We start from the raw sequence: 230,686 nt of genomic DNA, 5'->3' as shown, positions 1-230,686 counted from the left end.
CAAGCTAAATAATGAGACTTTGCCCAAAGTTGCGAATGATAAACAAGCTAAAATTGGTTGTAAAGGAGGTAATAAGTTTTGGTATGGTTATAAAAAACATGTTAGCGTTGATATCCAATCAGGGATTATTAATAAGGTTGCAGTTACCTCTGCAAATGTTACTGATAGCAAAGGTTTTAAACGCCAGTTTAGGATAAGAAGAGTTTAAGATTATCGAAAAAAGAGTTTAAAATATTAGTTTTAGTAATATTAAAAGCATTAACACAAGCTAGAATATGAACTAAAAAATTAGTAGGTGATCGATGCCTTGAGTGTTCAAGATTCATATTATTTTTTAGGACATTAAATACTGACTCAACCAACGACCTTTTTCTAAGCTGTATTTTATCTTCCATTTCCAATAAATGATTCTTCATATCTTTTCTAATTCCTGTAAATAAGCGTAATCCACGACCTAATAATTTAGTAAATAATTCCTTAGAAACGCGAATTTAGGATAAGGAAGAAGAGAAGCATGGAATAAGAATAAAGTATTTACAAGTTAAGAGTGTTGGGTTACTGAAGTTTTTCAACAAAAAAACAAGAACCCAACAATGAAAAAATGTATCACAACTTTATTTTATATACTAGACAATTTTTGTGAAATATATGAAGAATGGGAGAAGCAAAAATTAATACCAACAGATAGAAAACGCCGGAGAGAAGGGAATTTAAGCCTTTCAGAGCTTTTAACTATCGTATTATATTTTTATATATCGCCGTGCAAAGATTTTAAGAATTATTATTTATATCACTTATCATATAAATATAGAGGTTATTTTAAATTACCAAGTTATAGTCGAATAATACAATTATGGTCAAGATTAATTCTACCGCTTGGTTATAATGTTGCAACTATTTAGAGGAGAGGAAACAGGAATTTATTGCATAGATTCAACTAAATTATCGATATGTTATACAAAACGTACAAATAGCAATAAAGTATTTAGTGGTATACTTCTTTTACCTGAAGAATTGGTAGTATTAGATATTAATTATCCATAAGAACATTGATTATTCGCTCATCTAAATATTCATTTTCCAACTTTTCAAGTTAAAGAAGTATATAGCTAAAATAGGGATGAGTAGTTATGGATGGTTTATGGGGTTTAAGTTGCATATAGTAATTAACAATAAGGGAGCGATTATGGCGATCAAAATTACCAAAGCAAATAATAGTGATTTATCGGTAGCAGACGATATAACTGATGGATTACAAGGTAAACTCTTTGGTGATAAGGGATATATTTCTAAGGAAATATTTACTAAATTATTAGGTCGTGGATTACGCTTATTTACAGGAATTAGAAAAGATATGAAGAATCATTTATTGGAAATGGAAGATAAAATACAGCTTAGAAAAAGGTCGTTGGTTGAGTCAGTATTTAATGTCCTAAAAAATAATATGAATCTTGAACACTCAAGGCATCGATCACCTACTAATTTTTTAGTTCATATTCTAGCTTGTGTTAATGCTTTTAATATTACTAAAACTAATATTTTAAACTCTTTTTTCGATAATCTTAAACTCTTCTTATCCTAAACTGGCGTTATTATCGATATCTATATGGATTATATAATATTCACGTTGTACATCATTAAGAAATGTCGCTGCTATAAGCGATATATCAGGATACGTTTCTATATTTACTAAAGCTATATTTTCTAAGTTTTCAGGACATTGAACTATTCTATCTGAAGCCATTAATCCTTCAAACTCTTCCTCGCCTATTTTTTCTTTTAGTCTACTTTTGTATTCTTGCTCTTTATCTGAAGGAAATACTATTTTATCGTTTTTACAATCAACCAACAAAGGAGTTTTAATAGCATATTTAATAAATAAATCTTTTAATATATGCGGCTATAATATTAATAACTTGTTATATGTTAAATCATATCTTCTAGTCTATCTAGGTAATGCTTTACCAATCGTAGCAACTTCGCTTCAGGACTTAAGTTTTTCACTGCCCATTTTTTAATCCAAGGTTCGGCGAGTTGCCACATATTAACATTACCGTCTAGCCGTCTGCCTATCCCTTCAACCATTATCAAAGTCTTTTGCAATAACAATAATTCCGGTTGTACTTCCATGCCGAAATCTTCAGTGATTTTAAATAAATGTGCAAGCAGCTTACCTATGGAAATATTTTTTGTGGGTGTCCCTACTATAGGCTCGGTAACTGCTCTACAACTTTGAGCGAATAAATCTAAATCGGTATTTGATGGGATGTAGCCGGCTCTTAAATGTACTTTAACAACTAATTTATAATCACGGTTTAAAAAACCAAATAGACTTTCGGCAACGGCTAAACGATCTTTTTCTTTAAGTCTTCCCATAATACCGAAATCAAGTAAAATTATCTTACCTTGCTTATTCACTAAAATATTGCCTGCATGTAAATCAGCATGAAAAAACCCGTCTCTATAGGCTTGATTGAAAAACATTACGGCGAAATTCTGAGCTATTTTTGCAGGCTCTAATCCCAATTCTTTTAGCAGCGAAGTATCATATATAGAAGTTCCTTCTAACCACTCGGTAGTTAGTATATTTTCTGATGTTAAGTCCCAATATATTTTAGGGATTATCACATTAATATCATTTCGCATATTATCCATAAGCTCAGAAGAAGCTGCCGCTTCTAGCCTTAAATCAAGCTCAAATCTCATAGTTTCATGAAATTTATCAACTACTTTAATCGGTTTTAGCCTTTTTGCTTTAGAAAATTTTGAGATAATTTTTGCAAGAAAATATAGCAGCTTAATATCTCTGTTATATTTTTTATGAATACCCGGACGCAGAATTTTCACCGCGACATATTCACCAGTTGCGAGTTGTGCCTTATGTACTTGGGAGATTGATGCTGCGGCAATGGGCGTATCGTTGAAGTATGATATTGTCATACCGCGAGCTTGTAGCGGTATCCAGTTATTGTTATGGATTCCGTGGTCAAGCCACGGAATGACATCATTCTCACCAAACTCCCTCTCTATAATTTCTCTAGCCACCCCACTATCAAACGGAGGTAATTTATCTTGCAGTAACCTTAAATAACCTGCTATCTCTGCTCCTACTAAATCGGGTCTTGTCGAAAGAGTTTGTCCGAATTTTATATAAATAGGTCCAAGTTCGCTTAAACAATCTATTAGGCGTTTGCCGTAATCTTCATGCGGTTCTTTAAATAATGATAATGGAGCAGAAAATAAAGCTAATATATAACCGATAAACCTGAAATATTTAGGGCTTTTTGAATCAATTAGGATTCGTTTTTTACTGATGATACGGAAAATACGTATTAAATTAAAAAAATTACTTATCATATCTTATACGCACTGTGAATAGCAACTATTCCGCCGCTCAAATTTTTATAACTAACTTCTTCAAATCCTGCTTCTTTAAGCATTATTCTAAACTCGTCTTGCGAGGGAAATAACTCGATACTTTCAACCAAATATTCATATGCCTCTTTATTACCGGTGATTGCCTGACCGATGGTAGGTATAATACTAAATGAATAAAATTTATAAAAATCTTTAAAATAACTTTCTTTTACCTTTGAAAACTCAAGGCATATAAACTTACCCATTGGCTTTAAAACCCTATATGCTTCTTTTAAAGCTTTATTAATATCAGGTACGTTTCTAATACCGAATGCTATAGTATAATAATCAAAGCCATTATCTGGAAACGGTAGTTCTTCTGCACTTGCTACAGTAAATTTAAGATTCTGAAATAAATTAAGATCAATTGCTTTTTTCTTAGCATTCTTTAGCATATCTTCATTTGTATCGCTTAAAGTTAAAGCAATATTATTGCCTCTATCTCTTGCTTTTTTAGCAAGCTTTAAAGCGATATCACCGCTACCGCTAGCGACGTCTAATATATGAGAGTTAAGATTTGGAATTTGCCTAATAAATTCATCTTTCCACAAACGATGTAGTCCAAAACTCATTAAGTCATTCATTAAATCATACTTATCGGCGACATTAGAAAAAACGCTATTTACTAACCCTTGTTTTTTAGTGTAGTCTACTTTTTTAAAGCCAAAATTTGTTTGGTTCATAGTTTTTTATTATAAATATTAGTATCAAATGCCGGAACTTCCTGAAGTAGAAACTCTTAAAAACTCCCTAAAAGATAAGCTAATCGGGCTTATTATAGGAAATGTAGAGTTAAAAAGAGATAATTTACGTTATAAGCTATCCCCGCTTTTAGCTTCCGAAATCTCAAATACTAATATACTGGATGTTAGGCGTCGTGCAAAATATTTAATTATAGATTTTAATAATGATTATTCTTTAATAGTTCATCTAGGTATGAGCGGTAGATTTACTCTGCAACCTTCTAACTATGAAACTAAAAAACACGATCATGTAATTTTTGATTTAAGTAACGGTGAAAAGTTAATTTTTAACGATACTAGACGATTCGGAATGGTTTATAGCTTTAAAACTAATTTCTTAGAAAAAGAATTTTTTAATGATTTAGGAATAGAACCGCTTTCTGATTTATTAACACTGGGATATTTAAAAAGCAAATTAATTACTCGAAAAATACCGATAAAAAACTTGATTATGGATAATAGAGTTATAGTCGGAGTCGGCAATATTTACGCTTCAGAAAGTCTTCATTTAGCTAGAATTCATCCGGATAAATTAGGTAGCAATTTAAGGGATGATGAAATAGAAAGTTTAATTAAATCGATTAGAGAAGTATTAGCTAAAGCTATAACTGCCGGCGGCACTACCCTTAAAGATTTTGTAAACGGTGATAACAAACCCGGTTATTTTACCCAGCAACTTACGGTTTACGGCAGAGAAGGACAAAATTGTTTAAACTGCTCTAGCACTATTATCAAGACAAAACATTCAGGCAGGAGTACTTTTTATTGTAGAACCTGTCAATATAGTGAATTTACTTGACATATTTTTAAAACTATTTATAAAGCTCTCTATTACTTATTCAATTAATAGTTGTAAAATATATGAGAATAAAGCCAGTGATTATAGCGGGGGGTAGCGGTAAAAGACTATGGCCCTTATCCTCTAAGGATAAACCGAAACAATTTAAAAAAATATTGAGTGATCTAACTTTACTTCAGCAAACATTAAACCGAAATAAATTTCTAGGACAACCTACTATTATTACTTCCAAAAAATATGAATCAATCACTAAAGAACAAGCAGCAGAAATAGATGTAGAAATAGAATTAATTACCGAGCCTTTACAAAAAAATACTGCCGTTTGTGCCATTATTAACGCCAGTTTAGGATAAGAAGAGTTTAAGATTATCGAAAAAAGAGTTTAAAATATTAGTTTTAGTAATATTAAAAGCATTAACACAAGCTAGAATATGAACTAAAAAATTAGTAGGTGATCGATGCCTTGAGTGTTCAAGATTCATATTATTTTTTAGGACATTAAATACTGACTCAACCAACGACCTTTTTCTAAGCTGTATTTTATCTTCCATTTCCAATAAATGATTCTTCATATCTTTTCTAATTCCTGTAAATAAGCGTAATCCACGACCTAATAATTTAGTAAATATTTCCTTAGAAATATACTTCTTTTACCTGAAGAATTGGTAGTATTAGATATTAATTATCCATAAGAACATTGATTATTCGCTCATCTAAATATTCATTTTCCAACTTTTCAAGTTAAAGAAGTATATATCCCTTATCACCAAAGAGTTTACCTTGTAATCCATCAGTTATATCGTCTGCTACCGATAAATCACTATTATTTGCTTTGGTAATTTTGATCGCCATAATCGTTCCCTTATTGTTAATTACTATATGCAACTTAAACCCCATAAACCATCCATAACTACTCATCCCTATTTTAGCTATATACTTCTTTAACTTGAAAAGTTGGAAAATGAATATTTAGATGAGCGAATAATCAATGTTCTTATGGATAATTAATATCTAATACTACCAATTCTTCAGGTAAAAGAAGTATACCACTAAATACTTTATTGCTATTTGTACGTTTTGTATGACATATCGATAATTTAGTTGAATCTATGCAATAAATTCCTGTTTCCTCTCCTCTAAATAGTTGCAACATTATAACCAAGCGGTAGAATTAATCTTGACCATAATTGTATTATTCGACTATAACTTGGTAATTTAAAATAACCTCTATATTTATATGATAAGTGATATAAATAATAATTCTTAAAATCTTTGCACGGCGATATATAAAAATATAATACGATAGTTAAAAGCTCTGAAAGGCTTAAATTCCCTTCTCTCCGGCGTTTTCTATCTGTTGGTATTAATTTTTGCTTCTCCCATTCTTCATATATTTCACAAAAATTGTCTAGTATATAAAATAAAGTTGTGATACATTTTTTCATTGTTGGGTTCTTGTTTTTTTGTTGAAAAACTTCAGTAACCCAACACTCTTAACTTGTAAATACTTTATTCTTATTCCATGCTTCTCTTCTTCCTTATCCTAAATTCGCGTTATTACGGCATTATCGGCTAAAGCACAAGGGTTTGATATCGTAGTGTTACTACCTTCGGACCATCATATAGCGGATAATCTAAATTATCTTAATACTATAAATAACGCTTTACATTATGTTAATGAATTCGGTATTTGCACTATAGGCATTCCTATAAATTTTATAAGTGCCGAGTATGGCTATATAAACACAGGATTATCAATTGCAGAAAATGTTTATCTAGTTGATCATTTCATTGAAAAACCTATATTAGAGCAAGCAAAAAAACATTTTCAAAGTAATGAATATTTTTGGAATTCAGGAATTTTTGTATACGATATTAACTTCTTCTTAAACTTAGCAATGAACCTTCAACCTGATTTATTTTGTATTGCAGAAAAAGCATTTAATACTGCTATAAAAAATGAGAAAAGTTTGGCAATAGACGATGAAGCTTATAATGAAATCGAAGCAATTTCTATAGACAATGCTATAATGGAATATATTTCGGGAATGGTCATGATAAAAGCTGATTTTGTTTGGAACGATCTTGGTACTTGGCATTCCTTATTACAAGTAAAACATCAAAATATAAATGATAATTACTGCGAGGGGAACGTAGTAACAAGCAATACTACAAACTCTTTCATTAGTTCTAATAATAAATTAACTACCGTAGTAGGTCTTGACAATGTCATAATTATTGATACTATGAACGGTCTTTTGGTTGCCGATAAATCAAAAATGAATGAAATCAAAGAATTAGTAATGAAAATAGAACAAAATTAAAATGAATGATCTAGAGAAAGCTAAAATCCTATTTACTGCTCTTTTTAAGAGAAAATCTGATTCATCACCGAATTATAAAATAGTTGAATTATATCCAATTTATAGGAAATATTTTATTTTTTTAAGAATATAGCGAATACCGGCAAATAGCTAACCCATTTACGGTATGAGGTATGTTTTTAAAAAATTAAAAGATAATGAATAAAATAGACCTCTTCGGAAACAAGGGTTTAGGGAGGAATTTGAAGGAGACACGGAAGTGCTTGCCACCGCAGCGTACAAAAGCGTACGTGAGGATTCGAGTACCGGATTGACGTACAAATTACCCCTAGAAGTAGAGTTTCCGAAGAGGTCTATTGAATATAATTCAACTTCTTTTACTATAAATATAGCTAATCTTATAAACTTCAAAAATCTTTAAGTTATAGGAACAACTTAGTAATAAAGAAGTTCATTTTAGTTGAGTTACAACATGGAAAATACTACAGAAGAACAAGTAATAATATCTGAATTCAAAAATGATGAAGAAGAGAAAAGATTAAAAGCAGAAGATTCACGAAAGCAACTTAAAGCAATATTAATAACATTTGGTATTATTTTGACCGGTTTTTTAACTTTTACTTATTTCTTTTTTAATTACATAGAAGAAAAAGCGGAAGAATACAAACAACAGCGACAACAAGAAATTCAACAAACTAATAAGAGTTGAATATTAGATTACCACACTTCTCCTTTAATTATGGTCTTGTTACATGGCTGCTATATCGTTCCAGCAAGGCATTGTTGCGTGTATACTACCCCGTCATTACGAGCGACTACAGACCTTGTTGCATGAATCAATTTCACCTCTGTCATACCGTGGCTTGACCACGGTATCCAGAAAAATAACTAAAAATACCAACAACATTAGTATTTTTAACTAAACCCCGTGGTCAAGCCCATAGTACCGGACAATTTCTATTCTATGCCATTCCCGCAAAAGCGGGAATCCAGTACTTTAAAGCTTTTTTGAAAGCTTTATCTTTAAAAAAACTATATAATAAAAAATCTTTAAAATTAAGATTTTTTAGCCTGGGTCCCCGCTTTCGGGCGTTGTTGCGTGGAGCAGTTTTTCCAGTGTCATCCTAGCTAACTTGATCGCGGGATCCAGTTAAAATTTTAGTATTTTAAGTTACTTTTATGGATATTGTGGTCAAGCCGGCGTTGTTGCACAGCTCAAAAAATGCCCTCGGTGTCATTCCCGCGGAGGCGGGAATCCAGCATAAAGCGAGATAAATCGAGCTTTTAATTTCAAAAACTTGCTGTATTTATACTTTTTTTCTGGATTCCCGCCTACTCGGGAATGACATAAGCGAGCCATGCAACAAGGCTGCAACTGCAAGGAGCGTGGCAATCCAAAAAAAATAACAAAAAAATTCTGTAAATCAGAATTTTTTTTCTTTCTTGCTTTGTCAATTACTTACGTAATTTCCTCGCAATAACTATTTTTATACTGCCTTAAGTTTAGATTGCTTGAAATTAGTTTTATCAAGATCATAGATAAAATTTTTATAAATGCGTGATAATAATGGTTATGGGACTGTTAACAAAATAGCTTTAATTGATAATTAAATAGGTTTTTTAGCAAAAATTAATAAGGTTTTTGCCGGAATAGTTATTCATATTTCAAAAAAATCTTATAATTTGCAGCTAAAAAGATTTTAATTAGCTTTAAAATTATTTTGTTAACAGCCTCATATATAAATATGTTTATTTTTTCTTCTTGTTTTGCTTAGGAATCACATGTTTATCAATATTATACCATATATACTTCTTCAACATGAAGAGTTGTTAAAATGATTAGGCACAATGGTTTGAAAATTGTCATTTACCAATTTTCAAAAAATATTCGTATAGAATCAGTAAATGTCTCAAAATTCGCATAAAATTTATTGTTACTTACAACAGAATGCATAAATTCCCACAGTCGTTCAATTGGATTCAAATTAGGACTATATGCTGGCAAAAATAGTAACTCTATTTTACTGTATTGTAGATATTCTTTTGCCTTTTTTGACCTATGATATCCAGCATTATCGCATATCAAATAAATCTTACTTTTATCTTGATTATTTGCTTCTAATTTCTTTAAAAATTCAATAATATAATCACCATTAACCTTAGGATTGTCAGTTGTTACTACCTCTAAATCCTTAAGATTAATAGCACCAATAATATGTTTACGCTTCCAACCACTGAAACTTGGTAATGTTTTAACTACATTCTTTCTAATCCAACCAAATTTTGCTCGAGTTTGGTATTGAGGATGAACACTATCCATAAAATAAATAGACTCATCTTTAGCTAAATTATTTTTTAGCAAACTATATTGCAGCTTAAATTCCTCTTGCTTAGCTAAATCTATTTTTCCAGGCATTAACTTAGGTTTCTTATAACTAAAACCAAGTCTGTGTAACAGCTTGATTACCCCAGCTAATGTATAGATTACTCCATATTGACGTTCTATGAACAAACCTATATCTCTAGCATACACATAATTATTATTTTCTAGATGAACTATTAACTCTGCTTCCTCCTGTCTAGTAAGTTTACTATCACTACCGCCATTTCCAGGCTTAAGCTTCTGAGCATTATGATAATCTATTAAATGTTTTCTTATCCCTCCCCATCACTCAGTAATAACACTTTCGATATCTCATCAATACTATAGCTATCATCATACATGAAAACAGCTTTGATTCTATCACAAATCCTCTTATCCCTTTCGCTTCTATGGTAAAGCTTTAATTCTTCTTTTTCTACTGATGTTAATTTTCTATAAATCCATTCTTACTTAATAACACTTGCTGACTTCTTTGACAATTTTTCATTTACTAGAGGTATATACTTCTTTAACTTGAAAAGTTGGAAAATGAATATTTAGATGAGCGAATAATCAATGTTCTTATGGATAATTAATATCTAATACTACCAATTCTTCAGGTAAAAGAAGTATATATATAAATCATCTTTTAAAATATCTTTTAACTTCGGGTCAATTTTTAAAAGAGCTTGTTGTTTACTCAAATCGTCACGATGTTTTACTAATAATTTATTTTCTTGTGTAAGAAGACGTATCTTTCGAGTATGTACTACATCTATTATTGCTTTACCTACTATAGATGTTGCCATGGCAGCAGCTGATACAAACATAAATGGAGCTGTTGCGGGCGCTATAGTTGTCAGCATAATACTACTTGCTATTAATCCGAATACACTAGCTGTAGTTTTATTAAAAAGAATCTTTCCTGTTATGTTGCTTATTTTCTTTATATTACCCCATGTTTTTGAGGTCTTAATACTATTTAGAATATTAGATGTTCTTGAGTTAGCTTGTGCTTTATGCTCACTATTTGGCTGTTGTTCATGGTTTTTTAAGGCGTTTGTGCCTCTATTCATTAATTTTTGTATCCGTTCTTGCTCTATTATATATAAATCATCTTTACTTTTTACTGTTTCTTGAGAAATTATACGCTCCAAGTTACGCCTTTGTATAACTTCTATATCATCCATACTTCTAAATATTGGAGACCGCTTTTTAGGTGCTGTGTCTATATTATTATATGATGCCTTTTTTTTCTGCTCCTTTACAATATCTAAATCCTTTTCTAGTGATTGTGCATATTTATTTTCTTCTTCTATAGGTCTTGCATTCTATTCGCTCTATTTGTATGCCTTTAATCTGTTTTAGGGTGCATTATAGATAATTATTAAAATTTGTTAATAGTTATCTATAATTAAATTATTTAAAATGCAAATTTAAGGTAAATCTTTATCATGAATTAGTGTTAATAGAACAAAGAGAGATAAATAATAACATAAACTAACTAAAAGTTATTGCATTATTAAAAAATTCATATATTAATTAAAATACAAAGTTATTTATTAATCATTATGTCAAATACACCTAAGTTAGAAAATCACTATAACAAATTGTTACAAGATATCATGCTTAAAACATTAGAGCAGAATAAAACTGTGGAAACCTATCTAATACAAGAAGATTTTAGTAGTGCTTTAGATGAGCTGCAAAAAATAAACGAAAAGCTTGAAGAATATTGTAAGGTTTTTTCTCTGCTTGAAATAATTAAAACTGAACTATCTGAAGAAGGTAAATTATATAACTAATTATAATTGATATAAAAGGTGAAAGTCGCGTTTCGCCTTTTATATTCAATAATAATTTCCTGCTTCAACTTCTAGCTTTTTAAAATGTGATATACCGAGGCTATACCCTATAATAATAGGAATTACTATCATCAACAATCCTAAATTATTAAAACGTTCTGTTAAATAAACAAGCCCAAAAGAACTAATTACATACATAGTGGTGCGTGAAGAAGCATATATACCTCTAGTAAATGAAAAATTGTCAAAGAAGTCAGCAAGTGTTATTAAGTAAGAATGGATTTATAGAAAATTAACATCAGTAGAAAAAGAAGAATTAAAGCTTTACCATAGAAGCGAAAGGGATAAGAGGATTTGTGATAGAATCAAAGCTGTTTTCATGTATGATGATAGCTATAGTATTGATGAGATATCGAAAGTGTTATTACTGAGTGATGGGGAGGGATAAGAAAACATTTAATAGATTATCATAATGCTCAGAAGCTTAAGCCTGGAAATGGCGGTAGTGATAGTAAACTTACTAGACAGGAGGAAGCAGAGTTAATAGTTCATCTAGAAAATAATAATTATGTGTATGCTAGAGATATAGGTTTGTTCATAGAACGTCAATATGGAGTAATCTATACATTAGCTGGGGTAATCAAGCTGTTACACAGACTTGGTTTTAGTTATCAGAAACCTAAGTTAATTCCTGGAAAAATAGATTTAGCTAAGCAAGAGGAATTTAAGCTGCAATATAGTTTGCTAAAAAATAATTTAGCTAAAGATGAGTCTATTTATTTTATGGATAGTGTTCATCCTCAATACCAAACTCGAGCAAGATTTGGTTGGATTAGAAAGAATGTAGTTAAAACATTACCAAGTTTCAGTGGTTGGAAGCGTAAACATATTATTGGTGCTATTAATCTTAAGGATTTAGAGGTAGTAACAACTGACAATCCTAAGGTTAATGGTGATTATATTATTGAATTTTTAAAGAAATTAGAAGCAAATAATCAAGATAAAAGTAAGATTTATTTGATATGCGATAATGCTGGATATCATAGGTCAAAAAAGGTAAAAGAATATCTACAATACAGTAAAATAGAGTTACTATTTTTGCCAGCATATAGTCCTAATTTGAATCCAATTGAACGACTGTGGAAATTTATGCATTCTGTTGTAAGTAACAATAAATTTTATGCGAATTTTGAGACATTTACTGATTCTATACGAATATTTTTTGAAAATATTGAAAAATATAAAAATAAAATTTCTTCATTGGTAAATGACAATTTTCAAACCATTGTGCCTAATCATTTTAACAACTCTTCATGTTGAAGAAGTATACTATGAGTAAATGAAAAGTAGGTAGACGAAGTTTAATTTGGAAAAGAGCAAGGCGTCTTGAAGCTGATGACCGCAGCTTACAACTAGTACGTGAAGATTATCAGCAAAAGACTTTGTCACCAATTTTTCAAATTAAACGAGTATGCTTTTCAAATTTAGAAAATAATGTTTTAAAGTTACGAGTAGTAATATTTGCTATTTCTTTTGAGGTGATATTTTTGAGTTCGGCGACTTTTTCGGCAACATATCTAACGAAAGCCGGTTCGTTTTGTTTGCCTCGCATAGGCGTAGGTGCTAAATAAGGTGAGTCGGTTTCAATCAATAATCTATCAAGCGGCACATATTTAACTATTTCCTGCAAATCAGTTGCATTCTTGAAAGTTATAATCCCTGACATCGAAATATATAAACCGATATCTAGCATTTTTGTTGCTAGATTTTTTGATGAGGTAAAACAATGGATTAGCCCGGGAAATTTACTATTACGCATTTCCGAGGTTAAAATATCAATAGTATCTTCGTCTGCTTCTCTTGTATGAATTATAATAGGTAAATTAGTGGCGGCTGCCGCATGTATATGTGCTACAAACGAATCTTTTTGGAGTTTTTTATCGTAAGGCTGATGATAATAATCAAGACCTGTCTCACCGATTCCGATAATTTTCGGATGCTTGGTAAGTTCTATTATTTCTGAGTTCGTAATTAGCCGACCACTTTGATTTATCTCGCACGGATGTACCCCAACAGAAGCAAAAACATTTTCATATTTTTCAGCTATTTCTAAAACAATTGGTAAATCTTCAATTTTAGTGCAGATAGTTTGCATATACTGTACATTATTTTCTAATGCTCTTTGAATGACGGAATCTAAAAGCCCTGTGTCATACCGTGGCTTGACCACGGTATCCAGAAAACAACTAGTATTAGTTGTTTTAATATTTTTACTGGATCCCGCTACGAGCTCGCGGGATGACAAGTCAGTAAGTAAATTAAGATGACAATGTGAATCTATTAACATATTATACTCTTAGTAAATGTGTCATACCGTGGCTTGTCCACGGTATCCAGTAAATAAAAAATACTATTTTTAAAATTAAAAGCTCGATTTATCTCGCTTTACGCTGGATACCGTGGTCAAGCCACGGTATGACACCGAACGCGTTTTTAGATCCATGCGGGCAATGCCAGCTTACCCATGGTATGACATACTATTCAAATCTCGGAAATATTATAGTAGGTTCTAAAATATCGCTACCCGCCCTTAAAGCATAATCACGTATTAAATGCTTAAATAAACGTTCTTCTTTATTTACCCCTAACTGATCTAGCATTTTATTTGCTGAACTCGGTATAAAAGGCAGAAGCATTATCGCAATATAACGTAACACCTCTAGTAAAGTGTATAACACTTCTAGCATTTTATCCGGATCGGTTTTTTTCAAATTCCAAGGTGCTTCACTATCAATATAGATATTTGCCTCTTCGGCTAAATTAATAATATTTTCAAGAATTTTATTAATCTCTGTTTTTTCCATTAATAAAACATTCTGCTCGGCAAATTTACTTGCGGTTTTTAGAATCGGTAGCTCATATATTTTATCTATAACATCTTGCGTAAGTAGTGACACTTTGCCGTCATTATTCTTATAAACAAACGCTGTAGTACGCTGTAATAAATTACCTATCTTATTTGATAGCTCGCTATTAATCCTAGTAATTAAATTACTACGGGCAAAATTACCGTCCGCCCCAAAAGTTACTTCACGCATCAGGAAATACCTAACCTGATCAACACCGAATTTATCAATTAACTTAATCGGATCAATGGTATTACCAAGAGATTTAGAAATTTTCTGCCCCTCATTCGTCCACCAACCATGAGCCATAACAGTTTTCGGCAGCGGAATTTCGACAGCCATTAAGAAAGCCGGCCAATAAACCGCATGAAAACGTAAGATATCTTTACCAACTACATGCAAATCAGCCGGCCAAAATTTACCGTAATTACTTTGTGCGTCGGGATAACCGAGTGCCGAAATATAATTAGCAAGTGCATCAAGCCAAACATAAATTACATGTTTTTCGTTATTTGGAACTTTTATTCCCCAGTTAAAAGTAGTACGCGATACTGATAAATCTTTTAAACCTGATTTAACAAAACTAATTACTTCGTTACGTCTTGATATAGGTCTGATAAAATCAGGGTTTGCTTCATAAAACTCAAGCAATTTATCTTGCCATTTTGAAAGATTAAAGAAATAGCTTGGCTCTTTAACCCATTCAACAGGTGCACCGGTTGGTGCTAAACCGTCACTTGTAAGTTCCGACTCATCAAAAAAAGCTTCATCTCGCACTGCATACCAACCCTCATAAAATCCCTCATAGATTGTACCATTATCTAGTAATTTTTGCCAAAAAACGGCTACGGCTTCTTTATGCCTGCTTTCCGTTGTTCTAATAAAATCATCATTGGAAATATGCATAGCAGTCATCAGATGGCGAAAGCTTTCCGATGTCTGATCGGTAAATTTTTGTGGATCGATATTTTTATTGATAGCTGCTTTTTCTACTTTCTGCCCGTGTTCATCGGTGCCTGTTAAAAACATTACGTCAAAACCGCGAAGTCGCATAAAACGAGCGATTACGTCACTTGTAACGCTAGTATAAGCATGACCGATATGCGGAACATCATTAACATAATATATAGGGGTAGTAATGTAGTAAGTATTCTTCATAGTATAATTCTAATAAATAAAGAGTTGGTAGACGAAGGTCAATTTCAAAAAGAGCTAGGAGTTCTCAAGACGAGGAGCGGAAGCCGTTAATAATACGTGAACACCCTCGTCCTTGTAGAGCGACAATGCCAATTTTTGAAATTCACCGAGTATATAAATGCTTTTTTATTAACTCATGTACTTCAAGCGGACTTAAATCCGACGCTTTAATTGTTTTTATTCTCTCAGGAAATCTATTACTTAATTCTTTAAAGCAATCATAGATTTTTTTATAAAAATCTATACCTCTTACGTCAAATTTATTGCTCATATTTCGTGAATTGACTCTCTTAATAGCAGTATCCAGCTCTACATCAATAAAAAACGTAATATCCGGCATAAGAGAAGGCATTAAAGTTTTGTGCAGATTATAAACTAAATCTATGCCGTTTTCTAGCTCTAATCCTTGATAACATGCAGTTGAGTCAATAAACCTATCACATATTACGATATGTCCATCTTGCAGAGCCGGTATAATTTTCCGTGCCATATGATCATAACGTGCTGCCATAGCTTGTAATAGCTCGGACATGGGTAATAATTCTTCATGTACTAGGATTTCACGCATTTTTTCGGCGACGGCAGTACCGCCAACTTCACGAGTTAAAATAACGGGAGTATTTTGAGATTTTAAATATTCATAGAGCATTTGAGATTGAGTAGATTTGCCAATCCCCTCCCCGCCCTCAAACGTAATAAACTTTCCTTGTTTCAAATTATTCATTAATTACAATTACTTTAAGCTATAACTTTATAATCATATCTCTTAAAAAAATATTTACAAGGAAGATTACATACTTATATACTCCTACAAAATGAAGAGCAGTTATACGAAGCTCAATTTGGAAAAGAGGAATCGGTTTTGAAGCTCTTAACCACAGCGTACATACAAGTAACGTGAGAATTAAAAGCAAAAAGCAACGTAGCCAATTTTTCAAATTCAGCGAGTATACATTATAAATTTTAAATTATTAATATATGAGCAATTCATTAAGCAAAAGGGATTTTTCTATCCTAATCGGTAATGCGATGGACCATTTTGATACTGCACTTTATGGGTTTCTTGCACCGTTACTTGCCGGTATTTTCTTCCCGAATCATGATAAAATTGTTGCCTTAATACTTACCTATAGTGTTCTTGCTACCTCTTTATTTACACGCCCCATAGGCTCTTATTTTTTTGGCGTAATTGCTAAAAAATACGGCGGGGTTTTTGCTTTATCTCATTCTCTAATCGGAGTTGCTTTAACAACTAGCTTAATCGGTCTAATCCCTTCTCATACCCAAATAGGCTGGCTTGCACCGCTATTATTAGTTGTGCTTAGAACGTTGCAAGGAGTATATTCCGAGGGTGAATGTGCTATTGCAAAATTATTTATTTTAGAGAATAAAGAAGAAAAAAAAGCGTTTAAAGCTTCTTATCTTTATCAAACTTCTACAATGGTTGGTATTATTCTTGCTTCATTTATCAGCACTATAGTTTTAAATGTAGAGTATAATACATATTGGCGTTTATGTTTCATATTTGGCGGGTTTACGGCTCTTATAGGTTATTTTTTAAGGAAGAGTGAGGATATTGTAGTAAAGCCCTCATTGTCATCCCGCGGCTTGACCGCGGGATCCAATAAAAAATATAAAATTACTTTACGTAATTTTTGGATACCGTGGAGGGGCCACGGTATGACACAGTCCTCTCCTCGCAATGACGTAGTATCATTATTATTACACGATCTAACCACAGTTTGGAACAACAAGCTAAGTATCTTACGTATTAGCTTTGCTGTAGGTTTCTCATATATGACCTATATAGTGCCTTTCGTCTTTATGAATAGCTTTATTCCGCTTATTACCGATATATCGCTTGAAACAATGATGAAATTTAATACGGAGTTTCTGATTTTTGATATGATTATGATTCCGATAATAGGGCATCTAACCAAAAAATTCCATTACCTTAAAATATTAAACGGTACTCTTATTTTAATGAGTTTAAGCATAATTCCTTTATGGATGTTCTTAAATAGTTCCTCTATATGGTATGTTAATTTCGTACGTGTTTGGATTATAATACTTGGTGTTGGCTTCTTAGCACCTTTGAATTGCTGGCTAAATGATTTATTTAAAACTGCCGATAAATATATGTTAGTAGGTATCGGCAGTAGTATAGGTGCTTCATTAATCGGACGCCTTACCCCGTCAATCTGCCTAATGCTTTGGCATGTAACCGGCAGCTCTTTATCAATTGCGGTTTATATAACTGTAATCTCGATGGTAACTTTATGGGCTGTTAGAGCGGGACGTTAATGAGATACCGCTTCTAAGTAAGCATCAGGAGTTACTCCTATAATGTCTGTTAGTTCTTTATAGCAATCATCATTTACAAGTCTACAAAACTTAGGTACTTTATAAGATTCACAACCTGCTCTAATGTGTCCGGCGTACTCGATATCCATATAATTATTACGGATAATATGTATATATACCTCTAGTAAATGAAAAATTGTCAAAGAAGTCAGCAAGTGTTATTAAGTAAGAATGGATTTATAGAAAATTAACATCAGTAGAAAAAGAAGAATTAAAGCTTTACCATAGAAGCGAAAGGGATAAGAGGATTTGTGATAGAATCAAAGCTGTTTTCATGTATGATGATAGCTATAGTATTGATGAGATATCGAAAGTGTTATTACTGAGTGATGGGGAGGGATAAGAAAACATTTAATAGATTATCATAATGCTCAGAAGCTTAAGCCTGGAAATGGCGGTAGTGATAGTAAACTTACTAGACAGGAGGAAGCAGAGTTAATAGTTCATCTAGAAAATAATAATTATGTGTATGCTAGAGATATAGGTTTGTTCATAGAACGTCAATATGGAGTAATCTATACATTAGCTGGGGTAATCAAGCTGTTACACAGACTTGGTTTTAGTTATCAGAAACCTAAGTTAATTCCTGGAAAAATAGATTTAGCTAAGCAAGAGGAATTTAAGCTGCAATATAGTTTGCTAAAAAATAATTTAGCTAAAGATGAGTCTATTTATTTTATGGATAGTGTTCATCCTCAATACCAAACTCGAGCAAGATTTGGTTGGATTAGAAAGAATGTAGTTAAAACATTACCAAGTTTCAGTGGTTGGAAGCGTAAACATATTATTGGTGCTATTAATCTTAAGGATTTAGAGGTAGTAACAACTGACAATCCTAAGGTTAATGGTGATTATATTATTGAATTTTTAAAGGAATTAGAAGCAAATAATCAAGATAAAAGTAAGATTTATTTGATATGCGATAATGCTGGATATCATAGGTCAAAAAAGGCAAAAGAATATCTACAATACAGTAAAATAGAGTTACTATTTTTGCCAGCATATAGTCCTAATTTGAATCCAATTGAACGACTGTGGGAATTTATGCATTCTGTTGTAAGTAACAATAAATTTTATGCGAATTTTGAGACATTTACTGATTCTATACGAATATTTTTTGAAAATATTGAAAAATATAAAAATAAAATTTCTTCATTGGTAAATGACAATTTTCAAACCATTGTGCCTAATCATTTTAACAACTCTTCATGTTGAAGAAGTATATAACTGAAAATTCTAATGCTGAACTTGCTTATGGGCGTTTATCAGTGGGGAAAAATCACCTATTTGAAGAGGCAGGTTTGTTTTGGTATGAAAGAACTAACAAAGAGAACCTTACAAAAATACAACCTGAATCTTTAATAGCTTTAAAAAGAGGAATTTTTAGAATATAATGAACTGAAAAATCAAGACAAGATTTTGAGCAATTTACTTGGTAATTTTGTTCAAAATTAAGCTGCCATTTGTGTATGATATTGTATACTATCGAGATAGACATTCATGGGTTTTTTATACCCAATACTTTGTGAGATACTATTGCTACTCACCTCATATTTAGACGATAACTGTGATATTGTTACTTCTTCTTTTAATAATTCTAACACTATCTTTGTCTTCTCTTCAGCACTGAAATTCCGTATCTGTTTCTTAGTCATTTTATCTCCTATAAGTTATTTCTTTATTCTAACTTATTACCAAGATAATCTAACTCTTTTTTTGTCTAATTTTTTCAGTCCATTATATATTCTAAAAATTCCTCTTTTTAAAGCTATTAAAGATTCAGGTTGTATTTTTGTAAGGTTCTCTTTGTTAGTTCTTTCATACCAAAACAAACCTGCCTCTTCAAATAGGTGATTTTTCCCCACTGATAAACGCCCATAAGCAAGTTCAGCATTAGAATTTTCAGTTATATACTTCTTCAACATGAAGAGTTGTTAAAATGATTAGGCACAATGGTTTGAAAATTGTCATTTACCAATGAAGAAATTTTATTTTTATATTTTTCAATATTTTCAAAAAATATTCGTATAGAATCAGTCAATGTCTCAAAATTCGCATAAAATTTATTGTTACTTACAACAGAATGCATAAATTTCCACAGTCGTTCAATTGGATTCAAATTAGGACTATATGCTGGCAAAAATAGTAACTCTATTTTACTGTATTGTAGATATTCTTTTACCTTTTTTGACCTATGATATCCAGCATTATCGCATATCAAATAAATCTTACTTTTATCTTGATTATTTGCTTCTAATTCCTTTAAATATTCAATAATATAATCACCATTAACCTTAGGATTGTCAGTTGTTACTACCTCTAAATCCTTAAGATTAATAGCACCAGTAATATGTTTACGCTTCCAACCACTGAAACTTGGTAATGTTTTAACTACATTCTTTCTAATCCAACCAAATCTTGCTCGAGTTTGGTATTGAGGATGAACACTATCCATAAAATAAATAGACTCATCTTTAGCTAAATTATTTTTTAGCAAACTATATTGCAGCTTAAATTCCTCTTGCTTAGCTAAATCTATTTTTCCAGGCATTAACTTAGGTTTCTGATAACTAAAACCAAGTCTGTGTAACAGCTTGATTACCCCAGCTAATGTATAGATTACTCCATATTGACGTTCTATGAACAAACCTATATCTCTAGCATACACATAATTATTATTTTCTAGATGAACTATTAACTCTGCTTCCTCCTGTCTAGTAAGTTTACTATCACTACCGCCATTTCCAGGCTTAAGCTTCTGAGCATTATGATAATCTATTAAATGTTTTCTTATCCCTCCCCATCACTCAGTAATAACACTTTCGATATCTCATCAATACTATAGCTATCATCATACATGAAAACAGCTTTGATTCTATCACAAATCCTCTTATCCCTTTCGCTTCTATGGTAAAGCTTTAATTCTTCTTTTTCTACTGATGTTAGTTTTCTATAAATCCATTCTTACTTAATAACACTTGCTGACTTCTTTGACAATTTTTCATTTACTAGAGGTATATAATATGCGGTAGAGTAGTCATATAATTTGTGTAAGTTATAAAGTGGAAATATTGTATGAATATTATTATAACTAATCTAACTTACACAAGATTTATGACAAGGGTTGCTTTTACGCTAAAATCTCATGGTTTGAGACCTCATCGTCTATCCCTTCAAGGTCCATCTCTTCCTTTAAGGCTTCCATACTACAGCTACTAAATACATCAAGGTTATTCTGCTCGGCTTGCCATTTTAAGCTAGCTTCTTTAAAACTAACAATACCATTTTCAATTTCTTCTAATGTCCAATTTTTTATTTCGTGTAAAAAATTCTTTATATCTGCTTTTGCTTCTGGATTTTTTTCGATAAATGGATTAAAAAACTCCTTGATACCCGCTAATAATTCTTCTTTTCCAGGTTTTGTGTCTGTTATATCTTTAGAATCTAGAGCTTGAGCTATCGGTGTATTAACTGCATCCTCGTTGTTTGCTATATCCTCTTCTTCAAAGCCTTCATCAAGCTCGTTATTAGAAGTATTAATGTGGAATAGCTCTTTATAAGAATCATTTATAATAATTTTATCATCAGGATTATTTGCATTATAATTATTTATTATTTTATCAATAGCTTCTTTAAACTTTTCATTATAAGGTGCATCTCTAAAGGTAGAGCTTTCATATATAGATTTTTTAGCAAATTCTTTTAGTGCTTGAAGATTTTCAGTACTAGAATTACTCATCTCAGCATGTTTTTCCGGAATATAAGTAGCTATTTCTATTAATTTATCACCAAAAATTCTTTGAGAGGTTATTTCATCAGCTTGTTGTGTTGCTTCTAATATTTTACCGGGCATATTATTTTTTAATAGCTCTATTATTCCTCCGCCGCAACAAACAGTGTGGTAATCATCATTATTTTCTTCTTTTAATGATAAATATAAAGCGTTGTCTATGTTATAGTTAGTTTCTTTTAATAATTTCCATGTTTGTAAGGTTGGGTCATTAGCATATACTCCACCATCAATAATTTTATGTAATTTAGTATTGGTTATATTACTGAAATTGTGGCTGGGGAAATATCCAGGTGCTGCAGTGATTCCTTGTATTATATCTGAAAGGTAATAATCATTATCTTCACTTTTTCTAGCCTCTATAGTAGAGAAAGTCATAAGAGGATTTTGTTTATTATTTAGATCATAACCTGTAACTACAACATCACTGATTAAATCCTTTAGGGTATAATCCTTACAATATTCTTTCAATAACTTTACTAATGGTTCAGGAGAAAATTTATAGCTGAATAAGCCATTAAAACTCCAAAATTTTCTAAAAGTTAATCCTTCCGGAAAAATATCGTGTGCCATTTCTTCAAACAGTTCTTGAGCTTGTTCTGCACTGAATAAAGGTTTTCCGGGATTATTAGGATCCGGTAAATTAAGCAAAATAGGAATAACTCCTCCAACACTGGTACCTCCAGTAAAATCGAATACCTTGCAAGTAGGCTTACCGGTTATTTGCTCTATTATTTTTAATTTTTCTAAATGGATCTCTCCTTTTACTCCGCCGCCCTCGAATAGTGCTAAGCTACTCTTATTAGTATTGCTTATATCTACCATAACCACCTTTCAAAAATACTTAAGAGAGCAAAGTATAATAAAAATTAACTTTTGTCAATAAATTTATCTGTATAAACTTAACAAAATTTAACTTATACAATAAAATTGTAACTATTAGTAAAGAAGACTTGATTAATAATTAATATTTTAGTATATAGCTAATATTATAACTATAATGGTATGAGATATACTTAAATCTAGTGATTAATCGACCCTAAGTTATTAGCAACTGAAGTAAATAAAATGATGCCATCAGTAATGTTAGTAATGAAAGATTTAGATAGTATTGAAGATAAAATAGCTTATGGAAAAGAAGAATTATTGAAGTATCTTATGGGTGGTGAAATAGTTAAAGCTTTAGCATTCATGGATTGCTTTGAAGGAAATACAGGAGAAAGATTAAAGATTAATGATATAGTAAACTATGACCTTAAGGATATTGAAAGTGAATCTACTACTTTTACTGAGCATAACACAGACGGCTTACCCTATACAAATGACTCTTATACTCTCAGTGAAGCTGCATATACTTTACTTGGATTTATAAAAATATACTTGCCTGAATAATTAAAAACTTAATTCTACTACAAATAATGACACTAAAATACGAAAACTTTGATAGCTCCTCTGATGAAGAGTTAAAAGAAAATTACACTTTATACCTTGAGTAAATGAAGAGTTGGTATACGAAGCTCAATTTGAAAAAGAGCGAGGCATTTTGAAGCTTTTAACCGCAGCGTACATACTAGTACGTGAGGATTAAAAGCAAAAAATAACGAAACCAATTTTTTAAATTCAGCGAGTATACCTCAATATCTTAATTTTTTATCAAGAAATATAATTAATATTAATTTTATAAGTATACCTCTAGTAAGTGAAAAATTGTCAAAGAAGTCAGCAAGTGTTATTAAGTAAGAATGGATTTATAGAAAATTAACATCAGTAGAAAAAGAAGAATTAAAGCTTTACCATAGAAGCGAAAGGGATAAGAGGATTTGTGATAGAATCAAAGCTGTTCTCATGTATGATGATAGCTATAGTATTGATGAGATATCGAAAGTGTTATTACTGAGTGATGAAGGGATAAGAAAACATTTAATGGAAGTGTTGAGAGATAAGAAATTAAGTAGAGAATTATAGGAAGGATATTTTTTTGGAAGAAATAGTGTTTAAAATTAAGATAATTTTTGTTCAGTATATTCTTTAACTTGAAAAGTTGGAAAATGAATATTTAGATGAGCGAATAATCAATGTTCTTATGGATAATTAATATCTAATACTACCAATTTTTCAGGTAAAAGAAGTATATATACAAAATTAGTAAAAATCAGTGGAGATTTTGTTATTATCTATGCGTTATCCATTATAATATTAGCTAGCCGTTAAAACGGTTAAGCGTTTCAAATTAAAACATATAGCATTCATAAATTCCGAGAATTGATTTTTGGCAATACCAATATATCTGACACGTTTATTATCTTGTGAGAATACTCTTTCAAAAGGTGCTCTAATTTTTGTATAATATCTATCAAGGTCAAAATTTTTATCTTTCATGTTATTTTTCTTTACAGCACAAAGATGCACTTCTTGCCTAGTTGCTGTATCTTTGGTAGACTTTGTACAATATGCTTTATCTACATATGCAGCACCGGAGCGTGGCATAACGTGTTTAAAACCTTTGCTATCAGTAACATTTGCAGAGGTAACTGCAACCTTATTAACGCCAGTTTAGGATAAGAAGAGTTTAAGATTATCGAAAAAAGAGTTTAAAATATTAGTTTTAGTAATATTAAAAGCATTAACACAAGCTAGAATATGAACTAAAAAATTAGTAGGTGATCGATGCCTTGAGTGTTCAAGATTCATATTATTTTTTAGGACATTAAATACTGACTCAACCAACGACCTTTTTCTAAGCTGTATTTTATCTTCCATTTCCAATAAATGATTCTTCATATCTTTTCTAATTCCTGTAAATAAGCGTAATCCACGACCTAATAATTTAGTAAATAATTCCTTAGAAATATATCCCTTATCACCAAAGAGTTTACCTTGTAATCCATCAGTTATATCGTCTGCTACCGATAAATCACTATTATTTGCTTTGGTAATTTTGATCGCCATAATCGCTCCCTTATTATAACCTTTTACTCTTCATATCTCAACACTCCCATAGAACGTCAATATGGAGTAATCTATACATTAGCTGGGGTAATCAAGCTGTTACACAGACTTGGTTTTAGTTATAAGAAACCTAAGTTAATTCCTGGAAAAATAGATTTAGCTAAGCAAGAGGAATTTAAGCTGCAATATAGTTTGCTAAAAAATAATTTAGCTAAAGATGAGTCTATTTATTTTATGGATAGTGTTCATCCTCAATACCAAACTCAAGCAAGATTTGGTTGGATTAGAAAGAATGTAGTTAAAACATTACCAAGTTTCAGTGGTTGGAAGCGTAAACATATTATTGGTGCTATTAATCTTAAGGATTTAGAGGTAGTAACAACTGACAATCCTAAGGTTAATGGTGATTATATTATTGAATTTTTAAAGGAATTAGAAGCAAATAATCAAGATAAAAGTAAGATTTATTTGATATGCGATAATGCTGGATATCATAGGTCAAAAAAGGTAAAAGAATATCTACAATACAGTAAAATAGGGTTACTATTTTTGCCAGCATATAGTCCTAATTTGAATCCAATTGAACGACTGTGGGAATTTATGCATTCTGTTGTAAGTAACAATAAATTTTATGCGAATTTTGAGACATTTACTGATTCTATACGAATATTTTTTGAAAATATTGAAAAATATAAAAATAAAATTTCTTCATTGGTAAATGACAATTTTCAAACCATTGTGCCTAATCATTTTAACAACTCTTCATGTTGAAGAAGTATACCAGGAGTAGTTTGCGGAGGTTTTATATTAGAACTTCTTAGTTTTATTAAATATTTTCATTCAAAAATTTTGTTAGACCTTCAGCAATTTCAGGATTTGTTAAAATTAATTAAAACTTATAAAAAGAATTGTATCTTTTCATAGAAGAGGTCCTGATCGTAATTTCATCAGGGATTTCGGTTATGAACCTTGAAGGGTAAGAACGGACTATTTCATAAAATATTTTTCGGCTTTCCGCATGGGTAATGTAGAGGTCTTTTTTGGCTCTCGTAATGCCGACATAAGCAATGCGGCGTTCTTCTTCTAAGCCTTTTTCACCGTCTTCGTCTAGAGACCTTTGAGACGGAAATACTCCCTCTTCCCAGCCCGGTAAAAACACCACGTCAAACTCAAGCCCTTTAGCTGCGTGCAGGGTCATTATAGTAACAGAACCACCGTAATTAGTTTCAAGCACTTCGTTTTCCATAACTAAACTTGAATGTTCGATAAAATCATGAACATCGTTAAATTCGGCAATAGCTCTAAGCATTTCGTTAATATTTTCGATTCTACCGAATGCCTCTTCGGTCTTTTCTTCTTGAAGCATTTCAAGATAACCGGAATCATCAAGTATTGCTTTAACTACGTTTATTGGAGCATCTATACTAAATCTTTCGTGCCAATTATCGATTTTAGTAACCAAATCTTTTAGAGTTTCATATGGTTTTGCTTTAATCTCGCCCATTTCCAACATTTCTTTAATGGCTGCGAAATTAGAAATATTTCGCTCAAGTGCATAGACTCTAATTTTATTTAAGCTAGCTGCACCTATTGCCCTTTTCGGCACATTTATAATACGCTCAAGTGCTAGATTGTCATTTTGATTTAAAGATATACGGATATAAGCAAGCACGTCTCTTATTTCCATACGTTCATAGAACCGCAAACCTCCTATAATTTTATAAGGCATAGCACTATTTATAAACGCTTCCTCAAAACTTCTTGTTTGAAATCCAGCTCGTACTAATATTGCAATATTGCCGGCATTATATCGGTCTTCTCTCACTAATTTATCTATTTCGCCGGCTATATATCTTGCTTCTTCTTTATCACTCCAACAAGAGATAATTTTTATCTTTTCACCGCTTTCCCTATCCGTCCATAACGTTTTACCGTGACGGTTTTTATTATTATTAATAACATTGGAAGCAGCAGCAAGTATCGGCAAAGTTGATCTATAATTCTGCTCTAATTTAATAATCGTTGCACCTGCAAAATCTTTTTCAAAGCGTAATATATTACCGACTTCCGCTCCTCGCCAACCATAGATAGATTGATCATCATCCCCTACACAGCAAATATTTTTATATAAACTTGCGAGCATTCTTGCCCATAAATACTGGACAACGTTAGTGTCTTGATATTCATCGATTAAAATATATCGATATTTTTCCTGGTAATATCTTAGTATTGCAGGATTTTTAATAAAAAGCTCATTATTATAAAGTAGCAAATCTCCAAAATCTAAAACATTAGAAATAAGTAAATTTTTCTGATATTCTTCGTATACAAGTTTTGCCACCCTCTGCAACGGTAAATTAGTATCTGATGCTGATAGTTTACTTGGTAATAATCCTTGATCTTTCCATCTCGAAATTATGATATGTATTAATTTAGGAGCATATTTTTTAGTATCGATATCTTTTAGTTTTACTATATCCTTAACTAGTTTTAATTGATCATCATGACTAATAATAGTAAATCTATTATTTAAACCAAGATTTAAATGCTCAATTTGGTCACGTAATATCCTAGCTGCCATTGAGTGGAAAGTGCCGATATTAAGACCGTAGCAATTAATTAGACTGTTAACTCTTTCAGCCATTTCTTTAGCAGCTTTATTAGTAAAAGTAACGGCTAGAATATTTTGAGGTGAGGCTAAATTTTGGTGAACAATATTAGCTATTCTTGAGGTAAGTACTTTTGTTTTACCTGTCCCTGCACCTGCAAGCAATAAAAGCGGTCCTTCAGTATGAAGAACTGCTTTTTGCTGTTGTGGATTTAATGTATGTATGAAATCTTGATTTTGCATTTGTTTTTAAAGGTGTTGTGCTATGACTTATGATGTCATTCCCGCCTACGCGGGAATAACATTGAAGCATTAAAATATCATCTAATTCTTTTCAGATTTTTAATAATATAAGAAATAGTAATTATCGGACTACAAATAATTATTTTAAATAACCTAAAATAAGAGCTTAAATTTCTATCTTCAATAAACCAATTATATAAATCATTTATAGGTTTAATCTCAGCAGGAATAATATATTTATCTTTGAATAATTCTTTTAAAGCTCTTTTGGCCTGTTTTGCTTCTATTTTACGCTCTATTGTTAAGCTTTGATCATGTACTCGGTAGAAATATAAAGATTCCGGTATATGAGCAAATTTCGTAACAAGTCCAAAACGAAGCCAATATTCATAATCATCCACCAACTGCATATTTTCATTATATCCCCCTATTTGTCTTGCTAAATCGGCTCTATATAAGAAACATGCACCGACACAATCTCTAATCGGTAAAAACTCAGGCGGTTCTTGATAAAGTCTTGCACCTATACTACCTTGCTCATCGATTAAAGTATAATCAGTATATACAAGCCCTATCTCAGGTGAATTATCAAGTGTCTTAACCATTTTTTCTAAAGCATTTTCATGGAAAAGATTATCATCTGAAGTCCAAGTAAAATACTCCCCCTTGGCCTCTTTAAAAGCAACATTCAAACTTGCCGGTAATTTTTTATTGGTCTCGTTTACTATTACCTTAATACGTGAATCCTGCTCTGCATATTTCCTAGCTACTATAACGCTACTATCTTTTGAGCAATCATCAATAATAATAAGCTCAAAGTCTTTAAAGCTTTGATTAAGGCAGCTCTCAATAGCAAAAGGTAATAGCTTCTCCCTATTATAAACCGGTAAAACTATTGAGATTTTTAGAGTGTTAGTACGCATCCACCCCTAGAATATCAAGTTTTTCTATATATTGAATTACGGTTTCTTGTAATTCGTCGGAATAATAATTATGCTCAAAGTTTAATAATGTATTACATAAAGCATTATTAAGCTCTTGAGGTATTATAATTTCAATCTTATTAAATTGTTCAATTAGTCGTACTATAGGATCAAAATATTTAATTGAAAGCGGTATCTCTTTATCTAACAATTCAGCAAGATTATTAGATGTTATGTGTAAGTGGTGATTAACTTTTTCTTTACCTATTATTAAACAAAGCGGTTCATAATTATCAAGTATAAGGTTAATTTCTTCAATTGTTCTTTCAATATCATTTATAGGAACAGGCATAATTTTTATTTCATTGTCATACCGTGGCTTGATATTCTAGTATACGAACGTTCAAGATGTCATTCCTGCAAAAGCAGGAATCCATAAAACTATTCAATTAAATCTTTCCATTCAGGGTTAGTTTTTTCTATCAGTTCAATTTTCCAGCTACGTTTCCACTTTTTTAAATTTTTCTCTCTAGTAAGTGCTTCTTTAATATCGGTAAATTCTTCTGTATAAACAAGCTTTGTAATGTCATATTTTGAGGTAAAACCTTTATTATTTTTTGTTTATGTTCATAAATACGACGTATTATATTATTAGTAATACCAATATATAAAGTGCCATGCTTATTAGAACATAATATATATACCCAATACATTTTTTGTTTTTAGTTTTCTTTTATGGATCCCTGCTTTCGCAGGGATGACATCGAGTGAGACGCCTCTTAAGTTTATACCCATGTGTGACCAATGGAATTACATAAAAGAAACCATGCGGGCATTCTTAATTCTGTAAGTTTATATATTTCGTATTTAGATATTCAAATATCCCTTCAAATGAGCCTTCAACTCCAAAGCCTGAAGCTTTACGCCCTGCAAAAGGTGCTTTTGCATTTCCGGGCAATGGGTTATTAATTGAAACCATACCAAAATCAAGCCTAGTTGCTATCATTTGTGCCACAGATATATTATTTGAATATACATATCCTTGCAAGCCGTATTCGGTATTATTTGCACATTCTATTACTTCATCCAAATCTTTAAATTTATAGCACGCAACCACCGGACCGAATATTTCTGTTCTAAAGATATCCATATTATCCAAACAGTCAATAATAATAGTAGGCTCAATAAAATTATCAACAGCTTTACCGCCGCAAATTAATTTAGCTCCTTTATTTTGTGCATCAGCGAGTAGCTTTTGTATTTTTTCTATGGCAGCAGAGTTAATTAACGGACCTATATCTGATGCTTTATCAAATCCGTCACCAGATTTAAGCTTAGTAAATTTAGCCTTTAGAATTTCTATAAATTTTTCATATATAGATTCTTCTATAAATATCCTATTGGGTGAAGTACAAGACTGCCCACTATTTCTAGTTTTAACGATTACTAAATCACTTGCTACTTTCTCTAAATTATTATCTGCCGTTATAATGAAAGGAGCATTGCCGCCAAGTTCCAAAGATAAACGTTTTAGAGTATTTGCGGCATTTTGATATAGAATTTTACCGACATTTGTAGAACCGGTAAATGATAATTTCCGAAGCCTAAAATCTTCACAAAAAGACTTACCTATAACATCCGAATCACCGGTAATCACGTTAAATACTCCGGCGGGCAAACCGGCATCGCTTGCAAATTTCGCAAGTATTAAAGCTGATAGAGGCGTAAGGCTTGACGGTTTTAATATAACGCTGCAGCCTGCAGCTATTGCAGGCACTACCTTACGAGTAATCATTGCATTTGGAAAATTCCAAGGAGTTATAGCCGCAGACGGTCCAACCGGCTCATATTGCGTAACAATTTTATGAGCTTTACTACTGCCCGGTTTAATGGTCCCGTGAATATTATGTATAACATATGTATACCAATCAATAAAAGATGCTCCGTATAGAATTTCTTTTTTGGATTCAGAGAGTACCTTACCCTGCTCTAGAGTTAATATATGACTTAGCTCATCAATATTTTCGATTACTAAATTATACCATTATTCTAAGAATCGCTATTCTTTCTTCAAACGAACTTTGTGACCATGAAGAAAAAGTTTGTACCGTATTATTAATTGCTGAATTAATCTCAGATAATCCTAAATTCGGAACTATAGCAATTTCTTTTAAGGTCGAAGGATTAATAACGGATATTTGCTTCCCGAACTCTATAAATTCACCGTTTATATAATTCTTTCCCGTAATATTTTTAAGTAAGTTCATAAATTTCCTACTGGTATTATTGTGCGGATACTAAAATCGTCATTGCAAGGAGGCGTTGGCGTTGTTGCGTGGCTCGGCTTCGCCCTCGTCATCCCGCGACTTGATCGCGGGATCCAGCTTAAAATACTAAAATTAGCAGTACTCTAAGTTATATTTTTGGATCCCGCGATCAAGTCGCGGGATGACACCCAGCAGGTTTTTTGAGCCATGCAACAATCCTTTTAGTCGCTCGCAATGACGAAAAAACTGTTACAAACTTATCTTAAAATTATCCGCTAATACTAGCAAGAGAAATATAATAATTAAGCTACTTCATCGTAACAACTTCTTACTACGCCGGCAATATTTGTATCAAACTCTTCTACTCCAATCGTGAATTGTTGACCGTCTTTAGAGAACGTAATTTCTTTATCGGTATCTACTTTATCTCCAATAAAAACATCACCTTCTTGTACTCGTGTTATTAAATTTAATTGTTCTCCTAATATTTTCCAAATAACCACCTTTTGCTCAATATTGTCAATATATTGTTCAAGCTGTTTCATGCCGCTTGGATCTCTTAAACTAATATGAGTAAAGCCTCCACGCATTGCAATTTCTTCAAAAAATTCTTTATTGTAGTTCTCACCAAATCCTACCGCATACATATTAAACTGAGGGTTTTGTATTACAGTGATTGCAGAATCTATAACCTCTTGTTGTGTTGTATTACAGTCAGTTCCTTCGTTGTTTCCATCAGTAAATACTATAATAGTAGAATGTATATCTATTTTTTCTTTCAATAATTCTAACGCCAGTTTAGGATAAGAAGAGTTTAAGATTATCGAAAAAAGAGTTTAAAATATTAGTTTTAGTAATATTAAAAGCATTAACACAAGCTAGAATATGAACTAAAAAATTAGTAGGTGATCGATGCCTTGAGTGTTCAAGATTCATATTATTTTTTAGGACATTAAATACTGACTCAACCAACGACCTTTTTCTAAGCTGTATTTTATCTTCCATTTCCAATAAATGATTCTTCATATCTTTTCTAATTCCTGTAAATAAGCGTAATCCACGACCTAATAATTTAGTAAATAATTCCTTAGAAATATATCCCTTATCACCAAAGAGTTTACCTTGTAATCCATCAGTTATATCGTCTGCTACCGATAAATCACTATTATTTGCTTTGGTAATTTTGATCGCCATAATCGCTCCCTTATTGTTAATTACTATATGCAACTTAAACCCCATAAACCATCCATAACTACTCATCCCTATTTTAGCTATATACTTCTTTAACTTGAAAAGTTGGAAAATGAATATTTAGATGAGCGAATAATCAATGTTCTTATGGATAATTAATATCTAATACTACCAATTCTTCAGGTAAAAGAAGTATACCACTAAATACTTTATTGCTATTTGTACGTTTTGTATGACATATCGATAATTTAGTTGAATCTATGCAATAAATTCCTGTTTCCTCTCCTCTAAATAGTTGCAACATTATAACCAAGCGGTAGAATTAATCTTGACCATAATTGTATTATTCGACTATAACTTGGTAATTTAAAATAACCTCTATATTTATATGATAAGTGATATAAATAATAATTCTTAAAATCTTTGCACGGCGATATATAAAAATATAATACGATAGTTAAAAGCTCTGAAAGGCTTAAATTCCCTTCTCTCCGGCGTTTTCTATCTGTCGGTATTAATTTTTGCTTCTCCCATTCTTCATATATTTCACAAAAATTGTCTAGTATATAAAATAAAGTTGTGATACATTTTTTCATTGTTGGGTTCTTGTTTTTTTGTTGAAAAACTTCAGTAACCCAACACTCTTAACTTGTAAATACTTTATTCTTATTCCATGCTTCTCTTCTTCCTTATCCTAAATTCGCGTTTCTAAAGCATCTTTGACGGTACCATATAATCTTGTATATCCATCGGCATTTAAATTGTCTACATATTTCTTAATATCTTCAATAGAATTTTCCTTATCACAAAAAGATTCCATGTTAGATTGATCATTAAATGAAACTATATTAATTTTCCAATTAGGGATCTCAACTAATTTAGCTAGGATCTTTTGTATATTATTTTTATAATCACTAAAAGTATATTTCATACTACCGCTAATATCTATTAATAAAGTAATTTCATGATTATTATTAGTATTTAGATATTCCGGGTCTTTAGAAGAAAACATAATAGGAAATTTATCGTCTTCCTGCCAGACAAAACTGTTAAATATCGGAAATAAATATTTTAATAAATACTGCTTATCAAGGATAAATCCGCCTTCCAAATTAGAAGCGATAATAGGTGGTTTACCGTCAATTTTATAAGCTTAAACGGCTTGCATTGCTGCACCGTTATTTAGAGTAAAAGTTAAGCTATTATTTTCTTTATGAGAAATAATTTGGGATATTAATTTAGAAAATTCAGTAGGTGGATAGGTATAATCTGTAGCCGGTGTTGCTTCACCTGTTAAAATTTTTGATAATTTATTTTCATCACTTATAACGGCTTGTAGTGTCTCAAGTTTGGATTCATCCATTTTATGTTTTATTGGATTTCCACAAGAGAGTTGAATCTCGGCAGTTAATAATTCTTTATTAAATTCAGCTTCTAATCTTATTGTTTCTAAAATTTTAGACAAACCATACTCTGTTATAAGATCACCATCTACTAGCTTATAAAATAACTCTCCTATTTCTATATCTGAAGTATCTGCATTATATAGTTCAGATTCTGAAGTTAAGTGCTTTTTAAAAAAATTTCCCATTTTTTCTCTACGTATTGTAATTGACGTTTCCGCTATTTATTGGTATAAAGTCTATACATTTCTAATTTCTACATATTATCCTTAAATAAAGCATGTATCACATTCTTCTTTAATTCATCAGGGGATGCTAATAATGTACGAAAATGTTCTAAGTCATTAGAAGTTGTTTTAAAAATAACTTTATTATCAGTTACCTTTGTAACTCCTATTTCTGCTCCTATAGCGTGTAGGCATAATTCCTCTCTATTTTATAAAATTAGAAAGAAAGATTATATTGCTATAATTTTTAATACAAGAATTTATTAAAAAAAATTTAATGACTTTTTATATGATTATGTCTTTTTTTTAGGAATTTTATTATTTATTCAAAAATTTCTCTACCTCAAGAGCAGCCATACAGCCACTACCTGCAGCAGTTACTGCTTGTCTATAAATTTTATCCTGAACGTCACCGGCAGCAAAAACCCCTTCTACGCTAGTTTTAGTTGTACCTGACTTCGTGATTATATAATTATCGTCATCCATTGCAATTTGTCCGGTAAATAGCCCCGTATTCGGTGCATGCCCGATAGCTATAAATACACCGCTACAATTCACTAAATTAACCTCTTTGGTGTGGATATTTTTAATTTTAACTCCGGTAACGGATTTTGGTTTATCGTTACCTACAATCTCATCTACTACATGATCCCAAATTACCGATATTTTAGGGTTTTTAAATAATCGCTCCTGTAATATTTTCTCAGCTCTAAAACTATCTCTTCTATGTATTATAGTAACTTTGCTAGCATGATTGGTTAAGTATAAAGCTTCTTCTACTGCACTATTTCCTCCCCCTACTACAACTATTTCTTGATTCTTAAAAAAGAAACCATCGCAAGTAGCACATGCCGAAACACCAAAACCACGAAATTCCTGCTCTGAAGCTATACCAAGCCATTTTGCTTCCGCACCAGTACAGATGATTATACTTTCTGCTTCATACTCATTCCCAGTTCCGGTAAATACTTTAAAAGGTCTTTTTGATAAATCTACTTTTTCCACGTAATCACTAATAATTTCTGTACCGACATTTTTAGCCTGCATAGACATTTGTTCCATAAGCCAAGGTCCTTGCACCGTTTCCGCAAATCCGGGATAATTCTCAACATCGGTGGTAATTGTAAGCTGCCCGCCTGGCTGCATACCATTAATTAATATTGGTTTTAGAGCGGCTCTAGCCGTATAAATAGCGGCACTTAGACCCGCAGGACCTGAACCTATTATTAGTACTTTAGTAGTAATTTTCATATGAACCTATTAATACCAATTTAGAATAAATTTTAAAAAAATCATTGTCATCATGTTATTAATTTAAGTCACTTAAAAATATACTGACCATTGTCGGCATATATATAACTACAAAAAGCAAAGATAAAAACACGGTAGCTGCAACTTTCTCAGGATAAAATTTCTGTAAATTCGCTATAACTATAGTATTTGCTGCGAGTGGTGCCGTAGAAAGTAGTTTTAGAGCATTATAGTAATTATTGTTATACCATTTTGTTACAAAATGATCAAACATGATAAATAACCCTACTCCCAAAGGATAGAATAAAAATTTAGCAGCAAACGTAGCAAGAGTAAATTTTATATCGACTTCAAATTTTTGTAGAGATGAAAGAGCAAGACCCACCATCACCATACCGAGTATCGAAAAAGAACCTTTCATATTATATATAAAATCATCTAAAAAATCCGGTAAAGTAAAACCGCAAAAACTAAATAAACATCCCAAGAAAAAAGCATTTAAAATCGGTAATTTTACTACTTTTAATATACTATCGGTGGTATTTGCAAAACTTCGCATACAAATATAAAAGCCAACGGAACATTCATAAATATTAACTCCTATAACAGCCATCATGTAAATACTTAATGTATAATCATCGAAAAGTGCTGCAGCTATAGGCAACATAAAATATCCGCCATTTGCCGTACCTGCAGACAAAGCTATAATATTACGTGTATGATCTTGCCAAAATTTACCAAAAAAATAATAAGAAAAAAGCGATAAGAGTGTTGCAATTACAAATGTTACGACCGTAACGCTTAATGCCGAAAGTGTTAAGGTTGTACTAGCAGGTATCGTAAAAAACACTATAGGTGATATAAAATAGAATAGTAAAGAAGAGATACTATCTCTTTCAACATTTGAATATTTACCTGCTAAGAATCCTATTACTACACTTAATAATACCGAAACGGTTTTAAAAAAAACTATACTAAAGATTATCATGTAATGAGCTAAAGATATAATTACTTATAATATATGAGGTTTTATTTTTTTTCACTAAATTTTGTAAAGATTTTTATTTTATTAACTTTTAATTGAAATATAATAAATATTATGGTATTTAAGATTTGTTGTTTAATATTATATATTTATGCAAAATCTATTACCCTTATTAATTATATTTTTTTGTTTAAATACCTATTCTAATCCTATGCCGCTTGGTCTTGAATTAAATAAAACTACCAATATAGATTTAACAAAAAAATACAAAATCATCAATAAAGAACCTAATTATTGGCAAGGATATATACCTCTAGTAAATGAAAAATTGTCAAAGAAGTCAGCAAGTGTTATTAAGTAAGAATGGATTTATAGAAAATTAACATCAGTAGAAAAAGAAGAATTAAAGCTTTACCATAGAAGCGAAAGGGATAAGAGGATTTGTGATAGAATCAAAGCTGTTTTCATGTATGATGATAGCTATAGTATTGATGAGATATCGAAAGTGTTATTACTGAGTGATGGGGAGGGATAAGAAAACATTTAATAGATTATCATAATGCTCAGAAGCTTAAGCCTGGAAATGGCGGTAGTGATAGTAAACTTACTAGACAGGAGGAAGCAGAGTTAATAGTTCATCTAGAAAATAATAATTATGTGTATGCTAGAGATATAGGTTTGTTCATAGAACGTCAATATGGAGTAATCTATACATTAGCTGGGGTAATCAAGCTGTTACACAGACTTGGTTTTAGTTATAAGAAACCTAAGTTAATTCCTGGAAAAATAGATTTAGCTAAGCAAGAGGAATTTAAGCTGCAATATAGTTTGCTAAAAAATAATTTAGCTAAAGATGAGTCTATTTATTTTATGGATAGTGTTCATCCTCAATACCAAACTCGAGCAAGATTTGGTTGGATTAGAAAGAATGTAGTTAAAACATTACCAAGTTTCAGTGGTTGGAAGCGTAAACATATTATTGGTGCTATTAATCTTAAGGATTTAGAGGTAGTAACAACTGACAATCCTAAGGTTAATGGTGATTATATTATTGAATTTTTAAAGAAATTAGAAGCAAATAATCAAGATAAAAGTAAGATTTATTTGATATGCGATAATGCTGGATATCATAGGTCAAAAAAGGTAAAAGAATATCTACAATACAGTAAAATAGAGTTACTATTTTTGCCAGCATATAGTCCTAATTTGAATCCAATTGAACGACTGTGGAAATTTATGCATTCTGTTGTAAGTAACAATAAATTTTATGCGAATTTTGAGACATTTACTGATTCTATACGAATATTTTTTGAAAATATTGAAAAATATAAAAATAAAATTTCTTCATTGGTAAATGACAATTTTCAAACCATTGTGCCTAATCATTTTAACAACTCTTCATGTTGAAGAAGTATATTTATATTCTTAAGTTCATAATCAGGCATTTTTTTTATTACTTCATCATATAATTCTACTAAACCTTCACATGCGTTATTATTACCCGTAAATAATGCACATTTAAAAGTTTTTTCAGTTTTTAAAAAATCTTCACTAATATTACGAGAAGAAAACTTTTTAAATTCGTTTAATTGCTTATACGCATTTATTAAAAACTCTTGAGACTTAGAGTTGCTATTCTCTTGGGGCATATTAATATTACCTTGTTAAATTGGAGCTTAAGTAGAAGTTAACAAAAATTAAATCTACAATTTAAATTTAGTAATATTTTTTCTAAAAGAAAAGTTCGGCAGTGGAAAAAGAAATTATTTTTTTGGAAGGTAGTTGCAATATTATTCTGCCGGTACTATCGATATCTTTAAAAAGACCGGTTACTATATCATTTTGATATTTAACGCTAATATTTTCATGTAACTTATAAGCATGTTCTAACCATTTTTTTCTAATAAAAGAAAAACCGTTATTATGCCAAATTTGATAATATTTTTCAAAATTCTCTATTAATTTTTCAAGTAAAGCTTGTGGTTCTATAGGAGGTAGATTTTCGCTTATTAAGCTAGTAGTAGGCTGGTCGATATTATCAGGGTGATAGGTGATATTAATACCGATACCGATAATAAGGTAATAATTATTTTCTACTTTAACGGATTCAAGAAGTATACCGGCAATTTTCCGACCGTTCACGAGAGCATCGTTAGGCCATTTTAGTTGTATAATGTCATCCTCACCTCTTATGTCATTCCCGCTTTCGCGGGAATGACATAGAGAACTATGGGAGTGACATAAAGAGGCTATACTCTCATAAACGGCAAGTGCTGTAACAAAAGATAATTGCGGTAATAATTCTAGCTCTTTATCAGGCTTTATTAGTAAACTTACATGTAAGTTACCTACCCTAGACTGCCAGTTTTTACCGCTTCTTCCTCGTGCTTTGGTTTGAGATTTAGCAAGTACTGCATAGTTTGAATCAACTATTCCCCTTTTAGCAGTTCTCATAGCCTCAGAGCTTGTACTGTCTATTTCATCAAAAACAATTAGTTTAAATTTACCGATATTCATTTTTTTAGTAGTTGTCATTAAGCCTACTCGATGTCATTCCCGCGAGGCATTGTTGGGTGGATCAATTTTATCTCTGTCATCCCGCGACTTGATCGCGGGATCCAGTTAAAAATACTAATAATTTTAGTATTTTTATTGTTTTTTGGATACCGTGGTCAAGCCGCGGTATGACACCGAACAGATTTTTCGGTCCACGCGGGAATGACATCGAGTAGGTTTTACCGATCCATACAACACCGTCGGCTTGACAGCAAGCAAAATCTAATCACCCCCTACTTACATGACTTCTGGCTACACTATGTTTGCTTTGAATTTTTGGTGCTTCGCTTTTACTTTTAGTTATAAAGCTTTCTAAATCTTGTTTAGTAAATTTAAACTTAGCAATATTTTCATCAAAGGTTTTAGTTTTATCAAATCGTACATCTTTATTTTTATCTATTCCAAGTACCTCAATGAAACTATCTTTTATTTTACTTGAAGCAGCAGGATCGTTTAAGGTATACAGCAAAGCTTTCAATGAGTTCGTATCGGCTTTTAATGTATTATTACGACTAGTTGCAGCAATAATTACATATTCTTTAAGCTTTTCATTTAATTCTTTTTCGTTTAATGCTCCGGTTTTACAAAATGATAATAACATTTTTGCTTTATCATCATGATTTTCGATAATTCCTTCTTGCCATTTAGAAGTATTATTTTCTTTTGACGGAATAAACATTTCTAATAATTTAGTTCCAAATGTTTTATGTAGATTTTTATTATCATAAACATTTAGTAGAAATTTTTGATGGTCAAATGTTTTATCTGCTTCTTTGCCAAGGTCATGATTATTCAAATGTTCTCTAGTTTGACAATATCCTTTAATATGCAAATAATCAGAATATTTTTGTGCATCTTTGAAATCCAAAGTATCTATTCCGGCAGTATCTAAAACAACAGTGTTTAAAGCATTCTCACGTAACTGCTCGTTAGTTTCTCTTAGAGTTTCGGTATATTTAAATTTTCCTCCTACTTTTGCAAGAGTCTTAAATAATACATCAGCTAAAAACTTTACGATATCACTTGGGTTTTCAAATTTTTTTGCACTAATGAGTTTCTTGAGCCTTTTTAATATCCTCTAAATTCATAATTTTATTTTATTAAGTTATCTTCTACAAACTTCCAGTTAATCATATGCTTAATAAATATGTCAACATAATCAGGTCGTTTGTTACGATAATCAATATAATAAGCATGTTCCCATACATCACATGCAAGAAGCGGCTTCACACCGTTTGCTATAGGTGTACCGGCATTAGCGGTTTTTATAATTTGTAACCTATTATCGTGATATACAAGCCATGCCCAGCCGCTACCGAACTGCCCTACTGCCTCTTGCTTAAACTGTTCGCAAAATCCTTCAAAACTACCGAAATCTTTATTAATTTGTTCTAATATTTTACCGCTTGGCTTACCTCCGCCCTGTGGCTTTATTGAATGCCAAAAAAAGGTATGATTCCATATTTGGGCTGCGTTATTAAAAATAGCCGCATTTGAGTTTTGAGATGACCATTCTATTATTTCTTCTAAATCTTTTTTTTGTAATTCTTCTTTATCTTTGAGTAAATTGTTTAGATTTTGTACATAAGCATTATGATGTTTACCATGATGATAATCAAAAGTCTCGGGAGTAAAATGTGGTTTAAAACTCTCTTTGTCATAAGGTAAATCAGGTAAGATAAAAGGATATGAGGTTTGATTAGATTTGTTGCAATAGGTCATGTTATTTTCTCCTAGGTTGTTTTTGGCTTTTTAATGTCATTTCCGCCTACGCGGGAATGACACTAGAAATATAATAACTTATAAAAATCGGAAGCTAAATAAAGCGATCCGGTTATTATAATATTTGCTTTATTATCACCGTTTATCTTCTTTATATCACTAATCGCTTCTTCGAGTGAGTCGCTTTCGCTAAAATCAATCCCGCTCTTTCTGCCTTCCAAATTTATTGTTTCTGCACTATGGCTTAGTGGTTCGGATAAAACTTTAACACTGTAACCTTTAATTGTCAAACCCTTAAAGTAGGAACAAAACTCCTCGATATTCCTATTTTTAGTCATACCGAGTATTAAATATATCGGTGATTTTAAATTATCACGAATCCAATTTGCCAAAACTTGAGCTCCGCTATTATTATGAGCTGCATCTACCCAAATTTGAACATTATCACCTATTAATTTAGAATATTTTTTCGGTTCTATTTTTTCGATTCTAGCCCGCCAAATAGTATTTTGCAGTCCTTTAGAGATAATTTCGTTGCTAATATTAAATTGTTTATTTATCAAACTTATTAAAGCAATAACGCTTGCAGCATTTATTAATTGATGATCACCGAGTAGTGAAGGAGTCGGGAACTCATAACTAAAATTTCGTGATGAATAAATAAATCCGTTGTCCGTCTTTTTAATACCAAAATCATATTCATAACAAAAACTCGGTACCTCTAACTCTTCAGCCTTTGCAAATAATGTTTCATAAACTTCCAAAGCTTGCATACTTATAACACAAGGAACGCAAGGCTTCATAATACCAGCTTTCTCAACTGCTATTAGGGGTAATGTATTACCAAGCCTATTCATATGATCATATGAAATAGGCGTAATTAAAGTAATTAACGGTCGTTCTACTATATTTGTTGCGTCTAACCGACCGCCTAGTCCCGTCTCTAAAATTAATATATCGGCTTTTGTTTCTGCAAATGCTACAAATGCTGCTGCCGTAGTACCTTCAAAGAAGCTAGGTTCGATATTAAATTTTTCGCTTGCTAACCTTACCTCCTCACAAACCTGCCATAATTCGTTATCCGAGATTTTCTCACCTGCTACTACGATTCGTTCATTAAATTCTAATAAATGAGGAGATGTATAGCAATGTACCTTATAACCGGCAAGCGTAAAGATGCTTTTAAGCATAGCACTGCTTGAACCTTTACCGTTTGTACCTGCTATATGTATGACGGGAGGAAGCCTTAAATGAGGGTTACCTAAGGCTTTTAAAAGTCTTGCTATATTTTCAAGATCATATTTAATATTATTTTTCCAGGTCGGCACCGGAAAATGCGGTATTAGCATTTGTTACTGTTTTTTTCATGAATTATAGTTAGGATCGATGTCATTCCCGCTTTCGCGGGAATGACATCGAAATATTAAATCCAATCTGTGTAATCTTGATTTTTTTCCCATTCTTCTTCTAATTTTTTTTGTTCCCTAGATAACAAAGATTGCCGTTTAACATCTTCTGCTTTCAATTGTTTAATACGTTCCTGTCCCTCGACAAATAAACGTACAGCTTCATTAATTAAATCGTTTGGACGACAATGTAATTCTGCAGCTATCAATGTAATTTTTTCACTTAAATTGGTTTCTAAGTATATACTAGTTGGAGTGTTTTTTGTTTTTATACCTGTACAACAATATTGATAACGCGAATTTAGGATAAGGAAGAAGAGAAGCATGGAATAAGAATAAAGTATTTACAAGTTAAGAGTGTTGGGTTACTGAAGTTTTTCAACAAAAAAACAAGAACCCAACAATGAAAAAATGTATCACAACTTTATTTTAGATACTAGACAATTTTTGTGAAATATATGAAGAATGGGAGAAGCAAAAATTAATACCGACAGATAGACAACGCCGGAGAGAAGGGAATTTAAGCCTTTCAGAGCTTTTAACTATCGTATTATATTTTTATATATCGCCGTGCAAAGATTTTAAGAATTATTATTTATATCACTTATCATATAAATATAGAGGTTATTTTAAATTACCAAGTTATAGTCGAATAATACAATTATGGTCAAGATTAATTCTACCGCTTGGTTATAATGTTGCAACTATTTAGAGGAGAGGAAACAGGAATTTATTGCATAGATTCAACTAAATTATCGATATGTCATACAAAACGTACAAATAGCAATAAAGTATTTAGTGGTATACTTCTTTTACCTGAAGAATTGGTAGTATTAGATATTAATTATCCATAAGAACATTGATTATTCGCTCATCTGAATATTCATTTTCCAACTTTTCAAGTTAAAGAAGTATATAGCTAAAATAGGGATGAGTAGTTATGGATGGTTTATGGGGTTTAAGTTGCATATAGTAATTAACAATAAGGGAGCGATTATGGCGATCAAAATTACCAAAGCAAATAATAGTGATTTATCGGTAGCAGACGATATAACTGATGGATTACAAGGTAAACTCTTTGGTGATAAGGGATATATTTCTAAGGAATTATTTACTAAATTATTAGGTCGTGGATTACGCTTATTTACAGGAATTAGAAAAGATATGAAGAATCATTTATTGGAAATGGAAGATAAAATACAGCTTAGAAAAAGGTCGTTGGTTGAGTCAGTATTTAATGTCCTAAAAAATAATATGAATCTTGAACACTCAAGGCATCGATCACCTACTAATTTTTTAGTTCATATTCTAGCTTGTGTTAATGCTTTTAATATTACTAAAACTAATATTTTAAACTCTTTTTTCGATAATCTTAAACTCTTCTTATCCTAAACTGGCGTTGATAATATAGATTATAACATATTATGTTATAATCTACACTATACTTGTATTTCACTACAGTCAAATTTTGAAGTTCATCGAGTTTTTGGTTTTACTATATTGATAAGTCCGATTAATAAGCCCGATTTAATTATTCCGGGTATTATAAAAAATAGTACCCCACTATAAAATGCTTCTTTTAATCCTAAAAATTTGGATAACCATAACCAGCCTAAACCCATAATAATCATATTACCGATTAAGCATAAAGTAATTTGGTTTAACAATTTATTAGAAGTAAAAATTTTATCTTTTAAGCTAGCCATAATATATACGGCAACTATGAAACCTGCTAGATATCCACCGGTAGTACCTAATAATATTGGTAAACCGCTAGAAAATTTACCAAATATCGGCACACCTGCAGCTCCTAGCGTTACAAAAGATAATACTGCTAAAGTACCGCTAACCCTATTATAAGTAAGCCCGATAAATAGTACTGCAACAGTTTGTAATGTTATGGGAACAGGCTTAAACGGTATTAATATTTGTGAACAAATAGTAAGTAATGCCACTCCTAAAACTATTTCTATTGCTTGCCTTTTGGTTAACGGTAGTGAGATTGAATTAAGTTGCATAAAATTACCTCATAATTTATTTTTAAGTAATTACACTAAATAGAATTATATAATGTTCTTGTCAATAATATAAAAATGAAAATAAAAATTTATAATGATTTAGGAGTTTCAAAAGAAAGTATTAAGCATTGCGTGCATCACTTAAAACTTTATGCTCCAAAGTATGAGGTAGATTATATTACTGCACAAGAAATTATAGACGAAAAGTGTTTTCAAAACATCTTATTACTTATTTTACTCGGTGGAAGAGATTTATACTATGTACAAAAATTGCAAGGCAAAGGAAATGATAATATAAAAAATTATTTAAAAAATGGCGGTAATTTTCTTGGAATATGTGCCGGTAGTTATTATAGCGGCAATTATTTAGAATTTGCTAAAGGAACAAATATAGAGGTTATAGGTGAAAGAGAATTAAATATTTTCAATGGAACGGTTAGAGGACCATTGCTTGCTCCTTACTACTATAATTCAAATAAAGGAGCAAGAGCCGCTTACCTAAAAATAAATCCAACACTTAATTTAAATATTAAGGATTGTTATGCTTTTTATAATGGTGGTGGATATTTTGTTGATGCAGAAAATACTCAAGATACTGAAATAATAGCAAGTTATGAAAATAATAAACCTGCAATAATAAAATGTACTTGCGGTGACGGGACAGCTATTTTAAGTGGAGTTCATCTTGAATATGAGCCTGCACTCATAAAAAATCAATCTCTTAATAATATTCGTAAAATACTAAAAGCTCATGATACGGAAAGAATCAAATTATTAAATTATATATTCAAAAATCTAAATCTGTATAATAGCTTGGAGGGGTAAAGCCAGGGATTCTATCTTGTAATAATAACCTAAAAGCCGGTCTTGATTTAATTAGTGAATACCAATGTTTGATAAGCGTCCATTTATCCCAATAAATTTCACCGAAATAATCAAGTACCGATAAGTGACAGCTTGCGGCAATATCGGCAATAGTTAGTGAATCCGATACAAGATAACTTCTTTTTTCTAGTAAAGAAGTTATATATTCCAAATGATAATTCAAATTATTTTTTGCAGCACGTAAAAATTCGGTTCTTGGGCTGCTCATTTTAGCAATTGATCTTATAACTTTTTCATTGATGATAATCTTAGTAACTTCATGATAAAATTTATCGTTAAACCAAAAGAATAATCGTCTAATTTCGCAACAAATATCAATATCTTCATCTAAAAAATTAAAATTCGGATATTTGCTATTAAGATATTCAACAAAAGGATAAATACCTACCACAAATAAGCCGTATGATTCTTCTAAAATAGGCAATGTTCCGGCAGGATTTCTTTTTAAGAAACCTTTATTGAATTGCCAATAATCTTCTTTAATCGTAGTAAATTCTATATCTAATTCTTTTAAGAAGACACGAGCTTGTCTTGAAAGAGGACAAATAGGATAATGATATAACTTTTTCATTAAATTTGTGTCATAGTAAGTTCTAGGTCATTCCGTGGCTCTTGCCCTATGTTGTACGAACACTTTGTATGCCATTCCTGCGAAAGCAGGAATCCAAAATAATGAACCTACAAGAAAAACAAGTTTTTTGTAGATTTACTAGATTCCTGCTTTCGTAGGAATGACATAAGGACCACGGGATAACAATAAGGTCTATAAGCCGGATTCTGTATGAATATAAATTCATTGCAGTTATTTATCTAGGATAAACGTTACCGTTTACCTCAAGCGATCTACCCGCATTACAAGCCGGCTAGAGATAACCCGGGAACTTGATAAGTTCTGTAACGCCTATTTGATCTTGCTCTTGGTGGGGTTTACCATGCGTAATTTGTTACCAACTTACCGGTACGCTCTTACCGTACCTTTTCACCCTTACCGAATACGAAGATCAACTTCAAAAATTGGCTACGTCGTTCTACAAGTACTACGGTACTCACATATTAAGTATACGCTCCGTTCCTCGTCTTGTGAACTCCTTGCTCTTTTTGAAGTTGATCTTCGTATTCGGCGGTATATTTTCTGTGGTACTTTCCCTAAAGTAATAATACTCTGCCGGAGGTTAACCGGCACCATACCTCTATAGAGTCCGGACTTTCCTCGTGATTATATCATCACGCAACTGCACGACCGTTTAGAATTATGGTCAATTTTCTTAAATTAGTCAATAACATTTAGAAAAAGTTCAATTAACTTATTAAGTTCTGTGAAAGTTTCTAATTGATTTGCTATTTTGAGATATTTTTTAGCAAAAATTAATAAGATTTTTTTGAAAATTTGACTTTTGTACACAGAATATAATTAAATTAATAAGTATAATAACAAATTTAAAATTTCAACTATTTTATTAAAGATATTCTTAATTTAACATTGCTACTATTTTTTTCATACTGTATAAATATGTATTTAATGCTTCTAAACACATAAATTGTTAGCAAATTTTGATATATGATATGAAAAAATTAATTTATTATTTTGGCAGTAATGGTAGTGAGGGAAACGCTAGCATGAAGAATGTACTTGGTAATAAAGGTGCCGGTCTTGCTGAAATGTCTAATCTAAAACTACCTATTCCTGATGGTTTTACAATAACTACAGAGCTATGTAACTACTTTTACACCCACAATAATAACTTTCCTAAAAATTTTCAAAACGACTTAAAAAAAGCTATCACCGAACTTGAAATAACTACCGGTAAAATTTTCGGCAGCACAAGCAATCCCCTATTATTATCGGTGCGTTCGGGTTCTACGGTTTCAATGCCTGGAATGATGGATACTATCCTTAATCTTGGAATGAATAACGAAGTGTGCAATGCTCTTGCGGATTCCTGTGGTGATAAACGATTTGCTCTTGATAGTTACAAAAGATTTCTAGAAATGTATGGTTCAACGGTATTATCTATACCTAGTGATCTATTTGAACAAATTTATGAAAAGCACAAGATTCAAGCCGATATTCATAAAGATAGCGATATTACCGTAGAATTATTAGAAAAAATTATTGAGGATTTCAAACGGTTGCATATTAAGTATACTAAGCAACTAATTAATGATCCTTATGAACAGTTAGCATCAGCAATTAAAGCGGTGCTACATTCTTGGATGAGTAATAGAGCGGTTATATATAGAAAAATCAATAATATTTCGGAAGGTTTCGGTACGGCGATTAATATCCAAGCAATGGTTTTCGGTAATTTAGGTAAAACTTCAGCTACGGGAGTTGCTTTTACTAGATCACCTTCTACAGGAGAAAAAAAGCTCTTTGGAGAGTTTTTAATAAATGCTCAAGGTGAAGACATAGTATCGGGAACGAGAACACCTATGCCTATTATTGCAAATGATTCAAATTCTATGCAAGCAATGATGCCGGAAGTGTTTAAGGAATTATCACAAATTGCGAAAAAGCTTGAAGAACATTACTTAGATGTGCAGGATATAGAATTTACTATAGAAAATAATAAGCTATATATCTTACAAACACGTACTGCAAAAAGAACAGCCATCGCTGCTATTAATATTGCCGTACAAATGGTAGAAGAAAAGCTTATTTCTAAAGAACAAGCCTTAATGAGAATCGATCCGGAATCATTAAATCAATTATTACATACAAGAATTGATTACAGTAAGGGGCTTACTTCTATTGCCGAGGGCCTACCTGCTTCTCCTGGGGCTGCAACAGGTATTGCGGTATTCTCACCTTATGATGCCGAAAAATTATCTCATCATCATAAAGTAATTTTAGTACGCCATGATACTAGCCCTGAGGATATTAACGGAATGCATGTTTCTTCAGGTATTTTAACTATTAGAGGGGGAATGACTTCACATGCCGCAGTTGTGGCAAGAGGTATGGGGAAGCCTTGTGTTTGCGGTACAAGTAATTTATCTATAGATGAGAAAAAGCAAATATTAACAGCAGGCGACATAGTTATTAAACAAGGTGATATTATAACGATTGACGGAGGTAGCGGCAAAATCTTCTTAGGTGAAATGCCGTTAATTCAACCTACTTTCAGTGAGGAATCAAAATTAATTTTAGATTGGGCAGACGAGATTAGTAGCTTAAAAGTTCGTGCAAATGCCGAAACAGTTAACGATGCTTTAGTATCTATAAAATTTGGAGCTCAAGGTGTAGGTTTGTGTCGTAGCGAACATATGTTTTTTGATAAAAATAAAATTCCTTTAGTAAGGGAAATGATTATTGCTCCTGATATAGAACGTAGAAAGCTTGCTGTGCAGAAATTATTACCTCTGCAAACTGAGGATTTTAAAGCTTTATTTAGAGTAATGAAAGACAAACCGGTAAATATTAGATTACTTGATCCGCCGTTACATGAGTTTTTACCTACCACCGAAGAAGATAAAAAGAATTTGGCAAATAGCTTAAATCTACCGTTATCCATGATTAATCAACGTCTTCATGCTATGCATGAAGTAAATCCTATGCTCGGTCACCGTGGATGTAGACTTGGTATATGTTCACCGGAAATTTACCAAATGCAAATTGAAGCAATTTTTACGGCTATTTTTGAGCTACATAAAAAAGAACATATAGAATGTAATTTAGAACTAATGATTCCTTTAATTAGCAATGTAGGTGAAATGAAAAAGCTTAAAATGGATATTTATGAGGTAATAGAGGAATTAGAGCAACGTTATAGATATAAATTTTCTTTTACGCTCGGTACTATGATAGAACTACCAAGGGCAGCACTCGGCAGTAAGAAAATAGCTAAGGAAGTTGACTATTTTAGTTTTGGGACTAATGATTTAACTCAGACTACATACGGAATTTCTAGAGATGATATTGCATCTTTCCTCCCATATTATTTAAAAGAGAAGATTTTTGAATCCGATCCATTTACTACTCTAGATGAAGAAGGTGTAGGAGAATTAATTGAAATTGCTATAAAACGAGGAAAAAGCAGTAATGCTAATTTGAAACTCGGAGCTTGCGGAGAACATGCAGGAAACCCTGCCTCTATAGAATTTTTTCATAGAATGAATTTAAACTATGTTTCTTGCTCTCCATATCGTATCCCTATAGCAAGAATCGCCGCAGCACAAGCTAAGATTAAACACGGGTGATAAAGGCGTTGCCCGCATGGCTCTTTTATGTCATGCCCGCGAAAGCGGGAATCCAGAAAAAAGCAAAATGTCATCCCGTGGCTTGACCACGGGATCTTGTTATTACAGACTGAGTCCTGAGATACCGCGATCAAGTCGCGGTATGACATTAAAGATGACTGGATTCCCGCCTATGCGGGAATGACATAGAGTCAATGCCCCGTAATAATGACATTCACCACTTATATTATTTACAAATTAATATGATCATAATACCGATATTAAGCATTTTTGGCTTTTCGTCTTTTTTTGCCAAATATTTCAAAACAAAATTGACCTTCACTATTCCCGTAACAATCAGCATATTAGTACCGATTTTATATTGTTTTGCTATGTTAAAGCTATTACCGGTTGCAACATATATAAGTTATTTCATCGGTATATTTTTAGCTTTCATGTCATTTCCCTCTTTTATGTTATCTTCCCCCTTCATGTCATCCTCGCTCTTTATGTCATTCCCGCGAAAGCGGGAATCCAGAAAAAATATAATTGAAATCATCATATTCGCTTTACTAATCTTCATATTTTTTCTTTATACAAGAGAGGTATCGCTGCATGCTTATGATGATTTCTCGCACTGGGGGATATTTACTAAAGAATTGTTATATTTCGGTGTTTTTGAGAATCAGTCTTCGTTAACTTCCATTATTACTACTCATGCCCATTATCCAAGAGGTGCTGCAGTTTATCATTACTTCCTGCTTTTACGTTCAGGTTATTCGGACGGTAACGTATTATTTGCACATTTCTTATTACATTTAGCATTTCAAGCTCCTTTAGCCGCAAATAAGAAATTGTGGCAAACCGGTGTGTTGTTCACACTGTTACTTTGCAGCGTAGTATTATATACAACCGGAATTCGCTCTATATATAACGACAGCACCATCGGCTTAATGTTTGGAGCTATTTTTACGATTTATATACTTGAGGAAGACAAGAAAAAAGCATTATTGCTTATTTTACCTATTACGATATTGTTGGCCTCTTTCCGAGAAATTGGAACATGGTTTGCTAGTTTTGCTTCGATAATTCTTATAGCTCATTATACAATTTTCTATAAAAAACCTAAAAAATTAAGTGATTATATTATATATCTGATACTACTTACCTTACCAATTTTGTGTAATTTTATTTGGATGAGTTATTTTAAAAATACTCATGATTTTTTTGACAGAGGCGAACATAGTTTTAGCAATTTAATATATATTGTTGAAAATTTTAATGAACAGCATAGAGCATTATTACTAAATTACGGTAAATTTCTCTTGTTATTCTTAGTAAAAGAAGGAAGTTTAGTTGTATATACTATTTGTATAGCAGCATGGTACGGAATTCGTAAATATAAACCGGATTTGCTAAAAGAATATAAATTTTTTCTGATAAGTATGTTTGCTTGTTTTATAATTTTTGCCTTGTGGCGATTATATTTATATTTCTTTAACTTTAGCTATGAGGAGGCAATTAGAGGAGCCTCATTACTTAGATACCTTGGATGTTATGTTATAGCTATCGGAATGATTGCAGCTTCATATGTTAAAAATAGTATTTGCTTAAATAAGCAAAGTAATAAAGAATTATTTATATTCCTTCTGCTTCTTGCTGTTTCTACGTTTTCCGTAGTAAAAAATATATTAAGAATCAAACACTTAAGCTTAGAACAAAAGAATTTTATCCAGCAAACGACAGAAATTAAAAAGCTATTGAAGCAAGGAAATAAAATTGAATTTAATTTTAGTGGTAAGAAAGATAATTTACAATGTTATGTATTAAATTATAATCTAGCACCGTATTTAGATAAAAAATATTTACAAGAATGTATAAAAACCCCTAAAGAAGCGACGATAGAAACAGCAGAAGAACTATACTCTCCCTTTAAATAGCTTTTGGAGATTTGTTGCACAGCTCCTATGTCATTCTAGCTAAAAGCGGGAATCCATACTTTTTTGTTGTCATACCGTGGCTTGACCACGGTATCCAAAAAAACAATAAACATACTAATAATTTTAGCATTTTTAACTGGATCCCGTGGTCAAGCCACGGTATGACAGAGGTGAAATTGATCCATGCAAGAATGACATAAAACCAATATAGATTTTAACAGTTATGGATATAAAATATAATTTAGCTGCCGCTTACCGAATAATGGCGTATTTATCGCTGGATGATCATACTTATACGCATCTATCCGCAAAACCTAAAAATGCCGATTTTTACTATATTTATCCTTTTGGACTAAGTTTTGAAGAAGTAACTACGAAGAATCTTTTAAAAGTTAGTTTAGACGGAAAAATTTTAGAAGGGGAAGAATATCAATATAATAAAACCGGTTACTTTATTCATAGTAGTATTTATAAAGCACGCCCTGATATTTCTGCCGTTTTTCATTATCATACTCCCGCAAGCATAGCAGTTTCTGCTTTAAAATGCGGGCTTTTACCGCTCAGTCAATGGGCATTACATTTTTACGACAGAATATCATATCATGATTATAATTCTCTAGTACTAGATGCCGACAAACAGAGTAGTAGACTTGTTACTGATCTTAAACAGAATTATGTGATGTTACTTCGTAATCACGGTGCTATTACCTGCGGCAAAACTATTCATGAAGCTATGTTTTATACTTACCATTTAGAACAAGCTTGTAAAACACAATGTTTGCTAAATTCCACAAAAGAACAAGAGATTATAACTCCTTCCGTAGAAATATGTAAGCAGACGGTAAAAGACTTATTATCGTTTGAAGAAGATTTAGGCAAACGTGACTGGGAAGCGTGGCTACGACTTGTAAAGATGTGATCACAACACTACTATCCCGGCAGCTTTACTTGCTTGTTTTAAGGATTTATCAAGGGTTGCTATTGGTAACCCACAGCGTAATGCTAACTCTAAAGAGCTAGCATCATAAAGTGTTAATCCATACTGCAACGCTAAATCCATTGTTTCAAACCATGTGTGCTCTAGGGTTATTTGATCAACTTATGATGTAAATATCTTTTAAAGTATAAATTGCTTGGTGGCGTTGATTGGAAGTAAGACGTTTTGCACGCTCTGCACATAATAATATATTTCCAATCTCAAGTCCCCAAATAGAAGGGACGATTGTTCCTTCCGTTATGGTTTTATCTAGTATATCCAAGCTTGCTACTTCATACGGCATAAGCCATGATAAAGCTATTGAAGAATCTAAAACAAAAGAGACCATTTTTTACTTTTTACCCTCATTTCTGTAATTTAGCCATACTTCTAAATCCGATGGTTGTAAATTAATTTCTTTTGCAAGTTTCCGAAGTCTAAGAGCTGCAATGTTTGCAATCTCAATATTATTATGAGAATCAATAGGAACAATTTTTGCAGCAGCTTTACCTCTTTTAGTAATTAAAATTTCTTCGCCTTTACTAGCACGGTCTAATAACTTAGAAAAATGTGTTTTAGCATCAAAGGCTGTAATTGCGTTTTTCATATAATTAACTAGTTGATTATAACATATTTTAAATTCAAATGTCAAAAACTTTAATGCCTACAACCGCTACCGTGAATATGTGGAGGATGGAGTTTGATATGCTTTAGCATCTTTTTAAGGAGTGTATCACGCTTAAGTTTTGATACATAATCTAAGAAAGTTTTGCCGTTTAAATAATCTATTTCATGCTGAATTACAGTTGCTAAAAAGCCTTCTGCTTCTAGCTCTTGTTTATTACCGTTATAATCAAGATATTTTACCTTGATTGCTTTTGATCGTGTAATAGATGCTTCAATGCCTGGAAATGATAAAGAACCCTCAATAAAAGTTTGTTTTTCTTCCGAAAAATAAGTTATTTCCGGGTTAATAAAAACTATAGGCGATGATTTATTATTTTCATGTAGGTCACTGCTATACGCTTTAATATTCCTACCATATTAGCCCCCAAGCCTACTGCCCTTTCTATATGTAAAGTCTGAAGCATTTTGTCGACAATAGTACGAATATTATCATCAACAATGTCTATATATACCGCTAGTAAATGAAGAGTTGGTATATACCTCTAGTAAATGAAAAATTGTCAAAGAAGTCAGCAAGCGTTATTAAGTAAGAATGGATTTATAGAAAATTAACATCAGTAGAAAAAGAAGAATTAAAGCTTTACCATAGAAGCGAAAGGGATAAGAGGATTTGTGATAGAATCAAAGCTGTTTTCATGTATGATGATAGCTATAGTATTGATGAGATATCGAAAGTGTTATTACTGAGTGATGAAGGGATAAGAAAACATATTATGGGAGTGTTGAGCTATGAAGAGTAAAAGGTTATAATGTGATAAAAAAATAAGAAAGTAAAAAATGTCAGAGCATCAAATAACAATGGTCAGTTTAGATGAATTAGTTAGCCCGGAACATCAATATCGTAAATTTAAAAGTTAATTTAATTTCAAAGTAGTTGAAAGAGAGTTATTAGCGATAGAAACTGAAGCTAATTATAAAGGCTATGGAGCATTGAGGTTATTTAAATGTTTACTTCTACAATTTATGGAAGACTTATCTGATCGAGAATTAGAACGTTATTTCGCTGATAGTAATGCCGGCAAATGGTTTTGTGATTTTGCTCTTACAGAGACGACTCCAGATTATAGTGTGTTTAGTAAAATACGTAAGAAAATAGGTACTAACTTACTATCAAAAATATTTGCAAACTTTAGAGAACAACTACGAAAGCAAGGTTATATGAGCGAGGTATTTACCTTTGTAGATGCCTCTCATTTGATCTCAAAAGCTAGTCTTTGGACAGAACGTGATGAGTTGAGGAAGCAAAAATATGACAAGCTAAATAATGAGACTTTGCCCAAAGTTGCGAATGATAAACAAGCTAAAATTGGTTGTAAAGGAGGTAATAAGTTTTGGTATGGTTATAAAAAACATGTTAGCGTTGATATCCAATCAGGGATTATTAATAAGGTTGCAGTTACCTCTGCAAATGTTACTGATAGCAAAGGTTTTAAACACGTTATGCCACGCTCCGGTGCTGCATATGTAGATAAAGCATATTGTACAAAGTCTACCAAAGATACAGCAACTAGGCAAGAAGTGCATCTTTGTGCTGTAAAGAAAAATAACATGAAAGATAAAAATTTTGACCTTGATAGATATTATACAAAAATTAGAGCACCTTTTGAAAGAGTATTCTCACAAGATAATAAACGTGTCAGATACATTGGTATTGCCAAAAATCAATTCTCGGAATTTATGAATGCTATATGTTTTAATTTGAAACGCTTAACCGTTTTAACGGCTAGCTAATATTATAATGGATAACGCATAGATAATAACAAAATCTCCACTGATTTTTACTAATTTTGTATATACTTCTTTTACCTGAAGAATTGGTAGTATTAGATATTAATTATCCATAAGAACATTGATTATTCGCTCATCTAAATATTCATTTTCCAACTTTTCAAGTTAAAGAAGTATACTGAACAAAAATTATCTTAATTTTAAACACTATTTCTTCCAAAAAAATATCCTTCCTATAATTCTCTACTTAATTTCTTATCTCTCAACACTTCCATTATCATAATGCTCAGAAGCTTAAGCCTGGAAATGGCGGTAGTGATAGTAAACTTACTAGACAGGAGGAAGCAGAGTTAATAGTTCATCTAGAAAATAATAATTATATGTATGCTAGAGATATAGGTTTGTTCATAGAACGTCAATATGGAGTAATCTATACATTAGCTGGGGTAATCAAGCTGTTACACAGACTTGGTTTTAGTTATCAGAAACTTAAGTTAATTCCTGGAAAAATAGATTTAGCTAAGCAAGAGGAATTTAAGCTGCAATATAGTTTGCTAAAAAATAATTTAGCTAAAGATGAGTCTATTTATTTTATGGATAGTGTTCATCCTCAATACCAAACTCGAGCAAGATTTGGTTGGATTAGAAAGAATGTAGTTAAAACATTACCAAGTTTCAGTGGTTGGAAGCGTAAACATATTATTGGTGCTATTAATCTTAAGGATTTAGAGGTAGTAACAACTGACAATCCTAAGGTTAATGGTGATTATATTATTGAATTTTTAAAGAAATTAGAAGCAAATAATCAAGATAAAAGTAAGATTTATTTGATATGCGATAATGCTGGATATCATAGGTCAAAAAAGGTAAAAGAATATCTACAATACAGTAAAATAGAGTTACTATTTTTGCCAGCATATAGTCCTAATTTGAATCCAATTGAACGACTGTGGAAATTTATGCATTCTGTTGTAAGTAACAATAAATTTTATGCGAATTTTGAGACATTTACTGATTCTATACGAATATTTTTTGAAAATATTGAAAAATATAAAAATAAAATTTCTTCATTGGTAAATGACAATTTTCAAACCATTGTGCCTAATCATTTTAACAACTCTTCATGTTGAAGAAGTATATTCTGCTTGTTTTTTAAAAATATCGTTTGGTGCATAAACTATTTGATAGTAATGTTTCTCTTGATTCATTAATATACTCCGGATAAATGAAGAGTTATTTTTGCATTGCTAAATAAAGTTGTTTTATGGTGTAGTTTGGTCTTCCGATGTATTCCCGCGTAGGCGGGAATCCAGTGCTGATCAAGCTTTTTAAAAGCTCAATTTATCTCGCTTTATCCTGGATTCCCGCCTGCACGGGAATGACATCGAGTAATTTATTTAGCAATGCCGTTATTTAATTACGATAGCTGATAATATATTCTGATTATAAGGTTCTTGCAAATGATATGAGCGTCTTTTACTTGGGTATTTTAACGGATTTGTGTAAGTATCTTCACCGATATTTTTTATATCTTTAACACTGGTTTCTTTAAGCTTTGACTCTACAAAGCTAGGTAAATCAAACATATAATGATTTTCTTTTATCGAGTTTATAAAAAACTGTTTATTGTTAATATCTTTACTTAAGAAAGCTTTATAATATTCATCATCAACCTCATATGAACTTTGAGCTATAGCAGGGCCTATAATTGCTATTAAATTCTTTGCTCCTTTTTCTATCATTTTAGTAACTATATTACTAATAATATTATTTATACTTCCTTTCCAACCCGCATGTGCCGCTCCGATTATTTTACCGTCGCCGCTTGCAAGTAATACCGGTACACAATCTGCCGATTGTACCGCTAATACTAAATTTTTCTTAGTTGTAATGCTTCCATCTGCTTCAGGTACTGCTATTATGGACTCATCAGCATTAACAATTTGATTGCCATGTACTTGATTTAAAATTAAAATATCTTGTGCTTTAAAATAAGTAGTAATAGATTTTTTGTTTTCAACTATTTCTGTTTCATTTATAGAGTTATTTTTTTTTATATATCTATGACTTGAATTATTGAATGTTTTATCAAAAATTTTATAATAAACTGATCCGTTTATTAATCCTTCCATGAAAATACCCCATATTAATTATAATAGTTTTATTAATACTTTATCCGGTCGTTTACAAAAAAATAAACAGCTAGAAAAAATAATAGCACAATTTCATCAAGACTATAACCTAATCCCTATTATCGGCGTAGAAATAGAGTTTTATTTAAGTCACAATATTGATATAGCTAAATTTGAAATACTTTCAAGAAAATACTTAGCTAGATTTAAAATTTCTAAAATAAAAAAAGAAAAAGGCAATAATCAATTTGAAATAGATCTTCCTCCTTCTGTAAACCTAATACAATATATAAAAAATATATTAGAGGTTAAAACTATTTTAAAAAAAATGGCACAGCAGTTAAACGGTTATATAGATTTTTCTCCTAAGCCGTTTTTGGATGATTATGGTAATAGTATGCATTTTCATATTAATTTTAATTCCGAGTTTAATGATTATTATATAATTTTAGCAGCACAAGGGTTATGTCACTATATGTTAGACACCCTACTTGCTTTTATGCCGACTACTCTAGATTATTCACGGATAAATAAAAGATTTATGGCTCCTACGCATATATCATACGGTGGAAATAATAGAAGCGTAGCCGTACGAATTCCTAATTCTTTTCCCAAACGTTTAGAACATCGCTTATCTTCTCCTGAAACCGATCCGTATATAGCAATTTTTACTATTTTAAAATCAATATTGTTGGCTTTAAAATCTCCAAGTTCGCTCCAAAAAATAGAAAAAATTTATGGGAACGTTTTCGATCCGCAATATAATTTAACTCCATTACCTACATCATCTCAGGATAGCTTTATGTTATTTAAACCGGAGTTTTTTAAATAATTTGTATTTTGTTCGTAAAACCTAAAAACTAAAAAATAATTGTTTTTTTACAACTAAAATAAAGATTGATATAAAGTTTTAAATCAATAAAACTGCCGAAATTGTTTCAATTAATTATTTTATTTTTATAAAACTAAATACTTATGAAGTGCTTTAAGCCGCACTTCACTCTATATTTTCATAATTTTTCATTAGATAATTAAATTCCGCACCATAGATAAATATCATATTTATAATATAGAAAAATATTAATGTAACTATTATACTACCAAGGGAACCATACATTAGATTTAGTTGATTATAATAGACTATATATGTTGAAAGCAAATCGCCGCTTATTACCCATAATATCACAGTTAATAAAGCCCCTGGAAATACATCGATAAAATTTAGTTTTACATTAGGTAATATATAATACAAAGATGAGGCACCTAAAAATAATAAAATTAAAATTAAAGAATATCTTATAAAATTTAAAATGATCTTATATTTTTCAATGGTCTCTAATATTATCGGAATTTTTGTAAATAATATTGGAATTACCACTAAAAGAAACATAGTAAAGGTAATCAAGGCACTAATTATAAGAAACTGTATAATACTAAGTAATCTTCTTCTTATATAAGGGGGGGGAGATTTTATTTGATATACACGATTTAAAATAGTCCTTAAACATTCTACAAAAGAAGAAGCAGTCCAAATACTGCCTACTATGGCAAGATTCATTAAACTTTGAGGAGGAGCACTTAGTAATTCTCGTATTCTCTTTTCTATTGATTCCGTTGCTTGTTCCGGAAGACTCTCTAGAAAAATGTGTATAAAATTTTGACCAAGTTCTGAAGCTCCTAAAAAGCTTGTTAAAGCTAATAAGAATACTAGGAAAGGGAAAATAGATAAAAGTATCATGAATGACATATATCCTGAATGTTCAACGCCATCATCTTCTATTGTTCTAAATAAGGCTACGTAAAGACAATTAAAAATTTTTCTCATTATAAAAGCTAAGTTGTTATTATTAATTTTATATTTAACCTTAAATAAGTTCGCTGTAAATAATTAATTTATAATTAAAATGAAACTACACCCCACCCCCGATTTGAAATATTAATATAGAAATGAAATTTTCCCTTGCATTAATTTTATATTTTTCTATAATACACTAAAATCTTATTTTTTTATAATGTAATTTATAGGACTGTTAACAAAATAATTTTAAAGTTCTTATGATATTTTTATTTGATAAGAAATAATTTTGTACGATTCTTTAATAATTGTTTACCAAATGATTACAAAAAACTTTAAAAATGTTATTTTATAGTTGCTTATAATATTAATTCATGGTATTATTTCTACTTATAATTGGATAAGTTTAATGGTATAAAATTATTAATAACCAGGATAATATCTATTTTTGTTCAAAGAAAATTTTTAAATATAGACATAATTAGTAACCAAGGAGAAGATTAATGGGTAGAAAAAACGATATTATACAAAAAATCGATAGTTTTATAGGTAAGAAAATTTATTCTTTAAGACTAGCTAAGGGGTTGTCTCGTCAACAACTTGCTGAAGTAATTGATGTTACTCATCAACAATTACAAAAATACGAAAAAGCAATTAATAGAATTTCTGTAGGAAGGCTAGTACTAATCGCAGAAGCTTTAGATAGGAATATTGATTATTTCTTTGAAGGTTTAGAAGAAGCTAATAAACCGCAGCCTGTACATACTCAACATCAACGTATGTGCATTGAAGTTTCAAGAAATTTTATGAAAATTAATAGCACGGAAGAACAACAAGCCATTAATAATCTAGTAAAATGTTTAGCCGGAAAAGATAAGCTAAAAGCTAGCTCGTAAAATATTTAATTTATGCTTTTGTGACCCTCATTATAGGGAACAAGCTTCGACCAAATAGTCTCTATAATTATTTCTTAGCTAAAAGCAGCTTTGTAGAACTCTCTCAATGTCATTCCCGCGAAAGCGGGAATCTAGAAAAAGCAACCTTAATTGATAAAATAACCATATAAAAAACATGCTTCCTGCTTTCGCAGAAAGGTATTGTTGCGTGGACCACAAAACGCATTCGGTGTCATACCGTGGACAAGCCACGGGATTGATAGAGGTGAAACCGATCCACGTAACAAGGCTTCGCAGGAATGACATTGCTTGCCCTTATAACGCCAGTTTAGGATAAGAAGAGTTTAAGATTATCGAAAAAAGAGTTTAAAATATTAGTTTTAGTAATATTAAAAGCATTAACACAAGCTAGAATATGAACTAAAAAATTAGTAGGTGATCGATGCCTTGAGTGTTCAAGATTCATATTATTTTTTAGGACATTAAATACTGACTCAACCAACGACCTTTTTCTAAGCTGTATTTTATCTTCCATTTCCAATAAATGATTCTTCATATCTTTTCTAATTCCTGTAAATAAGCGTAATCCACGACCTAATAATTTAGTAAATATTTCCTTAGAAATATATCCCTTATCACCAAAGAGTTTACCTTGTAATCCATCAGTTATATCGTCTGCTACCGATAAATCACTATTATTTGCTTTGGTAATTTTGATCGCCATAATCGCTCCCTTATTGTTAATTACTATATGCAACTTAAACCCCATAAACCATCCATAACTACTCATCCCTATTTTAGCTATATACTTCTTTAACTTGAAAAGTTGGAAAATGAATATTTAGATGAGCGAATAATCAATGTTCTTATGGATAATTAATATCTAATACTACCAATTCTTCAGGTAAAAGAAGTATACCACTAAATACTTTATTGCTATTTGTACGTTTTGTATAACATATCGATAATTTAGTTGAATCTATGCAATAAATTCCTGTTTCCTCTCCTCTAAATAGTTGCAACATTATAACCAAGCGGTAGAATTAATCTTGACCATAATTGTATTATTCGACTATAACTTGGTAATTTAAAATAACCTCTATATTTATATGATAAGTGATATAAATAATAATTCTTAAAATCTTTGCACGGCGATATATAAAAATATAATACGATAGTTAAAAGCTCTGAAAGGCTTAAATTCCCTTCTCTCCGGCGTTTTCTATCTGTTGGTATTAATTTTTGCTTCTCCCATTCTTCATATATTTCACAAAAATTGTCTAGTATCTAAAATAAAGTTGTGATACATTTTTTCATTGTTGGGTTCTTGTTTTTTTGTTGAAAAACTTCAGTAACCCAACACTCTTAACTTGTAAATACTTTATTCTTATTCCATGCTTCTCTTCTTCCTTATCCTAAATTCGCGTTTATAACATACAGCATACAAATCTTGATTAGCGTGGCGGAAAGGAAGACTCTTTTTTAATAGGTATTGATTTATTTAAATTTTCCAACTGAATAATGCTATCTCTTGCATTCATTAATGCTCCCATAATTTTTATATTATCTTTGATATTAACTCTATCGCTTCCTACTACCATTTTAGCTTTTTCAATATCCGGCTCATCTTTACTTATAGGTTTTAATTCAGACTGTCCTGATACTACCCTTACATCTTCCGTTTTAACACTAGGGTTTTCAATTGCTTCTGCTCGTTTTTGGGCTTGTTCTTGTAATAACTTCTCTATAGTTTGTAAACGTACCTCTTTAGATAAAGTTTTATCATCAATTAAATTAGCTTTAATGAAACTTTGCTGTTCTTCAGTAGAAGATTTAGTACCAAATTCCTTTACCAGCTCATCTACTTTTTTTGTTGATTCAGCTTTAGTAGAAGATTTAGTACCAAATTCCTTTACCAGCTCATCTACTTTTTCTGTTGATTCAGCTTTTTTTTCTTCAAGAGTTTTAAGATTACCATCTGGAGAGAGCATAGCACGAAAATTATTGACTTTCTCAATTGCAAGCTTAGAGATATCATTTAATATACTGGAAGTTTTTTTCACAACTTCTTCTTCTGAGACTTCACGTTTTTCAGGATGAGCATCTAAAACAGGGGTAATAACATTTTTTAATGCATCAGCTACATCTTGGGCTTTGTTATATATATCATCGCGAGGCTTAGGTTCCTGTCCTTTTAACCCTTCAGTTAAATTTTGAGTTTCTCTATCTAAAGCTGCCTCACTCGCTGCATCTTTAAGAGGTTGTTTATCTTCCGGTATAGCAGTACTCTTATCAATCCCTCTAGAAACAGCTTTAGTCATTTCAGAAGTGATTTCAGGATTTGCTTTGCCTTCATAAATGCCATCTACTAACCCTTTAGTCATTAACTTTTTATCTTCCAAATCTGTTATACTTTCGGCTACCCCTTTTTCTACGGATTCTATAGCAGAAATCTTTTCTGTAGGTGCCATAGTTTCATGACTAGCTATAGCTTCTCCCATACCTTTAACAATGTCTGCTTTATCTTGACCGTTCCAAGGACTCTCAGCAACTACCTTAGTAATACTTTCGAGCGGTTCACCTTTTATTTCTGCTTTAATCGGACTATCTAAAACCTTTGTAGTAACATTTTGTATTGCCTCAGTTTTAGCGATAGTATTAAATGCAGGGTTAGCTAAAATACCTTGTACCTCTGTTATTTGGGCATTTTTAGTTTGTTCTGCTGTAATCTTATCGAAATTCTGCTGCATCAATTGTTGTTGTTCCGGACTGAGAACTTGGGCTTCTACACCTTTCTTTAATACAGAACCTAATAATTTTTGTTTTTCTGCATTGCTTAATTCAGAGGCATTAACATTATCACCTACTGCTATAAGCATTGTCCCTTTATCTTCAGTAGAAAGATTACTTTTTATTACAGTATCCGTAATACCGTCAATTGCCGCAGCTCTACTTGCATCATCTTTAAGACTTAAACCGACATCTACTGCCTTTTCTAACATCTGCTGTTTTTGCTTCGGTTCAAGATTCTCTGAATTTAAAGCTATAGCTACTGTAGCTTCAAGCATTTTTGATTTTTCTAGGTCTGGAGTATTCTGATCATTTTTTATGGTTTCTAATACCGCATTTACTCCAGCTACTTTTGTATCCGGTGTGAGGTCGTTATTATTGACCGTATTTTCAGTTAAAGCAATGATATTAGCCTGCTTTTCATTCTCATTATTAAGAATTGCCGCGGCTGCTTCGTTAATTAAATCAATTTGTTTATTACCGTCTTTTTCTTTTGTTAAACCTACATTTACATAATTTAATAAATCTTGCATGCTGCCTGATAAAGCTGTAGCTGCATTAAGGAGGTTTGGATTCACTTGTTGCGGCTGTGGCATTTGTGAAGTCTCAGGTTGCAGTGGTTGGTTGGCAGGAGTAATTGGCGGTACTTGTGTAGTGGTAGGCGTTTCAATAGATGATTTTAATTCTTGATTCGGAGTTATTATTGGTTGTGGTGTTTCCTGAGATCGACCTTGTACCTTTGTTAAATCTTCAGCTATAGTTTGTGATAAATCAACGCTCTGCCCTTGGTTTAGTTCTACCTCTTTCATCATTTCTTTATATTTACTGCGTGTTACCGCAAGTGTATAAATTTCTCCGCCATGCTCAATATAAGCTACCGCATCCGGTCCGTCTCCGGCAAATTTTAAAGGTTTCGGTGAGCTTATTTCTTTAAGTTGAGGTTTACCGTTTGGTCCTTCTTCGTAGTGAGCAGTAAAATATACTGCCTTATCTTTAGAGGGCTTTGTGCCATCAGCTTTTAATGCTACCATCGACAAATGCATCGACCCATCGGCTTTATCAAGTTTTATAGGAAAATCTATTGCTCTATATGAACTGATTTGAACCTGAGTACCGTCTTGTTTAGCTACAGTAAAAGGCTTAGTTTTAACAGTTGTTTCATTTAAGGTACAGAGTTCATCGCCTGCATCATTTCTAACTACCGTGGCTCTAAGATCGCTTGCACTTATTTGGTTTTCCCACTGTACGGGCTTAAATCCACCCTGATATCCATTAGCGGCACTATATGTTGAGAGAACATTTTTATAGCCAGCTATTTCTATTGATTCTAATTTCTTTTTAAGTTCAGGACTTTCTAAAGCCTTATCAATAAATTCTCTATTAGCCGGATTACCGAAAAAAGCACTTAATGTTTTATCTTTTTCTTTTTCCTCTTCTATTTCTTTTCTTTTTTGTTCAGCTAAATCACGGTCTGCAAGGGCTGCTAGGTCTTTTAATATTTGTTCTGCTATCTCATCTTTTTGTGGTTGTATAATTGTTTCTCTTACAGCCTTGGTTATTGGGTCTGATGTCTGACCGTCAGGGGAAATACTGCCCGATAAGCTACTGATTGAAGGAGTAGATTGAGTAGAAGATGTAGGAGTAAAGCTAAAACCATCATCAGCTTCTAGTTCTTGGGGTGTAGTTTGAGAAAAATACTCTTTTTGCTCTTGTTCTAATTTTTGCTTTTGTTCTTCTGTATATTCCTTATTTGCTAAAGGATCAAACTCACTTATATCGGGGTTATCGTCTTTACTTGCAGTACTACTAATAGGTTGAGCAGGAACAGCTTGCTCTTGTTTTTTTTCTTCGGTGTCTGACTCATATCCACTTTCATATCCAGGATTATCACTATCTTTATCTTTGCTCATAAAACCTCTAATTTAACCAAAAATTAATTAGCACAAACTGTTAAGTAATGAAGACTCTTCGTTGGTACCGATGTCATTCCCGCGAAAGCAGGAATGATATAAATAGCAGTTTGTATTATACTGTCAAAGATAGTATATAGAGATTTTAGTAATATCAAGAAAAAACTGATATTATTATTGAGAAAATTTAATAGAATTTTTATATTCTTTATTGAGTTCTTTAGTTGCCCAAAGCCAAGTTAAGCAAGTAATTATAAATATAATCATTAAACAGATGGAAATAGATTGATAACTAGCGGAAGGTAATATTATAAATACCAATGATTGTAAAAATGCACTACCGGATTTACCGAGTTTTGTACCTATCACGTCGGCAGCAGCTTTACCTTTTATTTTTATTTCCGGATCTAAAGGGACATAAGCCATTTCTTTTGTTGAATCAAATAAGGTATATTTGCTTGATTTACTAAGCACATTTTGAATAGCACCTATTGTTATAGCAATTAAAGCAGGATCGGTTAGAATAAAATTTGCTATTATTAAGCCGGCAAATCCTTCAAAGTTATTAACAGCAAAAAATAATATACCGGTAATAAAAACTATCAAAGGTGTGATAACAGCCGCTGTAAACCAGCCAAGTCTTCTAACTATATTTGAACCAAGTACGACAAATAAAATAGTAAATACTCCGGTGTAGCTCAAATAACTTCCTATAAAAGCTGCATATTCGGTTGGAGTTTTATAAATTTTAGTAGCTGCTGCTTTCCAAGGACCTTCTACTAAATTAATGGCAATGCCATAGCAGATAAGTAAAGTTGCAATTAATCTAATATTCCTTGACGATAGAATCATCTGAAAACTTTCGGCAATAGTCATAGATTTTTTCTTTGCTTTAAATTTGAGTAACGCCATATGCTCTTTATCTAGTACTTTATGATTAAGCAGCCAAAAAGTTTTAATAGCTATTATGCCTAAAATTAATACTATAGTTAGTATAATTTGTATAGAAAGTGTATGAAAAGACGATTGCAATGCAAATTTATTAGTTACGTAATCATTAATATTACTTAGATTTTCTAAAAACTGCCCTGCTAAATAAATACCTGTTTGACTAAGTAGACCGAATAACGGATAAAATCTTTTAGATTCTTCCACGGTAGTAATATTATTAACAAACTGCCAAAAAAGTAATGCAAAAACTACGTTTGGCCATAATTCAGCAATTATATAAAATAGTGAAAAACTCCATTTTGATAAAAGCAATATAAACCATTTTAAATTAGGTAAACTTGCCGTTAAATTTTGAACGGTTACAGGGCTTAAATGCAGTATTTCATGATTTGGAAAAATAACATAAGCAAATAGTGCAAAGAATGCCAAAAAAATTGATATAATAAGATAAAATATATTCTCTGCTTTCATCCTATTAACGAGTTTTACATAGATAGCAGTCATTAAGAAAGCTGACGGCATCACTCCCCAAAACTTCAAAAATGAGATAGTCTCGGCACCTATCATAGTAGTAACAATACTATCTTTTAAAGCTCTGATTAGATTTTGGATAAATAAAATACAGAACATTAATAAGGTGATGAATAAAAATTTAGAAACTTCGTGGCGTTTTATAGGCCAGATATAATCGGTAAGTTTGGAAAAACGGCTATTGATTTTAGAGGGAGGATTTTCTATATTACTGGAGTTAATAGTCATTATTTGGTCTAACCTATATCTTGCTATTGGCTAGAATTATATATTAAAGTTTTTCTAAACTTAAGTCAAGGATATACTCGTTTAATTTGAGGTATTAACTAAAAAGAGTTGATATCGTCATTGCTTCGTCGATTACTTCGTAATTCTTCTCGCAAGGCATTGTTGCGTGGACTGGTAAAATCCACTGTGTCACCCCGTGGCTTGACCACGGGGTCCATAAAAATAATAAACAAATACTAATAATTTTAGTATTTTAACTGGATCCCGTGGTCAAGCCACGGGATGACAGAGGTGAAATTGATCCACGCAACAATGTCTTCTCGCAATGACGAAAAAATTTTAAGTTATCAACCCTTCATTTTATGGGAGTATATTGAGTATATTAATGAATAGTTATTGGTTAAATATTTATAAACCAAGAGGTATAAGTTCTGCTAAACTGGTTAGCATGGTAAAAAAAATACTCGGTAAAGAAGTTAAGGTAGGACATGCCGGTACTTTAGATGTTGAAGCGGAAGGGATACTACCCCTTGCCGTAGGTGAAGCTACAAAGCTAATACAGCTGCTAATTGATGCTAGAAAAACCTATATTTTTACCGTAAAATTCGGACTACAAACCGATAGCGGCGATTATACCGGTAAAGTAATAGCAACGAAGGATTATATCCCTTCTCAAGAAGAGGCTTATGCCGTATGTTCTAAATTTATCGGTAACGTAACACAAATACCGCCGGCTTTTTCTGCTCTTAAAGTTAACGGTGTAAGAGCTTATAAATTGGCTAGAGAGGGGAAAGAAGTAGAATTAAAGCCACGAAATATAACTATTTTTAATCTAAAATGTTTAAATTTTGATGAGAAAAATGCTACCGCTACATACTATACGGAATGCTCAAAAGGTACTTATATAAGGACTTTAGCAGAAGATTTGGCATTGTCCTTGCAAAGTTTAGGATTTGTGATAGAATTACGCCGTACTCAGGTTGGAATATTTAAAGAAGAAAATGCTATCCGAATTAAATCACCTGACGAAATTACCAAAAATTTCCTAGAGGAAAAAAGCATAAAGATAGAAGCAATACTGGACGACATCCTGGTTCTTGATGCAACTGACAGCCAAGCACAGCAAATTAAATACGGACAGAAATGTTTATTTAATTATGAAAAAGAAATTAGTCTTTTATGGGTTCGCTATAGAGGCACTCTGCTTGCAATAGGTAGCTTAAACAAGAGTTGCTTTAATTCTTTACGAGTATTTAATTTAACACCATAGAATTCTTTTAAAACTGGAAGTCTATATATTTAAGGAGAAATTATCGATGTCGATTACACAAGAACGTAAACAACAATTAATTAAAGAATATGCTATAACGGAAAATGATACCGGTTCAAGTGCGGTGCAATGTGCTATCTTAACTGAAAGAATCAACAATTTAACCGAGCATTTTAAATCTAACCATAAAGATCATACTTCAAGACGTGGATTATTAATTTTAGTCGGACGCCGTCGTAGATTGCTTAACTATATTAAAAAGAATAATGTTAGCGAATATTTAGATTTAATAAGTAAGCTAGGAATTAGAAAGATTAAGTAGTACAAATGTCATACTACGACTGTCATCCCGTGGCTTGACCACGGGATGACACTTTGAATACAATATAAATTATGAAATGAGATAAATAGATGTTTAACGAAATAACTAAGAGTGTTACATGGAACGGGAAAGTTCTTGAGCTTAGTACAGGTAAGATAGCAAGGCAAGCTGACGGAGCAGTTACGGTAAAAATGGGTAATTCCGTTTTATTATGTACAGCAGTAGTAGCTAAAAAAGCAAAAGAAGGTATCGGCTTTTTTCCTTTAACGATTAATTATAGAGAAATGGCGTATGCTGCTGGTAAAATCCCTGGAGGATTTTTTAAACGTGAGGGAAAAGCATCAGATAGAGAAGTTTTAGTATCTCGTTTAATAGATAGACCGATTAGACCATTATTTCATCCGGCTTTTGTGAATGAAACGCATGTAACTTGCAGTGTTCTTTCATATGATCCTGAAACCCCGGTAGATATACTTGCAATTATTGGTGCATCGGCTGCCCTTAGCCTATCCCCTGCTCCTTATCTAGAAATAGTTGCTGCAAGTAAAGTCGGTTTAATCAATGGTGAATTTGTTTTAAATCCGACACTTGAATTATTTAAAACAAGTCAGCTTGATTTAGTAGTTGCAGGAACATCAGATTCAGTAATGATGGTTGAATCGGAAGCTCATTTACTCGCTGAAGAACAAATGTTAGAAGCTGTAAAATTTGGATTTGAAAGCTTCCAGCCGGTAATAAAGATAATTAAAGAACTAGCAGAAGAAGCTAAAAAACCAAAGCTTGAAATGCAAGATTTATACCCTGCCTCATTAAAGAAAGAAATTGAGAAGTTCTTTGTAAAAGAAATTGAACAAGCTTTTGCGATTAAATCTAAACAGGAACGTAGTACTAATTTAGATTTAATACCTGAAAAAGTTCTTACACATTTTGTAAGCGACATAGAAAATAAAAAATATAGTAATTATCAAATCGAATCGGCTTTAAAATCTATTGAATCAGATATATTACGTAACGAGATTTTAGAAAAAAATAGACGTATCGATGGAAGAAGTACCACGGATATAAGACAAATTGCTTGTGAAATAGGTTTATTACCTTCCGCACACGGTTCAGCTTTATTTACTAGAGGCGAGACGCAAAGCTTAGTTAGTACTACATTCGGTACTAGTTTAGATGAGCAGATAGTTGACAGTTTAGAGGGTGAGTATAAAGAACGTTTTATGCTTAATTATATTTTTCCGTCCTACTCTGTAAATGAAGCAATGCCGATGAAAGCACCTAGTCGTCGTGAAGTCGGACACGGTAAACTCGCATGGCGTGCTATTAATCCAATATTACCTAATAAGGTACAATTTCCTTATTCTATTAGAGTAGTTGCTGAAACTACGGAGTCTAACGGTTCTTCTTCAATGGCAACAGTTTGCGGTAGTTCTCTTGCTTTAATGTATGCCGGCGTACCGATAAAAGCACCGGTTGCGGGTATTGCTATGGGGCTTGTTAAGGAAGGCAAAAAATTTGCGGTATTATCCGACATTCTTGGAGATGAAGATTATTTCGGTGATATGGACTTTAAGGTTGCAGGAACTAGTGAAGGGATTACTGCATTACAAATGGATATCAAAATATCCGGAGTAGATTTTAAAATAATGAAAGTAGCTTTAGAGCAAGCACGACTCGGTCGTTTGCATATACTTGAGCAAATGAATAAAGTTATTAGTAAACCAAATAGCGAACTAAGTAAAAATGCTCCTTCTACTACTACTATAAAAATAGATAAGGATAAAATTAGAGATATTATAGGACCGGGCGGTAAAGTAATAAAGGAAATTTGTGAAACTAGCGGTGCTAAAATAGATATAATCGATGACGGCAGCGTTTCTGTTTATGCTTCAGATAGAGATAAGCTAAAAGTCGCTTTAGATAAAATTAGAGCTATTGCCGTTGAACCTGAAATCGGTGAAATATTTAACGGTACGGTAATGAAAGTCTTAGATTCCGGTGCTTTTATTAATTATTTAGGTAATAAAGACGGCTTTGTTCATATTAGTGAAATTTCAGAAGAAAGAATAGAAACGGTTAGCAGTGTTTTAAAACAAGGCGATATAGTAAAAGTTAAGCTGATAGGCTTTGATAATAAAGGCAAAGCAAAACTAACTATTAAAAATGCCGATAAGGATAAATCTTCAAATAATCCAAAGCCAAAAAATAATGTTAATAATGCTAAGGAAAATTCAGAACCTGAGCGACGTGATTCTAGTAAAAAACGAGCTTGGAATGAAGATAATAATGCTGAAACTGCTGAAGTAATTACAGAACGTAAGTATTTTAATTAAATGTCATTCCAGCAACAGCGGGAATCCAGCATAAAGCGAGATAAATCGAGCTTTTAACTGCAAAAATTTGCTGTTTTATACTTATTTTTCTGGATCCCCGCCTACGCGGGGATGACATAAGTACAAAGCCAATAATAACAATGAACCACACAAATAATTACCAAATCATCGCAAAGAGGGTTATTTCTAGTGAAGCAAGTGCTTTAGAAAAATTATCTGAAAATATCCCTGAAGACTTTAACAGAATTATAGAATTTTTACTATCTTTCAAAGGACGGATAATCCTAACCGGCATAGGCAAAAGCGGTTATATTGCAAGAAAAATAGCTTCTAGCTTTTCTTCAACCGGTATGCCTGCTTTTTATTTACATCCAGCAGAGGCAAGTCACGGCGATTTAGGTATGGTGACCAGAAATGATCTAGTAATTATGCTATCTAATTCCGGTGAAACTAAAGAGCTATTTAATATAATTGAATATTGCAAGAACTCTTCCATAAAAATTGCTGCAATGACAATGAATAAAAATTCCACTTTAGCTAAAAGAAGCGATTTTTTATTAATAGTACCTGAATATCCGGAAGCTTCTGTAATTGGAGCTCCTACTATATCATCTTTAATAATGTTATCACTAGGTGATGCTTTAATGACTGTTATACATGAAAAACGAGGCTTTACTAAAGATGATTTTAAAATTTATCATCCGGGAGGTACAATCGGTGCTAATTTAACAAAAATTAAAAACCTAATGCGTAGCGGTGATGAAATACCTTTAGTATATGAAGATACTTCCTTTGCTGAAACGATAATTATTATGAATAAAAAACGTTTAGGTTGTACACTTGTCACGGATAAAAACCAAAATTTGATAGGGATTATAACCGACGGGGATTTACGTCGTCATATTAACGATCAAATGCACTTAAAAACAGCATCAAGCATTATGACCAAAAACCCTATTCATATCTCATCGGAAATATTTGCAAAAGAGGCTTTAAATTTAATGAAAGCCAAGAATATCACTAATATACCGATTGTTGATGATAATATTATCATAGGCATTATTCATATTCATGATTTACTACGCATGGGAGTTAGCTGAAATCTATGCCTTCTTCTTATAAACGGCGAAAAAAAATTTGGAAATCTGTATATCTTTTAATAATAGTTGGAATTTTGTATATAGGATATATATTAATTAAAAGCGGTTATATTAATGAAGAAAATGATATTAACGTTACAAAAAAAAGTTTAAAAGATACTAAAAATTTTGATTTAAAATATAATATTATATTGAAAGATTCAATTTTTGAAGGAGTAAATAAAAATTTAAATGCGTATAAAATTAAAACTGAGCGAGCTATAAAAGAGTCGGATAACAAATATAAACTAGATATAATAAATGCTATTTATAACGTAAATCAAGACCAAACTCTTATTATCAATGCGAAAGAAGGCTTTTTAGATGAAGAATCAAACATATTAGATTTAAAAAACGATGTAAAACTTTTTTTTGATGAGATCATATTTAACACTAACGATGCAAGGATTGATTTAGTAAATAAGAATATAACCGGCAACTCCTCTGCTAAATTACTTTATAAAAACTCTTCAATTACTTCAGATAGTTTTAATACGAAGGATGAAAATAATATTATAATTTTTAAAGGCAATGTCTCTACAATCATCGATTTATCGGATTATTAAACTTGTAGTATTTCTTACTATTAGTATATCTATATATGCTAATGATAAAAATATTTCAAATTTACATATAACATCTGATACTTTAATTATTGATAGAATAAAACAAAAAGCAGAATATCTTGGAAATGTTGTTGTTTACTTCGATAATGCGATACTTAGAACGAAAGAATTATATATTTTTTATAAAACAATAGATGATAAACAAACTATTGATTATATAGTTATTCCGACCAAATTGACTGTAGAAAGAAAAATAAATAATGAATTATTACTTGCAGATAGTGCTAAATATTTTTTTGATGACAAGCAACTTATTCTACTCGGTAATGTAATATTACAGCGTGATGATAATGTCTTAAACACTAATAAACTAATCTATTATGTAGATATTGTTAAGAAATAGCTTTATGGATTGAAAAATCCTCTTTATGTCATTCCTGCGAAAGCAGGAATCCAAATAATAAAAAAATAAATTATAAAAGCTTCTATAACCTTTAAAATTTTTTCTAGATTCCTGCTTTCGCAGGAATGACATAAAGAGCAACAAACAAAAAATAAAAAAGATGGACAGCTTACAAGTTAAAAATATATCAAAATCCTACAAAAAAAGGAATATATTAACTGATATATCTCTGAATATAAAACAAGGAGAGATAGTTGGTTTATTCGGTCCTAACGGAGCCGGTAAAACAACTTGTTTTAACATTATTATCGGTTTAATGAAACCGGACTCAGGACAATTACTTTTAAACGATATAAATATTACCAACCTACCTATTTATTTACGAGCAAGGCTTGGAATCGGCTATCTTCTTCAAGAACCTTCAATTTTTCGGGGATTATCAGTTGAGGATAATATTAAGGCTGTAGTTGAGATCTCTGAAAATGATAAGGAAGTAATTGAACAAAAAACCCATAATTTACTAGAGAAATTTTCGATAGTTCATTTAAAAGATTTATCCGCTGCTAGCTTATCAGGCGGTGAAAGGCGTAGGCTTGAGATTGCACGTTCACTTGCAATAGAGCCTAAATTTATCATGCTTGATGAACCGCTTGCCGGTATTGACCCGCTTGCTATTTCCGATATCAAAAATCTAATTACTTATTTACGTGAGTTTAATATAGGCATATTAATTACCGACCATAACGTACGTGATACTCTAGATATAGTCGACCGTGCTTACGTTATTTTTGAGGGTAAAGTATTATTAGAAGGAAGTGCTAAGGAAATAGCAAACAGCAAAAAAGTTAAGGAAGTGTATTTAGGTGAAAGCTTTAGTTTTTAGACTATGTGTCATCCCGTGCTAGGTTGTCACCCCGTGGCTTGACCACGGGGTCCATAAAAACAGCTTATGATATTAATAATTTTAGGGTTTTTTATGCAAATTAACAAAGAAATTTTTAGAGCTTATGATATAAGAGGCAACAGCCTTAAGGATTTAACAGAAGAAGTAGCTTATAAAATCGGCTTTTGTTTCGCTGAGATGACTATAACAAAAGATAATAGCAAAATCTGTGTTGGTTTAGACGGTCGGCTCAGCTCCCCTGCCCTTTGTAAAGCTTTAGAGTTAGGACTAACCGATGCAGGAGCTGAAATCATAAATATTGGCGTAGTTCCAACTCCTGTATTATATTTTGCCGATAAACACTTTATGCCTGCCGGTAGTATTATGGTTACGGGATCGCATAACCCGCGTGACGATAACGGCTTTAAAATGCTGCAAAACGGCAAATCTTTTTTCGGTGATCAGATACAGGAGTTATTGATGAGGATTAATGTCATACCGTGGTTTGACCACGGTATCCATAGCGATATTAACTGGATCCCGCGGTCAAGCCGCGGGATGACAACAGCTCCTTACGACATACAATCTAAATACCTAAAAAATATTTTAGACGGAATAAGCATTAATCCTAAATTAAAAGTAGCTTGGGACTCCGGTAACGGAGCAACCGGCGATATTATTGAAGAACTTAAAAAGTATCTCTCAAACAAGAATATAATCATAAATAGTAAGATTGACGGGAATTTTCCAAGTTATCATCCCGACCCTACCACCCCTGCTAATTTACAAGAGCTAATTAAATTAGTTAAAGGACAAAATTGTGACCTTGGTATAGCTTTTGACGGTGACGGTGATAGAATCGGTATTGTAAGCGGAAGCGGTAAGATATTATTCGGTGATCAAATTTTATGTATATTTGCTGAGGATATTTTACAAGAAACCCCTAATGCTACCATAATAGTCGATGTAAAAGCCAGTCAGTTAATAGTTGATAGAATTAGGTCATTTGGCGGGAATCCTATAATATGGCGAACAGGTCACCCTTTTATTAAAAGCAAAATGCTTGAGACAAAGGCTTTACTCGCCGGTGAAATGAGCGGGCATATATTCTTTGCCGATAAATATTTTGGCTTTGATGACGCAATTTATGCAGCCCTTAGATTTTTAGATTTACTTAGCAAATTGGATAAAACGCTAGATGAAATAATGGAAGATTTACCGAAAAGCTATAGTACACCGGAAATTAAAATTTTTGTTTCTTCAGAGTTAAAATTACAAATTATTAAAGAGATTAAAGAAAAATTATTAGAAGAGAAAATAGAGTTTAATGATATAGACGGTGTACGGGTAAATACCGAGCATGGTTGGTGGTTACTACGTAGCTCTAATACCGAATCTATTATAGTTGCAAGGGCTGAATCAGCTAGTAAAAACGGTTTAGAGAAAATAATAACTATAATTAATAAATATCTTAAAAAATACGGGCTATTAATTAATTATTAAAAAATTATTGCTTTCTAAAATATTATTTTATATATTTTTCTCATATTAAATTAATATAAGGAGAAATTATATGTCAAAAACCTCATATCAAATAGACTCCGTCAATATATCACCTGTTGATACTGATAATAAATTAGTTACAGTAATGCCAACAGATGCAGGTGCAAATGCATTGAATATTTACATTCCTTACAGAAATGAACCATTAATAATACAAAATAAAGACCTTGAACCTACTAATCAGGAAGGTATTTTAAAACTTAACAATGATGTAGTTTTATCTAATGGCTTACGTAGCTTAATTGTTGACTACACTGAGATAAGAAACATTTTTGACGGTCCAACTATTAGTTATGAATATATATCTAATCGAATAACATTTGGTGAACCGGTGGATGAGGCTCAGGCTTTAGGTGATGCTAAGGCTGATGAAACTGAAACCGTTTAATTCCTGCGAGGTGTTGCCAATGTGGATACCACCCCGTCATTGCGAGCAGCCGTAGGCTGCGTGGCAATCCAGAAAAATAATAAAAAAATTCTGTAAATCAGAATTTTTTACTGGATTGCTTCGTCGAATTACTACGTAATTCTTCTCGCAATGACGGAAAACCGAGCCATGCAATAACCCAGTAATTATAAACTAACTATATATCAGTGACAAAGAAAGAAATAGTAATACTATGCGGGCCGACTGCTAGCGGAAAATCTTATTTAGGTCATGAATTTGCCAAAGCTTATAATGGAGAGATAGTAAACATTGATTCAATGCAAGTTTACAAAGAAATCCCTATTATTACCGCCTCCCCTCTGAAAAGCTATACAGCTGAAGTTACTTACCATTTATATAATTTTCTATCAATTACGGAAGATTTCTCAGTAATAAAATATCTAAAACTTGCGACAGAAAAAATAAAAGAAATAGCTGCGAGAGGTAAACTCCCTATATTAATAGGTGGAACGGGTTTATATATCAATTCTTTAGTTTTCGGCTATAATAATATTCCTGATATATCAGAAGATTTACGAGAACAAGTAAGAAACTTACATACTGAAATAGGTAATATAGAATTATGGAATAAATTAGAGGAGCTTGACACGCTTGCTGCTTCTAAAATAAACCAAAATGATACTCAGCGTTTAATTAGAGCTTATGAAGTATTCTTGCAAACCGGTAAATCTATTTTTTCCTTTCAAACTTTACCAAAAGAACAAATCTTATCTGATTTTAATTTCAAAATTATTTTCTTAAATCCTGAACGAAAATTTTTGTATAAGACATGCGATGAGCGTTTAGATAAGATATTTAACGAAGGGGCAATTGACGAAATCGCTTTGATAAAAAAACAATTCACCCTGCAAGATTATTCAAATTTAAAAGCAGTAGGAGTAAAAGAAATTTTAGCTTATTTAGACGGTCACCTTACTTTAGATGAAGCTTTAAATGCAGCTCAAATACGAACCCGTCATTATGCTAAAAGACAAGTGACTTGGTTTAAAAATCAGATACAAGATAAAACTACATTAGAATATTCTAACCAAGAAGAGTTTGCACAAATATTAAATATTACTATAACTGGAGCAAAATAAAAATGATACGCTGTCATCCCGTGATTTATTCTATAGTACTGGACATTTTTCGTTCCATGTCATTCCCGCGTATGCGGGAATCCAGTAAAGTAAAGCTTTTAAAAAAAATCTTTAAAAGCCCTGGATTCCGTGGTCGTAGCCACGGAATGACAAATTAATAATATCTCTTTTTTGATATATATAGTTTATCTATTTATTTCTTCTTTCTTTTTATTATTAGAAATAGGAGTAATGGAAAGTGTATTTGTTTTAGATCCTACAATATTAATCTTACTATTTAAATTTGAGACGATGTTTTGTGCTTCTTTTAATACATCAGCCGGAACTTTATTTTCTAATTCTACAGGTACCTTATCAGATTTAAAATAACCAACTCCCGCTTTAACGACATTTGGTATTTGTTTTATAATATTCAGTGTTTGACCTTCTTTCCAAACTAAACTACCTATACTAGTAGCGACATTAATATATTTTTTATTTTCAATATTTTCTAAGATTTGAACCAGCTTATCCGGTTGATTGAGCATATATCTCTAGTAAATGAAAAATTGTCAAAGAAGTCAGCAAGTGTTATTAAGTAAGAATGGATTTATAGAAAATTAACATCAGTAGAAAAAGAAGAATTAAAGCTTTACCATAGAAGCGAAAGGGATAAGAGGATTTGTGATAGAATCAAAGCTGTTTTCATGTATGATGATAGCTATAGTATTGATGAGATATCGAAAGTGTTATTACTGAGTGATGGGGAGGGATAAGAAAACATTTAATAGATTATCATAATGCTCAGAAGCTTAAGCCTGGAAATGGCGGTAGTGATAGTAAACTTACTAGACAGGAGGAAGCAGAGTTAATAGTTCATCTAGAAAATAATAATTATGTATATGCTAGAGATATAGGTTTGTTCATAGAACGTCAATATGGAGTAATCTATACATTAGCTGGGGTAGTCAAGCTGTTACACAGACTTGGTTTTAGTTATAAGAAACCTAAGTTAATTCCTGGAAAAATAGATTTAGCTAAGCAAGAGGAATTTAAGCTGCAATATAGTTTGCTAAAAAATAATTTAGCTAAAGATGAGTCTATTTATTTTATGGATAGTGTTCATCCTCAATACCAAACTCGAGCAAGATTTGGTTGGATTAGAAAGAATGTAGTTAAAACATTACCAAGTTTCAGTGGTTGGAAGCGTAAACATATTATGGGAGTGTTGAGCTATGAAGAGTAAAAGGTTATAATGTGATAAAAAAATAAGAAAGTAAAAAATGTCAGAGCATCAAATAACAATGGTCAGTTTAGATGAATTAGTTAGCCCGGAACATCAATATCGTAAATTTAAAAGTTAATTTAATTTCAAAGTAGTTGAAAGAGAGTTATTAGCGATAGAAACTGAAGCTAATTATAAAGGCTATGGAGCATTGAGGTTATTTAAATGTTTACTTCTACAATTTATGGAAGACTTATCTGATCGAGAATTAGAACGTTATTTCGCTGATAGTAATGCCGGCAAATGGTTTTGTGATTTTGCTCTTACAGAGACGACTCCAGATTATAGTGTGTTTAGTAAAATACGTAAGAAAATAGGTACTAACTTACTATCAAAAATATTTGCAAACTTTAGAGAACAACTACGAAAGCAAGGTTATATGAGCGAGGTATTTACCTTTGTAGATGCCTCTCATTTGATCTCAAAAGCTAGTCTTTGGACAGAACGTGATGAGTTGAGGAAGCAAAAATATGACAAGCTAAATAATGAGACTTTGCCCAAAGTTGCGAATGATAAACAAGCTAAAATTGGTTGTAAAGGAGGTAATAAGTTTTGGTATGGTTATAAAAAACATGTTAGCGTTGATATCCAATCAGGGATTATTAATAAGGTTGCAGTTACCTCTGCAAATGTTACTGATAGCAAAGGTTTTAAACACGTTATGCCACGCTCCGGTGCTGCATATGTAGATAAAGCATATTGTACAAAGTCTACCAAAGATACAGCAACTAGGCAAGAAGTGCATCTTTGTGCTGTAAAGAAAAATAACATGAAAGATAAAAATTTTGACCTTGATAGATATTATATACTTCTTTAACTTGAAAAGTTGGAAAATGAATATTTAGATGAGCGAATAATCAATGTTCTTATGGATAATTAATATCTAATACTACCAATTCTTCAGGTAAAAGAAGTATATACAATGCAAGGTGCAGGTCAAGATATGCAGGCAGCTGGTAAAAAACTTGAGGACTCGGCAGAAAGAAATACGCCTAAAAAAGGTTGTGGCTGTCACTAAAATATACTTGCCGTATAATGTCATTCCTGCGAAAGCAGGAATCCAGCATAAAGCGAGATATATCGGGCTTTTAATTTTAAAAATTTGCTGTATTTATACTTTTTTTTTGGATTCCTGCTTTCGCAGGAATGACATAAGAATCATACCACAACGCCTACATCTACTTACTCTCATTCACTAATCTATATATTTCTTTCTTACTATAAACATCTTTGAATTTGTCATAAGCAAGTTCGGTAGTGGTTTTGCTACTTAAGTTTTTACTTAAGCAAAGTTCTATAAATTTTTCTAAATTTTTTTGTTGGTTTTGTTCTTGTATATTTCCTGAAATCAACAATACTATCTCACCTTTTAAAATATTATTTTGATAGAACTCTATTATTTCATCTATATCCCCTGTTTTTATTTCCTGATACAGTTTAGTTAACTCACGAGCTACACATATTTCTCGGTTTCCTAGTATTTCCTTAGCTACCGATAAGGTGTTTATCAAACGAGGAGCGGTTTCAAAAAAAATCAATGTAGCCTTAAGATTTACTAATTCAGAAAAAATCTTTTTCTTACTTTCTATAGTTTTAGGTAAAAACCCGTGAAATAAAAATCGATCAGTAGGAAGAGCTGATAAAGTTAGAGCAGTAACCGGTGCAGATACCCCTGGTACTACGTCTATATGACAATTAAGAACACGCAAATCTCTAACTAACTTATAGCCGGGATCGGAAATTAAAGGAGTCCCTGCATCAGAAATTAAGCTTATTATATTGCCCGATTTTATTAAACTTATGATATTTTCTCTATCTTTCTCGTCACTATGATCATTATAAATTTGTAATTTTGTATGAATGTCATGTTTTGCTAGCAATTTTTGTGATATTCTGGTATCCTCGCATAAGATAATATCCGAATTTTTTAAAGTCGATATAGCACGAAGCGTTATATCTTCAAAATTACCGATCGGTGTTGAAACAATATATAATCCCGGCTTTAAAGACATATTTCCAAACTTCGCTTCTAGAGGTAATTTAGACGTCGATCCGGTACTCGCATCCTCACGTATGTCTATATACGCTGCGGTGCTGTGTTCCGTGTCTCCTTTAAATCCCTCTCTATAAGCTGGTTTGGAAAGATGTCTAATCATAATTTTTAAATTTTAAGTAATATTATGGCTAGTATAAAACATAAACTACGAATCGTTCTATCATTTTTTTGCTTGATATATTTAACGTCCTGTCAAACTCCTAAAGAAGAACCTATAAGTTTTCTTAAAAAAGAACAAAAAGAAATTGAAATTGCAATTTTAATGCCAAATCAGGGTCCTGATAGTATTGTCGGGAAACAATATAAAGATTTAATTAAAATGGGACTTAACGACGGGATTAAATCTTACATACATGTTACTTCTTACGACGGTTCAGATGAAAAAAATGTTTTAGCCGCTATGGATAAAATAGTAGCACGTAAAACTAAGATTATTTTAGGTCCTCTATATTCTAACTTTACCTCTCTAATAGCCGAAAAAGCAAAAGCTAATGATATTATTATAATAACCATGTCAAATAACCCGGCTCTTGCAGAAGATAAATTATTTGTATTCGGTCATGCACCTTTAAAACAACTGATACGCATCATCAATTATTACGCAAGTAACGACCATAAAGATTTTATGGCTTTATTACCTAAAGGGAAACATTCACAGACTATTAGTCAAGTAATGCAAAATATATTGATTCAGAAAAATGCATCATTATCACGCACCGAATTCTATGAGGATAATCCTGAATCTATAGCAAAAGCCGCAAGAAATATTTCAGACAATACCGATATTATAAATGAGCGTAGCGATACAACAAAACCGGTTATTTATCTATCAGATGATCCAAAAAATTTAAACATACTTGCCGATAGCATTCGTAAATATAATTTAGATAAAAAAGCTATTTTAATCGGTGATAATCGTATTGATATCGATTACCCTGAAAATATCGATATTAGCTTTACCGGTTCTTTAAATTTACTCAATAGCAACGTTCCGGATAGGGCAAAAGACTTAGGTATTAACCATATGGGCTTCATGCATCTTCTTTCTTATGATTTAGGACGTATGACTGCAAACTATATAGGCAATGAATTTGCATCTGAAAGGTTTTTAAATAGAATGAACAGTAGACAACCTTATATAGGTTTATCCGGTAATATTCATTTCATCGACGGAGTAGCACAGAGACGGTATGACATTATCAGGAAAGAGAATGGTGTATATTCTACTGTTTCAGGGAATTAGGGCGTTGTTGTGTGATTTAGCTTTTTCAGCGTCATACCGCGACTTGATCGCGGTATCCAAAAAAATACACAATTTATGATACTAGTAATTTTAGTATTTTTTACTGGATCCCGTGGTCAAGCCACGGGATGACAAAGAGACATCAAGTTAATTATTTATTTTTATCGTTATCACTACCGTCATCTTTCATGCCATCTTTAAAAGCTTTAAGACCTTTGGCTAAATCGGACATAACTTGAGGTAATTTACCGGCACCGAATAATACAAAAATAATTAATAAAACTATTAATAAATGGCTAAAGCTCATTCCCATGATATTTTTGCTGTATAAGTTAAAATTTTATTATATAAGATATTATAGCTCTAATCTAGGATAAAATAATTAAAGAAATGTTTACTAAAAAACAATTTTCAGAATTTTTTGCTACTTTTTTTTATATAGGGAAAATAAAATACTGTCCAGGCACTTTTGGATCAATTGCCGCTTTCCCTCTAACTTACTTCTTAATATATTTTATTGTTAATAACAAAATAATCATTCCTTTCTCAAATCTTACTCTCGGTGAAGCTCAACTTGTCAGTATATTTATTATAAGCTTTAGCCTATGTTTGATACTCTTAATACTCGGCACTTATTTTACTAAAATATATTTAAATTATACAAATTCAGAAGACCCCAAAGAAGTGGTAATTGATGAAGTAGTAGGGCAAATGCTAACTATCGTTTTAGTATTTTTTTCTGCTTTATTTGCTAACGAATCGCATTTAATTAAATATTTTAGTCCGCTAACAATAAATATTATATTACTTTTCATATTACCTTTTTGTCTATTCCGATTTTTTGATATAGTAAAACCCTGGCCTATTAATTGGTTTGACAAAAATATTAAGGGCAGTATCGGCGTTATGCTTGATGATTTGTTAGCCGCAATATTTGCTGCGGTAACTCAATACACAATTATATTTGTGTTAATAGACATAACATAATATTATCATTGACTAATTTCTAATATAATAATATGATACGACAAATATTTATAAATTTTTAAAGAGATAGTTTTCATGTTCGCAGTTATAAAAGCAGGTGGAAAACAATATAAAGTAGACAGAAATAGTATTATTAAAGTCGAAAAAATTGATGGAGAACTTGGCTCTAAAATTCAGTTTGATCAAATTTTAATGATTGGCGAATACTCAAAGCCTTCTTTTATTGGTACTCCAATAGTTAAAGGGGCTGTCGTTACGGCTGAAATTACTAACCAACTTAAAGATAATAAAATTATAGTCTTTAAGAAAAAGCGTAGAAAAAATTATCGTCGTAAAGCCGGTCATCGTCAAGAACTGACGGAATTAAAAATATTAGATATTACCAAACAATAATAATAACTTAAAAGGAATTATAAAATGGCAACCAAAAAAGCCGGTGGTAGTTCTAGGAACGGAAGAGACTCGGCCGGTCGAAGGCTGGGAGTTAAAAAAGCCGATGGACAATATGTAATACCCGGTGATATTATAGTCAGACAACGCGGCACAAAAATTCATCCTGGAACGAATGTAGGTCTTGGCAAAGATCATACAATATTCGCTTTGATAGAAGGTAGAGTAGAATTTTTAACTAAGCGAAATCATAAAATCGTTAATGTTAAAGAAATTGCAAGTGCTTGAGTATTTTTTTGTAGGCATTGCTCAATAAGTATAGATTTTGTCATTGCGAGCAGTCGTAGACTGTGCGGCAATCCAGAAAATAATTAAAAAAATTCTATAAATCAGAGTTTTTGACTGGATTGCTTCGTCAAAACTTACAGTTTTTCCTCGCAATGACAGAAGCTTTGAAAAATATCAATAGTTATTGAGCAATGCCTTTTTGCAGTTTGATCTACTATTGTTAAATGGAACAAAAAATGCTTTTTATGGCGTTGTTGCGTAGGTATCATTTCGTCATTGTGAGCGAACATAAGCGTTGTTGTATGGCTTGAGAAAAGTATTCGATGTCGTTCCTGCGCAAGCAGGAATCTAGAATAAAGTGAGATAAATCGAGCTTTTAATTTCAAACATTTGCTGTATTTATATTTTTTTGGATTCCTGCTTTCGCAGGAATGACATAAAACAAACCACGCTGGCAATGTCAGTAACCTAGATAACAACAAGCAGAAAATTAATTATATAATATTATATTAGGCTTCCTTTAGTTATGGCCTTAATAATTCAAAAGTTTGGTGGTACTTCCGTTGCAAATATTGATAGAATAAAAAAAATCGTTCCTATCATAAAAGCCGAAATAGCTAAAAATAACCAAGTAATTGTAGTAGTTTCGGCTATGGCAGGTGTTACTAATCAACTTGTCACATTGTGTAATGAAGTATCAAGCCTTAACAACATTTCTCAATTTGCAGAATATGATGTAGCACTTTCTAGCGGCGAAATGGTCACTGCTTCATTACTAGCACTCGCTCTTCAAGAAGAAGACATAAAGGCACAATCATTTCTAGCTTGGCAATTACCGATTCTCACCGATAATAATCATAGCAAAGCTTTAGTAGAATCAATTACTACAGATTTACTAGAAAAATATGTACAGTTAAATACCGTACCTATAATAGCCGGTTTTCAAGGAACTAACAAATCCAATAGGTTAACTACTTTGGGCAGAGGAGGATCCGATACTACTGCCGCCTTAATCGCTGCAGCTGTGAAAGCCGATAGATGTGATATTTATACCGATGTAGAGGGAATATTTACTGCTGATCCAAGAATTATTCCAAATGCTAAGAAGATAAAAGAAATAGATTTTTTAGAAATGTTAGAACTAGCATCAAGCGGAGCAAAAGTACTACATCCTAGAGCCGTAGAGCTAGTAATGCGGTATAAAATAGATATGTGCGTTCTTTCAACATTTTCACCGAATACAGAAGGTACGTTAATTACTTCAAAGGATAAAAATATGGAGAATGGAATTATTAACAGCATTACTTCTAATAAAAATTTATTAAAAATATCTGTAAAGAGCATTTCTTTAAGTTTTTTGCAAGTTGCAAATATGATTACACAAAATAATAATCATATTGAATTTATGCAAGAGATAAAAAATAATGAAGAATATAGTTTTATTACAAATTTAACCGATAAAAATAATTTACAAGCTTTACTTACTAATTTAAAAAATGATAAGCAGATACAAGATTTTACTTTTGATGCCGAAATTGCTACAATCTCTCTTATTGGTTATGGGATTAAACATGATTGTAAAATACTTGAAACGATATTATCAAAGTTAACGAAAAATAATATAAATGTTAACATGATACAATTATCAGAAGTTAAAATTACCTTATTAATAAATGATCAAGATGCAGAAAAAACAATTTTTAATTTATATAATCTTTTTAAAATATCTTAGATTCTGCATCTGAAATTTAATTTATATCTTAAGTTATTTTATATTAAAATTATAAGATTTTGAAAAGGCATGGTTTCTATTTCAGAAAATTTTATAATTTGTGACAAAAAAGTTAAAATAGATTAATTTAAATTTCATATATAAGACCTAAATACTTAATTAAATAGCTTAAATTTATTATTTTCATTATAATTATCTTCTATTTATTAGTTATATATTAATAAATAAGTCTAATAGGCTATCTATGAAGTTATTTTAAAGCTAATTAAATTCTTTTTTGCTATAAAATCTCTTTAATTATCAGTTAAAATAATTTTATAGATAGCCTCTTAAAATCATAAGTTCTTATCATTTAAAAAAATTATTTTAACTCTCAATTTTTAGGAGTAAATTTTACAGGAAAAAATAATGAGCGAAGATATAAGGTCAAAAGAAAGATTTAATCGGATTAACGATATATCAGAAACAAACAAAGATGGTCCAGAAGAAATTAGAAATAATTTTAAAAAATTTGTACTGAATATATTAGAAACAGACAATATCACCCCGTATAAGTTAAGTGAAAAAACAGGTACCCATGAAACAGCGTGGAAAAATTTCCTAGATGGTCGTACAAAAATGCCTGATATGGGAGCAATTGTTGCTCTTGCCGATTATAAAAATGTTCCACTAGATGAAGTAATAGGCAGAGATATAAATAAAGAAAAAAAGATAACGGTAGAAATAAAACAAACTCCGGAAATATCCGCATCTATAGCTAAACTACCAAAAGACATACTTCAAGAAGCCATGCTGATAGGAGAAAAAACTAGAGGATTTATACATAAACCGACAACTAAAGAAACAAAATCTTTTACTGAACAAGTTAAAAATTCTAATAAACCGAAAGGAAGGTCTATCTAAATAAAAATATGTTTTTCAATATTGATCCTAATATAAAACCTAAAACCTTACTTGATATTCTAAAATGGAAAATAACTTCAAAACGACCAAAATGGCCAACAACACTGCCGCTTACTTCCACTGATATTCCACCACAAAAAATAACTGATAATGAGACTATAAGGATATCCTATATAGGACATGTAACCTTTTTAATTCAAATAGGCGGTTTAAATATCTTAACTGATCCGGTATATGGTCGGAGCGGGTTAGTCCTTTTACTTTTGCAGGACCAAAGAGAATAGTAAAACCCGGCATTAATTTTACCGATTTACCTAAAATAGATATTATAGTAGTAAGTCATAATCATTATGACCACTTAGATATCAGAACAATTAAAGATTTATGGATAAGGGATAAGCCTAAGATTATTACACCGCTAATGAATGACGTAATAATCAAAAAACATATTAGCGATGCAGAAATTATTACCTTGGGATGGGGAGAATCATATAAAGAACAAAATATTTATCTAGAACCAGCCCAACATTGGCCAGCTAGAGGAATATTTGATAAAAATAAAGCATTATGGGGAACTTTTATCATTAAAACTAAGATAGGAGATATTTGTTTTATAGGTGATTCGGGTTATAACGATACTCTTTTTAAAGAGATCGGAAAAAAACATAATATTTTAATAAGCCTTATTCCGATAGGTGCTTATGAACCAAGATGGTTTATGAAACCGGTGCATATGAATCCTGAAGAAGCCGTATTTACTAATTTGGACTTAAATTCTAAATACTCTATAGCTAGTCACTTTGATGTCTTTCAATTAGCTGATGAAGCCTTTAATGCGGCTCCTTTGGAACTCCGACAAGCTATGAAAAAACATAATATTAATGAAAATAAGTTTATTATCCCTGAAATAGGTAAATTTTTCCTATTTGATTAAAGCATATATAGTCAATTCAGTTGGATTTGCATACAAGGAGCGAGGAGCGAAGCCTATAACTAATAGGAGAGCGACGAGTGACGATGTAGGCGAGTCCAAATCAATTGACTATAAAATAATTATCGTGCCATAATAAACTTAATACCTAAATCTAATTTTTGCCAAATTTTATCGCAAGTAAGAATAGGATAATTTTTAAAGATAGCCAGAGCTATACATGCTCTATCTCCAAGTGATAAACCATAAATTTTAGTTTTATTAATTATATTTGCACTAATTAGTGCTTGCTCAGGACAAAAGTCTATAATTTTGATATCTAATAATTTAATAAGAATTTTTGCAGTTTCTTCCGTTAAGTCTTGTTTTTCTATACAATATTTATAAACTTCAGCAATATTTACGCTTGAAATAACTCCATCTCTCATGTATACCTCTAGTACATGAAAAATTGTTAAAGAAGTCAGCAAGTGTTATTAAGTAAGAATGGATTTATAGAAAATTAACATCAGTAGAAAAAGAAGAATTAAAGCTTTACCATAGAAGCGAAAGGGATAAGAGGATTTGTGATAGAATCAAAGCTGTTCTCATATATGATGATAGCTATAGTATTGGTGAGATATCGAAAGTGTTATTACTGAGTGATGAAGGGATAAGAAAACATTTAATAGATTATCATAATGCTCAGAAGCTTAAGCCTGGAAATGGCGGTAGTGATAGTAACCTTACTAGACAGGAGGAAGCAGAGTTAATAGTTCATCTAGAAAATAATAATTATGTGTATGCTAGAGATATAGGTTTGTTCATAGAACGTCAATATGGAGTAATCTATACATTAGCTGGGGTAATCAAGCTGTTACACAGACTTGGTTTTAGTTATCAGAAACCTAAGTTAATTCCTGGAAAAATAGATTTAGCTAAGCAAGAGGAATTTGAGCTGCAATATAGTTTGCTAAAAAATAATTTAGCTAAAGATGAGTCTATTTATTTTATGGATAGTGTTCATCCTCAATACCAAACTCGAGCAAGATTTGGTTGGATTAGAAAGAATGTAGTTAAAACATTACCAAGTTTCAGTGGTTGGAAGCGTAAACATATTATTGGTGCTATTAATCTTAAGGATTTAGAGGTAGTAACAACTGACAATCCTAAGGTTAATGGTGATTATATTATTGAATTTTTAAAGGAATTAGAAGCAAATAATCAAGATAAAAGTAAGATTTATTTGATATGCGATAATGCTGGATATCATAGGTCAAAAAAGGTAAAAGAATATCTACAATACAGTTTGATTTTTGGTAAAAATCTTATGCATCTCATCAATTATACTATCAACGCTAACGATTTTAATTTCACTATTTTCAATTTCTATGGTGATTTTTTCACCCGGATGTATATTAAATCTTTCTCTAATTGATACCGGTATAAGCACTCTACCATGCTGATCCATGTTGGTCACTATTCTTTCCATATTATAACTCTAAATTAACATTTGTTATAATATGTCATTTTTAAGATAATTACAATTTATTACTTATGTTTATTTGCCGTTTTTTAGATCTTTATTTAATATAGTATCCTTACTAAACAACATAGTCATAGAATAAGCAAGTATGGCAAACATACAAAGATATAAAATCGGGAATAGATTGAAATCAAATGATTTTATTACCTTTGCACAAATATAATTAGCAGTACCGGACATTAACATTGAACCAATATTATGTCCTAAACTTATAACACGATAGCGTTCTTTAACTACAAAAGACTTAATAACTATACTATGAGCAAGAGCATTAAAAGGTGCAACTGATGCAGCTAACATTAAACTAGCTGCAAGCCCTAAATTAGTCATTTGATATTTTACTGCTATCACAAAAAATACACTTGCTGTAATAGTACATATAAATGCGATTTTTAATACTGAATTAACTCCTAAGCGGTCGGCAATAAAGCCGGCAATCGGCATGCAAACAGCAAAACATATTACTATTAAGACTGAAAAAGAACTCATAATAATACCGACTGAAGGTAATACAATCGGTAAATATTGCTTCATAAAGATGATCGCAATTTGATATGTTGCTCCAAAACCTCCGGCTAAAAATATTAACCTTGCAATATTTTTCCATTGCTTTTTAATTATAGAGCTAAGTTTTTCAATAGAATCTTGGCTATGATGTGCTTTTTTAAACTCCGGTGTTTCATCAAATTTCCGGCGATAATAAAGAGTTATTAATGCAAGCGGTAAACTTAGTAAAAACGGAATACGCCAACCCCACTCCGGAAAAATATGAGAATTAAAGAAATTAGTTGCACCAATCCCGCATAATAAACCCATTACTCCTGTACATCTAGTTATTGCCGAGGCAGTAAATCGGTATTTTGCTCCTAAATGTTCAATAACATAAATCGCTGCACCATCATATTCCCCTCCAATAAAAATACCTTGCATGAAGCGACATAAAACTAAAATTATCGTACTCCAAACTCCTATCGAAGAATAATCAGGCAATAAACCTATTATTAAGGTAGGTATTACAATACCGATAATCGTAAAACTTAAGGCTTTTTTTCGACCGTATATATCCCCTATACGTCCAAAAATATAAGCACCCATAGGTTTTGATAAATATGCCGCCGCATAAACGGCAAAAACATTTACAAGCTTTGTTAACGGATCAGTACCGGCTGAAAAGAATTTATCGGCGATAATTGCTGCTGAAAAACCATATAAACTATAGTCGTAATATTCAATAATAGTGCCTAAACAAGCACCAAGAACTTTATTGCTTGATTTTGCTTGTTTCATTTTTTAAAGGTAATACGTCGTTTTTGGTGTCATACGGCTTTGTTGCATGGGTCGAAAAACCTACTCTATGTCATTCTTAGCAACGGCGGGAATTCAGAAAAATAACATAAATCTAGCAAGTTTTTAAAAATTAAAAGCTCGATTTATCTCGCTTTATGCTGGTTCCCGCTTTCGCGGGAATGACATAGGTATACATGACCGCTTTGACCGTTACTTAAAATCCTTCAAAGACCTTTATGTAAAGGTGGACTTCATATATCTAAACTGAATTAGTATTAGACAGGGACGATGTCCTAAAAGTTAGTGGTAGTCCTAGGTTAATATTAAGCTCACAAACCAAGCAGCCAAGAGCTAATATATCACTTTCCCATTTTACGTGCAAGGTTTTCTAGGTAACTTGCTATAGTAGTTAAGGTTTCTGCGAATTTTTCTTCGTCGGGATGATTTTTTTGAAAGCCGTTTTTATTAAGTTTTTCTGTTAGACTAGCTATTTCAGCTTGAGCATTAAGAGATGCCATAACTAATAATAGCTCAAAAGAGGCTGTGGGACTACCAAGTTTAATTTCCGCTATTTTATCATTCAATTTATTCGCTAAAGATAGTAATTCTTCCTCATCTCCATTATTACAATATAATTGAAAGCTCTTGTTATTTAATGTTACCGTAACAATTGACATAATTATTTTTGCTGTTTTTTTATTTCTTCAAGTTCATTAATATAAATGTTAATTTGATCTAGCATTTTTATATAATTATCTTTTAATTCTTTATTTTCGTTTTGTAATTTTTTAACTTCATTTTGATTATTCGCTTGTGCATGCAATAACTCGTCAAGTTTATGCTCAACTTCTTCCATTAATCTCTTTAATATTTCATTATCCATTTTCTTCTAAGCATTAATTATGAATGGATGACTTACAATAATAATCGATAACATTATAATAGATATAAGTACTAATTGTTTTTTACGTTTATAATTTATCAATACCGTAGCTCTTTTATTACTTAATAATTTTTCGGTTTCGTTCTGTTTAGTAGCTTCTATCTGCTCTGCATTTCGATCTTTTACATTAAGATAATCCAAGTATAATTTTAAGTAACCTTTTACGTATACTTCTCCCGGTAAAATATCAAAATCACCCTCTTCTAAAGCTACTAAATATTTTTTTCTAATTTTTAAATCACTAGATACCTGATTTAAAGCTTTACCCGAATCTAACCTAATTTGCTTAAGCATTGACGACATAATTTACTCAAGTTTTTGTAAGAATATTTCAAATTTCTTATTTGCTAAAATAATTATATTTAAGTCTATAGTTTCTTGAGATTTAATTTCTTTAATAAAATCAAGAAAATTTCTAACTAAGTTATTATTATTATCAATCCATAAATCTAAATCAATAGTTGTTTTAGATTTATTAATTATTTTTATTAATAATCTACGTTGTTTGTCATATAAATCATCTTTTAGCGATTGAATACCGAGGCGTCGCCAAAATGAATCGTTCAATTGCTTATCACAAGCTTTACGTAACCAATCAAGACTAAACATATCGCTTATAGCAAAATAAGCTTTTGCTACCTCTTTATTATTTCCTGAAGTCTGTTTTGTTACATATATAATATCAAATACTGAAATTAAATTGTCAAATGTAGCGATAGTAGCAGCAAATGATTCCTCTACCCCACTAGTTGTATAATAATTTAATTTTTCTTCAAATCTTATTTTAGTTTCTCCGACTAATAAAGTACCTACTGTTTTTCTTAAGTTTTGCGCAGGAACTCTAAACTCTTCTATAGTTTCACTAATATTAATAGGATGCTTTAAATTTTTAATAAACCACGAAATACCCCGACGCATTAATTTCGTTATTTCGGTAAACATATCGATTTTTACATTGTAATCAATATTAGTAGGTAGCTTACTTACCGTTTCCCATATATCATCAAGATCAAAAATTTCACAAATAATGGTATATGACCTTATTATATCACAAAGAGGAGCCCCAATCTCACGCTTTACAATACTAATAAGCGGTCCTCCAAGTTGATTAATTATTTTATTTATGGTAACAGTTTTAATAATCTCATGTTTAAGAGGATGAGATAAAATTTCATTACGAAACTTTTTTTGCATCATTTCAGGAAAATAATCTATAAGATATGCATCAAAATATTTATCATGAGAAAAAGTAGAATTAAGTAACTCGTGATAAGCCGACCTTTTACTATATGATAGCAACACGCAAAGCTCAGGACGAGTTAGTACTTCACCGCTGATAGCTCTTCTATTCAATTCTTCCGCACTAGGCAAGAATTCATTTTCCCGTTCTAATACTTTTTCTTCTTCTAAAATATCTATAAATTGACTAAGTATATTAACGGTTAAAGTAGGAGATAGTTGCATAATTGTTATTGCTTCGGTTTGCTTATAATTATCAAGCAATACTAACTCTTCAACTTGCTTTGTCATATCATTTAGGAGTGTATTACGTTCTTCTAAAGTAATTTTTCCTGAGGTTACCGCACTACTTAAAGCAATCTTGATATTTACCTCATGATCGGAACAATCAACACCTGCTGAATTATCAATAAAGTCGGCATTTATGCGTCCGCCTTTTTTAGCATATTCAACTCTACCTCTCTGTGATACCCCGACATTACCGCCTTCTGCTATAACTTTTGCTCTAATTTCTTCACCGTTACATCTAAGGTTATCATTTGTTTTATCACCGATTTCTAAATTATTTTCCGTTTTAGCTTTGATATAAGTGCCTATTCCGCCATTCCACAATAAATCAACATCTGCTTTTAAAATAGCTTTAATTAATTCTTCCGGTGATAATTCATTATCATTTATATCAAGTAATTTTTTAATTTCCGGTGATAATTTTATTAATTTACTACTACGTTCAAATACTTTGCCTCCTTTAGAAATAAGCTTAGAATCATAATCGGACCAATTAGAACCCTTTAAATTAAATAAACGCAACCGCTCATTAAAACTTGATACAGGATCAGGGGTAGGATCAATAAATATATGTTTATGATTAAAGGCAGCAACTAACTTAATAGCCTCTGATCTTAGCATACCGTTACCGAACACGTCTCCCGACATATCTCCTATACCTACGACGGTAATAGGATCTATTTGGACATCTAACCCTAAAGTTTTAAAGTGATTAGTTACGGAAATCCAAGCTCCTTTAGAGGTAATAGCCATTTTTTTATGATCGTAACCTGCAGAGCCACCGGAAGCAAAAGCATCATCAAGCCAGTAATTATATTCTCTTGCCACACTATTAGCGTAATCCGAAAATGAAGCTGTACCTTTATCGGCAGCAACCACTAAATAAGGATCTTCTTTATCATAAATAATAACGTCTTTCGGATGTACTACTTTACCGTCAACGATATTATCGGTTATGTCCAGTAAACCTCTCAGGAAATTCTTATAGCATTCTACCACTTTTTCCATATATTCATCACGAGTAAGTCCTTCCTCAGTAAAATGAACATAAAAACCGCCTTTAGAGCCGACAGGGACAATAACGGAATTCTTCGTCATCTGTGCTTTCATAAGTCCAAGGACCTCAAGCCTATAATCTTCTGCTCTATCCGACCATCTAAGTCCTCCGCGTGATACAGGACCGCCTCTTAAATGAACAGCTTCAAAATCCTTAGAGTAAACAAATGCTTCAGCAAACGGAACAGGTTTAGGTAAACCAGGTACTTTTGAAGAATCAAACTTAAATGAAAAAACATGTTTATGCGGTTGATAGTAATTTGTTCTAGTAATAGCATTAATTATACCAAGCATACTACGTAGTACTTTATCTTCACTACTCATCTCAACGGTTACTAAGTAATTATTCAGTTTATCTTGAATTACATCACAATTATTATCAGGATGTTTAGGATTAAATTTTATATCAAACAGATTTACCAACATTTTTGTATATTCGGGATGTTTAAGTAGTGTTAGTTGCACATAACCTTTACCGTAACTAAATCCCGTTTGATGTAAATATCTTGTTAAAGCTTTGACGAGTTTAACTTGCTTCCAATTAAAACCGGCAAGCACTATCAGTTTACTTAAAGAATCATTAGCAAGCATCCCAAGTGCCATTTGATCTAAAGCTTCTTCAACATTTATTTTTAATTCGGTAATATTACCCTTTACCGGTATGATAGAAGTTAAGATAAAATTATATATCCAGCTTTCTTTAATTTCCAGAGCCTCCTTAATTGCAAAAGTTTGTTCATCAATTGCTTTAAAACCTAAATTTTCGATTGGCGGCAATATATTAGAAAGGGCAAGTTTTACTTTTGGACTATATATTTTTAAGTAAAATTCCGTTTCATTTACAGAAACTAGATTAAACATACATTCTTGTGACTTGCTTGCTTCCGTTAAATATTCAATATCTATTAAAGCTATTTCCGGAGAAAATTTTTGTCTATAATCTGCTGGAAAAACATTATCAAAAAGCTTTAAATTAATACCTGCTTGATATTCACCGCATTTTTTAGAAAGCTTAAAATAAAAATCTTCACTCCAACGTGTAGAGATACGATCTAAATCTTGCTGTATTATTTCTGCTTCAAAATTTATTTTATGTTCCCCTTGTGCTTCAAGCGTTACAAAAAGATAAGAAAAATTACCGACTACTTCGGTTATATAGTTGGATAAAATTTTACTACCGAATTTTTCCGCTAAATAACAATCTATCATATTATGTATTTCAGCCGTTAAACGTTCTCGTGGCAGAAAAATTATGATATTAAGAAAAGAACTCGACCAATCATATTGAATAAATAATTTAAGCTTCTTACTCATCATACTTGAGAGCATATGTAAACACATACAATATAAATCGCCTTGATCAATTTGTATTAAAGCTTCTCTCGGTAACGACTCCATTAAAATTCTTAACTTATCGGCATTATAACCAGATAATGCAAAACCGGCTTTCTCAATTACAAAATTAAATTTTTGTCGTAGGATTGGAATATCACTTATTGAATGGTAATACATATTTGAATTATATATGCCGAAAATTATACTTCCTGAAATATATTCGCCCGAAGAGTTAAATTTTTTCACTAAGATATAGTCGATTAAATTATCTGAATGGATAAGCGACGCACTATTTATTTTACCGAGTATTATTAATTGATTTTGATATAAAGGATTAGCAGAACATTTTATAATATCATCAATCTCGTCTTTTACTTCTTGCCATATTTTTGCTGCTCCTATTTCATTGCTTAATTTTAAAGATTTTACCTCAAAATCAAGAGTCCCTAATAAAACCAAATTATCGTTTTGTAGCCAATTTAAGAATTCTTTAGCCTCTTCAAAATTTAATTTATCATTATCAATTATATTTTTAGATAAACCTTGTAATTTTATGAGTAATTGCGGTAAATGGCTATAGCTTTGCTCTAACTCTTCTAATCTTTCATTTATAGCTTCAGTTAAAAATGTAGTAGTTTTATCGTCAAAATTTCCTAAAATGGTTAAATGCAGTATCGATTCTGATTTTTCATCCGACACAGAATTTTCTAATATTTTTTCTAATTCTCCTTTACTATTTCGGACGCAGTTTATTACCGGATGGAGTAAAAACTTAGTTTGCAAATTCATATTTTTAAGCAGACATATAATAAAATTAACAATATGCGGTTTATTATCAAGTAATATCAAGACATTTATTGCCGGATCATTTTCTATAACCGTCTTTGTTATTGCTATTTTTCTTGCTCTTTCTACCCTTTGCTTAAAAAACTTAAAGGCTTCATCTGCAAAATTTTGAAATAGTTTTTCTCTATTCTCAAAATCATAATTTATCGGAATATAATTTAAAAACTTTTGAACAAAATCTATATATACTTCTTCAACATGAAGAGTTGTTAAAATGATTAGGCACAATGGTTTGAAAATTGTCATTTACCAATGAAGAAATTTTATTTTTATATTTTTCAATATTTTCAAAAAATATTCGTATAGAATCAGTAAATGTCTCAAAATTCGCATAAAATTTATTGTTACTTACAACAGAATGCATAAATTTCCACAGTCGTTCAATTGGATTCAAATTAGGACTATATGCTGGCAAAAATAGTAACTCTATTTTACTGTATTGTAGATATTCTTTTACCTTTTTTGACCTATGATATCCAGCATTATCGCATATCAAATAAATCTTACTTTTATCTTGATTATTTGCTTCTAATTTCTTTAAAAATTCAATAATATAATCACCATTAACCTTAGGATTGTCAGTTGTTACTACCTCTAAATCCTTAAGATTAATAGCACCAATAATATGTTTACGCTTCCAACCACTGAAACTTGGTAATGTTTTAACTACATTCTTTCTAATCCAACCAAATCTTGCTCGAGTTTGGTATTGAGGATGAACACTATCCATAAAATAAATAGACTCATCTTTAGCTAAATTATTTTTTAGCAAACTATATTGCAGCTTAAATTCCTCTTGCTTAGCTAAATCTATTTTTCCAGGAATTAACTTAGGTTTCTGATAACTAAAACCAAGTCTGTGTAACAGCTTGATTACCCCAGCTAATGTATAGATTACTCCATATTGACGTTCTATGAACAAACCTATATCTCTAGCATACACATAATTATTATTTTCTAGATGAACTATTAACTCTGCTTCCTCCTGTCTAGTAAGTTTACTATCACTACCGCCATTTCCAGGCTTAAGCTTCTGAGCATTATGATAATCTATTAAATGTTTTCTTATCCCTTCATCACTCAGTAATAACACTTTCGATATCTCATCAATACTATAGCTATCATCATACATGAAAACAGCTTTGATTCTATCACAAATCCTCTTATCCCTTTCGCTTCTATGGTAAAGCTTTAATTCTTCTTTTTCTACTGATGTTAATTTTCTATAAATCCATTCTTACTTAATAACACTTGCTGACTTCTTTGACAATTTTTCATTTACTAGAGGTATATGATAAAAACGCTACCTCATCATAACCGTCAAGTAGTAATAATATCCTATCTTTATCTTGTATGTTTTTTATATCCTCAAGTTTTATATCTTTAGAATCTAGACAATAATGGATAAAACAACTTAGTATATCGTCATCTATATTAGTACCGTAACGTACTGTCCAATTGCTTAACAATTCCTTTAACTTAACTCTAAAAACATAATCAAACTTATCGTGCCATAACTCCCCTTTTCCCCATTTATAAGATAGATAATGCATTAACGTGGTTTTACCTATTCCTGCACTACCGAGTAATAATACTTTACCTATATCTGCTTGAATTCTGCTTATCGATTCAGCTATATTTTTTATTTCCGATTCACTTTTATTAGGTAGATTCCTGCGAAGTATATCAAACTTTTTTTTCTCATTTTTTTCTTCGTTTAGTAACTCAACTATATTATTAATCTCATCATCCTTATTAGGTAGCTCTTTCTTAAGCAACTTCCTTATCTTTTTTTCCGTATCTATAGCTTTAAAGATTTTCTCTATTTCTACCGGTTTCTTTTCTCCAACAACTTTATCGCGTAATGCTGCTTTACCTGCTTCATCATCTTCACTCAGTAATATCTGTAATTTTACATAATATTCCTCTAAAGACTGAGCTTTGATTTTCTCATCTTCTATTAGCTTTGGTAAAGTATTGTGAGAACTATATAAGGTTCTTAACTTGTCAGTTAATGATTTTGAAGTAGAAGGCTTCATATTTTTACTTAATGGTAGAAAATATATTTTTATTAGAAAACCTAATTAGATTAAAACAATTATTAGGTGTGAGTTTAAGAATTTAATTTATTTAAGCAATTTAAAATTGATTAACCAAAATAATTTATTTTTTTATTTATTGCAACTAATAATTATCAAGTTGCAATAATTATTATGGGATTAGAGCTAAGTAAAATTTTACGAAGAAAATAATTTTAATTAGAGGTAGTATTAAAGTTCAATATTATATATAAGTTTGTTGATAAAAAATGATTTATTTACTAATATCTATATTTCCATAAATAATATTAGTTTTATATGCTACTGCTACTTCCTGAAATAACTTTGACTTTAATAGCACTTTTAGGGCAGTTTTTTGCCGTAATGATCCCAAATAAAAATAGAATTATTTCTAATATCATTATTTTATTATGTATATTATCAATTTTTCTTACCTTTAAGTACTCAAGCTATGAAGGAGTATGGTACTCATTTGCTACCGGAATAAATATCGGTATTAGTAAAAGCATAGTACTGCTATTCACTATTATATCCATGATTATATACCGTGATTACTCTATTCTTGTTGCTGAGGAATTAAAGTTTGAATTTATCACTTTAATATTATTATCAGTCGTAGGTATTTTTGTTGCAATTTCATCACGGAATTTTCTATTATTATTCTGCGGTATGGAGCTTACTGCTTTAACTTCATATGCACTTGCAGGATTCAAATTAAATGATATTAAATCATCGGAGGGTGCTTTAAAATATTTTATCTTAGGTAGTTTAGTTAGTTGTGTATCATTATTCGGGATTTCTTTTATATACGGATTCGGCGGAAGCCTACAATTTGAGGATATCTTATATAAACTAAATAATAATTCTGGGATGAATCTTGGTTTAATAATCGGTATTGTATTATTTTTAAGTAGTATTTTCTTTAAACTCTCAAGCGTTCCACTCCATTTTTGGGTTCCTGACGTATATGAAGGATCACCGATTAGTTCGGTTACTTATTTCACCGCTGCCTCAAAAATAGGTATGGTTATTGTTTTATTAAATATCAGCAAATTAATTATAGGTAATTACTATCCTATTAATTATAATTTAATAAAGATACTTGCTATATTATCTATGCTGTTTGGGGCTTTTGGAGCCATTCGTCAAACTTCTCTAAAAAGATTAATGGCTTATAGTACTATTTTAAATATCGGTTATGTATTAATCGGCGTTCTTCTGCATAATCAAGAAGGGTATAAAGCAGCTTTACTATATATTCTAATATATGCGATAGGGATTATCGGATTTTTTACTTGCTTAATCATGCTGCTCGGTAAAGACGCCGATAAAGCTAGTTTTAAAACTATACAAGGAATTGCAGAGAACCATAAGACTATAGCTGCCGTAATTAGCATAGTTATGTTCTCGATGATCGGAATTCCTCCTCTCACAGGATTTTTCGGTAAATATTACCTTTTTTACCAAGCAATTAATCAAGAAGAATTCGCATTAGCTTATTGTGGTATTTTTACCAGCGTAGTTGCGGCTTTTTATTATCTTAAAGTAGTAAAAGCCATGTATTTTTCTAAAAAGATTGAGATAATTAAGCTTCCTGTGCAATATGGGCTTTTACTGATTAATTACTTAGTTGTAGGCTTCTTGTTGCTTGGTTCATTTATTATCTCGTTTTAGCCGGTGTAGACTTTTTATTAACAACATTAGCCGAAGTAATTTTTGTAGGCTTCATAACCTTTTCTTTTAGATTCTTTATATGTTTTAGATCTTCTTCATCTAATTTTAATAAATCAGCGTCTACATATTCTCTATTTGCGTCTATATTTGTCTTTACAGATTTTTGTTTTGGTTCTTTTTTTATTTTATCAGAAGAATCAGCTAAATTTCTTTCATCTTTAATATATTTATTTAAACTTTTTATTGTCTTTATTAAATGTTTTTTTGCACTATCTCTAATACCGAGTATTTCTAAAATTCTTGCAAAACTAGTAGTAACTTTATTTCTTAATTTAAGTTTTTGTCCTCCTTTTTTTCTTTCTTCATAATTAAGAATTTTCTCAAAATAATCAGGATACTCTTTCATTAATGTTTTTAATCCGTGCTCTTTCACTTCGTAATAAGGAAAACTATATTTTTTAGAAAAAAAACTATTTACTTTAATTTCTAAGCCGTATTCCTTTAAGGATTCTTGTCTTTTTTTCATTGTATCTATTAAACTAGCCTTAATTTCTTCAGGCGTTATTTCTTTAGATTTTTTATTATTAAATTTCTTTGGCATTGCTTGTTTTGCAAATTCTGCAATTGCTTCATTACTATAATATTTAGTTAATTCATCAAAACTTTTATCAATGGTTTTGCTTAAATCAATTTTAGAAACTGCAAGTAAGCTATCGGCAAAATTAGGATTTTTTGTTCTTAAATTAGAAGGAAATTCTCTAAAATGGTTAGTAGGACCGAATCCAGGCAAATGTTTGGCTCTTGAATGCGGATAGATATTATTTGTTAAATTATCAAAACTACCGGCAAAATCAATTCTTACTAATTTAGGTAAAGTTTTTGGATTTTTTTGATCTCTGATAACTCCTATATTTCCAACATGTATATCAAAATCACCGATCAATAAACTTGCCGGCATAATGTTTTCAAAGTTCTGATACTTAATTTCCTTAAAAGCATTTTCTAAGGTTCTAAATAATTTATTTCTAGCCCCCATAAAAAGCGGTCTACCGCCGTCCTTTCTAAACCAAGAACTCGGTTTAGTTTTAGCAGACATATGTTTATCCATGTCCACATACATATCACTACTATAATTCTCAAAAAATTCAGATTTGACATATATTTGTGAATCAACAGCTTTAGATTTATTAAAATCATCAGGAGCAATTAAATTAACCTTTGCTCCATTTCCGGGACTTATAGCTTCAAAAATTTGGGATCCTAAAAACTCGGCTATATTTTTTGAGCTTGAAGCCTCTTTTTTTATCATCGCCGTAATTTTACCGTCTGAGCTTTGATATACGCCGCCATGCTCTCCTGCTTCATTAGCTCCGCCTCCTTTAGGCTTTAAAAAATTCCAACCTTTAAATACTGATTTCTTATCTTTGATCATTTTTTTCGCTCCATAATACAAAATTTGGATTTAAGTATATTTAATTCCAATTAAATAAAATATACATATTATATATACGAAGATCAACTTCAAAAAGAGCAAGGAGTCCACAAGACGAGGAGCGGAGCGTATACTTAATACGTGAGCACCGCAGTACTTGTAGGACGACGTAGCCAATTTTTGAAGTTCATCGAGTATTATTTAATATTTCAGCTACTTCAAGAGCAGCATAGGTAAATATACCGGTTGCACCGGCACGTTTAAAACTAATTAATGACTCCATCAAAGCTCTCTCCAAATCAATTGCTCCTGCTTCTGCTGCAAATTTTAACATTGCATATTCTCCGCTAACCTGATATGCAAAAATTTTAGCATTAAAATTATTCGCCGCTTCACGAATAACATCCAAAAACATCATACCGGGCTTCACCACAACCATATCGGCTCCCTCTGCTATATCATGCTCAATCTCAAGCATTGCTTCCTTAATATTACGTACATCCATTTGATAGCTTGATTTATCTAAATAATTCTTTTTATTACTCTTAACAGCATCACGAAACGGACCGTAAAAGCTTGAAGCATATTTAGCGGCATAAGCAAGAATTCCAACATTTATAAATCCCTCTTTGTCAAGATATTCTCTTATAGCCCCGATTCTTCCATCCATCATATCGGAAGGTGCAACAATATCTACTCCGGCTTTTGCTAGCACTAATGCTTGATTACATAAAGCTCTGACCGATCTATCATTATCAACTTCCCCATGATACACAATACCGTCATGACCGCTTGTAGTGTAAGGATCAAGTGCTACATCACATATTATACCGATATCAATATTAGCGTTTTTGATGCTTCTAATAGTTCTACATATTAAATTATCTAAATTATAAGCTTCATCGGCATTTTCACTTTTTAGACTTTGATCAATACTAGGAAATAATGCAATAGCATTAATACCTAGCTCTGCTGCTTTTTTTGCCGTCTCTACTATTTGATCTATAGAGTAGCGATATATACCGGGCATAGTCTTAATTTCTTGCCGTTGGTTATGCCCTTCAACAACAAATAAAGGCAGCACTAAATCATTAACCGATAAACTACTTTCAGCGATTAACTCTCTAAGCCAAAAGGCTTTTCTATTTCTTCTAAGTCTAATAAGTGGGTACATAAAAATTCATATCTCATTTTAGTTAATAACTTGGATTCTAATATATAAAATATACTTCTTCAACATGAAGAGTTGTTAAAATGATTAGGCACAATGGTTTGAAAATTGTCATTTACCAATGAAGAAATTTTATTTTTATATTTTTCAATATTTTCAAAAAATATTCGTATAGAATCAGTAAATGTCTCAAAATTCGCATAAAATTTATTGTTACTTACAACAGAATGCATAAATTTCCACAGTCGTTCAATTGGATTCAAATTAGGACTCTATATGCTGGCAAAAATAGTAACTCTATTTTACTGTATTGTAGATATTCTTTTGCCTTTTTTGACCTATGATATCCAGCATTATCGCATATCAAATAAATCTTACTTTTATCTTGATTATTTGCTTCTAATTCCTTTAAAAATTCAATAATATAATCACCATTAACCTTAGGATTGTCAGTTGTTACTACCTCTAAATCCTTAAGATTAATAGCACCAATAATATGTTTACGCTTCCAACCACTGAAACTTGGTAATGTTTTAACTACATTCTTTCTAATCCAACCAAATCTTGCTCGAGTTTGGTATTGAGGATGAACACTATCCATAAAATAAATAGACTCATCTTTAGCTAAATTATTTTTTAGCAAACTATATTGCAGCTTAAATTCCTCTTGCTTAGCTAAATCTATTTTTCCAGGAATTAACTTAAGTTTCTGATAACTAAAACCAAGTCTGTGTAACAGCTTGATTACCCCAGCTAATGTATAGATTACTCCATATTGACGTTCTATGAACAAACCTATATCTCTAGCATACACATAATTATTATTTTCTAGATGAACTATTAACTCTGCTTCCTCCTGTCTAGTAAGTTTACTATCACTACCGCCATTTCCAGGCTTAAGCTTCTGAGCATTATGATAATCTATTAAATGTTTTCTTATCCCTCCCCATCACTCAGTAATAACACTTTCGATATCTCATCAATACTATAGCTATCATCATACATGAAAACAGCTTTGATTCTATCACAAATCCTCTTATCCCTTTCGCTTCTATGGTAAAGCTTTAATTCTTCTTTTTCTACTGATGTTAATTTTCTATAAATCCATTCTTACTTAATAACACTTGCTGACTTCTTTGACAATTTTTCATTTACTAGAGGTATATTCCCCGGTAGCGTCACTCTCATAATTTGTATAAACTGCAAAAACTTTTTTTGGAGTTTTTCTATTTAGGATTTTATCTTGTAATTTGCTTGCAAAAAATTGCTGCATTGTTGTCCCTATTTTTGCAGTATCAGCGTTCATTTCTGCGGCGTTTGAGGTGCGGGCTGTAATACCAACTAATTTAATTTCTGATAATTGTGTAATTACTTTATTCATTTTATAGCCTCTTAATTAATTCACTAAGTAAGTTAAAACTAATCTAAAAAGGAATTATGATAAAGATTGAATATTATCTAACTTTTTTGAAGAGTAAAAAGTCCTTAGTTTATAATATGTTTACTGTTTGAAGTGTTTATAAATTGAAATAGAAATAAGACATGGTGGAGCCAGAGGGAATTGAACCCTCGACCTCTTGAATGCCATTCAAGCACTCTACCAACTGAGCTATGACCCCAATAACAAATTAATTCTCTTATACTATAATAATAAAACTAAATCTATAAAATTCTTTAAGCATTGCTAACTAAGTATAGATAGATCGTCGTAGCTCGCAATGCATTGTTGCGTGGATCAATTGCACTTATATCATCCCGTGCCTTGACCACGGGATCCAGTTAAAATACTAAAATTATTAGTATTTGTTTATTATTTTTATGGACCCCGTGGTCAAGCGAACTAGGTGACATAGTGGGTTTTACCGGTCCACGCAACAATGCCAGCTCGTAATGACGAATCTATATTTAGTTAGCAATACCAATTCTTTATTTTGCTGACATTGTCATAGCATCTCTAGAAGAAATTATATTATCGATTATTCCAAATTTCTTTGCTTCTTCCGGTGACATGAAATTATCACGTTCCATACTTTTTTCGATATGTTTTAACTCTTGTCCAGTGTGTTTACTATACAATTCGTTAAGTAACCTTTTGATTTTTAGGGTTTCTTGAGCGTGAATTTCTATATCGGTAGCTTGTCCTCTATAACCTCCTGACGGTTGATGGATCATAATGCGGCTATGAGGTAAACTATAACGCATTCCCTTCTCGCCTCCGCAAAGTAAAAGTGAACCCATAGAACAAGCTTGACCTATACATAATGTAGCTACTTTAGGCTTTATATATTGCATTGTATCATAAATAGCAAGCCCTGCGGTTACAACTCCTCCGGGGGAATTGATATACATATATATATCTTTTTTAGGATTTTCTGCTTCAAGAAACAATAATTGTGCAACGATTAAGTTTGCCATATGATCTTCAACAGTACTACATACAAAGATTATACGTTCTTTTAGCAATCTTGAATATATATCATAAGCACGTTCACCGCGTGATGTTTGTTCAATTACTATCGGTACATACGACATTAATATTTTCTCCTGAAATTATATTAAAATGTCATACCGTGGTCAAGCCACGGTATGACAAATTGGAAAAAAAGCTTCTACTTCTTATCTTCTAAAGCATTAGCAAGTATATCTCCCATATTGGTGGTATTATCACTAGAACCATATTCTTTGAGAGCTTTTTGACGTTCTGCTATTTTATGAGCTTTTACCGATAATAAAATTCTACCGGTTGATTTCTCGATAGAAACAACTTTTGCTTCTATTTCTTCGTCTATTTTAAACATTTCAGGCTTCTGCTCGTCTTTTTCATCCGATAGTTCAGTTCTTTTAATAAAACCTGCTACTTTATTGTTTAATAGTATTTTGAGTCCATCATCTTTAACTTCTGTTATAAGGGCTTTAACTATTGTGCCTTTTTTATATTCGTCACTGATTTCTTGATATGGATTAGGCGACAATTGTTTTATACCTAAGCTAACTTGTTCTTTTTCAATATTAATGGCTAGAACTTTGCATTCTATTTCGTCACCTTTCTTGTATGATTTTAATAAATCTGTTCCCTTATCTTCCCAGCTAATATCACCTTCATGAATCATGCCGTCCATATTATTACCGAGTGCAACAAAAATACCGAAATCCGTAATATTTCTAATCGGTGCTTTAATTATAGTACCAACAGGATTATTTTCAGCAAACTTTATTAAAGGATTTTCTTGGCATTGTTTAATACTTAAAGAAACACGATGCTTTTCAGTATCGACCTCTAAAACTACGAATTCTACTTCTTGCCCTATAGTTAGCGTTTTTCTAGGGTTTTGATTAGATTTTAACCAACTAATTTCGCTTGAATGAACAAGTCCCTCAAGTCCGTCTCTTAATTCTATAAATACGCCGTAATCAGCAAAATTTGTAACTTTACCGGTCATTTTTTTACCGACGGGGAATTCTTCTTTAATTGCTTCCCATGGGTTAGAATCAAGTTGTTTTATACCAAGTGATATTCTTTTGGTTTTTTCATCAAACTTAATAACCATTACTTTAACCTTTTGGTTAAATTCTAATACTTCTGAAGGATGATTAACTCTTCCCCAAGAAATATCGGTTAAATGTAATAAACCGTCAACACTTCCAAGATCGATAAATGCACCGTAATCAGTAATATTTTTTACGGTTCCTTCTAACACCATGCCCTCTTTAATTTTAGATAGCATCTCATCTCTAGCTTCGGAACGTGATTCTTCTAAAATAGCTCTTCTTGAAACTACTATATTACCAAGCTTTTTATCCATGCTTAAAATTTTAAATGGTTGCTTAATATTCATTATAGAAGTAGGATCTTTAATAGGTCTAACGTCAACTTGGCTTCCCGGTAAGAATGCTACTACACCGGATAAATCCACGGTAAAGCCTCCTTTCACACGACCGAAAATCGTACCGTCGACAAATTCACCCTTGGAACACATGATTTCTAGTTGCCCCCATAATTCTTCTTTAACTGCTTTTTCACGGCTCAATATCGTTCTGCCGTTACGTCCCTCAATTTTCTCGATGAAAACTTCAACTACGTCCCCAACTTCAGGTAAAGCTAAAAATTCAGATTTAGGTATTCTACCTTCATTTTTTAATCCAACATCAACAATAATCATATCGTTTTTTATTTCGATTACTTGACCTTTAACTACCGTTTTTTCTTTTATATGACTTGTATCAACGGTTTCAAGCATTTTAGAAAAATCTTCTTCAAATTCGTGATTAATTGCTGCAAGTTGTGGAACAAATCGTTGTTTTAGTTTTATTGACATATTTTTCTTGTAATATTAGCTAAAGTGCTTAGGCTCAATGTTCGCAAAGCCTAAACTAATAAAATTTTTTTAAAAGGTTAATAAAATGGTATGCTGTTGCACGGCTAAAAAAAGTGTTTTATGTCATCCCCGCATGGATCGGTAAACCCACTGTGTGTCACCTAGTGGCTTGACCACGGGCTCCATAAAAACAATAAAAAATACTAATAATTTTAGTATTTTTAACTGGATCCCGTGGTCAAGCCACGTGTGACAGAGGTGAAATTAATCCACGCGGGTAATGCCATGCGGGAATGACATAATAGCCACGCAACAACACCATAAAATGGAATAAAATAACCTAGCACTTCTTCAAGTTATCTTATTCTTTATGTAATTCGTTACTTCTTCTACGACTTCTACAGCTGAAAGATCTGAAGTATCTATAATTAAAGCATCTGAAGCCGGCAATAACGGTGCGGCTTTTCGCTCTTTATCTCTTTTATCTCGCAAAATTATTTGCCGTAAAATCTCATCGAGTATACATGTTTTTCCTTTTGCTTGCAACTGCTTATATCGTCTTTCAGCCCTAATTTGAGGATTTGCAGTGATAAAAATCTTTAAATCGGCGTCAGGTGCAACAACAGTACCTATATCCCTACCCTCCATAATGATTCTTGGCGTTGTTTTTACTAGATTAATCAGATATTTATTTAGATTATTTCTAACTTCGCTTATTACGGCAATTTGTGAGGCTATATTCCCTATATCCTCATTTTCTAAGTCAAAATTATTATCGAGCTTTAATTCTTTAGATAAAGCAATTACTGCATCTATATCAGTAACATCTATTTTTTGATTAATACAGTCAAAAGCAAGCTGCCTATAAACAATACTTGACTGAAAATATTTAAGAGAAAATTTTTTTGCCAATATTAAACCTATAGTCCCTTTACCTGAAGCAGCAGGACCGTCAAGGGAAATAGTAAAATTTTGAGAAATATCAAAGGCTTTAGTTTTTAAATCCACCATAAAATTATAGACTAAATAATAAAATATTATAAATAATGGAAATAAAGCTTGAAATCTAGTACATTATGCAATAAATTCTAAATTTATTTACTGATAGGCTCTAAGGGTGATTAGCTCAGTTGGTTAGAGCATTACGTTGACATCGTAAAGGTCGGTGGTTCGAGTCCACTATCACCCACCATTATTTTTATAAAAGCTTAACTCTTAATAAAAACTAATTCACTATCAGATGAGTGTTTGGGACTAAATTCATAACCTAAATATGAGAAATTCTTAAGTAGCTCAGGTGAGTCAATTAGGTTGTTAGCAATAACCTTGACCATCGCCCCACGAGCCTTTTTAGCATTTATTCCAATTGTTGATAATTTATCATTCCTATTTTCTTTAAAATGAATATTAACTAATTGATATCTAAGCTTATTTGGATTTACTACAGAGGAATATTCTTGTGATGCTAAGTTGAGTAAATATTTATTTTCATGCTTAGCAAGGACTTTATTAATATAATCCGTGATTTCATCTTGCCAAAAGCTTGTTAAATTTATTTCATTTAGTTTTGTTGCCATTTCTAATCTATACGGCTTAATAGCATCTAGCGGTTTTAAGGCTCCGTAAAGACCTGATATAATAAGCAAATGTGATTGCAGGAAATTTAGTTCATGATTAGTTAGTTTTTCTACATGTATATTATTAAAAACATCTCCTGCATAAGCAAAAATAGCTGCTTTACTCTCTTGATTATTAAAACCCTTAAATCTTTCTTTATTTATATGTGCAAGCTTTGCACTTATATTCATTATTTCCGATAATTGATTCTCAGAATAGCTTTGGAGTGTAGAAAGTAACTGGTTAGTTAAATTAGGGAATATAGGAGTCGTTAGCTCTGTCTTAAGAGCTAACTTCACAAAATTAAGAGTTTTAGCGGAAGAAATAATAACAAGCATTTCTATCTAACCGGAGTACTCGGAAGAGATGAGGTGGTATTAGCGATATTTCTGTTAGTATTATCAATTGTTTTCATAATTGCATAACTTGGATCTAAAATTATTAAATATCTTATCATAAATACCCTGTTTTAATTTTACACTTAAGATAGTTGCCTATTATTATAATGTCAAGTGAGAGGAAAATTTTATTACCCTACCCTATAACATTTAAGTAATAATCTAAAGATTCTTCATAATATTTTTTTGAAGAGTTCTAAATCTTTAATATGAAGAGCCATGGAAAAAATATTATTATGTAATGCCATGCTTTTTATTATTTTCCACTTCTCTATAACACTATATTTAGACCATTCCATAACTTATCTACTCCTTAAATAAATTTTTAGGCATTCTGTAATAAACAATATTATAGAATTTATTGCTTTCAGGGAATTTGCGTTTGCGGATGGAGTACCAAAATTTCTAATTTCGATACGCTCTTGTTCTTTGAGAGACCGACTTAAATAATCTAAGATTAAATCTACTGCATCTTTAACATCTTCTTTGGAAAGATAATTCAGCTTATCATGTACTTTATCTATTAAATAATTCTTAGTAACCATTATTAAAAAATCGCTTTGATTCCGTTAAAACTATTTTTAAAAAAACTAGGTGCTATACTATCAAAATCTTCAAGAATTATGTCCATTAATTTTGGTTTTGGTTTTAATTGATAATCTTTAACTAGTAGATTAGCATTAATTTTCTTAACTTCCTGTAACCATTTTAATGCAGTATCTTCCGAGCCTATAGCATCCACAAGCTTTAACTTTAAAGCCTGACGACCTGAATATACTCGTCCGTCTGCAAGCTTTTTTACTTCTTCTATAGGAAGATTACGCCTCTCTGAAACAAGTTCAAGGAAAAAATTATAAGTATCTTCTATATTTTCCATAATGGCTACCCTCACTGCTTCCGTCAGTTTTTCGGTAGGATTTGGGACAGCTTTTAATTCACCCGATTTGAAATTATTAAACTTAATCCCCAATTTTTGAGCAAGCTCTGTTACCTCGGCTGTTTGTAGTATTACACCGATTGAACCCGTAATAGTTCCGTTATGGCTAATAATATAATCACCTCCGAGAGAAATTAAATAACCGCCGCTTGCAGCCATTGTTCCCATAACGATTACTACCGGCTTTTTTTCGGATATTTTGCGTAAGATATTATAAATTTTTTCAGAGCCGACTACCGTACCGCCGGGAGAATTTACGTTAACTATTAACGCTTTAATATGAGAATCATCGATTATTTTTTTGAGCTTTTTGTCACGCTTTTCGTCTTCAAGGATTATTTCATCTATTAATACGGAAGCTATATAGTCTTCATTACTATTAATAGGTAAAACCTCTTTTGGAGCAAAATCTTTACCGACTAGTAAGAATACGATAGCAATTAAAATAATAGCTGCTAGTTTCCAAATTAACAAACGAGATTTTATTTGTCTTCTTTCAATTAAATAATCAGGTGTTATACTCATGATTTTTTATGTTTTTAATTAGTATAATCAACGTCATTGTGGGGAAGATAAACCCTATCACTGCGAGCAGGCATTGCCCGCGTGGATCAATTTTACCTCTGTCATCCCGTGGCTTGACCACGGGATCCAGTTAAAAATACTAATTTAGTATTTTTTATTGTTTTTATGGACCCCGTGGTCAAGCCACGGGGTGACACAGTGACTTTACCGGTCCATACAACAATGCCCGCTCACAATGACGATACGACTATAAACCGTTTTTAGGGCGTTCAGGACTCTTCATCATCTCAAAAAACTCACCGTTGGTTTTAGTATGTTCAAGTTTTTTGAGTAAAAATTCTATTGCCTCACTGCTACCCATCGGATCGATAATACGACGAAGAACCCACATTTTATTTAATATTATTTTATCTACTAATAAATCTTCTTTTCTAGTTCCTGATCTAGTTATATCAATAGCCGGATAAATACGCTTATCGGCAATCTTACGGTCTAGAACTATCTCGGAATTACCTGTACCTTTAAATTCTTCAAAAATTACTTCATCCATACGAGAACCGGTTTCAATTAAAGCTGTACCGATTATAGTAAGCGAACCGCCGTTTTCGATATTTCTTGCTGCTCCGAAAAATCTTTTCGGTCTTTGTAGTGCATTAGCATCAACACCGCCCGTTAATACTTTCCCTGATGACGGCACTACGGTATTATAAGCACGAGCGAGTCGTGTTATCGCATCTACTAAAATTACCACGTCTTTTTTATGTTCTACTAAACGCTTTGCTTTTTCAATAACCATTTCTGCAAGCTGCACGTGCCTGCTTGCCGGTTCATCGAAAGTAGAGCTAACAACCTCTCCACGCACGGAACGTTGCATATCGGTTACTTCTTCAGGTCTTTCGTCTATTAACAGTACTATTAAAAATACTTCCGGATTATTAGTTGTAATTGCATGTGCTATATTTTGTAATAATACGGTTTTACCTGTACGAGGCGGTGCTACTATTAATGCACGTTGTCCTTTACCCATAGGGGCAACAAGTTCAATAACCCGTGTACTAAAATCCTTACTATCTTTACTATTATTTTCAAGTTCTAATCCTAATTTTTCATCAGGATATAAGGGAGTTAAATTATCAAAATGAACACGATGATAAGCTTTAGAAGGGTCTTCAAAATTTACTCTATTGACTTTCAGTAAAGCAAAATAACGTTCTCCGGCTTTTGGAGCTCTGATCTGACCTTCTACCGTATCACCGGTACGCAGACCAAAACGACGAATTTGACTAGGAGAAATATAAATATCATCAGGACCTGCTAAATAGTTTACTTCTGGCGAACGTAAAAAACCAAATCCGTCAGGTAGTACTTCAAGTACCCCTTCTCCCACTATTAAACCTCCCTGCTCTACAGATTTTTTCAAAATTGCAAAAACTAATTCTTGTTTAAGTAATGAATTAATATTTTCGATTTTTAATTCTTCTGCTTGAGCTTGTAGTTCCTCCGGTAATTTACGTTTTAATTGTTTTAAATTAATAATATTACCGTTTTCTGCAAAATTATTATGATTGTTATTGGATTCGGCATTGTTAAGTTCTTCTGTAGATTCTTTATTGGTTGTGTTCATTATTTTATTATTAATAGATTATAATTGAAAAGTTGAGTTAGCAATTAAGTTTAAAGGTAAGTAATATACTTATTTAAAATTAGGAAACAAATTAGTTTTTTAGAAAATTTTATTTATTCTTGCGGTTTGAAGAATTATTTATCTTGTTAGATTATAAGAGCTGCTTATGTATGTAAAAGCATACTAACAACGTAATAGCACATTGTCAACCCAAATCGTCATTGCGAGCTGGTATTGCCCGTGTGGATCAGTTTTCCCGTCATTGCGAGGAAATTGCATAGCAATTGACAAAGCATGGAAGAAAAAAAATTCTGATTTACAGAATTTTTTTATTATTTTTTCTAGATTGCCGCGTCGCCTACGGCTCCTCGCAATGACGGTTCAGGTATCCATGCGGGCAACGTTATCTACTCTCTAAGCACTATATCTTTTATAATTAATTGAATAGTATAATTATCTTGCCAATTATTGGTTTTTAACGTTCCTATTGCGGCAATATTTTTTGCTTTAGGGCTTAATAAAACATCTTCAAATGAAGTTCCTACCGAATTAAAAGCAATAGCAGCTAAGGCTTTATTACCAAAGCCTCGCTTATTTGGAACAAGCATACATTTAATATGCTTACTTCCAACGATATCTGCTTTTAATACAAATAAATCATCGAATTTAAATATAGGCTCATGATTTCCTTGACCGAAAGGCTCTAAAGTGTTTAATTCCTCCATTAAAGGAAAATTAACACTATTAACCGTTAAATCAATATCATATTCCGCATGCTTATAATTTTCTAGTTTATTTATACTAATTCTAAAAGCATTATTAAAAAAATTCTGCAATTCTTGTAATTTTTCAGCAGTTACGGTAAAACCTGCCGCCATAGCATGACCTCCGCCTGCTATTAGCAAATCTTTGCTTTTAGCATTGATAATCTCAGCACCGAAATCAATACCTAAAATAGAACGGCATGAAGCTTTACCAATCCCGTCATTTAAAGCCACAACCGCTACCGGCTTATCAAATTTTTCTTTTAATCTGCCGGCAACGATTCCTATAACACCTGGATGCCATCCTTCTTTTACGATAAATAATAAACTACTATCTTGTTGAGTTAAAGCAATTTCTGTTGCCTCTTCTATCATTAATAACTCAATTACTTTACGCTCATTATTATGTTTTTCAAGTTCTTCAGCTAATTTACTTGCTTCATTAGAACAACTAGTAGATAGGAGATTAGCCCCTAAACTTGACTTTCCTACTCTACCGCCTGCATTGATACGTGGACCTAGAATAAACCCTAAATGATAGCATTTCGGTATTTCATTAAGCCCTGCCATATCATATAATGTTTTAATCCCTATATTTTGCCTTTGTTGCATTACTTTCAATCCGCTTGCGACAAATGCACGATTTAAGCCTGTTAATTTCATCATATCACAAACAGTACCAAGAGCCACTAAATCTAGATATCTCATTAGATTAGGCTGAAGCATTGTTTGCGTGAAATAATGTTGCTTCTTTAAATTCGATAATATTGCAGTTGCAAATAAGAAAGCAACTCCTACGGCTGCCAAATGTTTACATTCGCTTTTTTCATCAATACGATTTGGATTTACTATAGCTACTGCATCAGGTAATATTTCCGTAGCTATATGATGATCGATTACTATAACATCAAGGTTAACGTCTTTTGCGTATTTTAGGGCTTCATGTGCCATAGCACCGCAATCAACCGTAATTAATAATTCTGTGCCGTTATCTTTAATTTTTTGCATAGCAAAAGGAGTGGGGCCGTATCCTTCAGCTATACGATCGGGAACATAAATATCACATATTATATTTAAATCTCTAAAAATATTTTTAAGTAAAGCGGCTGAAGTAGCACCGTCCACATCATAATCGGCAAAGATACATATTTTTTGGTTATTTAAAATAGCTTTAACTGTTCTATCTACAGCCTTTTCCATATCGAGTAGATGAAAAGGATTAGGTAGTAAATTTTTGATTTTCGGTATCAAAAAATTTTCTACTTCCTCTAGATTATTTACTCTTAATGACACTATCCTAGCCAGTAAATCACTAATTTTGAAACTACGACATAACTCGGTGACTATATCTTCGTTAATCAGTTTCTGCTGCCAGATTTTACCGTTTATAGATGCTTGTGGTTTCATTTAGTGACTCCTATGTCATTCCCGCGTGGCATTGTTGCGTGGACCAACTTCACCTCTGTCATCCCGTGGCTTGACCACGGGATCCAGTTAAAATACCAAAATTATTAGTATTTGTTTATTATTTTTATGGACCCCGTGGTCAAGCCACGGGGTGACACAGTGGGTTTTACCGGTCCACGCAACAATGCCTACTCACAATGACGTATATACTTGTTGGTATACGAAGCTCAATTTGGAAAAGAGCAAGGCGTTTTGAAGCTTTTAACCGCAGCGTACATACTAGTACGTGAGGATTAAAAGCAAAAAACCACGTAGCCAATTTTTCAAATTCAGCGAGTATACACTTATATCTCTGAAAGTTTCTTAGCCTCGTCATCTGCAATTAAAGCTTCAACAAACTCATCTAATTGTCCGTTTTTAACTACTTCGTCTATCTTATAAAGTGTTAAGTTTATTCTATGGTCGGATACTCTTCCCTGTGGGAAATTATAAGTACGTATCCGTTCCGAACGATCTCCCGAACCTACCTGCCCTCGTCTACTGTCGGCTCTTTCTTGTTCTTTTTGGCGGCGTTCTTCCTCATAAATTCTAGCACGTAGAATTTTTAATGCCTTTGCTTTATTTTTATGCTGTGACTTCTCATCTTGCAAGGCTACGGTAATACCGGTAGGGATATGAGTGATACGTACGGCAGAATCGGTAGTATTAACATGCTGCCCACCAGCCCCTGAAGCTCTATAAGTATCGATTCTTAAGTCTTTATCTTCAATTTTAATATCAACCTCTTCAGCTTCAGGAAGTACTGCAACCGTTGCTGCCGAAGTGTGAATACGTCCTTGTGATTCCGTTTCCGGTACTCTCTGCACTCTATGAACGCCTGACTCAAATTTGAGCTTAGAGAATACATCTTTGCCTTTTATCGACGCCGATGCTTCTTTATAACCGCCTATTCCCGTATCGGAAATTGCTAATATCTCAAAACGCCATCCTTTTAACTCGGCATATCGTTGGTACATATTGAAAAGTACGGCAGCAAAAAGTGCGGCTTCTTCTCCGCCGCTTCCTGCTCTAACTTCAATAATAGCACTTTTACTATCCGCATCATCCTTCGGTAATAAAGCAATTTTTACGGCTCTTTCAAGTTTTGGTAACGAATTTTCAAGGGTGTGTATTTCGTCTTCAATCATTTCTAAAGTGGCATTATCAAGTCCCACTTCTAGCTTAAAATTATTTGCTTCTTCAAGCTCAGATTTAGCTTTATTATATTCTTTAATTTTTGCTACAACATCTTCAAGTTCGGCATATTCTTTAGATGCCTTAACAAACTCGTCTCCCATAATGCCGGAAGATAGTTTTTTACCTAAATTTTCATATTTATCTAAAATTTTTGCTAAATTATCTGAAAAACTCATGTTATGTTTGATTTATTTTTATTATTGTCATACCGCGACTTGTGAGCTAGATCCAGATTAAAATACTATAATATTAGTATTTTAAATTGTTTTTATGGATCCCGTGGTCAAGCCACGGGACGACACAGAGGTGAAATTGATCCACATGGGCAATGCTCGCAATGACCATTTATATCAGCATCAAAGCGGGACTTTCTATAAACTTCTTAAATGCTGCCAAAAACTCAGCACCGACTGCTCCGTCTACTACTCGGTGATCGGCAGAAAGAGTTACGTCCATAATTGTTGCTATAATTACTTGATCATTCTTGACTATAGCACGTTTTGCACTAGCTCCAACGCCCATTATACAGCTTTGCGGTGGATTTATTATAGCATTGAAATTCTTAATACCGTACATACCAAGGTTAGAAATGGTAAACCCTCCGCCCTGAAATTCTTCAGGGGTTAATTTATTATCTTTTGCTTTCTTTATTAATTCTTTCATTTCACGAGATAGCTCTATAATGTTTTTTTGATTGGCATTTTTAACTATCGGCGTAACAAGCCCGTTCTCAATCGCTACCGCTACTGAAATATCGACATTATTGTAATACCTAATTGCATCTTCTCCCCAGCTAGCATTGGCATTTGGTACTTCTTGTAAAGCTTTGGCTACTGCTAAAATAATAAAATCATTAACCGATATCCTTGTTGATTTATCTTCAGAAAAAGATTTATTAATGTCTTCTCTTATATCTAACAATTTATCGACATTACATTCTATAGATAAATAAAAATGTGGTACTGTTTGTTTAGATTCAAGCAGACGCTTAGCTATAATCCTGCGGATATTATTATTTGGTACTAAACGATACTCTTCAGGATTTCTACTAACTATTTTATTATGAACAATGTTAGGAGTATATGATAAGATATCTTGTTTGACTATTCTACCGTGCGGACCTCTACCTTTCACGCTCTCAAGTCTAATATTTCCCATTTTTGCAAGTCTTTTTGCTAGTGGTGAGACGAATATTTTACTAGCATCATGTTTTATAACTGCTACCTGTTCTTCTACCTTAGCTATATTCTCGTGGGGTTTTGGAAGGTTAGCATCTGTTTTCGGTGACGGTGATACATTATTATTTTTTGCAATAAACGCATCAATGTCCGTTTTTTCTTCACCCTCTTCGCTTAACACGGCAATTAAAGAGTTAACAGGTACATTTTGACTATTTTGTGGGATAACTATTTTGGCAAGTATACCTTCGTCTACTGCTTCTACTTCCATCGTTGCTTTATCGGTTTCAATTTCGGCAATTACTTCCCCGGGATTAACTTTATCCCCTTCTTTTTTTAACCACCTAGCTAGATTTCCTTCCGTCATAGTTGGAGATAAAGCAGGCATTAAAATTTTAATCGGCATAACTTATGTAGATTTGATTTTTTATTATTGTTTTAAAAAGCTGAGATCCCGCGATCAAGTCGCGGGATCTCAGGATACAGCCTGTAATACAAGATCCCGTGGTCAAGCCACGGGATGACATCACAGCTATCACACCTTAATATCAGGGCTAACTATCATTATCATCTGCTTACCTTCCATTTTAGCATGCTGATCGATTTTAATGAGTCCTTCGAGTCCTAATTCTATACGTTTAAATAGTTCTTGACCGACCTCTTTATGAAGAATCTCTCGTCCCTTAAACCATAAAGAAATTTTTACTTTATCTCCGTCTTTTAAAAATTCTTTTATTTTTCTTAGCTTAGTTTCAAAATCACCTATACTAATATTAGGTTTAAATTTCATTTCTTTAAGTACGACGATTTTTTGCTTTTTGCGTGCTTCATGCAAACGCTTTTTGCTTTCGTACTTAAACTTACCAAAATCTAGAATTTTACAGACAGGGGGTACAGCATTCGGTGATATCTCGACTAAGTCAAGACCAGCTCTTTCCGCCATATCTAATGCTTCTCTAATATTTACGACGCCGTGCATTTCGCCGTTTTCGCCTACTAGACGAACTTCTCTAGCTCTGATTTCTCTATTAGCCTTAGGAAAATTATTTTTAGAAATAAAATTTCTCCGTATTATGTTTGTAAATAAATATATATTGCATTTAACTTATTTTATTTAAAATTACAAGTAAATAAAATATTTTATCTTTATCTTTAATTTTATTTAGAAAGTTTTAAAAAAAATTGAAACTACAAGACAAATTCCAAATATTAATAAACAGATTCGTGTTAATTTAGCGGCTCTTTCCTGTATTTTCAAGTTTTTTAGGTCTATAGCATGCTTATGAGCTTGTTCTTTTTGTGCCATATGCATTAATTCCTGTAAAGTACCGGGATAAATACTCTCATACTCACTGATTAAATCAATTGGCGGTAATATATGTTCAAATTTTTTACGGTAAAAATTATTATCAGGCTCGTTTACACTAAAAGTCTTAGCATAACCTTTATTTAATCTATTATTTTTGTTAAAAAAACGTTTAGTCTCTTTCATATTCCTTTTTTATTTTTTGAAATGTATATAATATATTACTTTCAACTATTTTAAAATAATCAATTAATTGCGTTTCTTTTTTTTGCCGTTGTTTGGAGCTTTTCATATTTATTATATTCTTGAGCTCTGCATATACTAGTTTTATAAAACTTTGTTTCATTGATTATACTAAATTTATAAAATCTTTTTTTGGTATTAGTGGTTCGCCCCTAAAATTTATAGCATTATTAAATTTATTGCAACAGCTTATAAAATTTTATCACATCCGGTAATAATTTTTACTTCCTCGGCATCTTTGGCAGCATCCGGTATAATATCCTCTAATATAATCAAATCACCGAAATTACTTAGAACTTTACTGTTAAAATGATTTTCGCCGAATATAATTTGACCGCCGTTATAATAGCCGTTTTCTTTATCTAAATCTAGTATTCTTAAACTTTCCTTGAGCATTTCTTTAACCTTATATACCTCTAGTAAATGAAAAATTGTCAAAGAAGTCAGCAAGTGTTATTAAGTAAGAATGGATTTATAGAAAATTAACATCAGTAGAAAAAGAAGAATTAAAGCTTTACCATAGAAGCGAAAGGGATAAGAGGATTTGTGATAGAATCAAAGCTGTTCTCATGTATGATGATAGCTATAGTATTGATGAGATATCGAAAGTGTTATTACTGAGTGATGAAGGGATAAGAAAACATTTAATAGATTATCATAATGCTCAGAAGCTTAAGCCTGGAAATGGCGGTAGTGATAGTAAACTTACTAGACAGGAGGAAGCAGAGTTAATAGTTCATCTAGAAAATAATAATTATGTGTATGCTAGAGATATAGGTTTGTTCATAGAACGTCAATATGGAGTAATCTATACATTAGCTGGGGTAATCAAGCTATTACACAGACTTGGTTTTAGTTATCAGAAACCTAAGTTAATTCCTGGAAAAATAGATTTAGCTAAGCAAGAGGAATTTAAGCTGCAATATAGTTTGCTAAAAAATAATTTAGCTAAAGATGAGTCTATTTATTTTATGGATAGTGTTCATCCTCAATACCAAACTCGAGCAAGATTTGGTTGGATTAGAAAGAATGTAGTTAAAACATTACCAAGTTTCAGTGGTTGGAAGCGTAAACATATTATTGGTGCTATTAATCTTAAGGATTTAGAGGTAGTAACAACTGACAATCCTAAGGTTAATGGTGATTATATTATTGAATTTTTAAAGAAATTAGAAGCAAATAATCAAGATAAAAGTAAGATTTATTTGATATGCGATAATGCTGGATATCATAGGTCAAAAAAGGTAAAAGAATATCTACAATACAGTAAAATAGAGTTACTATTTTTGCCAGCATATAGTCCTAATTTGAATCCAATTGAACGACTGTGGAAATTTATGCATTCTGTTGTAAGTAACAATAAATTTTATGCGAATTTTGAGACATTTACTGATTCTATAGAGGGTGTCAGAAAGTTTGTGTAAGTTGTAAAAATAGTTAAGAATAAAATTAATTAAAACAACTTACATGAGGCTAATATGAAGAATAAGAGCAAAGTATCAAATCCGACTATAGAAAAAGTAGTATCAGAAATACTATCACAAAGTGATCCATCTGAGATATTTGGCAAAGAAGGGATATTTCAGGAATTTAAAAAGCAGATAGTAAATAAGATTTTAGAGAAAGAAATGGAATCTCATATAGGTTATGAGAAGCATTCTAAGAATGCCAAGGAGTCAGAGAATAGACGTAATGGCAATTATGAAAAGACTTTAATAGATCCTGAAGGTCGTAAATTGACAGTAGAAGTGCCAAGGGATCGGGATGGAGAATTTGAACCTCAACTCATTCCAAAAGGAGTACGAAAATTTGAAGGATTTGATGATAAAGTAATATCCTTATATGCTAGGGGAATGACCATTAGGGAAATACAAGGACACTTAGAAGAACTATATGCTACCAAGGTATCATCTGAGTTAATATCAAAGGTAACTGATGGTATTTTAGAGGAAGTTACTGCCTGGCAGAATAGAGCACTTGATAGTGTATACTTCTTTTACCTGAAGAATTGGTAGTATTAGATATTAATTATCCATAAGAACATTGATTATTCGCTCATCTAAATATTCATTTTCCAACTTTTCAAGTTAAAGAAGTATATATCCTATAATGTACTTAGATTGTATTCATGTTAAAGCAAGAGATACGCATGTAATAATAAATAAAGCAATATATATGGCTATAGGAGTTAATATGGGAGGCAAGAAGGAGCTATTAGGTATTTGGATAGGTAAGAATGAGGGTTCTAAATTTTGGATGCAGGTAGTAACAGAACTGAAGAATCGAGGAGTTGAACAAATATATGTTGCATGTGTTGATGGTCTTAAAGGTTTTCCAGAGGCGATAAATAGCATTTTTCCAAGAACCATAGTACAGTTGTGTATTGTGCATATGGTAAGAAATTCTGTAAAATACGTATCATACAAAGATTTAAAATCGGTAACAGCTGATTTAAAGGCAGTTTATTCTGCAATAAATGAAGCAGAGGGATTGAGAGAATTACAAAACTTTGCCAAAAAATGGGATGAAAAATATCCAGTTATTTTTGATATATGGCAACGAAATTGGTCTGGCATAGCTCCATTTTTTAGCTTTCCAGAAGACATTAGAAAGGCGATTTACACTACTAATGCTATTGAATCCACTAACCGTCAAATTCGTAAAATTATTAAAAATAAGGGAGTATTTCCAGATGATAAATCAATGCAGAAAATAATCTTTTTGGCATTGACAAATGCCTCTAAAAAATGGACAATGCCTATTAAGAATTGGGCAATGGCTTTAAATCAATTTGCAATCCTTTGTGATACTAATTTACAAAATTGGACAAATGGCGAAATCGTACTTACACAAAGAATCTGACAGAACCGAAATTTTATTTTTATATTTTTCAATATTTTCAAAAAATATTCGTATAGAATCAGTAAATGTCTCAAAATTCGCATAAAATTTATTGTTACTTACAACAGAATGCATAAATTTCCACAGTCGTTCAATTGGATTCAAATTAGGACTATATGCTGGCAAAAATAGTAACTCTATTTTACTGTATTGTAGATATTCTTTTACCTTTTTTGACCTATGATATCCAGCATTATCGCATATCAAATAAATCTTACTTTTATCTTGATTATTTGCTTCTAATTCCTTTAAAAATTCAATAATATAATCACCATTAACCTTAGGATTGTCAGTTGTTACTACCTCTAAATCCTTAAGATTAATAGCACCAATAATATGTTTACGCTTCCAACCACTGAAACTTGGTAATGTTTTAACTACATTCTTTCTAATCCAACCAAATCTTGCTCGAGTTTGGTATTGAGGATGAACACTATCCATAAAATAAATAGACTCATCTTTAGCTAAATTATTTTTTAGCAAACTATATTGCAGCTTAAATTCCTCTTGCTTAGCTAAATCTATTTTTCCAGGAATTAACTTAGGTTTCTGATAACTAAAACCAAGTCTGTGTAATAGCTTGATTACCCCAGCTAATGTATAGATTACTCCATATTGACGTTCTATGAACAAACCTATATCTCTAGCATACACATAATTATTATTTTCTAGATGAACTATTAACTCTGCTTCCTCCTGTCTAGTAAGGTTACTATCACTACCGCCATTTCCAGGCCTAAGCTTCTGAGCATTATGATAATCTATTAAATGTTTTCTTATCCCTTCATCACTCAGTAATAACACTTTCGATATCTCATCAATACTATAGCTATCATCATACGTGAGAACAGCTTTGATTCTATCACAAATCCTCTTATCCCTTTCGCTTCTATGGTAAAGCTTTAATTCTTCTTTTTCTACTGATGTTAATTTTCTATAAATCCATTCTTACTTAATAACACTTGCTGACTTCTTTGACAATTTTTCATTTACTAGAGGTATATATGCAATAAGTCTAATGAGTACATAAGCAAATAAGTTTTGTTACCCATTACTTTAATTTTTTCTTTAGAAAAGATAGTATTGTTTTTGAGAAGAGATATAGGAAATTGAGAAAAGAAAATTATAGTCTTAAAAGCAAACAATTAGTTAAAGATAGTGACAGTAAATATTTGGACTGAGTAATTACTTATATAAATATAAGCAATATACTAATTTAGTCTTTAAGGAGGTAATCCAGCCGCAGGTTCCCCTACGGCTACCTTGTTACGACTTCACCCCAGTCGCTAATTTTACCGTGGTTGGCTGCCTCTTGCGTTAGCTTACCACCTTCAGGTAAAACCAACTCCCATGGCGTGACGGGCAGTGTGTACAAGGCCCGAGAACGTATTCACCGCGGCATGCTGATCCGCGATTACTAGCGATTCCAACTTCATGCTCTCGAGTTGCAGAGAACAATCCGAACTGAGATGTCTTTTAGGGATTTGCTCCACGTCGCCGTCTTGCTTCCCTCTGTAAACACCATTGTAGCACGCGTGTAGCCCAACCCGTAAGGGCCATGATGACTTGACGTCGTCCCCACCTTCCTCCGGCTTATCACCGGCAGTTTTCTTATAGTTCCCGGCATTACCCGCTGGCAAATAAGAATGAGGGTTGCGCTCGTTGCGGGACTTAACCCAACATCTCACGACACGAGCTGACGACAGCCATGCAACACCTGTGTGTGGTCCAGCCGAGCTGAAGGAAAGCATCTCTGCGATCCGCAACCACCATGTCAAGGGTTGGTAAGGTTTTTCGCGTAACATCGAATTAAACCGCATGCTCCACCGCTTGTGCGAGCCCCCGTCAATTCCTTTGAGTTTTAATCTTGCGACCGTACTCCCCAGGCGGAGTGCTTAATGCGTTAGCTGCGAAACCGAAAGAGAATCCTCCGATATCTAGCACTCATCGTTTACGGCGTGGACTACCAGGGTATCTAATCCTGTTTGCTCCCCACGCTTTCGTGCATCAGCGTCAGTTGTAGCCCAGATGACCGCCTTCGCCACCGGTGTTCCTCCTAATATCTAAGAATTTCACCTCTACACTAGGAATTCCATCATCCCCTACTACACTCTAGATTAGTAGTTTTGAAAGCAATTCCGAGGTTAAGCCCCGGGCTTTCACTTCCAACTTACTAAACCGCCTACGCACTCTTTACGCCCAGTAATTCCGAACAACGCTAGCCCCCTCCGTCTTACCGCGGCTGCTGGCACGGAGTTAGCCGGGGCTTTTTCTGCAAGTAACGTCATTATCTTCCTTGCTAAAAGAGCTTTACAACCCTAAGACCTTCATCACTCACTCGGTATTGCTGGATCAGGCTTTCGCCCATTGTCCAATATTCCCCACTGCTGCCTCCCGTAGGAGTCTGGGCCGTGTCTCAGTCCCAGTGTGGCTGATCATCCTCTCAGACCAGCTACAGATCGTCGGCTTGGTGAGCCGTTACCTCACCAACTACCTAATCTGACGCGGGCTCATCCATCAGCGATAAATCTTTCCTCCGTAGAGAATATACGGTATTAGCTTTTATTTCTAAAAGTTATTCCGTACTGATGGGCAGATTCCCACGTGTTACTCACCCGTCTGCCACTAACTAATAGGAGCAAGCCCCAATTAGTCCGTCCGACTTGCATGTGTTAAGCATACCGATAGCGTTCGTTCTGAGCCAGGATCAAACTCTCAAGTTTGATTCTGTCAGTTTTACTTTAAAAAATTGACAGGTTTAATTATCACCTTTGTGATATGTACATGTTTACTGTCACTATCTATATCTAATTATTTACTTTTAAAAACAGCTGCGACTTTTTTTCATTTATCGCTTTGGATAGGTGTAGTTATATGCAATATAATCAGCCCTGTCAACTACAATTTTGAAATTATTTTATTTTTTTTATTTTTGTTCTATATATCTAATTTAGATCCTTCTTTTGCAGCTTATAATCATTACAAAACTTTAGTTAAAATCTAATCACCACTAATGCTAATATTCTTTATTACATACTGTGCAGATATCTATTACTCATTGATATAGTATTTAATAAATACCTATCTCAATCATAACTTTTCATGCTCATATAAAATATCATGAATAATTTGTAAATTCTTAACAGCATAAAGAGCATCTAATGGAGCAATTAAAGCTTTCCACAAAGCCCAGCCTCTTGCTCTATCCCAAGTATCATCATCTAAGGCTAGCTTTTCTTTAAAAACTTTTCTTGCTTCATTTTGAAGAAAAGTCCAAATTTTTACTAAATCACAAGCAGGATCGCCAACACTCATACCTCCAAAATCAATTACTGCATCAAGTTTGCCATTTTTTATAATAATATTACCGCTTGCAAAATCACCATGAATCCATACAGGTTTTTTATTCCACTGAGAATTTAATGCTTTTTCCCAAACAGATAGAGCTTTATCTACATCAACCAAATTTTTTAAGTTTTTAATTGCTGATTTTGTCTCAAGGTTATAAACTGCAAGATTACCCCCACGCCAAAAATTATGAGTACCTGGAATAGGTCCATCAGTTATATCAATCTTATGTAATTCATTTAGAAATTTTGCTAAATCAGAAGCAATTAGAGATAAATTTAAGCTACTAGCATCAAAGCTATTTGCACTTTCTCCTTTAATCCATTTATATATTGACCAATTCCAAGGATAATTTTTTGAAGGTTTACCTAAAGCTAAAGGCTTAGGGATATGAAATGACAAATTAGGTGCTAATACTGGTAACCATTTTTGTTCTTTTGAAACCGCATCTACATATTTTTCTGCACTTGGTAATCTAATCAACATTTCATCGCCTAAATGAAAGGTCCTATTATCGTGACCACTAAATTCAACCGCTTTAATTGATAAATTAGCCCAATTAGGGAATTGTTCTGCAATAAGTTCTTTTGCTAGAAGCTCTGTAATTTCTATATTCATAACTTTTTGCCTATTATTAAGTGATCAAGTAACAGGATGACAGCGGTAGAATTGATTCATGCAATAATGCTGGGCTAGTGATGGCATACAGGGTTTTTCAAGAATTGTCCTATACTATAATTCTAACCTCCGGAACGCCCGGCTTTCAAATCCAACTCTTTTAAATCGAATTTTATATCGATTATTGCTCCCTCTTCTTCTCTGTTTGCGATATCTAAAACACCGCAATGTTCTTCGACTATTCTCTTGACTATAGCAAGCCCTACCCCCATACCTTTACTACTGGTCGTAACATAGCTTTCGGTAGCTTTGCCTATTAGCTCAGGCGGAAATCCCTTACCGTTATCAATTACAATGACGCTAATAAAATCGTCTTTAGCATCTATAGTAACTTCTATTTTTCCGGATTCTCGCCCTTCTATTGACTCTTCTGCGTTTTTCAATAAATTGATCATAACTTGATTTATTTGGGTAGCATCACACATAAAATCAAATTGATCTACGTTAGACTCAAATTTATACAAAATATTATCATTAAGTAATTTACGTGCTTCAACAATATGCTTAACTAAATAAACTAATTCACTTTTCGTAAATTTAGGAGCAGGAAGACGTGCAAAAAGAACAAATTCGGACACTATATTTTTAATATCGTTAGTATGACGAATAATCATTTTTAAATAATTTTCAAATTCTGCCTTTTCCTTAATTTCAGGACTAAATTTCTTAAGCAATCTTTCAGAAGCAAGTAAAATAGGAGTTAACGGGTTCTTGATTTCATGGGCTACTTTTTTTGCAACATCCGACCAAGCCATAGCCCTCTGTGCTATAACTAAATCACGTTGCTGGCGGGCAAGCTGCTTAATCATTCTATTAAATGCCTCATAAAGCGTACCTATTTCGTCTTTATCTACTTCATTTTCAGGCACTTGTACCGTTAAATCACCATCTTTAACTTTGTCAGTTGCAGTAACTAATTTTTTAATAGGCTTTACTATTTTAGCGGTAAATATAACCCCAAAACTTATAGCTACAAAAAGAAGTAATAAGGCAATAAAGATAAACATTATAGAGAACTTAATCTGTATATTATCTATTTCGTTTTTAAGGCTATTATACTCGGCAGCTGCTCCGTTAGTTGCATCTACATGGTCGATAATTTTATTATCTACTAATCTACCGACTAATAAATACACATCATTATATTCTTTTAATTTAATCAGCATCCTTATTTTGGTTGGATCGGATTTTACTTCCACCGGTTCCCCTAAATCCGCTTTTTTAATTAAATGTGCGGGAATAGTTGCAAATGATAATGAAAAACTCAAATAACTATTAGCTACTATAGTATTAGTAGATTTATTTAAAACTATAGCTTCATCAAGCGAACGCATCTCTGCTTCGGTATTAAGTGTTTTAGTAAATAAAGCGGGATTATGAATTAAATCATAATACATATCGCTTAAATCTTCAGCAACGGCTAGAGCCGTTTCTTTTAGCTGTAATTTATGCTCGGCAATATAAGATTCCGCAACTATTACGGATTGATCAAGAACTGTAGAAATCTTCTTATCAAACCAAGCTTGAACACTAAGATTAAAAAAATAAACAGAAAATACTGAGACAATTATAGTTGGAATAGCTGCAACTAAACTAAAGGCAATTACAATACGATTTTGTAATTTAGAACTATCGTTATTACTATTTTGAGTAAAAAATTTTTGAGTTAGTAAAACGCCTAAAATTAAAAAAATTGCTAAATCAACTAATAAAAATCCAATAATCGTACTAAAATTCTTTGATTCTAAAGATATCACATAAAAAGTAGCACAGGCAAAAATAATAGCTGCTATTGCTAAAGTAAAAATTAGTACTCTACTAGAAAAATAAGAACGTAAATTTTGTTTAATATAACTAAGCATAGATATGGCTATAACAATTCTTTATAACATAAAAAAAGCTAATTGGGAATATTTATACTTTAATGTCATTCTTGCGGAAGCAAGAACCCAAAAAAAGCGAGATAACCTAAGCTTTTAAAAAGCTTTAAAGTAATGGATTCCCACTTCCGCGGGAATGACATCGAGCCATGCGAGCAACACCCGTGGCTTTGTTGCAAGGAAAATTACAAAGTAATTTGACGAAAAAATCTACATAACAAAAAAGCTAGAAATATTAATATTTCTAGCTTTTTATTTAGTATTAAAATTGTTTGAAATCTTATTCATCAAACATTTTTTTACGAGCAAATTTTCTCTGTCTTCTCGCTGCTTCTTGTGCTTTACGAACACGCTTCGCTGAAGGTGTTTCATAATAACGCTGTTCTTTCATCTTACGAAAATAAAGCTCTCTTTGTAGCTTTTTCTTAAAATTCTTAAGCGTATTGTCACAATTACCGGCGTGAACATTTACTAGTATCACTAAAATTACTCTCCTTAAAAGATATTGTGGTTTACTGAACTATACCCTATAATTAAGTTATATGTCAAGGTTAAAAAATATGAGCATTAAAGAAGAACACCATATCAAAAAAATAAGTTTCGTGCAATCTTTATTAGAATTATTACCGTTTAATGAATGGAATAATAAACTACTTGAGGAAGCAGAAGAAAAATGCGGCTTTGCAAAAGGTTATGCTTTAATAGTTTTTCCGGAAGGTTTATCTGAAATAATAGAATTCTTTGAAAGCTACTTAGATAATATTATGCTAGAAAGCTTAAAGACAATAGAAGAGCCGGCAAAAATAAGAGATCAAATATCTTTAGCGGTAAAGATTAGGATCAAAACCGTACTCCCTATTATTCATAGTAAGAATGCCGCTTATTTTGCGTTAAACCCAATGCAAGAAACTGAAGTTGCATTCCGTAGTTGTGATGCTATTTGGCATTATACCGGCGATAAATCTCTTGATTTTAACTATTATACTAAAAGAGGTTTATTGCTATCGGTTTATGTCTCCTCTATTCTTTTTTACATACAAGACGAATCGGAGAATTATATTGAAACCGATAAATTTATAGAGACTTCCGTAGAAAATATAGTAAAAACTTTCTCGCAGATGAAAAAACTACTCGACCCTTCAAATATACCCATAGTTAGAATGTTTACGTAGGTATATATTTAATGGGGCAAAATATATTTTTGTGTAATATTAATTATTTGGTAGCTTTAAAATAAACCCATGATTAATAATTGACACTATATGTATATTATATATAATATTCTATTTTAGAATTTATTAAGTGATATAATTATGAAAGCTTTACATAGTAGCATTGATAAAAACGGTAGATTATTAATTCCTCATCAAATTAGAAACGCTATGAAACTTAAAGCAGGCGATTCTTTCATTATAAATAAAGTTAATAATGAACTACATTTAGTAACTCTTCATGAGGCTGTAAAGGAAGCTCAAGCATTGTTTAAACAACATGGTTCTAAATCAGAATCATTTGTTGATGAATTTTTAAAGCAGAAATATCAAGAAGCAAATAAAGAAAATTCGAAGTTTTAATTTATGGTCTAATAATGTCTTCTCATAATGATAAATCTGTGATTCTAGATAGCTCTTCCTTGATAGCTTTACTTGCTGAAGAAAAAGGACAGGAAAAAATTATAGAAGTACTACCTTACGCTGTAATGAGTACTGTAAATATTGCAGAAGTAGTAAAATTCTTGATAGACCGAAAAGGTTTAACAAGAGAGCGAACACATAAGCTAATACAAAATCTCATTCCAACAATTTTACCTTTTGATGAGGAGCAGGCTTTTTTAAGCGGAGAGCTAATAACCAAAACTAAACAACTAGGATTATCACTTGGTGATAGAGCTTGTCTTGCTCTTGCACTATCAAAACATTATCCAGTATATACAGCAGATAAAGCGTGGGCTAGCTTACAATTAAGTTGCAATATTTTTTTGATTCGCTAATTTTATTTTTATAGAGCTTAAATACTTCATTTAAAAAACTCTTCTGATTCTTTTGCTGATAACCACGGTGATTGTTGTTCAATATTTGCCGCTGCTTTCCCCCAATAATTATCTTTAAGATTTTCTATCCAAGCTTTATCTCTTATTTCTTCAAAAGAAAACTCATTATTTTTCTTATATTTTGAAAATATTCCTCCTACATCCAGAATAGGATATAACACAGTTTTGGCATTAGAAGGTTTCTTGGTTTTCATTTGTCCCTTAAAAATTAAATAGTTTAGTACAAATTATGTATTTATCTATTTGTCATTATCTATTATTATAAACCAAACTATTATAATAATTTCTAAAATAATGACAAATACTAAATATTATCCTGAAGTTAGTTCAAATGCTGATTTTGCGGCTATAGAGCAAGAAATACTAAAATTTTGGCAAGACAATAATATATTCCAAAAATCTATTGATGATAGGAATGGAGAGTCAGAATTTATTTTTTATGACGGACCACCTTTTGCCAACGGTTTGCCGCATTACGGTCACTTGCTTACTGGTTTTATTAAAGACGTATATGCTAGATACCAAACGGTTAAAGGCAAAAAAGTTGAGCGTCGCTTTGGCTGGGACTGTCACGGTCTTCCTGCTGAAATGCAATCAGAGAAAGAGCTGGGTATTTCAGGGCGTCTTGCAATAACTAATTTCGGTATAGAGAAGTTCAATAGCCATTGCAGAGCTTCGGTAATGAAATATGCCAGCGACTGGGAAGAATATGTAACTCGTCAAGCAAGATGGGTAGATTTTAAAAATTCTTATAAAACGATGGATAAGAATTTTATGGAATCCGTACTTTGGGCATTTAAGGAGTTACATAATAAGGGGTTATTGTATGAATCTATGCGGGTAATGCCTTATTCTTGGGCATGCGAAACACCGCTTTCTAATTTTGAAACAAGACTTGATAATTCTTATCGTGAGCGAGCAGATAAAGCTGTAACGGTGAGTTTTGTACTATGTCATCCTAAAAACATAACCGATGTCATTCCCGCGAAAGCGGGAATCCAGGAAAAAATGGATCCCCGCCTACGCGGGGATGACATTGAAGAGGGCGGTGATTATAAAGAATACCGTATACTTGCTTGGACGACAACACCTTGGACATTACCGTCAAATTTAGCTTTAGCAGTCGGTAGTGATATCGATTATGCATTAGTCCCTAAAGAAAATATTTGTTATATAATAGCTGCCGCGTCAGTTTCTAAATATGCTAAAGAATTAGGGCTTAGCGGTGAAGAAAATTTTGAGATAATTAAGGGCTCAGAGCTTCAAGGATTGAGCTATAAGCCTTTATTCGACTATTTCAAGAATCATCCAAACAGCTTTAAGATATTTGCAGGCGATTTCGTGGTTGAGGGTGATGGCACGGGTGTTGTACATATGGCTCCGGGCTTTGGTGAAGATGACCAAATACTTTGCGAATCAAAAGGAATCTCACTTGTTTGTCCTGTTGATAATAGCGGTAAATTCACTAAAGAAATTCCTGATTTAGAGGGCTTACAAGTATTTGATGCAAACGACAAAATAATAATCAAACTGAAAGAACAAGGAAACTGGCTTAAAACCGAGCAGTATATTCACAATTACCCTCATTGCTGGCGAACAGATACGCCTCTTATATATAAGGCTGTTCCTTCATGGTATGTAAAGGTAACGCAATTTAAAGATAGAATGGTAGAGCTTAATCAGCAAATAAATTGGATTCCACATCATGTTAAAGATAATTTATTCGGTAAGTGGCTTGAAAATGCCCGTGATTGGTCAATAAGCCGTAATAGATTTTGGGGAACGCCGCTGCCTGTATGGAAATCAGACGATCCAAAATATCCACGTATAGATGTTTACGGTTCTATAGAGGAATTAGAGAAAGATTTCGGCGTTAAAGTTACTGATTTACATCGTCCGTTTATCGATGAACTTACTAGGGTCAATCCTGATGATCCAACCGGTAAATCAACGATGCGTAGAATCGAAGACGTGTTTGATTGCTGGTTTGAAAGCGGTTCAATGCCATACGGGCAAGCCCACTACCCTTTTGAAAATAAAGAATGGTTTGAGGATCATTTTCCGGCTGATTTTATAGTTGAGTATTCAGCTCAAACACGTGGTTGGTTTTATACTTTAATGGTGCTATCTACCGCTTTATTTGATCGTCCGCCGTTTTTAAATTGTATATGCCACGGCGTGATTTTAGACGCTACCGGTCAAAAGCTCTCAAAGCGTCTTAATAACTACGCTGATCCGCTGGAATTATTTGATAAATACGGCTCTGATGCTTTAAGAGTTACGATGCTATCTTCAAACGTTGTTAAAGGTCAGGAGCTATTAATCGATAAAGACGGTAAGATGGTGTTTGATACGCTTCGTCTATTCATCAAACCTATCTGGAATGCTTACCATTTCTTTACGATGTATGCTAATGCCGATTCGCTTAAAGGTGAGCTTAATTTTAGCTCTAAAAACGTGCTTGATGTTTATATATTATCTAAGCTTAAAATAGCCGTACAAAAAATTGAAGAGAGTTTAGATAATTTCGATACGCAAACAGCTTATCATACAGTTTCAGAATTTTTTGAAGTGTTAAATAACTGGTATATAAGACGAAGCCGAGCTAGATTTTGGAAAAGCGAAAAAGATGCAGATAAACAAAATGCCCATAATACTCTATATTCATGTTTAGAGACCATGGCTATTGCGATGTCGGCATTAGTGCCTATGATTTCGGAGGCGATATATAAGGGACTAATGGACAGAAATGTCATCCCGCGACTTGATCGCGGGATCTCAGGAGATAAGCCTGTGGCACAAGATCCCGTGGTCAAGCCACGGGATGACACCCCATCAGTGCCTCGCAATGACGGGTCTATTTCCGTCCACCTATGCAACTACCCTAATCTCTCAAACTTTGAGATAAATCACGAGCTAGTTGCAACTATGGATAACGTGCTTGATATTTGTAGTAATAGCCTGTTTATTAGAAGTACTGAAAATATACGAGTAAGACAACCGCTTGCAACTATAACTATCATTAGTAAACATAATGATAAACTAAAAAGCTTTGAAGATTTAATAAAAGACGAAATTAATGTTAAATCAGTAATTTATCGCGACGATCTAGAGAATTACGCAAGCAAAAAACTATCGATTAATTTCCCAATGCTTGGTAAACGTCTTCCCGCTAAAATGAAAGAGATTATAGCCGCTTCTAAAAAAGGCGAGTGGGAAGCTATCGCAGGCGGTTTAGCTATATGCGGTGAAATCTTAAATAGTGACGAATATAAGCTAGTTTTAGAGCCGCACGTGCATATCAAAGGAGCAGCAAGTTTTGAGAATAATAGTAGCTTGTTAATACTTGATTTAGAACTAACAGCTGAGTTAATAGAGGAAGGATACGCAAGAGACATTGTACGCTTCATACAACAGGCTCGAAAAGATGCTGATTTCTCTATAACCGACAGGATTTTAATTGAGATAATAAGCGAGTTTGATTTATCTAAGACAATTGATAATTATGGAGACTTTATTAAAGAACAAACTTTAGGCGAGTTTTCTAAAAATTTCACGCCTGATTATGTAAGTAAAGTAGAATTAGAGAACCATCAAATACAACTTAAAGTTAAGAGATCGTAAATTATCATGTACAACTCCTCCATAGCTCCGAGGAAAGGTTCTAAGATTAAAAACCGTTTAGGAACTAATACCACGGCAACTACAAACACAGAAATTGTAATAACTCTAGAATATTTAAAACAATATTTTAATGCATTTCATCCTCTAGAAGGAACAGCATTAAATATTGTAGCTAGTTTAGATGACCCGAATTTAAATAAAATAAATCTCATAGAAGGCCTTATATCGCAAGGTGCAAATAAATACAAAGCATTAGAATTTGCACTTAAAAACAATAAAGAACAAGCTGAATATTTACTTAATAATCTTACGTTTGAACCTAATTCAAGCCTAATACAAGCAATACAAAACCAAAGTTTAACACTAGTAAAGTATTTTGTAGAAAAACAAGAAGCGGATGTCAATTTTAGTAATTTTGGTTTTAACCCATTAAGACTTGCTGCTGGCTTAGCAGAACCTTATAAAACAGATATTACATGTTATCTTTTAATAAAAGGAGCAACTTATTTAAATACAACCCCACAAGAAGCAACACAAGCTGGTCAAAATGTAAACGATCTTCATAAGCAAGTCTTTTTTAAAGCAATAAATGAAAATAATCTTGAAGTAATTAAAAAATTCGTCGATATATACGGTTTTGATGTTAATACTGAATATCGTTTTAACACACCGTTAAGTACCGCAAATTTAAAAAATAGAAAAGAAATTGCAAAGTATCTTTTATCTAAAAATGCTAATTCAGATGCAGCATTAGAAATAGCAATAATATCCGGTAATTTAAATGCGGTAAAAACATTATTAGATGCAGGGGCAAAGATTATAACGGCAATAAAGATGCATCACCTTTAATGCTTGCATCAGAGCATGGACAAGTCACAGTAGTAAAATATTTACTTAAACACGGTGCTAACTATAATGTTAAAGGATGGGAAAAAGATAACTTACATAGTGATGTATCGTATCAATTAACTCAAATCACTGAGATTTCTAAATTATGTAAAAAAGCTAATTTTAAATATATATACCTCTAGTAAATGAAAAATTGTCAAAGAAGTCAGCAAGTGTTATTAAGTAAGAATGGATTTATAGAAAATTAACATCAGTAGAAAAAGAAGAATTAAAGCTTTACCATAGCAGCGAAAGGGATAAGAGGATTTGTGATAGAATCAAAGCTGTTTTCATGTATGATGATAGCTATAGTATTGATGAGATATCGAAAGTGTTATTACTGAGTGATGGGGAGGGATAAGAAAACATTTAATAGATTATCATAATGCTCAGAAGCTTAAGCCTGGAAATGGCGGTAGTGATAGTAAACTTACTAGACAGGAGGAAGCAGAGTTAATAGTTCATCTAGAAAATAATAATTATGTGTATGCTAGAGATATAGGTTTGTTCATAGAACGTCAATATGGAGTAATCTATACATTAGCTGGGGTAATCAAGCTGTTACACAGACTTGGTTTTAGTTATCAGAAACCTAAGTTAATGCCTGGAAAAATAGATTTAGCTAAGCAAGAGGAATTTAAGCTGCAATATAGTTTGCTAAAAAATAATTTAGCTAAAGATGAGTCTATTTATTTTATGGATAGTGTTCATCCTCAATACCAAACTCGAGCAAGATTTGGTTGGATTAGAAAGAATGTAGTTAAAACATTACCAAGTTTCAGTGGTTGGAAGCGTAAACATATTATTGGTGCTATTAATCTTAAGGATTTAGAGGTAGTAACAACTGACAATCCTAAGGTTAATGGTGATTATATACTTCTTTAACTTGAAAAGTTGGAAAATGAATATTTAGATGAGCGAATAATCAATGTTCTTATGGATAATTAATATCTAATACTACCAATTCTTCAGGTAAAAGAAGTATACCACTAAATACTTTATTGCTATTTGTACGTTTTGTATAACATATCGATAATTTAGTTGAATCTATGCAATAAATTCCTGTTTCCTCTCCTCTAAATAGTTGCAACATTATAACCAAGCGGTAGAATTAATCTTGACCATAATTGTATTATTCGACTATAACTTGGTAATTTAAAATAACCTCTATATTTATATGATAAGTGATATAAATAATAATTCTTAAAATCTTTGCACGGCGATATATAAAAATATAATACGATAGTTAAAAGCTCTGAAAGGCTTAAATTCCCTTCTCTCCGGCGTTTTCTATCTGTTGGTATTAATTTTTGCTTCTCCCATTCTTCATATATTTCACAAAAATTGTCTAGTATCTAAAATAAAGTTGTGATACATTTTTTCATTGTTGGGTTCTTGTTTTTTTGTTGAAAAACTTCAGTAACCCAACACTCTTAACTTGTAAATACTTTATTCTTATTCCATGCTTCTCTTCTTCCTTATCCTAAATTCGCGTGTATAGAATCAGTAAATGTCTCAAAATTCGCATAAAATTTATTGTTACTTACAACAGAATGCATAAATTTCCACAGTCGTTCAATTGGATTCAAATTAGGACTATATGCTGGCAAAAATAGTAACTCTATTTTACTGTATTGTAGATATTCTTTTACCTTTTTTGACCTATGATATCCAGCATTATCGCATATCAAATAAATCTTACTTTTATCTTGATTATTTGCTTCTAATTCCTTTAAAAATTCAATAATATAATCACCATTAACCTTAGGATTGTCAGTTGTTACTACCTCTAAATCCTTAAGATTAATAGCACCAATAATATGTTTACGCTTCCAACCACTGAAACTTGGTAATGTTTTAACTACATTCTTTCTAATCCAACCAAATCTTGCTCGAGTTTGGTATTGAGGATGAACACTATCCATAAAATAAATAGACTCATCTTTAGCTAAATTATTTTTTAGCAAACTATATTGCAGCTTAAATTCCTCTTGCTTAGCTAAATCTATTTTTCCAGGAATTAACTTAGGTTTCTGATAACTAAAACCAAGTCTGTGTAATAGCTTGATTACCCCAGCTAATGTATAGATTACTCCATATTGACGTTCTATGAACAAACCTATATCTCTAGCATACACATAATTATTATTTTCTAGATGAACTATTAACTCTGCTTCCTCCTGTCTAGTAAGGTTACTATCACTACCGCCATTTCCAGGCTTAAGCTTCTGAGCATTATGATAATCTATTAAATGTTTTCTTATCCCTCCCCATCACTCAGTAATAACACTTTCGATATCTCATCAATACTATAGCTATCATCATACATGAAAACAGCTTTGATTCTATCACAAATCCTCTTATCCCTTTCGCTTCTATGGTAAAGCTTTAATTCTTCTTTTTCTACTGATGTTAATTTTCTATAAATCCATTCTTACTTAATAACACTTGCTGACTTCTTTGACAATTTTTCATTCACTAGAGGTATACCTATAAAGATAGTTCAAAACAGCATGAAAGATAATTTTCTTCAACCGATAAGATATTTACTCAAACTTTGTAAGGTTTGCCTATGCTGTCATATTTACCGGACAGTTTTTGAAAAGCCCTAGATGTTATCCCTGCGAAGACACATGAGTGTCAACTTAAGAGAGATGTCATCCCGTAGCTTGACCGACGTTGTTGCATGGCTCAAAAAACCGGCTCTATGTCATTCCCGCGTAGGCGGGAATCCAAGGCTTTGGGATGTCATCCCGTGGCTTGACCACGGGATCTAAAAATAATAAATTAGATACCGCGATCAAGTCGCGGTATGACAAAGAACTGGATTCCCGCCGTTGCTAAGAATGACATAAATGAGCCATGCAACAACGCCTTCAGTCGCTCGCAATGACGATTCGGTATCAATGTAACAACGCCCAAAAACGGGAATGACATAGAATAAAAACGGTCCAGTTACCTTACTGATATCTGTTATATTTTATAATAATCAAATTTTATTTCGTTGTTTTTAAAGGCATCTTTTTTATTCCTAAAACCCTTTTTCAAAGAGCTACAGGAAAAATTAATATTACCGGCTTGAGCCGTGTCCGGTCCTTCATTTTTTATTTTCTCTATATCCTTACTACTCGGTACTACAACGGCAATATGTCCTGCTCTTTTTGGGTTAGCATTTTTATATACGGATACAACAAAATATCCTTGATTAGCAAATTTTTGTGCTTGAATAAAACTATCATCACGATTTCCTGCTTTAACAAAATTCCATCCGTTAATTTTTTTATTCCGTCTGTTTCAAGCCACTCAGCTTGCTTATTTGATAAAGTAGGTATAAATTCTTTATCGCTTTCAGGATGAGGAAGTAGAGACTTATTTGGAAGCCCCAAGGCTGCAATAGCAGCATAAGCAAAACAATCTGCTTATACAGTCATATTAATACAAAGTAAACAAATTATAATTAATTTTATTTTATGGAAGTGTTGAGAGATAAGAAATTAAGTAGAGAATTATAGGAAGGATATTTTTTTGGAAGAAATAGTGTTTAAAATTAAGATAATTTTCAGTATATTCTTTAACTTGAAAAGTTGGAAAATGAATATTTAGATGAGCGAATAATCAATGTTCTTATGGATAATTAATATCTAATACTACCAATTCTTCAGGTAAAAGAAGTATATATACAAAATTAGTAAAAATCAGTGGAGATTTTGTTATTATCTATGCGTTATCCATTATAATATTAGCTAGCCGTTAAAACGGTTAAGCGTTTCAAATTAAAACATATAGCATTCATAAATTCCGAGAATTGATTTTTGGCAATACCAATATATCTGACACGTTTATTATCTTGTGAGAATACTCTTTCAAAAGGTGCTCTAATTTTTGTATAATATCTATCAAGGTCAAAATTTTTATCTTTTATGTTATTTTTCTTTACAGCACAAAGATGCACTTCTTGCCTAGTTGCTGTATCTTTGGTAGACTTTGTACAATATGCTTTATCTACATATGCAGCACCGGAGCGTGGCATAACGTGTTTAAAACCTTTGCTATCAGTAACATTTGCAGAGGTAACTGCAACCTTATTAATAATCCCTGATTGGATATCAACGCTAACATGTTTTTTATAACCATACCAAAACTTATTACCTCCTTTACAACCAATTTTAGCTTGTTTATCATTCGCAACTTTGGGCAAAGTCTCATTATTTAGCTTGTCATATTTTTGCTTCCTCAACTCATCACGTTCCGTCCAAAGACTAGCTTTTGAGATCAAATGAGAGGCATCTACAAAGGTAAATACCTCGCTCATATAACGCGAATTTAGGATAAGGAAGAAGAGAAGCATGGAATAAGAATAAAGTATTTACAAGTTAAGAGTGTTGGGTTACTGAAGTTTTTCAACAAAAAAACAAGAACCCAACAATGAAAAAATATATCACAACTTTATTTTAGATACTAGACAATTTTTGTGAAATATATGAAGAATGGGAGAAGCAAAAATTAATACCAACAGATAGAAAACGCCGGAGAGAAGGGAATTTAAGCCTTTCAGAGCTTTTAACTATCGTATTATATTTTTATATATCGCCGTGCAAAGATTTTAAGAATTATTATTTATATCACTTATCATATAAATATAGAGGTTATTTTAAATTACCAAGTTATAGTCGAATAATACAATTATGGTCAAGATTAATTCTACCGCTTGGTTATAATGTTGCAACTATTTAGAGGAGAGGAAACAGGAATTTATTGCATAGATTCAACTAAATTATCGATATGTCATACAAAACGTACAAATAGCAATAAAGTATTTAGTGGTATACTTCTTTTACCTGAAGAATTGGTAGTATTAGATATTAATTATCCATAAGAACATTGATTATTCGCTCATCTAAATATTCATTTTCCAACTTTTCAAGTTAAAGAAGTATATAGCTAAAATAGGGATGAGTAGTTATGGATGGTTTATGGGGTTTAAGTTGCATATAGTAATTAACAATAAGGGAGCGATTATGGCGATCAAAATTACCAAAGCAAATAATAGTGATTTATCGGTAGCAGACGATATAACTGATGGATTACAAGGTAAACTCTTTGGTGATAAGGGATATATTTCTAAGGAAATATTTACTAAATTATTAGGTCGTGGATTACGCTTATTTACAGGAATTAGAAAAGATATGAAGAATCATTTATTGGAAATGGAAGATAAAATACAGCTTAGAAAAAGGTCGTTGGTTGAGTCAGTATTTAATGTCCTAAAAAATAATATGAATCTTGAACACTCAAGGCATCGATCACCTACTAATTTTTTAGTTCATATTCTAGCTTGTGTTAATGCTTTTAATATTACTAAAACTAATATTTTAAACTCTTTTTTCGATAATCTTAAACTCTTCTTATCCTAAACTGGCGTTTTCAATATTTTCAAAAAATATTCGTATAGAATCAGTAAATGTCTCAAAATTCGCATAAAATTTATTGTTACTTACAACAGAATGCATAAATTTCCACAGTCGTTCAATTGGATTCAAATTAGGACTATATGCTGGCAAAAATAGTAACCCTATTTTACTGTATTGTAGATATTCTTTTACCTTTTTTGACCTATGATATCCAGCATTATCGCATATCAAATAAATCTTACTTTTATCTTGATTATTTGCTTCTAATTTCTTTAAAAATTCAATAATATAATCACCATTAACCTTAGGATTGTCAGTTGTTACTACCTCTAAATCCTTAAGATTAATAGCACCAATAATATGTTTACGCTTCCAACCACTGAAACTTGGTAATGTTTTAACTACATTCTTTCTAATCCAACCAAATCTTGCTCGAGTTTGGTATTGAGGATGAACACTATCCATAAAATAAATAGACTCATCTTTAGCTAAATTATTTTTTAGCAAACTATATTGCAGCTTAAATTCCTCTTGCTTAGCTAAATCTATTTTTCCAGGAATTAACTTAGGTTTCTGATAACTAAAACCAAGTCTGTGTAACAGCTTGATTACCCCAGCTAATGTATAGATTACTCCATATTGACGTTCTATGAACAAACCTATATCTCTAGCATACACATAATTATTATTTTCTAGATGAACTATTAACTCTGCTTCCTCCTGTCTAGTAAGGTTACTATCACTACCGCCATTTCCAGGCTTAAGCTTCTGAGCATTATGATAATCTATTAAATGTTTTCTTATCCCTCCCCATCACTCAGTAATAACACTTTCGATATCTCATCAATACTATAGCTATCATCATACATGAAAACAGCTTTGATTCTATCACAAATCCTCTTATCCCTTTCGCTTCTATGGTAAAGCTTTAATTCTTCTTTTTCTACTGATGTTAATTTTCTATAAATCCATTCTTACTTAATAACACTTGCTGACTTCTTTGACAATTTTTCATTTACTAGAGGTATACTTCTTTTACCTGAAGAATTGGTAGTATTAGATATTAATTATCCATAAGAACATTGATTATTCGCTCATCTAAATATTCATTTTCCAACTTTTCAAGTTAAAGAAGTATATATAATGAAATACGTAACTACGACTAAAGTGAGATAAAAAAGATATAAACTGTCATACTGGAACTTGTTCCCGGTATCCAGAAAACCTTAAAAAGTTTTGGATCCCATGGTCAAGCCAGGGGATGACCAATTAATAGCATACCATTTTTATTTAACCCTAGCTATATCAATCTCTAAATGAGACAATCTCTTCTAGTTTTCTTCTTGTCAACGGAATTACGTAAACTTTATTAGACTTCTTCGGAAATGAGGATTTAGAGAGGAATTTGCAAAGAGACACTTCACTTTGAACCGGAGCGGGCGTACATACTAGTATGTGAGGATCAGTGGTAAGGATCGACGTACAAATTACCTCTAGAAGTAGAGTTTTTGAAGAGGTCTATTGTATGACACTAAGCGTGCCTCCTGATCTACGCGACAAAAAACTATAACTGTAAAGAACGTAGAAATTTAGAAAAAGTAATAAAAAATGCTAAAATTTAGTATTTTTTTACTGGATTATTTCGTCAATTACTTTGTAATTTTCTTGCAATGGCATTAAACTATTAACTAATACATACTTAGTTAGAAATGCCATTTCACAAAGATACTGTTTTTCTTGATAGGTTTAACTATTGTAACATTTAAAACTGAAAAGCTTGAGTTTAAGGCTCATGGATTGTTTGATGTTTTCGTTGAAATACTAAAAAATTTCGATTGGTGGGCGATGACGGACTCGAACCGCCGACACTCTCGGTGTAAACGAGATACTCTACCAGCTGAGCTAATCGCCCATATTTTTTATTAATTAGTAAAATAACATTATTTATAATTAATAAGAAGTATATATAAGTAATTTAGCAAAATTTTATTAGCTCTTGCTTTTAAATTACCTATAAAGTGTTATTTACTTTCGTTCAAACTTTTTATTTGTTTTGATAACCTGCTGATTTTTCTTGAGGCGGTATTTAATTTAATTATATTTTTTTTCACACCTTGCATTATCTTAGACTGAGCAACAGATAAAGCTAAGTTAGCATTTTCTTTATTACCAAGACTGATTTCATGTACAACTTTCTTTACAAAAGTTTTTATTGCACTAGATCTTTTTTTATTGATTAGAGTTCTTTTTACTGTTTGTCTGGCAGCTTTTCTTGCTGAAGAATGATTAGCCATTACCGAGTCCCTTATATTTTAATTTTTAATTTCTTCATTAGCATCTTGCTGTATATTTCCTTTAGCATTAATATCTCTATCTACAAATTCAATATATGCTATCGGTGCTAAATCACCATAACGGAATCCGGCTTTTATTATTCTAGTGTAACCGCCAGGTCTATCTTTATATCTGGTACCTAAAATATCTATAAGCTTTTCTACTGCTTTTTTATCTTTTATTTTTGATAAAACGCTTCTTCTTACCGTTAAATCAGCTTTTTTAGCTTTAGTAATTAGAGTTTCAATGTAAGGTCTTAATTCCTTAGCTTTTGGTAAAGTAGTTTTAATTTGTTCATGGGTTACAAGTGCTACAGCCATATTAGCAAGCATTGCTTGCCTATGGCTGCTTGTTACATTTAACTTTCTACCTTTAATTTTATGTCGCATTTTTATTAGTCCTTAATTATAAGAATCTTCATAACGTTTAGATAATTCTTGAATATTTTCCGGTGGCCAATCCGGTACATCCATACCGAATCTTAAATTAAATTTTGCCAATATTTCTTTAATCTCATTTAAAGATTTTCTACCGAAATTTGGAGTTCTCAGCATATCGGATTCCGTTCTTTTTACTAGATCCCCTATATATATTATATTATCATTTTTCAAACAATTTGCCGATCTAACCGATAATTCTAATTCATCAACTCTCTTAAGTAAATAGGGTGAAAACGGTAAAGCATCAGTTTTAACTTGCTTATCTTCTTCCTGTTCTTCAAAAGAAATAAATAATTGTAATTGCTCTTGTAGAATACGTGCAGCTAAACCTACAGCCATTTCAGGTAATAAATCACCGTTAGTTTCTACAAACATAATTAATTTATCATAGTCGGTAACCTGACCTACCCTAGTATTTTCTACCTTATAAGTAACACTCTTTACCGGATTAAATAAAGCATCTATAGCTATTTCACCAATAGGTAAATTATCCTCATAGCTATTTGTGCTAAGTACATATCCTTTACCAACCTTACAAGTTAATTCCATTTCTAGCTGCTTATTCTTAGCTAGATTACAAATTACATGATCCGGATTCAGTATTTCCACATCATGACCTGTTTCAATCATACCGGCCGTTATAACACAAGGTCCTGTTGCCTTTAATTTCATGATACGTTTTTCCGCAACATGCATTTTTACTTCAATACCTTTAATGTTTAAAATCACTTCCGATACATCTTCTTTTACACCGGGTATAGAAGAAAATTCGTGTTCTATAGCAGGGATCTTTATAGAAGTGATAGCTGCTCCTTGTAAAGAAGAAAGTAATACTCTTCTCATAGCATTACCGAGTGTTAAACCAAAACCTCTTTCTAAAGGTTCAACTACAATTTTAGCTTTATTATTGGTTTCCGGAAAATTTTCATAAGCGACTTTATTCGGCTTTATTAAAGTATTCCAATTTTTACTTAACGATAACATTTAATACCTATGATTCCCTTATACTCTTCTTCTTTTTGGCGGTCTTACTCCATTATGAGCAATTGACGATACATCTAAAATTGATGTAACCACAAAATTTTGCCCGAATAAAGCTCTCATTGCTGATTCACGCTGAGCTCCCGGTCCTCCAATCCTAATAGAAATAGTTTTTAGACCATATTCTTTTGCTTTCTCCGATGCTCTATCAATTGTTACTTGAGCTGCATAAGGTGTTGCTTTTCTTGCCCCTTTAAACCCATTACCTCCTGCCGATGCAGAAGAAATAGTATTACCTTGGATATCAGTAAATGTTACTATAGTATTATTAAATGATGCTCGGATATGCACAATACCAAGAGTGATAGTTTTTTTCTTTTTCTTAACTTTAACCGTCTGATTCATTATTTATACTCTATACTTAAACTATTATTTTACAGCTTTTTTCTTTCCGGCTATCGCAATAGCTTTACCTTTTCTAGTTCGAGCATTAGAATGCGTGTTCTGTCCTCTCACCGGCAACTTACGTATATGTCTAAGCCCTTGATAACATCTTATATCTTTCTTCTTCTTAATGTTAAGCGTAACTTCTCGTCTTAAATCACCCTCAACTTTATACTCACTTTCAATAATATTACGTAAGCTTATTAACTCTTGATCCGTAAGTTCTTTAACTTTTTTATCTTTCGATATTTTTGCTTTATTACAGATCTCTGCTGCCATAGTAGACCCAAGACCGTAAATATAAGTTAAACTCACAACTAAACGTTTATTATCGGGAATATTAACACTTGCAATTCTTGCCACAAATAATCTCCAAAATTTTACTGGTAACTAGGAAATAATATAAAAATCTTTGATAAAGTCAATTTATTTTTAGTATTTTCTGTATATCAATTTCTATTTCTTGTTCATTTTTACTTCCATTAACTATATAAAAATTACCACTATTTTTATAATAATCTATTAATGGATATGTTTCTGTTTTATATACTTCAATTCTTTTTTTTATTACTTCTTCATTATCGTCTTTTCTATAGTCAAATGTACTTGAACCGCAAACGTCGCATACATTATCAGTTTTAGGCTGCAAGAAGTAATCATTATATATTTTACCGCAATTTTTACAACTATATCTTCCTAAAACTCTTTTAATTAATAATTCATCTGGAACATCAAAATATATTATTTTAATTTTTTCTTTAATAAATGATTCAAAGAATTTTGCTTGCTCTAAATTACGTGGATATCCATCTAATATATAGCCGTTTTTATATTCAGAGGATAATAAAAAATTTTTAATTACTTGATTAACTATTTCATTAGGGATAAGCTCCCCTTGCTTAACATAATTATTAATTAACTCTGCTTCACTAGTTGATGTTTTAATAATTGTTCTAAATATATCACCGATTGCTATATGTGGTAAATCAATTTTTTTAGCTATCTTTTTTCCTTGTGTTCCCTTTCCGGCTCCTGGAGGACCTAAAAAAATTACTATCACTATTTAAGCTCATTTTTAATTTTTTAATTTTACTTTCTTCATTAAACCTTCATACTTACTACTAAATAAGTAAGTTTGAATCTGAGTCATAGTATCAAGTACCACGTTCACTACAATTAAAAAACTCGTACCTCCTAAAGAAAGAGAAATTACATACTTATTCATTAATAGCTCCGGAATTACACATATTACACTTAAATATATCCCACCTATAACCGTAAGCCTTGTAAGTATATAATCAAAATAATCAGACGTACTTTTCCCTGGTCTTTTACCCGGAATATAAGCACCGTATTTTCTTAAATTATTAGCAGTTTCTTCAGAATTAAATACTATTGCAGTATAAAAAAAACTAAAAAACATAATTAATGCTACATATAATAAAATATATACGGGCTTTCCATGCCCTAAGTAATAAGTAAGCATGCCCATAGTTTCTGAATTACTATTAGAAAAATTAGCAAGTGTAGCAGGAAATAGTAAAATTGAACTAGCAAATATTGGAGGTATTACACCAGAAGTATTTAATTTAAGAGGCATATGCGTTGCTTCTCCTCCATAAATTTTATTTCCTACTTGTCTTTTAGGATACTGTACCAATAATTTTCTTTGGGCCTTTTCAAAAAATATAATTATAGCTATTAATACAACTACTCCAATACAAACAGCTAACGCTATTAAAGGCGATAATGCTCCTTTTCTTGATAATTCAAACATACTAATAATAGCACTAGGTACTCCTGAAATTATACCTATAAATATAATTAAAGATGTACCGTTACCTATTCCGCGTTGTGTAATTTGTTCTCCTAACCACATTAATAGCATAGTGCCTACAACCAAAGTAATTACGGTTGTAACCCTAAAGAAAAAACCCGCTAAAATTACTACAGGACCGGTATTTGTTACAATCGACTCTAAACTTATAGCAACTCCATAAGCCTGAAAAGAAGCAAGCAGAACCGTTAAATATCTCGATAGCTGATTTACTTTTCTTTTACCAACTTCCCCTTCTTTTTTTAAATTTTCTAAAGGTTTATATGCAACTGACATTAATTGGATAATAATTGAGGCGGTAATATACGGCATAATTGCTAAAGCAAAAATAGACATTCTACCTAGCGATCCTCCGGATAGCATGTTGAACATTCCGAGTATTCCGGATTGATTCTTTTCAGCCACACTACTTAAAGCAATTGAATCTATACCGGGTATAGGTATAAAAGACCCAAATCTACATACTATAAGAATGAGAATAGTAAAAACAATGCGACTAACTAAATCATTACTGGATTTTTTAGAAAAATTCTGCCCCATATACTATAATAATTTTCCACCTGCTTTTTCGATTAAATCCTTAGCTTTAGAAGAATAAGCATCTAATTTTAATGATAGGGGAGAAGCGAAATCATCACTACAAATAGACAATAATTTCACTAATTTCTTATTATTTTTATTATTAACTACTCCAGCTTCTACCAATTTTTCTTTCGTAATAGTATCAGCAGCACTTAAACGCCCATCGGCTAATGCTTCTTCAATATTATAAATGTTTATTATACTGTATTTTTTAGTTGAAATACAATTAAATCCTCTTTTAGGTAGTCTTTTGATCATAGGTGTTTGACCACCTTCAAAACCTTTTATTGCAACGCCAGATCTAGATTTTTGACCTTTAATTCCTCTACCGCCGGTTTTTCCTTTACCGCTACCAATACCACGTGCTATTCTTTTCTTATTTTTTTTAGCACCTATATTATTATATAATTCATTTAATTTCATTTAAAAACTCTAATTACATATTTTCTATTTTTAACAAATGCTTTACTTTTTCAACCATCCCTTTGATTGAATTAGTATTTTCAAGAATAACGCTCTTATTAATTTTGTTTAAACCAAGCCCAACTAATGTCAATCTTTGATCATACTTACGACCTATAGCACTTTTAACTTGAGTAATTTTTATATTATTATTCATAACTTCACCTATACTTAACGCAACATTATTCATTAACTTGAATATCAGAGGATTTTACAGATATTTCATTTACTTTTTTATCTCTTCTCATAGCAATAGATTTTGGTGATGCAAGTTTATTTAAGGCATCAAATGTCGCAGAAATCATTGCATAAACATTCGTTGAACCTATTGATTTAGCAACAATATCATGAACGCCTAAAGAATCAAAAATTGCTCTCATAGACCCTCCGGCTATAACGCCCGTACCTGCTTTAGCTCTTCTTAAAATCACTTTAGCAGCTCCACTTTTACCGACAACGTCATGGTGAATAGTCCTATTTTGATATAACGGCACTTTCATCATTCTCTTTTTAGCGGCTTGTTTTGCTTTTCCTCGAGCTTCGTTTACTTCTTTAGCTTTTCCGTGTCCCGCTCCGACTCTGCCAGCTTTATCACCGACAACTACATAAGCAGAAAAAGCAAATCTTCTACCGCCTTTTACTACTTTTGTAACTCTATTTACATCAACTAAAACTTCGCTTAAAGTCTCTTCATTTTTTTTAACTTTAGACATTACTACAACCTTATAACCTAAAATTTTATTTTCTCTCTAGCTGCATCAGCTAGAGCTTTTACAACACCGTGATACTTATATCCGCCTCTATCAAATACTACTTCTTTTATCCCTGCAGAATCAGCTTTTTTTGCTATTTCTTCACCTACTTTGATAGCATTTTCAATATTACAATGAGATTTTTTTAATTTTTTTATTTTCTCATCTAAAGTTGAAGCAGAAACAATCGTTATAGACTTAGAATCATCAATAATTTGTGCATATATATGTCTACCTGATTTAAATATCGATAATCTAACTCTATTAGATGTTTTAGATATTTTATGTCTTATTCTACTTCTTCTTTTTTCAAATTTTAGCTTAGCACTACGCATATTTAACTCTTAAATTTAATTTTTCTTACCTTCTTTACACGGTATAAATTGATTTTCAAATTTAATCCCTTTTCCTTTATAAGGCTCAGGTGGTCTCTGTTTTATAATAATTGAAGCAAATTGTCCTAATTTTTCTTTATCTGTTCCCTCAAGAATAATAATATTTTGCTTAGGTACCTCTATTTTAATATCTGAAGGTATTTCAATTTTTGTATTATGGCTTTTAGCAAGCATTAAATTTAAATATTTACCTTTTACCATTGCTCTGTAACCGACTCCATTAATTTCGAGTTTAAGCTTAAACCCTTCTTTAACGCCAGTAACCATATTTGCTATTATGCTTCTTGCAGTACCCCACATAGCACGTGCATTTTTATTTGCGGCTAAAGGTTTTACTAAAAGCTTATTTTCTGCCAATGAAATTGCTATATTACCTTTAAAAGTTTTTGATAATTCGCCTTTAGGTCCGGATATTTTTACTTCTAAATCATTTAAACCAACTTTTACACCTTCAGGTATAGTAATCAGCAATTTTCCAACACGTGACATTTTTTTACCTTAAAATACTTTACAAATTACTTCGCCGCCGACATTTTTAATATGAGCTTCTCTATCAGACATAACACCGTAAGGAGTAGAAAGAATATATATACCCATATTATTATAATATCCTTTCAAATCTTTAATAGCAGAATATACTCTTTTTCCAGGCTTTGATACTCTATGAATTTCGCATATAGAAGCATCACCGTTTACAGAGTATTTTAAAGCTACCTCAGTATAACTAATATTATTTTTTTGAGTAGTTACATAATCTTTTATATAACCTTCTTTTTGCAAAACATCTAAAATTGAAGTTTTAATTTTAGAACTAGGAAAAGAAACATTTATCAATTTGCTTTTATAAGCATTTCTAATTCTAGTTAACATATCTGCTACATTATCCGTCATTGACATATTATTTACCTATCGACTTTTACCAACTTGACTTAACTACACCGGGAACTAAGCCTCTACCTATTAATTCCCTAAGCTTATTCCTAGATATACCGAATTTTCTTGTAACACCTCTTGGTCTACCTGTCAGCTCACATCTATTTCTTATTCTAGTAGATGATGAATTTCTAGGTAATTGTGCAAGTGACATTACCAAAGAAAAACGCTCTTCTAATGAAATATTTTTATCATAAATTTTACTTTTTAGTGCTGAACGTTTATTATGTAAGCTTTGTGATTTTTTTTTCCTACTTTCGTTCTTTTTTATAGAACTTACTTTTGCCATTATATATATCCTAAAAATTAATTATAAAAAGGTAAATTAAACCCTGCTAACAAAAACTTACTTTCTTTATCTGTTTTAGCAGATGTAACGATTGTAATATCCATACCCCTTATTGTATCGATTTTATCGTAATTAATTTCAGGAAAAACTATCTGCTCTTTTAATCCAAAAGTAAAATTCCCTTTACCGTCAAAACTTTTATAAGAAAAACCGCGAAATTCTTTAACACGAGGTAACGCAACAATTACTAGCCTTTCTAAAAAATCATACATTCTATCTTTACGTAATGTAACCTTGCAGCCTATTTTCATACTTTCGCGTAACTTAAAGGTTGCAATAGATTTTCTTGCTAACGTTACAACCGGCTTCTGACCGGATATCAAAGTAAGATCATTTACCGCATTATTAATTACTTTGGAATCGGCTATCGCTTCCCCTACTCCCATATTTATAACAATTTTCTTAATTTGCGGTATTTCATGCTTATTTTCATAAGAAAATTCTTTTTGTAAGTTTTCAATAATTTTTTGCTGATATAATTCTTTAAATCTTAACATTATTTACCTTCCTTACCGATAATTTCCCCTGATTTCTTTGCTACTCTAACCTTAGAACCGTCTTCTAAGAATTTAAAAGCTACTTTGGTAGGGTTACCAGTTTTTGGATCGATGTGTGCAATATTTGAGATATGTATAGGTAATTCTTTAGTTATTATCCCGCCTTCACTCATTTGATTAGGTTTAGTATGCTTTTTTACTAAATTTACTCCAGACACAATTACCTTACTGTCCTCAGGAAAAACTTTTAATATTTTACCTTTTTTTCCTTTGTGCTTTCCGGTAATAACAACAACTTCATCACCTTTTTTTACTTTTAATTTAATCATTTATAACACTTCCTCTGCAAGTGACATTATTCTAACATATTTTTTCGCTCTAAGTTCTCTTGTAACAGGACCGAAAACTCTAGTACCGATAGGTTCATCTTGTTTATTCAAAAGCACTAATGCGTTTTTATCAAATTTTATTGTACTACCGTCAGGTCTTACTACTCCGGTCTTTGTACGAACAATCACGCCTTTATAAACATCGCCCTTTTTAACCTTACCGCCGGGTATAGCTTCTTTAACAGATACAACTATAACATCACCCAGCTTTGCCACCATATGGTGAGAGCCACCTAAAACTTTAATACACATAACTTTTTTAGCACCGGAATTATCTGCAACTTCCAAGATGCTCTGCATTTGAATCATAAACTACTTCCAATTTTTTATACACGAGAGATAAAATAAACAATCTACCTTATAAAGTCAAAGATTAAAAAACTTTATTCCCCATTTACCACTAACCATGTTTTGGTTTTTGAGATAGGACGACTTTCAATTATACTAACTTTATCTCCTTCTTGATATTTATTTTCTGAATCATGAGCAGCATATTTTTTAGATACTTTCACGAACTTTTTATAAATAGGATGCTTAAACTTTCTTTCTACTTTTACTGTAACCGTCTTATCAGCTTTTGAACTTATAACCACGCCTTGTAACACTCTTTTCGGCATTTTAATATTCCTCACTATTAGATCTTTTTGTTAATTCAGTTTTAATACGTGCTATAGACTTTTTGACTAACGAAAACCTACTAGTATTTTTTAACTCACCTAAAGCTTGTTGAAATCTTAAATTAAACAACTCTTTTTTTAAAAGATTAAGGTTTTTATAAAGCTCTTCTATTGTTTCAGTAGATAACTTACTTCTTAATAATTTTAAATCATTCATAACGTCTCACTATCCTTGTTCTAACAGGTAATTTTGCACTTGCAAGCTCCAAAGCTCTAAGTGCAATATTTTCTTCTACCCCCTCAATTTCAAACATAATTCTTCCAGGCGAAACTCTAACTGCAAAAAATTCAGGAGAACCTTTGCCTTTACCCATTCTTACTTCGGCAGGCTTTTTAGAAACGGGAACATCCGGAAAAATGCGAATCCATAATCTTCCTTGCCTTTTCATACATCTAGTAGCAGCTTTTCTTCCTGCTTCTATTTGTCTTGCAGTAACACGCCAACCGTCTATAGATTTTAGACCAAATGATCCAAAAGCAAGCGTCGCACCTGCTTTTGCTTTTGAAGCAACTCTACCTTTATGAGCTTTTCTAAATTTTTGTTTTTTCGGAGCTAACATTTTAATACTTAAAATTAATTATATCTTTTATTTTCTGTATATTCACCTTTATAAATCCACACTTTAACCCCTATAACTCCATAAGTAGTTATAGCCTCAGCTGTTGAATAATCAATATCAGCTCTTAAAGTATGTAACGGCATTCTTCCTTCTATATACCACTCGGTTCTAGCAATTTCAGCACCTCCAAGTCGCCCTGAACAACTAACTCTTATACCTTGTCCACCTTGCTTAAATGAAGCCTGAATTGCTGTTTTCATAGCTTTTCTAAAAGAAACTCTTTTTTCAAGCTGTAGTGCTATAGTTTGAGCTACTATAGCAGCATCTATATTAAATTTTCTAACTTCGTGAATATTTATATAAACTTCTTTTAAAGAAGTCATTTTCTCGATAGCTTTTTTTAGCTTATCAATTTCACTACCGTTTCTACCGATAATGATATTTGGTTTTTTGGCATTAACATTAATTATAATACTTTTATTAGAAGGACGTTCAATTAAAACTCTACTAACTTGAGCTTGATTAAAACCTTTATTTATTAAATCCCTAATTTTTAAATCTTGTATAAAAAGAGTTTTATAATGTTTTTCTGCATATAATATGGAATCCCAACCTTTAATTAAAGTCGGTCCAACTCTAAAACCATGTGCACAAACTTTCTGCCCCATTTTAATTATCCTCTTTTTCTGTAACAGTTATATAAAGATTACTAAAAAACTTATTTATTCTAGTTGCTCTTCCTTTTGCTCTTGGCATAACTCTTTTCATTACTAAAGCCTTACCTACAGTCGCTTTAGTAATAACCAATCTATCTATATCTAGACCTAAATTATTTTCAGCATTTGCAACAGCAGATTGTAAACAATCTTTTACAACTTTTGCAATTCTTTTAGGAGAAAAAGTTAATTGTACCAATGCTTCAGATACTTTCATATTTCTAATAAAGGCTGCAACTAAATTTAGCTTCCTTGGACTTACTCTAATAGATTTAGCTTTTGCCGTAGCAAAATTTTTATTTTCCTGTACCATATAAATCTTTACTTTCTTTTGACTTTTTTATCTGCTCCATGACCGTGAAATGTTCTAGTAGGAGCAAACTCACCTAATTTTCTTCCAACCATTTCTTCATTTACAGAAACCGGAATAAATTTATTTCCATTATGAACAGAAAAGGTAAACCCTACAAAAATAGGCAAAATCGTTGATCTTCTAGACCAAGTTTTAATCATTTCAGATTTACCTGATTCCATTAATTTTTGAACTTTCTTTATTAAATAACCATCTACAAAAGGCCCTTTCCATATTGAACGTGCCATACTAATACCTAATTAATTTAAAATCTATTTTCTTTTCTTTACGATAAATTTTGAAGTACGTTTATTTTTACGTGTCTTCTTACCCTTTGTTGGGAATCCCCAAGGAGTAACAGGATGGCGTCCTCCTGAAGTTTTACCTTCACCACCGCCATGAGGGTGATCTACAGGATTCATTGCTACACCTCTAACATGCGGTCTCCAACCGAGCCATCTATTTCTACCTGCTTTGCCTAAATTAATATTTTTTTGATCCGGGTTAGATATACTACCTATAGTAGCTTTACAATCTAAAGGTACTAACCTAAATTCACCTGATCTTAATTTAATCTGAGCATACCCTGAATCTTTACCCACTAGATCTACTGCAGTACCTGCAGACCTTGCAATTTGACCACCCTTACCTACTTTCATTTCAACATTATGTAAAGTAGTACCGATAGGAATGAATTTTAAAGGTAAACAATTTCCTATTTTTATATCAGCATCTTGACTTGATATTACTCTATCACCTACGGATAATTTTTGCGGTGCTAGAATATAAGAATATTCCCCATCTTCATATTTTATTAAAGCAATAAAAGCAGTTCTATTAGGGTCATACTCTATTCTTTCAACAATAGCAGAAATATCTATTTTATTTCTTTTAAAATCAATAATACGATATAATTTTTTGTGTCCTCCACCTCTGTGCCAAGAAGTAATTCTACCTTGATTATTTCGTCCACCGGTTTTAGATATACCTTTGGTCAAAAATTTTAAAGGTCTGCCTTTCCATAAACTAGTTTTATCAACTTGAACTAACTCTCTAAGAGAAGGAGTAATTGGATTAAAGTTTTTTAAAGCCATTTATTTAATTCCTCCGGCAAAATCGATATTATGGTCTTTTTCTAATGTAACAATAGCTTTCTTTCTATTGATTTGAGTCCCTATAATTCCTTTAGATCTTTTCTTCTTACCTTTAACGTTTAAAATATTCACTTTTTTTACTTTTACTTTAAATATTTCTTCTATAGCCTTTTTAACGGTAAGTTTTTCAGCAAATTTATCTACATAAAAAGCGTATTTATTTTGTTCCGAAAAGGTTGTAGTTTTTTCTGTAATAATAGGTTTTCTAATTAAATCGTAGTATTTATAAGAACTCATCTTAACCTCTCTTCTAAAACGCTCACTGCTTCTTGTGATAATAGGACATATTCATGTCGTATTATATCATAAACATTTGCTCCTATTGGTGGAACAATCACAGTATTATAAATATTTTTTGCAGCTAAAGAAAAATTAGTATCTACTTCATTTCCGTCTATTACAAAGAAACTTTTCCCTTGAAATTTGTTTAATATATTTACAAGAACAGAAGTTTTAGGCTTATCTAGCTTTAAAGAATCTATGACTAATAATTTTCCTTCAGCGAATTTCTCGGATAAAGCATGAATTAAACCAAGTTTTCGTACTTTTTTAGGTAATTTTGTTGCATGACTACGTACTCTAGGTCCGTGAGCTACACCACCACCACGCATCTGTACCGATCTAAGGGAGCCTTGTCTTGCATTACCTGTACCTTTTTGCTTAAAAGGTTTTTTTGTGGTTCCTGATACTTCTGATACTGTTTTAGTTTTATGGTTACCGGACATTGCTTTAGCTCTCTGCCAATCAATAACCTGCTTTATTATATCATCTCTGATAAATTCAACAGCAAATATATCTTCGTTTAAGCTAATCTTACCAACTTCTTCATTAGCAAGACTTAATAGTTTAGTTTTCATCTTTATTTAACCTTATACAGTCTTATATATAACTTTTATATAAATAATATTGCATGGCGTTTTGTTAATTTGATAATCTTTAACCTCAACAAACACGTCTAAGAGGTTATCAGTAAACAAATTTTAACCGATAATTTAATTCATTTACTGATAGCCTCTAAATATCTATTATACAGTTATTGAAATCTTTTTTATTGCATCTTTTACTGAAAGATACGAATTTTTGTGACCAGGTATACTACCCTGAATCATAATAAGCTTACGCTCTTTATCAACGGCAAATATTTTCAAATTTTGAATAGTAACCTGGTTACATCCCATATGACCAGCCATTTTTTTGCCTTTGAAAACCTTTCCTGGATCTTGCCTTTGTCCTGTAGAACCGTGCGAACGATGGGATATAGAAACACCGTGAGAAGCTTCAAGACCTCTAAAATTATGTCTTTTCATACTACCAGCAAACCCTTTACCTATAGTAGTTGCCGTTATATCCACAAATTGTCCTGCCGTAAAATGATCTACTTCTAGACTTGCTGCTATATCAATAAAATTCTCTTCAGAAATTCTAAATTCTTTTAATTTAGTTTTAGGAGATACTTTAGCGTTAGCAAAAACTTGTTTCATAGACTTGGTTACTCTAGATATTTTTTTATCTTTTATACCTATAACCAAAGCATTATATCCATGTTTTTCTAGAGTTTTATGCCCTACCACTTGACAATCATCAACTTTTACTAATGTCAAAGAAATTCTTTCTCCTTTATCATTAAAAACACTAGTCATCCCAATTTTTTGAGCAATTATACCGGTTCTCATTTATTCCCCACTCTCTAATTCAATCACTACATCAACACCTGCTGCTAAATCAACTTTACTTAAAGCATCAACAACCACCGGATTTGGATTATCTATAACTAATAATCTTTTATGCTTTCTAATTTCAAATTGCTCTCTTGACTTTTTATGTACATGAGGAGACCTATTTACGGTAAATCTTTCAATTTTTCTAGGTAACGGAATAGGACCATTAATGTTAGCAAATGTTCTTTTAACAGCACTAACTATCTCTTTTGTAGCTTGATCAAGACTACGGTGATCAAATGATTTTAAACGAATTTTGATTTTATTTTTCATTCAGTAAACCTAATATTTAAACAGCAAGATGTTTTTCAGACATCTTAAAATATAAATACCTATTATTAAAAAATAATAGGTATTTATAAAATCAATTAATTATTTATTTTAGTTACTACGCCGGCACCCACTGTTCTACCACCTTCACGTATAGAGAATTTTAACCCTTCCTGCATAGCAATCGGTTTAATTAATTCCACTGTAAAAGTAGCATTATCTCCAGGCATAACCATCTGCTTATCAGCAGGCAATTTTATTGTACCGGTAACGTCTGTTGTTCTAAAATAGAACTGCGGACGATAGTCATTAGTAAATGGGGTATGACGTCCACCTTCTTCTTTACTAAGCACATATACTTCAGCTTCAAACTTATCATGCGGTTTTATGCTACCAGGTTTTGCGAGAACTTGTCCTCTTTCAACTTCTTCTCTTTTTGTACCGCGTAGTAATATACCGACATTATCTCCGGCTTGTCCTTCATCAAGTAATTTTCTGAACATTTCTACACCGGTACAGGTAGTTTTTTGCGTATCTTTTAGACCAACTATTTCAATTTCCTCACCTACCTTAATTATTCCTGACTCTACTCTACCGGTTACAACAGTACCTCTTCCTGAAATAGAGAATACATCTTCTATCGGCATTAAGAAAGGTTTATCCGTAGCTCTTACAGGCTGCGGTATATAGCTATCTACTGCATCCATTAACTCATTAATAGCTTTTTCACCTTCAGGCTTTCCTTCTAAAGCTTGAAGTGCAGAACCTTTAATAATAGGTATTTCATCACCCGGGAAACCGTATTTTGATAATAATTCCCTTACTTCCATCTCTACTAGTTCTAATAGATCAGGATCATCCACCATATCTACTTTATTTAAGAATACTACCATAGCAGGGACACCTACCTGTTTTGCTAGTAATATATGCTCTCTAGTTTGCGGCATAGGACCATCAGCAGCAGAAACTACTAATATTGCACCGTCCATCTGAGCGGCACCGGTTATCATGTTCTTTACATAGTCAGCGTGTCCCGGACAATCTACGTGTGCATAGTGTCTATTTTTAGTCTCATATTCTACGTGTGCAGTAGAAATAGTTATACCTCTTTCTTTTTCTTCAGGAGCAGCATCAATTTGATCATACGCTGTAGCTTTTGCTCCACCTGTCTTAGCAAGTACTATAGTTATTGCTGCTGTTAAGGAAGTTTTACCGTGATCTACGTGACCGATCGTACCTATATTAACGTGCGGTTTAGTTCGTTCAAATTTTGCTTTTGCCATGTTATTACTCTCTACAATTAGGTTTAATACAAGTTAACTTTTTATAAGTGCATTTTTTGCTAAATATTATTTGTTACCACTATCTCTGGAGCGGGTGATGGGAATCGAACCCACACAGCCAGCTTGGAAGGCTGGAACTCTACCATTGAGCTACACCCGCATTGTGGCACTGTTAATAAAATAATTATCAAAGCTATTTTGTTAACAATGCTATATCAATTTTATTCAGATTTATAAATATACACAATTATGTTTTATTTTTAAATAAAATTAAACATATATACATGAATCTTTTAAAATAAAATGATACGCTTCCCTGAACCATTTAAGTGGTGGAGGGAGAAGGATTCGAACCTTCGAACGCTTACGCGGGCAGATTTACAGTCTGCTGCCATTGACCACTCGGCCACCCCTCCTAAAGAACTTTACTGTATTAAATAGACTAATTCACTGTAAAATACAATATCTAATTAGTATTAGGACTTAATAAAACTTCTTGCCGAATCATCAAATAAACAAATAGCAGCTTGCACATTTATTTAGTTGTAACCTTCTATAATAAATAGTAGTTTCTGTCAAGAACAAATTACTGACGGTTTTCAATAAGATGCAAAATAAAAAACTTGATTCTAAAAATTGTTATTATATGTATGGGAAACATCCTGTATTTTCTGCTCTAAATAATCCAAAACGTCAAATTGAAAATATTTTATGCACTAGGGAAATTTTTGATACAAACAAAACATTAATAGGTACTAGATCTTATGAAATTGTTAATAACGATATTTTATCTAAATTACTGGAAAACCAAACACATCAAGGAATAGCTGCAAAAGTTAGACCAATTTTTTCTTACACTCTAGAGGACGTAGATATAAAAAACCCAAAATGTAAAATTGCGATTCTTGATCAAATAACAGACACACAAAATATTGGAGCAATTATTCGTAGTGCCGCTGCTTTTGATATAAATGCTATAATATTACCTCAAGATAATTCTCCAAATGAAAGCGGCAGCATTGCTAAAGCGGCTTGCGGTACTTTAGAATTAATACCTATCATTAAAGTTACTAACTTACGCTCATGTATGAATTATCTTAAAAAACACGGCTTTTGGATTATAGGTCTAACAGGTTCTACAAATGACTACTTTACCGATAAATTAATTTCCGACAAAATGGCATTAGTATTTGGCTCAGAAGATAAAGGCATGCGAAGATTAGTCGAAGAAACATGTGATTATTTAGCCAAAATCCCTATTTCTAAGAGAGTAGAAAGTCTTAATGTATCAAATGCCGCTTCTATAATTTTTTATTCATTACATAAATAATATTTTTAATAAATCAAATATTGTTTTTTATTTACTTCGATATAAATATTTAGTCTACTAAAATTAAAGTCATAAACTTATTATTATATCAATTAATTTGAGAGAAAAGTCATGAAAAGGGGACCAAATGAACAAATTATCGAGAGTTTTGAAAAATAATTAGACATATTTATAAATGAACTTACAGAAGAAGAGATAACAACGGCTATATTAAATAATTTTTTTGATAAAGTGATCAATAATCTCAAGAATGAAAGATTAATTAATGATACTATATTTGATATATACTTCTTTAACTTGAAAAGTTGGAAAATGAATATTTAGATGAGCGAATAATCAATGTTCTTATGGATAATTAATATCTAATACTACCAATTCTTCAGGTAAAAGAAGTATATATCAAGGTAAAGCAGTAATTACTAAACCTATATATTCCGATTATATAGAATCTTCTGAACCTAAATATAACGAACATTGGCAAAAATTTTATAGTTTTAATCGTAATCTTATGATAGAAAGCACATTAATATTTATTGCTAAGAATCTAAAAAAAGCTTCTTTAACAGACAAATTATATTATAGCTTTGCTAAATTAGCCCAGCAATTAGATTTGAATGTAGTAAGTGATCATTTTATGAAAAAAATAGATAATTATATAACATTTAACAATTTATGAAAAATTACAGAACCGAAAGCGATTCTTTTGGAGAAATTCAGATAGAAGAAAAATTTTATTGGGGAGCTCAAACTCAAAGATCTTTAGAAAATTTTAAAATAGGCAAACAAAAAATGCCTGAAATTTTAATTCGTGCTCTTGCTATTTTTAAAAAATGTGCAGCACAGGTTAATTATGAGTTTGGTGATTTAGAAGCTAAAATAGCTACAAGTATCGATAAAGCCACTGATAGAATCTTAGAAGGTGAATTTGAGGATAATTTTCCTTTAGTAGTTTGGCAAACAGGTTCAGGTACACAAACAAACATGAATATGAACGAGGTTATTGCCTCTATTGCTAATGAAGAATTAACACGCAAGAAAGGCGGCAAATCTCCAGTACATCCTAACGATCATGTTAATAAAGGACAATCATCCAACGACTCTTTTCCAACCGCTATGCATATAGCCACCGTACTTGCAACTAAACAGCAACTTATACCGGCTTTGAATAATTTACTTACCTCTTTGCAAGACAAGTCAAAAGATTGGGATAAAATCATAAAAATAGGACGTACCCATTTACAGGATGCAACTCCTTTAACTCTTAAACAGGAATTCTCTGGATATATTACACAAATAGAGTATGCTTTAGAACGCATAGAAGATGCACTAAAAAAAGTTTATCTACTTGCTCAAGGTGGAACAGCAGTCGGCACAGGTATTAACTCAAAAATAGGCTTTGATATAAAATTTGCTGAGAAAGTGGCAGAGTTTACTAAACAACCTTTTAAGACGGCTCCTAATAAATTTGAAAGTCTAGCTGCCCACGACGCACTAGTAGAATTTTCAGGAACTCTTAATACTATAGCAGTTAGCTTAATGAAAATAGCAAATGATATAAGACTGCTCGGCTCCGGTCCAAGATGCGGTCTTGGTGAGCTGCATTTACCTGAGAATGAACCCGGCTCTTCGATTATGCCAGGTAAAGTAAACCCTACCCAAGTCGAAGCTTTAACAATGGTATGCAGTCAGGTGATGGGAAATCATGTTACGGTTACTATTGCCGGCTCAAACGGACATCTTGAACTTAACGTATTTAAACCTGTAATAATATACAATATCCTACAATCTATAGAGCTGTTATCCGATAGCGTAAATAGCTTTGTTACTCACTGTGTTAAAGGATTAGAACCCAATATAGCACGCATTAATGATTTACGTGATAAATCTCTAATGCTTGTTACAGCTCTTAATCCGCATATAGGCTATGATAATGCTGCAAAAATTGCTAAAGAAGCTCATAAGCACGGAATAACTTTAAAAGAAGCAGCTAAAAAACTCAATCTTTTATCCGAAGAAGAATTTGATAAAATAGTAGTACCCGAAAAAATGGTTAGTCAATCCTAAGTTTTATACAAGGATATTAGTTTAAATTATTAATATCACTGTACAAAATCTTATGGGAGTGTTGAGCTATGAAGAGTAAAAGGTTTTAATGTGATAAAAAAATAAGAAAGTAAAAAATGTCAGAGCATCAAATAACAATGGTCAGTTTAGATGAATTAGTTAGCCCGGAACATCAATATCGTAAATTTAAAAGTTAATTTAATTTCAAAGCAGTTGCAAGAGAGTTATTAGCGATAGAAACTGAAGCTAATTATAAAGGCTATGGAGCATTGAGGTTATTTAAATGTTTACTTCTACAATTTATGGAAGACTTATCTGATCGAGAATTAGAACGTTATTTGGCTGATAGTAATGCCGGCAAATGGTTTTGTGATTTTGCTCTTACAGAGACGACTCCAGATTATAGTGTGTTTAGTAAAATACGTAAGAAAATAGGTACTAACTTACTATCAAAAATATTTGCAAACTTTAGAGAACAACTACGAAAGCAAGGTTATATGAGCGAGGTATTTACCTTTGTAGATGCCTCTCATTTGATCTCAAAAGCTAGTCTTTGGACAGAACGTGATGAGTTGAGGAAGCAAAAATATGACAAGCTAAATAATGAGACTTTGCCCAAAGTTGCGAATGATAAACAAGCTAAAATTGGTTGTAAAGGAGGTAATAAGTTTTGGTATGGTTATAAAAAACATGTTAGCGTTGATATCCAATCAGGGATTATTAATAAGGTTGCAGTTACCCCTGCAAATGTTACTGGTAGCAAAGGTTTTAAACACGTTATGCCACGCTCCGGTGCTGCATATGTAGATAAAGCATATTGTACAAAGTCTACCAAAGATACAGCAACTAGGCAAGAAGTGCATCTTTGTGCTGTAAAGAAAAATAACATGAAAGATAAAAATTTTGACCTTGATAGATATTATACAAAAATTAGAGCACCTTTTGAAAGAGTATTCTCACAAGATAATAAACGTGTCAGATATATTGGTATTGCCAAAAATCAATTCTCGGAATTTATGAATGCTATATGTTTTAATTTGAAACGCTTAACCGTTTTAACGGCTAGCTAATATTATAATGGATAACGCATAGATAATAACAAAATCTCCACTGATTTTTACTAATTTTGTATATATACTTCTTTTACCTGAAAAATTGGTAGTATTAGATATTAATTATCCATAAGAACATTGATTATTCGCTCATCTAAATATTCATTTTCCAACTTTTCAAGTTAAAGAATATACTGAACAAAAATTATCTTAATCTTAAACACTATTTCTTCCAAAAAAATATCCTTCCTATAATTCTCTACTTAATTTCTTATCTCTCAACACTTCCATTAAATGTTTTCTTATCCCTTCATCACTCAGTAATAACACTTTCGATATCTCATCAATACTATAGCTATCATCATACATGAAAACAGCTTTGATTCTATCACAAATCCTCTTATCCCTTTCGCTTCTATGGTAAAGCTTTAATTCTTCTTTTTCTACTGATGTTAATTTTCTATAAATCCATTCTTACTTAATAACACTTGCTGACTTCTTTGACAATTTTTCATTTACTAGAGGTATATAATGCTGAAATGCAACATTTAATAAATCTTGATCAGGAAAAGAAAAATCACATTTTGAATTTTTTAAAGTTTCTAAAAGCATATTTTTTAAGTTTAAAAATACTATCCCGCTATTTTTATAAGAATGAGCCATATTTCTTTTACACATTTGTTTAAGAGAATTCAAATCATGCAACACTACAATATCCGCATCAAGATATAATATAGAATCTAGATGAGGAAAGATTTGATCAAAATATAATCTATACATTACTAAACTAGACCAATTATCCGAAAATTTTATTTTCTTATCGGCTAAAGCTTGATTTAATATATTTTCAGGAAAAGTAGAAAAATCTATAGAATAATCTCTGATATATTTCATGGAAGCTAATTTTTCCATTGATTCTTGACTAACAGGGTCATTAGAATCCATAACAATATGCAATCTATAGAAACTATCTAAATCGCTATTTAGTAAACTAGAGGCTATTACTGCACCGGCATGAATAGCAAACTTATGGCAAGTTTATAATCAGTTTGTATAGGTTTTTCATTAAAAGATGACCTGCCTAGTAAGTGAATTAAGCTAAGCCTATATAAACATCTAGCAGTAAGTTCCGGTATATTAAGAGAGATTAAACTATTTAAAAAAGGAATCTCATCCGCTGTATAACCGCTATAATATTTTAGGAAATCATCATCATTTTTTATTTCTTTTACTTTTTCTTCGTGACCTAAAATAATGAGTTTAGCTAAATTAATCGCAGCTTTTTTAGTATATAAAGTATCTAAACCGTAACTACCGTTTTTAATCGCTTTATATTGCTGAACTAAAGTAGCATTTTTGTCTAGATAAAGACGTAGTAAGCAATCATAACCCTTTGCTACCTCTAAACGTACCATTCCGTCTTCTACTTGAAAAGAGCAAATTTTTTCTAACCTTGCTTTATCTCTTGAGTTTAGAGATTCGCTATCTTCTAATTGCTCAAGTGCTAGATCAAAATTTAATTGATCTCTCGTACGAGACATTTATATTTATAAAAAATTAATGTACGGCTTTTAACAATTAATAACAAAAAGAGCAATAATTATTAGGCTCTGTGAAGATTTCTAAAAAGATTATAACTATTTTTTCTTTCTCTTCTTAACTTAAATCATATATAATTTAAACTATTCATTTTATTATCGAGTATGGAGAGCAAAAAATTCGCTAAATTATATCCTTATCAACAATTGTCAGGTGAGGTTGTTGCATGACTCGAAAAACCTACTCGATGTCATTCCCGCGTGGCATTGTTGCATGGATCGTTTTTTCCGTCATTGCCAGGAAATTACGTAAGTAATTGACGAAGCAATCCAGTAAAAAATTCTGATTTACAGAATTTTTTTATTATTTTTAATGCGTTCCCGCGTAGGCGGGGGAATCCGTCATGTGGGCTATAAAATTAACAAATATATAAATTCATGTTAAATAACTCTCGTTTATGTATTATTTGGTTGTTTGGGCTTATTAGCGGTTTTAATCTAATGATTACCGGTAATACTTTAAATTATTGGCTTGCTAAAGAAGATATAGCACTGCAAACAATCGGTGTATTATCATTCATAACGCTTCCCTACTCTATTAATTTCTTGTTAGCACCGATTTTTGATGCAGTGCAAATTAAATATTTAAACAAAATATTCGGTCATAGATTATCTTGGATTTGCTTAACTAGTACTGCGTTAATATTTCTTATATATATTTTCAGCTTTCTAGATCCTCGTATTAATCTAGTATTATTTACCTTTACGGCTTTAATTATTTCTTTTTTTAGTGCAGCCCAAGATACTATATTAAGTGCTTTAAGAACGGAAATAGTACCTAAAGAATCGCTTGGGTTTACTTCAGGAATATATATATTCGGTTATCGGGTCGGTATGCTTTTAGCCGGTTCCGGGGCTATTTATTTATCTATTTATTTTACATTTAATGAAATATATAAAATCTTTGCCGGCTTAGTATTTATTTATTTAATTTTACTTATTTTAGCTTCTAGATATACTAATTCCTTTGGTCTCGTTGAAGAAAAAATATGTCATTCCCGCTTCCGCGGGAATCCAGAAAACAACCAAAATAAGAATGAATTTTTTATAAAACGTTATTATTCTAATGTCTTAAAGATCTTTCTGGATTCCCGCTTCCGCGGGAATGACATCAGCCTCGCATACTTCATTATTCTTATATTAATTTTCCTAGTATTATATAGATTACCGGATAACTTAATCAATGTTATGATTAATACGTTTTTGCTTCATCTTGAGTATGATGCTTTTGAGATAGCAAGTGTTGGAAAGTTTTGGGGTGTTGTAGGAGCTATAATCGGCGGACTACTCGGCGGCTTTATTATGAAACATACAAATATATTAAATAGTATATTTTTATTTGGGATTATTCATGCTTTAGGACATATTTTATTTATTTTTCTTGAAATAAACGGTAAAAATTCTTTACTATTATTTATCACGATAGGAATAGAAAGTATTACCGGTGGTATGACGATGACTGCTTATATAGCTTTTATTTCTTCGCTATGCCAAGGTAAATTTCGAGCTACTCAATATTCTTTTCTTTCGTCGATGATGGGGATTTCGCGCTCAATTTTTCCTATAATTTCAGGCTATATGGTAGTAAATTTCGGTTGGCAAAATTTCTTTTTATTTACTACTATTATAACTATCCCCGCTTTGTTAATATTATTAAAAATAAAAACTAAATTACAATGAATGATATATTAAGTGCTTTTTTACATGGTATTGTTTTAGCTCTTGGTTTAATAGTGCCGCTCGGAGTACAGAATATTTTTATATTCAATCAAGGAGCAAAACAGCCAAAATTTAGCAAGGCTTTATCTAGCATCATTGCAGCCTCAATATGTGATACTATTCTTATATGTATGGCAGTTCTTGGGGTATCTTTATTAATTCTTGAAATTTCTTGGTTAAAATTATCTATATTTATTGTTGGATTTATTTTCTTAATTTATATGGGATATAATACTTGGAATCAGCCGCCTATTGACCTTACAATGAATTCCGAGGCTTTTTCAGCTAAAAAACAAATTTTATTTGCTATATCGGTGTCAATATTAAATCCTCATGCTATTATGGATACGATTATAGTAATAGGTACTAGTGCTTTAAAGTATAACGGTATTGCAAAAATTATGTTTACCTTAACTTGTATATTTATATCTTGGATATGGTTTTTTTCTTTAGCAGTTGCAGGTTATAATATCAGAAAGCTAAATAAAAGTAGTACGATTTTAACCATGATTAATAAAATAGCTGCTATTATTATTTGGGCAGTTGCTTTTTATATTGGAGTACAAATATTGTATGAAATCGGTTTTATTAACTAGAAATATTGAAGAAAATAATGAAACTATAAAAGAAATAAGTAAATATAATTTAGATTTACGTTATATTCATTGTCCTTTAATTAAATATGAAGCTCTAGATTTTAATATTGATATTTTAGATAATTACTCAAATATAATAATTACTAGTAAATACGCAGCAAATATCTTAGCCGGTCATAACTTAAAACAAGATATTTGGGTAGTAGGTAGTAAGTCAAAACGATTATTAGGCAAGAAAGTAATTTATACTGCTAAAAACGTGGAAGATTTGATTAAGCATTTTCCTCCTGATTTATATGAGCAGACTATATATTTATCTTCAAATGAAATTACTAAAGATTTGCCTAATAAAATAGCTAGACATATCATTTATAATGTAGAATATTTGAATGAGTTGCCGTTATCTGTTATAAAAGAATTTGAAAATAATATTAGATATCTTTCTAAAGTCGCTTATAGAAAGGAATTTAAAGGAAACACGGAACGCAGAACCGCAGCGTACACAAGCGTACGTGAGGATTCGAGTACCGGATCGACGTATAAATTACCTCTAGAAGTAGAGTTTGGGAAGATGTCTATTGATTTCATATTACTTTATTCTCAGAATAGTGCTAAAACTTTTTTAAGATTATTACTTCAAAATAATTTACTAGAATATTTACAAGATAGTTTAGTTGTAGCTATAAGTTTGAAAGTCGCAAATATAGTTAGACCTTTTATAAAAAATGTGGTTTATTGTGATGATCAAAACCCTAACGATATAATCAAGTTATTATCCGAAAATGCAAAAATTTGATAGTTTATTTAAAAGCAAAAATATCTTTTTTATAGCAATGGTAATATTCGTCTTATCTTCTTTTACTTTTTATCATAATAGAGCCGATATTTTAAAACTGTTTAAAAGTGAAAATAAAGATTTAAGTCAAATTCCTGATCAAGTAGTAGAAAATAAAGAAAATACTGCAGAAGAAAAGGAAGCAGCCCCTCTATTATCTACTAAGTCGCTTTTAAATTACGTAAGTTCTTTAAAGTTCCCTGAAGCACCGCCTGCACAGAAACTAGAAACTATTTCAGTCTCATCCAGAGATAAAGAGCAAGAAGCAAAGCCTATGACTAATAGGAGAGCGACGAGTGACGATGTAGGTGGATGGGGATCAATTGACTATATTAATTATTTATTAAATGTAAATCTATTAATATATAATTTCATGCAAGATAAGGATTATAGCAAAGAACTAAAAACCTTATATTTCAACTGGTTACCTCTAGATATAAAGAATATTTTAACTAGCCTAGAAGCATATAATAATAATTATCTTTTCTCGAAATCAAGTAGTACGGAAGTAATTTTTCCTACCAACCATAAATGGTTGGAGAAATTTATCAAAATTGAGAAAAAACCTTCTGCTATGATAATAAAAGAACAAGATAAAGCTCTAATTTTAGAGAAATTAAACTATCTAATCGATTTTCTTTATTCAGAAAAATTTATGCAGGAGTTTATAAATAAAGATGTTTAGGTTATTATTAATATGTGCTACTTTTTTACTGCTTTATTTCGGGTTTACTTTAATAGAGAGCTTTGATTCAAAAGTTTTTATTAGTTTATACGATTATAATATTGAGACTACTTTGTTCTTTAGTCTTATTTTAGGGTTATTATTATTAGTTTCTTGTTTTATTGTAATTAGATTTCTAATATTAATTATCGATTTACCGTCTAAAATACATAATATTTTTAATAAACGAAAAGTTAATCATGATAGATATACTTTAATTTTAGCTTTTGCCGAATATATTATGAGTAATAAAGCTAAATCTGCTTCTATTGCCTGCAAAAATTTATCTTCTGAAGATCTAAAAGATTCTCAAGAATTCCATAATTTAATCTTAGCCGTAACTGAAGAGGATGTAGATAGAAAAATTTCCTATTTTCAAAAACTTATTACATCTAAAGAATTTGTTTTTTACGGTAGCAAAAACCTAGCAAAACTTTATTATGATAAATCCTTGTATGAGAAAGCAGAAAATTACGCAACAAAGGCTTATAATTTCAATGAACTTGATAGTGACAATTTAATTACTTTAATGCGTTGTTATGCTAGACTTTCTCTATGGACGAAATTTATTTTTATAACAAATAAGCTCACAAAATTTCATAAACATGAGTCTATGCCGGAAATTGCTGAGTATTATTTATTAGCAGCAAAGCAAGAAGTAGAAAGTAATAATACAGCTAATGCTATAGATTATTTGGAAACAGCTATAGATTTAAATTTTTATAACGATGAATTACTAGAATTTTACTTTAATTTAAATGATAAGCTTAATGTTAATAAAAAGACCAAAATATTAAAAGATGCTTTTCGTATTATCCCTTCTTTAAAATTAGTGCAGCTATTTAAAAAATTTACTTCTCTATCGGATAGGCAAATTTACGAAGAATTAACTCAAGAGTTAGATGCTAAAAAAGATGAAATATTAATTTTGGCAATAGAAGCTTATTTAGAATTATAGGTGTTGTTGTATCATGTCATTCCTGCTTTCGCGGGAATGATATAAAACAAGCCATGCAACAACGCACTTCGCTACGGCCTTGCTGCGTGGAACGGTAAAACCCACTGTGTCACCTAGTTCGCTTGACCACGGCGTCCATAAAAACAATAAAGAATACCTAATATTTTAGTATTTTCAACTGGATCCCATGGTCAAGCCACGGGATGACAGAGGTGAAATTGAGTCACGCGGGCAACGCCTACTCGCAATGACGGATAAGATAAAACTAATATAAAAATAGTTTCTTTTGGCTCTTACTAATTTCTTCATTTACATTGTTATTATGGTGATGATAATTAGATTGGATCGTTATTAAATAATCACTTATTGCTTTAGAAAATTCTTCAGTTTTATAACGAAAGAAATGGTCAGCCCCATTGATAATTTTATAATCAACTTTAATATGGGATTGTTGCTTAGATAATCTATTTGCTAGGTCTTTTACATCATCTGCCGATACTATACTATCATTATTTCCCTGTAATATAAACCCTGGGATGGGACAAGGTGAAAGGAAAGAGAAGTCATATTTATGAATTGTATTAACCGGCGGCGAAATAGCAATAAAATGATTTATTTCCGGACGTCTCATTACAAGCTGCATAGCTATCCATGCTCCGAAAGAAAAGCCTAATATCAGATTAGACTGAGCATTTGGGTTATTCTGCTGTAACCAGTCGAGAGCTGCCCCAGCATCAACAACTTCACCGACTCCATTATCAAATTTACCTTGCGATCCCCCTACTCCTCTAAAATTAATACGTAAGACGGTATAACCGTTATCTGCTAAAATTTTATAGGTATTATAAACTACTTTATTATTCATATTACCCTCATATAAAGGATGAGGATGAAGAACTAATGCAATAGGAGCATTAGGCGAGGTAGCTTTTGCATATCTTCCTTCAATGCGCCCTTCCGGACCGTTAAAATAAATTTGCGGCATAATTATTCATAATATTTAATTTGTTCGATATGATATTTTACCACTTTTTCTTATTAGTGCAACTATTCTTATATTTTAAAACACTATCACTAAATAATTGATTGTATTGACGCATGCCGCCATATATACTAAAATAGCGGATAATAACTGAATGGAGCTATATTATGAATACGGTAGATATTAGATTACGTGTTTCAGCAGATACAAAGACAGAAGCAGAAGAAATATTTAAGCAAATGGGGATGACTATGTCGGAAGTTATGAGGATATTCCTAAATCAATGTATAAATAGCGGTGGTTTGCCTTTCAAACCACATATTAAGATTCCTAATAAAGAAACATTAGAATCATTTAAGCAAGCAGAAAACGGTAAATTTGAAAGCTATAATTTAAAACAGTTTGAAAAATTTTTAGACGACATCGCTAAATGATCGTCATTGCGAGCAGGCATTGTTGCGTGGATCAATTTCACCTATGTCATCCCGTGGCTTGACCACGGTATCCAGTTAAAAATACTAAAATTAGTAGTGTTTTTTATTGTTTTTATGGACCCCGTGGTCAAGCCACGGGGTGACATAGTGGGTTTTACCGGTCCACGCAACAATACCTTGCGAGCGACTGAAAGGAGTGTGGCAATCTCAGGACTTTGGCACGAGATTGCTTCGTCAGAACTTACAGTTTTTCTTCGCAATGACGAAAAAGATGTTAATACTATATGACCTAAGAAAATACTGCTCTCTCAACTGCATCCGCACTATGTTGCACTAAATCCTTAGCGATTTCTTTAGTAATCATCTTTTTTAGAACGTTTTTAAGCTCTTGTCTAACGCATCCAAGCATTTGCGGTTCTGCTACAATAATCAATTCCTTATATTTAGCTTGATCAGCAGCCATTATTTTTTCTAAATGTTTAATAACGCTCCTTGCTGCTTCTTTATGTTCTATATCTTTTAGCGAAGTATGCGGCTCAAATAACGAAGCCGGTGTAGATTTATTTTGGTAAAGGCTTTGTCTTTTTTCTCTATGGTGGTGATGCTCCTCTAAATCCAAAGATAATTTTAAAGGTTTATTAGTAGTAATTTTAATCCCCAACGCGTCGTAAAGCATCATTTGCTTACTATCGATAACTGCAATTAATTTTAACGGTGCTGTACTTCCCATAAATACCTCCATAAGAACTATACTAATTATTTTTAAAACCTAATATTAATTTAATAATTTTTGCTTTTCACTGTTAATAATTTGCTCAACCTTGTCATTAAGTATACGTACGTCAGTTTGCTCTATTTCTTCTTGTTCTATTACACCTATAATCTTTACCTTTATAGTCCCCGGCTGCTTAAACCAAAAGCCTCTAGGCCAAAATAAACCGGCATTATGAGCCATCATTACAATTGGAACTTTAGTAATTGAAGCAAGCTTTACGGCACTCGGCTTAAATTTCACTGTTCTATCAGGTGGGACTTTGGTTGATTCCGGAAATATTATCAACCATAATCCTTCTTTTATTTTTTCCTGACCTTCTCTTAAAATCTGAGCAACCGAGCTATTAGTACCACGGTCAACCGCAATAGGTTTAACCATCCGAAGCCCCCAACCAAGCAAGGGTATATTAAATAATTCACGCTTTAATACCCAAGAATGTTTAGGAATAATCAGTTGCATAAACATTTGATCCCAAAAGGATTGGTGATTAGACACGACTATTGAGATTGTTTTCGGTAATTTTTCAAGCCCCTCTACTTTATATTTAAGACCGCAACAAATTTTTGCAAGCCACACAAAAGCATAAGAAAAAATAATGGCGATTCTATATCTTATTTGATAGTTGACATTGAAAAATGTTACGGGTATGTAACATATAAGAAAAAAAATAAATGTAAATAACGATAATAATCCGTAAAATGATAAAATTCTTAAACGCCAAAGCATAATTATTAAATAATTATTAATTAAAATGGTATTTATAACATAAATTTATAGCGAGTAAAATAAATAAGGTATTATAATGAAAAAAACTGTTCTTTCCGGTGTGCAAGCGACCGGTTCTTTACATCTCGGTAATTATCTCGGTGCAATTAAAAACTGGGTTAAAATGCAGGAAGAATATAATTGCTTTTTCTTCTTGGCAGATTTGCATGCTATAACCATAGAACATAGACCAAGTGAGCTTAAAAAATCTATTATGCAAAGTCTAGCAATATATTTAGCATCAGGTCTTGACCCTAATAAAGTTACAATTTTTGCTCAAAGTATGGTGAAAGAGCATGCAGAGCTTGCTTGGCTACTAAATTGTGTTACACCGCTTGGATGGTTAAAGCGAATGACCCAATTTAAAGATAAAGCCGGTAGTGACCAAGAAAAGGCTTGCCTTGGATTATTTTCCTATCCGGTTCTTATGGCAGCGGATATATTGATATATAAAGCCGATATAGTACCTGTTGGTGAAGACCAAAAACAGCATCTAGAACTAACAAGAGATATTGCAGGGGTGATAAATAGAAAATTTGATAAAGAAATTCTAAAAGTTCCTGAACCGCTAATTAATGGTTCAGGTACAAGAATCATGAGCTTACGGGATGGATTAAAGAAAATGAGTAAATCTGATATATCTGATTTCGCTCGTATTAATTTGAAAGATGATAATGACCTTATTCATCAAAAAATAAAAAAAGCCAAAACTGATCATTTAAGCTTTGTTAGCTATGATAAAGAAACAAGACCGGAAATTAGTAATTTATTAGATATTTATAGAAGTTTATCCGAAGAAAGTTTAGAAAAAATAATCAATAATTATCAGAACCAAGGTTTTGCAAAATTTAAAGAAGATTTAGCAGAAATTATTATTACAAATCTACAACCGATACGTGATAAATATTTAGAATTAATGAATGATAAAGAATATTTATTAAAAATACTGCACAAAGGAGCAGAAAAAGCAAGAATTAGAGCTTCTGAAACGGTTAACGAAGTGAAAGAGCAATTTGGATTTGTAATTTAAATTTATATATTTCAAGATTTCCCTTGAAATATATAAGATTATTTGGTATGAATCTTCTTGGATAGGTGGCCGAGCGGTTTAAGGCACTAGTCTTGAAAACTGGCGTACGGGCAACCGTACCGTGGGTTCGAATCCCACCCTATCCGCCAGCATTAAATATCTTATGTTAGTTATTTACCTAACTTTTTTAGTAAAAATTCTTTCGTTTCTTGATTTTTTAATATAGTTTGTTTAACGTCTTGGTTTATAGTGTCTTCAGGATTTAACTCTAGTGCCTTATTTATTGTTTCAAGAGCCAAATCATACTTACCCATATGTGATAAAACTATTGCTTTATCTGCGTAAGCATTTGCCTCGTTAGGTGCTAATTCTATAGCCTTATCAAAGCTTTCTAATGCTAAGCTATATCTCTTCAGGTTATTTAAAATCATACCTTGAAAAACAAATAAGTCAGCATTAGTATTATTTAATTTAATAGCGTTATCAGCTGCTTCAAGTGCTAGTTCATATCTTTCAAGCCTATTTAATGCTATACTTTGACTAAAATAAAACTCCCAATTATTAGGGTTTCTCTCTATAGCTTTGTTATAAGCTTCTAAAGCTAAATCAGTCTTTCTTAAATTATTGTAAATTGAACCTTTAATATAGTATGCATATGAATCATTGGAGTTTAATTCAATAGCTTGATCGCAAGCTTCAAGTGCTAAAGTATATTTTTTTAATATACTTAAAGCTGTATATTTACATTTATATAAAGTGCTATCGTTAATTTTTATTTCTTTTGCTTTATTACAGGATTCGAGTGCTAAGTTGGGCTTATTTAATGCGAGCAAAGCTATGCCTCTATATTTATAAGCCTCAATTTCATTAGGATTTAACTCTATCGCTTTATTTAATGCCTCAAGTGCTAACTCTGGCTTATTTAAATTTAATAAACCTAAATCTTTAAAGAGATATAAACCTGAATCTTTGGGTTCTAATTTTATAGCTTTACTAAAGCTTTCGGTAGCTAATTCAAATTGCTTTAAATTACTTAAAGTTAAACCTTTTTCTGCATATGATTGTGCAAAGTTAGGATTTAATTTTATAGCTTTATTATACGATTTTAGTGCTAAATCATATTGACCAGCATAATAACGCCAGTTTAGGATAAGAAGAGTTTAAGATTATCGAAAAAAGAGTTTAAAATATTAGTTTTAGTAATATTAAAAGCATTAACACAAGCTAGAATATGAACTAAAAAATTAGTAGGTGATCGATGCCTTGAGTGTTCAAGATTCATATTATTTTTTAGGACATTAAATACTGACTCAACCAACGACCTTTTTCTAAGCTGTATTTTATCTTCCATTTCCAATAAATGATTCTTCATATCTTTTCTAATTCCTGTAAATAAGCGTAATCCACGACCTAATAATTTAGTAAATAATTCCTTAGAAATATATCCCTTATCACCAAAGAGTTTACCTTGTAATCCATCAGTTATATCGTCTGCTACCGATAAATCACTATTATTTGCTTTGGTAATTTTGATCGCCATAATCGCTCCCTTATTGTTAATTACTATATGCAACTTAAACCCCATAAACCATCCATAACTACTCATCCCTATTTTAGCTATATACTTCTTTAACTTGAAAAGTTGGAAAATGAATATTTAGATGAGCGAATAATCAATGTTCTTATGGATAATTAATATCTAATACTACCAATTCTTCAGGTAAAAGAAGTATACCACTAAATACTTTATTGCTATTTGTACGTTTTGTATGACATATCGATAATTTAGTTGAATCTATGCAATAAATTCCTGTTTCCTCTCCTCTAAATAGTTGCAACATTATAACCAAGCGGTAGAATTAATCTTGACCATAATTGTATTATTCGACTATAACTTGGTAATTTAAAATAACCTCTATATTTATATGATAAGTGATATAAATAATAATTCTTAAAATCTTTGCACGGCGATATATAAAAATATAATACGATAGTTAAAAGCTCTGAAAGGCTTAAATTCCCTTCTCTCCGACGTTTTCTATCTGTCGGTATTAATTTTTGCTTCTCCCATTCTTCATATATTTCACAAAAATTGTCTAGTATATAAAATAAAGTTGTGATACATTTTTTCATTGTCGGGTTCTTGTTTTTTTGTTGAAAAACTTCAGTAACCCAACACTCTTAACTTGTCAATACTTTATTCTTATTCCATGCTTCTCTTCTTCCTTATCCTAAATTCGCGTTAATAGTACTTTGCACCCTGTTTATAATACTCTATAAAAGTATCACTTATATCATATGCTTTGGCTTTACTTATCGGTGGAAAAATTAATAATAAAGCAGAAAGTAAAAATTTAAGATACATAAGATTTACATCCCAATTATCTTTTTTAATAATAAAATTATATATCACTAAATTCTCTAAATTCTATTTATTACAAGTATTAGTTTATTGAATAAAATACTAATCAATCCAGTTGCTCCAACATCATTTTAGCGGCTTTTATGGCTGATTCTTTTGAGGTTTTTGTATTTGTAGTTTCAGTATGGAAAGTTATTTTACTGCCGGCGAGATTACCGAGCATGAAATCGGTTTGTATATTATCCGCATCTAGATATTTTGAATAAGCAGCAATCGGTGTACGGCAATTAGCATCTAGATATTCTAAAAATGCTCTTTCGGGTTTTATTAGTTCAAAGGTAGGAATATGATTAATTTGGTTACATATCTCAAGCATAGCATTATCATTTTGTCGTATTTCAACTGCAATGACTCCCTGCCCTATACATGGTAACATCTGTGAATACTCTATCAAATGGCAATATTCCGGATTAAACGCCCTGAGCCTTTTCAGCCCTGCATATGCTAGAATCGTTGCATCAACTTCACTGTTCATTAGCTTTTTTATTCTTGAATCAACATTTCCCCTAAAAACCATTACCTTTAAATCCGGTCTTATTTTTTGGATAAATGCTTTTCTTCGTACTGCCGAGCTACCTATTACGGCATTTTGCGGCAGCTCTTCTATGGATTTATAATTTAAACATACAAAAACATCTCTGGGGTCTTCACGCTCTAAAACGGCAGCTATTACTAGCTCTTCGGGTATTCTACCGGGTACGTCTTTTAAAGAATGAACCGCTAAGTCAATTTTTGTATCAAGCAACGCTTGCTCTATTTCCTTTAAAAATAAAGCTTTACCTCCTATATCGTATAATGGTTTATTTTGGATTAAATCACCGCTAGTAATAATGGGTACTATTTCACAATTAATATCAGGAAAAAATTGTTTGATTTGCTGAATAACTAAATTAGTTTGTATTAAAGCAAGCGGACTTTTTCTTGTACCTATTCTGATAGAATTTGTCATTTGTTTTCTACTATTTCAAAAGGGCTGGTAAAGCTTAAAACATTACTGTTTATAATTACTCCATGATTCATAATAATTGGATGATTTACCTCTCCATGACCTATTCCGTGAGCTTTATAAGCTTCTATATGTGGAATATGATTTAAACAAAAACTTTTTATGGCTTGTTCTACAAATTCATCCCCTTTAGTAAAATCACCGAAAATTATTGCTTCTATACATTCAAATATACCGGCATTTTTTAATTGAACTAGATTACGATGTATGACATAACTTTTCTCATTAATATCTTCAAGCAGTAATATATTACCCTTTTTTAAATCAATAGAAGTTCCTATTAATTTGCTAAAAACTGTTAAATTGCCGCCTGTTATTTTACCGGTTATATTTTCCTCACTAATTTTATTTATAGGTGTAAGTTGTATTTCGCTCTTTTTCCCTTCAAGAATATCTATTATAGGCATAATAGCCTGATTAGTAGGCGGTAGTAACGAGGTTAATACTGAACCGTGTATAGTTGGGATATTATAATGGTTATTTAGTAATAAATGCAAAACGGTAATATCGCTATAGCCCATCAGGATTTTCTCCCCTTTTTGCTTTATATTAAAACAATCTTCTACAAATTCACTGCATCCATATCCACCGCGAAAAGCCCAAATTATTTTAACCTGCTCATTTTCCATAGCTTCTTTAAACATTCTCAGCCTTTCCTCTTTAGGAGCCGCGAAAAAGGGCAATTCATCACCTAAAAAAATCTTATCATCTATTAAAGTTTTAAAACCATGTAAAGCTAGTATTTTAATAGCTTCTTTTAATTTATCTCTAGCATCCGGACAACCTGATGCCGGTGCTATAATTGATATCAAATCTCGTTGTTTGTTAAAAATAATTTTTTTCATAATAATGTCATACCGTGGCTTGACCACGGTATCCAGATAAAAATGTTAAAAAGTACACGCTATAAGTTGTTTTTATAGATACCGTGGAGGGGCCACGGTATGACAGCAAAAAATACTGGATTCCTGCGATCAACGGAATGACATTAAAATTATAATAGTTATACGAAGATCAACTTCAAAAAGAGTAATCGGTTCACAAGCCGAGGAACGGAAGCCGTTACTTAATACGTGAGTACCGCAGATCTTGTAAAACGACGACGCCAATTTTTGAAGTTCTATCTAAGTATAAGGCATCGTGAAAATAAACTGGGTCTTGCCCTGTTTATCGTTTTCTGCCCCAATTTTTCCGGCGTGCAGTTCTATTACTTTCTTACAGAGAGCAAGCCCTACTCCTCTACCTCCTGCCGGTGTACGTGTTTTAGAGCTTACGACAAATACACCGAATATGGTTTGTAATTCTTCTTTCGGCACTCCTATTCCATCGTCTTTTATACTGAATAAAATACTATCTTTCTGCTTTTGTAAATCAATTTTTAGTATTCCCTCACTACAATAGCTGAGAGCATTAATTATTAGATTATCAAATGTATGTTTAATATAATGAGGATCACAGTCAAATATTATATTCTCTTCAATATCAGATACAAAATTTAATGTTTTGCCGTTTAGATATAGTTTCTTACATATTTTAATCCTTTCATGTAGCAATTCGCTTAAGTTTATATCTTCTTTATTTAGTTCATAATTAAGACTGGATAATTTTGAAAAATCTAGAATATTATTTATCAAGCTATTTAATCTAATAGAGCTTTTAGCTATAATCTCTACGGCACCACGACGCTGATCTTCATTAAATTTATCATAATTAGCCCATAAGGTTTCACCAAGGCTAATAATACCGGTTAGCGGTGTATTGATTTCATGGTTTATATTACGTAAGAACTCATGTTTCAAATCAAGTAACTTCTCTAATTCCTGCTCTCTATAATTAACTCTATTACCTAAATGAGTATTTTTTAGGTTAACTAATCTTTCTTGCTCCTGCCTTGGTTTTAAGAATACTATTAAAAGGCTACTAAATAAGGTTAGGAAATATATTACTTTGAATTGAAAACTATCTATGCTAATTAATAACTTCTCATCCATAAAATATTTATAAAACTCTATGCTGGCAAACACGCCTGTAACGGTCATAAGTAAAGTAGCTTGCCACCTGAATATCGTTGCAATTATAAGTAAGTTAATTATCGAACACATTAATTGCAACTGATCAAAACTATTTGATATAACAAGTAAACTACCGAAAAATATTAATATAACGAAAGTAGCAACAAACCAAGATAAAGATATAATATAATTCTTTTTAAATTTTAAAGACCATAAAGGATAAGTGATTAATATTGCAGCAGTGATAAGGGTGGTATGGTAAATAATATTATATATACTTCTTCAACATGAAGAGTTGTTAAAATGATTAGGCACAATGGTTTGAAAATTGTCATTTACCAATGAAGAAATTTTATTTTTATATATTTTTCAATATTTTCAAAAAATATTCGTATAGAATCAGTAAATGTCTCAAAATTCGCATAAAATTTATTGTTACTTACAACAGAATGCATAAATTCCCACAGTCGTTCAATTGGATTCAAATTAGGACTATATGCTGGCAAAAATAGTAACTCTATTTTACTGTATTGTAGATATTCTTTTACCTTTTTTGACCTATGATATCCAGCATTATCGCATATCAAATAAATCTTACTTTTATCTTGATTATTTGCTTCTAATTCCTTTAAAAATTCAATAATATACTTCTTTTACCTGAAGAATTGGTAGTATTAGATATTAATTATCCATAAGAACATTGATTATTCGCTCATCTAAATATTCATTTTCCAACTTTTCAAGTTAAAGAAGTATATAATCACCATTAACCTTAGGATTGTCAGTTGTTACTACCTCTAAATCCTTAAGATTAATAGCACCAATAATATGTTTACGCTTCCAACCACTGAAACTTGGTAATGTTTTAACTACATTCTTTCTAATCCAACCAAATCTTGCTCGAGTTTGGTATTGAGGATGAACACTATCCATAAAATAAATAGACTCATCTTTAGCTAAATTATTTTTTAGCAAACTATATTGCAGCTTAAATTCCTCTTGCTTAGCTAAATCTATTTTTCCAGGAATTAACTTAGGTTTCTTATAACTAAAACCAAGTCTGTGTAACAGCTTGATTACCCCAGCTAATGTATAGATTACTCCATATTGACGTTCTATGAACAAACCTATATCTCTAGCATACACATAATTATTATTTTCTAGATGAACTATTAACTCTGCTTCCTCCTGTCTAGTAAGGTTACTATCACTACCGCCATTTCCAGGCTTAAGCTTCTGAGCATTATGATAATCTATTAAATGTTTTCTTATCCCTCCCCATCACTCAGTAATAACACTTTCGATATCTCATCAATACTATAGCTATCATCATACATGAAAACAGCTTTGATTCTATCACAAATCCTCTTATCCCTTTCGCTTCTATGGTAAAGCTTTAATTCTTCTTTTTCTACTGATGTTAATTTTCTATAAATCCATTCTTACTTAATAACACTTGCTGACTTCTTTGACAATTTTTCATTTACTAGAGGTATATATCTGCTCTCTCTTGCATACCACCTAAAGCTTTCGATAAAATAGCAATTTCTTTTAAGGCAGCTACTATAAGCGTTGCTCTTGCATTTTCGCCCTGCTCTCTTGCTAAATCAATCCCGCTTTTAATAGCAAAGATATTTTTCAACGCTCCTGCTACTTGTAAGGTCACAATATCGCTTGTCACATTAGTAGTAAAATTTTTTGAACCTAGATTATAGGCTATCTTATTTGCTATATCTAAACTTGCAATACTTGCTGAAGCCGGTAAATTTTTAGCTAGTTCTTTCGCTAGATTCGGACCTACAAAAAACGCTGTAGTGCTATGCGGTAATAGAGTTTTTAACCTATCTGAAAATAATTCGGTAGGGGTACGAGCAAAGCCTTTTGTTGCGATTAGAAGAGTATTGTCTTTAGAAATGCCATGAGTTTTTAATAATTTTATTGAGTCATCAAAAGCGTAAGACGGCACTGCAATAATAATTAGTTCAAAATTCTTAATTATATCTAAGTTTGTAGTAGCCTGTAAATGAGCAGGTAATTTAATATCCCCTAAATATTTTATGTTAGTTTTTTTATGTAAAATTTCTTTTGCTATTTCCTCGTCACGTAAAAATAAAGTAACGTTATTACAGTTTTGTGCTGCTAAAGAAGCAAGACTAGTACCAAAACTCCCTCCTCCATAAACCGCAATATTTTTAAATTTATTCATTTTATTTTTTCTTTGTCACTTGCAGGCTTGCAGGTATTATTGCATGACTTGTTTATGTCATTCCCACGGAAGCGGGAATCCAGCGTAAAGCGAGATAAATCGAGCTTTTAATTTCAAAAATTTTCTGTATTTATACTTTTTTTCTGGATTTCCGCTTCCGCGGGAATGACATCGTGTGGGCTTCTCAAACCACAAAACAATCCCTACTCACAATAACAACTCCTCTAATCCACAGCTTTCTCAAGATTTACTATTATTACAGGGGATTTATTTATTTCCTGTTTTAAAGTTTTGCGGATTGCTCCTTTTATTGCTTCGATTACTTGTTCATCCGACAATGCTTTTTTAGCCTGTTTATTTTGAATGGTAACAAGTTCTTTAATATCATTTTTAATGAGGTTAACTAATGCCATATCCTCTTTCGGATCAAGCAGCCCCGGCATAGACAGCATTGGGTTTGCAGCAAGCAGCCCTTTTTTATTAATTACTACTGACGCTACCACGATACCCGACTCACGCATACGTCTTCTAGCTTTGAAAATCGGAGATTCTACAGGGAGTAAATAATTACCGTCTACAGCTAAATAGCCGTTTTCTACCTTTGAAATTACTTTCGCATTATTAGGTTCAAGCACCACTACACTACCGTTTTCAACCTCTACTGCCTGTTTTATGCCGTTTTTCTTAGCAAGCTTAACATGTTCATGAATATGTACAGGCTCACCGTGAACAGGTATACAAATATTCGGTCTAATTAGAGAATACATTTTTTGCAGCTCGTCAATCGATGAATGTCCTGAAACATGTACAAAATGATCACGTTCAGTAATAACTTCTACACCAGCTTTAACAAATATATTAAATAGCCTGAATATTTTCTTTTCATTACCCGGAATAATTTTTGAAGAAAAAATCATTGTATCCTTAGGAGCAAGCTTTATAGATTGGTGAGAATTACTAGCCAATTTTGCGGTTGCTGCCATAGGTTCGCCTTGACAACCGGTAGCAATTACTAATAATTCTTCTCTTCTAAATCTACTAACGTCACGTTCACTAATTAGAGGAGCAATATCTTTGAAATAGCCGCTTTCTTGAGCAGCAAGCATCATACGATGCAAACTTCTACCGGTTAAAACTACTTTTCTACCGGCCAGCCCTGCAGCATGAATTATTGTATCAAGCCGTGCTAAATTAGATGCAAAGGTTGAAACTACTACCATTTGAGGGCAGCCGGCTATGATATCTACTAAACTTTTTCTAACATCTCCCTCAGAACCTGAGCTTCCTTTATTAAATACGTTAGTTGAATCACAAACAAGTGCAAGAACCCCTTCATCTCCATAAGACTTTAGAAGCTCCTCATCGGCTTTTTTCCCAAGTACCGGATCATTATCAAATTTCCAATCTCCCGTATGTAAAATATTACCTGCATCCGTACGGATCATAATTGCTTGCATTTCAGGAGCCGAGTGGGTGAGCGGCACCATTTCTAAAGAAAAAGGCTCTAGATTTATTTTACTGCCCGGTTTTACTTCATGAATTTTTATATTTTTAGCAAAATCATATTCATTTAAACGAATTTTTAAAAAATTTGCTGTGAAAGTAGTAGTATAAATAGGACATTTAAGGCTATTCCATAAATATTGGACACCGCCTAAATGATCCTCGTGAGCATGAGTTAAAATCAGACCTACTATATCTTTTTTATATTTCTCTATAAAGCTACTATCGGCAATTATCATATCAACACCAGGTAAGTAGTCATCGGCAAAACCGCTACCGCAATCAATCATTAACCATTTACCTTTATAATGGTAAAGATTAAGATTCATACCTATTTCATTAGATCCTCCTAGCGGTACAAATAGCAGATCATTTTTATGATTTTTGATGTTGAATAATGACATAATTTAACTTAATATTTATTATATTACTTTATTCTTATAACTTATTATTAGTTAAGCGTCTATACATTAAAAAAGAAATTCATATAATGAATATAAATAAAATAGCATTGATTTATAACCAAAATTCCAAACATCTAGCTATTATAGAGGAAATAAAAAAACTCTATAATTATTGTAAAATAGAGGAAGCAGAAGCAATTATCGTAATAGGCGGCGATGGAGAATTACTACATAATATTCACCGCTATATGAATCTTAATATCCCTTTTTATGGGGTTAATTTAGGAAGTCTCGGCTTTTTAATGAATCCTTTAGATATCAAGAATTTATTACAAAATATACATGAAAGTACAGTTTCTATTCTAAATCCTCTTCTTATGCAAGCTGAAGATATAAGCGGTCAAATATATACCGCACTTGCTATTAACGAAGTATCGATATTTCGTAAAACTAATCAAGCTGCTAAATTTAGAATAGACGTAAACGGAATAGAGAGGATGAGCGAATTAGTAGCAGACGGAGCTTTAGTTGCAACGCCTGCCGGAAGTAGTGCTTACAATTTATCTGCCGGCGGTCCTATTTTACCGCTTGAATCAAATATGCTATGCCTAACCCCTATCTGCTCTTTTAGACCTCGTAGATGGCACGGTGCTTTACTACTTTCATCTGCTACAATTAAATTTGAAATACTTAATACAAATAAACGACCGGTAAATGCTACTGCCGACTTTCAGGAGTTTAATAATATCACGAATGTTACCGTTAAATCTACTAAGGATAAACCTATCAAACTGCTTTTTAATAAAAACCATACGCTGGAAGATAGAATTATTAAAGAGCAATTCGGTGGATAATTATTAAAAAATATTAATAATTTTTTGACTAAGAATTAAATTAATGTATGACGCCTTGTTAAAAATAACTAGGCATTATATATGAAATCAAAAAAGTCTTCTATTAACTTTTCTGAAAATAACCATATTTTATGGTTACCGCTTGAAACTCGCAATATTACCTTAAATACAGCTATAGAATTATACTCAACAATAGTTAGAAGTTTTGACATAAAAAAAGATTATTTAAAAACTATTGAAGAAATAAAAAACTCAAAATTAGCTTCAGAATTTGCTAATTTAGTAATTAAGAGGATAAAAGAAATAAAAACCCAAAAAAAGCTATTGGAATGTGTATTAAAAAATTACAGTTATGAAGAACTTAAAAATCATGAGTTATTTAAAGATTATGAGATTAGTGAATATAATTCTTTAATTAATAAAAATTCTAAAGTAGAAATATTTTTTGAATACAAACCTAGCTCTAATTCTTCTAAACGCCAGTTTAGGATAAGAAGAGTTTAAGATTATCGAAAAAAGAGTTTAAAATATTAGTTTTAGTAATATTAAAAGCATTAACACAAGCTAGAATATGAACTAAAAAATTAGTAGGTGATCGATGCCTTGAGTGTTCAAGATTCATATTATTTTTTAGGACATTAAATACTGACTCAACCAACGACCTTTTTCTAAGCTGTATTTTATCTTCCATTTCCAATAAATGATTCTTCATATCTTTTCTAATTCCTGTAAATAAGCGTAATCCACGACCTAATAATTTAGTAAATAATTCCTTAGAAATATATCCCTTATCACCAAAGAGTTTACCTTGTAATCCATCAGTTATATCGTCTGCTACCGATAAATCACTATTATTTGCTTTGGTAATTTTGATCGCCATAATCGCTCCCTTATTGTTAATTACTATATGCAACTTAAACCCCATAAACCATCCATAACTACTCATCCCTATTTTAGCTATATACTTCTTTAACTTGAAAAGTTGGAAAATGAATATTTAGATGAGCGAATAATCAATGTTCTTATGGATAATTAATATCTAATACTACCAATTCTTCAGGTAAAAGAAGTATACCACTAAATACTTTATTGCTATTTGTACGTTTTGTATGACATATCGATAATTTAGTTGAATCTATGCAATAAATTCCTGTTTCCTCTCCTCTAAATAGTTGCAACATTATAACCAAGCGGTAGAATTAATCTTGACCATAATTGTATTATTCGACTATAACTTGGTAATTTAAAATAACCTCTATATTTATATGATAAGTGATATAAATAATAATTCTTAAAATCTTTGCACGGCGATATATAAAAATATAATACGATAGTTAAAAGCTCTGAAAGGCTTAAATTCCCTTCTCTCCGGCGTTTTCTATCTGTCGGTATTAATTTTTGCTTCTCCCATTCTTCATATATTTCACAAAAATTGTCTAGTATATAAAATAAAGTTGTGATACATTTTTTCATTGTCGGGTTCTTGTTTTTTTGTTGAAAAACTTCAGTAACCCAACACTCTTAACTTGTCAATACTTTATTCTTATTCCATGCTTCTCTTCTTCCTTATCCTAAATTCGCGTTTAAAGAAGAGCTAGAGCAGTATGAAAATCAAAATCCTATAGAAATTCATGAATATTATCAATCAACAAAAAATGCACATTTACTTTATACTATCGGGCAGGTTATTCCTAGTTGTAGCAGTTGGAAAGTTAATAAAGAAGGAAAAATTACAAGTAATAACACTACTCCTTTAGGCAAATATCAAGGACTTGAATGTTATGGAAGAATTAGTGAACAATTACAAGAAAAATTAGATAAGAATCAATATAATAAATTTATAGATGCCTTAACGAAAGGTATAATACATAACCCACAAGGTAAGAACGGCGTTAAATTTATCGGTAAAAAAGCAGTTGAAATTAAAATTGACGGTGACCAGCGTTTATTTACAAATATATTACATTCAAACGAACAAGGTGAATTACTGATAAATTTTGATCATCAAGGGAATCATAATGATGTGATAAAATTCGCCGGTGAACATCATCTAGAATTTCACCAAGATTTGTTATAACTTTAATTGCTCTTTAATAATTCAATATTAAAGAGCAATTTGGCGAATGATTATTAAGATATAATATTTAATTATATTATATCCCCAACTAGTTCTGCCCCTAATAATTTTGATAATTCATATTCACTTGCTTCAGTCCAAGTTACAGGCGGCTCTTCATTCGGTAAACCAGTATCGTAACGATCATTAAATACTCTGACGGCTTGTTGAGTAATTTGATCAAAAGTACTTGTAGATTCTACTCCATAACCATATGCTTTTAACTTTGTTTGTAAAGTATCAACTGGTTCTCCAGTACTATCAGGACTTAATAATACTTTACTCTTTTGATCTTGCGTAGTCTCAAAATATCTACCAAAACCAGCTTCAGCTAATTCTTTCCAAGGAAATTTTGATCCAGGAGCTATATGAGCATTTTCTTCACGGTTTACAGTTACTTCACCAAGACCGACTAAATCATGCTTTAAATCTAAATTCGGATATCTTGTTGCTATATCTGCAAGAAAGCTTTTTAATTTCCCTATTTGCTCTTTAGAAAAATCGTTTTTTGCATCATTAATAAGTATATTCCCAATACCAAACTTATTAACACCTACTTCTCCTTTCCAACTACTCTTACCCGCATAAAAAGCTTGATCTGTTAAATCGTTATGATATTGATATTGCGTTCCATCCTTATCAGTTATGTAATGAACACTTGCACCTCGTGCTTGTAAGGCTTCAAGAGTGGAATTAATATTATCACTTACAGAATAAGTAATAACTACACAGTTAGGTTTTACTCCTTCCGGTCTTGGAGCCATATATTTACCGTTTGGGCTATTTGTGTTACTGATACCGTTATTATTATCATTTGGCATAATATTTACCTCATATTTTTTTAATAAAAAGTTCAACCATTGAACTATGGTACTGTTAACAAAATAATTTTAAAGCTAATTAAATTATTTTGTTAACAGTACCATATTAATTATTAGTATTATTAATAACTAGGTCAAGAAATAATTAATTTTTATTAAGTAATTAGATAGGTAAAAGCAATAATATTTTACTCAAAAGGTTGGCGTAGGTTAATAGCAGCAGATAAGGTACCCTCATCTAAATAATCAAGTTCACCTCCGATAGGTATACCGCTAGCTAGGCGAGAAATTTTGGCAGGATGTTCTTTTAAATATTCAGTAATAAAATACGCAGTAGTTTGACCTTCTAAAGTAGAATTAGTAGCAATAATAACTTCTTTAATATTTTCTGCAAAACATCTTTTAAGTAGTTCAGGTAACCGAAGTATGCTAGGATTTTGCCTACTAGCTGCCGATAAATTATGACCTAGTACGTGATATAAACCTTTAAAATTACCGCTACGCTCCATTGCCCATAGTTCAGCTACGGTTTCAACAACAGCAATAACCGATTTATCTCTATATTCAGAAGAACAAATACGGCAAATATTTTCCGTATCCATATTACCGCAAATCTCGCATTTTACTATTTTCTTATCTATCTCTACAAGGTTATTAATCAGGCTTTTTAACCTAACATCTTTGTCTTGTAGTAGATAAAGCACTATACGTCTTGCCGACCTACTACCAAGCCCAGGTAATTTTGAAAAAAGATACATTAGCTGATCTATATCATTTGTGTTGTTGTTCATATATTAAGATTTGATTACGACGGTTCCGGCTATTTTATCATGTAATGCTTGTTTTTTAGAAGAAAAAAATATGAAAAAAATACCGATAGGAAAAGTCATATACCCTAAAAATCTTTTAATTAACTGCTTTAAAGTCGGACGATTTAATGTTACGGCATCTACGACTTTCATACGTAGGAACATTTTACTAAGCGTTGCACCTTTATAATACCAAAGCGTTACGAAATATGAGCCTATTACTAATATATTAGTAGCAAAAATTGAAATATTAAACAAAATATATTTATTAAAATTCCCTGCTTTAAGATATTCATAAAATTCCTGACTCATAACAGAGTTAAACATTTCATTGGAATTATGAAGATTAATGTTATTACTAAGGAAATAATCATTAAAGAACAACCATAATAAATTAAAAGAACAAAATTGTGATATTGGAATTGCTATAAAGGCAAATAATGATAAATCAAGTGCCGTAGAAAAAATTCGTGCTATAAAATCAGGATAAATAATTTGCTTTTTCATTGCCGGTTACTTTATTTTGGTGTTAGATGGTAGGGGTTGTGGTATGGTTCTATTTTGTCATACCGTGGCTTGACCACGGTATCCAGTCTTTTTTATTTTTTTCTGGACCCCGTGGTCAAGCCACGGGGTGACAAAAGGATCGAGCAATACAACATACATAATCAAAATTCAATATATTACATTTATGAATCAATTTGAAGCATATAGTTTATTATTCGTTGATAGTTTTGTCTCAAATCTTGTTATCGGTTTTCAGAATGAATTAATATTTCATTCTATGAAAATGTTTGGGGGTTATAATAGTTTCATAATGCTGCTAGTGGCTATTTGTGCTTCTCTTAGCAGTAATGCAGTCAATTATATTTTTGGAAGAATAGTTTTAAATATCTTTTATGCTTCCAAAAGCGAACAAAGTATCTTAAGACATAAAAATTTAACAAAATTATATTATAAATATGAGATATTTATAATTTTCTTAATGGCCTTTCCTTTTTGGGGATGCTTTATTTCCTTATTTTCCGGTTTTTTTAAAACAAAATTTCTAAAATTTTTAGGTATTGGTTGTTTGGCAAAAGCATGCTATTATGCTCTAGAATTGTATATATTTTAACTCATGAAAAAATTAACCAAAACTAATTCTCATAGACAACAAAAATTAGCAAGCATTATAAATGAAGCATTAATCGAAATTCTAAGACGTGGTAAAATGCTGGATAGCAGACTTTTTGATTGTCCTCTCACTATTACGAAAGTTATAGTTACTGCCGACCTAAAAATAGCTAATTGTTATTTCTTGCCTTTTAATACTAAACTAACAATAGATGAAATTATGGATGCCTTAAATAATTCTAAAAATGCTATCAGAAATTTTATTACTAATAAAATAAATATGAAATTCTCGCCTGATATAAGATTTCATTACGATCACGGATTTGATAATGCTATAAAAGTGGAAGAGTTGCTAAAAAATATATAGGTGCTCGGGGATAAACTCAATCATTGAAAACAATAATTATCCGTTATACTAAAAACGCTTAAAAATTAAGCTTTAGTACAACAGCCCCCTAGCATAAATGGACTAAAGGCTATAAATGTTTTGCAATGATGGAGTTTAAACATCATTTACAAAATAATAATTGAAATAATCAAGATATTTTAGTTATCTTTTAATATTTTTTTAAACTTTAAGTTTAACTCAAATAAAAATAAATCCTTATTTTTATTAAATAACTTTAAAAGATTATTTTTTTATATTAAGATATAAGAATAATCTTTTAATAAAAATAAATAGAAAATGTCTCCTCAAATAATAGAGTTATTAATTTTTGCCGTTATTGCCTTTTACATTATTAACAAATTAATTACGACTCTCGGTTCTACTTCAGAAGAGGAACAGATAAAGCAAAAATCTTACTTTGGCGAGCCGGTTATTAAGGACGTAACTTACAGTACAGTCAAATCTAATAAAGAAGAAAAAAATATTCCAACAGCCCAAGATATTAAAGCTTTTAAAGATATAATAGTGGAACATAATATAACTGCGGTCGTAGATGGAATGGAACAAGTACATACACGCCTTTATTCCTTTGACCCGGTTAAATTTATAAATAATGCTAAAACTGCTTTTCAAATGATTATAGAAGCTGCTTATAAAAAAGATGCTAAAGAATTATCTGAACTGATAGATAAAAGATACTTGGAAGAATTTGAAAAAATAACACCGTCCTATGGTGATTTTTTTGACTCATCGGCTTTAAGTGCAAAATATTCAGAAATTTACATGTTCGGTAATAACATATTTATTAAATTACTATTTCAAGGTAAAAATGTAGTTGACAAAATTGAAGATTTAAAAGAAGAATGGACATTTACACGTAATGCTAATACCAAAGAAGTTGATTGGTTTTTAAGCAATATTGAGAGAGTATAGTTTTTGTCATCCCGTGGCCCCTCCACGGGATCCATAAAAGTAATTTTCAGCAGTAAATATTTATAGATTCCGTGTTCAAGTCGCGGAATGACAATTTAATAACAAACCATTAGTAATGAGTAAAATTTTCTATATTATAGGCACTATATTAATAATAAGTGTCGGTATTTTTATGTTTCAAAAGCAAACGATAACGGATAACAATCAAATAATCCCAAGAAAAGTTTTATTCGGTAACCCTGATAAAGCAAGGGTTTCTCTAACCCACGACGGCAAATATATTCTATATATTGCACCGAAAGACGGTGTATTAAATATCTGGCTAGCTCCCTCAGATGATATTAGTAAAGCAGAAGCCATAACCCATGACAAAGGACGTGGTATTTGGTCTTATGCTAAAGCTTATAATAATAAAAATATTTTATATACCCAAGATTTTAACGGTGATGAAAATGACCGAATTTATAGCTATAACATAGCGACAAAAGAGACAAAATTACTTACTCCTGAAAGAGGTGTTAAAGCTGGTATAGCCGGAGTGAGTTATAAAACGCCAAATGAGATATTAATATATTTAAATGAGCGTAATCCTGAATATTTCGATATTTATAAGTTAAATCTAGATACTCTAGAAAAAGAATTAATTTATAAAAATGATAGATTTACTGATTATGTAACCGATGAAAATTTAAATTTAAGATTCGGTAGTTTACTAGATAAAGACGGAGCTGTTGAATATTATGAATTAAGAGACGGCGAACCTAAATTATATACTAAAATCTCAATGGAAGATTCTTTCAATACTTCTATACTCGGTTTTGATGCTAGCGGTGAAATTCTTTATATGCTTGAGGGGCGTAACCGCAATACTTCAGCCCTTAAGGCGATAACACTCGCTACAGGCAGCGAAGAAATATTAGCTGAAGATTCAAAAGCCGATATCGGCTTATTTACAGTTCATCCCACAAAGCAAACTCCGCAAGCAGTATCTATAGATTATGATAGAGTTTCATACAAGATATTAGATAAAGATATTGAAGATGATATTAAATATTTACAAGCTCTCGATCGCGGTGATTTAATTATTAATAGTAGGACGCTAGACGATAAAATTTGGATCGTTGCTTATATGGCTGATAATGCACCGGTGAAATATTATAAATATGATAGGGCAAATAAAAAAGCTGAGTTTTTATTTACTAATCGCAAAGAACTTGAGCAATATAATCTTGCTAAGATGATACCGGTAATTATCAAGTCACGTGACGGGCTTGATTTAGTTAGCTATATCACTTTTCCAAATGATGTAAAGCTTGATGAAAATAATATTCCTGATAAAAAAGTACCGCTAATTTTAAATGTCCACGGCGGACCGTGGGTTCGTGATAGCTGGGGATACAATCCTGAGCATCAATGGCTTGCAAATCGTGGTTACACAGTTTTAAGTATAAATTACCGTGGTTCTACCGGTTTTGGGAAAGATTTCTTAAACGCCGGTAATTTAGAATATGCTGGTAAAATGCACACCGATTTAATTGACGGTGTTAACTGGGCTATTAAGAATAATATAGTTGATTCTGACAAAGTTTGTATTATGGGCGGAAGTTATGGCGGTTATGCTACACTTGTCGGTCTTACCATGACCCCTGACATATTTGCTTGCGGTGTTGACGTTGTCGGTATGTCTAATTTATTAACTCATGTGCAATCTAAAGCTCCTTATATGACACCATTGTTAAGTATATATAAAACACGTATAGGGCCTTGGGATACTGAAGAAGAAAAAGAGTTTTTAAGACAAAAATCACCGATTAATTTTGTTGATAATATCAAAAAGCCTTTATTTATAGCACAAGGTGCTCACGATGTGAGGGTCGTACAGGCAGAATCAGAACAGATTGTAAATAGCATGAAAGCAAAGCACATACCGGTAGTTTATGCACTTTACAAAGATGAAGGACATGGCTTTGCAAAACCAAGTAACAGAATCTCATATTATGCTCTTGCTGAGCAGTTTTTAGCTAAGATTTTAAAAGGAAGAGCGGAAGCAATAGGAGATGACTTAAAGAATGCTAATCTCATTCTGAATGATAAAGAAAAAATTAGCGGTACAGAAGCAGAAAAGATTATAGATAAGGCAGTTGGGAATTAGAATCCTTGCGTCATTGCAAGCAGTCATAAGCGTTGCCTTCAGGCTCTTTTATGTCATTCCCGCGTAGGCGGGAATGACATAAAAGAGCCTGAATGATATTAGGTTCAGAATAATTTATTGGAGTACTATCATGCTACTTACAAATACTGAAAATTCTTACGGCTTAATTGCAAAATTTTTCCACTGGATCATGAGCATTATAGTTATAGTAATGCTCGTTGTTGGTTTCTTAATGGATAATTATATAGAACCGCCTCTAAAATGGCAATTATACGGGATACATGAAGCAACCGGTATAGTTGTTTTATCTTTAGTAATAATAAGACTTTTATGGAAGTTCTATAATGCTAATGTTTTATTACCAACTGATTTACCAAATTGGCAGAAAAAAGCCGCTAATATTAATATAAATTTGCTATATCTTTTAATGTTATTAATGCCGATAAGCGGCTTTCTAATGACTATTTTATCAAACCACCATATTGATTTTTATGGTTTGTTTACTATAAATTCTTTTGCTCAAGATTTACAATTTGCTAAAATCTTTAAAAAAATCCATAAAAAGGCTGCTTTGTTATTTACTGCTTTAATTATTTTGCATATACTAGCTGCGTTATATCACCACTTTATTAGGAAAGATAACGTACTTAAGAGAATGTGGAATGAGTAAAAATATTTTAGATTTTTTTGGAAAAGGTAAACATAAAAACGAAAATGGACCGATTGATGTAGATGAAGCTATTGCTATAGCAGTGATAGAAGAAAATCTTAGTTTAGATAGCATTCCGGAAGAGCTTGATCGTCATTGCGAGGAGCGAAGCGACGTGGCAATCCAGCAAAAATAATAAAAGATGCTGTAAATTAGCATTTTTACTGGATTGCTTCGTCAAAACTTACAGTTTTTCCTCGCAATGACGGTGGCATCAACCTTTATTCTGTAATACCGCTTAGATAAAAAACTCTCTACTTTACAGTTTAAAGATTAATTATTATACTGTGCTTTAATTATTTAAATAAATTATTTAAAATGAATATTCATGAATATCAAGCAAAAGAGATTTTAAGAAAATACGGCGTACCTACTTCCACTGGACTAGTTGTTACGAAAACCGAAAAGATTAATGAAACCATAGATAAGTTAAATACGGAAGTATATGTGGTTAAAGCACAAATACATGCCGGTGGTAGAGGTAAAGCAGGCGGTGTTAAAGTTGTTAAGAGTAAAGAAGAAGCTAAGAAAGTGGCCCATGACATGTTTGGGATTAATTTAGTAACGCATCAAACAGAACCTCAAGGACAAAAAGTAAACCGTCTTTATATTGAATCAGGTTGTGATATTTTAAAAGAATATTATTTCAGTATCGTATTTGATAGATCAGCTAGCTGTATTACTTTCATAGCTTCTACCGAAGGAGGAGTTGATATTGAAGAAGTAGCAGAAAAAACTCCGGGAAAAATTGTTAAATTTTCCGTTGATCCTGCAACCGGTTTACAAGATTTTCATATGCGAGGCATAGCTTATGAGTTAGGCTTTAAGGATAACCAAGCAAAACAGATGAAAGAGATAGTAAAATCAGTCTATAATGCTTTTATTGAAACCGATGCAGCACAAATTGAAATCAACCCGTTAATTGTAAGTAGCGACGGAAACTTATTAGCTTTAGATGCAAAAATTACTTTTGACAATAATGGCTTATTTAAGCATCCGAATATTACGGCAATGCGTGATCACGATGAGGAAGATCCTTTAGAAACTAGAGCCGCAAATGCAGGACTTAGCTATGTAAAAATGGACGGTAATATCGGCTGTATGGTTAACGGTGCCGGTCTTGCCATGGCTACTATGGATATTATTAAACTTTACGGTGCTTCGCCTGCTAATTTCTTGGATGTCGGCGGCGGGGCTGATCGTGAGCGTGTAAAAGAAGCTTTAAAAATAATTTTATCCGATAAAGAAGTACAAGGGATTCTAGTTAATATTTTCGGCGGTATCATGCGTTGTGATATTATAGCGGAAGGGATTATTGCAGCAGCAAAAGACATAGGTATAAAAGTACCGTTAGTGGTTCGTTTAGCTGGTACAAACGTTGAAAAAGGGAAAGAAATTTTATCAAATTCCGGTTTAGAAATAATACCGGCCCATGATTTAGCAGATGCTGCAAGCAAGATAGTCGAGGCTATAAATTAGGTGTCATCCCGTGGCTTGTCCACGGGATCCAGTAATAAAAAATACAAATATATAAAGCTCGATTTATCTCGCTTTATGCTAGATTCCCGCTTTCGCGGGAATGACATAATAATACCTGCTCGCAATGACCTCACAATGACGATTATACAAAATAAAAACATAATACATATAAAACAAATTATTTAACATGGCAATATTAATAAATAAAAAAACAAAAGTTATCTGCCAGGGCTTTACTGGTTCACAAGGAACTTTTCACTCTGAACAAGCGATAGCTTACGGCACTAACATGGTTGGCGGTGTTACACCCGGCAAAGGCGGTCATACTCACCTTGATTTACCTGTATATAATACCGTACATGAAGCAAAAGCAAAAACCGGTGCAAATGCAAGCGTTATATATGTTCCGCCCGGCTTTGCCGCTGATTCGATATTAGAAGCAATCGATGCCGAAATCGAAGTAGTAGTATGTATAACGGAAGGAATTCCGGTACTTGATATGGTGAAAGTAAAACGTGCTTTAGTCGGCTCTAAAACTAGATTAATCGGTCCTAACTGCCCTGGAGTTATCACACCGGGTGAATGTAAAATCGGTATTATGCCTGGGCATATTCATAAAAGAGGAACGATAGGTATTGTTTCAAGATCAGGTACTCTAACTTATGAAGCAGTAGCACAGACAACAGCCGTAGGGCTTGGCCAATCTACATGTGTTGGTATAGGCGGCGATCCTGTTAACGGCACTAATTTTGTTGATTGTATTGATATGTTTTTGAAAGATGATGAAACCAAAGCAATTATTATGATTGGTGAAATTGGCGGTAATGCAGAGGAAGATGCAGCCGAGTTTATCAAGCAATCAAAAATCAAGAAGCCTATTGTTAGCTTTATTGCAGGTATTACAGCACCTCCCGGTAAAAGAATGGGGCATGCCGGTGCTATTATTGCCGGAGGAAAAGGAAGTGCCGAAGATAAGCTTGAAGCTCTACAAAGTGCCGGCGTAACTATCACTAGATCCCCTGCCGATATCGGTAAAACTATGTTAGATTTACTGAATAAAGGCTAAATAATTGCTCGGTGTCATACCGTGGCTTGTCCAGTGTTGTTGCATGGCTCAAAAAACCCGTACAATGTCACTCCTGCGAAAGCAGGAATCTAGTAGAAAAATAGTCTTAATATTGACAAAATAAACCTAAAAAAACAAATTTTTGTAGGTTTTTACTTTCTTCCCGCCTACGAGTGTTGTTTCGTGGATCAGTTTTACCTCTGTCATCCCGTGGCTTGACCACGGGATCCAGTTAAAATACTAAAATTATTAGTATTTTTTATTGTTTTTATAGACCCCGTGGTTAAGGTTATAGTACTACCGGACATTTTTTAAAAAAATCTCGATGTCATCCCCGCAAAAGCGGGGATCCATATTAAAAAAGCTTTACTTTACTGGATTTCCACCTACGCGGGAATGACATGGAACGAAAAATGTCCAGTACTATAGGTCAAGCCACAGTATGACACCAAATGCGTTTTTTGAGCCACGCATATTAATAATATTAAAAAGCTGAAAAACTGAGAACGCTCACGGACACAACGGTCAATTTCAAAAAGAGCAAGGAGTCTGCAAGGCGAGGAGCGGAGCGTATACTTAATACGTGAGCACCGCAGATCTTGCTAGACGACACCGCCAATTTTTGAAATTCACCGAGTATCCCTAATTTCTTTAACTATATTTAGTAACTGTGGGAAATCTATTAACCCGGGTATTAATTTTGAATCAATTATATACGCAGGTACTCCTTGGATTCTAAGGCTTCTAGCTATCTTCATATTTTGAGTAATTAAATCTTTAATCTCATTGCTATCGGCAGTTTCTTCAATTTCCATAGCATTTAAGCCATTCTTGGTTAATAATTCTTCTATAGATTCCTTAGAAACATCTCTTATTTTTATTAGTTCATCATGAACAGCTTTAAATTTACTTGGATTAACCTTATAAACGGCTAAAACTATTCTTGCCAGATATTCGGAAGCATCTCCAAGGATAGGTAGCGGTCGTAATATAACTTTAACTTTTGGATCGTTTTGCAATAATTCATTTATAGAAACAGCGCCTTTTTTACAATAAGAACAATTGTAATCATAAAAAGCAATTATTGTTATATCACCGTCTTTATTTCCTATAATAGGAAAGCTTGTGCTATCTTCAATACCTAACTTATTATCTTTTAGATAGTTATTAACTTTAGTCTCATTTTCCTGTACCTTACGTTTTTGCAAGCCTTCTATTGATTCTATTATTATTTCCGGAGTTTTAAGCAAATAATCTTTGATTATTTCTTGGACTCTTTCCTCTTCACATTTCCTTGCATCCTCGCTTTGTTTAACCTCAACGGAAACCGGATTTGTAGAATAAGTTTTCATTGTTTTGAAAACAAATAAAACTCCTATAACAACTACAAATATAACCAATATTTTACCTATAATATGCTGCATAAATACCTTTTTTAAAAATTTTTTATTGTTTTTGCTTGAAATCGTCATTGCAAGGAGGCATTATTGCGTGGACCGGTAAATGCTCTTTATGTCATTCCTGCGAAAGCAGGAATGACATCTATATCCACGCAACAAAGCCTTGCGAGGAGCGAAGCGACGTGGCAATCCAGCAAAAATAATAAAAAATACTAATAATTTTAGTATTTTTAACCGGATCCCGTGGTCAAGCCACGGGATGACAGAGATGAAATTGAACCACGCAATAACGCCTTCTCGCAATGACGCTTATTTCTGTCTTATTAATCTGCTCTGATCTCTTTTCCAATCTTTTTCTTTAATTGATTCTCTTTTATCATGTAATTTCTTACCTTTAGCAATACCAAGTTCAACTTTCACTTTATTTTTTTTATTAAAGTACATAGAAAGAGCTACTAGCGTATAGCCTTTTATTCTAATTCTACCGATAATTTTCTTTATCTCTTTAGTATGCAACAATAATTTACGAGGTCTACGAGTAGAATGATTAAATCTATTCGCTTTCTCATATTCCGCAATATGGCAGTTATACAAAAATACCTCATGCCCGGTATCTGCCGCATGGCTTTCCTCTATAGAAGCTTTGCCTTGACGCAGAGACTGTACTTCACTGCCCTTTAATACAATACCTGCTTCTAATCTTTCTTCAATAAAATAATTAAAAAGGGCTTTCTTATTTTGTGCAATAACTTTCTTATACTCGGTCATAATTTTATGGATAGTGATGTTATAATGTTTTCAATTTGTTTTTTAGCACTATCGCTTGCTTCAGTTAATGGTAGTCTAATTTCATTTTCACATAAACCTAAATAATATGCAGCATATTTTATCGGAATCGGATTAGACTCTACAAATAATGCTTTATATAAAGGCAGTAATTTCTGATGGATTTCTAATGCTCCTTTAGTGTCATTCTTATTCCATTTCTCCCATAACTCTTTACACATATCAGGAGCAATATTAGAAGCTACGGAAGTCCACCCTACCCCGCCTTGTGCGTTAAAAGCTAAGACTACTTCATCGTTACCGGTTAAAATGTTGAAATCCTTTTTAACTATTGCTCTAATCCGCAATGGACGTTCTAAATCTACGCCGCAATCTTTTAATGCTAAGATACGCGGTAGCTCGCTAAGCCTCAATATCGTCTCATCAGAAAAATCTACTCCGCTTCTAGTTGGAGCTGAATATAACATAATAGGTATATTACACGCTTCATGTAATGCTTCAAAATGCTTATAAATCCCTTCTTGAGTAGGTTTTACATAAGATGGCGGACTAGCCATAAAACCATCAACCTTGATTTTTGTAGATTCCGCTGCAAGCTCTCTTGCATAAGCAGTATTATTTGATGAACATCCGCTTATTATAGGAATACGCTTATTAACGATTTCTACGCTAGTTTGCAGTAATAACTTATATTCTTCAAAGCTTACGCTACTACCTTCTCCGGTTGAGCCTGCGATTAATACTGCATCGACTTCATGCTTTATTTGATGTTTTAAAATTCTCTCTAAAGCATATAAGTCTAACTTATTATCTTTAAAAGGTGTTATAGCTGCGGTAATTAAACCTTTAAATATATTGTTCATTGTTTTTTTGATAGAATTTTAAATATTATTACTACTTGTATGTCATTCCCGCGTAGGAATGACATAATCTGCCACGCAATGACGCTTTTCCTACTCCCTAACAATACGCCCATACTCTTTTTTCAAACGATCTGCAATTTGATGATCATCGAAAGTAATATTTTTATTGCCTAAATCTATAGAATCAATATTTTGTACCTCGATTGCCGTGCCTGTAACAAAACATCCGGTAAAATTCTCTATTTGCTCTAATTTCAAACGCTCTTCTTTTACTTCTAGACCTAAATCTTTTGCAATTTCAATAATAGTATGTCTTGTTATACCGTTTAAAAATCTATCGGCAATTGGAGTATATAATGTTTTATCTTTAACAAAAAAAATATTTGTTGTAGTGCATTCAGCAATATATCCTTCATAATCAAGTAATAAGGCATCATCATAGCCAAGAGCTTTAGCTTCTTTTTTACTTGTTATTGCCATATTATATTGAGCGGCGGATTTAGATTGTACCGGGGTGCTATCAGGTATTGCTTTACGCCAGCGGCTTGCATGCAAATTTATACCTTTCTCAAAAGACCTTGGCATTGATGGAATACCGGCAATCAAAAGATTAGTAGACAAATCAGGATTAGTAATATTTAGCGATTCGTCTCCGCACCAAATAAGCGGTCTTATATATGCATCCTTAATATTATTTTGTTTTATTACAAGTTCATGAGCTTTTATTATCTCGTCCACACTGTAAGGTACTTTCAGACCTAATGCTTCTGCTGACTTTATCAATCTTTCCGTATGTTCTTTTAACTTAAAAACTTTGCCGTTATAAGCTCTTTCACCCTCAAATACCGATCCTGAATAATGCAGGCTATGAGTTAAAACATGAATCCTTGCGAATTGATAAGGAACTAAATCACCATTAATCCAAACATGCCAAAAAATTTGCTCTAGTTTTATCATTGTCATTAACCTATATTTATATTAAAGTATTGTCAATTGTCATTGCGAGTAGCGTGGTTACGTGAATTGTTTTATGTCATTCCCGCGTAGGCGGGAATCCAGTAAAAAGCAAAAATGTCATACCGTGGCTTGACCACGGTATCCAGTTAAAAATACTAATATATTAGTATTTTTTATTGTTTTTATGGACCCCGTGGTCAAGCGAACTAGGTGACATAGCAGGTTTTACCGATCCACGCAACAAGGCCAGGCGGGAAGGACATAAACAAGCAACGACACCAATTTTTCAAATTAAAAGAGTATACATGTATACATACAAAGCACATATTTTAATCGTTGATGATGATAGCAGAATATTAGCACTTTTAAAGCAGTTTTTAAATAAAAATGAGTTTTTAGTATCAACGGCAAGCTCAGTCATAGAAGCTAAAAATCTATTAAAAACTTCTAATTATGATTTAATTATTTTAGATGTTATGTTACCTGAAATAACAGGGCTTGATTTTGCTACTACTATAAGGGATGCCGGTAATAATATTCCTATAGTTATGCTTACTGCTTTATCGGAAGCCGATGACCGTGTTAAAGGACTTGAAGCCGGTGCCTCTGATTATATAACTAAACCTTTTGAACCGCGAGAATTATTACTTCGGATAAATAATTTAATTAATAATTATAATAACTTTAAAAAAGAAACGAATATAATTAAATTCGGCAATAATTTCTATAATTTTGATACAAAGGAATTCACTAAGAACGATCAAATCATATCTCTTAGCTCTACCGAACAAAAATTACTTGAGATATTAATAAAAAATTCCGGTAAATCTACTAGTCGTTTTGAGCTTTCAAAAATTATGGGCGGGCTTAGTATGCGTTCTATCGACGTACAAATTACAAGAATAAGAAGTAAACTAGAAGATAATCCAAAAGAGCCGAAATATTTAAAAACCGTGCGTAATGAGGGCTATGCACTTTATATCTAAATTATTACCGAGAACATTATTTGTACGGTTTATGTTTATTATAATCATTCCGATTTTAATAGGACAAATCGTTGCTATATTTTTGTTTTACGATCGTCATTGGTATAATGTTTCATATTATACTAGTACTATTATTATTAATGAAATAGAATCACTGATTAAAGAACATAGAAATAATTCAAGAGAGATAACCCATTTATCGGAAAATTATCTTAATTTATCTTATCAATTTCAGCTTAATAAAAAGTTATCTATAAAACAACCTAAATTAAGTGAGCCTCTAACTATATTTAAAAATATTTTAGCTACAAAAATCCATGAAAAAAATATAGTTAAACTAAATAAAGAAAATAAAATCGAAGTATTTTTAGAATTAAAAGATGGAATATTATATATTACTTTTCCTGCAAAATTACTACTTAATCCTACAGTATATATATTTGTTTTATGGATTATATCTTTAACTGTTATATTACTTTCTGTTTCTATTATTTTCTCCAAAAATCAAATTAAATCAATACTCACTCTTGCGGATAGCATGGATAAATTTGGTCGAGGTGTTTTAAAAGGCAAAAATTTCAAACCTTCAGGAGCCTTAGAAATAAGAAAAGCAGGGCTTGCTTTTTTAAAAATGAAAGCCCGTATTGAAAAACAAATTACTAAAAGAACCACTATGCTTGCTATGATTTCGCATGACCTTAGAACTCCTTTAACAAGAATGAAGCTACAACTTGAATTGATGGAAGGAAGTGAAGAAATTAAAGGATTAAAACAAGATATATTAACTATGCAGCAAATGATAAATTCTTATTTAGATTTTGCTAAAGGTGAAAGTACAGAAGAATTTGAAGAAATTTTATTATTACCTTGGATAGAACATTTTTTAAACAAATGGTCACATGTAGATATTGAATTTATAAAACTTAATAATATAGATAATTCAAAAGTACGAATTAAACCGAATTCTTTTGAAAGAGCCTTGTCTAATTTAATCGGTAACGCTATAAAATATGGAAATAAAATTAAAATATCTTTGACAGATAATGCATCTACGGTAGCTATAATTATTGAGGATAACGGTCCCGGTATAGATGATACGGAAAAACATCTTGTATTTAAACCGTTTTATAGATCAGATAAAGCAAGACAGCTTGATAATGCAAGTAACGTAGGACTTGGGCTTGCTATTACTAAAGAAATAATAAACGATCATAAAAGCTCTATTTATTTAGAAGATAGCAAGGATTTAGGCGGGTTATCGGTAAGAATCGAAATGCCTAGAATATGACGCCGATGTCATTTATGTGTGGACCGAAAAACGCACTCGATGTCATACCGTGGCTTGACCACAGTATCCAAAAACAACCAAAAATATGAATATATTAGTATTTTTAACTGGATCCCGCGATCAAGTCGCGGGATGACAACAGTGGCATTGTTCCACGCAACAATGCCACGCAGGAATGACATAAATCGACCCATGCAGCAACATCTAAAATAGAAAATAATGACTAACATAAAACATTTAGCAATAATAATGGACGGTAATGCTCGTTGGGCAGATCGGCATAACTTAACAAAATCTGAAGGGCATAAAGCAGGAGCCGATAAAATTCGTGAATTACTGCCTGAGTTTATTAATCTTAATATACCTTATATAACTTTATATACTTTCTCTTCCGAAAATTGGCAACGTTCAAGCACGGAGGTAGATTTCTTAATAAAATTATTAAGTATTTATTTAAAAAATGAATTAAACAGTTTACATAAAAACGGCGTTAAAATAAAAGTAATAGGTAGGCTTAATTTATTAGGTAGCTCATTGCAAAAACAAATCAATAATGCTATAGAATTAACAAAAAATAATAATAAAATAACGCTTTGTATAGCTTTTAGTTATGGAAGTCGTCAAGAAATAGTTGATGCCTGCACAAAAATTATTGCAAGCGATAAAAAAGAAATAAGTGAAAGCGATATAGGACACGCTTTATATGATCCTGAAATGCCGGATGTAGATTTATTAATAAGACCGGGCGGGGTTTACCGCATCAGTAATTTCTTGCTTTGGCAAGCAGCTTATGCTGAATTATATTTCTCACCCAAATATTGGCCCGATTTTAATAAAGATGATATAATAGAAGCTATAAATGATTACTCAAAAAGGAAAAGAACATTTGGCAAAAGATAAACAAAATATATATTTAAGAATCCTGTCCGGTATAGTTTTAGTGCCGTTATTTGTTATAGCTATATTATGGTTTAAGCCTTTATTCTATATTCTAATGATATTAGTGGGTATGGGAATGTTAAGTGAATGGTATAATATGACCTATTCTTCTATTCCTTATCTATTAATCGGGCTAATTATTATTCCGATTCCTATAAGCCTATTAATATTTTTAAGTATGGAAGATACCAATAGATGGCTTATTATGCTTTATTTTTGCATAATTTGGTCGGTAGATAGTTTTGCAATGATTGGCGGCAAAACTTTTAAAGGAGCAAAACTTGCTCCAAAAATCAGTCCCAAAAAAACTTGGAGCGGTCTGATTACGGGAACATTATCAGCAGGTTTGGTTGCGGTATTAGTTAGTTTTATACCAAACTTTCATATTGAAAATTACTATTTTTCAAATAAAATTTATTTATTTATAATTAGTTATATATTAGCATTAATAGCTCAATCAAGTGATCTATTTATTTCATATTTTAAGCGAAAATTTAATATTAAAGATAGCGGTCATATGATACCCGGTCATGGAGGAGTTTTGGACAGATTTGATAGTATTATTTTAACTGCTCCGGTATTATTTCTTATGAAGATATATTTATGATAATACATTTAAATAATCATTCTAAAAAAATAATTTTAAATATCTTTTTAGCTTTACTGCTTGGATATTTTATTTTTCATTGCATATATGGTAACAAAGGAATTATTGCATATTTAAAAGTAAATAGGCAGCTTGAAAAAGCTTATGATGAACTAAAAGGCTTACGAGCAGAAAGAGTAGAACTTGAACATAACGTCAAATTACTCCGAACGGAATCGCTAAATAAGGATATGTTAGAAGAACAAGCAAAGAAAGTTTTAGGAGTAGCAGATCCTAAAGAACAGGTGTTTACAATAAAAGACACACCTAGTCAAAGGTAAACATCGTCATTGCGAGGAGCTGTAGGTCTTGTGTCATGACTTTTATGTCATTCCTGCGAAAGCAGGAATCCAAAAAAGTATACATACAGCAAATTTTTGAAATTAAAAGCTTAGGTTATCTCGCTTTGTGATGGATTCCTGCTTTCGCAGGAATGACATCCAAAACAACATTATTGATTAAAAGGAATTGAACATAATTTATGAACATTAAAATTTATCAAGACGACCTACCTAATAATTTTGAACTTGAAGGGGATATTGCTATAGATACCGAGACAATGGGGTTAAATCTACATAGAGATAAACTCTGTTTGCTACAATTTAGTAACGGCAACGGTGAAGCCCACCTTGTTCATTTTGTAAATCAAGATTATACTGCTCCTAATTTAAAAGCATTATTGTTAGATAAAACTAAATGCAAGATATTTCATTTTGCTAGATTTGATTTAGCAGCTATAAAAAAATATTTGAGTATAGATTTAGAAAATATCTTTTGTACTAAAATATCTTCAAAGCTCGTTAGAACCTATACTGATAGCCATGGTCTTAAGGATTTATGTCGGGAGCTACTTTCCATAAATATTTCCAAACAACAACAATCTTCTTACTGGGGAGCTAAAAATTTATCTTTGGAACAACAAGAATACGCAGCAAAAGATGTGCTTTATTTGCATCAGTTAAAAGATATTTTACAAAAAATGCTACTTAGAGAAAATAGGCTTGAACTTGCCCAAGATATTTTCCGCTTTTTACCGACAAGAGCTAATTTAGACCTTATAGGTTGGAATGAAATTGACATTTTCATGCATTAATTTAAATTAATATAAGTTAATAAAAAGATTAAATTATTAACTTAATAAATTGACTTCAAGTATAAAATCCTGCACACTATTTAAAGAGGCTATCTGTAATAAATTTTAATTAGTAATTGAAGAGCTTTTTTAGCGAAAATTAATAAGATTTTTGCAGAAATTGTAGTTCCTATTTCAAAAAAATCTTATAATTTACAGCAAAAAAGAATTAAATTACCGGTTAAAATTTACTTACTGATAGCCTCTTAGTAGCTAATTGATTTTTTTAAATTACTTAGCCTACAATAGACTTATTGCATAATGTAGCTAATAAGGAAGAATTTGAAGGAAACACGGAAGCACTTGCCACCGCAGCGTACATAACAGTACGTGAAAATGCGAGTACCGGATTGACATACAAATTTATCCTTAGAAGCAAGTTATATAAAAAATTTAATTAATTAGTAACTAAAAAGGGGATCTTTATGACTAATAAAAAAGAAATAGACGTGCTAGATTCAAATTCAGAAGCAAACCTCTGTTATCCTAGGGTTATAACTTGTGAAACAGACGACGACACGTTAAGTATTGATGGCGGTGTTTTTGCTGCATTTTGGTGGGCAGCCAATTATATAATAGATAAAGTATTAATGCCAATAACATACTTTTTTTGGGTTAGTATGGTGGTAATACAATAAAAGTATACTAGCTGTCATACTGCGGCTTGACTACAATATCTAGAAACAATTTAAAGTACTAAATTTAGTATTTTAAACTAGATCTCGCAATCAAGTCGCAGGATGACAGATTCAAAAAATAATATACTTCTGATAAATAAAAAGTAGATAGACGAAGTTTAATTTGGAAAAGAGCAAGGAGGCTGTAAGCCGAGGAGCGAAGCGTATATTTAATACGTGAGCATCCGAGGAATTACAAAGACGACGTAGCCAATTTTTCAAATTAAACGAGTATATTCACAATTTTACGAGGAACAAGGATGATTTTCTTCGGCTCTTTCCCTTCTAAAAACTTTTGTACCTTTGGCAAATTGACGGTAATTTGCTTTATTTCATCTTCACTTGCAGCAGTTTTAAACTCATAGGTATCACGGAGTTTGCCGTTAACCTGCACTGCCATAATATATGTATCTAACTCTAACATTGATTCATCAAATGCAGGAAAAGCTGAATTATATAACCGCTCTTTATTGCCACGCTTCTGCCAAATTTCTTCCGTAATATGCGGGATAAAAGGGTTTAGCAGCTGAATTAAAACATTAAAGCCATGCCTTACGGTTTTAATATCAACCGCTTCTTTATTAAGCTCAGCAGATATAGCATTAGAAAGCTCACGCATACGTGCTATTGCTCTATTTAGGGCAAAATACTTTATATCATCGGCAACGTGCTTTATGGTAAAATGCAATAATCTATTGAGTTCCTTGTTAATTTCGCTATTCACATCATCTGTTAAAGAAGCTATCGCCTCAAACATATGCTCAAGCTTATTAATAAAACGTGAGCAGCCTTCAATACCGCTTGCCGACCATTCTAGATCTTTCTCAGGCGGACTATCGGACAGTACAAAAAGCCTAATAGCATCAGCCCCATATTGCTCTTGCATTGTCTCAAGATCGATGAGATTCTTTTTAGACTTACTCATCTTTTCAATGCGTCCCTGCACTACTCTATTATTGCTTTCTTTATGAAAAAATTCATTACCTTTTTTAACTACTTCTTCAGGATATAACCAATTATTATGTTCATCTTTATAAGTAGCATGCAGCACCATCCCTTGAGTAAATAGCCCTTTAAAAGGCTCACGAACGCTTACATAATTCTGTTCGTTCATTACTTTTGTGAAAAACCTTGCATATAATAGATGCATTACTGCATGTTCTATACCACCTATATATTTATCCACCGGTAGCCAATAATCACAAGCTTTTTTATCGGTCATCTCTGTAGCATTGCTATTGCAATATCTCGTAAAATACCAAGATGACTCGAAAAATGTATCAAAAGTATCGGTTTCACGAATAGCCGACTTATCGCATTTCGGACAATTAACATGTTTCCAACTAGGATGATGATCAAGCGGATTACCGTGACCGTCAAAACTAACATCATCAGGTAACGTAACGGGTAAGTCTTTGTAAGGTACGGGAACTATACCGCAAGCTTCGCAGTGAATCATAGGAATAGGACATCCCCAAAAACGTTGACGAGAAATCCCCCAATCTTTTAGACGATAATTTACACTGCGTTTACCTATGCCTAGTTTCTCAAATTCATCGATTACTTTTTGTTTTGCTTCATTACTAGTTAAGCCGTTTAGAAAATCTGAGTTAACCAAAATTCCATCTTCCGTATAAGCGGTCTTTTGTACATCAATATCCGTTTCAATTACCTGCTTAATAGGCAAATTCATTTTAACAGCTAATTCATGGTCACGTTCGTCATGAGCAGGACAACCAAAAACAGCACCAGTGCCGTAATCCATTAACACAAAATTCGTAATAATAACCGGTAAAACTATATTTGAATCGAAAGGATGAATGACATAAAGACCGGTAAAGACTCCCTCTTTTTCAGCTTTTTCTAGTGCGCTACTTCCTGTAATGTGCGAACATTTAGTTATAAAACTCAATATTTCAGGTGTCTTGGAAATTAATTTCTCTATTATCGGATGATTAAAGGCAATTCCTATAAAACCAGCTCCGAAAATAGTTTCAGGTTTGGTTGATAATACTTCTATAGTATTATCTTCATTATCCTTAATTTTGAAATGAAAATTAGCACCTATCGATTTACCTATCCATTTCTCTTGCATAGAGCGAACGGCTTCAGACCATTCTTTTAAATTCTGAATTTCATTTAATAACTCTTCGGCATAATCAGTGATTTTTAAGAACCATTGCTTTAAATAACGTTTCTCAACAATTGCACCTGAACGCCAACCACGCCCATCTACAACTTGCTCATTTGCAAGAACGGTATTATCAACCGGATCCCAATTAACAAGCGATTCTTTTTGATAAGCAAGGTTTCTCTCATAAAGCTCTAAAAAGAATTTCTGCTCATGTTTATAATACTGCGGCTTACAACTATTTATCTCTCTAGACCAATCATAAGAAAAGCCCATAGATTTTAGCTGCTTTTTCATATTCTCGATATTAGAATAAGTCCAATCTTTCGGATGAGAATTATTTTTTATTGCGGCATTTTCGGCAGGTAGCCCGAAAGCATCCCAGCCCATCGGATGAAGCACGTTAAAACCTTGCATAGTCATAAACCTTGCAATAACATCACCTATAGAATAGTTGCGTACGTGACCTACATGGATTTTACCGGAAGGATAAGGCAGCATTTCAAGTACGTAATATTTTGGCTTGTTACTCTCGTTTGATACCTCAAAAGCTTTCTCATCATGCCAAATTTGTTGCCATTTTTGTTCTATTTGATTCATATTTTTTTATTTTCTTTTAATTTCTGCTGCTAAATTACCTGTTGCCTATGTCATTCCTGCAGCCCTATGTCATTCCCGCGAAAGCGGGAATCCATCATAAAACGAGATAAATCGAGCTTTTTAAAAGTTTTAAAGTACTGGATTCCCGCTTTCGCGGGAATGACATCGAACGCTTTTTCTGAACCACACTATACGCCTACAGGAATGACATACTACCTAGCACTATTAATATATATCTCTCTAGCTTTTCTTAAAATTTTATCTTCAAGCGTGATAGCAAGATTTGAGGTGTTTTCATTAAGTACCCATTGTTTATTTTTAAGCATTTCTTCAAATACTTTCACTTCAATTGAATCAGGGCTTATTACATCGTCTTTGATAAATATATTGATTTTAAATCGAAAATTAGGATTAGAGTGCGGGCTATACCATTCCGTAATAATCACACCGCCGTTTGAGTCAGCTGATGCAAGAGGAGCAAAACTTATAGTCTCTAATGCTGCTTGCCAAAGATATTTATTAACCGAGCCTACTACAGCTTTAGTAGATTCGTTTTTTACCCTGCCTGGTCTAAAAACTAATCCTTCTTCACCTGCTATAGAACCTACTTCGTCCCATTTCTGTTCTCGTTCTGTTTTTGGATAATCATCCGCTAAGATACTAGTACTTATTGCACTAAGTATAATTACAAAAAATAATCCGATAATTTTTTTCATAACCAATATTTAATTAGGGTGCTTGAGGGAAATAATAGAGAAGCTTTGGCTATTAGTCAAAAATTATTTGAACTAATTATATGTCATTCCCGCGAAAGCGGGAATCTTTCGTTGTCATACCGCGACTTGATCGCGGTATCCAGCTAAAAATACTAAAATTATTAATACTTTAAGTGTTTTTTTGGATCCCGTGGTCAAGCCACGGGATGACACTGAGTGTGCTTTTTGATCCACGCAACAATGCCTTGCATGAATGACATACAGCTACTCTACACCTTAACTGGCATGACGACAAAAATATCTTTAGGGTTCTCAGGAAATTTAATAAGTACCGGTGCTGAAACATCTGAAAAATATAGTTCTACTAAATCCGACTTCACGGCTTTTAAGACATCTTCTAAATATTGCGGATTAAAGCCTATAGCTAAAGACTCATCACCATTATATTCATAAAAACTTTCCTTATCTTGTGAAGAATTAATAACCTCTTTTGCGTTACCTCTTGCTTCACCGATGGCACTAATCTCTAAGGTTTCACGAGATAACGATAATTTTACCGCTCTAAATTTTTCAACGGTTATTATCGCTATCCTTTCTATACTATCTGCAAATATTTTTCGATTAATTACTAATTTTGAACTGCTGTTTTCCGGAATAAAAGTACTATAATCAGGGAAAGTACCGTCTATAAGCTTTGATAGCATAATAGTATTTTCGTTACATATAAATTTAATCTTATTGCTACTTAATAAAATTTCTATATCTTCATTTATATTTTTAGGATCTTTAACTATTTTTAAAATTTCCTCTGCACTTTTTTGTGGTAATATAACTCCAAAATTCTTTATTTGTTTTTCTAATGTTACCCATGAAATTGAAAGCCTATGCCCATCGGTACTTGCCGAACAAAACTCTTTGTCTTTTATATGTAAATAAACACCATTTAAATTATAACGAGTTTCATCTAAAGAAATCGAAAATTTTGTCGATTCGATTATTTTAGCAAAATCCGTGCAGGAAATTTTAAAACTTGCTTCAGGATTAATACTATCCATTGGAGGAAAAGAACTAACCGGCAAAGTGAATAAATTAAATTTACAATTTTTTCCTTTGATTTCAAGTCCCGTTGTACCGAGATCTGTTAATGTAAGCTCGGAATCCGGAAGTTTTCGGACTATATCATTTAGAGTTTTCGTAGAAACGGTAAGTTCACCTTCACTTACTACCTGTACTGCTATTTTTTGACTTAAGTACAAATCCATATTAGTAGAACTAAGCTCTAGATTGCCGTCTTTTGCCGATAATTTAATGTTTGCATATTCAGGTATTACATTACGTTTTTCAACAACGGAACTTGCAAACCCTAGGGACTGAACTAACGTTTTTGTTTCAACTATTAATTTTAACATATTGTTATTCTCTTAATGTTCCTTGAAATTTTTGCGAGATGGCAGTAACTAAATCTTTACTGAACGAATTTAAATCAGTATCAGATAATGTACGATCATCTGCTTGTAGCTCTATTTTAACCGCTATAGATTTTTTACCTTCAGGTAATTTATCACCGCTATAAATATCAAATAATATAACTGATTTGACAAGCTTTTTATTAAAATTATTTATATATGATATTATTTCACCGACTCTATGATCTTGATCAACAATGAATGCGTAATCTCTAAAATTAGCTTGGAAATCCGATACTGCAAATTCGTCTCTTTTACCGAATTTAGCTTTTATCAACGGCAAATTTGTAATATTTAGCTCGAATGCAAATATTTCTTGATTAATATCGTAATATTTCAAGATTTTAGGGTGTATCTGTCCAAAATGACCTAATAAATTTTTACCAAGCCCTATATTTACTGCTCTAGTTGGATGATAATATTGTGGCAATGCTGTCCCATTTGTTGCTATACATTTATCTATAGATAGTCCTGCATAATCCACTACCAGTTCTAAATCGCCTTTAAGATCAAAAACATCATAGCCTCGTCCAAGCGAATGAGGATTTTTATTACTATATGAACCGCTTACAATTGCCGTTAAATAAGTTGCTTCCGTATTTAAATCTATAAAACTCGGTCCAACTTCAAAAAAAGCCATATCTTTTATAGAGCGTGCTAGATTTTTACTTACTATACTTAACAAATTCGGCAGTATAGTAGGACGCATATAATTGTCTCCTATACTAATAGGATTAAGCAAAAATAACTCTTCTTTTAATTCAGCAAACAACTTTGCATCTTCACTACTCATAAAAGAGTTAGTTACTACCTCATCATAGCCTTTGCTTGCTAATATCCTTTTAAAACTAGATATTCTTTTATGCTCTCTTAGCTTATTATTATCTTGGTCTAGTTCGGGTAATTTTATGCTCTCTATTTTATCATAGCCGTAAATACGAGCGATTTCTTCAGCTATATCTTCTAAAATAGTTATATCATGACGCCAAGAAGGAGCTATTACCTTTATAATCTCACCTTTAACATCCGTAATAAATCCTAGTTCATTTAATATAGCTTCTATCTCTTTGATATTTAATTTAATTCCCGTAATTTTTTCTAAATAGTATGCTGAAAAATCTAAAGGTTTTTTTTGCGGCTCTTTCTCACCGAATTTCACTACTTCCGATACTTCACTGTTTCCGCATATTGACAAAATAAGATTAGTCGCTATGTCTAAAGCTTTTTCCGTAAAATTTCTATCGATATTACGCTCATTACGATATCTAGCATCCGTATCAATTTGAAATCTTCGCCCGCTAGCTGCAACCATTTTAGCATTAAAACATGCAGCTTCCAGTATTATATTAGTCGTACTATCAGTACAACTACTCTTAGCCCCGCCAATGACACCGGCAAGACCTTGAATACCGCTTTCATCTTTTATAGCTAAATCATTTTCAGTAAGTAAATATTCTTTGCCGTTTAGAGCGTGGAAAGTAACTGCGTCATCCTTGTCATACCCTGGTCTAGTGTCATCCTGCGGCTTGACCACGGGATCCATAAAACAACTTACCGCATTAGTAATTTCATTGGATCCCGCGGTCAAGCCGCGGGATGACACTTGCCCCTCCTCGCAATGACGTGCTACACTAATCCCCTCTTTTATCCTATCCGCATCATAAGCATGCATCGGCTGCCCAAAGCTATAAGAAATATAATTTGTTACATCCACTAAGCTTGAAATAGTTTTTACCCCGACATTTTTTAATAATTTCCGTAACCAATCAGGGCTTGGTTTATTTTTTAAATTTCTTATTTCTCTAAAAGTAAATAAAGGGCAGGCTTCTTTGTCTTGCACGTTAAGCTTCATTTTAGAAGTAAATGTACTTTTTATTTCCGGGATTTCTAGCTCTTTAAGTATTCCTATTCCTTTAGCTGCTAAATCTCTTGCGATACCGTAAACTCCAAGTGCATCACCACGATTAGGAGTAACGTTAATAATAAATATAGGATCATCTAAACCGTAATATTTAGTAAAATGCTCTCCAACTACGGCATCTTCAGATAGCTCTATAATCCCTTCAGACTCTGAAGCTAGCAGTAATTCCTCTTCAGAGCAAAGCATACCGCAGCTTTTTTCACCTCTAATAATAGATTCCTTAATTTTAAACTTACCGTTTGGTATTTCTATTCCGATATTTGCAAGTACTACTTTTATACCTGCTCTTGCATTACTCGCACCACAAACTATTTGTCGCATACCGCTTTTAGTCTCAACATCACAAAGTTTTAACTTATCGGCTGACGGGTGAGGTTTAGTACTTGCTATATATGCTACTTCAAACTTTTGTAGCTCTGCCGCTTTATCTATCACCTCTTCTACTTCAAGACCAATAGCTGTTAGGACTTCGGCAATTTCAGTAACTGAAGCCGATGTCTCTAAAAATTGTTTTAACCATGATAACGTAAATTTCATTTCGTAAGCCCTCCTGCTAAATTTGGCATATCAAAGCTCCCAAAATTATAATGTTTAAGCCAACGCATATCTCCTGCAAAAAATTGTCTTAAATCTTTGATATTATATTTTAGCATTGCAAAACGCTCTACCCCAAGCCCAAAAGCAAAACCTTGATACTCGCTGCTATCGATACCGACATTTTTAAGCACGTTTGGATGGACCATCCCGCAACCGAGTACCTCAAGCCATTTATCGTTTTTATTCATCCGAATATCAACTTCGGCAGAAGGTTCGGTAAATGGGAAAAAGCTGGGTCTAAAACGTAATTCAATATTAGAATTTTCAAAAAAGCTTTTTATAAATTCCGTGATAACATATTTTAAATGCCCCATATTGATATTTTTATCAATAACAAGTCCTTCTATTTGGTGAAACATCGGCGTATGTGTCATATCCGAATCTGATCTATAAGTCCTACCCGGTGCTATAAACCTAAAAGGCGGTTTGTCGTTTTTCATAGCTCTAATCTGCACTGTTGAGGTATGAGTACGTAATAACAGCGGTTTATTATTTTCCTGACCTTTTAAATAAAAAGTATCATGCATTTGCCTTGCGGGATGGTCATCTTCAAAATTGAGAGCAGTAAAATTATGAAAATCATTCTCTATATTCGGTCCGTTTTCTATAGTAAAACCAAACTGCGAAAATACTTGTATTAACTCCTCCATGCATTGCGTTATTGGATGAATAGAGCCTTGCTTATATCTTCTTGCAGGGATTGTTAAATCAATTTTATCGGCAGCAAGTTTTAAATTTAGTTCCTGCTCCTCTAAAATTTCTTCTTTTGCTTTTATTATATTCTGTATTTTATCTTTTAATTTATTGATTTTTAAGCCGAATTCTTTACGTTCCTGTTCATTTAAACTACCTAGTTTTTTAAGCTCACCGGTCACTATACCGTTTTTGCCTAAAAATTCTACTTTATATTCTTGCAGATCTTTTAAGTTTTGTACTAATAAGATTTTTTCCTCAGCAAGTCTTAATATTGTTTCTATATTTTCCATGATTATTTTTTGTTTATTACTTCTTGAATTTTATACAGGTATACGAAGATCAACTTCAAAAAGAGCAAGAAGTCCACAAGACGAGGAGCGGAGCGTACTTAATACGTGAGCACCGCAGTACTTGTAGGACGACGTAGCCAATTTTTGAAGTTCATCGAGTATACAACTCACACCTCATATGCCCTTCCTCTATCCCCACCAACTTCGCTTTAAATATCTGCCCTATTTCTAAAGGTTTATCTAACTTCACCGGAATAAAATTCTCGGTATGGGCAATATTATTATTCTCTACCAATAACTCTACTTTCTGACCTATATGCTTCTTAAAGAACTCAGATAGCTGATTCTGCCCCTCTTGTCTTAGAATTTCGGCTCTTTCTTTCCTTATAGCTTTCGGTACTTGCGGCATACGTGCTGCAGGCGTTCCTTCTCTTTCCGAATAAGGAAAAACATGTAAATATTGTAATTCCGCTTCTGAAATTAATTTTCTTGTATTTTCAAACATTTCAGGAGTTTCAGTCGGGAAACCTGCTATAATATCAGCTCCAAACGATACTTCCGGTCTTATAGCCCGCAACTTTCGACAAAACTCTATTACGTTTGCCCTATTATGCCGTCTTTTCATACGTTTTAATATCATATCATCGCCTGCTTGCAAGCTAATATGAAAATGCGGCATTATTCTCTCACTATAAGCTATAAGCTCAAAAAGTTCATCATCTATTTCTGCAACATCTATTGAAGATAAACGAAGCCTTTTTAGTTCAGGCACTAAATTTAAAACTCGTTTAATCATTTGTGCAAATGTTGGACTTCCAGGTAAATCTGAACCGTAAGCCGTAACGTCAACACCGGTAAAAACTACTTCTTTAAAGCCGTTTAGTACTAAATGCTTTACCTGCTCTGCTATAGCTCCTATCGGTACTGATCTACTTTTACCTCTACCGTAAGGGATAATACAGAAAGTACAAAAATGATCACAACCGTTTTGTACCTGAATAAAAGCACGAGATTTACCGTCAAAGCTACTTACCAAATGACCTGCCGTTTCTTTCACCGACATTATATCGTTAACTGCTATTTTTTCATCCGTAATTTGGTAATAGCTAGGCAATAACTTCTCTTCATTACCTATAACCTTATCAACTTCCGGCATATTACCGTACATTTGTGGACTTGTTTGAGCACTACAACCGGTAACGATAATTTTTAAATCAGGATTATTTTTTTTAGCCTTGCGGATAGCTTGTCTTGCTTGTTTCTCAGCTGCTTTAGTTACTGCACAAGTATTGAATATTGCCACATTATCGATACCCGATAATTCCAAGTTTTTTCGTATTATCTCACTTTCGTAAATATTAAGTCTACAGCCGAATGTTACTACTTCTTGTCTTAAATTATTGCTCACAATAATATTCCCCACGTGCTACAAGCGTAGCTGCTCCTTGCATTATTATATTACCGTTTTCTTCTTTCATAGTAAGGCTGCCATGCTTAAATACTACCATACTTGGTGAATGGATAAAACCAAGCTTTAAACCGGCAGCAAAACTACCGCAAGCCCCGCTTCCGCAAGCAAGCGTTAACCCTGCTCCTCGCTCCCAAACGGATAAATAGATTTTATTATCTTTTACTTCAGCAAAATTAACGTTTACCCCATCTGCGAATAATTCCTTAGCCTGTAATTTTTCACCAACAATTTTTTGATCTTGAGGTTCTAACTTACTAAAAATAACCAAATGCGGATTACCTATATCAATACAAATAGTTTCCTTTAAATCAATCATATAACGCTCTGCGAGTTCCCAAATTTTATCACGGCTTGGCATCCAAGCTTCATTAAAACTAACCCTTCCTACATTAACGCTAATATTATTTTCATCTTCCACATTACATAGCAATTTTTTATTGCCTACCATTACAGTAATATCTTTCTTTCCCGTATCAAGATAAATTAACTTGGCTAAACATCTTGTAGCATTACCGCATAATTTAGCACTAGAGCCGTCTATATTATAGATAATCATCTCATAAAAATTATCATGCTCTTCATAAATAATAAACTGATCACAACCTATACCTGTATGACGATCAGCCATATTTTTTGCTAGCTTCGATAAATCATATGAATTTGCTAAATCTCGTTTGTTAACAATAACAAAATTATTACCAAGACCATGCATTTTTACAAAATTAATTTTACTAATCATAATGTTTTATATATTAGGCAATTGTATTATAGCAAATTATAGCAAATTTGCTATAATGAAGTTATTATATATAAAAATATAGACTATTATGCTAATTTCACGTTTCTTAGACCCTAAAAATAACTACGCATTTTTAAAAATTTTCGGCACGGAAAAAAACAAGGATATACTTATTCATTTCCTAAATGATATTTTGGGTTATACGGGAGAAGAAGTAATTACCGAAGTTACTTTTTTAAAAACTAACCAAGATCCTGATATTGCAGCTTATAGACAATCTATAGTAGATGTATTGTACAAAGATAAACACGGTACTCAATTCATCATAGAGATGCAAGTAAGTAAACATCCGGGCTTTGAGAAAAGAGCTCAACTTTATGCGGCAAAAGCCTATTCAAGGCAAATACTCAAAGAGGATGAGAATCATAAGAAAATGGCAGTATACGCAAAACTCCGAGGAGTAATATTCTTAGCTATTGCCGATTTTATTTCCCGATAAAAAAGATTGGAGATCAAATCATAGGCTTCTTGATACCAAGACTTACGAGAACGACTTACAAGATTTTTATTTTATTTTTTTAGAGCTTGAGAAATTTAATAAAGAATTAGATCAATTAGAGAATCTTCAAGAAAAATGGGCATATTTCTTTAAACATGCACATGAAAGCACTCTAGAAGAAATGGAGAGTTTAATAGGTCATGATTTTATTATTAAAAAAGCTTTTTATGCTTTAGATCAAGCTAGTTGGTCTGAAGAAGAGTTAAATACTTATGCAAAAATGATAAAAACCGAAATGGATAATTTAGCCGTAGAAGAACAAAAAATTATGGATGCTGAAGCTAAAGGAGAAGCAAGAGGAGAGACCAAAGGAGAAGCCAGGCAAAAAATTTCTATGGCTAAAAAAATGTTAGCAAAAAATAGACCTTTAGATGAAATTATGGAATTTACCGATTTAACAGAAGAAGAAATCGCAAAGTTAAAGTAATGAAGATACTTAATATTATGCTAAGTCGTGATCTTGGCGGAATTCAACAAGCATTTTTAGATTATAATGCAGCTCTTGAAATGCAAAAAATTGAGGTTATAAATATCACTTCTTACAAAGCAAAAATAAATTCTTTTCTACGTAAGACAAGTTTTAAACTACCTAACTTAGTACCGATTGATCCGTTATCGGTACTTATTCTTAAATATATAATCTACAAAATTAAGCCCGATATAATTATAGCACACGGTAATAGAGCAATAAATTTTAGTAAATTTGCTAAATCACAAAATATAAAATTAATCGGTATCGCTCATAATTATAGTTTAAAAGGACTACGTAAATGTGATTTTGTTATTGCCTTGACGCATCATATGAAAGAATTTTTACTAAAAAATAACTTTGCTGAATCTAGGATATGCACCTTACCGAATATGATAAATATTTCTAAAGACTTTACTCCAAATAAAACATATAGAAAACCTATCGTAATTGGTGTACTAGCAAGATTTGTAGCTAAAAAAGGTGTTGATGTTTTTATTAATGCTATAAAAAATTTAAAAGAAAAAACATATGATATTCAAGCTGTTATAGGTGGAAGCGGTGAGGAAAAAGATAATTTAATTGCTTTAGCACGTAAACTTAATTTACAAGATCAAATATCATTTACAGGATGGGTTAACGATAGAGATAAATTCTTTAAACAAATAGATATTTTTTGTTTACCGTCTCTTCATGAACCATTTGGAATTATAGTGCTTGAAGCAATGGAGGCAAGCGTTCCTATCGTTAGTACAGATACTGAAGGACCTGCAGAAATCTTAAATCATATGCAAGACGGGCTTATTTGTAAAGCCGACTCTGCTGAAGATTTAGCAGAAAAAATTGTCTATCTAATAGATAACCCTATAAAAGCAAAAGAATTTTCTAAAAACGCCTACCTTACTCTCAAACAAAATTATGATATTAAAGTTGTTTCTGAAAAGTTACAGCATATTTTAGAAAGCTTGATATAAGCGAATTTTGCAAGATTCGCCTGTGCTCACGTATTTTTTATACGCTGTGCAGGTTCACCTTTAAATTCATCTTATCTGAAGCTTTCTAAAATATGCTGTAGCAATATTATTACATAGTTTAAAATATAGTTAGTTGAAAAAATAATAGTCTATATTGGCATAATAGTTTAAAGATTCATAATTAAAATTAAGTAATGTTAATTTATTTTAATGAATCTATCTTGTATCGCTTTATTGCCACTACTGCACTCCTCTATGTCATTCCCGCGAAAGCGGGAATCCAGTAAAACATATAAAAACTTGTTTTTGTATGTTTATTTTATCAAATATGTAATTTTTGCTCTAATATTAAGATTACTATTTTTGGATTCCCGCTTTCGCAGGAATGACATAAAAGGTAACAGGAATGACATAGAGGAACGCAAGGATGACATAAAAAGGTCTAGAAATAACATACCTGCTATATCAATTTTTATATTCCTGTTATGTAGTTGTAGTACTAAACAAACTAATACTATCCCTAACCTCCCATTACCTACTTACTTGGAATAATTATTCTTTAGCACAAAAAGATAATATGCCACAGCAATGGTGGCTACAATTTAACGATCCGGTATTAAATCAGCTAATCGAAGAATCTTTAACCGGTAACTCGGATATTGAGTTGGCAATGAGTAATGTACTTGCTGCAAAAGCACAGCTTAACCTTGTTAATTCTTATAACGCGAATTTAGGATAAGGAAGAAGAGAAGCATGGAATAAGAATAAAGTATTTACAAGTTAAGAGTGTTGGGTTACTGAAGTTTTTCAACAAAAAAACAAGAACCCGACAATGAAAAAATGTATCACAACTTTATTTTATATACTAGACAATTTTTGTGAAATATATGAAGAATGGGAGAAGCAAAAATTAATACCAACAGATAGAAAACGCCGGAGAGAAGGGAATTTAAGCCTTTCAGAGCTTTTAACTATCGTATTATATTTTTATATATCGCCGTGCAAAGATTTTAAGAATTATTATTTATATCACTTATCATATAAATATAGAGGTTATTTTAAATTACCAAGTTATAGTCGAATAATACAATTATGGTCAAGATTAATTCTACCGCTTGGTTATAATGTTGCAACTATTTAGAGGAGAGGAAACAGGAATTTATTGCATAGATTCAACTAAATTATCGATATGTTATACAAAACGTACAAATAGCAATAAAGTATTTAGTGGTATACTTCTTTTACCTGAAGAATTGGTAGTATTAGATATTAATTATCCATAAGAACATTGATTATTCGCTCATCTAAATATTCATTTTCCAACTTTTCAAGTTAAAGAAGTATATAGCTAAAATAGGGATGAGTAGTTATGGATGGTTTATGGGGTTTAAGTTGCATATAGTAATTAACAATAAGGGAGCGATTATGGCGATCAAAATTACCAAAGCAAATAATAGTGATTTATCGGTAGCAGACGATATAACTGATGGATTACAAGGTAAACTCTTTGGTGATAAGGGATATATTTCTAAGGAATTATTTACTAAATTATTAGGTCGTGGATTACGCTTATTTACAGGAATTAGAAAAGATATGAAGAATCATTTATTGGAAATGGAAGATAAAATACAGCTTAGAAAAAGGTCGTTGGTTGAGTCAGTATTTAATGTCCTAAAAAATAATATGAATCTTGAACACTCAAGGCATCGATCACCTACTAATTTTTTAGTTCATATTCTAGCTTGTGTTAATGCTTTTAATATTACTAAAACTAATATTTTAAACTCTTTTTTCGATAATCTTAAACTCTTCTTATCCTAAACTGGCGTTTAAAACATTACCAAGTTTCAGTGGTTGGAAGCGTAAACATATTATTGGTGCTATTAATCTTAAGGATTTAGAGGTAGTAACAACTGACAATCCTAAGGTTAATGGTGATTATATTATTGAATTTTTAAAGAAATTAGAAGCAAATAATCAAGATAAAAGTAAGATTTATTTGATATGCGATAATGCTGGATATCATAGGTCAAAAAAGGTAAAAGAATATCTACAATACAGTAAAATAGAGTTACTATTTTTGCCAGCATATAGTCCTAATTTGAATCCAATTGAACGACTGTGGAAATTTATGCATTCTGTTGTAAGTAACAATAAATTTTATGCGAATTTTGAGACATTTACTGATTCTATACGAATATTTTTTGAAAATATTGAAAAATATAAAAATAAAATTTCTTCATTGGTAAATGACAATTTTCAAACCATTGTGCCTAATCATTTTAACAACTCTTCATGTTGAAGAAGTATACCTGATATGTAAATATAAAAACGATATTAAATCTATTTATTACATAACCGAACAACTTTTTAATATTTGTAACGAAAATACAAATATTAAAACTATAGAAACAGAGACTGAACGTTCTTACAAATATGTTGAATATTACCGAAGCTGGGATGGCTTACCTAGTTATTGGCATATGGACTTTAAAGGGCTACCAGGCTTTGATACGAAATCTTTGATTATTGGCAATTCTGCATTATCAGAAAATGATTATGAATAATATTTAAATCAATAATAAAAATTCTAAAATAATTCTAGAAATTTTATAATTTAGATGATATAAAGTTAAGCCATAACCGGAGAGATGGCCGAGTGGCCGAAGGCGGCGGTTTGCTAAACCGTTATACGGGTCATACCGTATCGAGGGTTCGAATCCCTCTCTCTCCGCCAGCTCTATGCTCTTTTATTTTCTTTATAATGCTTAGTATATTTATCTAGTAACATCCTAATCATTTTTTGATAAGGAACATGTGCAGTTGCTGCTTCTGATTTAAAGAATTCTACGCTCTCTTTACTTAAAGAAATGGTTACTTTTACGGAATCATCTTTTAACAACAGTTCTCTAGGATGTGGTAAGAAATCTTTTACTATTTTTACTTCCCCTATTTCCCCATCAGTGTATTTTATTCTCTTGCTCATAAATTCCCTTACCTTTACGCCAGTATCCTGCTCCAAAAATTCTTATATAATTACCTCGAAACATAAAACGGACTGTTAAAATATTACCATCAACTTGACCTAAACAAAAATATCTTTTCTCGAGAATACTATGGTCTATATCTTCTAAAATTATCCTATTCATATCTAGAAAAGCTTCTTGGGCTTCATAAAAACTTACGTTATGCTTCCTTATATTAATTTTATTTTTTCTTCATCCCATTCAAAAGAGCAAGACATTTTTAACCTATAATTATTAATTTAATAATAGTTTGTTTTATAATAAATGTCCATATATGTATATGGGTAATAAACCATATTTTAAAATTAATAGTTTTCAAAGTAGACATAACAAAACTTAAGCGTAGCCTAAGTTCTGTGGACATTTCTAAGGCTAATCTAAACTCGTTAAAGGTTCGCATAACGTACCATGCTCCCGCCAACGTCTGGACAGTTAGCCAATTCTTATAGTTTAACTTCCGGGAAAGCCAAGGAGTAATCAAGGTTTCCGCCTTTCAAATTTAGGTTAGAGAATACAAATTATCGCCTTATTTCCTTTATTTAACAAGAAAATTAGATTTACATGTAAAATGTCTTTTCATACCTTACCTTTTTAAATTTTATTAAAAACTTTAACTATTTAAGATTATATAATATCATCTTCTTCACCCATTAATTTCATTAAGTCTGGATAGGTTTGCTCATATTGAGCTATAAGCTCAAGTGTTTCTGTTTTATCATGAGATGATAATTTAACTTTACCATTTTCTACTAACTCTCTTAATTCTTTAATTCTTTTATTTCTTGTAAGTTAGCATAATGGAAGTGTTGAGAGATAAGAAATTAAGTAGCGAATTATAGGAAGGATATTTTTTTGGAAGAAATAGTGTTTAAAATTAAGATAATTTTTGTTCAGTATACTTCTTTAACTTGAAAAGTTGGAAAATGAATATTTAGATGAGCGAATAATCAATGTTCTTATGGATAATTAATATCTAATACTACCAATTTTTCAGGTAAAAGAAGTATATATACAAAATTAGTAAAAATCAGTGGAGATTTTGTTATTATCTATGCGTTATCCATTATAATATTAGCTAGCCGTTAAAACGGTTAAGCGTTTCAAATTAAAACATATAGCATTCATAAATTCCGAGAATTGATTTTTGGCAATACCAATATATCTGACACGTTTATTATCTTGTGAGAATACTCTTTCAAAAGGTGCTCTAATTTTTGTATAATATCTATCAAGGTCAAAATTTTTATCTTTCATGTTATTTTTCTTTACAGCACAAAGATGCACTTCTTGCCTAGTTGCTGTATCTTTGGTAGACTTTGTACAATATGCTTTATCTACATATGCAGCACCGGAGCGTGGCATAACGTGTTTAAAACCTTTGCTATCAGTAACATTTGCAGAGGTAACTGCAACCTTATTAATAATCCCTGATTGGATATCAACGCTAACATGTTTTTTATAACCATACCAAAACTTATTACCTCCTTTACAACCAATTTTAGCTTGTTTATCATTCGCAACTTTGGGCAAAGTCTCATTATTTAGCTTGTCATATTTTTGCTTCCTCAACTCATCACGTTCTGTCCAAAGACTAGCTTTTGAGATCAAATGAGAGGCATCTACAAAGGTAAATACCTCGCTCATATAACCTTGCTTTCGTAGTTGTTCTCTAAAGTTTGCAAATATTTTTGATAGTAAGTTAGTACCTATTTTCTTACGTATTTTACTAAACACACTATAATCTGGAGTCGTCTCTGTAAGAGCAAAATCACAAAACCATTTGCCGGCATTACTATCAGCCAAATAACGTTCTAATTCTCGATCAGATAAGTCTTCCATAAATTGTAGAAGTAAACATTTAAATAACCTCAATGCTCCATAGCCTTTATAATTAGCTTCAGTTTCTATCGCTAATAACTCTCTTGCAACTGCTTTGAAATTAAATTAACTTTTAAATTTACGATATTGATGTTCCGGGCTAACTAATTCATCTAAACTGACCATTGTTATTTGATGCTCTGACATTTTTTACTTTCTTATTTTTTTATCACATTATAACCTTTTACTCTTCATAGCTCAACACTCCCTTTATAGTACTAGTTGGAAGTAATCAAGTTATAGAGCTAAGAAAAATTAATACTTTTGTAAAAATTATATGTAGCGTAGCAATTGAAAAACAGTTTTAAAATGCTTAAAATAATTTGACTATTTTAGAAAATTTTAATAAACTTAATTAATAAACTCAATCGATAATACCAAATATGAAAACAGCTTTTATCTTCCCCGGTCAAGGGTCGCAATTGATCGGCATGGGAAAAGATTTTTATGATAATTTTAAACCCGCCAAAGAAACTTTTCAAATCGTTGATGAAGCACTAAATCGAAAACTTACCGACATAATTTTTAACGGCACTTCCGAGGAACTAACCCTAACTACCAACGCACAGCCGGCATTAATGGCAGTATCTATGGCAATAATAAATATTATCAAAGCTGAAACCGGTAAAAGTTTGGATAGTCTGTGCAATTATGCTGCCGGTCATTCGCTAGGTGAATATAGTGCTTTATGTAGCACTGAAAGTATTAGTCTTGAGACAGCAGCAAAACTACTGCATATACGTAGTACATCTATGCAAGAAGCATGTCCCGAAGGTGAGGGAAGCATGGCAGCGTGTATCAATATTCCACTTCAAAAACTTGAAGAAATATTAGAAGATATAAACAAAATAAATTTATGCCAAATTGCCAATGATAACATCGAAGGACAAATAGTTATTAGCGGCAAGACCACAGCTATAGATCATGCTATTAGCATAATTAAAGATTTAGGCTATAAAGCGATAAAACTGAAAGTCAGTGCTCCATTTCATTGTAGCTTAATGAAGCCGGCAGAAGAAAAAATGCGAGTAGCTCTTGATAAAATTGTAATTAATAAGCCTTTGATACCAGTAATCCAAAATTATACCGCAAAACCTACTCTAAATCCTACAGAAATCAAACAAAATTTAATTCTTCAAATATGCGGACGAGTTAGATGGCGTGAAACTTTAGAACTATTTAATACCTTAGATATAACTCATATAGTAGAAATAGGTGCCGGAAGCGTATTAACAAATATGCTCCGAAAAATTAATTATCCATATAAGTTAAGTAATATAAGTAATTTAGAAGAACTACAGAATTTTTAGACACTCTCTCATAACTTCTGATTTATACTCAAATGATTTCAAGAACCCTCATTTTATTTTGAGAGGTGAGCACCCGCAGCCTATACTTAAATTATGAAAATTAGTTTTAGTTTTTTTAAGCAATTGCTAGAATTATTAACTAGTGATTGGCGGAGCTATTTAAATAAGGTAATAACGGAACTTGAAAAGTTAGCTTTAACAGATATACTTCTTTAACTTGAAAAGTTGGAAAATGAATATTTAGATGAGCGAATAATCAATGTTCTTATGGATAATTAATATCTAATACTACCAATTCTTCAGGTAAAAGAAGTATACTAATGATACATTTTTAAAAGAAGAATGTTATAGAACAATTGCTCTTATTAAAGGATACATTAAAGAAGGTGAGTATCCATGGTATGTTGTTCCTTTTGATAAAAAAGATAATGGAAGTGTTGAGAGATAAGAAATTAAGTAGAGAATTATAGGAAGGATATTTTTTTGGAAGAAATAGTGTTTAAAATTAAGATAATTTTTGTTCAGTATACTTCTTCAACATGAAGAGTTGTTAAAATGATTAGGCACAATGGTTTGAAAATTGTCATTTACCAATGAAGAAATTTTATTTTTATATTTTTCAATATTTTCAAAAAATATTCGTATAGAATCAGTAAATGTCTCAAAATTCGCATAAAATTTATTGTTACTTACAACAGAATGCATAAATTCCCACAGTCGTTCAATTGGATTCAAATTAGGACTATATGCTGGCAAAAATAGTAACTCTATTTTACTGTATTGTAGATATTCTTTTACCTTTTTTGACCTATGATATCCAGCATTATCGCATATCAAATAAATCTTACTTTTATCTTGATTATTTGCTTCTAATTTCTTTAAAAATTCAATAATATAATCACCATTAACCTTAGGATTGTCAGTTGTTACTACCTCTAAATCCTTAAGATTAATAGCACCAATAATATGTTTACGCTTCCAACCACTGAAACTTGGTAATGTTTTAACTACATTCTTTCTAATCCAACCAAATCTTGCTCGAGTTTGGTATTGAGGATGAACACTATCCATAAAATAAATAGACTCATCTTTAGCTAAATTATTTTTTAGCAAACTATATTGCAGCTCAAATTCCTCTTGCTTAGCTAAATCTATTTTTCCAGGAATTAACTTAGGTTTCTGATAACTAAAACCAAGTCTGTGTAACAGCTTGATTACCCCAGCTAATGTATAGATTACTCCATATTGACGTTCTATGAACAAACCTATATCTCTAGCATACACATAATTATTATTTTCTAGATGAACTATTAACTCTGCTTCCTCCTGTCTAGTAAGTTTACTATCACTACCGCCATTTCCAGGCTTAAGCTTCTGAGCATTATGATAATCTATTAAATGTTTTCTTATCCCTTCATCACTCAGTAATAACACTTTCGATATCTCATCAATACTATAGCTATCATCATACATGAAAACAGCTTTGATTCTATCACAAATCCTCTTATCCCTTTCGCTTCTATGGTAAAGCTTTAATTCTTCTTTTTCTACTGATGTTAATTTTCTATAAATCCATTCTTACTTAATAACACTTGCTGACTTCTTTGACAATTTTTCATTTACTAGAGGTATATACTCACGTACTATTGTACGCTCCGCAGACTTACTCTTAAATTCATCCTGTCTGAAGCTTTGTGAATTTTGCTGTATTTCCGTATATGGTTGTAAAATAACTGGTTTTAATATATATGTTTGAGTCATACAAATTATATTTTATATTATAACCAAGTGGGATTAACATTATTACACGTTAAAAGATTTGCCGCAGCCGCAATTAGCTTTTTCGTTAGGATTGGTGAAAGTGAATTGGGATTTGAATTTAGTCTCTACATAGTCCATTTCAGAACCTAGAATATACATTAATGCTTTTGGGTCGATTAGTATCCGTACGCCCTTTTCTTCTACTACTTCATCGAATTGATTTTTACTGTCGGCATATGCAACGTAATAAGTCTGACCGGCACAACCGCCGGCTTTAACCCCTACCCTAATGCCAAAAGTAGGCTTAGCTCGTTTTTCTATTAGCAATTTTACTTGCTTTGCAGCAGAGTCGGTTAATGAAATAACATTTTTCATGTTTTAAGAGTCTTTTTTGCTTTCTTTTTTCTGTTTGTAATCGGCAATAGCTGCTTTTATTGCATCTTCAGCAAGTAGTGAGCAATGTAATTTTACCGGCGGGAGCGATAATTCTTTTGCTATTTCAGTATTTTTAATCTCTTCGGCATCGTTTATTGATCTGCCTTTAACCCATTCCGTTACTAAAGAACTTGAAGCAATAGCTGAACCGCAGCCGAATGTTTTAAATTTAGCATCTGTAATAACCCCGTCATCATCAACTTCGATTTGTAACTTCATCACGTCACCGCAAGCAGGAGCGCCAACTAGTCCCGTCCCGACATTTTCACTTTCTTTATTAAGCGACCCGACATTACGAGGATTTTCATAATGATCTATCACTTTTTTGCTATAAGCCATTGTTATTCTCTAAAATTTATTTTCAATTTTGTCATTCCCCATAGTGTTATGTCATTCCCGCGAAAGCGGGAATCCAAAAAAAAAGTATAAACACAGTAAGTTTTCAAAATTAAAAGCTCAATTTATCTCGCTTTATACTGGATTCCCGCTTTCGCGGGAATGACATACGGTTCATGGGACCACGGGATGACATTAATATTCTCAATGTACAGTCCATTTAATCTTCTTTAAATCAATCCCCTCTTGCATCATTTCCCAAAGAGGACTTAATTCCCTTAATTTATCGATTTTTGAACATATTAAATCTACTGCGTAATCAACTTCCTGCTTGGTAGTAAATCTACCTATGCCGAACCTAATCGAAGTATGGGCAAGCTCTTCACCTATTCCCATGGAACGTAAAACATATGACGGCTCTAAAGAGGCAGAAGTACAAGCAGAACCGGAAGAAACCGCCAAATCTTTAATGGCAAGGATAATTGATTCTCCCTCTACTCCGGCAAAGCTTAGATTTAGATTGCCTTTATATCTTTGATCTTTATCACCGTTTAAATAAACTTCCGAAATTCGACTATGTATATTATTTAAAAATCTGTCGAATAAGTAATTTACATGCTTAGTATCTTTTTCCATCTCACTATACGCTATTTCAGCAGCCATGCCAAGCCCTACGATTAAAGGAGCTGGTAGCGTACCCGAACGCATACCTCTCTCCTGTCCGCCACCGTTTATGAGTGGCGTAACACGCACACGAGGTTTTTTCCTTACATATAAGGCCCCTATTCCTTTCGGACCGTAAATTTTATGCCCTGAGATACTGGCAAGATCAATATTAAACTCGTTAACATCAATTGGAATTTTACCAAAACCTTGAGCAATATCGGAATGAAAGAAAACATCTCTTTCACGGCAAATTTTTCCTATTTCCTTTAAAGGCTGAACAACACCTATTTCATTATTAACCGCCATAACTGAAACTAACATAGTCTGATCAGTAATGGCATTTTTTAGAGTTTCTAAATCGATTATTCCATTTGATTTAATCGGTAAGTATGTGATTTTTATACCTTCTTGCTCTAAGTGCCTGCAAGCGTCAAGTACGCATTTATGTTCACTGACTATAGTAATAATGTGATTCTTTTTATTGCCGTAAAATTTTGCTATTCCCTTTATTGCAAGGTTATTGGATTCGGTTGCACCGGAGGTAAAAATAATTTCTTTAGTATCTGCCCCTATTAACTTTGCTACTCTACTCCTTGCCTCTTCAACGGCGTTTTCTGCTTCCCAGCCGAAAGAATGGCTACGTGAATGAGGATTCCCGAACTTGGTAGTAAAATATGGCAACATTGCCTCCATTACTCTTGGATCTAGTGGCGTTGTTGCCTGATAATCCATATATATAGGCAAGGTTAAATTGTTTAATTGTTGGTTCATATGGTTAAATTAATTCATGTCTTTGGTATAGCTTAAACGGTTATCGATGTCATTCCCGCGGAGGCGGGAATGACATTGTAAATTTCCTCAAAAGCTTTTATAAAAGCCTCTATATCACTTACCGTATTAGTATGGCTTAAAGATACCCTAATCGAAGATTTGGCCTCTTTTTCACTCATACCCATATTGGTTAATACATGCGATTTAGATATTTTTCCTGATGAGCAAGCAGAGCCGGAACTTATGCAAATATTACGTAAATCAAACCCTATTAATTTCACTTGTGCATCCGTATTCGGTATAGTAATTAAGGTAGTATTAGGCAACCTTGCTACATTATCGCTAATAATATTTACGTTAGAATACTTCTTTAGTTTTTTCTCTAATATTTCCTGTAAATTTTTGATTTTTATATAATTCTCTATTATATTTTTTCTCATTAATTCAGCCGCTAAACCAAAACCTGCAATTGCTATAACATTCTCCGTACCTGAACGCACATTTTTTTCTTGCCCACCACCTATAATTATCGGAGTAAGCTGAAAGCGAGAAGTAGAAATTAAAGCAGCTCCCCCCTGCCCACCTCCTATTTTATGTCCTGAGATTGTAGCAAAATCTAATCCTAAATCTTTGATATATGTTGGTATTTTACTAAAAGCTTGCACTAAATCACTATGAAATTTTGCATTATATTTTTTAGCTATTTTACTTATTTCAAATATATTTTGCAGTACCCCACTTTCATTATTAGCCATCATTATAGATACTAATTTTTTTGTAGCACTACTTTGTGACAATAATTCTTCTAGATGCTCTAGATCAAGCAAACCTTGATTATCAACTTTTATAACTTTAATATTTGGAGCATGCTTTATATGGTTATAGATCGATAAATGTTCAATAGCCGATATGAAAATATCACCGTCATAAAAATTTTTCATTATTAAATTATTACTCTCCGTTCCGGATGAAGTAAAAGTAATATTATATTCCCTAGAGGACGCCTCAAGAGCTGCAGCTAATTGAAAACGTGCTTCTTCTATAACATTCCTAGCAAATACACCTGATCTATGTATTGATGAAGGGTTAAGCTCCTCGTCCATCAAACTTATTATGAATTCCTTAACTCTAGGATTGATAGAAGTAGTAGCACTGTGGTCTAAATATATCATATATTTAAATAATACTTAGCTCTAAAGCATCTTTAATTGAGATATTTTCAAAATAATCTCTAATATGCTTACCAAGACCTTTCCATAATTTATGCGAATTACATTTTATTGTATCAGGTACACAAGTTTTAACCGATTTCTTATAGCAGGTAGTCATTATAAAATTTTCGTTAACAGCATCCATAATATCGGAAATTTTTATTTCTTCTAGGTTACCTATTAAAACATATCCACCTTTCGAGCCTCTAATAGCCTTAACTAGATCAGCTTTTTTAAGTTTAGAAAATATCTGCTCTAAATAGTTAAGCGATATATTTTGTTTTACGGAAATTTCATTCAAAGTGACCGGTTCAGCACTTGATTTTGCAGCCATTTCAAGTATTGCCATTACGGCATATCTTCCTTTCGTCGTCAGCATCATATAACCAACCTATTAAAACTTAAAATTGTTTTATATCTACAATACCCAAGTAATTTAGTCAAGTATATAATTATATTATTTAATAAAAAATTAGCTTGTTAATATAAACTATTATAATTATGACTAAAAACATCTATATTTTAGAAAAATTAAAGGTTTTATTATATTTAATTTTTTGTTTTGAATTAACTTCATGTATAATAACCCCTGAATCTCCTCGCTATCATCCAACAGTAATAAGTTTCACGCCGGCAAGCGTAGTTATAAATTACTCTTTAAATGATTTACAAGACGCTACAAACCTTGCTCAACAATTTTGTAGCACGATAAATAAAGATGCACAATATACAGGAACACAGTATATAAAAATTGCTGAAGCTGGATTTTTTTCAAATGAAATTCAAGCTCGTCATGCTTTCTTTAATTGTGTAGAGTCAAGTAGAAGTGGAAAAGATGGTCAGAATATCATAAATAACTTTAAATGAATTCTTCCTTATATATAACTCGACAGGCTCTTGTTAATTTGCCAAATAGCGACAAATACTAAACAAGTTGTAAACATTTGTAGTAGCTGTAATAATATGCTTAATTCCGGTATTAATATAATAATAACCGGTTGTAATATTATCGGGACTCCGCTTGAAAACATTACTAACCTCATAGAAGTTTGTATTGAAGTTTTAGTAGTAAGTAAATTAGCTAAGCTATATACTAACAAAACTATAAGACTTCTCTCTAATAAGAATGTTACAAACCAAAATAATATAATAGCCGGCATACCGAAATAAATAAATAAATTTGGTGCATATAATAAATTATCAGCAAAATATTTTTTTATTATTTCAGGAGTTAAAATTACTTCATTTTGTTTGAATATCTCAGAATAGTTAACAGTACTTGGGAAATTTTTCTTAGTATTGGCTACAATTAAATTTATCTTCAGCTTATTCTCTTCAAGTACAAACGGTATTTTGCTTTTTTCTTTGTTAGAAACTTGATTTTTTGTATCAATGACAACTATTTTATTGTTATTCTTGCTATATAAATATATAGGCTCTACTTCTTCAACTGAAATTTTTGAATTATTATATTTAATTTCCGGTAATTGATTGATAATATATTCAATATTGTCTGTAACTTTTGATGATTGTATTCCGTTAAAATAATCTTTTAAAGTTATTATGTAATTTAATATAAAAATACAATAAATTATTGAGGGGATAAAAGATAAGGTAAATAAATATCTTATTCCGTACCCTTGATAGTTTTTATATACGTCTTTATAAAACTCTATAGAGCTAATTGATAAACGTAATTGACGGAGTAATGCATTTAATCCTCCTAATATAAATGATAATAAATACATGTATAAGTAATTTATTTAAGTTTCTCACCCTCTTCCTTCTTTAATCCGGTTGAGGTTAGCTATTAAGTCAGTTCTTGCACAGGCTTTGATTAAATTTTTGGCTATATTAATTGTGATTTAAGTATTTTCTCTATTTCTATTATATCATTTTGACCAAGTTGGGTCAAAGTGCAGAATAAAATTAACTCTATTTTGTATGCCATTATAAAACACTAAAGGATATATGAAAGGAAATTTTTTGTTTTTTATTACTTTTATATGATATTCATAAATATTTAACATATACCTAAATAACCGAAAAGCCATATAATAGCGTGTGACACGAGGTTATATCAAAGAGTTATTTCCGCTAGGCAGGAAACCATCCATGTCACTAGATGAACCTAAGGGTACGAAAAAGAGCTACCCTGACAATGTGGTGAAATACCTTTAAGCATAGGGAAAATCTCGTGAGAGTAATTCCCATGATAAAGATATCTGATCCTTATGCACGATTCTTAGGAGAGTTACAATTGCTGCTTATGACTTTGCATTTATTGGGTATCAGAAGAGATTAACATTAAACAATATTACTATTTTCACCCTTTTCATCCTGCACGTAAAAATCATTTTTTTATTCAATATATCATCACGGTTTGTATATAAACGCCAGTTTAGGATAAGAAGAGTTTAAGATTATCGAAAAAAGAGTTTAAAATATTAGTTTTAGTAATATTAAAAGCATTAACACAAGCTAGAATATGAACTAAAAAATTAGTAGGTGATCGATGCCTTGAGTGTTCAAGATTCATATTATTTTTTAGGACATTAAATACTGACTCAACCAACGACCTTTTTCTAAGCTGTATTTTATCTTCCATTTCCAATAAATGATTCTTCATATCTTTTCTAATTCCTGTAAATAAGCGTAATCCACGACCTAATAATTTAGTAAATAATTCCTTAGAAATATATCCCTTATCACCAAAGAGTTTACCTTGTAATCCATCAGTTATATCGTCTGCTACCGATAAATCACTATTATTTGCTTTGGTAATTTTGATCGCCATAATCGCTCCCTTATTGTTAATTACTATATGCAACTTAAACCCCATAAACCATCCATAACTACTCATCCCTATTTTAGCTATATACTTCTTTAACTTGAAAAGTTGGAAAATGAATATTTAGATGAGCGAATAATCAATGTTCTTATGGATAATTAATATCTAATACTACCAATTTTTCAGGTAAAAGAAGTATATATACAAAATTAGTAAAAATCAGTGGAGATTTTGTTATTATCTATGCGTTATCCATTATAATATTAGCTAGCCGTTAAAACGGTTAAGCGTTTCAAATTAAAACATATAGCATTCATAAATTCCGAGAATTGATTTTTGGCAATACCAATATATCTGACACGTTTATTATCTTGTGAGAATACTCTTTCAAAAGGTGCTCTAATTTTTGTATAATATCTATCAAGGTCAAAATTTTTATCTTTCATGTTATTTTTCTTTACAGCACAAAGATGCACTTCTTGCCTAGTTGCTGTATCTTTGGTAGACTTTGTACAATATGCTTTATCTACATATGCAGCACCGGAGCGTGGCATAACGTGTTTAAAACCTTTGCTATCAGTAACATTTGCAGAGGTAACTGCAACCTTATTAATAATCCCTGATTGGATATCAACGCTAACATGTTTTTTATAACCATACCAAAACTTATTACCTCCTTTACAACCAATTTTAGCTTGTTTATCATTCGCAACTTTGGGCAAAGTCTCATTATTTAGCTTGTCATATTTTTGCTTCCTCAACTCATCACGTTCTGTCCAAAGACTAGCTTTTGAGATCAAATGAGAGGCATCTACAAAGGTAAATACCTCGCTCATATAACCTTGCTTTCGTAGTTGTTCTCTAAAGTTTGCAAATATTTTTGATAGTAAGTTAGTACCTATTTTCTTACGTATTTTACTAAACACACTATAATCTGGAGTCGTCTCTGTAAGAGCAAAATCACAAAACCATTTGCCGGCATTACTATCAGCGAAATAACGTTCTAATTCTCGATCAGATAAGTCTTCCATAAATTGTAGAAGTAAACATTTAAATAACCTCAATGCTCCATAGCCTTTATAATTAGCTTCAGTTTCTATCGCTAATAACTCTCTTTCAACTACTTTGAAATTAAATTAACTTTTAAATTTACGATATTGATGTTCCGGGCTAACTAATTCATCTAAACTGACCATTGTTATTTGATGCTCTGACATTTTTTACTTTCTTATTTTTTTATCACATTATAACCTTTTACTCTTCATAGCTCAACACTCCCTTTATCTTATCCGGTCATAAAATAGCAATAGCATCGTTTAATGCTTATCCTCACGCAGTAAAATATGCATTGGAACAATTACGAGGTGAAGAAAAGGTAAAAAATATATATATAAAAACAGGCTTACCTGCTGATAGTTATGAAGAGATACAACTTCGTAATAAAGTACCTTATATTAGAGAAATAATGAATAATACCGAAATAACTAATAAAAAAAACGTGTTTTTTATGGATGATGATACAAAGCATACCGATGCTGCAAAAGACTATGGTATTACAGCAGTTTTGGTTGAGAACAAAGGAAAAGAGCATATTCATCAAGCTTGTAATTTTTTATATAAATTTAATGAACAACATGAAATTTATGTTGATTTTAAAGATACTGATACTGAATTTTTTCTTAGCGAAAAAGATTTAAGAGAAACTATTCCATTTGACCCTTGTTCTTATGATTATTATTTGAATAGCGAGGAGTATACACCCATGGGGAGAGGGGAATGTGCCAACGTTAGGTAACAGTGCAAGTTTTTAATGATAGACAAATTACTTGATGTTATTTATTCTTGGATTAATAGAGGTGTTGCTCCAATGTTATTCCCGCGTGGACCGAAAAAATTACTCGATGTCATTCCCGCGTAGGCGGGGATCCAGAAAAAAGGTATAAATACAGCAAATTTTTGAAATTAAAAGCTTGATTTATCTTGCTTTATGCTGGATTCCCGCCGTTGCTGGAATGACATAAGTATACGGAAGTGACATCTTTAAATGTAACACTTAAGTCTAGATTATAGGACCAAAGATGATATACCGAATATTATGTTTATGTATATTCATAAATTTCTCAGTAATAGCAAAAGCACAAAATATGCCGATTAAAGAAGATAATTTCAAAGTTAGAGTAGCTGTTGCTGATGTACAATCTATATTGGAAGGTTCGATTGCTATAAAAGATTTGCGTAATAAAATCGAAAAGCTTAACCATAGAATCCAAGAGGATATTGCTGCAAAAGAAGCAGAATTTAAACCGTTGGAAGAGAAATTGTTAAATGAGCGTTCTAATTTAAGTGAAACCGAATTTGAGCATAAAGTAAACGAATTTAATGCAAAAGTTAGCCACGTTAGAAAAGAAATCCAGATTAAGAAAACAAAGCTTGAACAAGCACACGCTGAGGCTATGAGTAGAGTCCATGAAACAACTATCACAATAATTAGTGAACTTGCCGAGAAATATAACCTTAATTTGGTAATTCCAAGTGCTCAAGTCTTATATGCTAAAAATAATTTGAATATAACTTCCGAAGTGACTTTTATGTTGAATGAGAGATTAAAAGAAGTAACGATTAACTATTAATTGTGTTGTATATACTCGCTGAATTTGAAAAATTGGCTACGTCGTCTTTGTAAGACCTCGGATGCTCACGTATTATTATACGCTCCGCTCCTCGGCTTACAGACTCCTTGCTCTTTTCCAAATTGAGCTTCGTATACCAGCTCTTCATTTACCAGGAGTATATGTCATTCCCGCGTAGGCGGGAATGACATAGGACATAACAACGCTATTATTTAACAAGAGTATTTAATATGGTAGAATTTACACCGATTACAATTGCATATGGGGACGGTATAGGTCCTAAAATAATGGAGGCAGTGCTTTATATATTACGTAAAGCTGAGGCTCGTATTCGTTTAGAAACTATTGAAGTAGGTGAAAAGCTTTACAAGAAGCATTATACTTCAGGCATAAGTGAAGAAAGTTGGGAATCGATACAACGTACCGGCATTATACTTAAAGCCCCGATTACTACTCCGCAAGGTGGAGGATATAAAAGTTTGAACGTCACGATTCGTAAAACATTACAGCTTTTTGCTAATATTCGTCCTTCTATTTCATTTCATCCTTTTACTAGGACATTACATACGCATCTGAACCTCACTATCATACGTGAGAATGAGGAAGATTTATATGCAGGCATAGAATACCGCCAAACGCATAATATGTATGAATCAATGAAGTTGATAAGTCATACTGGTTGTGAAAAAATTATTAGATATGCTTTTGAATATGCGGTAAAAAATAACCGCAAAAAAGTTACGTGCTTAAGCAAAGATAATATTATGAAATTTTCCGATGGGGTTTTTCATAAAGTATTTAATGAGATTGCAAAAGAATATTCGCAAATTAATAATGAGCATTATATTATAGATATCGGGACTGCAAGGCTTGCTACCAAACCGGAAATATTTGACGTTATCGTGACTTCTAATCTATACGGTGATATCATATCCGACGTAGCTGCTGAAATTTCAGGATCTGTGGGGCTTGCCGGTTCTGCAAATATCGGGCAGCATTATGCGATGTTTGAAGCGGTACATGGAAGTGCTCCCGATATTGCGGGTAAAGATATCGCTAATCCGTCAGGGCTTTTAAATGCTGCAATAATGATGCTAGTACATATAGGGCAGGGTGATATTGCTAGTTTAATCGAAAATGCTTGGAAGAAAACTATAGAGGATGGAGTTCATACAGCCGATATATATAATGAGCAGAATTCTAGTAAAAAAGTCGGTACAAAAGAATTTGCTGAAGAAGTAACGAAAAGATTAGGGCAGATACCGATAAAGCTACCTAAAGCAGATTATCCGTTGATTGCCGAGAAACAAGAAAGTAATATAGACTATAAAATTGATACTAAAGAGGTTAAGAAATTGGTCGGTACGGATATATTTGTGAATATGAATGTATCTTCCGCTCACGATATAGCAGATAAAATTAATAAGCTTGATCTTGGTAATGTTGAGTTAAAAACAATCTCGTCAAAAGGGCTAAAATTATGGCCTCGTGATACAAGGTTTGAAACCGTTTCC

General features: G+C 32.0%; 235 protein-coding genes, 7 tRNA genes, 1 rRNA gene, 2 other RNA genes and 43 pseudogenes (2 of these 288 running past the window's edge). 112 read left to right on the top strand and 176 right to left on the bottom strand.

What is annotated here, in order from left to right; genetic code table 11:
* Positions 1 to 208, top strand: the final stretch of a protein-coding gene (locus AC5584_RS03975) for a transposase (RefSeq protein ID WP_499216951.1). The gene continues 359 nt to the left of window position 1, outside the view; the window shows 208 of its 567 coding nt (coding positions 360-567); its start codon lies off the left edge, out of view; its stop codon occupies positions 206 to 208.
* Here AC5584_RS03975 and AC5584_RS03970 read toward each other — a convergent pair.
* On the bottom strand, positions 189 to 491 hold the full coding sequence (locus tag AC5584_RS03970) for a transposase (RefSeq protein ID WP_499216950.1): 303 nt from the start codon (positions 489 to 491) through the stop codon (positions 189 to 191). The two genes, AC5584_RS03975 and AC5584_RS03970, sit on opposite strands and share 20 nt — an antisense overlap.
* A gap of 102 nt (positions 492 to 593) precedes the next feature.
* Between AC5584_RS03970 and AC5584_RS03965 the strand changes: the two are divergent.
* Positions 594 to 1,582: pseudogene (locus AC5584_RS03965) on the top strand (IS982 family transposase).
* Here the strand turns inward: AC5584_RS03965 and AC5584_RS03960 are convergent.
* The 3 genes from AC5584_RS03960 to ubiE all read right to left on the bottom strand — a co-directional run bounded on the left by AC5584_RS03960 (position 1,574) and on the right by ubiE (position 4,100).
* Positions 1,574 to 1,852: a hypothetical protein gene (locus AC5584_RS03960; protein WP_499216884.1), complete on the bottom strand. Its 279-nt coding sequence runs from the start codon at positions 1,850 to 1,852 to the stop codon at positions 1,574 to 1,576. The pseudogene AC5584_RS03965 and the gene AC5584_RS03960 overlap by 9 nt on opposite strands.
* A 74-nt stretch (positions 1,853 to 1,926) precedes the next feature.
* Positions 1,927 to 3,357 (bottom strand): 2-polyprenylphenol 6-hydroxylase, encoded by a 1,431-nt coding sequence (gene ubiB, locus AC5584_RS03955; protein WP_499216883.1) that lies wholly within the window; start codon positions 3,355 to 3,357, stop codon positions 1,927 to 1,929.
* Positions 3,354 to 4,100 carry a bifunctional demethylmenaquinone methyltransferase/2-methoxy-6-polyprenyl-1,4-benzoquinol methylase UbiE gene (gene ubiE, locus AC5584_RS03950; protein ID WP_499216882.1) on the bottom strand — a complete coding sequence of 249 codons (747 nt, stop codon included), beginning with the start codon at positions 4,098 to 4,100 and terminating at the stop codon, positions 3,354 to 3,356. The genes ubiB and ubiE overlap by 4 nt, the downstream gene beginning before the upstream one ends.
* Before the next feature lie 28 nt (positions 4,101 to 4,128).
* Between ubiE and mutM the strand changes: the two genes are divergently transcribed.
* Together mutM and AC5584_RS03940 are read left to right on the top strand one after the other, a co-directional pair.
* Positions 4,129 to 4,959: a bifunctional DNA-formamidopyrimidine glycosylase/DNA-(apurinic or apyrimidinic site) lyase gene (gene mutM, locus AC5584_RS03945; protein WP_499162627.1), complete on the top strand. Its 831-nt coding sequence runs from the start codon at positions 4,129 to 4,131 to the stop codon at positions 4,957 to 4,959.
* 68 nt (positions 4,960 to 5,027) lie between these two features.
* Positions 5,028 to 5,294 (top strand): annotated as a pseudogene (locus tag AC5584_RS03940) (sugar phosphate nucleotidyltransferase); the annotation flags it as partial.
* 9 nt (positions 5,295 to 5,303) lie between these two features.
* On the opposite strand, the gene AC5584_RS03935 reads toward AC5584_RS03940, so the two are convergent.
* Together AC5584_RS03935 and AC5584_RS03930 are read right to left on the bottom strand one after the other, a co-directional pair.
* Positions 5,304 to 5,600: a transposase gene (locus AC5584_RS03935; protein WP_499216949.1), complete on the bottom strand. Its 297-nt coding sequence runs from the start codon at positions 5,598 to 5,600 to the stop codon at positions 5,304 to 5,306.
* A gap of 163 nt (positions 5,601 to 5,763) precedes the next feature.
* Positions 5,764 to 6,404: pseudogene (locus tag AC5584_RS03930) on the bottom strand (transposase); the annotation flags it as partial.
* Between the two features lie 102 nt (positions 6,405 to 6,506).
* Between AC5584_RS03930 and AC5584_RS03925 the strand changes: the two are divergent.
* From AC5584_RS03925 to AC5584_RS03915, 3 genes are all read left to right on the top strand, one after another.
* The gene (locus AC5584_RS03925) at positions 6,507 to 7,283 is read left to right on the top strand and encodes a sugar phosphate nucleotidyltransferase (RefSeq protein WP_499216948.1); all 777 of its coding nucleotides are present in this window, start codon (positions 6,507 to 6,509) and stop codon (positions 7,281 to 7,283) included.
* Positions 7,284 to 7,755: 472 nt separating this feature from the next.
* Entirely contained in the window at positions 7,756 to 7,992 is a 237-nt protein-coding gene (locus tag AC5584_RS03920) for an RP671a family tick cell line-upregulated protein (RefSeq protein WP_499216881.1), read from the top strand.
* A gap of 43 nt (positions 7,993 to 8,035) precedes the next feature.
* Entirely contained in the window at positions 8,036 to 8,206 is a 171-nt protein-coding gene (locus tag AC5584_RS03915) for a hypothetical protein (protein ID WP_499216880.1), read from the top strand.
* Positions 8,207 to 9,150: 944 nt separating this feature from the next.
* Here the strand turns inward: AC5584_RS03915 and AC5584_RS03910 are convergent.
* On the bottom strand, positions 9,151 to 9,927 hold the full coding sequence (locus AC5584_RS03910) for an IS630 family transposase (RefSeq protein WP_499216947.1): 777 nt from the start codon (positions 9,925 to 9,927) through the stop codon (positions 9,151 to 9,153).
* Between the two features lie 323 nt (positions 9,928 to 10,250).
* Positions 10,251 to 10,835 carry a hypothetical protein gene (locus AC5584_RS03905; RefSeq protein ID WP_499216879.1) on the bottom strand — a complete coding sequence of 195 codons (585 nt, stop codon included), beginning with the start codon at positions 10,833 to 10,835 and terminating at the stop codon, positions 10,251 to 10,253.
* 381 nt (positions 10,836 to 11,216) lie between these two features.
* Here AC5584_RS03905 and AC5584_RS03900 point away from each other — a divergent pair, with 381 nt between their 5' ends.
* Positions 11,217 to 11,450: a hypothetical protein gene (locus AC5584_RS03900; protein WP_499216878.1), complete on the top strand. Its 234-nt coding sequence runs from the start codon at positions 11,217 to 11,219 to the stop codon at positions 11,448 to 11,450.
* 45 nt (positions 11,451 to 11,495) lie between these two features.
* Here AC5584_RS03900 and AC5584_RS03895 read toward each other — a convergent pair whose 3' ends face one another.
* A complete protein-coding gene (locus AC5584_RS03895; protein ID WP_023507709.1) occupies positions 11,496 to 11,648 on the bottom strand; it encodes a hypothetical protein in 153 nt (50 codons plus the stop codon).
* Between the two features lie 246 nt (positions 11,649 to 11,894).
* On the opposite strand from AC5584_RS03895, the gene AC5584_RS03890 reads away from it, so the two are divergent.
* Positions 11,895 to 12,770, top strand: coding sequence for an IS630 family transposase (locus AC5584_RS03890; protein WP_499216904.1), 876 nt, complete (start codon positions 11,895 to 11,897; stop codon positions 12,768 to 12,770).
* 136 nt (positions 12,771 to 12,906) lie between these two features.
* Here the strand turns inward: AC5584_RS03890 and AC5584_RS03885 are convergent, their stop codons facing one another.
* The 3 genes from AC5584_RS03885 to tmk form a co-directional block, all read right to left on the bottom strand.
* On the bottom strand, positions 12,907 to 13,797 hold the full coding sequence (locus AC5584_RS03885; protein ID WP_499216877.1) for a TatD family hydrolase: 891 nt from the start codon (positions 13,795 to 13,797) through the stop codon (positions 12,907 to 12,909).
* A gap of 190 nt (positions 13,798 to 13,987) precedes the next feature.
* Complete coding sequence (gene metG / locus AC5584_RS03880; RefSeq protein WP_499216876.1) at positions 13,988 to 15,514, bottom strand: methionine--tRNA ligase; 1,527 nt, start codon at positions 15,512 to 15,514, stop codon at positions 13,988 to 13,990.
* Positions 15,515 to 15,656: 142 nt separating this feature from the next.
* Entirely contained in the window at positions 15,657 to 16,277 is a 621-nt protein-coding gene (gene tmk, locus AC5584_RS03875; RefSeq protein WP_499216875.1) for a dTMP kinase, read from the bottom strand.
* 254 nt (positions 16,278 to 16,531) lie between these two features.
* Here tmk and AC5584_RS03870 point away from each other — a divergent pair, with 254 nt between their 5' ends.
* The gene (locus tag AC5584_RS03870) at positions 16,532 to 17,857 is read left to right on the top strand and encodes an MFS transporter (RefSeq protein WP_499216874.1); all 1,326 of its coding nucleotides are present in this window, start codon (positions 16,532 to 16,534) and stop codon (positions 17,855 to 17,857) included.
* Here AC5584_RS03870 and AC5584_RS03865 read toward each other — a convergent pair.
* On the bottom strand, positions 17,854 to 18,006 hold the full coding sequence (locus AC5584_RS03865) for a hypothetical protein (protein WP_499216873.1): 153 nt from the start codon (positions 18,004 to 18,006) through the stop codon (positions 17,854 to 17,856). The two genes, AC5584_RS03870 and AC5584_RS03865, sit on opposite strands and share 4 nt — an antisense overlap.
* 250 nt (positions 18,007 to 18,256) lie before the next feature.
* Here AC5584_RS03865 and AC5584_RS03860 point away from each other — a divergent pair, with 250 nt between their 5' ends.
* Together AC5584_RS03860 and AC5584_RS03855 are read left to right on the top strand one after the other, a co-directional pair.
* Complete coding sequence (locus tag AC5584_RS03860; RefSeq protein WP_499216946.1) at positions 18,257 to 19,132, top strand: IS630 family transposase; 876 nt, start codon at positions 18,257 to 18,259, stop codon at positions 19,130 to 19,132.
* Entirely contained in the window at positions 19,126 to 19,311 is a 186-nt protein-coding gene (locus tag AC5584_RS03855) for a hypothetical protein (protein ID WP_499216872.1), read from the top strand. The genes AC5584_RS03860 and AC5584_RS03855 overlap by 7 nt, the downstream gene beginning before the upstream one ends.
* 57 nt (positions 19,312 to 19,368) lie before the next feature.
* On the opposite strand, the gene AC5584_RS03850 is transcribed toward AC5584_RS03855, so the two are convergent.
* The 4 genes from AC5584_RS03850 to AC5584_RS03835 form a co-directional block, all read right to left on the bottom strand.
* Positions 19,369 to 19,572 carry a transposase gene (locus AC5584_RS03850; protein WP_499216871.1) on the bottom strand — a complete coding sequence of 68 codons (204 nt, stop codon included), beginning with the start codon at positions 19,570 to 19,572 and terminating at the stop codon, positions 19,369 to 19,371.
* Between the two features lie 36 nt (positions 19,573 to 19,608).
* Complete coding sequence (locus AC5584_RS03845) at positions 19,609 to 19,842, bottom strand: hypothetical protein (RefSeq protein WP_499216870.1); 234 nt, start codon at positions 19,840 to 19,842, stop codon at positions 19,609 to 19,611.
* Positions 19,836 to 20,696: an IS630 family transposase gene (locus AC5584_RS03840; RefSeq protein ID WP_499216945.1), complete on the bottom strand. Its 861-nt coding sequence runs from the start codon at positions 20,694 to 20,696 to the stop codon at positions 19,836 to 19,838. Before AC5584_RS03840 ends, AC5584_RS03845 begins: the two co-directional genes overlap by 7 nt.
* A 351-nt stretch (positions 20,697 to 21,047) precedes the next feature.
* Positions 21,048 to 22,532: a patatin-like phospholipase family protein gene (locus tag AC5584_RS03835; protein ID WP_499216869.1), complete on the bottom strand. Its 1,485-nt coding sequence runs from the start codon at positions 22,530 to 22,532 to the stop codon at positions 21,048 to 21,050.
* Positions 22,533 to 22,799: 267 nt separating this feature from the next.
* Between AC5584_RS03835 and AC5584_RS03830 the strand changes: the two genes are divergently transcribed.
* Positions 22,800 to 23,099: a hypothetical protein gene (locus AC5584_RS03830; RefSeq protein ID WP_499216868.1), complete on the top strand. Its 300-nt coding sequence runs from the start codon at positions 22,800 to 22,802 to the stop codon at positions 23,097 to 23,099.
* Positions 23,100 to 23,903: 804 nt separating this feature from the next.
* Here AC5584_RS03830 and AC5584_RS03825 read toward each other — a convergent pair.
* Together AC5584_RS03825 and AC5584_RS03820 are read right to left on the bottom strand one after the other, a co-directional pair.
* Entirely contained in the window at positions 23,904 to 24,194 is a 291-nt protein-coding gene (locus tag AC5584_RS03825; RefSeq protein WP_499216867.1) for a transposase, read from the bottom strand.
* Between the two features lie 66 nt (positions 24,195 to 24,260).
* Positions 24,261 to 24,671 (bottom strand): annotated as a pseudogene (locus AC5584_RS03820) (transposase); the annotation flags it as partial.
* Between AC5584_RS03820 and AC5584_RS03815 the strand changes: the two are divergent.
* Entirely contained in the window at positions 24,621 to 25,427 is an 807-nt protein-coding gene (locus tag AC5584_RS03815; protein WP_499216944.1) for an IS630 family transposase, read from the top strand. The pseudogene AC5584_RS03820 and the gene AC5584_RS03815 overlap by 51 nt on opposite strands.
* A gap of 118 nt (positions 25,428 to 25,545) precedes the next feature.
* On the opposite strand, the gene pcrA is transcribed toward AC5584_RS03815, so the two are convergent.
* The 5 genes and pseudogenes from pcrA to AC5584_RS03790 all read right to left on the bottom strand — a co-directional run bounded on the left by pcrA (position 25,546) and on the right by AC5584_RS03790 (position 30,697).
* Positions 25,546 to 27,507: a DNA helicase PcrA gene (pcrA, locus tag AC5584_RS03810; RefSeq protein WP_499216866.1), complete on the bottom strand. Its 1,962-nt coding sequence runs from the start codon at positions 27,505 to 27,507 to the stop codon at positions 25,546 to 25,548.
* Between the two features lie 77 nt (positions 27,508 to 27,584).
* Positions 27,585 to 28,430 carry a glycosyltransferase gene (locus tag AC5584_RS03805; RefSeq protein ID WP_499163003.1) on the bottom strand — a complete coding sequence of 282 codons (846 nt, stop codon included), beginning with the start codon at positions 28,428 to 28,430 and terminating at the stop codon, positions 27,585 to 27,587.
* Positions 28,420 to 28,782, bottom strand: coding sequence for a hypothetical protein (locus AC5584_RS03800; RefSeq protein WP_499216865.1), 363 nt, complete (start codon positions 28,780 to 28,782; stop codon positions 28,420 to 28,422). Before AC5584_RS03800 ends, AC5584_RS03805 begins: the two co-directional genes overlap by 11 nt.
* Positions 28,783 to 28,871: 89 nt before the next feature.
* Positions 28,872 to 29,143 (bottom strand): annotated as a pseudogene (locus tag AC5584_RS03795) (GIY-YIG nuclease family protein).
* 125 nt (positions 29,144 to 29,268) lie between these two features.
* Positions 29,269 to 30,697 (bottom strand): annotated as a pseudogene (locus tag AC5584_RS03790) (NAD-dependent succinate-semialdehyde dehydrogenase).
* 21 nt (positions 30,698 to 30,718) lie between these two features.
* Between AC5584_RS03790 and AC5584_RS03785 the strand changes: the two are divergent.
* Positions 30,719 to 30,844, top strand: a complete 126-nt coding sequence (locus AC5584_RS03785) for a hypothetical protein (protein WP_499216864.1) — start codon at positions 30,719 to 30,721, stop codon at positions 30,842 to 30,844.
* A gap of 155 nt (positions 30,845 to 30,999) precedes the next feature.
* Here the strand turns inward: AC5584_RS03785 and AC5584_RS03780 are convergent, their stop codons facing one another.
* From AC5584_RS03780 to AC5584_RS03755, 6 genes and pseudogenes are all read right to left on the bottom strand, one after another.
* Positions 31,000 to 31,479, bottom strand: coding sequence for a VWA domain-containing protein (locus AC5584_RS03780; RefSeq protein ID WP_499216863.1), 480 nt, complete (start codon positions 31,477 to 31,479; stop codon positions 31,000 to 31,002).
* Between the two features lie 16 nt (positions 31,480 to 31,495).
* Positions 31,496 to 32,484: pseudogene (locus AC5584_RS03775) on the bottom strand (IS982 family transposase).
* A 98-nt stretch (positions 32,485 to 32,582) separates the two neighbouring features.
* On the bottom strand, positions 32,583 to 32,999 hold the full coding sequence (locus AC5584_RS03770) for a vWA domain-containing protein (RefSeq protein ID WP_499216862.1): 417 nt from the start codon (positions 32,997 to 32,999) through the stop codon (positions 32,583 to 32,585).
* 42 nt (positions 33,000 to 33,041) lie between these two features.
* Positions 33,042 to 33,479 (bottom strand): hypothetical protein, encoded by a 438-nt coding sequence (locus AC5584_RS03765; RefSeq protein ID WP_499216861.1) that lies wholly within the window; start codon positions 33,477 to 33,479, stop codon positions 33,042 to 33,044.
* Between the two features lie 357 nt (positions 33,480 to 33,836).
* Positions 33,837 to 34,769, bottom strand: a complete 933-nt coding sequence (gene trxB, locus AC5584_RS03760) for a thioredoxin-disulfide reductase (protein WP_499216860.1) — start codon at positions 34,767 to 34,769, stop codon at positions 33,837 to 33,839.
* A 58-nt stretch (positions 34,770 to 34,827) separates the two neighbouring features.
* The gene (locus AC5584_RS03755) at positions 34,828 to 35,757 is read right to left on the bottom strand and encodes an AEC family transporter (protein WP_499216859.1); all 930 of its coding nucleotides are present in this window, start codon (positions 35,755 to 35,757) and stop codon (positions 34,828 to 34,830) included.
* Positions 35,758 to 35,905: 148 nt separating this feature from the next.
* On the opposite strand from AC5584_RS03755, the gene AC5584_RS03750 reads away from it, so the two are divergent.
* Positions 35,906 to 36,115: a hypothetical protein gene (locus tag AC5584_RS03750; protein WP_499216858.1), complete on the top strand. Its 210-nt coding sequence runs from the start codon at positions 35,906 to 35,908 to the stop codon at positions 36,113 to 36,115.
* Positions 36,116 to 36,285: 170 nt separating this feature from the next.
* Complete coding sequence (locus tag AC5584_RS03745) at positions 36,286 to 37,161, top strand: IS630 family transposase (RefSeq protein WP_499216943.1); 876 nt, start codon at positions 36,286 to 36,288, stop codon at positions 37,159 to 37,161.
* Here AC5584_RS03745 and AC5584_RS03740 read toward each other — a convergent pair.
* The 7 genes and pseudogenes from AC5584_RS03740 to AC5584_RS03710 all read right to left on the bottom strand — a co-directional run bounded on the left by AC5584_RS03740 (position 37,137) and on the right by AC5584_RS03710 (position 41,647).
* Positions 37,137 to 37,403 carry a hypothetical protein gene (locus AC5584_RS03740; protein WP_499216857.1) on the bottom strand — a complete coding sequence of 89 codons (267 nt, stop codon included), beginning with the start codon at positions 37,401 to 37,403 and terminating at the stop codon, positions 37,137 to 37,139. The two genes, AC5584_RS03745 and AC5584_RS03740, sit on opposite strands and share 25 nt — an antisense overlap.
* An 82-nt stretch (positions 37,404 to 37,485) precedes the next feature.
* Positions 37,486 to 38,271: a biotin--[acetyl-CoA-carboxylase] ligase gene (locus tag AC5584_RS03735; RefSeq protein WP_499216942.1), complete on the bottom strand. Its 786-nt coding sequence runs from the start codon at positions 38,269 to 38,271 to the stop codon at positions 37,486 to 37,488.
* 76 nt (positions 38,272 to 38,347) lie between these two features.
* Positions 38,348 to 38,479: a hypothetical protein gene (locus AC5584_RS03730; RefSeq protein WP_499217114.1), complete on the bottom strand. Its 132-nt coding sequence runs from the start codon at positions 38,477 to 38,479 to the stop codon at positions 38,348 to 38,350.
* 57 nt (positions 38,480 to 38,536) lie between these two features.
* A pseudogene (locus AC5584_RS03725) lies at positions 38,537 to 39,364 on the bottom strand (esterase); the annotation flags it as partial.
* Between the two features lie 38 nt (positions 39,365 to 39,402).
* Positions 39,403 to 40,032 carry a superoxide dismutase gene (locus AC5584_RS03720; protein WP_499216856.1) on the bottom strand — a complete coding sequence of 210 codons (630 nt, stop codon included), beginning with the start codon at positions 40,030 to 40,032 and terminating at the stop codon, positions 39,403 to 39,405.
* 62 nt (positions 40,033 to 40,094) lie between these two features.
* Positions 40,095 to 41,381, bottom strand: a complete 1,287-nt coding sequence (locus AC5584_RS03715; RefSeq protein WP_499216855.1) for a folylpolyglutamate synthase/dihydrofolate synthase family protein — start codon at positions 41,379 to 41,381, stop codon at positions 40,095 to 40,097.
* A 74-nt stretch (positions 41,382 to 41,455) separates the two neighbouring features.
* Positions 41,456 to 41,647, bottom strand: a complete 192-nt coding sequence (locus tag AC5584_RS03710; protein WP_040255657.1) for a hypothetical protein — start codon at positions 41,645 to 41,647, stop codon at positions 41,456 to 41,458.
* A gap of 224 nt (positions 41,648 to 41,871) precedes the next feature.
* Here AC5584_RS03710 and AC5584_RS03705 point away from each other — a divergent pair.
* A pseudogene (locus AC5584_RS03705) lies at positions 41,872 to 42,830 on the top strand (IS982 family transposase).
* An 83-nt stretch (positions 42,831 to 42,913) separates the two neighbouring features.
* On the opposite strand, the gene AC5584_RS03700 reads toward AC5584_RS03705, so the two are convergent.
* Complete coding sequence (locus AC5584_RS03700) at positions 42,914 to 43,456, bottom strand: biotin transporter BioY (RefSeq protein WP_499161944.1); 543 nt, start codon at positions 43,454 to 43,456, stop codon at positions 42,914 to 42,916.
* 75 nt (positions 43,457 to 43,531) lie between these two features.
* Here AC5584_RS03700 and AC5584_RS03695 point away from each other — a divergent pair, with 75 nt between their 5' ends.
* Positions 43,532 to 44,281 carry a BPL-N domain-containing protein gene (locus AC5584_RS03695; protein WP_499216854.1) on the top strand — a complete coding sequence of 250 codons (750 nt, stop codon included), beginning with the start codon at positions 43,532 to 43,534 and terminating at the stop codon, positions 44,279 to 44,281.
* Here AC5584_RS03695 and AC5584_RS03690 read toward each other — a convergent pair.
* Together AC5584_RS03690 and rnpB are read right to left on the bottom strand one after the other, a co-directional pair.
* On the bottom strand, positions 44,244 to 44,912 hold the full coding sequence (locus tag AC5584_RS03690) for a glutathione S-transferase family protein (RefSeq protein ID WP_499216853.1): 669 nt from the start codon (positions 44,910 to 44,912) through the stop codon (positions 44,244 to 44,246). The two genes, AC5584_RS03695 and AC5584_RS03690, sit on opposite strands and share 38 nt — an antisense overlap.
* 179 nt (positions 44,913 to 45,091) lie before the next feature.
* Positions 45,092 to 45,589, bottom strand: an RNA gene (gene rnpB, locus AC5584_RS03685) — RNase P RNA component class A.
* Between the two features lie 315 nt (positions 45,590 to 45,904).
* On the opposite strand from rnpB, the gene ppdK reads away from it, so the two are divergent.
* Both ppdK and AC5584_RS03675 read left to right on the top strand, forming a co-directional pair.
* Positions 45,905 to 48,541: a pyruvate, phosphate dikinase gene (gene ppdK, locus AC5584_RS03680; protein ID WP_499216852.1), complete on the top strand. Its 2,637-nt coding sequence runs from the start codon at positions 45,905 to 45,907 to the stop codon at positions 48,539 to 48,541.
* A gap of 16 nt (positions 48,542 to 48,557) precedes the next feature.
* Positions 48,558 to 48,725 carry a hypothetical protein gene (locus tag AC5584_RS03675; RefSeq protein ID WP_499217113.1) on the top strand — a complete coding sequence of 56 codons (168 nt, stop codon included), beginning with the start codon at positions 48,558 to 48,560 and terminating at the stop codon, positions 48,723 to 48,725.
* Between the two features lie 42 nt (positions 48,726 to 48,767).
* On the opposite strand, the gene AC5584_RS03670 is transcribed toward AC5584_RS03675, so the two are convergent.
* The gene (locus AC5584_RS03670) at positions 48,768 to 48,884 is read right to left on the bottom strand and encodes a pyruvate phosphate dikinase (protein ID WP_410526553.1); all 117 of its coding nucleotides are present in this window, start codon (positions 48,882 to 48,884) and stop codon (positions 48,768 to 48,770) included.
* Positions 48,885 to 48,912: 28 nt separating this feature from the next.
* Here AC5584_RS03670 and AC5584_RS03665 point away from each other — a divergent pair, with 28 nt between their 5' ends.
* From AC5584_RS03665 to AC5584_RS03655, 3 genes are read left to right on the top strand one after another with little or no spacing between them, the layout of a single operon-like run.
* Positions 48,913 to 50,460, top strand: a complete 1,548-nt coding sequence (locus AC5584_RS03665) for a hypothetical protein (protein WP_499216851.1) — start codon at positions 48,913 to 48,915, stop codon at positions 50,458 to 50,460.
* Between the two features lie 11 nt (positions 50,461 to 50,471).
* Positions 50,472 to 50,660 (top strand): hypothetical protein, encoded by a 189-nt coding sequence (locus AC5584_RS03660; protein ID WP_499217112.1) that lies wholly within the window; start codon positions 50,472 to 50,474, stop codon positions 50,658 to 50,660.
* A gap of 23 nt (positions 50,661 to 50,683) precedes the next feature.
* Positions 50,684 to 51,379: a class II aldolase/adducin family protein gene (locus AC5584_RS03655; protein ID WP_499216850.1), complete on the top strand. Its 696-nt coding sequence runs from the start codon at positions 50,684 to 50,686 to the stop codon at positions 51,377 to 51,379.
* A 175-nt stretch (positions 51,380 to 51,554) separates the two neighbouring features.
* Here AC5584_RS03655 and AC5584_RS03650 read toward each other — a convergent pair whose 3' ends face one another.
* The 3 genes and pseudogenes from AC5584_RS03650 to def all read right to left on the bottom strand — a co-directional run.
* On the bottom strand, positions 51,555 to 51,740 hold the full coding sequence (locus AC5584_RS03650) for a type II toxin-antitoxin system VapC family toxin (protein ID WP_499216849.1): 186 nt from the start codon (positions 51,738 to 51,740) through the stop codon (positions 51,555 to 51,557).
* Positions 51,741 to 51,788: 48 nt separating this feature from the next.
* Entirely contained in the window at positions 51,789 to 52,043 is a 255-nt protein-coding gene (locus AC5584_RS03645) for a type II toxin-antitoxin system Phd/YefM family antitoxin (RefSeq protein WP_011271061.1), read from the bottom strand.
* A gap of 50 nt (positions 52,044 to 52,093) precedes the next feature.
* Positions 52,094 to 52,578, bottom strand: a pseudogene (def, locus tag AC5584_RS03640) (peptide deformylase); the annotation flags it as partial.
* A 439-nt stretch (positions 52,579 to 53,017) separates the two neighbouring features.
* Here def and AC5584_RS03635 point away from each other — a divergent pair.
* Both AC5584_RS03635 and AC5584_RS03630 read left to right on the top strand, forming a co-directional pair.
* A complete protein-coding gene (locus AC5584_RS03635) occupies positions 53,018 to 53,854 on the top strand; it encodes a transposase (RefSeq protein ID WP_499216921.1) in 837 nt (278 codons plus the stop codon).
* A 254-nt stretch (positions 53,855 to 54,108) separates the two neighbouring features.
* Complete coding sequence (locus tag AC5584_RS03630) at positions 54,109 to 54,981, top strand: IS630 family transposase (RefSeq protein ID WP_499216941.1); 873 nt, start codon at positions 54,109 to 54,111, stop codon at positions 54,979 to 54,981.
* Between the two features lie 6 nt (positions 54,982 to 54,987).
* Here the strand turns inward: AC5584_RS03630 and AC5584_RS03625 are convergent.
* Positions 54,988 to 55,059 (bottom strand): annotated as a pseudogene (locus AC5584_RS03625) (peptide deformylase); the annotation flags it as partial.
* 201 nt (positions 55,060 to 55,260) lie between these two features.
* The gene (pgeF, locus tag AC5584_RS03620; protein ID WP_499216848.1) at positions 55,261 to 55,983 is read right to left on the bottom strand and encodes a peptidoglycan editing factor PgeF; all 723 of its coding nucleotides are present in this window, start codon (positions 55,981 to 55,983) and stop codon (positions 55,261 to 55,263) included.
* Here pgeF and AC5584_RS03615 point away from each other — a divergent pair.
* The gene (locus AC5584_RS03615) at positions 55,982 to 56,815 is read left to right on the top strand and encodes a type I glutamate--ammonia ligase (protein WP_499216847.1); all 834 of its coding nucleotides are present in this window, start codon (positions 55,982 to 55,984) and stop codon (positions 56,813 to 56,815) included. The two genes, pgeF and AC5584_RS03615, sit on opposite strands and share 2 nt — an antisense overlap.
* Before the next feature lie 165 nt (positions 56,816 to 56,980).
* Here the strand turns inward: AC5584_RS03615 and AC5584_RS03610 are convergent, their stop codons facing one another.
* Complete coding sequence (locus AC5584_RS03610) at positions 56,981 to 57,808, bottom strand: YihY/virulence factor BrkB family protein (RefSeq protein ID WP_499216846.1); 828 nt, start codon at positions 57,806 to 57,808, stop codon at positions 56,981 to 56,983.
* A 473-nt stretch (positions 57,809 to 58,281) separates the two neighbouring features.
* Here AC5584_RS03610 and AC5584_RS03605 point away from each other — a divergent pair, with 473 nt between their 5' ends.
* Positions 58,282 to 58,674, top strand: a complete 393-nt coding sequence (locus AC5584_RS03605) for a helix-turn-helix domain-containing protein (protein WP_499216845.1) — start codon at positions 58,282 to 58,284, stop codon at positions 58,672 to 58,674.
* 328 nt (positions 58,675 to 59,002) lie between these two features.
* Here AC5584_RS03605 and AC5584_RS03600 read toward each other — a convergent pair.
* From AC5584_RS03600 to tlc4, 3 genes and pseudogenes are all read right to left on the bottom strand, one after another.
* Positions 59,003 to 59,961: pseudogene (locus tag AC5584_RS03600) on the bottom strand (IS982 family transposase).
* Positions 59,962 to 60,128: 167 nt separating this feature from the next.
* On the bottom strand, positions 60,129 to 63,374 hold the full coding sequence (locus AC5584_RS03595; RefSeq protein WP_499216844.1) for a Sca4 family spreading effector: 3,246 nt from the start codon (positions 63,372 to 63,374) through the stop codon (positions 60,129 to 60,131).
* Between the two features lie 174 nt (positions 63,375 to 63,548).
* Positions 63,549 to 65,084, bottom strand: a complete 1,536-nt coding sequence (tlc4, locus tag AC5584_RS03590; RefSeq protein ID WP_499216843.1) for an NTP/NDP exchange transporter Tlc4 — start codon at positions 65,082 to 65,084, stop codon at positions 63,549 to 63,551.
* A 385-nt stretch (positions 65,085 to 65,469) separates the two neighbouring features.
* On the opposite strand from tlc4, the gene truB reads away from it, so the two are divergent.
* The 3 genes from truB to pnp all read left to right on the top strand — a co-directional run bounded on the left by truB (position 65,470) and on the right by pnp (position 69,009).
* Positions 65,470 to 66,354 (top strand): tRNA pseudouridine(55) synthase TruB, encoded by an 885-nt coding sequence (truB, locus tag AC5584_RS03585; RefSeq protein WP_499216842.1) that lies wholly within the window; start codon positions 65,470 to 65,472, stop codon positions 66,352 to 66,354.
* A 46-nt stretch (positions 66,355 to 66,400) separates the two neighbouring features.
* Complete coding sequence (rpsO, locus tag AC5584_RS03580; protein WP_410526541.1) at positions 66,401 to 66,676, top strand: 30S ribosomal protein S15; 276 nt, start codon at positions 66,401 to 66,403, stop codon at positions 66,674 to 66,676.
* An 89-nt stretch (positions 66,677 to 66,765) separates the two neighbouring features.
* Positions 66,766 to 69,009, top strand: a complete 2,244-nt coding sequence (gene pnp, locus AC5584_RS03575; protein WP_499216841.1) for a polyribonucleotide nucleotidyltransferase — start codon at positions 66,766 to 66,768, stop codon at positions 69,007 to 69,009.
* On the opposite strand, the gene AC5584_RS03570 is transcribed toward pnp, so the two are convergent.
* Entirely contained in the window at positions 69,002 to 69,127 is a 126-nt protein-coding gene (locus AC5584_RS03570) for a hypothetical protein (RefSeq protein WP_410526539.1), read from the bottom strand. The two genes, pnp and AC5584_RS03570, sit on opposite strands and share 8 nt — an antisense overlap.
* A 22-nt stretch (positions 69,128 to 69,149) precedes the next feature.
* Between AC5584_RS03570 and AC5584_RS03565 the strand changes: the two genes are divergently transcribed.
* From AC5584_RS03565 to miaA, 9 genes and pseudogenes are all read left to right on the top strand, one after another.
* A complete protein-coding gene (locus AC5584_RS03565; protein WP_499216840.1) occupies positions 69,150 to 70,109 on the top strand; it encodes a KpsF/GutQ family sugar-phosphate isomerase in 960 nt (319 codons plus the stop codon).
* A gap of 5 nt (positions 70,110 to 70,114) precedes the next feature.
* The gene (gene lptC / locus AC5584_RS03560) at positions 70,115 to 70,714 is read left to right on the top strand and encodes an LPS export ABC transporter periplasmic protein LptC (protein ID WP_040255623.1); all 600 of its coding nucleotides are present in this window, start codon (positions 70,115 to 70,117) and stop codon (positions 70,712 to 70,714) included.
* Positions 70,680 to 71,117, top strand: a complete 438-nt coding sequence (locus tag AC5584_RS03555) for an LptA/OstA family protein (protein ID WP_499216839.1) — start codon at positions 70,680 to 70,682, stop codon at positions 71,115 to 71,117. Before lptC ends, AC5584_RS03555 begins: the two co-directional genes overlap by 35 nt.
* Positions 71,118 to 71,277: 160 nt before the next feature.
* Positions 71,278 to 72,000 carry an LPS export ABC transporter ATP-binding protein gene (gene lptB / locus AC5584_RS03550; protein ID WP_045812987.1) on the top strand — a complete coding sequence of 241 codons (723 nt, stop codon included), beginning with the start codon at positions 71,278 to 71,280 and terminating at the stop codon, positions 71,998 to 72,000.
* A gap of 93 nt (positions 72,001 to 72,093) precedes the next feature.
* Positions 72,094 to 72,489, top strand: a pseudogene (locus AC5584_RS03545) (phosphomannomutase/phosphoglucomutase); the annotation flags it as partial.
* 87 nt (positions 72,490 to 72,576) lie between these two features.
* A pseudogene (locus tag AC5584_RS03540) lies at positions 72,577 to 73,503 on the top strand (phosphomannomutase/phosphoglucomutase); the annotation flags it as partial.
* A gap of 70 nt (positions 73,504 to 73,573) precedes the next feature.
* Entirely contained in the window at positions 73,574 to 73,951 is a 378-nt protein-coding gene (locus AC5584_RS03535; RefSeq protein ID WP_499216838.1) for a hypothetical protein, read from the top strand.
* 58 nt (positions 73,952 to 74,009) lie between these two features.
* Positions 74,010 to 74,112, top strand: a pseudogene (locus tag AC5584_RS03530) (lytic transglycosylase domain-containing protein); the annotation flags it as partial.
* Positions 74,113 to 74,157: 45 nt separating this feature from the next.
* Positions 74,158 to 75,090, top strand: coding sequence for a tRNA (adenosine(37)-N6)-dimethylallyltransferase MiaA (miaA, locus tag AC5584_RS03525; RefSeq protein WP_499216837.1), 933 nt, complete (start codon positions 74,158 to 74,160; stop codon positions 75,088 to 75,090).
* Positions 75,091 to 75,275: 185 nt separating this feature from the next.
* Here the strand turns inward: miaA and AC5584_RS03520 are convergent.
* A pseudogene (locus AC5584_RS03520) lies at positions 75,276 to 75,617 on the bottom strand (hypothetical protein); the annotation flags it as partial.
* 224 nt (positions 75,618 to 75,841) lie between these two features.
* On the opposite strand from AC5584_RS03520, the gene AC5584_RS03515 reads away from it, so the two are divergent.
* The 3 genes and pseudogenes from AC5584_RS03515 to AC5584_RS03505 form a co-directional block, all read left to right on the top strand.
* Positions 75,842 to 76,315, top strand: coding sequence for a winged helix-turn-helix domain-containing protein (locus AC5584_RS03515; RefSeq protein ID WP_499216940.1), 474 nt, complete (start codon positions 75,842 to 75,844; stop codon positions 76,313 to 76,315).
* Between the two features lie 154 nt (positions 76,316 to 76,469).
* Positions 76,470 to 77,171: a transposase gene (locus AC5584_RS03510; RefSeq protein WP_499216907.1), complete on the top strand. Its 702-nt coding sequence runs from the start codon at positions 76,470 to 76,472 to the stop codon at positions 77,169 to 77,171.
* 102 nt (positions 77,172 to 77,273) lie between these two features.
* Positions 77,274 to 77,372, top strand: a pseudogene (locus AC5584_RS03505) (entericidin A/B family lipoprotein); the annotation flags it as partial.
* A gap of 160 nt (positions 77,373 to 77,532) precedes the next feature.
* On the opposite strand, the gene rsmI reads toward AC5584_RS03505, so the two are convergent.
* Positions 77,533 to 78,366, bottom strand: coding sequence for a 16S rRNA (cytidine(1402)-2'-O)-methyltransferase (gene rsmI / locus AC5584_RS03500; protein WP_410526696.1), 834 nt, complete (start codon positions 78,364 to 78,366; stop codon positions 77,533 to 77,535).
* Positions 78,358 to 78,516, bottom strand: a pseudogene (locus AC5584_RS03495) (palindromic element RPE1 domain-containing protein); the annotation flags it as partial. The pseudogene AC5584_RS03495 and the gene rsmI, both read right to left, overlap by 9 nt.
* An 18-nt stretch (positions 78,517 to 78,534) precedes the next feature.
* Between AC5584_RS03495 and AC5584_RS03490 the strand changes: the two are divergent.
* Positions 78,535 to 79,653, top strand: coding sequence for a penicillin-binding protein activator (locus AC5584_RS03490; protein WP_499216836.1), 1,119 nt, complete (start codon positions 78,535 to 78,537; stop codon positions 79,651 to 79,653).
* A 151-nt stretch (positions 79,654 to 79,804) separates the two neighbouring features.
* Here the strand turns inward: AC5584_RS03490 and tatA are convergent, their stop codons facing one another.
* Entirely contained in the window at positions 79,805 to 79,966 is a 162-nt protein-coding gene (gene tatA, locus AC5584_RS03485; protein WP_004997483.1) for a twin-arginine translocase TatA, read from the bottom strand.
* A gap of 77 nt (positions 79,967 to 80,043) precedes the next feature.
* Here tatA and AC5584_RS03480 point away from each other — a divergent pair, with 77 nt between their 5' ends.
* The 7 genes and pseudogenes from AC5584_RS03480 to AC5584_RS03450 all read left to right on the top strand — a co-directional run.
* The gene (locus AC5584_RS03480) at positions 80,044 to 80,640 is read left to right on the top strand and encodes a phosphatidylglycerophosphatase A family protein (protein WP_499216835.1); all 597 of its coding nucleotides are present in this window, start codon (positions 80,044 to 80,046) and stop codon (positions 80,638 to 80,640) included.
* 75 nt (positions 80,641 to 80,715) lie between these two features.
* Positions 80,716 to 81,033, top strand: a complete 318-nt coding sequence (rplU, locus tag AC5584_RS03475) for a 50S ribosomal protein L21 (RefSeq protein ID WP_004997480.1) — start codon at positions 80,716 to 80,718, stop codon at positions 81,031 to 81,033.
* A 24-nt stretch (positions 81,034 to 81,057) separates the two neighbouring features.
* On the top strand, positions 81,058 to 81,318 hold the full coding sequence (gene rpmA, locus AC5584_RS03470) for a 50S ribosomal protein L27 (protein ID WP_499216834.1): 261 nt from the start codon (positions 81,058 to 81,060) through the stop codon (positions 81,316 to 81,318).
* 526 nt (positions 81,319 to 81,844) lie between these two features.
* A complete protein-coding gene (locus tag AC5584_RS03465) occupies positions 81,845 to 83,050 on the top strand; it encodes an aspartate kinase (RefSeq protein WP_499216833.1) in 1,206 nt (401 codons plus the stop codon).
* A 408-nt stretch (positions 83,051 to 83,458) separates the two neighbouring features.
* On the top strand, positions 83,459 to 83,953 hold the full coding sequence (locus tag AC5584_RS03460) for a helix-turn-helix domain-containing protein (RefSeq protein WP_499216832.1): 495 nt from the start codon (positions 83,459 to 83,461) through the stop codon (positions 83,951 to 83,953).
* A gap of 280 nt (positions 83,954 to 84,233) precedes the next feature.
* Complete coding sequence (locus AC5584_RS03455) at positions 84,234 to 84,887, top strand: MBL fold metallo-hydrolase (RefSeq protein WP_499216939.1); 654 nt, start codon at positions 84,234 to 84,236, stop codon at positions 84,885 to 84,887.
* Positions 84,888 to 84,894: 7 nt separating this feature from the next.
* Positions 84,895 to 84,999: pseudogene (locus AC5584_RS03450) on the top strand (palindromic element RPE2 domain-containing protein); the annotation flags it as partial.
* Between the two features lie 7 nt (positions 85,000 to 85,006).
* Here AC5584_RS03450 and AC5584_RS03445 read toward each other — a convergent pair.
* Complete coding sequence (locus AC5584_RS03445; protein WP_499162541.1) at positions 85,007 to 85,312, bottom strand: type II toxin-antitoxin system VapC family toxin; 306 nt, start codon at positions 85,310 to 85,312, stop codon at positions 85,007 to 85,009.
* A gap of 62 nt (positions 85,313 to 85,374) precedes the next feature.
* On the opposite strand from AC5584_RS03445, the pseudogene AC5584_RS03440 reads away from it, so the two are divergent.
* Positions 85,375 to 86,154: pseudogene (locus tag AC5584_RS03440) on the top strand (IS630 family transposase); the annotation flags it as partial.
* A 6-nt stretch (positions 86,155 to 86,160) separates the two neighbouring features.
* Here AC5584_RS03440 and AC5584_RS03435 read toward each other — a convergent pair.
* From AC5584_RS03435 to AC5584_RS03395, 9 genes are all read right to left on the bottom strand, one after another.
* Complete coding sequence (locus AC5584_RS03435) at positions 86,161 to 86,334, bottom strand: AbrB/MazE/SpoVT family DNA-binding domain-containing protein (RefSeq protein WP_499216938.1); 174 nt, start codon at positions 86,332 to 86,334, stop codon at positions 86,161 to 86,163.
* A gap of 90 nt (positions 86,335 to 86,424) precedes the next feature.
* A complete protein-coding gene (locus tag AC5584_RS03430; RefSeq protein ID WP_499216291.1) occupies positions 86,425 to 87,696 on the bottom strand; it encodes an MFS transporter in 1,272 nt (423 codons plus the stop codon).
* 191 nt (positions 87,697 to 87,887) lie between these two features.
* Positions 87,888 to 88,046, bottom strand: a non-coding RNA gene (gene ssrS / locus AC5584_RS03425) — 6S RNA.
* 9 nt (positions 88,047 to 88,055) lie between these two features.
* A complete protein-coding gene (locus AC5584_RS03420) occupies positions 88,056 to 88,373 on the bottom strand; it encodes a cell division protein ZapA (RefSeq protein ID WP_410527358.1) in 318 nt (105 codons plus the stop codon).
* Positions 88,374 to 88,375: 2 nt separating this feature from the next.
* Positions 88,376 to 88,579, bottom strand: coding sequence for an RP576a family tick cell line-upregulated protein (locus AC5584_RS03415; RefSeq protein WP_011271513.1), 204 nt, complete (start codon positions 88,577 to 88,579; stop codon positions 88,376 to 88,378).
* A 6-nt stretch (positions 88,580 to 88,585) separates the two neighbouring features.
* On the bottom strand, positions 88,586 to 88,942 hold the full coding sequence (locus AC5584_RS03410; protein ID WP_499216292.1) for a helix-turn-helix domain-containing protein: 357 nt from the start codon (positions 88,940 to 88,942) through the stop codon (positions 88,586 to 88,588).
* A gap of 3 nt (positions 88,943 to 88,945) precedes the next feature.
* Positions 88,946 to 93,649: an NAD-glutamate dehydrogenase gene (locus tag AC5584_RS03405; protein ID WP_499216831.1), complete on the bottom strand. Its 4,704-nt coding sequence runs from the start codon at positions 93,647 to 93,649 to the stop codon at positions 88,946 to 88,948.
* On the bottom strand, positions 93,597 to 94,550 hold the full coding sequence (locus AC5584_RS03400; protein ID WP_499216937.1) for an IS630 family transposase: 954 nt from the start codon (positions 94,548 to 94,550) through the stop codon (positions 93,597 to 93,599). The genes AC5584_RS03405 and AC5584_RS03400 overlap by 53 nt, the downstream gene beginning before the upstream one ends.
* Positions 94,551 to 94,677: 127 nt before the next feature.
* Entirely contained in the window at positions 94,678 to 95,442 is a 765-nt protein-coding gene (locus tag AC5584_RS03395; protein WP_499216830.1) for an NACHT domain-containing protein, read from the bottom strand.
* A 318-nt stretch (positions 95,443 to 95,760) separates the two neighbouring features.
* Between AC5584_RS03395 and nuoN the strand changes: the two genes are divergently transcribed.
* A complete protein-coding gene (gene nuoN, locus AC5584_RS03390) occupies positions 95,761 to 97,137 on the top strand; it encodes an NADH-quinone oxidoreductase subunit NuoN (protein ID WP_499216829.1) in 1,377 nt (458 codons plus the stop codon).
* Here the strand turns inward: nuoN and AC5584_RS03385 are convergent.
* The 8 genes from AC5584_RS03385 to AC5584_RS03350 all read right to left on the bottom strand — a co-directional run bounded on the left by AC5584_RS03385 (position 97,124) and on the right by AC5584_RS03350 (position 104,056).
* Complete coding sequence (locus AC5584_RS03385) at positions 97,124 to 98,569, bottom strand: hypothetical protein (RefSeq protein WP_499216828.1); 1,446 nt, start codon at positions 98,567 to 98,569, stop codon at positions 97,124 to 97,126. The genes nuoN and AC5584_RS03385 overlap by 14 nt on opposite strands.
* A 187-nt stretch (positions 98,570 to 98,756) precedes the next feature.
* Positions 98,757 to 99,743: a porphobilinogen synthase gene (gene hemB / locus AC5584_RS03380; RefSeq protein ID WP_499216827.1), complete on the bottom strand. Its 987-nt coding sequence runs from the start codon at positions 99,741 to 99,743 to the stop codon at positions 98,757 to 98,759.
* 59 nt (positions 99,744 to 99,802) lie between these two features.
* Positions 99,803 to 100,003: a hypothetical protein gene (locus tag AC5584_RS03375; protein WP_499216826.1), complete on the bottom strand. Its 201-nt coding sequence runs from the start codon at positions 100,001 to 100,003 to the stop codon at positions 99,803 to 99,805.
* A complete protein-coding gene (locus AC5584_RS03370) occupies positions 100,000 to 100,665 on the bottom strand; it encodes an IS630 family transposase (RefSeq protein ID WP_499216936.1) in 666 nt (221 codons plus the stop codon). Before AC5584_RS03370 ends, AC5584_RS03375 begins: the two co-directional genes overlap by 4 nt.
* Before the next feature lie 222 nt (positions 100,666 to 100,887).
* Positions 100,888 to 101,121 (bottom strand): GyrI-like domain-containing protein, encoded by a 234-nt coding sequence (locus AC5584_RS03365; RefSeq protein WP_499216825.1) that lies wholly within the window; start codon positions 101,119 to 101,121, stop codon positions 100,888 to 100,890.
* Positions 101,122 to 101,283: 162 nt separating this feature from the next.
* Positions 101,284 to 101,359 (bottom strand) — tRNA-Ala (locus AC5584_RS03360).
* A 307-nt stretch (positions 101,360 to 101,666) separates the two neighbouring features.
* Positions 101,667 to 102,272, bottom strand: coding sequence for an ATP-dependent Clp endopeptidase proteolytic subunit ClpP (gene clpP, locus AC5584_RS03355; protein ID WP_202070109.1), 606 nt, complete (start codon positions 102,270 to 102,272; stop codon positions 101,667 to 101,669).
* Positions 102,273 to 102,349: 77 nt separating this feature from the next.
* Positions 102,350 to 104,056, bottom strand: coding sequence for a 30S ribosomal protein S1 (locus AC5584_RS03350; protein WP_499161890.1), 1,707 nt, complete (start codon positions 104,054 to 104,056; stop codon positions 102,350 to 102,352).
* 154 nt (positions 104,057 to 104,210) lie between these two features.
* On the opposite strand from AC5584_RS03350, the gene AC5584_RS03345 reads away from it, so the two are divergent.
* Positions 104,211 to 104,309 carry a proline/betaine transporter gene (locus AC5584_RS03345; protein ID WP_499217111.1) on the top strand — a complete coding sequence of 33 codons (99 nt, stop codon included), beginning with the start codon at positions 104,211 to 104,213 and terminating at the stop codon, positions 104,307 to 104,309.
* Here the strand turns inward: AC5584_RS03345 and AC5584_RS03340 are convergent.
* Together AC5584_RS03340 and cmk are read right to left on the bottom strand one after the other, a co-directional pair.
* The gene (locus AC5584_RS03340; protein ID WP_499217110.1) at positions 104,278 to 104,403 is read right to left on the bottom strand and encodes a hypothetical protein; all 126 of its coding nucleotides are present in this window, start codon (positions 104,401 to 104,403) and stop codon (positions 104,278 to 104,280) included. The two genes, AC5584_RS03345 and AC5584_RS03340, sit on opposite strands and share 32 nt — an antisense overlap.
* 4 nt (positions 104,404 to 104,407) lie before the next feature.
* Positions 104,408 to 105,067: a (d)CMP kinase gene (gene cmk, locus AC5584_RS03335; RefSeq protein WP_499216824.1), complete on the bottom strand. Its 660-nt coding sequence runs from the start codon at positions 105,065 to 105,067 to the stop codon at positions 104,408 to 104,410.
* Positions 105,068 to 105,171: 104 nt separating this feature from the next.
* Here cmk and AC5584_RS03330 point away from each other — a divergent pair.
* Positions 105,172 to 105,248: transfer RNA gene (locus AC5584_RS03330), tRNA-Val, on the top strand.
* 16 nt (positions 105,249 to 105,264) lie between these two features.
* On the opposite strand, the gene AC5584_RS03325 is transcribed toward AC5584_RS03330, so the two are convergent.
* The 14 genes and pseudogenes from AC5584_RS03325 to AC5584_RS03260 form a co-directional block, all read right to left on the bottom strand.
* On the bottom strand, positions 105,265 to 106,011 hold the full coding sequence (locus tag AC5584_RS03325) for a YaaA family protein (protein WP_499216823.1): 747 nt from the start codon (positions 106,009 to 106,011) through the stop codon (positions 105,265 to 105,267).
* A 233-nt stretch (positions 106,012 to 106,244) separates the two neighbouring features.
* Entirely contained in the window at positions 106,245 to 106,370 is a 126-nt protein-coding gene (locus AC5584_RS03320) for a hypothetical protein (RefSeq protein ID WP_499216822.1), read from the bottom strand.
* A 7-nt stretch (positions 106,371 to 106,377) separates the two neighbouring features.
* Positions 106,378 to 106,616 (bottom strand): annotated as a pseudogene (locus AC5584_RS03315) (HU family DNA-binding protein).
* A 2-nt stretch (positions 106,617 to 106,618) separates the two neighbouring features.
* The gene (sppA, locus tag AC5584_RS03310; protein WP_410527244.1) at positions 106,619 to 107,533 is read right to left on the bottom strand and encodes a signal peptide peptidase SppA; all 915 of its coding nucleotides are present in this window, start codon (positions 107,531 to 107,533) and stop codon (positions 106,619 to 106,621) included.
* A 101-nt stretch (positions 107,534 to 107,634) separates the two neighbouring features.
* Positions 107,635 to 107,730 carry a palindromic element RPE4 domain-containing protein gene (locus AC5584_RS03305; protein WP_499217109.1) on the bottom strand — a complete coding sequence of 32 codons (96 nt, stop codon included), beginning with the start codon at positions 107,728 to 107,730 and terminating at the stop codon, positions 107,635 to 107,637.
* Positions 107,731 to 107,780: 50 nt separating this feature from the next.
* On the bottom strand, positions 107,781 to 109,157 hold the full coding sequence (rho, locus tag AC5584_RS03300) for a transcription termination factor Rho (RefSeq protein WP_410527243.1): 1,377 nt from the start codon (positions 109,155 to 109,157) through the stop codon (positions 107,781 to 107,783).
* 407 nt (positions 109,158 to 109,564) lie between these two features.
* Positions 109,565 to 111,328 carry a single-stranded-DNA-specific exonuclease RecJ gene (gene recJ, locus AC5584_RS03295; RefSeq protein ID WP_499216821.1) on the bottom strand — a complete coding sequence of 588 codons (1,764 nt, stop codon included), beginning with the start codon at positions 111,326 to 111,328 and terminating at the stop codon, positions 109,565 to 109,567.
* A gap of 23 nt (positions 111,329 to 111,351) precedes the next feature.
* Positions 111,352 to 111,516 (bottom strand): annotated as a pseudogene (locus tag AC5584_RS03290) (tRNA lysidine(34) synthetase TilS); the annotation flags it as partial.
* A 156-nt stretch (positions 111,517 to 111,672) separates the two neighbouring features.
* Positions 111,673 to 112,740, bottom strand: coding sequence for a peptide chain release factor 1 (gene prfA / locus AC5584_RS03285; protein ID WP_499216820.1), 1,068 nt, complete (start codon positions 112,738 to 112,740; stop codon positions 111,673 to 111,675).
* A 169-nt stretch (positions 112,741 to 112,909) separates the two neighbouring features.
* The gene (locus AC5584_RS03280; protein ID WP_499216819.1) at positions 112,910 to 114,148 is read right to left on the bottom strand and encodes a pyruvate dehydrogenase complex dihydrolipoamide acetyltransferase; all 1,239 of its coding nucleotides are present in this window, start codon (positions 114,146 to 114,148) and stop codon (positions 112,910 to 112,912) included.
* Entirely contained in the window at positions 114,138 to 114,269 is a 132-nt protein-coding gene (locus tag AC5584_RS03275; RefSeq protein ID WP_499216818.1) for a hypothetical protein, read from the bottom strand. The genes AC5584_RS03280 and AC5584_RS03275 overlap by 11 nt, the downstream gene beginning before the upstream one ends.
* Positions 114,270 to 114,277: 8 nt before the next feature.
* Entirely contained in the window at positions 114,278 to 114,763 is a 486-nt protein-coding gene (infC, locus tag AC5584_RS03270; protein WP_458575379.1) for a translation initiation factor IF-3, read from the bottom strand.
* A 141-nt stretch (positions 114,764 to 114,904) separates the two neighbouring features.
* Positions 114,905 to 115,234 carry a DUF2335 domain-containing protein gene (locus tag AC5584_RS03265; RefSeq protein ID WP_499216817.1) on the bottom strand — a complete coding sequence of 110 codons (330 nt, stop codon included), beginning with the start codon at positions 115,232 to 115,234 and terminating at the stop codon, positions 114,905 to 114,907.
* A 163-nt stretch (positions 115,235 to 115,397) separates the two neighbouring features.
* Positions 115,398 to 115,567: pseudogene (locus AC5584_RS03260) on the bottom strand (phage BR0599 family protein).
* A 194-nt stretch (positions 115,568 to 115,761) separates the two neighbouring features.
* Between AC5584_RS03260 and AC5584_RS03255 the strand changes: the two are divergent.
* The 3 genes and pseudogenes from AC5584_RS03255 to AC5584_RS03245 form a co-directional block, all read left to right on the top strand.
* Complete coding sequence (locus AC5584_RS03255; RefSeq protein WP_499216935.1) at positions 115,762 to 116,715, top strand: IS630 family transposase; 954 nt, start codon at positions 115,762 to 115,764, stop codon at positions 116,713 to 116,715.
* Positions 116,716 to 116,769: 54 nt separating this feature from the next.
* Positions 116,770 to 117,282: pseudogene (locus AC5584_RS03250) on the top strand (transposase); the annotation flags it as partial.
* A gap of 103 nt (positions 117,283 to 117,385) precedes the next feature.
* Positions 117,386 to 118,153: pseudogene (locus tag AC5584_RS03245) on the top strand (IS256 family transposase); the annotation flags it as partial.
* Here AC5584_RS03245 and AC5584_RS03240 read toward each other — a convergent pair.
* From AC5584_RS03240 to rpsU, 6 genes and pseudogenes are all read right to left on the bottom strand, one after another.
* A complete protein-coding gene (locus AC5584_RS03240) occupies positions 118,106 to 119,050 on the bottom strand; it encodes an IS630 family transposase (RefSeq protein WP_499216934.1) in 945 nt (314 codons plus the stop codon). The pseudogene AC5584_RS03245 and the gene AC5584_RS03240 sit on opposite strands and share 48 nt — an antisense overlap.
* A 366-nt stretch (positions 119,051 to 119,416) precedes the next feature.
* Positions 119,417 to 120,915: ribosomal RNA gene (locus AC5584_RS03235) — 16S ribosomal RNA — on the bottom strand.
* 367 nt (positions 120,916 to 121,282) lie between these two features.
* Positions 121,283 to 122,026: an aminoglycoside phosphotransferase family protein gene (locus tag AC5584_RS03230; RefSeq protein ID WP_499216933.1), complete on the bottom strand. Its 744-nt coding sequence runs from the start codon at positions 122,024 to 122,026 to the stop codon at positions 121,283 to 121,285.
* A pseudogene (locus AC5584_RS03225) lies at positions 122,015 to 122,158 on the bottom strand (acetyltransferase); the annotation flags it as partial. The pseudogene AC5584_RS03225 and the gene AC5584_RS03230, both read right to left, overlap by 12 nt.
* 122 nt (positions 122,159 to 122,280) lie before the next feature.
* A complete protein-coding gene (locus AC5584_RS03220) occupies positions 122,281 to 124,080 on the bottom strand; it encodes a sensor histidine kinase NtrY-like (protein WP_499216816.1) in 1,800 nt (599 codons plus the stop codon).
* 298 nt (positions 124,081 to 124,378) lie between these two features.
* The gene (gene rpsU, locus AC5584_RS03215; protein WP_012148483.1) at positions 124,379 to 124,579 is read right to left on the bottom strand and encodes a 30S ribosomal protein S21; all 201 of its coding nucleotides are present in this window, start codon (positions 124,577 to 124,579) and stop codon (positions 124,379 to 124,381) included.
* Between the two features lie 79 nt (positions 124,580 to 124,658).
* Between rpsU and AC5584_RS03210 the strand changes: the two genes are divergently transcribed.
* The 3 genes from AC5584_RS03210 (at position 124,659) to AC5584_RS03200 (ending at position 126,088) form a co-directional block, all read left to right on the top strand.
* Positions 124,659 to 125,270: a COQ9 family protein gene (locus AC5584_RS03210; RefSeq protein ID WP_499216815.1), complete on the top strand. Its 612-nt coding sequence runs from the start codon at positions 124,659 to 124,661 to the stop codon at positions 125,268 to 125,270.
* 141 nt (positions 125,271 to 125,411) lie between these two features.
* Positions 125,412 to 125,672 carry an AbrB/MazE/SpoVT family DNA-binding domain-containing protein gene (locus AC5584_RS03205; RefSeq protein ID WP_499216814.1) on the top strand — a complete coding sequence of 87 codons (261 nt, stop codon included), beginning with the start codon at positions 125,412 to 125,414 and terminating at the stop codon, positions 125,670 to 125,672.
* A 14-nt stretch (positions 125,673 to 125,686) separates the two neighbouring features.
* The gene (locus tag AC5584_RS03200; RefSeq protein ID WP_499216813.1) at positions 125,687 to 126,088 is read left to right on the top strand and encodes a type II toxin-antitoxin system VapC family toxin; all 402 of its coding nucleotides are present in this window, start codon (positions 125,687 to 125,689) and stop codon (positions 126,086 to 126,088) included.
* Between the two features lie 26 nt (positions 126,089 to 126,114).
* Here the strand turns inward: AC5584_RS03200 and AC5584_RS03195 are convergent, their stop codons facing one another.
* Positions 126,115 to 126,342 (bottom strand): hypothetical protein, encoded by a 228-nt coding sequence (locus tag AC5584_RS03195; protein WP_410527913.1) that lies wholly within the window; start codon positions 126,340 to 126,342, stop codon positions 126,115 to 126,117.
* A 100-nt stretch (positions 126,343 to 126,442) separates the two neighbouring features.
* Between AC5584_RS03195 and ileS the strand changes: the two genes are divergently transcribed.
* From ileS to AC5584_RS03175, 4 genes are all read left to right on the top strand, one after another.
* The gene (ileS, locus tag AC5584_RS03190; protein WP_499216932.1) at positions 126,443 to 129,772 is read left to right on the top strand and encodes an isoleucine--tRNA ligase; all 3,330 of its coding nucleotides are present in this window, start codon (positions 126,443 to 126,445) and stop codon (positions 129,770 to 129,772) included.
* A 6-nt stretch (positions 129,773 to 129,778) separates the two neighbouring features.
* Positions 129,779 to 130,621, top strand: a complete 843-nt coding sequence (locus AC5584_RS03185) for an ankyrin repeat domain-containing protein (protein ID WP_499216812.1) — start codon at positions 129,779 to 129,781, stop codon at positions 130,619 to 130,621.
* A complete protein-coding gene (locus tag AC5584_RS03180) occupies positions 130,621 to 130,803 on the top strand; it encodes a hypothetical protein (RefSeq protein WP_499216811.1) in 183 nt (60 codons plus the stop codon). The genes AC5584_RS03185 and AC5584_RS03180 overlap by 1 nt, the downstream gene beginning before the upstream one ends.
* A gap of 340 nt (positions 130,804 to 131,143) precedes the next feature.
* The gene (locus tag AC5584_RS03175) at positions 131,144 to 131,545 is read left to right on the top strand and encodes a winged helix-turn-helix domain-containing protein (protein WP_499216810.1); all 402 of its coding nucleotides are present in this window, start codon (positions 131,144 to 131,146) and stop codon (positions 131,543 to 131,545) included.
* A gap of 103 nt (positions 131,546 to 131,648) precedes the next feature.
* On the opposite strand, the pseudogene AC5584_RS03170 reads toward AC5584_RS03175, so the two are convergent.
* Together AC5584_RS03170 and AC5584_RS03165 are read right to left on the bottom strand one after the other, a co-directional pair.
* A pseudogene (locus AC5584_RS03170) lies at positions 131,649 to 132,015 on the bottom strand (transposase family protein); the annotation flags it as partial.
* 123 nt (positions 132,016 to 132,138) lie between these two features.
* Complete coding sequence (locus tag AC5584_RS03165; RefSeq protein WP_499216931.1) at positions 132,139 to 132,909, bottom strand: IS630 family transposase; 771 nt, start codon at positions 132,907 to 132,909, stop codon at positions 132,139 to 132,141.
* 405 nt (positions 132,910 to 133,314) lie between these two features.
* On the opposite strand from AC5584_RS03165, the gene AC5584_RS03160 reads away from it, so the two are divergent.
* Entirely contained in the window at positions 133,315 to 133,437 is a 123-nt protein-coding gene (locus AC5584_RS03160; RefSeq protein ID WP_499216809.1) for a hypothetical protein, read from the top strand.
* Positions 133,406 to 133,504: a palindromic element RPE4 domain-containing protein gene (locus AC5584_RS03155; protein ID WP_499216808.1), complete on the top strand. Its 99-nt coding sequence runs from the start codon at positions 133,406 to 133,408 to the stop codon at positions 133,502 to 133,504. The genes AC5584_RS03160 and AC5584_RS03155 overlap by 32 nt, the downstream gene beginning before the upstream one ends.
* Positions 133,505 to 134,399: 895 nt before the next feature.
* Here the strand turns inward: AC5584_RS03155 and AC5584_RS03150 are convergent.
* Positions 134,400 to 134,972: a transposase gene (locus tag AC5584_RS03150; protein ID WP_499216807.1), complete on the bottom strand. Its 573-nt coding sequence runs from the start codon at positions 134,970 to 134,972 to the stop codon at positions 134,400 to 134,402.
* Between the two features lie 143 nt (positions 134,973 to 135,115).
* On the opposite strand from AC5584_RS03150, the pseudogene AC5584_RS03145 reads away from it, so the two are divergent.
* Positions 135,116 to 136,074, top strand: a pseudogene (locus AC5584_RS03145) (IS982 family transposase).
* Here the strand turns inward: AC5584_RS03145 and AC5584_RS03140 are convergent.
* The 33 genes from AC5584_RS03140 to AC5584_RS02980 all read right to left on the bottom strand — a co-directional run bounded on the left by AC5584_RS03140 (position 136,066) and on the right by AC5584_RS02980 (position 153,612).
* Positions 136,066 to 136,860, bottom strand: coding sequence for an IS630 family transposase (locus tag AC5584_RS03140; RefSeq protein ID WP_499216930.1), 795 nt, complete (start codon positions 136,858 to 136,860; stop codon positions 136,066 to 136,068). The pseudogene AC5584_RS03145 and the gene AC5584_RS03140 sit on opposite strands and share 9 nt — an antisense overlap.
* Before the next feature lie 1,047 nt (positions 136,861 to 137,907).
* Positions 137,908 to 137,983, bottom strand: a tRNA-Val gene (locus AC5584_RS03135).
* Between the two features lie 109 nt (positions 137,984 to 138,092).
* Positions 138,093 to 138,365: a 30S ribosomal protein S20 gene (gene rpsT / locus AC5584_RS03130; RefSeq protein WP_499216806.1), complete on the bottom strand. Its 273-nt coding sequence runs from the start codon at positions 138,363 to 138,365 to the stop codon at positions 138,093 to 138,095.
* A gap of 18 nt (positions 138,366 to 138,383) precedes the next feature.
* Positions 138,384 to 138,794: a 50S ribosomal protein L17 gene (gene rplQ / locus AC5584_RS03125; RefSeq protein ID WP_499216805.1), complete on the bottom strand. Its 411-nt coding sequence runs from the start codon at positions 138,792 to 138,794 to the stop codon at positions 138,384 to 138,386.
* Positions 138,795 to 138,806: 12 nt separating this feature from the next.
* The gene (locus AC5584_RS03120; RefSeq protein WP_040256091.1) at positions 138,807 to 139,829 is read right to left on the bottom strand and encodes a DNA-directed RNA polymerase subunit alpha; all 1,023 of its coding nucleotides are present in this window, start codon (positions 139,827 to 139,829) and stop codon (positions 138,807 to 138,809) included.
* 18 nt (positions 139,830 to 139,847) lie between these two features.
* Entirely contained in the window at positions 139,848 to 140,231 is a 384-nt protein-coding gene (gene rpsK / locus AC5584_RS03115; RefSeq protein ID WP_499216804.1) for a 30S ribosomal protein S11, read from the bottom strand.
* A 24-nt stretch (positions 140,232 to 140,255) separates the two neighbouring features.
* Entirely contained in the window at positions 140,256 to 140,633 is a 378-nt protein-coding gene (gene rpsM, locus AC5584_RS03110) for a 30S ribosomal protein S13 (protein ID WP_410526825.1), read from the bottom strand.
* Between the two features lie 58 nt (positions 140,634 to 140,691).
* Positions 140,692 to 141,330, bottom strand: coding sequence for an adenylate kinase (locus AC5584_RS03105; RefSeq protein ID WP_499216803.1), 639 nt, complete (start codon positions 141,328 to 141,330; stop codon positions 140,692 to 140,694).
* Between the two features lie 15 nt (positions 141,331 to 141,345).
* Complete coding sequence (gene secY / locus AC5584_RS03100; protein WP_499216802.1) at positions 141,346 to 142,647, bottom strand: preprotein translocase subunit SecY; 1,302 nt, start codon at positions 142,645 to 142,647, stop codon at positions 141,346 to 141,348.
* Between the two features lie 3 nt (positions 142,648 to 142,650).
* Positions 142,651 to 143,112 (bottom strand): 50S ribosomal protein L15, encoded by a 462-nt coding sequence (gene rplO, locus AC5584_RS03095; protein ID WP_499216801.1) that lies wholly within the window; start codon positions 143,110 to 143,112, stop codon positions 142,651 to 142,653.
* Positions 143,113 to 143,125: 13 nt separating this feature from the next.
* Positions 143,126 to 143,308: a 50S ribosomal protein L30 gene (gene rpmD, locus AC5584_RS03090; protein ID WP_410526827.1), complete on the bottom strand. Its 183-nt coding sequence runs from the start codon at positions 143,306 to 143,308 to the stop codon at positions 143,126 to 143,128.
* A 25-nt stretch (positions 143,309 to 143,333) separates the two neighbouring features.
* Entirely contained in the window at positions 143,334 to 143,864 is a 531-nt protein-coding gene (gene rpsE, locus AC5584_RS03085) for a 30S ribosomal protein S5 (RefSeq protein ID WP_011270644.1), read from the bottom strand.
* A 17-nt stretch (positions 143,865 to 143,881) separates the two neighbouring features.
* Complete coding sequence (gene rplR / locus AC5584_RS03080; protein ID WP_499216800.1) at positions 143,882 to 144,238, bottom strand: 50S ribosomal protein L18; 357 nt, start codon at positions 144,236 to 144,238, stop codon at positions 143,882 to 143,884.
* A 15-nt stretch (positions 144,239 to 144,253) separates the two neighbouring features.
* A complete protein-coding gene (gene rplF / locus AC5584_RS03075; protein WP_499216799.1) occupies positions 144,254 to 144,787 on the bottom strand; it encodes a 50S ribosomal protein L6 in 534 nt (177 codons plus the stop codon).
* A 9-nt stretch (positions 144,788 to 144,796) separates the two neighbouring features.
* Positions 144,797 to 145,195: a 30S ribosomal protein S8 gene (gene rpsH, locus AC5584_RS03070; protein ID WP_011270641.1), complete on the bottom strand. Its 399-nt coding sequence runs from the start codon at positions 145,193 to 145,195 to the stop codon at positions 144,797 to 144,799.
* Positions 145,196 to 145,214: 19 nt separating this feature from the next.
* Positions 145,215 to 145,520 carry a 30S ribosomal protein S14 gene (rpsN, locus tag AC5584_RS03065; protein WP_011270640.1) on the bottom strand — a complete coding sequence of 102 codons (306 nt, stop codon included), beginning with the start codon at positions 145,518 to 145,520 and terminating at the stop codon, positions 145,215 to 145,217.
* Positions 145,521 to 145,537: 17 nt separating this feature from the next.
* On the bottom strand, positions 145,538 to 146,077 hold the full coding sequence (gene rplE / locus AC5584_RS03060; RefSeq protein WP_499216798.1) for a 50S ribosomal protein L5: 540 nt from the start codon (positions 146,075 to 146,077) through the stop codon (positions 145,538 to 145,540).
* Positions 146,077 to 146,406 carry a 50S ribosomal protein L24 gene (rplX, locus tag AC5584_RS03055; protein ID WP_011270638.1) on the bottom strand — a complete coding sequence of 110 codons (330 nt, stop codon included), beginning with the start codon at positions 146,404 to 146,406 and terminating at the stop codon, positions 146,077 to 146,079. The genes rplE and rplX overlap by 1 nt, the downstream gene beginning before the upstream one ends.
* Positions 146,407 to 146,775 (bottom strand): 50S ribosomal protein L14, encoded by a 369-nt coding sequence (rplN, locus tag AC5584_RS03050; protein ID WP_008580952.1) that lies wholly within the window; start codon positions 146,773 to 146,775, stop codon positions 146,407 to 146,409. It lies immediately after the preceding gene.
* A 74-nt stretch (positions 146,776 to 146,849) separates the two neighbouring features.
* On the bottom strand, positions 146,850 to 147,083 hold the full coding sequence (rpsQ, locus tag AC5584_RS03045) for a 30S ribosomal protein S17 (RefSeq protein ID WP_039594825.1): 234 nt from the start codon (positions 147,081 to 147,083) through the stop codon (positions 146,850 to 146,852).
* A 1-nt stretch (position 147,084) separates the two neighbouring features.
* Entirely contained in the window at positions 147,085 to 147,300 is a 216-nt protein-coding gene (gene rpmC / locus AC5584_RS03040) for a 50S ribosomal protein L29 (protein ID WP_004596213.1), read from the bottom strand.
* The gene (rplP, locus tag AC5584_RS03035; RefSeq protein WP_499216797.1) at positions 147,293 to 147,703 is read right to left on the bottom strand and encodes a 50S ribosomal protein L16; all 411 of its coding nucleotides are present in this window, start codon (positions 147,701 to 147,703) and stop codon (positions 147,293 to 147,295) included. The genes rpmC and rplP overlap by 8 nt, the downstream gene beginning before the upstream one ends.
* A gap of 14 nt (positions 147,704 to 147,717) precedes the next feature.
* Entirely contained in the window at positions 147,718 to 148,371 is a 654-nt protein-coding gene (gene rpsC, locus AC5584_RS03030) for a 30S ribosomal protein S3 (protein ID WP_499216796.1), read from the bottom strand.
* Position 148,372: 1 nt separating this feature from the next.
* A complete protein-coding gene (gene rplV, locus AC5584_RS03025; RefSeq protein WP_008580961.1) occupies positions 148,373 to 148,732 on the bottom strand; it encodes a 50S ribosomal protein L22 in 360 nt (119 codons plus the stop codon).
* Between the two features lie 8 nt (positions 148,733 to 148,740).
* Positions 148,741 to 149,019, bottom strand: a complete 279-nt coding sequence (gene rpsS / locus AC5584_RS03020) for a 30S ribosomal protein S19 (protein ID WP_008580964.1) — start codon at positions 149,017 to 149,019, stop codon at positions 148,741 to 148,743.
* A 24-nt stretch (positions 149,020 to 149,043) separates the two neighbouring features.
* The gene (gene rplB / locus AC5584_RS03015; protein WP_499216795.1) at positions 149,044 to 149,865 is read right to left on the bottom strand and encodes a 50S ribosomal protein L2; all 822 of its coding nucleotides are present in this window, start codon (positions 149,863 to 149,865) and stop codon (positions 149,044 to 149,046) included.
* The gene (gene rplW / locus AC5584_RS03010) at positions 149,866 to 150,162 is read right to left on the bottom strand and encodes a 50S ribosomal protein L23 (protein ID WP_499216794.1); all 297 of its coding nucleotides are present in this window, start codon (positions 150,160 to 150,162) and stop codon (positions 149,866 to 149,868) included.
* Positions 150,159 to 150,782: a 50S ribosomal protein L4 gene (gene rplD / locus AC5584_RS03005; RefSeq protein WP_499216793.1), complete on the bottom strand. Its 624-nt coding sequence runs from the start codon at positions 150,780 to 150,782 to the stop codon at positions 150,159 to 150,161. The genes rplW and rplD overlap by 4 nt, the downstream gene beginning before the upstream one ends.
* Before the next feature lie 168 nt (positions 150,783 to 150,950).
* Positions 150,951 to 151,598 (bottom strand): 50S ribosomal protein L3, encoded by a 648-nt coding sequence (gene rplC / locus AC5584_RS03000; protein ID WP_499216792.1) that lies wholly within the window; start codon positions 151,596 to 151,598, stop codon positions 150,951 to 150,953.
* Positions 151,599 to 151,916, bottom strand: a complete 318-nt coding sequence (rpsJ, locus tag AC5584_RS02995; RefSeq protein WP_499216791.1) for a 30S ribosomal protein S10 — start codon at positions 151,914 to 151,916, stop codon at positions 151,599 to 151,601.
* A gap of 95 nt (positions 151,917 to 152,011) precedes the next feature.
* Complete coding sequence (gene tuf / locus AC5584_RS02990) at positions 152,012 to 153,196, bottom strand: elongation factor Tu (protein ID WP_045803554.1); 1,185 nt, start codon at positions 153,194 to 153,196, stop codon at positions 152,012 to 152,014.
* A gap of 86 nt (positions 153,197 to 153,282) precedes the next feature.
* Positions 153,283 to 153,356: transfer RNA gene (locus tag AC5584_RS02985), tRNA-Gly, on the bottom strand.
* Positions 153,357 to 153,526: 170 nt separating this feature from the next.
* A tRNA-Tyr gene (locus AC5584_RS02980) sits at positions 153,527 to 153,612 on the bottom strand.
* 191 nt (positions 153,613 to 153,803) lie between these two features.
* On the opposite strand from AC5584_RS02980, the gene rlmB reads away from it, so the two are divergent.
* From rlmB to AC5584_RS02960, 4 genes and pseudogenes are all read left to right on the top strand, one after another.
* Positions 153,804 to 154,526: a 23S rRNA (guanosine(2251)-2'-O)-methyltransferase RlmB gene (gene rlmB / locus AC5584_RS02975; protein WP_499216790.1), complete on the top strand. Its 723-nt coding sequence runs from the start codon at positions 153,804 to 153,806 to the stop codon at positions 154,524 to 154,526.
* 165 nt (positions 154,527 to 154,691) lie between these two features.
* Positions 154,692 to 155,202 (top strand): annotated as a pseudogene (locus AC5584_RS02970) (hypothetical protein).
* A complete protein-coding gene (gene fumC, locus AC5584_RS02965) occupies positions 155,199 to 156,590 on the top strand; it encodes a class II fumarate hydratase (protein WP_499216789.1) in 1,392 nt (463 codons plus the stop codon). Before AC5584_RS02970 ends, fumC begins: the two are co-directional and overlap by 4 nt.
* A gap of 233 nt (positions 156,591 to 156,823) precedes the next feature.
* A complete protein-coding gene (locus tag AC5584_RS02960; protein WP_499216929.1) occupies positions 156,824 to 157,660 on the top strand; it encodes a transposase in 837 nt (278 codons plus the stop codon).
* Positions 157,661 to 158,167: 507 nt separating this feature from the next.
* Here the strand turns inward: AC5584_RS02960 and AC5584_RS02955 are convergent.
* A pseudogene (locus AC5584_RS02955) lies at positions 158,168 to 159,168 on the bottom strand (glycosyltransferase); the annotation flags it as partial.
* 450 nt (positions 159,169 to 159,618) lie between these two features.
* Between AC5584_RS02955 and AC5584_RS02950 the strand changes: the two are divergent.
* The 5 genes from AC5584_RS02950 to AC5584_RS02930 are packed head-to-tail and all read left to right on the top strand — an operon-like array spanning position 159,619 to position 164,072.
* A complete protein-coding gene (locus tag AC5584_RS02950) occupies positions 159,619 to 160,920 on the top strand; it encodes an AmpG family muropeptide MFS transporter (protein ID WP_499216788.1) in 1,302 nt (433 codons plus the stop codon).
* On the top strand, positions 160,917 to 161,555 hold the full coding sequence (locus tag AC5584_RS02945) for a LysE/ArgO family amino acid transporter (protein ID WP_499216787.1): 639 nt from the start codon (positions 160,917 to 160,919) through the stop codon (positions 161,553 to 161,555). Before AC5584_RS02950 ends, AC5584_RS02945 begins: the two co-directional genes overlap by 4 nt.
* Complete coding sequence (locus AC5584_RS02940; protein ID WP_499216786.1) at positions 161,533 to 162,351, top strand: palindromic element RPE1 domain-containing protein; 819 nt, start codon at positions 161,533 to 161,535, stop codon at positions 162,349 to 162,351. The genes AC5584_RS02945 and AC5584_RS02940 overlap by 23 nt, the downstream gene beginning before the upstream one ends.
* On the top strand, positions 162,338 to 163,075 hold the full coding sequence (locus AC5584_RS02935; protein WP_499216785.1) for a palindromic element RPE2 domain-containing protein: 738 nt from the start codon (positions 162,338 to 162,340) through the stop codon (positions 163,073 to 163,075). Before AC5584_RS02940 ends, AC5584_RS02935 begins: the two co-directional genes overlap by 14 nt.
* Positions 163,068 to 164,072 carry a tetratricopeptide repeat protein gene (locus AC5584_RS02930; RefSeq protein WP_499216784.1) on the top strand — a complete coding sequence of 335 codons (1,005 nt, stop codon included), beginning with the start codon at positions 163,068 to 163,070 and terminating at the stop codon, positions 164,070 to 164,072. The genes AC5584_RS02935 and AC5584_RS02930 overlap by 8 nt, the downstream gene beginning before the upstream one ends.
* A 265-nt stretch (positions 164,073 to 164,337) precedes the next feature.
* On the opposite strand, the gene AC5584_RS02925 is transcribed toward AC5584_RS02930, so the two are convergent.
* On the bottom strand, positions 164,338 to 165,057 hold the full coding sequence (locus tag AC5584_RS02925; RefSeq protein WP_499216783.1) for an alpha/beta hydrolase: 720 nt from the start codon (positions 165,055 to 165,057) through the stop codon (positions 164,338 to 164,340).
* 164 nt (positions 165,058 to 165,221) lie between these two features.
* Between AC5584_RS02925 and AC5584_RS02920 the strand changes: the two genes are divergently transcribed.
* Positions 165,222 to 165,488 carry a type II toxin-antitoxin system RelB/DinJ family antitoxin gene (locus AC5584_RS02920; protein WP_499216782.1) on the top strand — a complete coding sequence of 89 codons (267 nt, stop codon included), beginning with the start codon at positions 165,222 to 165,224 and terminating at the stop codon, positions 165,486 to 165,488.
* A gap of 44 nt (positions 165,489 to 165,532) precedes the next feature.
* On the opposite strand, the pseudogene AC5584_RS02915 reads toward AC5584_RS02920, so the two are convergent.
* The 3 genes and pseudogenes from AC5584_RS02915 to AC5584_RS02905 all read right to left on the bottom strand — a co-directional run.
* A pseudogene (locus AC5584_RS02915) lies at positions 165,533 to 165,646 on the bottom strand (palindromic element RPE4 domain-containing protein); the annotation flags it as partial.
* A 131-nt stretch (positions 165,647 to 165,777) separates the two neighbouring features.
* Positions 165,778 to 166,218 carry a host attachment protein gene (locus tag AC5584_RS02910; protein WP_499216781.1) on the bottom strand — a complete coding sequence of 147 codons (441 nt, stop codon included), beginning with the start codon at positions 166,216 to 166,218 and terminating at the stop codon, positions 165,778 to 165,780.
* Positions 166,219 to 166,263: 45 nt separating this feature from the next.
* Positions 166,264 to 166,989 carry a lysophospholipid acyltransferase family protein gene (locus AC5584_RS02905; RefSeq protein WP_499216780.1) on the bottom strand — a complete coding sequence of 242 codons (726 nt, stop codon included), beginning with the start codon at positions 166,987 to 166,989 and terminating at the stop codon, positions 166,264 to 166,266.
* A gap of 76 nt (positions 166,990 to 167,065) precedes the next feature.
* On the opposite strand from AC5584_RS02905, the gene trpS reads away from it, so the two are divergent.
* Both trpS and AC5584_RS02895 read left to right on the top strand, forming a co-directional pair.
* Positions 167,066 to 168,058, top strand: a complete 993-nt coding sequence (gene trpS, locus AC5584_RS02900; protein WP_499162953.1) for a tryptophan--tRNA ligase — start codon at positions 167,066 to 167,068, stop codon at positions 168,056 to 168,058.
* Between the two features lie 59 nt (positions 168,059 to 168,117).
* Positions 168,118 to 168,207, top strand: a tRNA-Ser gene (locus tag AC5584_RS02895).
* A 21-nt stretch (positions 168,208 to 168,228) separates the two neighbouring features.
* Here AC5584_RS02895 and AC5584_RS02890 read toward each other — a convergent pair.
* The 9 genes and pseudogenes from AC5584_RS02890 to AC5584_RS02850 all read right to left on the bottom strand — a co-directional run bounded on the left by AC5584_RS02890 (position 168,229) and on the right by AC5584_RS02850 (position 177,611).
* The gene (locus tag AC5584_RS02890) at positions 168,229 to 169,209 is read right to left on the bottom strand and encodes a tetratricopeptide repeat protein (RefSeq protein ID WP_499216928.1); all 981 of its coding nucleotides are present in this window, start codon (positions 169,207 to 169,209) and stop codon (positions 168,229 to 168,231) included.
* Positions 169,203 to 170,191, bottom strand: a pseudogene (locus tag AC5584_RS02885) (IS982 family transposase). The gene AC5584_RS02890 and the pseudogene AC5584_RS02885 overlap by 7 nt, the downstream one beginning before the upstream one ends.
* A 335-nt stretch (positions 170,192 to 170,526) precedes the next feature.
* Complete coding sequence (hemC, locus tag AC5584_RS02880) at positions 170,527 to 171,429, bottom strand: hydroxymethylbilane synthase (protein WP_499216779.1); 903 nt, start codon at positions 171,427 to 171,429, stop codon at positions 170,527 to 170,529.
* Complete coding sequence (locus AC5584_RS02875) at positions 171,426 to 172,331, bottom strand: LD-carboxypeptidase (RefSeq protein ID WP_499216778.1); 906 nt, start codon at positions 172,329 to 172,331, stop codon at positions 171,426 to 171,428. The genes hemC and AC5584_RS02875 overlap by 4 nt, the downstream gene beginning before the upstream one ends.
* 279 nt (positions 172,332 to 172,610) lie before the next feature.
* Positions 172,611 to 173,777 (bottom strand): annotated as a pseudogene (locus AC5584_RS02870) (sensor histidine kinase); the annotation flags it as partial.
* A 56-nt stretch (positions 173,778 to 173,833) separates the two neighbouring features.
* Positions 173,834 to 174,139 carry a transposase gene (locus tag AC5584_RS02865; protein ID WP_499216927.1) on the bottom strand — a complete coding sequence of 102 codons (306 nt, stop codon included), beginning with the start codon at positions 174,137 to 174,139 and terminating at the stop codon, positions 173,834 to 173,836.
* 103 nt (positions 174,140 to 174,242) lie between these two features.
* A complete protein-coding gene (locus AC5584_RS02860) occupies positions 174,243 to 174,644 on the bottom strand; it encodes a winged helix-turn-helix domain-containing protein (protein WP_499216777.1) in 402 nt (133 codons plus the stop codon).
* A 343-nt stretch (positions 174,645 to 174,987) separates the two neighbouring features.
* Positions 174,988 to 175,704, bottom strand: a pseudogene (locus tag AC5584_RS02855) (NAD(P)H-dependent glycerol-3-phosphate dehydrogenase); the annotation flags it as partial.
* A gap of 224 nt (positions 175,705 to 175,928) precedes the next feature.
* On the bottom strand, positions 175,929 to 177,611 hold the full coding sequence (locus AC5584_RS02850) for a ribonuclease J (RefSeq protein WP_499216776.1): 1,683 nt from the start codon (positions 177,609 to 177,611) through the stop codon (positions 175,929 to 175,931).
* A gap of 86 nt (positions 177,612 to 177,697) precedes the next feature.
* Here AC5584_RS02850 and AC5584_RS02845 point away from each other — a divergent pair, with 86 nt between their 5' ends.
* Entirely contained in the window at positions 177,698 to 178,465 is a 768-nt protein-coding gene (locus AC5584_RS02845; RefSeq protein ID WP_410527135.1) for an NAD kinase, read from the top strand.
* Between the two features lie 81 nt (positions 178,466 to 178,546).
* Positions 178,547 to 178,969 (top strand): hypothetical protein, encoded by a 423-nt coding sequence (locus tag AC5584_RS02840; protein WP_499216775.1) that lies wholly within the window; start codon positions 178,547 to 178,549, stop codon positions 178,967 to 178,969.
* Here the strand turns inward: AC5584_RS02840 and AC5584_RS02835 are convergent.
* From AC5584_RS02835 to AC5584_RS02820, 4 genes and pseudogenes are all read right to left on the bottom strand, one after another.
* A pseudogene (locus AC5584_RS02835) lies at positions 178,950 to 179,938 on the bottom strand (IS982 family transposase). The gene AC5584_RS02840 and the pseudogene AC5584_RS02835 sit on opposite strands and share 20 nt — an antisense overlap.
* 675 nt (positions 179,939 to 180,613) lie before the next feature.
* Positions 180,614 to 181,402: an N-acetylmuramoyl-L-alanine amidase gene (locus AC5584_RS02830; RefSeq protein WP_499216774.1), complete on the bottom strand. Its 789-nt coding sequence runs from the start codon at positions 181,400 to 181,402 to the stop codon at positions 180,614 to 180,616.
* A gap of 188 nt (positions 181,403 to 181,590) precedes the next feature.
* Positions 181,591 to 182,193 (bottom strand): recombination mediator RecR, encoded by a 603-nt coding sequence (recR, locus tag AC5584_RS02825; RefSeq protein ID WP_499216773.1) that lies wholly within the window; start codon positions 182,191 to 182,193, stop codon positions 181,591 to 181,593.
* A 3-nt stretch (positions 182,194 to 182,196) separates the two neighbouring features.
* Complete coding sequence (locus AC5584_RS02820; protein ID WP_499216772.1) at positions 182,197 to 182,718, bottom strand: RDD family protein; 522 nt, start codon at positions 182,716 to 182,718, stop codon at positions 182,197 to 182,199.
* A 184-nt stretch (positions 182,719 to 182,902) separates the two neighbouring features.
* Between AC5584_RS02820 and AC5584_RS02815 the strand changes: the two genes are divergently transcribed.
* The 9 genes and pseudogenes from AC5584_RS02815 (at position 182,903) to sucD (ending at position 190,054) form a co-directional block, all read left to right on the top strand.
* Positions 182,903 to 183,328 (top strand): YqaA family protein, encoded by a 426-nt coding sequence (locus AC5584_RS02815; RefSeq protein WP_499216926.1) that lies wholly within the window; start codon positions 182,903 to 182,905, stop codon positions 183,326 to 183,328.
* Positions 183,329 to 183,331: 3 nt separating this feature from the next.
* The gene (rbfA, locus tag AC5584_RS02810) at positions 183,332 to 183,694 is read left to right on the top strand and encodes a 30S ribosome-binding factor RbfA (RefSeq protein ID WP_032138589.1); all 363 of its coding nucleotides are present in this window, start codon (positions 183,332 to 183,334) and stop codon (positions 183,692 to 183,694) included.
* Positions 183,695 to 184,012: 318 nt separating this feature from the next.
* Complete coding sequence (locus tag AC5584_RS02805) at positions 184,013 to 184,648, top strand: Tim44/TimA family putative adaptor protein (RefSeq protein WP_499216771.1); 636 nt, start codon at positions 184,013 to 184,015, stop codon at positions 184,646 to 184,648.
* Positions 184,649 to 184,763: 115 nt separating this feature from the next.
* The gene (locus tag AC5584_RS02800) at positions 184,764 to 186,800 is read left to right on the top strand and encodes a S9 family peptidase (RefSeq protein ID WP_499216770.1); all 2,037 of its coding nucleotides are present in this window, start codon (positions 184,764 to 184,766) and stop codon (positions 186,798 to 186,800) included.
* A gap of 130 nt (positions 186,801 to 186,930) precedes the next feature.
* A complete protein-coding gene (locus tag AC5584_RS02795; RefSeq protein ID WP_410526491.1) occupies positions 186,931 to 187,470 on the top strand; it encodes a cytochrome b in 540 nt (179 codons plus the stop codon).
* 4 nt (positions 187,471 to 187,474) lie between these two features.
* Positions 187,475 to 187,567, top strand: a pseudogene (locus AC5584_RS02790) (AbrB/MazE/SpoVT family DNA-binding domain-containing protein); the annotation flags it as partial.
* Between the two features lie 260 nt (positions 187,568 to 187,827).
* Positions 187,828 to 188,988: an ADP-forming succinate--CoA ligase subunit beta gene (sucC, locus tag AC5584_RS02785; protein ID WP_499216769.1), complete on the top strand. Its 1,161-nt coding sequence runs from the start codon at positions 187,828 to 187,830 to the stop codon at positions 188,986 to 188,988.
* The gene (locus tag AC5584_RS02780) at positions 188,989 to 189,174 is read left to right on the top strand and encodes a palindromic element RPE4 domain-containing protein (RefSeq protein WP_499216768.1); all 186 of its coding nucleotides are present in this window, start codon (positions 188,989 to 188,991) and stop codon (positions 189,172 to 189,174) included.
* A 1-nt stretch (position 189,175) separates the two neighbouring features.
* On the top strand, positions 189,176 to 190,054 hold the full coding sequence (gene sucD, locus AC5584_RS02775; RefSeq protein ID WP_040257675.1) for a succinate--CoA ligase subunit alpha: 879 nt from the start codon (positions 189,176 to 189,178) through the stop codon (positions 190,052 to 190,054).
* A gap of 629 nt (positions 190,055 to 190,683) precedes the next feature.
* On the opposite strand, the gene AC5584_RS02770 is transcribed toward sucD, so the two are convergent.
* From AC5584_RS02770 to AC5584_RS02755, 4 genes are all read right to left on the bottom strand, one after another.
* Positions 190,684 to 191,478, bottom strand: a complete 795-nt coding sequence (locus AC5584_RS02770; protein WP_499216925.1) for a DsbA family protein — start codon at positions 191,476 to 191,478, stop codon at positions 190,684 to 190,686.
* Between the two features lie 285 nt (positions 191,479 to 191,763).
* Positions 191,764 to 192,222 (bottom strand): SsrA-binding protein SmpB, encoded by a 459-nt coding sequence (smpB, locus tag AC5584_RS02765; RefSeq protein WP_011270991.1) that lies wholly within the window; start codon positions 192,220 to 192,222, stop codon positions 191,764 to 191,766.
* Positions 192,219 to 193,103, bottom strand: coding sequence for a 4-hydroxy-tetrahydrodipicolinate synthase (gene dapA, locus AC5584_RS02760; RefSeq protein ID WP_499216767.1), 885 nt, complete (start codon positions 193,101 to 193,103; stop codon positions 192,219 to 192,221). The genes smpB and dapA overlap by 4 nt, the downstream gene beginning before the upstream one ends.
* A 90-nt stretch (positions 193,104 to 193,193) precedes the next feature.
* Positions 193,194 to 194,066, bottom strand: coding sequence for a branched-chain amino acid transaminase (locus tag AC5584_RS02755; protein ID WP_499216766.1), 873 nt, complete (start codon positions 194,064 to 194,066; stop codon positions 193,194 to 193,196).
* Between the two features lie 299 nt (positions 194,067 to 194,365).
* Here AC5584_RS02755 and AC5584_RS02750 point away from each other — a divergent pair, with 299 nt between their 5' ends.
* From AC5584_RS02750 to AC5584_RS02705, 10 genes and pseudogenes are all read left to right on the top strand, one after another.
* Positions 194,366 to 195,046, top strand: coding sequence for a response regulator transcription factor (locus tag AC5584_RS02750; RefSeq protein WP_410526498.1), 681 nt, complete (start codon positions 194,366 to 194,368; stop codon positions 195,044 to 195,046).
* Entirely contained in the window at positions 195,030 to 196,334 is a 1,305-nt protein-coding gene (locus tag AC5584_RS02745; protein WP_499216765.1) for a sensor histidine kinase, read from the top strand. The genes AC5584_RS02750 and AC5584_RS02745 overlap by 17 nt, the downstream gene beginning before the upstream one ends.
* Before the next feature lie 39 nt (positions 196,335 to 196,373).
* Positions 196,374 to 196,547, top strand: a complete 174-nt coding sequence (locus AC5584_RS02740) for a hypothetical protein (RefSeq protein ID WP_499216764.1) — start codon at positions 196,374 to 196,376, stop codon at positions 196,545 to 196,547.
* A gap of 6 nt (positions 196,548 to 196,553) precedes the next feature.
* The gene (uppS, locus tag AC5584_RS02735; RefSeq protein WP_499216763.1) at positions 196,554 to 197,234 is read left to right on the top strand and encodes a polyprenyl diphosphate synthase; all 681 of its coding nucleotides are present in this window, start codon (positions 196,554 to 196,556) and stop codon (positions 197,232 to 197,234) included.
* Positions 197,194 to 197,880, top strand: coding sequence for a phosphatidate cytidylyltransferase (locus AC5584_RS02730; protein ID WP_499216762.1), 687 nt, complete (start codon positions 197,194 to 197,196; stop codon positions 197,878 to 197,880). Before uppS ends, AC5584_RS02730 begins: the two co-directional genes overlap by 41 nt.
* Positions 197,877 to 198,200 carry an FtsB family cell division protein gene (locus tag AC5584_RS02725; protein WP_410526480.1) on the top strand — a complete coding sequence of 108 codons (324 nt, stop codon included), beginning with the start codon at positions 197,877 to 197,879 and terminating at the stop codon, positions 198,198 to 198,200. The genes AC5584_RS02730 and AC5584_RS02725 overlap by 4 nt, the downstream gene beginning before the upstream one ends.
* Positions 198,201 to 198,400: 200 nt before the next feature.
* Positions 198,401 to 199,012: a ribonuclease D gene (locus tag AC5584_RS02720; RefSeq protein WP_499162055.1), complete on the top strand. Its 612-nt coding sequence runs from the start codon at positions 198,401 to 198,403 to the stop codon at positions 199,010 to 199,012.
* 284 nt (positions 199,013 to 199,296) lie between these two features.
* Positions 199,297 to 199,444: pseudogene (locus AC5584_RS02715) on the top strand (palindromic element RPE1 domain-containing protein); the annotation flags it as partial.
* 32 nt (positions 199,445 to 199,476) lie between these two features.
* Positions 199,477 to 199,689, top strand: a complete 213-nt coding sequence (locus AC5584_RS02710) for a hypothetical protein (RefSeq protein WP_499217108.1) — start codon at positions 199,477 to 199,479, stop codon at positions 199,687 to 199,689.
* Between the two features lie 163 nt (positions 199,690 to 199,852).
* Positions 199,853 to 199,955 (top strand): annotated as a pseudogene (locus AC5584_RS02705) (palindromic element RPE5 domain-containing protein).
* On the opposite strand, the gene leuS reads toward AC5584_RS02705, so the two are convergent.
* From leuS to dapF, 8 genes are all read right to left on the bottom strand, one after another.
* Positions 199,952 to 202,459 (bottom strand): leucine--tRNA ligase, encoded by a 2,508-nt coding sequence (gene leuS, locus AC5584_RS02700; RefSeq protein ID WP_499216761.1) that lies wholly within the window; start codon positions 202,457 to 202,459, stop codon positions 199,952 to 199,954. The pseudogene AC5584_RS02705 and the gene leuS overlap by 4 nt on opposite strands.
* A gap of 212 nt (positions 202,460 to 202,671) precedes the next feature.
* Positions 202,672 to 203,175 carry a DUF3576 domain-containing protein gene (locus AC5584_RS02695; RefSeq protein WP_499216760.1) on the bottom strand — a complete coding sequence of 168 codons (504 nt, stop codon included), beginning with the start codon at positions 203,173 to 203,175 and terminating at the stop codon, positions 202,672 to 202,674.
* A 114-nt stretch (positions 203,176 to 203,289) separates the two neighbouring features.
* The gene (locus AC5584_RS02690) at positions 203,290 to 203,409 is read right to left on the bottom strand and encodes a palindromic element RPE4 domain-containing protein (RefSeq protein WP_499217107.1); all 120 of its coding nucleotides are present in this window, start codon (positions 203,407 to 203,409) and stop codon (positions 203,290 to 203,292) included.
* A gap of 35 nt (positions 203,410 to 203,444) precedes the next feature.
* The gene (gene dnaN, locus AC5584_RS02685) at positions 203,445 to 204,584 is read right to left on the bottom strand and encodes a DNA polymerase III subunit beta (RefSeq protein WP_499216759.1); all 1,140 of its coding nucleotides are present in this window, start codon (positions 204,582 to 204,584) and stop codon (positions 203,445 to 203,447) included.
* 4 nt (positions 204,585 to 204,588) lie between these two features.
* On the bottom strand, positions 204,589 to 207,099 hold the full coding sequence (gene pheT, locus AC5584_RS02680; protein WP_499216758.1) for a phenylalanine--tRNA ligase subunit beta: 2,511 nt from the start codon (positions 207,097 to 207,099) through the stop codon (positions 204,589 to 204,591).
* Entirely contained in the window at positions 207,096 to 208,145 is a 1,050-nt protein-coding gene (gene pheS / locus AC5584_RS02675) for a phenylalanine--tRNA ligase subunit alpha (RefSeq protein WP_499216757.1), read from the bottom strand. Before pheS ends, pheT begins: the two co-directional genes overlap by 4 nt.
* Positions 208,146 to 208,296: 151 nt before the next feature.
* Positions 208,297 to 209,568, bottom strand: coding sequence for a tRNA (N(6)-L-threonylcarbamoyladenosine(37)-C(2))-methylthiotransferase MtaB (gene mtaB / locus AC5584_RS02670; protein WP_499216756.1), 1,272 nt, complete (start codon positions 209,566 to 209,568; stop codon positions 208,297 to 208,299).
* Positions 209,543 to 210,355 (bottom strand): diaminopimelate epimerase, encoded by an 813-nt coding sequence (gene dapF, locus AC5584_RS02665; protein WP_499216755.1) that lies wholly within the window; start codon positions 210,353 to 210,355, stop codon positions 209,543 to 209,545. The genes mtaB and dapF overlap by 26 nt, the downstream gene beginning before the upstream one ends.
* A gap of 88 nt (positions 210,356 to 210,443) precedes the next feature.
* On the opposite strand from dapF, the pseudogene AC5584_RS02660 reads away from it, so the two are divergent.
* Both AC5584_RS02660 and AC5584_RS02655 read left to right on the top strand, forming a co-directional pair.
* Positions 210,444 to 211,341, top strand: a pseudogene (locus tag AC5584_RS02660) (Rpn family recombination-promoting nuclease/putative transposase).
* Positions 211,341 to 212,357: a glycosyltransferase family 4 protein gene (locus AC5584_RS02655; protein ID WP_499216754.1), complete on the top strand. Its 1,017-nt coding sequence runs from the start codon at positions 211,341 to 211,343 to the stop codon at positions 212,355 to 212,357. The pseudogene AC5584_RS02660 and the gene AC5584_RS02655 overlap by 1 nt, the downstream one beginning before the upstream one ends.
* Here AC5584_RS02655 and AC5584_RS02650 read toward each other — a convergent pair.
* Positions 212,311 to 212,458 (bottom strand): annotated as a pseudogene (locus AC5584_RS02650) (palindromic element RPE3 domain-containing protein); the annotation flags it as partial. The gene AC5584_RS02655 and the pseudogene AC5584_RS02650 overlap by 47 nt on opposite strands.
* A 476-nt stretch (positions 212,459 to 212,934) precedes the next feature.
* On the opposite strand from AC5584_RS02650, the gene AC5584_RS02645 reads away from it, so the two are divergent.
* From AC5584_RS02645 to AC5584_RS02630, 4 genes and pseudogenes are all read left to right on the top strand, one after another.
* On the top strand, positions 212,935 to 213,096 hold the full coding sequence (locus AC5584_RS02645; RefSeq protein ID WP_499216753.1) for a hypothetical protein: 162 nt from the start codon (positions 212,935 to 212,937) through the stop codon (positions 213,094 to 213,096).
* Between the two features lie 93 nt (positions 213,097 to 213,189).
* A pseudogene (locus AC5584_RS02640) lies at positions 213,190 to 214,178 on the top strand (IS982 family transposase).
* Complete coding sequence (locus AC5584_RS02635; RefSeq protein ID WP_499216924.1) at positions 214,153 to 214,659, top strand: IS630 family transposase; 507 nt, start codon at positions 214,153 to 214,155, stop codon at positions 214,657 to 214,659. The pseudogene AC5584_RS02640 and the gene AC5584_RS02635 overlap by 26 nt, the downstream one beginning before the upstream one ends.
* Positions 214,660 to 215,002: 343 nt before the next feature.
* Positions 215,003 to 215,094 (top strand) — tRNA-Ser (locus AC5584_RS02630).
* 3 nt (positions 215,095 to 215,097) lie between these two features.
* Here AC5584_RS02630 and AC5584_RS02625 read toward each other — a convergent pair.
* The 3 genes from AC5584_RS02625 to AC5584_RS02615 form a co-directional block, all read right to left on the bottom strand.
* Positions 215,098 to 215,343 (bottom strand): CopG family transcriptional regulator, encoded by a 246-nt coding sequence (locus AC5584_RS02625; protein WP_045812941.1) that lies wholly within the window; start codon positions 215,341 to 215,343, stop codon positions 215,098 to 215,100.
* The gene (locus AC5584_RS02620; protein ID WP_499216923.1) at positions 215,318 to 215,557 is read right to left on the bottom strand and encodes a BrnT family toxin; all 240 of its coding nucleotides are present in this window, start codon (positions 215,555 to 215,557) and stop codon (positions 215,318 to 215,320) included. The genes AC5584_RS02625 and AC5584_RS02620 overlap by 26 nt, the downstream gene beginning before the upstream one ends.
* An 897-nt stretch (positions 215,558 to 216,454) precedes the next feature.
* Positions 216,455 to 217,291: a transposase gene (locus AC5584_RS02615; RefSeq protein WP_499216920.1), complete on the bottom strand. Its 837-nt coding sequence runs from the start codon at positions 217,289 to 217,291 to the stop codon at positions 216,455 to 216,457.
* Between the two features lie 353 nt (positions 217,292 to 217,644).
* On the opposite strand from AC5584_RS02615, the gene fabD reads away from it, so the two are divergent.
* Positions 217,645 to 218,571: an ACP S-malonyltransferase gene (gene fabD, locus AC5584_RS02610; RefSeq protein WP_499216752.1), complete on the top strand. Its 927-nt coding sequence runs from the start codon at positions 217,645 to 217,647 to the stop codon at positions 218,569 to 218,571.
* Positions 218,572 to 219,105: 534 nt separating this feature from the next.
* Here the strand turns inward: fabD and AC5584_RS02605 are convergent.
* The 6 genes from AC5584_RS02605 to AC5584_RS02580 all read right to left on the bottom strand — a co-directional run bounded on the left by AC5584_RS02605 (position 219,106) and on the right by AC5584_RS02580 (position 224,133).
* Positions 219,106 to 220,059, bottom strand: a complete 954-nt coding sequence (locus AC5584_RS02605) for an IS630 family transposase (RefSeq protein ID WP_499216922.1) — start codon at positions 220,057 to 220,059, stop codon at positions 219,106 to 219,108.
* Positions 220,060 to 220,374: 315 nt separating this feature from the next.
* Entirely contained in the window at positions 220,375 to 220,707 is a 333-nt protein-coding gene (locus AC5584_RS02600) for an iron-sulfur cluster assembly accessory protein (protein ID WP_499216751.1), read from the bottom strand.
* Positions 220,708 to 220,710: 3 nt separating this feature from the next.
* Positions 220,711 to 221,106 carry a Fe-S cluster assembly scaffold IscU gene (gene iscU, locus AC5584_RS02595; RefSeq protein WP_499216750.1) on the bottom strand — a complete coding sequence of 132 codons (396 nt, stop codon included), beginning with the start codon at positions 221,104 to 221,106 and terminating at the stop codon, positions 220,711 to 220,713.
* 201 nt (positions 221,107 to 221,307) lie between these two features.
* Entirely contained in the window at positions 221,308 to 222,540 is a 1,233-nt protein-coding gene (locus AC5584_RS02590; protein WP_499216749.1) for an IscS subfamily cysteine desulfurase, read from the bottom strand.
* Positions 222,541 to 222,572: 32 nt separating this feature from the next.
* On the bottom strand, positions 222,573 to 223,712 hold the full coding sequence (locus tag AC5584_RS02585; RefSeq protein ID WP_499216748.1) for a cysteine desulfurase family protein: 1,140 nt from the start codon (positions 223,710 to 223,712) through the stop codon (positions 222,573 to 222,575).
* Between the two features lie 4 nt (positions 223,713 to 223,716).
* The gene (locus AC5584_RS02580) at positions 223,717 to 224,133 is read right to left on the bottom strand and encodes a Fe-S cluster assembly transcription factor (RefSeq protein ID WP_202068455.1); all 417 of its coding nucleotides are present in this window, start codon (positions 224,131 to 224,133) and stop codon (positions 223,717 to 223,719) included.
* Positions 224,134 to 224,252: 119 nt separating this feature from the next.
* On the opposite strand from AC5584_RS02580, the gene AC5584_RS02575 reads away from it, so the two are divergent.
* A complete protein-coding gene (locus tag AC5584_RS02575) occupies positions 224,253 to 224,618 on the top strand; it encodes a hypothetical protein (protein ID WP_499216747.1) in 366 nt (121 codons plus the stop codon).
* 8 nt (positions 224,619 to 224,626) lie between these two features.
* Here AC5584_RS02575 and AC5584_RS02570 read toward each other — a convergent pair whose 3' ends face one another.
* The 4 genes and pseudogenes from AC5584_RS02570 to AC5584_RS02555 form a co-directional block, all read right to left on the bottom strand.
* Positions 224,627 to 225,499, bottom strand: a complete 873-nt coding sequence (locus AC5584_RS02570; protein WP_499216746.1) for a DUF1189 family protein — start codon at positions 225,497 to 225,499, stop codon at positions 224,627 to 224,629.
* 198 nt (positions 225,500 to 225,697) lie between these two features.
* Positions 225,698 to 225,811, bottom strand: a pseudogene (locus AC5584_RS02565) (Rpn family recombination-promoting nuclease/putative transposase); the annotation flags it as partial.
* A 341-nt stretch (positions 225,812 to 226,152) separates the two neighbouring features.
* Positions 226,153 to 226,626: pseudogene (locus tag AC5584_RS02560) on the bottom strand (IS982 family transposase); the annotation flags it as partial.
* 179 nt (positions 226,627 to 226,805) lie between these two features.
* Entirely contained in the window at positions 226,806 to 227,642 is an 837-nt protein-coding gene (locus AC5584_RS02555) for a transposase (RefSeq protein ID WP_499216921.1), read from the bottom strand.
* Positions 227,643 to 227,890: 248 nt separating this feature from the next.
* Here AC5584_RS02555 and AC5584_RS02550 point away from each other — a divergent pair, with 248 nt between their 5' ends.
* From AC5584_RS02550 to AC5584_RS02540, 3 genes are all read left to right on the top strand, one after another.
* On the top strand, positions 227,891 to 228,337 hold the full coding sequence (locus tag AC5584_RS02550) for a hypothetical protein (protein WP_499216745.1): 447 nt from the start codon (positions 227,891 to 227,893) through the stop codon (positions 228,335 to 228,337).
* Between the two features lie 283 nt (positions 228,338 to 228,620).
* Positions 228,621 to 229,172, top strand: a complete 552-nt coding sequence (locus AC5584_RS02545; protein ID WP_218460728.1) for an OmpH family outer membrane protein — start codon at positions 228,621 to 228,623, stop codon at positions 229,170 to 229,172.
* A 230-nt stretch (positions 229,173 to 229,402) separates the two neighbouring features.
* Positions 229,403 to 230,686, top strand: partial view of an NADP-dependent isocitrate dehydrogenase gene (locus tag AC5584_RS02540; RefSeq protein ID WP_499216744.1) — the 5' portion only. The gene runs 168 nt beyond the window's last position; only the first 1,284 of its 1,452 coding nucleotides appear in the window; its start codon is at positions 229,403 to 229,405; its stop codon lies beyond the right edge, outside the window.

This window comes from Rickettsia endosymbiont of Villa modesta, assembly GCF_964026485.1.
In the GTDB taxonomy this organism is placed as follows: Bacteria; Pseudomonadota; Alphaproteobacteria; order Rickettsiales; family Rickettsiaceae; genus Rickettsia; species Rickettsia asembonensis.
The sequence above is the reverse complement of the archived record's forward strand: the minus strand, read 5'-3'. Positions and strand labels throughout refer to the sequence as shown.

Bases quoted from the DNA above. Each gene is read 5' to 3' on its own strand.
- AC5584_RS03365 (WP_499216825.1), bottom strand. From the start codon at position 101,121: ATGAATAAAGTAATTACACAATTATCAGAAATTAAATTAGTTGGTATT.
- AC5584_RS02945 (WP_499216787.1), top strand. From the start codon at position 160,917: ATGAATGATATATTAAGTGCTTTTTTACATGGTATTGTTTTAGCTCTT.
- cmk (WP_499216824.1), bottom strand. From the start codon at position 105,067: ATGGTGGATTTAAAAACTAAAGCCTTTGATATTTCTCAAAATTTTACT.
- AC5584_RS02580 (WP_202068455.1), bottom strand. From the start codon at position 224,133: ATGATGCTGACGACGAAAGGAAGATATGCCGTAATGGCAATACTTGAA.
- rplF (WP_499216799.1), bottom strand. From the start codon at position 144,787: ATGTCACGTGTTGGAAAATTGCTGATTACTATACCTGAAGGTGTAAAA.
- ubiB (WP_499216883.1), bottom strand. From the start codon at position 3,357: ATGATAAGTAATTTTTTTAATTTAATACGTATTTTCCGTATCATCAGT.
- recJ (WP_499216821.1), bottom strand. From the start codon at position 111,328: ATGAAACCACAAGCATCTATAAACGGTAAAATCTGGCAGCAGAAACTG.
- AC5584_RS03595 (WP_499216844.1), bottom strand. From the start codon at position 63,374: ATGAGCAAAGATAAAGATAGTGATAATCCTGGATATGAAAGTGGATAT.
- AC5584_RS03160 (WP_499216809.1), top strand. From the start codon at position 133,315: ATGTCATCCCGTAGCTTGACCGACGTTGTTGCATGGCTCAAAAAACCG.
- ileS (WP_499216932.1), top strand. From the start codon at position 126,443: ATGACAAATACTAAATATTATCCTGAAGTTAGTTCAAATGCTGATTTT.
- AC5584_RS02600 (WP_499216751.1), bottom strand. From the start codon at position 220,707: ATGAAAAATGTTATTTCATTAACCGACTCTGCTGCAAAGCAAGTAAAA.
- lptB (WP_045812987.1), top strand. From the start codon at position 71,278: ATGGACAGCTTACAAGTTAAAAATATATCAAAATCCTACAAAAAAAGG.
- AC5584_RS03405 (WP_499216831.1), bottom strand. From the start codon at position 93,649: ATGACAATTTTCAAACCATTGTGCCTAATCATTTTAACAACTCTTCAT.
- AC5584_RS03200 (WP_499216813.1), top strand. From the start codon at position 125,687: ATGTCTTCTCATAATGATAAATCTGTGATTCTAGATAGCTCTTCCTTG.
- AC5584_RS02875 (WP_499216778.1), bottom strand. From the start codon at position 172,331: ATGAAAAAAATTATTTTTAACAAACAACGAGATTTGATATCAATTATA.
- AC5584_RS03465 (WP_499216833.1), top strand. From the start codon at position 81,845: ATGGCCTTAATAATTCAAAAGTTTGGTGGTACTTCCGTTGCAAATATT.
- AC5584_RS03460 (WP_499216832.1), top strand. From the start codon at position 83,459: ATGAGCGAAGATATAAGGTCAAAAGAAAGATTTAATCGGATTAACGAT.
- AC5584_RS02840 (WP_499216775.1), top strand. From the start codon at position 178,547: ATGAAATCAAAAAAGTCTTCTATTAACTTTTCTGAAAATAACCATATT.
- AC5584_RS03195 (WP_410527913.1), bottom strand. From the start codon at position 126,342: ATGAAAACCAAGAAACCTTCTAATGCCAAAACTGTGTTATATCCTATT.
- sppA (WP_410527244.1), bottom strand. From the start codon at position 107,533: ATGAGTATAACACCTGATTATTTAATTGAAAGAAGACAAATAAAATCT.
- AC5584_RS03750 (WP_499216858.1), top strand. From the start codon at position 35,906: ATGCAAAATCTATTACCCTTATTAATTATATTTTTTTGTTTAAATACC.
- rpsC (WP_499216796.1), bottom strand. From the start codon at position 148,371: ATGGGGCAGAAAGTTTGTGCACATGGTTTTAGAGTTGGACCGACTTTA.
- AC5584_RS03695 (WP_499216854.1), top strand. From the start codon at position 43,532: ATGAAAATAAAAATTTATAATGATTTAGGAGTTTCAAAAGAAAGTATT.
- AC5584_RS03220 (WP_499216816.1), bottom strand. From the start codon at position 124,080: ATGCTTAGTTATATTAAACAAAATTTACGTTCTTATTTTTCTAGTAGA.
- AC5584_RS03830 (WP_499216868.1), top strand. From the start codon at position 22,800: ATGAAAGATTTAGATAGTATTGAAGATAAAATAGCTTATGGAAAAGAA.
- rpsN (WP_011270640.1), bottom strand. From the start codon at position 145,520: ATGGCAAAAGTAAGTTCTATAAAAAAGAACGAAAGTAGGAAAAAAAAA.
- rplQ (WP_499216805.1), bottom strand. From the start codon at position 138,794: ATGCGACATAAAATTAAAGGTAGAAAGTTAAATGTAACAAGCAGCCAT.
- tlc4 (WP_499216843.1), bottom strand. From the start codon at position 65,084: ATGACTATTAACTCCAGTAATATAGAAAATCCTCCCTCTAAAATCAAT.
- rpmA (WP_499216834.1), top strand. From the start codon at position 81,058: ATGGCAACCAAAAAAGCCGGTGGTAGTTCTAGGAACGGAAGAGACTCG.
- rplC (WP_499216792.1), bottom strand. From the start codon at position 151,598: ATGAGAACCGGTATAATTGCTCAAAAAATTGGGATGACTAGTGTTTTT.
- trpS (WP_499162953.1), top strand. From the start codon at position 167,066: ATGAAAAAAACTGTTCTTTCCGGTGTGCAAGCGACCGGTTCTTTACAT.
- AC5584_RS03350 (WP_499161890.1), bottom strand. From the start codon at position 104,056: ATGTCAATAAAACTAAAACAACGATTTGTTCCACAACTTGCAGCAATT.
- rpmC (WP_004596213.1), bottom strand. From the start codon at position 147,300: ATGAATGATTTAAAATTATTAAGAAGTAAGTTATCTACTGAAACAATA.
- AC5584_RS03120 (WP_040256091.1), bottom strand. From the start codon at position 139,829: ATGTTATCGTTAAGTAAAAATTGGAATACTTTAATAAAGCCGAATAAA.
- rpsO (WP_410526541.1), top strand. From the start codon at position 66,401: ATGTCGATTACACAAGAACGTAAACAACAATTAATTAAAGAATATGCT.
- AC5584_RS03735 (WP_499216942.1), bottom strand. From the start codon at position 38,271: ATGAATATCGGTAAATTTAAACTAATTGTTTTTGATGAAATAGACAGT.
- rplU (WP_004997480.1), top strand. From the start codon at position 80,716: ATGTTCGCAGTTATAAAAGCAGGTGGAAAACAATATAAAGTAGACAGA.
- AC5584_RS03480 (WP_499216835.1), top strand. From the start codon at position 80,044: ATGTTTACTAAAAAACAATTTTCAGAATTTTTTGCTACTTTTTTTTAT.
- AC5584_RS03755 (WP_499216859.1), bottom strand. From the start codon at position 35,757: ATGATAATCTTTAGTATAGTTTTTTTTAAAACCGTTTCGGTATTATTA.
- AC5584_RS03445 (WP_499162541.1), bottom strand. From the start codon at position 85,312: ATGAGAGATGGAGTTATTTCAAGCGTAAATATTGCTGAAGTTTATAAA.
- rplN (WP_008580952.1), bottom strand. From the start codon at position 146,775: ATGATTCAAATGCAGAGCATCTTGGAAGTTGCAGATAATTCCGGTGCT.
- AC5584_RS03765 (WP_499216861.1), bottom strand. From the start codon at position 33,479: ATGGGAAATTTTTTTAAAAAGCACTTAACTTCAGAATCTGAACTATAT.
- dapA (WP_499216767.1), bottom strand. From the start codon at position 193,103: ATGAACAATATATTTAAAGGTTTAATTACCGCAGCTATAACACCTTTT.
- pheT (WP_499216758.1), bottom strand. From the start codon at position 207,099: ATGAAATTTACGTTATCATGGTTAAAACAATTTTTAGAGACATCGGCT.
- AC5584_RS03670 (WP_410526553.1), bottom strand. From the start codon at position 48,884: ATGCTGATTGTTACGGGAATAGTGAAGGTCAATTTTGTTTTGAAATAT.
- lptC (WP_040255623.1), top strand. From the start codon at position 70,115: ATGCCTTCTTCTTATAAACGGCGAAAAAAAATTTGGAAATCTGTATAT.
- fabD (WP_499216752.1), top strand. From the start codon at position 217,645: ATGAAAACAGCTTTTATCTTCCCCGGTCAAGGGTCGCAATTGATCGGC.
- AC5584_RS03410 (WP_499216292.1), bottom strand. From the start codon at position 88,942: ATGTCGTCAATGCTTAAGCAAATTAGGTTAGATTCGGGTAAAGCTTTA.
- AC5584_RS03605 (WP_499216845.1), top strand. From the start codon at position 58,282: ATGGGTAGAAAAAACGATATTATACAAAAAATCGATAGTTTTATAGGT.
- AC5584_RS03905 (WP_499216879.1), bottom strand. From the start codon at position 10,835: ATGGATGATATAGAAGTTATACAAAGGCGTAACTTGGAGCGTATAATT.
- AC5584_RS03650 (WP_499216849.1), bottom strand. From the start codon at position 51,740: ATGCCGTATGAAGTAGCAAGCTTGGATATACTAGATAAAACCATAACG.
- AC5584_RS02645 (WP_499216753.1), top strand. From the start codon at position 212,935: ATGCCACAGCAATGGTGGCTACAATTTAACGATCCGGTATTAAATCAG.
- AC5584_RS03265 (WP_499216817.1), bottom strand. From the start codon at position 115,234: ATGAAAGAGACTAAACGTTTTTTTAACAAAAATAATAGATTAAATAAA.
- AC5584_RS03855 (WP_499216872.1), top strand. From the start codon at position 19,126: ATGTTGAAGAAGTATATAACTGAAAATTCTAATGCTGAACTTGCTTAT.
- fumC (WP_499216789.1), top strand. From the start codon at position 155,199: ATGAAAAATTACAGAACCGAAAGCGATTCTTTTGGAGAAATTCAGATA.
- AC5584_RS03155 (WP_499216808.1), top strand. From the start codon at position 133,406: ATGTCATCCCGTGGCTTGACCACGGGATCTAAAAATAATAAATTAGAT.
- AC5584_RS02725 (WP_410526480.1), top strand. From the start codon at position 197,877: ATGATAATACATTTAAATAATCATTCTAAAAAAATAATTTTAAATATC.
- AC5584_RS03180 (WP_499216811.1), top strand. From the start codon at position 130,621: ATGCTTGCATCAGAGCATGGACAAGTCACAGTAGTAAAATATTTACTT.
- AC5584_RS03645 (WP_011271061.1), bottom strand. From the start codon at position 52,043: ATGAAAAACGCAATTACAGCCTTTGATGCTAAAACACATTTTTCTAAG.
- prfA (WP_499216820.1), bottom strand. From the start codon at position 112,740: ATGAGTTTTTCAGATAATTTAGCAAAAATTTTAGATAAATATGAAAAT.
- rlmB (WP_499216790.1), top strand. From the start codon at position 153,804: ATGCAAAATAAAAAACTTGATTCTAAAAATTGTTATTATATGTATGGG.
- nuoN (WP_499216829.1), top strand. From the start codon at position 95,761: ATGCTACTGCTACTTCCTGAAATAACTTTGACTTTAATAGCACTTTTA.
- AC5584_RS03720 (WP_499216856.1), bottom strand. From the start codon at position 40,032: ATGACCTATTGCAACAAATCTAATCAAACCTCATATCCTTTTATCTTA.
- AC5584_RS03730 (WP_499217114.1), bottom strand. From the start codon at position 38,479: ATGTCATTCCCGCGTGGACCGAAAAATCTGTTCGGTGTCATACCGCGG.
- AC5584_RS03870 (WP_499216874.1), top strand. From the start codon at position 16,532: ATGAGCAATTCATTAAGCAAAAGGGATTTTTCTATCCTAATCGGTAAT.
- AC5584_RS02845 (WP_410527135.1), top strand. From the start codon at position 177,698: ATGAATATAAATAAAATAGCATTGATTTATAACCAAAATTCCAAACAT.
- AC5584_RS03320 (WP_499216822.1), bottom strand. From the start codon at position 106,370: ATGGAATGGTCTAAATATAGTGTTATAGAGAAGTGGAAAATAATAAAA.
- clpP (WP_202070109.1), bottom strand. From the start codon at position 102,272: ATGTCGTATGTACCGATAGTAATTGAACAAACATCACGCGGTGAACGT.
- rplX (WP_011270638.1), bottom strand. From the start codon at position 146,406: ATGATTAAATTAAAAGTAAAAAAAGGTGATGAAGTTGTTGTTATTACC.
- AC5584_RS02805 (WP_499216771.1), top strand. From the start codon at position 184,013: ATGTCTCCTCAAATAATAGAGTTATTAATTTTTGCCGTTATTGCCTTT.
- AC5584_RS02820 (WP_499216772.1), bottom strand. From the start codon at position 182,718: ATGAAAAAGCAAATTATTTATCCTGATTTTATAGCACGAATTTTTTCT.
- rplE (WP_499216798.1), bottom strand. From the start codon at position 146,077: ATGTTAAGATTTAAAGAATTATATCAGCAAAAAATTATTGAAAACTTA.
- AC5584_RS03900 (WP_499216878.1), top strand. From the start codon at position 11,217: ATGTCAAATACACCTAAGTTAGAAAATCACTATAACAAATTGTTACAA.
- leuS (WP_499216761.1), bottom strand. From the start codon at position 202,459: ATGAATCAAATAGAACAAAAATGGCAACAAATTTGGCATGATGAGAAA.
- AC5584_RS02935 (WP_499216785.1), top strand. From the start codon at position 162,338: ATGCAAAAATTTGATAGTTTATTTAAAAGCAAAAATATCTTTTTTATA.
- AC5584_RS02920 (WP_499216782.1), top strand. From the start codon at position 165,222: ATGAATACGGTAGATATTAGATTACGTGTTTCAGCAGATACAAAGACA.
- AC5584_RS02750 (WP_410526498.1), top strand. From the start codon at position 194,366: ATGTATACATACAAAGCACATATTTTAATCGTTGATGATGATAGCAGA.
- AC5584_RS02905 (WP_499216780.1), bottom strand. From the start codon at position 166,989: ATGCTTTGGCGTTTAAGAATTTTATCATTTTACGGATTATTATCGTTA.
- AC5584_RS02570 (WP_499216746.1), bottom strand. From the start codon at position 225,499: ATGTATTTATTATCATTTATATTAGGAGGATTAAATGCATTACTCCGT.
- AC5584_RS02740 (WP_499216764.1), top strand. From the start codon at position 196,374: ATGTCATACCGTGGCTTGACCACAGTATCCAAAAACAACCAAAAATAT.
- AC5584_RS03805 (WP_499163003.1), bottom strand. From the start codon at position 28,430: ATGCGTACTAACACTCTAAAAATCTCAATAGTTTTACCGGTTTATAAT.
- AC5584_RS03535 (WP_499216838.1), top strand. From the start codon at position 73,574: ATGTCAAAAACCTCATATCAAATAGACTCCGTCAATATATCACCTGTT.
- AC5584_RS02695 (WP_499216760.1), bottom strand. From the start codon at position 203,175: ATGAAAAAAATTATCGGATTATTTTTTGTAATTATACTTAGTGCAATA.
- dnaN (WP_499216759.1), bottom strand. From the start codon at position 204,584: ATGTTAAAATTAATAGTTGAAACAAAAACGTTAGTTCAGTCCCTAGGG.
- AC5584_RS03280 (WP_499216819.1), bottom strand. From the start codon at position 114,148: ATGCCGATTAAAATTTTAATGCCTGCTTTATCTCCAACTATGACGGAA.
- tatA (WP_004997483.1), bottom strand. From the start codon at position 79,966: ATGGGAATGAGCTTTAGCCATTTATTAATAGTTTTATTAATTATTTTT.
- AC5584_RS03275 (WP_499216818.1), bottom strand. From the start codon at position 114,269: ATGTCATCCCGTGGCTTGACCACGGGATCTTGTATTACAGGCTGTATC.
- AC5584_RS02910 (WP_499216781.1), bottom strand. From the start codon at position 166,218: ATGGGAAGTACAGCACCGTTAAAATTAATTGCAGTTATCGATAGTAAG.
- AC5584_RS02755 (WP_499216766.1), bottom strand. From the start codon at position 194,066: ATGACAATGATAAAACTAGAGCAAATTTTTTGGCATGTTTGGATTAAT.
- AC5584_RS02950 (WP_499216788.1), top strand. From the start codon at position 159,619: ATGTTAAATAACTCTCGTTTATGTATTATTTGGTTGTTTGGGCTTATT.
- AC5584_RS03420 (WP_410527358.1), bottom strand. From the start codon at position 88,373: ATGTCAATTGTTACGGTAACATTAAATAACAAGAGCTTTCAATTATAT.
- AC5584_RS03205 (WP_499216814.1), top strand. From the start codon at position 125,412: ATGAAAGCTTTACATAGTAGCATTGATAAAAACGGTAGATTATTAATT.
- dapF (WP_499216755.1), bottom strand. From the start codon at position 210,355: ATGATTAGTAAAATTAATTTTGTAAAAATGCATGGTCTTGGTAATAAT.
- AC5584_RS02830 (WP_499216774.1), bottom strand. From the start codon at position 181,402: ATGCCAAATGATAATAATAACGGTATCAGTAACACAAATAGCCCAAAC.
- AC5584_RS03885 (WP_499216877.1), bottom strand. From the start codon at position 13,797: ATGTTAATAGATTCACATTGTCATCTTAATTTACTTACTGACTTGTCA.
- AC5584_RS02745 (WP_499216765.1), top strand. From the start codon at position 195,030: ATGCACTTTATATCTAAATTATTACCGAGAACATTATTTGTACGGTTT.
- AC5584_RS02815 (WP_499216926.1), top strand. From the start codon at position 182,903: ATGAATCAATTTGAAGCATATAGTTTATTATTCGTTGATAGTTTTGTC.
- rpsJ (WP_499216791.1), bottom strand. From the start codon at position 151,916: ATGAAAAATAAAATCAAAATTCGTTTAAAATCATTTGATCACCGTAGT.
- AC5584_RS03185 (WP_499216812.1), top strand. From the start codon at position 129,779: ATGTACAACTCCTCCATAGCTCCGAGGAAAGGTTCTAAGATTAAAAAC.
- AC5584_RS02655 (WP_499216754.1), top strand. From the start codon at position 211,341: ATGAAGATACTTAATATTATGCTAAGTCGTGATCTTGGCGGAATTCAA.
- secY (WP_499216802.1), bottom strand. From the start codon at position 142,647: ATGGGGCAGAATTTTTCTAAAAAATCCAGTAATGATTTAGTTAGTCGC.
- recR (WP_499216773.1), bottom strand. From the start codon at position 182,193: ATGAACAACAACACAAATGATATAGATCAGCTAATGTATCTTTTTTCA.
- AC5584_RS03715 (WP_499216855.1), bottom strand. From the start codon at position 41,381: ATGCTAATACCGCATTTTCCGGTGCCGACCTGGAAAAATAATATTAAA.
- AC5584_RS03415 (WP_011271513.1), bottom strand. From the start codon at position 88,579: ATGGATAATGAAATATTAAAGAGATTAATGGAAGAAGTTGAGCATAAA.
- ubiE (WP_499216882.1), bottom strand. From the start codon at position 4,100: ATGAACCAAACAAATTTTGGCTTTAAAAAAGTAGACTACACTAAAAAA.
- AC5584_RS02720 (WP_499162055.1), top strand. From the start codon at position 198,401: ATGAACATTAAAATTTATCAAGACGACCTACCTAATAATTTTGAACTT.
- AC5584_RS02770 (WP_499216925.1), bottom strand. From the start codon at position 191,478: ATGCAGCATATTATAGGTAAAATATTGGTTATATTTGTAGTTGTTATA.
- rplW (WP_499216794.1), bottom strand. From the start codon at position 150,162: ATGAGTTCTTATAAATACTACGATTTAATTAGAAAACCTATTATTACA.
- AC5584_RS03920 (WP_499216881.1), top strand. From the start codon at position 7,756: ATGGAAAATACTACAGAAGAACAAGTAATAATATCTGAATTCAAAAAT.
- AC5584_RS02625 (WP_045812941.1), bottom strand. From the start codon at position 215,343: ATGAGCAAGAGAATAAAATACACTGATGGGGAAATAGGGGAAGTAAAA.
- rpsK (WP_499216804.1), bottom strand. From the start codon at position 140,231: ATGAATCAGACGGTTAAAGTTAAGAAAAAGAAAAAAACTATCACTCTT.
- rsmI (WP_410526696.1), bottom strand. From the start codon at position 78,366: ATGTCTTTAAAGCCGGGATTATATATTGTTTCAACACCGATCGGTAAT.
- trxB (WP_499216860.1), bottom strand. From the start codon at position 34,769: ATGAAAATTACTACTAAAGTACTAATAATAGGTTCAGGTCCTGCGGGT.
- truB (WP_499216842.1), top strand. From the start codon at position 65,470: ATGAATAGTTATTGGTTAAATATTTATAAACCAAGAGGTATAAGTTCT.
- AC5584_RS03865 (WP_499216873.1), bottom strand. From the start codon at position 18,006: ATGGATATCGAGTACGCCGGACACATTAGAGCAGGTTGTGAATCTTAT.
- rplD (WP_499216793.1), bottom strand. From the start codon at position 150,782: ATGAAAACTAAACTATTAAGTCTTGCTAATGAAGAAGTTGGTAAGATT.
- sucD (WP_040257675.1), top strand. From the start codon at position 189,176: ATGGCAATATTAATAAATAAAAAAACAAAAGTTATCTGCCAGGGCTTT.
- AC5584_RS02930 (WP_499216784.1), top strand. From the start codon at position 163,068: ATGTTTAGGTTATTATTAATATGTGCTACTTTTTTACTGCTTTATTTC.
- smpB (WP_011270991.1), bottom strand. From the start codon at position 192,222: ATGACCGAGTATAAGAAAGTTATTGCACAAAATAAGAAAGCCCTTTTT.
- rho (WP_410527243.1), bottom strand. From the start codon at position 109,157: ATGAACACAACCAATAAAGAATCTACAGAAGAACTTAACAATGCCGAA.
- uppS (WP_499216763.1), top strand. From the start codon at position 196,554: ATGACTAACATAAAACATTTAGCAATAATAATGGACGGTAATGCTCGT.
- mutM (WP_499162627.1), top strand. From the start codon at position 4,129: ATGCCGGAACTTCCTGAAGTAGAAACTCTTAAAAACTCCCTAAAAGAT.
- rplB (WP_499216795.1), bottom strand. From the start codon at position 149,865: ATGGCTTTAAAAAACTTTAATCCAATTACTCCTTCTCTTAGAGAGTTA.
- rplV (WP_008580961.1), bottom strand. From the start codon at position 148,732: ATGGTACAGGAAAATAAAAATTTTGCTACGGCAAAAGCTAAATCTATT.
- AC5584_RS03825 (WP_499216867.1), bottom strand. From the start codon at position 24,194: ATGCCACGCTCCGGTGCTGCATATGTAGATAAAGCATATTGTACAAAG.
- iscU (WP_499216750.1), bottom strand. From the start codon at position 221,106: ATGGCTTATAGCAAAAAAGTGATAGATCATTATGAAAATCCTCGTAAT.
- AC5584_RS03800 (WP_499216865.1), bottom strand. From the start codon at position 28,782: ATGCCTGTTCCTATAAATGATATTGAAAGAACAATTGAAGAAATTAAC.
- AC5584_RS03565 (WP_499216840.1), top strand. From the start codon at position 69,150: ATGAACCACACAAATAATTACCAAATCATCGCAAAGAGGGTTATTTCT.
- AC5584_RS03835 (WP_499216869.1), bottom strand. From the start codon at position 22,532: ATGGTAGATATAAGCAATACTAATAAGAGTAGCTTAGCACTATTCGAG.
- AC5584_RS02795 (WP_410526491.1), top strand. From the start codon at position 186,931: ATGCTACTTACAAATACTGAAAATTCTTACGGCTTAATTGCAAAATTT.
- AC5584_RS03570 (WP_410526539.1), bottom strand. From the start codon at position 69,127: ATGTCATCCCCGCGTAGGCGGGGATCCAGAAAAATAAGTATAAAACAG.
- pgeF (WP_499216848.1), bottom strand. From the start codon at position 55,983: ATGGAAGGATTAATAAACGGATCAGTTTATTATAAAATTTTTGATAAA.
- AC5584_RS02800 (WP_499216770.1), top strand. From the start codon at position 184,764: ATGAGTAAAATTTTCTATATTATAGGCACTATATTAATAATAAGTGTC.
- rpsE (WP_011270644.1), bottom strand. From the start codon at position 143,864: ATGTCTAAAGTTAAAAAAAATGAAGAGACTTTAAGCGAAGTTTTAGTT.
- rpsS (WP_008580964.1), bottom strand. From the start codon at position 149,019: ATGGCACGTTCAATATGGAAAGGGCCTTTTGTAGATGGTTATTTAATA.
- AC5584_RS02545 (WP_218460728.1), top strand. From the start codon at position 228,621: ATGATATACCGAATATTATGTTTATGTATATTCATAAATTTCTCAGTA.
- AC5584_RS03325 (WP_499216823.1), bottom strand. From the start codon at position 106,011: ATGCTTGTTATTATTTCTTCCGCTAAAACTCTTAATTTTGTGAAGTTA.
- AC5584_RS02575 (WP_499216747.1), top strand. From the start codon at position 224,253: ATGACTAAAAACATCTATATTTTAGAAAAATTAAAGGTTTTATTATAT.
- AC5584_RS03230 (WP_499216933.1), bottom strand. From the start codon at position 122,026: ATGTTGATTAGATTACCAAGTGCAGAAAAATATGTAGATGCGGTTTCA.
- AC5584_RS03845 (WP_499216870.1), bottom strand. From the start codon at position 19,842: ATGTTGAAGAAGTATATAACTGAAAATTCTAATGCTGAACTTGCTTAT.
- hemB (WP_499216827.1), bottom strand. From the start codon at position 99,743: ATGTACCCACTTATTAGACTTAGAAGAAATAGAAAAGCCTTTTGGCTT.
- AC5584_RS02850 (WP_499216776.1), bottom strand. From the start codon at position 177,611: ATGTCATTATTCAACATCAAAAATCATAAAAATGATCTGCTATTTGTA.
- rplP (WP_499216797.1), bottom strand. From the start codon at position 147,703: ATGTTAGCTCCGAAAAAACAAAAATTTAGAAAAGCTCATAAAGGTAGA.
- rpsH (WP_011270641.1), bottom strand. From the start codon at position 145,195: ATGTCAATGACGGATAATGTAGCAGATATGTTAACTAGAATTAGAAAT.
- AC5584_RS03150 (WP_499216807.1), bottom strand. From the start codon at position 134,972: ATGAGCGAGGTATTTACCTTTGTAGATGCCTCTCATTTGATCTCAAAA.
- AC5584_RS03435 (WP_499216938.1), bottom strand. From the start codon at position 86,334: ATGGATCAGCATGGTAGAGTGCTTATACCGGTATCAATTAGAGAAAGA.
- AC5584_RS03555 (WP_499216839.1), top strand. From the start codon at position 70,680: ATGTCTCTACAATCATCGATTTATCGGATTATTAAACTTGTAGTATTT.
- rplR (WP_499216800.1), bottom strand. From the start codon at position 144,238: ATGCGTAGTGCTAAGCTAAAATTTGAAAAAAGAAGAAGTAGAATAAGA.
- rbfA (WP_032138589.1), top strand. From the start codon at position 183,332: ATGAAAAAATTAACCAAAACTAATTCTCATAGACAACAAAAATTAGCA.
- AC5584_RS03615 (WP_499216847.1), top strand. From the start codon at position 55,982: ATGAAAATACCCCATATTAATTATAATAGTTTTATTAATACTTTATCC.
- AC5584_RS02925 (WP_499216783.1), bottom strand. From the start codon at position 165,057: ATGCCGCAAATTTATTTTAACGGTCCGGAAGGGCGCATTGAAGGAAGA.
- hemC (WP_499216779.1), bottom strand. From the start codon at position 171,429: ATGACAAATTCTATCAGAATAGGTACAAGAAAAAGTCCGCTTGCTTTA.
- sucC (WP_499216769.1), top strand. From the start codon at position 187,828: ATGAATATTCATGAATATCAAGCAAAAGAGATTTTAAGAAAATACGGC.
- AC5584_RS03655 (WP_499216850.1), top strand. From the start codon at position 50,684: ATGGATATAAAATATAATTTAGCTGCCGCTTACCGAATAATGGCGTAT.
- AC5584_RS03610 (WP_499216846.1), bottom strand. From the start codon at position 57,808: ATGAGAAAAATTTTTAATTGTCTTTACGTAGCCTTATTTAGAACAATA.
- AC5584_RS03675 (WP_499217113.1), top strand. From the start codon at position 48,558: ATGGCTCTTTTATGTCATGCCCGCGAAAGCGGGAATCCAGAAAAAAGC.
- pcrA (WP_499216866.1), bottom strand. From the start codon at position 27,507: ATGCAAAATCAAGATTTCATACATACATTAAATCCACAACAGCAAAAA.
- tmk (WP_499216875.1), bottom strand. From the start codon at position 16,277: ATGAATAATTTGAAACAAGGAAAGTTTATTACGTTTGAGGGCGGGGAG.
- AC5584_RS03395 (WP_499216830.1), bottom strand. From the start codon at position 95,442: ATGAAGCCTTCTACTTCAAAATCATTAACTGACAAGTTAAGAACCTTA.
- AC5584_RS02940 (WP_499216786.1), top strand. From the start codon at position 161,533: ATGAAATCGGTTTTATTAACTAGAAATATTGAAGAAAATAATGAAACT.
- rpsT (WP_499216806.1), bottom strand. From the start codon at position 138,365: ATGGCTAATCATTCTTCAGCAAGAAAAGCTGCCAGACAAACAGTAAAA.
- rpmD (WP_410526827.1), bottom strand. From the start codon at position 143,308: ATGAATAATAATATAAAAATTACTCAAGTTAAAAGTGCTATAGGTCGT.
- metG (WP_499216876.1), bottom strand. From the start codon at position 15,514: ATGAAGAATACTTACTACATTACTACCCCTATATATTATGTTAATGAT.
- AC5584_RS03915 (WP_499216880.1), top strand. From the start codon at position 8,036: ATGGCTGCTATATCGTTCCAGCAAGGCATTGTTGCGTGTATACTACCC.
- pheS (WP_499216757.1), bottom strand. From the start codon at position 208,145: ATGGAAAATATAGAAACAATATTAAGACTTGCTGAGGAAAAAATCTTA.
- AC5584_RS02730 (WP_499216762.1), top strand. From the start codon at position 197,194: ATGATTACTCAAAAAGGAAAAGAACATTTGGCAAAAGATAAACAAAAT.
- AC5584_RS03895 (WP_023507709.1), bottom strand. From the start codon at position 11,648: ATGTATGTAATTAGTTCTTTTGGGCTTGTTTATTTAACAGAACGTTTT.
- AC5584_RS03700 (WP_499161944.1), bottom strand. From the start codon at position 43,456: ATGCAACTTAATTCAATCTCACTACCGTTAACCAAAAGGCAAGCAATA.
- AC5584_RS03690 (WP_499216853.1), bottom strand. From the start codon at position 44,912: ATGAAAAAGTTATATCATTATCCTATTTGTCCTCTTTCAAGACAAGCT.
- ppdK (WP_499216852.1), top strand. From the start codon at position 45,905: ATGAAAAAATTAATTTATTATTTTGGCAGTAATGGTAGTGAGGGAAAC.
- AC5584_RS02585 (WP_499216748.1), bottom strand. From the start codon at position 223,712: ATGATATATTTAGACCACAGTGCTACTACTTCTATCAATCCTAGAGTT.
- pnp (WP_499216841.1), top strand. From the start codon at position 66,766: ATGTTTAACGAAATAACTAAGAGTGTTACATGGAACGGGAAAGTTCTT.
- AC5584_RS02590 (WP_499216749.1), bottom strand. From the start codon at position 222,540: ATGAACCAACAATTAAACAATTTAACCTTGCCTATATATATGGATTAT.
- AC5584_RS03385 (WP_499216828.1), bottom strand. From the start codon at position 98,569: ATGATCAAAGATAAGAAATCAGTATTTAAAGGTTGGAATTTTTTAAAG.
- AC5584_RS03430 (WP_499216291.1), bottom strand. From the start codon at position 87,696: ATGAAACAAGCAAAATCAAGCAATAAAGTTCTTGGTGCTTGTTTAGGC.
- AC5584_RS03740 (WP_499216857.1), bottom strand. From the start codon at position 37,403: ATGCCCCAAGAGAATAGCAACTCTAAGTCTCAAGAGTTTTTAATAAAT.
- tuf (WP_045803554.1), bottom strand. From the start codon at position 153,196: ATGGCAAAAGCAAAATTTGAACGAACTAAACCGCACGTTAATATAGGT.
- AC5584_RS03490 (WP_499216836.1), top strand. From the start codon at position 78,535: ATGGCTAGTATAAAACATAAACTACGAATCGTTCTATCATTTTTTTGC.
- rplO (WP_499216801.1), bottom strand. From the start codon at position 143,112: ATGAAATTAAATGAATTATATAATAATATAGGTGCTAAAAAAAATAAG.
- AC5584_RS02710 (WP_499217108.1), top strand. From the start codon at position 199,477: ATGACTAATAAAAAAGAAATAGACGTGCTAGATTCAAATTCAGAAGCA.
- AC5584_RS03210 (WP_499216815.1), top strand. From the start codon at position 124,659: ATGAGCATTAAAGAAGAACACCATATCAAAAAAATAAGTTTCGTGCAA.
- AC5584_RS03665 (WP_499216851.1), top strand. From the start codon at position 48,913: ATGTTAAAGCTATTACCGGTTGCAACATATATAAGTTATTTCATCGGT.
- rpsQ (WP_039594825.1), bottom strand. From the start codon at position 147,083: ATGCCGAAAAGAGTGTTACAAGGCGTGGTTATAAGTTCAAAAGCTGAT.
- AC5584_RS03850 (WP_499216871.1), bottom strand. From the start codon at position 19,572: ATGACTAAGAAACAGATACGGAATTTCAGTGCTGAAGAGAAGACAAAG.